We start from the raw sequence: 177,383 nt of genomic DNA, 5'->3' as shown, positions 1-177,383 counted from the left end.
GTTGGGCTGTTCGCCCATTAAAGCGGTACGCGAGCTGGGTTTAGAACGTCGTGAGACAGTTCGGTCCCTATCCGCTGCGCGCGTAGGAAGTTTGAGAGGATCTGACCCTAGTACGAGAGGACCGGGTTGGACGAACCTCTGGTGTGCCAGTTGTACTGCCAAGTGCACCGCTGGTTAGCTACGTTCGGGATGGATAACCGCTGAAAGCATCTAAGCGGGAAGCCGGCCTCAAGATGAGACTTCCATACCTTCGGGTGAGAGGCTCCCAGCCAGACTACTGGGTTGATAGGCCAGATGTGGAAGCACGGCAACGTGTGCAGCTGACTGGTACTAATAAGCCGATGACTTGAAAACACCTCCCCCTCCCTTGGAGGGGTGCAGATTGCTCGCGTCCACTGAGTGGTTCCCGATGTACGGTCGGGAACACAACAAAAAAGAGAACTTTCACGTTGTGAAGACTGAAACATCAACAGAGTTTCGGCGGCCATAGCGAGAGGGAAACGCCCGGTCCCATTCCGAACCCGGAAGCTAAGCCTCTCAGCGCCGATGGTACTGCAGGGGGGACCCTGTGGGAGAGTAGGACACCGCCGGACACCCATTCACGGAATGGCCACCCACAACAGGGTGGCCATTCCGCGTTAACACGATGGATTGCCGACGTAGAACGGATCCAGGAGGATCGAAGAATGCCAGAGCAGGAGCCGCGCGACGATCGACGCGCGCCGCGCGAACGATCCACCGGAAAGTCTTCGTCGGGCGGCGCTGATCGCAAGCCCTATGCGAGCCGCGATGGAGACCGCAAGCCCTACGCCAAGCGCGAGGGCGACCGGAAGCCCTACGCGAGCCGCGATGGAGACCGCAAGCCGTACGCGAAGCGTGAGGGCGACCGTCCCTACGCGAAGCGTGAGGGCGACCGTCCCTACGCGAAGCGCGACGGAGATCACAAGCCGTACGCCAAGCGTGACGGCGACCGTCCCTACGCGAAGCGTGACGGCGACCGTCCCTACGCGAAGCGTGCCGGCGACCGTAAGCCGTACGAGAAGCGCGAGGGCGACCGTCCCTACGAGAAGCGTGAGGGCGACCGTCCCTACGCGAAGCGCGACGGCGACCGTAAGCCGTACGAGAAGCGTGACGGCGACCGTAAGCCGTACGAGAAGCGTGACGGCGACCGTAAGCCGTACGAGAAGCGTGACGGCGACCGCAAGCCGTACGAGAAGCGTGACGGCGACCGCAAGCCGTACGAGAAGCGTGACGGCGATCATCCCTACGCGAAGCGCGACGGAGATCACAAGCCGTACGCCAAGCGCGACGGCGATCGTCCGTACGCGAAGCGTGAGGGCGACCGTAAGCCGTACGAGAAGCGTGACGGCGACCGTAAGCCGTACGAGAAGCGTGAGGGCGCCCGTAAGCCGTACGAGAAGCGCGACGGCGACCGCAAGCCGTACGAGAAGCGTGACGGCGACCACAAGCCGTACGAGCGCTCGGCGCGCCCGACGCGCGGGGGAGCGAACCGCCCCGACCGCGCCGTTCGCGAAGGCGAGATCCGCGCCGTCCGCCCCCGGCACGACGACCCGGTCATCCCCGAGGATGTAACCGGCCGTGACTTGCCGCCGGCTGCACGCAACGAGCTGAAGACCCTCAGCAAGGAGAACGCCGAGGAGGTTGCGCGTCACCTCGTGATGGCATCGCAGCTGATCGACGAGGACCCGGCGCTGGCGCACCAGCACGCGCTTTCGGCGTCCCGTCGCGCCGGCCGCATCGCCGTCGTCCGCGAGACGCTCGCCATCACCGCGTATGCGACCGGTGACTTCGCGCTGGCCCTACGCGAACTGCGCACCTACCGGCGGATCTCGGGTCGCGACGACCAGATCGCCCTGATGGTCGACAGCGAGCGGGGTGTCGGCCGTGCCGATCGCGCGCTCGAGGTCGGTCGCGCCGTCGACCGCTCCACGCTCGACACGCCGGTGCGCGTCGAACTGGCGATCGCGATGTCGGGTGCCCGTCTCGACCTCGGCGAGCCCGAGCGCGCGCTGCAGGAGCTCGACATCCCCGAACTCGATCCCGATCGCGCGTTCGAGTGGAGCCCTGCCCTGTTCGCCGCCCGTGCCGCCGTGCTCGACGAGCTCGGCCGCACGGACGAGGCAGCGCAGTGGCAGCGTCGTGCGGTGATCGCGGCAGACGCGATCGACGCGGCATCCGGTCTGGGCGACCTCGAGACCGTCTTCGTCGAGGAGGTCATCGAAGAGGACTTCGAGGACGAGGCTGAGGACGAGGCGGAGACCGAGCAGGACACGTCCGAGGAAGACGGCGCGTCCCAGCCCGAGCCCGAATCCGAGCCCGAATCCCAGCCCGAGCCCGACTCCGTCGATGAGCCCGAACTCGCTGCGGCGGAGCAGGAGGAGATCTCCGTCGCCGACGAGGTCGCCGAGATCCTCGTGGACGCGGGGGTCGACGACGCGACCGGCGACGGCGAGGCCGACCGCTGATGGCGCTCTTCGGGCGGCGGGCTGCGACGCCCGCCCCGCTGGACGGCGTGGACGTCGTGCTGGCCGACCTGGATGGCGTCGTCTATGCGGGCGCCGGCGCCCTGCCGCACGCGGTGGACAGCCTCAACCGCGCCCGGGACGGCCGCTCTCTCGCGTACATCACGAACAACGCTGCGCGCACGGACGCCTCGGTCGCGGCGCATCTGAGCGAGCTCGGGCTGGTGACGACGCCGCGTGACGTCGTCACCAGCCCGCAGGCCGCGATGCGGCTGCTCGCGGAGAAGATCGCGCCCGGATCCACGGTCCTCGTCGTCGGAGGCGACGGCCTCGTGGTCGAGGTCGAGAAGGCCGGCTTCATCGTGACCCGGAGCGCCGACGACGCGCCGTCGGCGGTCGTGCAGGGATTCGCTCCCGAGGTCGGCTGGACTCAGCTTGCTGAGGCGGCCTTCGCGCTCAAGACGCCCGAGGAAGACGGCGGCATCCCGTGGGTGGCGACCAACACGGACTGGACGATCCCGCAGTCTCGTGGCATCGCGCCCGGCAACGGCACGCTGGTCTCCGCCGTGCACACGGCGGTCGGCCGACTCGCGACCGTCGCCGGCAAGCCCGAGGTGCCGATCTTCGAGGAGGCCGTCGCGCGGTTCGAGGCGCAGCATCCGCTGTTCCTGGGTGACCGTCTCGATACCGACATCCTCGGCGCCAACCGTGCCGGCATCCCGTCCGCCCTGGTGCTCACCGGTGTGGATCGTCCGAAGCACGTCCTGGCGGCGCCCGAGAACTCGCGTCCGACCTACATCCTGGGGGACCTCCGCGAACTCCACGAGCCCTACCCCGAGGTGCAGGTGAAAGACGGCGTCACGACCGTGCGCGACGCGCGCGTCGCGATCGACGGCGCCGACATCCGCATCCTGAGCGAGGGCGCCCCCGTCGACCTCGTGCGCGCGGGTGCGGCGGCGATCTGGTCGACCGGACGCGCGATCTTCGGCTTCCGCGTGCCCGAGCGCCTCTACGCGGATCCGTTCCACCGCCCCTGATCCTCGCCGCGGAAAAGCGGGAAGTGTCGGGCTGCCCCCGTATTCTGGGGACATGGATCGAGTCGATGCGCATGAAGACGAGCACGGCGATCTGCTGTCGACCCTCGAGGTGATCGAGGCGCAGCCGCTGGCGACGCGTGCCGAGGCGTACGACACGCTGCACGACACGCTCGCCCGTCGCCTCGAGGCGACCCCCGGCGCCTCGTCATGACGAGCCGCCTCGACGCCGCTCTCGCCGCCCGGGGTCTCGCGCGCTCCCGCACCCACGCCGCGACTCTCATCGCCGATGGGCTCGTGACGGTCGACGGCCGGCCCGTGGTGAAGGCCTCCACTCCGGTCGGCGACCAGAGCCTGATCGAGGTGGCGGTCTCCGACCATTACGTCAGCCGTGCGGCGCACAAGCTCATCGCCGGCCTCGACGCCTTCGAGGTCGACGTCCATGGCCGCGTCGCGCTCGACATGGGCGCATCCACCGGCGGCTTCACCCAGGTGCTGCGCGAGCGCGGCGCCGAGCCGGTGGTCGCCGTCGATGTCGGTCACGGGCAGCTCGCAGCATCCGTCGCCGCCGACACCGGTGTGGTCGCGGTCGAAGGGTTCAACGTCCGCTACATGACCCCTGCTTCGCTCGCCGAGGCGAGCGGCCTCTCCGAGGCGCCCGCGGTGATCACGGGCGACCTGTCGTTCATCTCGCTCACCCATGTCCTTCCCGCGGCGCGGGCGGTCGCAGCATCCGATGCCGATCTCGTGCTCCTGATCAAGCCGCAGTTCGAGGTCGGCCGCACCGCGGTCAAGGGAGGCCTCGTGACCAACCCCGTGCTGCGTGCCGACGCGGTCGCGCGCGTGCTGTGGGCGGCGTGGGACGCGGGCCTCGGCACGTGCGGGTTCGTCACCTCCCCGATCGCGGGGACCCACGGCAATTCCGAGTTCATCGCACACCTCGCGCCGGGGCGGGGGAGCAATCCGACAGAATGGTTGAGCACTGTGAACCGACTGGCGGGGAGCCGATGAACGACGCCGACACCGAGGCCCAGCGCAGCATCCTCGTGGTGGCGCACGCCCACCGCGCCGACACCGTGGCTGCCGCGGAGCGGGTGGTCGCCGCGCTGCGTGCCGCCGGCGCCCGTCCCGTCCTCGCCCTCGACGACGGCGAGGAGCTCGTGCAGGCGGGGCCTTCGCTGGCCGACGTCGCGGTGCTGGGCACCGATGTGCCGGTGACCGAGATCGAACTCGCGATCGTCCTCGGTGGCGACGGAACGATCTTGCGGGCTGCCGAACTCGTCCGCGACGGCAGTGCGCCGGTCCTCGGCATCAACATGGGCCACGTCGGCTTCCTCGCCGAGATCGAGCGCGACGACATGGATGAGGCCGTCCGCCGCGTCATCGCGCGCGAGTACGAGGTCGAGGACCGCATGGCGCTCCAGGTGCGGGTGAAAGACACCGCCGACTCCGTCATCTACGAGACGTGGGCGCTCAACGAAGCGACCGTCGAGAAGGCCAGCCGTGAGCGCCTGCTCGAGGTCGTCGTCGAGATCGACGGCCGGCCGCTGTCGACGTTCGGCTGCGACGGAATGGTCGTCTCGACGCCCACCGGGTCGACCGCCTACAACTTCTCCGCCGGCGGGCCGGTGATCTGGCCGACGGTCGAGGCGATCGCTGTGGTGCCGCTGTCGGCCCACGCGCTCTTCGCCAAGCCCCTCGTGGTCGGCCCCGAGCACTCCGTGGCCATCGAGGTGCTCGAGCGCACCAACGGCACCGGCATCCTGTGGTGCGACGGGCGCCGATCGCACGACCTGCCCCCGGGCGCGCGCGTCGTGGTGAGGCGGTCCGATCGCCCCGTGCGTCTCGCGCGCCTGCACCCCGCCCAGTTCACCGATCGTCTGGTGCGCAAGTTCCGCCTCCCTGTCGAGGGCTGGCGCGGTCCGGCCGCGATCACGGGCGTCATGCCGACCCAGAAGCCGGCGAGGGATGCCGCGACCGCCGTCGACGTCGAGATCGACGTGGTCGGCAGCGAGGTGGCCCCGTGATCGAGGAGATGCGCCTGCGCGACCTCGGTGTGATCGCCGAGGCGACGCTGCCGATCGGTGCCGGCTTCACGGCGATCACCGGTGAGACCGGTGCCGGCAAGACGATGGTCGTGACAGGACTCGGGCTGCTGCTCGGCCAGCGCGCAGACTCCGGCGCCGTGCGCGCGGGCGCCGCGCAGGCGACGGTGGACGGCGTGTGGATCGTCCCCGAGGACGGACCGGTGGCCGCGCGCGTGCGCGAGGCCGGTGGTGATGTCGAGCCCATCGGCGGTGGTCGTGCCGAGCTGTACATCGGGCGGTCGATCTCGAGCGAGGGGCGCGGGCGGGCGTCCGTCGGCGGCCGCGCCGCACCTGCCGGAGTGCTCGCCGACCTCGCCGACGAGCTGGTGGTCGTGCACGGGCAGTCCGATCAGCTGCGACTGCGATCCGCGGCCGCACAGCGTGACGCGCTGGATCGGTTCGGCGGCGAGGCCGTGCACATCGCACGCGACGCGTACCGCCGTGCGTTCGAGCACTGGCGTGCGATCGACCGCGAGCTGTCGCAGCTCACCGACGACCGCGACGCGCGCGCTCGCGAGGCCGAAGCCCTGCGAAACCAGCTCGCCGAGATCGAGCAGGCCGCGCCCGAATCCGGCGAGGACGCCGAGCTGGCGACGCGCGCGGAGCGCCTGGCGAACGCCGAGGAGCTCCGGCTCGCCGCCGCGACCGCGCATGACGGCCTCTCCGGTGACGGCGACGAACCCGATGCCGGGGCGCTGCTCGCCGAGGCGCGTCGCGCCCTCGAGCGCGTGCACGACCCCGTGCTGGCCGAGCTCGGCGGGCAGCTCGCCGACGTCGGCTACCGGGTCGCCGACATCGCGGCAGCGCTCGCGGGCTACCTCGCCGACCTCGACGAGTCGGGGCCGCACGAGCTCGCCGCGGTCGAAGAGCGCCGCGCCGTGCTCGCCGGCCTGGTCCGTGCGCACGGCACCCTCGACGCCGCGATCGAACTGCTCGACACCGGCTCATCCCGCCTCGCGGAACTCGACGACGACTCCGATCGGATTGACAGGCTGACGGCGGAGCGGGATGCCGCGGCATCCGTTCTCGATGAGGCCGCCGCCGTGCTCACCGCGGCGCGCACCGAGGCAGCCGCCAGGCTGGGTGCCGCCGTGAGCACAGAGCTGCGCGCGCTCGCGATGCCGGACGCGCGCCTCGAGGTCGCCGTCACGGCGGGCACCGAGTCCGCGTCAGGGCGCGACGACGTCGCCATCCTGCTGGCGCCGCACCCGGGCGCCGAGCCGCGGGCCGTCTCGCGAGGCGCGAGCGGTGGTGAGCTCAGCCGCGTCATGCTCGCGATCGAGGTCGTCATCGCCGCCGTCGACCCCGTCCCGACATTCGTGTTCGACGAGGTCGATGCCGGCATCGGCGGAGCCGCCGCGATCGAGGTGGGCCGGCGCCTCGCGCGCCTGTCGGAGTCGTCGCAGGTGATCGCGGTCACCCACCTCGCGCAGGTCGCGGCGTTCGCTGAGAACCACCTCACGGTGGTGAAGGCGAACGACGGCTCGGTCACGGCATCCGACGTCCGCCGCCTGGACGGCGCCGACCGCGAGGCCGAGATGGCGCGCCTGCTGTCGGGCATGCCCGACTCGGACGCCGCCCTCACCCACGCACGCGAGCTGCTCAGCCTTCGCACCGAGGTCGACTGAGCGCGCGGCCTCCGCGTGTCCTCAGCTTCTGCGAAGCTCATCGAAACACTGCCTGATAGGATAAAAGCCCGTGATGCAGACTTCTGATTCTTTCCGCGGCGACACTTCGAACGACACCACCAAGCACATCTTCGTGACCGGTGGTGTCGTTTCCTCGTTGGGCAAGGGTCTCACCGCGGCCAGCCTCGGAAACCTCCTCACCGCCCGCGGACTGCGTGTCGTGATGCAGAAGCTCGACCCGTATCTGAACGTCGATCCGGGCACGATGAACCCGTTCCAGCACGGCGAGGTCTTCGTGACCGACGACGGCGCCGAGACCGACCTCGACATCGGGCACTACGAGCGCTTCCTCGACATCGAGCTGAGCCAGGCGGCCAACGTGACCACCGGCCAGATCTACTCGCAGGTGATCGCGAAGGAGCGCCGGGGCGAGTACCTCGGCGACACCGTGCAGGTGATCCCGCACATCACCGATGAGATCAAGCGCCGTATGCGCCTCCAGGCCGACGAGACGCCCCGGCCCGACGTGATCATCACCGAGATCGGCGGCACGGTCGGCGACATCGAGTCGCAGCCGTTCATCGAGTCGGCGCGTCAGATCCGCCACGAGCTCGGCCGCAACAACGTCTTCTTCGTGCACGTGTCGCTCGTGCCCTTCATGGGCGCGTCGGGGGAGCAGAAGACCAAGCCCACCCAGCACTCCGTCGCGACGCTGCGCTCGATCGGCATCCAGCCCGATGCGCTGGTGCTGCGCAGCGACCGTCCGGTCACCGAGGCGAACAAGCGCAAGATCGCACTCATGTGCGACGTCGACGAGGGCGCCGTCGTGAACGCGGTCGACGTGCCGAGCATCTACGACATCCCCTCGATGCTCAACGAGCAGGGCCTCGACGAGTACATCGTCCGTGCGCTGGGCCTGTCGAAGGCCGCGGACGTCGACTGGTCGCGCTGGCAGCGCGTGCTGAACGCCGTGCACAATCCCAAGCACGAGGTCACCATCGGCCTGGTCGGCAAGTACATCGACCTGCCGGACGCCTACCTCTCGGTCACCGAGGCGCTCAAGGCGGGCGGGTTCGCGCAGGAGACGCACGTCAACATCCGCTGGATCCCCTCGGACGAGTGCGAGACGCCCGAGGGCGCCGCCAAAGCGCTCGGTCCGCTCGACGGCATCGTGATCCCCGGCGGCTTCGGCATCCGCGGCATCGAGGGCAAGATCGGAGCGCTGAAGTTCGCGCGCGAGCAGGGCATCCCGACGCTCGGCATCTGCCTCGGTCTGCAGTGCATCGTCATCGAGTACGCCCGTCACGTCGCCGGGATCGAGGATGCCTCGTCGAGCGAGTTCGACCCCGACACGCAGCATCCTGTCATCGCGACCATGGAGGAGCAGGTCGACATCCTCGACCACGGCGACCTGGGCGGCACGATGCGTCTCGGCCTGTACCCGGCCGACCTCGCGGAGGGTTCGATCGCGGCCGAGGTGTACGGCGCGCAGCGCGCGTCGGAGCGCCACCGCCACCGCTACGAGGTGAACAACCGCTACCGCGACCAGATCGCCGAGGCCGGTCTCGTCTTCTCGGGCATCAATCCTGACCTGAACCTCGTCGAGTACGTCGAGCTGCCGCGCGATGTGCACCCGTACTACATCGCGACGCAGGCGCACCCCGAGCTGCGCTCTCGTCCGACGGACGCCAACCCGCTCTTCCGCGGTCTCGTCGGCGCGGCGCTCGAGCGGCACCGCTCGAGCGAGCTGTTCGAGGTCGAGAACGACTGACGTGGCGGAGGAACTCCTCGCCGACGAGCCGGTCGACGCCACCATCCTCGACAGCGACCTGGTCTACGAGGGGCGGGTGTGGGACGTGCGCAGCGACACCGTCGCATACGGCGACGGGCAGATCGTGCGCCAGTACGTCGATCATCCCGGTGCGGCCGCGGTCGTGGCGGTGGACGACGAGGGGCGGGTGCTGCTGATCCAGCAGTACCGGCACCCGATCCGCCACCGCGACTGGGAGATCCCGGCCGGCCTGCTCGACATGGCCGGCGAGACGCCGCTCGAGACCGCCCGACGTGAGCTCGCCGAGGAGGTCGACCTCGTCGCCTCGTCGTGGGAGCCGCTCGTGAGCATCTTCACCACTCCCGGTGGAAACGACGAGATCGTCCACCTGTTCCTCGCACGCGGCCTCACCCCCGCGAGCGAGGTGCACGCGCGCGAGGACGAGGAGGCCGACATCCGCCTCGAGTGGCTGCCGCTCGCCGACGCTGTCGCCGGAGTGCTCGCGGGGCGGCTGCGCAACGGCATCCTCGCGGTGGGTCTGCTCGCCGCGGCCGAGCGCCTTCGCCAGGCCGACGCCGCGGGAGCCTGACGAACCCTCCGGAGTTCGCCGGCGGGCCGGCCGGACGTGAGACCCTCGTGGCAGGAGGCGCCTGACATGCAGATCGATCGAGCGATGGACTCGTACCTGCGCCACGTCGCGATCGAGCGCGGCCTGTCGGAGAACACCGTCGCGGCGTACCGGCGCGACCTCGCCGGCTACGCCGACTGGCTGCGCGATCAGCACATCGACGACACCGCCGCGGTCACCTCGGTGACTCTGGCGAGCTTCATCGCCGACCGCGCCGCGACCCAGCCGCCGATGGCCGCCTCGTCGCTGGCGCGGCTGCAGTCCTCGGTGAGGGGGCTGCACCGCTTCCTCGCCCGCGAGGGCATCGAGCCGGCCGACCCGTCCTCGCACCTGCGCCCGCCGAAGCAGCCACGACGGCTGCCCAAGGCGCTCACGATCGAGCAGGTGGAGAGCCTGCTGGATGCCTCGGGGCCCGCGCCGGCGACCGAGGCCGACGCGTCCGGCAACGGGGGTGCAGCGGCGGGCGATCTGCTCGGCATGCGCGACCGTGCGCTGCTCGAGCTGCTGTACGCCACCGGTGCGCGCGTGTCGGAGATCGTGCAGCTCGACGTGGACGATGCGGCGCACGGCGACGTGCTGCGCGTGCGGGGCAAGGGATCGAAGGAGCGCATCGTGCCGGTCGGATCGTACGCGCGCGCCGCCGTGGACGCCTACCTGACCCGCGCGCGGCCCGAGCTCTCGCACCGTGGCCGGTCGACGCCGAAGCTCTTCCTCGGCGCCCGCGGAGCACCGCTGTCGCGGCAGAGCGCCTGGCTGATCATCCAGTCGGCGGCCGAGCGCGCCCACCTCACCGCGCACGTGTCTCCCCACACCCTGCGGCACTCGTTCGCGACCCATCTCCTGCAGGGCGGCGCCGACGTGCGCGTCGTCCAGGAGCTGCTGGGCCATGCCTCCGTCGCGACCACCCAGATCTACACCTACGTGTCGGTCGATGCGCTCCGCGACGTGTACGCCACCTCCCATCCGCGCGCGCGGTGACGCCATCCGCGCGCGCGGTGACGCCATCCGCGCGCGCGGTGACGCGCCGTTGCGGCGGCCCCGCCCGCCGCGCCGCAGGCGTTCCGGGGCGGGGCGTGACTAGAATCGGTGGACACGAAGCATGTAGGCGGGAGCATTGGTGGCGGGCAAGGCACAGGCGGCGACGAAGGCCGCCACGGGGGATACACCGATCGGACCCACCGGTCGTCCCTATCAGGGCTTCCCCACCCCGCCGAAGCTCGACGGTCACGGCCCCGCCCGCATCATCGCGCTGTGCAACCAGAAGGGCGGCGTCGGCAAGACGACGACCACCATCAACCTCGCGGCCGCCCTCGCCGGCTATGGCCGCAAGGTGCTCGCGGTCGACTTCGACCCGCAGGGCGCGCTGTCGGCGGGTCTCGGCATCCAGACCCACGAGATCCCGACGATCTACGACCTGCTGCTCGACGGCAAGCGCGACCCGCACGAGGTCATCGTGCACACGCGCGTCGACAACCTCGACGTGATCCCCGCGAACATCGACCTCTCGGCGGCCGAGGTGCACCTCGTCAACGAGGTCGCTCGCGAGCAGACCCTGTCGCGGACGCTGCGCAAGGTCACGGGCGACTACGACGTGATCCTCATCGACTGCCAGCCGTCGCTGGGCCTGCTGACGGTCAACGCCCTCACCGCGAGCCACGGTGTCGTCATCCCGCTCGAGTGCGAGTTCTTCGCCCTCCGCGGCGTCGCGATGCTCATCGAGACGATCGACAAGGTGCGAGACCGCCTCAACCCCACCATCACGCTTGACGGCGTGCTCGCCACGATGTACGACGCGCGCACGCTCCACTCGCGCGAGGTGCTCGAGCGCGTGGTCGACGCCTTCGGCGACGACGTCCTGGAGACCGTCATCGGCCGCACCGTCAAGTTCCCGGATGCCTCCGTCTCGGGCATGCCGATCACCGAGTTCGCGCCGGAGCACGCCGCCGCGCAGGCCTACCTGCGGCTGGCGCGGGAGCTGGTCGCCCGTGGCGCCGTCGCCTGATCAGGATTCCGGGTTCCGGGTCGCTCTCACCAACTTCGACGGGCCGTTCGACCTCCTGCTCACCCTGATCTCGAAGCACGAGCTCGACATCACCGAGGTGTCTCTGTCGCTCGTGACCAACGATTTCATCGCGTATCTCCGCGAGCTGGGTCCGGGCGAGGAGCTGGACGAGGCATCCGAGTTCCTCGTCGTCGCCGCGACCCTGCTCGACATGAAGGTCGCGGGGCTGCTGCCGCAGGGCGAGCTCGTCGACGCCGAGTCGGTCGCGCTGCTCGAGGCGCGGGATCTGCTGTTCGCGCGACTGCTCCAGTACCGCGCGTTCAAGGAGGTGTCGTCCTGGTTCGAGCGGTGCCTGCGCCGTGAGGCAGTGCGGCACACGCGTTCCGTGCGCCTCGACGAGAAGTACCGCACCGCCGTTCCGGAGCTCGTGTGGTCGCTCACCGTCGACGATTTCGCCGCGCTCGCGCTGCTGGCGATGACGCCGAAGGAGATCCCGCGCATCGGGTTCGACCACCTGCACGCACCGCTGGTGAGCATCCGCGAGCAGGCCGCCATCGTCGTGACCCTGCTGCGCGACGCCGGATCCCTGACGTTCCGCGAGCTCATCGCGGGTGTCGGCCAACCGGGTGTGGTGGTCGCCCGATTCCTCTCGGTGCTGGAGCTGTACCGCCACGCCGCCCTGTCCTTCGAACAGCTCGAGCCGCTCGGCGAGCTGACCCTCCGCTGGAGCGCACAGCGCTGGAGCGACGAGAACCTCGCCACCCTGGGAGCCGACTATGACCGATGATGCTTCGACCGACGGCCCGCCCGTCGTGACGGTGACCGATGTGGCGCGGCGGCTGGAGGCGATCCTGCTGATCGTCGAGGAACCGCAGAGTCTCGTGAGCCTCGCGGCCGCCGTCGGCGCACCGGTGCCCGCAGTGCGCCAGGCGATCGAGACCCTCGTCGACGACTACGACGGCAAGTCCGGCGGGCCGGTGCGCGGGTTCGAGCTCCGCGAGGTCGGCGGCGGCTGGCGTCTCTATGTGCGCGAGGAGCTCGACGACCTCGTCAGCGAGTACGTCGGCGGGCAGGCGCCGTCGCGCCTCTCACAGGCGGCGCTGGAGACCCTCGCGGTCATCGCCTACAAGCAGCCGGTGACCCGCAGCCAGGTCGCGTCCATCCGTGCCGTCAACGTCGATTCGGTCGTGCGCACCCTGCTGGCGCGCGGGCTCATCGCCGAGCTCTTCGCGGATGCCGAGACCGGCGCGATCAACTACGGCACCACCGATGCGCTGCTCGTGCATCTGGGCATCAACTCGCTGGACGAACTGCCGCACATCTCGCCGCTGCTGGACGGTGCCGATGAGGTGTCGAGGGCGGACGATGCCGGCGACGATCTGGACGAAGGAGTGCGTCGATGACCGGGGGAGCGGAATCCACTGAAGGAGTGCGCCTGCAGAAGGCGCTCGCGAACGCGGGGGTCGCGTCGCGTCGTGTCGCCGAGCAGCTCATCGTCGAGGGGCGCGTGCGCGTGAACGGCGCCGTCGTGACAGAGCTGGGCTCACGCGTCGACCCCGAGAACGACTTGGTCGACGTCGACGGCACGGCCGTGCAGTTCGATCAGTCCAAGCGGTATGTCATGCTCAACAAGCCCACGGGCGTGGTGAGCTCGATGAAGGACGATCGCGGCCGCCCGGACCTCCGCAGCTTCACCAAGGACTGGGATGAGCGCCTGTACAACGTGGGGCGATTGGATGCCGAGACCAGCGGCCTGCTCGTGCTCACGAACGACGGCGAGCTCGCGCACGTGCTGGCGCACCCGTCGTTCGGCGTCACCAAGGTCTACATCGCCAAGGTCGACGGGCGTGTGACGCCGCAGACCATCCAGCAGCTTCTGCGCGGCGTCGACCTGGAGGACGGCCCGATCGCCGCCGACAAGGCACGGCTGCTGTCGTCCTCGGCCGAGGGCGGCGGCTCGCTCGTCGAGCTCACGCTCCACTCGGGGCGCAACCGCATCGTGCGCCGCATGATGGCCGAGGTCGGGCATCCGGTCGTCGAACTCGTGCGCCGGCAGTTCGGGCCGCTCCACCTGGGAACGCTGCCAGCCGGGCGTGCCCGGGAGTTGACTAAAGTGGAGCGGGGCGCTCTGCTGACTCTTTCGCGCCAAGCCGCAGGTCAACAGGAGGATTAAGTGACAGCGACCTCCCTTGCTCCGCGCGTGCAGGGCACGGTGCGCATCGTCGGCACCGGCCTCCTCGGCGCGAGCATCGGCCACGCGCTCAGCGCGCGCGGGATAGATGTCGCGCTGGACGACACGTCCCCCGCCCAGCTGCGTCTCGCGATCGACTACGGCGCCGGCCGCCGTGCGGCCGACGACGACGCGCCGTCGCTCGTCGTCGTCGCGGTGCCGCCCGATGTCACGGCCGACGTCATCCAGCGGGAACTCGAACGCCACCCGCACGCTGTCGTGACGGATGTCGCGAGCGTCAAGCTCGAGCCGTTGCGCACTCTGCGCGAGCGCGGTGTGGACCTCACGCACTACATCGGCTCGCACCCGCTGGCTGGACGCGAGCGCGGGGGAGCGATCTCCGCCCGCTCCGACATCTTCGTCGGGCGCCCGTGGGTGGTGTGCCGCGACGAGGAGACGCCGTCGGCCGATCTGGCCCTCGTCGAGGCCCTCGCGCTCGACCTCGGTGCGACGCCGATCGAGATGACCCCGGAGGACCACGACCGCGGCGTCGCGCTCGTCTCGCACGTGCCCCAGCTGGTCGCCAGTCTGCTCGCCGGGCGTTTCGTCGACGCGCCCGACGGCTCGCTGCGGCTCGCGGGTCAGGGCGTGCGCGACACCACTCGCATCGCGGCATCCGCTCCCGAGCTCTGGGTGCAGATCCTCGGCGCGAACGCGGCACCCGTCGTCGACGTGCTCGACCTGATCGCGGCCGACCTCACCGCCGTCGCCGACGCCCTGCGCGAGCCCGACGCCCCGGGTGCGCGCCGTGCCGTCGCGGACACGATCCGCCGCGGCAACGACGGTGTCGAGCGCCTGCCCGGCAAGCACGGCCAGAACCGCCGCTTCGAGACGGTCGTCGTGATGGTCGACGACACCCCCGGCCAGCTCGGGCGACTGTTCGGTGAGCTCGGGGATCTCGACGTGAACGTGGAAGACCTGCGCCTGGAGCATTCGCCTGGCGCCCAGTTCGGCCTCGCCGAGATCAGCGTCGTCCCCAGCGCCGTGCGCCGGGCGATCGACGGTCTCGAGTCGCGCGGCTGGAAGATTGCGAGCACCACCAATGACTGACCCCGTGAGCACCACGCCGGGGCACGACCCCGTCGTCGTCGCGATCGACGGCCCCGCCGGCAGCGGCAAATCCAGTGTCTCCAAGCAGGTCGCCCGGCGTCTCGGCTACGGCTACCTCGACACCGGAGCGGCCTACCGTGCTCTGGCGTGGCACGCGCTCGAGCGCGGCATCGACACATCGGACGAGGCATCCGTCCTCGATGTCTCGGGTGATTTCGACTACGCGATCTCGCTCGATCCCGACGCCTACTGGGTGCGCGTGGGGCAGGCCGATGTGACCGACGCGATCCGCGAGCCTCGCGTGTCGGACGCCGTCAGCGGCGTCGCGCGCGTTCCCGCGGTGCGGCAGTCGGTGAACGCGCTGTTCCGTGCGCTCGTGGCCCGTTCCGGGCGCCCGGGCGTCGTCGTCGAAGGGCGCGACATCACGACGGTCGTCGCCCCCGACGCCCCCGTGCGCATCCTCCTCACTGCCGCGCCGGAGATCCGCGCGGCGCGCCGCAGCGCGGAACTCGCGACGCAGGATGCCGCGACCGTCGCCGCCGCACTCCACCAGCGCGACGCCTCCGACTCGGCCGTCGTCGACTTCCTCACCGCCGCACCCGGCGTCGAGGTCGTCGACTCGACCCCCCTCGATTTCGACCAGACCGTGGACGCCGTGCTCGGCGTGATCCAGGCCGCGCTGAGCGCGCCGGCGGTCGACCCACTGCAGACAGGAGCCTGAGATGGCCGCTGATGACAATGCCGACTTCGACGAGTTCGAAGCAGGCGACGACAACCTCGCCGAGAACCTCGCGGACCTCGACGACGAGCTCGCCGAGCAGCGGGCCGTCGCCCTGCGCGTCGGCCTCGACGACTACGACCTCGACGACGAAGACGCGGCGCTGCTCGCGGGCATCGTCCGCGGCGAGGACGGCATCGAGTTCCTGCCGGCGCTCCCGGTCATCGCGATCGTGGGTCGCCCGAACGTCGGCAAGTCCGCGCTGGTGAACCGCATCCTCGGCCGCCGCGAGGCCGTCGTCGAGGACACCCCCGGTGTCACGCGCGACCGCGTCACGTACAAGGCCGAGTGGATGGACCGCCGCTTCACGCTCGTCGACACCGGCGGGTGGGAGCCCGACGCCCGCGGCATCGACCGCTCGGTGGCCGCGCAGGCCGAGGTCGCCATCGACCTGTCGGACGTCGTGCTCTTCGTCGTCGATGCGATGGTCGGCGCCACCGCGACCGACGAGCACGTCGTGCGACTGCTCCGCAAGGCGAACAAGCCCGTCTTCCTCGTCGCCAACAAGATCGACGACGCCCGCCAGGAGCCCGAGGCCGCGGCGCTCTGGAACCTCGGCCTCGATCAGCCGTGGCCGGTCTCGGCCATCCACGGCCGTGGCGTCGCGGACCTCCTCGACGAGGTCGTGAAGGTCATGCCCGACGTGTCGGCCGTGGCCAAGGCCGAGATCGGCGGCCCGCGCCGCGTCGCGATCCTCGGCCGCCCGAACGTCGGCAAGTCGTCGCTGCTCAACAAGGCCGCCGGCGAGGAGCGCGTCGTCGTCAACGAGCTCGCCGGCACCACGCGTGACCCCGTCGACGAGATCGTCGAGCTCGGGGGCAAGCTGTGGCGCTTCGTCGACACGGCCGGCATCCGCCGTCGCGTGCACCTGCAGCAGGGCGCCGACTTCTACGCCTCGCTGCGCACGTCGGCTGCCCTCGAGAAGGCCGAGGTCGCGATCGTCGTGATCGACGTGACCCAGCCGATCAGCGTGCAGGACCTCAACATCATCGACCTCGTCCTCGAGTCGGGTCGTGCGCTCGTGATCGCCTACAACAAGTGGGATCGCCTCAACGACGACGACATGGACGGCCAGGACCGCCGCCGCTACCTCGAACGCGAGATCGAGCAGGACCTCGCGCACGTCCAGTGGGCGCCCCGCGTCAACATCTCGGCGCGCACCGGTCGCCACCTCGACAAGCTCGTTCCGGCGCTCGAGACGGCCCTCGAGTCGTGGGATCAGCGGATCCCGACGGGGAAGTTCAACGCGTTCCTCACCGAACTCATCGCCGAGCACCCGCACCCGCTGCGCGGCGGAAAGCAGCCGCGCATCCTGTTCGGCACACAGGCCTCGACGCGCCCGCCGACCTTCGTGCTGTTCACGACCGGCTTCCTCGACCCGGGCTACCGCCGCTTCATCCAGCGGCGGCTGCGCGAGCTGTACGGCTTCGAGGGCTCGCCGATCGTGATCAACATGCGCGTGCGCGAGCGTCGCCAGCGCTGACGGACCTCGAGATGGCGGATGCCTCGCCCCGAGGCATCCGCCATTCGCTCATGACTGCGCGCCGTGGCGATGCAGCGCGGGGCGCACCATCGCGGTCGCGTCGGGCGCGGCGAAGCCGAACTGCCGGTACAGGCCGTGCGCATCGCCGGTGAACAGGGTCCAGCGCATGTCGGCGCCGGGGCCGTCGTCGATCATGAGGCGGACGAGGCGCTTGCCGAGTCCCTGCCTGCGGTGCGCGTCGACGACGAAGACATCGGCGAGGTAGGCGAACCCGACGCCGTCCGAGACTGCTCGGGCGAAGCCGACCAGCTCGCCGGTCGGGCGGTGGTAGGCGGCGACCACCCGCCAGGCGTTGTCGATCTGCGTCTCGACCTGCTCGCGCGTGCGCCAGCCTCCCCAGTACGCCTCGGTCGAAAGCCAGGCCCACACGGCGTCTCGCTGGATGCGGGCCGGGTCGTCGTCGAGTTCGTAATCCATGCATCCCATTGTGGCGAGTCCCCAGGTGACGCCGGCGGGGCCGATTCGGCGTTCGCGGCCCGCTCGTGTGACAGGCTGGCAGGGTGACCATCGAGCCTGCCGCCCCCGGTGAGCCGCGCCGTCCGCACGGACCCCGCGACCCCGGGGACGCGTGGGTCGTGGCGCCGACGGGGGAGCGCTACTGGGGCCGGTTCGGGGCCGCGGGCCTGCTCGCGGTCGACGCGGAACGGGGCGTGCTGCTGCAGCATCGCGTCTCGTGGAGCCACTTCGGCGACACGTGGGCACTGCCCGGCGGCGCGCGCCACGAGGGCGAGTCGGCCGGCGACGGCGCGCTGCGCGAGGCCGCCGAGGAGGCCGGTGTGCCGGATGCCGCGGTGCAGCCCCGAGTGCTCAGCGTCTTCGATCTCGGCTACTGGAGCTACACCACCGTCGTGGGCGACGTGGTGGTGCCGTTCCAGCCCACCATCAGCGACCCCGAGAGCCGCGAGCTCGCCTGGGTGCCCATCGGCGAGGTCGCCCAGTACCCGTTGCACCCCGGGTTCGCGGCCTCGTGGGAGAACCTGCGCGGCCTGCTCAGCGTGCGGCCGGCGGTCATCGTCGACATCGCGAACGTCATGGGCTCTGTGCCCGACGGCTGGTGGCGCGACCGCCCGGGCGCGGCTTCCCGCCTGATCGCGCGGGTCGCCGACCTCGCCGCGCACGGTGTGCCGGCGTCCGCGTTGGAGATGGCCGAGCAGACCTGGTACCCGGAGTGGACCGCGGTCGTCGAGGGTCAGGCGCGCGGGGTGGACGCCGCCGCGGGCGTCGAGATGGTGCGGGCCGAGGCATCCGGTGACGACGCCATCGTCGCGTCGGCGCAGCGAGCCGTCGCCGCAGGTCGTGTCGTGACGGTGGTCACGAGCGACCGTGGGCTCGCCGAGCGGGTGAGGGATGCCGGAGCCGCCGTCCGCGGCGTACGCTGGCTGCTGGACCTGCTCGACGCCTGACGCGAGCCACGCGCTCGCCGCGCCGCGGCACCTGCGGTATCGCGGCCGGTCGCGAGGATGCGGTATCTCCGCGGCTGCTCGGAGGCTCTCACATGACGTCAGGGCCGGACGCCGGAGACGGGAGCGCTTCGGACCCTGCGTGGATGCACCATCGGCCCTGGCGCGGAGGACGGGACGTGCCATGGGCGGTGGCGGCAGCAGGAAGCCGAAGCCGGGAGTCGTCGGCGAGTGCGGTCGCGCGGCGCTCGCCGTGACCGTGGTGCTCCTGCTGTCCGGATGTGCGGCGGACGTCGCCGACTCGGGACCGGAACCGACCGCCGTGCCCTCCACGCAGCCGACGATCGGTGGCGGCGATGAGGGAGACGGGGAGGGGGAGCCCGGTGCCGAGCCCTCGGCCGAGCCCTCGGCCGAGCCCACGGAAGGCGGCGGCCAGGTCGGGCCCGGCCTGCCGACAGCGGGGCCGACGCCGGAGCCCGGAGCCTCGCCCGGATCCGACGCTGCGGTCGCGCGATTCCAGGAACGATGCGAGGCGGGCGTCGAGGAGTGGCGCGAGGGGAAGGTGGACTACCCCAGCGATCTCTCCGTGCCCGTGGACGGCGCGGTGAACTACAACGCCGCCCTCGACGTCCGTTCCGAGCCGCTGCCGGCCGACGAGGTCGTCGACGTCGGCGACGGGGCCGCGGTGAGCGAGGAAGTTCTGGTGAAGTGCACGGTCGCGGCCAGGCTGACCGCTGTAGGCGATGCGCTGAGCGTGGCGGAGGAGCCGACCGAGTCGGTCGGAGGATGGATCGTGCAGGAGTTCAGCCCGAAGGGAGTCGTCGAGTGGTCCTGGACGGTCACCGCTCTGGAGCCGGTCGACCAGCAGCTGCGTCTCGAGCTGCGACCCGCGATCGTCGTGGTAGACGCCGCGGGGGATCCGGGCTACGCCAGTCGCAACCTCGCGTCGTTCACGACCGATGTGACTGTCGAGGCCTCGCTGCTGCACCGCACCGCGTACTGGTTCGAGGTGAACTGGCCGCTCATCGTGATCATCGCGACCGCGGTCGGCGCAGGGACCCTCGCCGTCGTGACCTGGTGGCGCAAGATCCGGCCGCGACGCAAGGCCGGTGTGCGGACCGACGGGGGAGCGACATGATCTCCTCCAGCGACCTCCACGCTGGCCGAGCGGCCGTGGCCGACCGCCGCTGGGCGGACGCGCTGGAGTCGCTCGCGCGCGTCGACGCGCGCGACGGCCTCTCGGGATCCGATCTGCAGCTGCTCGCCACCGCCGCACTGCTGCGTGGTGAACCACGAACCTCGGACGACGCACTCGCCCGCGCCTACGCGGCGCACCTGAGCGATGAGGACACCGCCGGGGCCGCCCGGGCAGCGGGGTGGCTCGCCCTCAACCTGATCGAACAGGGCGACTTCACGAACAGCGTGCTGTGGGCTGCTCGCGCGATGCGGATCGTCGACGCGATGACCGCACCCGGTGCGCTCGCAGGCTTCGTACGTCTGGCGCCGGCCGTCGGTCAGCTCGGCAGCGGGAACGCCGCGGCGGCGGTGCACGCGTTCGAGGAGATCCTCGAACTCGCAGATCGTGAGGACGCCCCCGAGCTCGCCGCCTTCGCAGGGCTCGGCCTCGGCAAGTCGCTCATCGGGGCCGGGGCCGCAGCGGAGGGCCTCGCGCGCCTGGATCGTGCGATGGCCGCGGTCGCCGCAGGTGAGGTCGACCCGCTCCCGACGGGCGTGATCTCGTGCGCTGCCATCTCCGATGCTCTGCTGGCCTTCGACCTGGGCCGCGCACGTGCCTGGACGGCGGTGCTCGACCGGTGGTGCGGCGAGCAGCCCCAGCTGGTGGCATTCAGTGGCCAATGCCGCGCCCTCGACGCCGCGCTCCTCCTCGTGCGCGGGGCGTGGGCCGAGGCGGCCACCGCCGTGGAGCTCGCCCTGTCACGCTTTCGTGCGGGGGACTACCGGGCGGTCTGGGGCGCGCCGTATCAGCTCGCCGAGCTGTCCCGTCTCCGCGGCGCATTCCACTCGGCGGAGGAGTCCTACCGGCGGGCAGGGGAATCGGGATGGGAACCGCAGCCCGGCGCGTCCTTGCTGCATCTCGCGCTCGGACGCACCGCGCGCGCTCAGGAGGAGATCCGCCGAAGCGCGGCGGGCGTGGACCCTGTCACCCGCCGGCATCTGCTGCCCGCGCTCATCGAGATCGAAGTCGCCGCCGGCGATTGCGGAGCCGCCCGTCGCGCGCTCGAGGAGCTCCGCGATCCGCGCCGCGTGATCCTCACGCCGATGCTCGACGCCACCGTGGCGACCGCCGAGGCGCGGGTGCTGCTCAGCGAGGGGCGCGCCACAGACGCCGCGGACGCCGCGCGCAGAGCCGTACGCGCGTGGGGGGAGGTGGGTGCCCCGTACGAAGCCGCGCGCAGCCGCGTGCTCTCGGGGCGCGCGCTCGAGACTCTGGGCCAGGCCGCGGCCGCGCAGGCCGAATTCGAGGCGGCCCGCGCCGTGTTCCTGGCGCTCGGCGCCGCACCGGCCGTCGCCGAGCTCTCGCAGATGACGGGCGATCGCCGCACCGGTGTCCTCACACCGCGCGAGCTGGAGGTGCTGCGGCTGGTGTCCACCGGCCTGACGAACCGCGCCATCGGAACGAAGCTGTCGCTCAGCGAGAAGACCGTGGCGCGTCACCTGGCCAACATCTTCGGAAAGCTGGGCCTGTCGACGAGGGCCGCGGCGACGGCCTATGCCTACGAGAACGGCGTGGTGTGATCCCGTCGCCGCTGCGCGGGACCGGTCGCCTGCACAGAATGACCCATGCGGGCGGTGACCCGAAGATGGGCGTTTCGTCCGACGCGGCCTGCGGGGCGTGACACCTACGGTGGGGCCATGGACGTCCCGCTCATCGCCGGCACGGTCTCGACCGTGGCATTCGCGGTCAGCAATCTGCCGATGCTTGGCAAGGCGCTGCGCACGCGCGATGTCTCGTCGTACAGCGTGTCGAGCCTCGGGATGATCAACGCGGCGAACGTCGTGTACTCGCTGTACGTGTTCAGCCTGCCGATCGGTCCGATCTGGGCGCTGCACACGTTCTACCTGGTGTCGTGCGCCATCATGCTGGTGCTGTGCGCCGGACAGCGTCGTGCAGCCTCCCGCCGGAACCGCCGCGAGGACGCCGTCACTCCTCGCGGCCGCGCAGGCGGTCGATCTCGCGGCGCTCGCGCTTGGTCGGCCGACCCGCGCCGCGGTCGCGCTGCGCCATGATCGGCGTGGGATCGCGCGGGGGAGTGCGGTCCTCCATCGCCGTCGCGACCAGCGGGGCGCCGACGCGCTTGGAGATCGGCTGACGCACGACGAGCATGCGATCGAACCCGTCGATCCGCACCCGTACTTCGTCTCCGGGCTTGACTCCCTGCGCGGCCTTCGCCCGCTCGCCGTTCACCCGCACATGGCCTGCTCGGCAGGCCGTCGTCGCGGCGGAGCGGGTCTTGTAGATCCGGATCGCCCACAGCCAGGCGTCCACGCGCACGGGCTTGCCCGGGGTCGCAGCATCCATCAGGGAATCACCGCCGGCGTCGGCGCCGTCTGCCGCGCCCGCACGCTCACCAGCACGCCCGCCGCGATGAGCCCCTGGCCGAGGCAGTAGGTGAGCATGACGAGCGGGCTCGTCCAGTCGGGCATGGCATCGGGGGTGAACAGGCGGAACGCCAGCACCGAGTCCGACGTGAGGAAGAACACGCCGCCCCACACGATGAGCGGACGGCAGCGCGACGCGGCGAAGGCGGTGCCGCCGAGCACCAGTCCGTAGATCGCCACGGCGACGGCGAGCCCGCCGAGGTGCGGCCACAGCACGGCGAGCAGCACCACCCACCACACGGCATAGACGGCGGCCCAGAGCGGGACGCGGCGCACGGCGAGCTTCCGCCAGAAGAGCCAGATGTAGCAGAGGTGCGCGAGGCCGAAGAAGAGCAGCATCATCGGCACCGTCGGCAGCCATCGGACGAACGTGCCGGCCCCGTCGCCGAGCCACGAGAGCACGATGGCGACGATGAGCAGGGTGTGGGTGGGCGTCCAGCGGGCGCCCCACGCGCCCCACACGACCGCAAGGCCGAGAAGCGGCATCAGGGCGAGCTTGGTGGGCGCGGCGACGGCGTCGGAGCCCACCGCGAGCGCCGCGACGTGCACGATCGACACCGCGATGTACGGCACGAACCCGATCCAGAGCCGACGCATGATCCTCCTCGATACGCAGGGCAACCATAATCGTCGCATGACCGATGTGCTGGCCCGGATGGGCCTCGTCGTCGTCGTGCTCGAGGTCGATCGGGTGCGTCGGGAGCCGACGCCGGTGCACTGACGTCTCGGGCTCACCCCGCGAGGTCGAGCGACACGATCGCGAGGTGCGGCTTCGGCCGTGCCACCTCGCGGAAGCCGGCAGCTTTGAACGTCGACAGCACACCATGGAACATGTCGTTGACGGGGATCTTCTTGCCTGCATCGAGGTCGAGCGGATAAGCCTCGATCACCCGCGCTCCGCTTGCACGCGCGTAGTCGATCGCCGCGTCGAGCAGCTTCGCGTTGAGGCCCTGGTTGCGGTGGTCCTTGCGCACGACGAAGCAGCTCACCGACCACACCGAGTCATCGTCCCAGGGCTCCTGCGACGCATCTGTGAAGTTGCGCGTGCGGCCGATCCGCACCTGCGTCGCGCGCGGCCCGATCCGCACCCAGCCAGCCGCTTCGCCGTCGACGTACGCGATGAGAGCGGGAGGGGGACCCGCCTCGATCTCGTCGCGCAGCAGAGACTCGCGCTGCGCCTGCGACGCCTTCTGCCACTCGGCGTTCGTGATCATCCACCACTGGCACTGGCAGCTGTGCCCGTCACCTCCGCCGCTCAGGGCGTGCTGCGCGTCGTCGAAGCGATCTGCGGTGGCCGGCTCGATGGTGATGTTCGCCATGTCGCGACGCTAATGCGCGCCACCGACACCGGCAAGCGATCGGCGGATGCCACGCCCGGGTGCGCCTCGGTTCGCGAGGCGTCCGCGCAGCGGGTAGGATGGGGGAGTTGTCCGCGCGCGAGCGGGGCCAACGGGATGTGGCGCAGCTTGGTAGCGCACTTGACTGGGGGTCAAGGGGTCGCAGGTTCAAATCCTGTCATCCCGACGGTTCAGAAAAATCCCCGGTGAGATGGTAATAATCTCACCGGGGATTTGTCGTTTCGTGCCGCGACTGCGGCTTTCGGTGCGCATGAACTCGAGACGACCCGAGTCAGTCGGGGATCAAGAAGGCGGATCGGCTTCCGCGCTCGGTGTTGAGATCAATCGCATGAACACCTCGAGCAGCGGCAGGACGTCGTGACCGGGGTCCATGAGCGCTTGGATGCGGAGACCGTCGATCATCGCCGCCAGCATCGTGACCTTGTCGTCGGCGCTGATCTCTTCGCCGTCCTCGTCGGTGCCGAAGCGTCGGCTCGACAGGTGCGAGCGCATCCGCTCGCGTCGCGCGACGAAGAACTCGTGAGCGGGATGCTCCGGATTCGTCGCGGCGACGGTGATCGCCAGCCAGTTGCGCCCCTGCTCGGGGTGCGAGAACTCGTTCCTGAGGACGGCGGACAGCACCTGCTCGGACGGCACCCGTGATTCCATGATGTGTCGGGCGAAGTCTTCGTCGTCGGCGTCGCGCTGGGCGAGGGCTGCGACAAGGAGTTCTCCCTTGTCGGCGAAGTGACGCAGCAGCGCGGCGTGCGTGACGTCGGCGCGGGCGGCGATGTCGCGGAGTGATGCCCGCTCGTAGCCGTGCTCGGCGATGCTCGCGAGCGCAGCGCGCACGATCTGGGCTCGCCGCGCGGGGGTCGTCGCGTAAGGCCCTCGCCTGCGAGGATGTGCGCTCTCAACCGCCGTTGCCGAGGCATCCATGCCGTTCATCTCCACCCTCCTGAGTCTTTCATCCCTCTGGCCGGCTTGCTAATCGTAACCAGCATGGTTACTCTTCAGGAAAGATAACCATGTCGGTTACATTTGGCGGGCCTCGGCTTGCTCGCGATCACGCGCGGCAGCGGGATCGGATCACACGATGAAGGAGTCACGGTGACCAACAACCTCACGGAGCGGGACGAGGCGACTGCGCTCAGCGGAGCCGGGTCAGAGCCCCAGCAGCCGATGAGCCGCAGCTACATCTTCTGGCTCATGCTCGCCAGCTTCGGCGCATCGATGGCGATGATGGTGCCGCTGTCGTACGGCATCGCGGTGCGTATCACCGAGCTCGCTCCAGGCCACGAAGAGGTGCTGGGTTACATCACGGGCTCGGCGCAGCTCGTCTACCTTATCGTGAGCCCGCTGATCGGCATCTGGAGCGACCGCACGCGCTCGCGGTTCGGGCGCCGCACCCCGTTCCTCTACCTCGGCACGGCGATCGGCCTGGTGGGTCTCGTGGTGATCGGACTCGCGCCGAGCCTGCTGATCGTCGGCGCCGGCTGGGTCCTCGGAATGACCGGATGGTCGATCGCGGGCGCGGCACTGCAGACGCTGCAGGCCGACAAGCTTCCCGAGGCCCAGCGCGGGAAGGTCTCGGCGCTCACCGGCCTCATGACCCAGATCGCTCCGGTGCTCGGCATCGGCGTCGCCTACGCGGTGTCGTCGAGCACGCTGCTGATCTTCGTCGTTCCCGGTGCGATCGGCGCGCTGCTGCTGGCGCTGTTCCCCCTCATCAAGCCGGAGGGCAGCTCGAAGGATCTTCCTCAGGGGGACCACGTCACGGTGAAGTCCGTGGTGACCAGCTACGGCTTCAACGTGCGCAAGTACCCCGACTTCGCCTGGAACTGGCTCGGCCGCTTCGTGTTCTTCGTCGGCCTGTACTTCAACACGACGTTCGGCACCTTCTTCTACGCCCAGCGCCTCGACCTGCCCGTGCGCGAGGTGGCCGGAATCGTCGCCACCGTCGGCATGATCGGCGTGCTCGCCGCCGCCGCGGGCGCCATCGTCGGCGGCTTCCTCTCCGACAAGCTCCAGCGCCGTCGCCTGTTCGTGATGATCGCCGCGCTGCTGTTCGTGGTCGGCGCGATCGCCGAGGCGACCGCGTGGTCGCTTCCGCAGATCATCATCGGCGCGGTCCTCATGCAGCTGGCCATCGCGGTGTTCGCGACGGTCGACCAGGCGATCGTCTACGCGATCATCCCCGAGCGCGATCAGGCAGGCCGCTACATGGCCGTGATCCAGTTCGCGCAGAAGATCCCCAGCGCCGTCGCGCCGCTCATCGCGGGCGTCGTGATCACGATCGGAGCGGTCGGTGACGTGAAGAACTACACCCTGCTCTATCTCACGGGTGCCGTCTTCGCCCTCATCGGCGGGCTCATCATCCTGCTCAAGGTCAAGTCGGTCCGCTGATCCACCCGGCCCGAGAGAGAATCCTCATGTCGCGCAACGCCCCCTTCGCCCTGTCCGTCGACAGCGGCGGCGATGAATTCGTCGTCACCGGCGATCGCCCTCGTCTGTCATTCGCGAGCGACGGCTCCGACCTGCACATCGTCGAGGCGACGATCGACGGTGGTCCCGTCGTCATGGCCGAGGTTCGCGGGCACCGATTCATCGAGTGGCCCTTCGCCGCGCTCCGCAGCGGCACCCGCGTGCAGTGGAGAGTTCGGCAGGCGGCGCCCGATGCCTCGTGGTCGCAGCCGGCGGCCTTCGAGGCGGGGCTGCTCGACGCCGACTGGACGGCCGAGTGGATCTCGCCGGTCGAGGCGGACGATCCGGGCTACGGAGAACGACCCGCCCACGTGCTCAGTGCGACGTTCGCCCTCCCCGCGGGGATCGCATCGGCGCGCCTGTACGCGACCGCGCTCGGCGTCTACACGGCGACGGTGAACGGATCGCGGGTGGGCAGCGACGAGCTCGCGCCCGGGTCGACGTCGTACGACCGGACGCTCTATGCCCAGGCGCACGACGTCACGGCCCTCCTCGAAGCAGGGGCGAATCGCATCGACATCGAACTCTCGGACGGCTGGTACCGCGGACAGGTCGGCGCCTTCCGGCTGCCGGCAGGCTGGGGGACCACGCTCGGTGTGCGGGCGGAGCTGCGCGTGGGGCTCGCCGACGGCACCACGCAGGTGATCGTCACCGACGGCACCTGGACGAGCGCGCCGTCGACCACGACCCGGGCCGACCTCATGGGAGGTCAGACGGTCGACTTCGCCGCGACGCCCGAGGCCCCGACCGCGGTGCGCGTGGGCGCCGTCGTCGATGCGCCATCGATCGCGTGGTCGCCGGCGCCGCCCGTGCGCGTGCTCGAATCTCGCGCCCCGGTCGCGGTGACCCAGGTCGCTGACGGCGTCACCGTGATCGACTTCGGCCAGAACGCGTCGGGCTGGGTGCGTCTCACCGATCTGGGTGCTCCGGGCACGCGCACGGTGATCGAATACGGCGAGTACGTGGATGCCTCGGGCGACCTGTCGACGGCTCACCTCGACTCCGAGCGGCCTGAGGGTCGCAAGGTCTTCGTGCAGCGCGATGAGGTCGTCGCCGGCGCTGCGGGCGACGTGTTCGAGCCACGCCACACGGTGCACGGGTTCAGGTACGCCCGCGTCTCGCGTGCGGACGAACCGGTGGACGCGGCATCCATCACCATGCAGATCGTGCACAGCGACCTGAAGCGCACCGGCACGTTCGAGAGCAGCGACGACGACCTCAACCGCCTGCACGAGATCGCCGAGTGGAGCTTCCGCGGGAACGCCGTCGATGTGCCCACCGACTGCCCGACGCGCGAGCGTCTCGCGTGGACCGGCGACTACCAGGTTTTCGCGCCGACGGCGACGCGTCTGTACGACGTGCTCGGATTCACGCGCAAGTGGCTGCAGTCGGTGCGCGACGACCAGCTCGACGACGGACGCATCGCGAACTTCTCGCCCGACGGACGCCGGATCAAGCACCATCTCGACGATCAGTTCGCCATGATGACCGGGTCTTCGGGCTGGGGCGATGCCATCGTCGCCGTGCCGTGGGAGATGTATCTCGCGTACGGCGACCGCGCGGTTCTCGAGGAGAACTACGACGCCATGGCGCGCTGGGTGGAGTGGGCGCTCGAGAAGGCGCGCACCACGCGCCACCACGGCCGTGCTCAGGCATCCCCTGAGCCGGAGCCGTTCGAGCAGTATCTGTGGGACGGCACGTTCCACTGGGGTGAGTGGACCGAGCCGCGGGAGCGGGATGTCGACGGCAACCGGATCGACCCCATCAAGCACAACCCGATGGCGTGGTTCATGGCCGACAAGGGCGAGGTCGGCACCGCCTACCTGCACCGGTCGACTGCGACGGTCGCACGGATCGCCGAGATCCTGGGATACGAGGCGGATGCCGCGCGCTACACCGAGACCGCCGAGCGGGTCGCCGACGCGTGGCGCCAGGCCTACCTGAACAGCGACGGCACCACGGTCACCGACACCCAGGCGGCGTACGTGCGCGCGCTGTCGTTCGGCTTGATCCCTGCCGACCGTTGCGCTGCCTCACTCGACCGGCTCGTCGAGCTCATCCAGGACGCAGGAACTCACCTCGGCACCGGGTTCCTCGCGACGGGCGACCTGCTCCCGGTGCTCGCAGACGCCGGGCGCGCCGATGTCGCCTATGCGCTGCTCGCCCAGCGCACCGCACCGTCCTGGCTGTACATGGTCGACCGCGGTGCGACCACGATCTGGGAGGACTGGGAGGGCATCGACGAGAACGGCGACGCCCATGAGTCGCTCAACCACTACAGTAAGGGCGCCGTGATCCGGTTCCTCCACACCCACACGCTCGGACTCCGGCAGGATGCCGGCTCGATCGCGTGGGAGAAGATCACGATCGCTCCACTGCCTGCACCGGGCATGACCTGGGCGCGCGGAACCCACACCGGACCGCAGGGCGAGATCGCCGTCGAGTGGCACATCGAAGGCGACAGCATCCGCATCGTCGCCGACATCCCCGCCGGAACCGCCGCGCGCATCGTCTTCCCGGACGGGACCGTCCATGCCGCCGGGCCGGGCCGTTTCGACCAGACCGCCGGATTCCCGGCATCCACCCTCGCCGTCGCCACCCGGTGACGCGCATCCGACGCATCGACGCGAAAGAGAGAACGACATGACCAGCTTCCCCGACGGCTTCCTGTGGGGTGCGGCGACTGCCGGCCACCAGATCGAGGGCAACAACGTCAACAGCGACTGGTGGGCGCGCGAGCAGATGATGCCGGGCATGGAGCTGTCGGGCGACGCCGTCGACAGCTACCACCGCTACCGCGAAGACATCCAGCTGCTCGCCGATGCCGGCCTCACCTCCTACCGGTTCAGCCTCGAGTGGTCGCGCATCGAACCCGTACGCGGGCACTTCTCGAAGGCCGAGCTCGCGCACTACCGCCGGATGATCGAGTTCTGCCTCGAGCGGGGCGTGACGCCGGTCGTGACGCTGCAGCACTTCACGACGCCTCAGTGGTTCGCTGCCCTCGGCGGGTGGGACGGCCCCGACGCACAGGAACTGTTCTGCGCTTTCGTCGAGCAGGCCTGCACCATCCTCGACGGAGTCGAGTGGGTCGTCACGATGAACGAGCCCAACATGCAGGCCGCGATCATGACCGCCATGCGCCACCTCGCCGCCTCGGGTGGCGAATGGACGAGCCCCACCGTCGAAGCCGAGGGCGACGACGAGAAGAAGCAGACGCACAGCGAGTTCCTCACCTACGCCGACCCCGAGATCGGCCGACTGTTCACGCGCATCCACCACGCTGCCCGTTCGATCGTGCGCGAGCGCACCGGCGCGAAGGTCGGCTGGACGATCGCCGCCGGCGCGCTCACGGCAGCCCCGGGCGGGGAGGAGAAGCTCCTCCAGATCCGCTACGGCAAGGAGGACGTGTACTGGGAGGGCAGCCGTGGCGACGACTTCGTCGGCGTCCAGGCCTACAGCTCGCAGCAGGTCGACGCCAACGGACTGGTGCCTCACCCGCCGCACCCCGACAACACGCTCGTCGGCACGGCCTTCCGGCCCGACTCGCTCGCGATGGCCGTCCGTCACGCATGGGAGGTCAGCGAGCACACGCCGATCCTCATCACCGAGAACGGGATCGCCACGGCCGACGACACCCAGCGCATCCGCTACACCGACGAGGCGCTCCGGGGCCTGCTCGGCACGATCGACGACGGAATCGACGTGCGCGGGTACCTGCACTGGTCGCTGCTCGACAACTTCGAGTGGGGCCACTGGGAGCCGACCTTCGGCCTCATCGCCGTCGACCGTGACACCTTCGCGCGCACGGCGAAGCCCAGCCTCGGCTGGCTCGGCGAGGTGGCGCAGCGCAACGCGCTGTCGCGAGAGGGCTGACCGTTGAAGATCTCGGGTAAGACGTTCGTCGTCACCGGCGCCGGCAACGGCATCGGCCGCGAGGTGACGCTTCAGCTCCTCGCCGCCGGCGCTTCGGTTGCCGGCATCGACCTCAACGACGCCGGCCTTCAGAAGACCGCGGAGCTCGCCGATGCCGGTTCCCGGTTCACTGCGCACGTCGTGAACATCACTGACAGGGATGCCGTGGAGGCGCTGCCGGCGCAGGTCACGGCGTCCCACGGCCCCGCCGATGGCGTGATCAATGTCGCGGGCGTGATCCAGAAGTTCGTGAAGGTCGCGGATCTGCCGTATGCGGAGATCGAGAAGGTCATGAACGTGAACTTCTGGGGCACGATGAACATGGTCAAGGCGTTCCTGCCGGTTCTGACCTCGCGTCCCGAAGCTGCTCTGGTGAATGTCGCGAGCATGGGCGCCTATGCCCCGGTTCCCGGTCAGGCGGTCTACGGCGCATCCAAAGCGGCGGTGAAGGTGCTCACCGAGGCGCTCTACGCCGAGCTCCTCGACACATCCGTCGCTGTGACGGTGATCTTCCCGGGCGCAATCGGCACCGACATCGCCGCCAACTCGGGCGTCGCGCTGTCCGACGGGTCGCAGGACGCACCCGCGTACAAGACGACACCGCCTTCTGTGGCGGCAGCGACGATCGTCGACGCGATGGTCAAGGGCAAGTACCGCGCGACGATCGGGAGCGACGCCTCCGCGATGGACAAGCTGTCGCGTCTCAGCCCTCGGCGTGCCACCACGCTCATCGCCAAGCAGATGGGCGCCCTGCTCAACTGACGCTGCGGGCGCTGACGTCCTCTTCGTCAGCGCCCGCCTTCGAACACCCAGACGAAACCGCTGAACTCAGCACGCAAAGGAGCACCCATGTCATTCCCGTTCGCCGATGTCTCGGACCGCCCGCTTTCGGACCTTCTCTCACTCGGGGGACGCCGTGCCGTCGTCACCGGCGCCGCGCAGGGCCTCGGCAAGGCCATCGCCTCGCGCCTGGCCGAAGCAGGCGCTGACCTTCTGCTGATCGATCTCAACGCCGACGCCGCGGAGGCTGCGGCCGCGGAGCTGTCGGAGCGGTACGGCGTCCGAGTCGTGAGCACGCGCGCCGACGTCGCCGACGCGGCGTCGGTTGCCGCGGCGGCCGACCTCGCCGTCGCCGAACTCGGCGGCATCGATATCTGGGTCAACAACGCCGGGATCTTCCCGAACGCGCCCGTGACGATGATGCCCGACGAGATGTGGGATGCGACCTTCGCCGTCAACGCTCGTGGCGTCTTCCTCGGGGCCCGCGAGGCCGCGCGCCGGATGTCGGCGGACGGGTCGGGCGGGGTCATCGTGAACATCGTCTCGACCGCCGGCGTCCAGGTGGCGTTCCCGGGAATGGCCGCCTACGTCGGCTCGAAGCACGCGGCCCTCGGCATGACCAAATCGCTCGCGGTCGACCTCGCCCCGCTCGGCATCCGCGTGCTCGGTGTAGCCCCCAGTTTCGTGCCGACCGAGGGCAACCTCGCCGCCGCAAAGGCCGGGGCCGAGGCCGCCGCCGCGGCCGGGATCGAGATGCCCCCGCTCGACGTCATGGCCAAGAGCATGATCGGCCGTATGGGAACCCCTGACGACATCGCCCGCGTCGTGCTCTTCGCCGCGAGCGACCTCTCGATGATCATGACCGGAAGCACGCTGATGGCTGACGCCGGCGAGACGCTCTGATCCACATGCCTGCCACGGACCGGCCGCTGCGCGCGATCCAGCAGATCCAGATCGGCCGAGTGACCTCCACCGAGAGCCAGGCGCGCGCTACGCTCGCGCGCCTGGCTTCGGCGGGGTTCGAGGGGATCGAGCTCAACGGCTTCATGACCCGCCCGACACCGCTGTTCGTGCGCGCGCTTACGAAGGTCGCGGGCATGCCGGTAGGCCGCGGCGGGCGGCTCGACTGGCCGCAACTTGTCGCGGAGTCGGGGCTGTCGGTCGTCGCGCTGCACGAAGACCTCGGCACGATCGAACGCGAACCCGCCGCCGTTGTCGCGCGGGCCGCCGAGTTCGGCACGCGCACCATCGTGGTGACCGGCATGTACCGGTTCGACTATGGCGACGAGAGCGCGGTGGTGCAGCTGGCGCAGCGCCTGAACGCCGCCGGTCAGGTTCTCGCCGCCGCGGGCATGCGCCTGCTCTATCACAATCACACCGCCGAGTTCCGGCGCGTGAGTCCATCGCGAACCGCGTTCGACGTGCTGATCGAACTGACCGATCCGGATGCTGTCGGGTTCGAACTTGACTGCTTCTGGGCGGCCACGGCGGGGGCCGATCCGCTCGCGCTGCTGGACGCGCTCGGCGAGCGCGTGCGTCTGCTCCATCTCACCGACCGCGGTTCGCGCGTCACGGGTCCGACGATGACCCCCATCGTGAAGGTCGACAGCGTCGAGCTCGGCGCGGGAAACCTGTCGGTCGACGCGATCGTCGGCCGTGCAGCATCCCTGCGCATGGATGCTGTCGTCGTCGAGACCCACAAGAACTGGATCGACGGGTCGCCGCTGCGCAGCGCCGAGGTGAGCGCCCAGGTGCTGCGGCGGCTGCTGCCTTAGACATATCCGGCGAACCCGATCCGGGTTCGCACGGCCTCGAACGGAAGGAAGCAACGATGCTCAGATGGGGGATCATCGGCACCGGAGACATCTCGGAGAAGCTGGTGGCCGACCTCACCGCGCTCCCAGACGCGACCGTCACTGCGGTGTGGGGGAGGTCGCCCGACCGAGCCGATCACTTCGCTCGAGCCCACGGCATCCCGTTCTCGACGGTGTCACTCGACGAACTCCTCGCCCGGGTCGACGTCGACGTGGTCTACATCGCCACGCCGGCGCAGACGCACGCCGAAATCGCCGTCACGGCGCTCGCGGCCGGCAAGCACGTGCTCATCGAGAAGCCGATCGCCACGAGTGCCCAGGACGCCGAGCGCGTGTACTCGGCGGCGAGGGCGGCGGGGCGTTTCGCGATGGAGGCCATGTGGATGCGGTTCAATCCGCTCCACGTCGAGGTGATCGACCGCGTCCGTGACGGTCTCCTCGGCGAAGCCCACAGCGTCCGGGCGAGCTTCGGCACGCCGTTCCAGGCGCGGGGCCGCGTCCTCACTCCCGCACAGGGCGGCAGCATCCTGCGAGACCGCGGCATCTACCCGGTCACCCTCGCGCACTGGTTCCTCGGCGAGCCGACCTCGCTCGCGGCATCCGGTGTCTTCGAGGACGGCACCGACGTCGACGGGCACGCCACGCTCGAATACGACCGGGCCTTCGCGCAGCTCGCGTGGTCGGGCATCCGCTTCCTCGATCTCACGGCGACCGTCACGGGAGAGCGGGGGTGGATCACCATCGATCCGATGTTCTGGGCCGGATCCCGCGCCCGCGTGCACGCGGGATCGGTGGAGCGGATCTTCGGCGGCCCTGAAGTCATCGAGCATCCCCGGCAGGGGAACGGCTACGGGCCGATGCTCGCCGCGGTCACCGATGCGATCGGGCGCGGGAGCCTCGAGCACCCGTGGCACACGCATTCGGATTCGCTCGCGATCACTCGCACGCTCGATGCGGTCCTCGCGGGAATGTCGACCGCGCGTGGCACTGCGACGTAGCCGAACACGCGCGCCGCTTTGCTGCTGTTCGTGACGATTCGGTTCTATTCGGCCGTCGATCCGCCGACTTAGCATTGCGGTCGTCTCAGACGCGCGACGTGGATCGACTCCCGTCTTCGGTCGTGAGAGTATCCCCAAAGGAGTGTGAAACGCGATGGCGCGTAACCCGAAACCGACAGCCAGCGAAGCCGACGGCGTCAGCTACCGACGTGCGCGCACCTGGGAGATCGCCTTCTCTCAGTTGAACAACGGCTCGGCGATGATCTTCTACGTCCTCGTCGGCCTCATGAGCTACCTGCAGAACGCCGGCTATGGCATCGCCGTGGCCGTCGCCGGCATCATCCTCACCGTCACCCGTGTCTTCGACGGTGTGATCGATCCGCTCGTCGGCCTCATCATCGAGAAGGTCCGCTTCCGGTTCGGCAAGCTGCGCTTCTTCATGCTCACCGGCTGGGCGATCCGATCGCTGGCGATCCTCATGCTCTTCGTGTGGGGATCGAACGCCGGCCTCGGCCCCGTGTTCTTCATCGCTTTCTACCTCGTGTACATCATCGGGTCGTCGATGAACGATATCGCCGGTCAGATGTCGGGGCCTGTGCTCACCAACGATCCTCGCCAGCGGCCGACGGTTCAGGTGTGGGCGACGGTGTACGCCTACCTGATCCCCTCGATCTTCACCATCGTGTCGACCGTCGTCTTCCTGCCGCGCCACGGCAACGAGTTCACGGTGGGGATGCTCAGTGAGACCGCGATCACCTATGTGGCCTGCTCGCTGGTGTTCCAGATCCTCGCGTGCATCGGCGTGGCCCGCGTCGACAAGCCCGAGAGCTTCACTCACCTCGCGGTGACGAAGAAGGATGCCGAGGTCTCGGTCCGCGACATGTGGAATGTGCTCGCCCACAACGGCTCGTTCCTGAGGTACCTCATCAGCGGTGCGTCCGACAAGCTCGCTCAGGTCGTGAAGTCGCAGGCCGTGATCGGAACCTTGATGTGGGGCATCCTGCTCGGCAACATGCAGCTCGGAACCACGCTCAGCCTCATCGCCATCCTGCCCGGCATCGTGTTCGCGATCTTCGGTGCGCGGTACACGGGCAAGCACGGATCGAAGGCCGCCACGGTGACGTGGACCTGGATCTGCATCATCCTCGCGGCCGTGCTCGCCGTGTTCTGCGTGGTCGTCGACCTGCGTTCGGTGCTCGGCAGCCTTCCGCTCACGATCGTGTTCTTCCTCGTGTACCTCCTGCTCAACGGCGCGTCGATGGTGGTGACGGTGGCTTCGGGTGCGATGCGCGCCGACGTCATCGACTACGAGCTCGACCGCTCCGGCAAGTTCCTTCCTGCGACGGTGACCGCCACCTACAACTTCGTCGACCAGATCATCTCGTCGCTCGGGTCGACGCTGGCGCTGGGGGCCGTGGCTTTGATCGGCTTCTCGGCCGTCATGCCGCAGCCGACCGACAGCCCGAACACGGCGATCCTCTTCATGACGATGGCGCTCTTCTTCGGTCTGCCCATCCTCGGGTGGGTCTGCACGCTCATCGCCATGCGCGGCTACAAGCTGACCCGCGGCGAGATGATCGAGGTGCAGAAGCGCGTCGCCAGCCGGAAGGCCGAGCTGCAGGCGGATGCTCCGGCGGAGGCCACCGTCTGACACGGAGAGTCGGAAGATCGAGGCCGCGGATGCGGGCGTGGATGCGCCGGTGTCCGCGGCCTTCGGTCATCTCGCGTGCATGTCGCGGTAGGCGGTCGGCGTCATGCCGTACTCGGCGCGGAACACCTTGACGAAGTAGTTGGCGTCGTCGTAGCCGACGAACATCGCGATGTCGCGCACGCTCTGCGTGGTCGAGGCGAGCAGCCGCGCGGCGCGCTCAGCCCGTCGCCGCGAGATGTACCCGGCCAGCGTCGTCCCGGTCGCCTGCTTGAAGCGTCGTGCCAGCGTCGAGGTCGAGACGCCGAGGCGGTCGGCGAGTTCCGTGGTCGACGGATGGTTGCTCAGATGCAGGTCGATCTCGTCGGTCACGCGCCGTACGAGCGGCGGGTAGCCGCGCTGGCGGTGGCGTCGCACCGCTTCGCAGAAGTCGGTGACCATCTGAGAGGTGAACCCCAGCGACTGGCGGGTGTCGGAGGTGTGACCGACACGATGCAGGCGCTGGGCGTACTCCTGCGAGATCGCGTCGATCGTCACCGGGGGAAGGCCCCCGCGCTGTGCCGCGACCCGCGCCATGATGCGCAGGATCGTCGCGCCGAGAAAGGGCGTGTTGAGGTAGCCGCTGATCCGCGGCATGCCCGACAGTCCCTGGAGTGCCGCCAGCGCGCGATCGGTGGCGCCGTCGGCGACGGCATCCATGAAGTCCTGTTCGTGGCGATACCGCTCGTCGATCACGGCGAACGATGCGGACTGCGGCGCGTCGCCCTGACCGGGGGTGATCGTTCCGCCCTCGGCCTTCACATGCTGCAGTGCGCCGAGGGCGTCGTCGCTGCCGGCGGCGCTCAGAAGGGCCGCGGCGCCGCGGTGCACGTACTCGGCGTCGACGATCGCGTACCGGGTGCGGTAGAGCTTGTAGAGCGACAGATAGGCGGTCGGGATGGCGAGGCGGCTCATCACCTCTTCGGCGGTGCCCGGGTACATCGGCGCGTGCGTGTAGGGCCCGATGATCAGCAGCCGATCGTCCCACCGCGCGACGGTCACCGCCATTCCCAGGGGCTCCTCGATCTCGTGGATGACCTGTTCGGGCATCGCCTGGACGAACTCCTGCAGGGCGCTCGCGGTGAAGGCCGGTTGGATCTGCGGTTCGAGGCAGTGCGTGTCCTGGAACGTCGCAAGAGCCGCCGCGATGTCGGACGTGATCGTCACCGGTGAGCTCAGCACCCGGCCGAGCGCATCGATGATCGGGGCGAGGTCGTCGCGTCGATCGGTCGTCGCCATGGCAAGGCCCTTTCGGTGATCGCGCAATCGATGCGGAATGAGTGCTGTTCTTGCGCTATCAGTTCTATCACCGGTTGCGCGGTCGTCATAGCGTGAGATGAGCCCGGCATGCGCGCCGGTGCGCTGTGCGCCGAAGGAGACCACACATGTCGCAGCCCGCCCCCGTCTTCCCCCGTCGGGTCGTGCCGATCCTCGATGGCTGGGTGTTCGCTCCTGAGGCGATGCCCGCCGCGAGCTGGGACGAGGTGCGTGCCGCCGGTTCGACGGTCACGCTCCCGCACACCTGGAACGCGGCAGACGGACAGACCGGCGGCGGTTACCGTCGGGGCCGTTCGACGTACGCGCGGCGGGTGAGCGCCGAGGCCGGGGCCACCGAGACCTGGATCGAGTTCGACGGTGTCAACTCGACCGCCGAGGTGTATGTCGGCGGCGTGCTGCTGGCTCGCCACCACGGCGGGTACTCCACGTTCCGAGTGAACGTGACCGAGCATGTGGTGCAGGATGCCGCGACCATCGCGGTCGTCGTCGACAACGCCGCGAACGAGACCGTCTACCCGCAGCAGGCCGACTTCACCTTCTATGGCGGCATCTACCGCGAGGTGCGGCAGATCAGCGTCGGCGCGATGCACCTCGCCCTCGATCGCGACGGCGGGCCCGGACTCACGGTCACCCCGCGTCTCGCCGAGGGGAGCGCCGTCGTCTCGATGAGCGCCGACGTCTCGGGGCCCGGTGCGGCCGAGGCATCCGTTAGGTTCGTCATCGACGGCGAGGGTGCGGTCGCAGTGCCCGTCGTCGGAGGCGAAGCCCAAGCTGATCTGACGATCGCGACCGTGCGTCGGTGGCACGGACTGCGCGACCCGCACCTCTACACGGCTCGCGCCGAACTCCTCGACGGCGATGTCGTGGCGGACGTGGTCGAGCTGCGATTCGGCTGCCGCGAGTTCGAGGTCGACCCGCAGCGGGGGTTCCTGCTCAACGGCGAGGAGTACCCGCTCCGGGGCGTCTCGCGTCATCAGGACTTCGAGGGTGCCGGCAATGCGATCACCGAAGCCATGAAGCAGACCGACCTTGCGCTGATCCGCGAGCTCGGGGCGACCACCGTCCGGCTCGCGCACTACCAGCACGACCAGCGCTTCTACGACCTCTGCGACGAGGCCGGGCTCGTGGTCTGGGCCGAGATCCCGCAGATCACGGTGTTCCTGCCCGGTGCCGTCGACAACGCCAGCGACCAGCTCGCCGAGCTGATCGTGCAGAACCGCCACCATGCGAGCATCGTCTGCTGGGGGCTGTCGAACGAGATCACCCTGGCGGGCGCGGGGGAGGACGTGGTGGCCGCGCATCGTGACCTCAATGACCTCGCGCACCGCCTCGACCCCACGCGGCTGACCGCGATGGCGAATCTGTTCCTGCTCGAAACCGACCACGCGCTCGTCACGCTGCCGGACATCATGTCGTACAACCTCTACTTCGGCTGGTACGTCGGCGAGGCCGCCGACAACGACACGTGGCTCGACGACTTCCATGCCTCGTACCCCGAGATTGCGATCGGCCTCTCGGAGTACGGCGCCGATGCCAACCCGCTCTACCAGTCCGCCGACCCCGCGAAGGGCGATTACTCCGAGACCTATCAGGCGCTCTACCACGAGCACATGGTCGAGATGATCGAGCAGCGGCCGTGGCTGTGGGCCACGCACGTGTGGAACCTCGCCGACTTCGGCTCGGCCGGGCGCGACGAAGGCGGTGTCGCCGGGCGCAATCAGAAGGGCCTGGTCTCGTTCGACCGGACGCTGAAGAAGGACGCGTTCTACGTCTACAAGGCGGCGTGGGCGACCGAGCCGTTCGTCCACGTGGCGGGGCGCCGGCGGGCTGCGCGGGCCGAAGACGTGACCGAGGTGGTCCTGTACTCGAACCAGCCCGAGGTCACGCTGCTCGTCGACGGCGCCGAGGTCGGCACGGTCTCGGGCGCCCGCGTGTTCCGATTCTCGGTGCCCCTGACGGGTGAGCACGAGATCACGGCACGGGCCGGCGAGGCGACCGACACGATCGAGGTGCGCAAGGTCGACGAGGTGCCCGCGGCATCTATCATGCCCACCACGACGATCGCGAACTGGTTCGACGAGGCGCCGCTGCCTGCGCCCGAGGGGTTCTTCTCGATCAACGACACGCTCGGCGACATCAAGCGGTCGGAGGAGGGCGCCCGACTGATCGGCACGGTGCTCGAAGCCCTCGCGACGAGCCGAGGCGAAGTCGGTCGCGGCGTCGAGATCCCTCCTGCGATGCAGGCGATCGTCGACCGGATGAGCCTGGAGAAGCTCATCACGCAGGCAGGCAGTGTGCCCGTCGAGCAGGTCGCCGCCCTCAACGCTCAGCTCAACCTCATCGCGAAGTAAGCCCGCTCTCGTGGACTTTCGACTCTTTCCTTCAGACGTGCGTGCCCGCGAGCTTGCGGCCGAGCTGCACGCCGAGGTGGCGGACGCGCCGATCATCTCGCCGCACGGCCACGTAGACCCTCGTCTCCTGGCGGATGACATCCCGTTCAGCGACCCCGCCGAGCTGTTCCTCACGCGCGATCACTACGTCACACGCCTGCTGCACGCGAGCGGGGTGGGGCTCGGCGATCTGGGTCTCGAGCGGGATCGCGCGGTCGATCCGCGCGAGGCGTGGCGCATCCTCGCCGCGCATTGGCATCGCTTCGCGGGCACGGCGAGCGGGTATTGGCTGACCGACGAACTCACGATGCTCTTCGGGGTCGATGAGGAGCTCTCGCCCGAGACCTCCGATCGCATCTATGACCGCGTCGCCACAGCATTGGCAGAGCCCGGATTCCGTCCCCGCGCGCTCTTCGACCGGTTCCGCATCGAGGTGCTCGCCACGACGGACGACCCCCTCGACGACCTGGCGCCGCATGCGCAGCTCGCCGCGGACCCGTCTTTCAACGGTCGCGTGCTTCCGACCTTCCGCCCCGACGCGTACCTGGATCCGGAAGCGCCCGGGTTCGGCGAGCGGGTGGAACGGCTGTTCGCGGCGACGGGGCAGCCGGCGACCTTCGCGGGGTATCTCGAGGCGCTGCGGGCGCGTCGGGCGTACTTCATCGAGCATGGGGCGGTCTCGGCCGATCACGGGGTGGTCGAACCGTTCACCACCGATCTGGATGCGGGCACCGCTGAGGAGCTGTTCCGGTCGGTGCTCGCCGGCACGGCGGATGCTGCGGCCGCACGCGTCTTCCGCGGGCACATGCTGTTCCAGATGGCGCGCATGAGCGTCTCGGACGGGCTCGTCATGACGGTGCACCCCGGTGTGCACCGCAACCATCACCGGCCGACGTTCGAGAGGTTCGGACCTGACACAGGGCACGACATCCCGGTGGTCACTGAATACACGAAGAATCTCCAGCCGCTGCTCAACGCCTTCGGCACAGCGCCGGGGTTCCACCTCGTCCTGTTCGCTGTCGACGAGACGGTGTACTCGAGAGAGGTGGCACCGCTCGCGGGGTTCTACCCGAGCGTCTACATCGGAGCACCGTGGTGGTTCCTCGACGCGCCGGACGCGATCCAGCGGTGGAGGTCGGCCGTCACCGAGACCGCCGGCTTCTATCGGTCGAGCGGCTTCATCGACGACACGCGCGCGTTCCTGTCCATTCCTGCACGACACGACACGGCACGCCGATCGGATGCCGTGTTCCTGGCGCGACTCGTCGTCGAGGGGCGCGTGAGCCTTCCGGCGGCGCGCAGGGTCATCCGCGACCTTGTCGACACGATCCCGCGAGAGGTCTTCAAGCTGTGATCCCCTCACCGCTCACCCGCGCGGAGCTCGCTCGACGCACCGGCGACGCCGCCACCCCCGCCACCGCCGCCCCAGTGAGGATCGTCCATCTGGGGCTCGGGCACTTCTTCCGCGCTCACCAGGCCTGGTATACGGCTCACGCGGCCGATGCGGCGCAGTGGGGGATCGCGGCCTTCACCGGGCGCAGCAGCGCGAGCGCCGAGGCCCTCAGCAGGCAGGACGGACTCTTCACGCTCGTCGAGCGGGGCCCCGACGCCGACCGGATCGAGGTGGTCGGCAGCGTCGTCGAGGCTGCCGCGGGAGACGACATCCCGCGGCTCGAGGCCCTCGTGAGCAACCCCCTCGTCGCCGTCATCACGCTGACGGTGACCGAGAGCGGCTACCGGCTGACCACCGCCGGGCTGCCCGACCTCGACGACGCGGACGTGCGATCCGATCTCGATGCGCTGCGCGCCGGCGCATCGGCGGCGGCGACGGTGCTCGGACGGTTGACGACCGCGTTCCGTGCGCGACGCGACGCCGACGCCGGGCAGATCGCTGTCGTGCCGTGCGACAACATCCCCGGCAACGGCGAGTTCGTCGCCCGGGGTGTCACGGCGTTCGCTGAACGGGTCGATCAGGCCCTCGCCGCGTGGATCCGCTCGAATGTGTCGTTCGTGAGCACGTCGGTCGACCGCATCACCCCCCACACCGATGAAGTCCCCGATGTCGTGTCGGGCGCCGGCTGGCTCGACGACCTCACGGTGATCACCGAGCCGTTCTCGGATTGGGTGCTCGCGGGGGATTTCCCCGCGGGACGGCCCGACTGGGAGAGCGCCGGTGCCCGGTTCGTCGACGACATCGAACCGTGGGAGAACCGTAAGCTGTGGCTGCTCAACGGCGCCCACAGTCTGCTCACGTTCGCAGGCGTGCCGCGGGGTCTCGAGACCGTCGCCGAGGCGATCGCAGACCCGGAGTGCCGTGCTCTCGTCGAGTCGTTCTGGGCTGAGGCCGTCGCCTGCCTTCCCGACGGCACCGAGCACGAGCGGTATCGGGCTCAGCTCATCGAGCGCTTCGCGAACCCGCGCATCGTGCACCGCCTCGCGCAGATCGCCGCTGAGGCGACGACGAAGGTGCAGTTCCGGTTCGCGGCCGTCGCCGAGCGCTCGGTCGACGCCGGTCGGGATGCCTCGGCCAGCGCACGCGCGCTCGCGACGTGGATCGCGTGGCTGCGCACCGACCCCGGCGCCGTCGATGTGCGAGCCGACGCGGTTGCGGCTGCCGAGGCATCCGACGAGCCGATCTCGGCGCTCATCGCACTCGTGTCGCCGAAACTCGCCGCGCTTCCCGACTTCGTCGATCACGTGCGACGACTCATCCCGGTCGTGACGACCGACTGTTCCAAGGAGAACCAATGATCATCGAAAAGGCTGAGGTCATCGTCACCAGCCCTGACCGCAACTTCGTCACGCTGAAGCTGACGACCGACGAGGGGCACACCGGTCTGGGCGACGCAACGCTGAACGGTCGTGAGCTCGCGGTGGTCGCGTACCTCACCGAGCACGTCGTGCCGCTGCTGATCGGGGCCGATGCGTCGCGGATCGAGGACACGTGGCAGTTCCTGTACCGCGGCGCGTACTGGCGTCGTGGCCCGGTGACGATGGCGGCGATCGCGTCGGTCGACATGGCGTTGTGGGACATCAAGGGCAAGGCCGCCGGGATGCCGGTGTACCAGCTGCTGGGCGGCGCATCGCGCAACGGGCTGATGGCGTACGGTCACGCGTCGGGCAAGGAGCTGCCCGAGCTGTTCGATTCGATCCGCGCGCACCAGGAGCAGGGGTACAAGGCGATCCGGGTGCAGACGGGGGTGCCGACGCTGAAGGCGATCTACGGGATCGCGGCTCAGGGCGCCGATGTGGGCGACGCGTCGGTCCGGTACGACCACGAGCCTGCGCGTCGTGGGGCGAAGCCGGTGGAGGAGGACTGGGACACCCGTGCCTATCTGAATCATCTGCCGGGTGTGTTCGAGGCGGTGCGCAACGAGTTCGGTCCCGACATCCCGCTGCTGCACGACGGTCACCACCGGATGACGCCGATCCAGGCCGCACGGCTGGGCAAGGATCTCGAGCCGTACGACCTGTTCTGGCTCGAGGACTGCACGCCTGCGGAGAATCAGGAGGCGCTGCGGCTGGTGCGTCAGCACACGACGACGCCGCTCGCGATCGGTGAGATCTTCAACACGGTGTGGGACTTCAAGGACATCATCCGTGACCAGCTCATCGACTACGTCCGCGGCGCAGTCACGCACATGGGCGGCATCTCGCCGTTGAAGAAGACCCTCGATTACGCGGCGATGTACCAGATCAAGTCGGGCATGCACGGGCCCACCGACATCTCACCGGTCGGGATGGCGGCCGCGATGCACCTGGGTCTCAGCATCCACAATTTCGGGATCCAGGAGTACATGAAGCACGGCGCGAAGACCGACCAGGTGTTCGAGCAGTCGTTCACCTGGACCGACGGCTACCTGCACCCGGGCGACAAGCCCGGACTCGGTGTCGAGCTGAACGTCGACGAGGCAGGCAAGTACCCGTACGAGCAGGCCTACCTGCCGTACAACCGGCTCCTCGACGGCACCGTCCACGACTGGTGAGCATCATGGATGCCGCGGCCGGCGCGCCGGAATCGCCGGTCGCGGTCGCGGTCGTGGTGATGGGGGTGGCGGGCGCGGGGAAGTCGACGCTCGCCGTCGCCATCGCAGAGCGACTGGGCGCGGCGTTCATCGAAGCCGATGATCTCCACTCCGCAGAGGCGAAGGCACAGATGGCGGCGGGAGTGCCGCTGACAGATGAGGACCGGTGGCCGTGGCTGACCAGGGTCGCGATGCGCATCCGCGATAACGGACGAGCGGGGCCAGTGGTTGTCGCGTGCTCGGCGCTGCGCCGGGCGTACCGTGACGCGCTCATTCGAGACAGCGCCACGGATCTCGTGTTCGTGCACGTGCACGGCAGCGACGAAGAACTCGCCGCGCGCATCGGACAGCGAACAGGGCACTTCATGCCCCCATCGATGCTCGCCTCGCAACTGGCGACACTGGAGCCGCTCGCCGCCGACGAGAACGGAGTTGTCATCTCGCTCGCGATGCCGATCGAGCAAGCTGTCAACGCTGCGATCGAGTTCGTGAGGTGAAGCGAGTGGGTCATCACCTTCCCACCTCAATCACCCAGGGACGACCCGAGGCAACCGGATACAATCGGAGAACTCGAACCGTCCGGTTCCCTGTCGACACAAGGGAACGCGAGGGTTCCCCAGACATCCGGTGAGACTCGGAGAACGTCCGATTCCTCCAAGGGGTCGCAGGTTCAAATCCTGTCATCCCGACGGTTCGAAAAAATCCCTGGTGAGACTGATAAAGTCTCACCAGGGATTTGTCGTTTCGGGATAGTGCCCGCAGATGCGACCGCCTCGGAGTCGAAGCGACCGGAAACATCCGGACAGCGGATGATTTCCGGGTTGGGGCCGCGATCGCCGGGCCGTCAGGAAGCCAGAGGCACCGCGGCAGTCACAGGGCACTCGAATTCGTGACGACCGCTCGATACCTCGGTCGATGTGCCGTCGGGCAGCACCACGGTGCATCGGGTCGACACCGGAACCTCGACATGGAGGCGGAAGGTGTCGCCGTCCAGAGTCCATGACGACGAAGCTCGCCCGTAGGGTGACTCGACCACGCCTTCGGCCGAGGTGAGTTCGCCGCCGAACAGTGGTGCGACGCGGAAGGTCTTGTACCCGCCGGTGGTGGGTTCGATTCCGGCGATGCGCTTGTAGAGCCAGTCGCCGACGGCACCCGCGGCGTAGTGGTTGAACGAGACCATGCCTCCGGTGTCTTTGCCGGTATTGAGGTCGAGGGTGTTGACGGTGCCGTCGGCGCGGAGGGCATCCCAGCGTTCCCAGATCGTGGTGCCGCCGGCATCCACCATGTAGAGCCATGAGGGCGGCCCGGTCTGCAGGAGCAGGTCGAACGCTTCGTCGACATGGCCGTTGTCCGAGAGGGCGAAGAGGATGTAGGGGGTGCCGGGGAACCCGGTGCGCAGGTGTCCGTCGGCTTCATCGATGAGGCGGACGAGGTTGTCGGCCATCGCATCGGTTTCGGCCCCGTCGGTCATCCCGAAGTGCAGCGGGAGGACGTACGCGGTCTGGAACTCCTTCTTCAGCTTCCCGGCGCCGTCGGTGAACACGGCCCGGTAGGCGCGGATGATCTGCTCGCGGACGGTCCGGTAGTGGGCGGCGTCGTCGGTCTCGCCGAGCAGATCGGCAACTTCGGCGACGATGGCGCACGAGTTCGCGTGGAAGGCGGTGCCAATCCACTTACCCTTCTGGACCCATTCCTTGGCGGACCCGTCGGGCGAGGTCCAGTCGCCGAAGTGGAACGGGAACTGCCACACGTGCCTGGCCGAGCCGACCGACAGCAGTTTCGACCACCAGTCGGCGGCGCGGAGGAACCTCTTCATCATGGGGTAGTTGCGTCGCAGCATCCCGATGTCTCCGCGGGCGAGGTACTCGGCCCACGGTGCCATGATGCACACGTCGCCCCACAGCGAGGTCGCCATGACCGGGAACCCGTTGCCGGCGCGGGGGACGACCATGGGGATGCCGCCGGTGCGGTTCTGTTCGGCGGCCATGTCGCGCAGCCACTTGTCGAGGAAGCGCGTCATGTCGAAGTTGTAGCTGGCGGTGGTGGCGAAGGCGGCGTAGTCGCCGGTCCAGCCTTCGCGTTCGTCGCGCTGCGGGCAGTCGGTGGGGATGTCGACGAAGTTGGAACGTCCGCCCCATTCGATCGCGGACTGCAGCTTGTTCAGGCGCTCGTTCGACGACGTGAAGGTGCCGGTGCGGCGCAGGTCGCTGTGAAGCACGAGGGCGGTCAGCTCGATGTCGGCGGGGGCGATGCCGGTGACGCCGACGTACCGGAACCCCATGTACGTCTGCCGGGGCGAGTAGGTCTGCTCGCCATCGACGGCGGTGTAGGTGGCGGTCGCCTTCGCGGTGCGGAGCGACTTCACGAACAGCTCGCCGTCGACGAGCACCTCGGCGTGCCGGAACGTGATCGTCTGTCCGTCGCGGGCGCGGAGGGTCGCGTGGATGACGCCGGCGAAGTTCTGCCCGAAGTCGTAGACGATCTCGCCGCTGGGCGCGACGGTCTGCGCGACCGGCGAGAACGTGCGCTGTACGCGCACCGAGGCGCCGTACTGGGCGATGATGCTCGGTTGGGTGCGCGGCGCGGTGAGGTCCGCGCGCTTCCACTCCATCTGGTCGGCGGTGATGCGGGCGTCGACGGTCTCGCCGTCGTACCACTCCGCCATCCGCACCGGGCCATCGGTCGACACGTCCCAGTGCGTGCCGGTGGCGATGACATCGCGGGTGCCGTCTTCGAATTCGAGGTGCAGTTCGGCCAGCAGCGCCTGCCGGTCGGCGTAGATCTTGTTCTTACGGGCGAACGTGTACGAGCCGACCGCCCACCCGCCGGCCACGGTCGCGACGAGCTCATTGTGCTGCCCCAGCATCTCGGTGACGTCGTAGGTCTGGTACTGCAGCTGGTGGCCGTAGGACGTGAACCCGGGGGCGAAGTAGTCGGTCCCGACCTTCGCGCCGTTGAGATCGAGTTCGTAGACGCCGAGGGCGGTGGCTTCGATCCACGCGCGGCGCACGGGCTTCGCCGGGGTGAATCGGGTGCGGAACACCATCGGCACCGGCGACAGCTTCTTCGGCGTCTCGTAGGCGGCGTCGGTGATCCATCTCGCGACCCACGGAGTCCCCAGGCGTCCCGTGAGGAACGACGTGCGCGCGGTCGCGGTGGCGCCGCTCGTGCCGGTCGCCGTCACTTCCACGACGTACTCGCTGTAGGCCGCGAGAGGCCCGTCGTACTCGATCCCGACCTGCTCGGTGGTCTCGAGCACCCAGTCGCCCACCCGGACGGTCGCCGATGCGAGGTCTTCGCCGGCGACGCCAGAGGCGAGGCTGAACGCGAAGACGGGGGCTTCGTCGGTGATGAGGCCGTGCTCGAGCCCGTCGACGGTGAGGCGGGTGATGTTCATCGGGCGTCCTCGGTGGTGGGGGTCTTGGTGGTGATGCGGCGGATGCCTCGGATCGGGTGTCCGGCGGCGATCAGCGCGAGTCCTTCGGCGAGCGAGTAGGGGAGTTCGCCGGCGGATGACATCGCCATCGAGCGCAGCGACATCGAGGGCATCATGCGCAGCACGAAGTGGGTGCTCTTCGCGCGGGCGTCGCGTTCGAGCGAGTCGGGGAGAGCCAGGGCGGCGTCGAAGTCTTTCTTCACCCGACCGATGACGGCGCGCAGGAAGATCCGGCCGAGGAACGACCCGTGGGCGTCGCCGAGGCGTGTCTCGAGCCCGAGTCGCTTCGTCGGCGGTGCGGCCGGCACGGCGCGGCCCAGCAGCGCAGCGAACGCGTTCGGGATGCTGCGCGGCGGTGCCGCATAGGCGCGCTCGACGTGCTCGGGGTGCGGTGACCGCGAGGCGCGCCCGCTGTCGACGACGAGGGGCGCCGACAGCCGGAGGTCGGCCGCAGACGCGGCCACGACGACCTCGTAGTCGCCGTTCTCGAGCACCCAGTCGTGCTCGGCGACATCCCAGTAGGCGAGGTCGGCGAGGTCGAACTCAAGGGCCACGCGCTTCTCGGTGCCCGCCTCGACAAGCACCTTCGTGAAGGCGCGTAGCTCCTTGTCGGCCTTGAACACCCGGCCACGGTTGTTGCGCACATAGAGTTGCACGACCTCGGCACCGTCGCGGGCCCCGGTGTTGGCGACGGTTACGGATGCATCCACCCTGCCGCCGTCGACGGTGACCGCGAGGTCGCGGTAGTCGAATGTCGTGTACGACAGGCCGTGGCCGAACGGGTACCGCAGGTCGGTACCGGCCCTGTCGTGGAACCGGTAGCCGACGTAGATCGACTCGTAGTACTGGGAGACAGCCGATACGTTGTAATCGGCCGCGCAGCTCGAGTCGGCAGCAGTCATGGGCCAGCTCTCGGTGAGCTTGCCCGACGGGCTCCGCTCGCCGAACAGCAGACGTGCAGCCGCCTCACCGCCGTTCATCCCTGGGAGCGACAGCAGCAGCACCGCGGCGAGCTCGTCGTGACGGGGGATCTCGACCGGCGACCCGGTCGACAGGACCAGCACCACACGGGCACCCGCATCGACGAGGGCGTTCAGCAATCGCACCTGCGCATCGGGCAGTGCCATCGTGGTGCGGTCGAAGCCTTCGCTCTCTTCGAGGTCCCCGAGGCCTCCGAAGAACAGCACGGTGTCGGCGTCTCGTGCCGTCTCGATAGCCTCGGGCTCGAGAGTTGCGTCGATATGCAGGTCGAGGGCGCGGTACCCGCGCGCATAGCGGTACTCGACCCCGCGGGCGTCGAACGCGTCGCGCGGCGAGACGGTCGTGGGCGGCGAGATGAGCGACGACCCGGCGCCCTGGTAGCGCATGCGTTCGAACTGCTCGCCGATGACGGCGAGTCCGCCGTGGGAGCGGTCGATGGGGAGTGTGCCATCGTTGGCGAGCAGCACCGCACCCTCGGTCGCGACACGTGCGGCGAGGTCGGCGTGTGCGGCGGCATCCACCGGCTCTGCGTCTTGGTGGTGGGTGCAGCGATCGACGAGGGCGAGCACGCGCGCGACCGCCTGGTCGAGCACCTCGACGGGAAGCCGCCCGTCACGCGACGCGGCGATGATCTCGGCACGGTTGTGGGCGACTTGGCCGGGCATGTCGAGGTCGCATCCGGCGACCAGGCCGACGACGCGGTCGTGGGTGGCGCCCCAGTCGGTCATGACCAGCCCGTCGAAGCCCCACTCGTCGCGCAGGATGCCGGTGAGAAGCTCCCGGTTGTCGGAGCAGTACATGCCGTTCAGCTGGTTGTACGCGCACATCACGGTGGCGGGCGCACCATCTTTCACGATCCGCTCGAACGCGCGCAGGTAGATCTCGCGCAGCGCTCGCTCGTCGATGACGCTGTCGCCCACGAACCGGTAGTCCTCGTTGGAGTTCGCGGCGAAGTGCTTGACGCTCGTCGCGATGCCCTGGCTCTGCACGCCTTGCACGAACGCGGTGCCGAACACGCCCGATACGAGCGGGTCTTCCGAGAAGTACTCGAAGTTGCGCCCGCACAGCGGGCTGCGCATGATGTTCACGCCCGGGGCGAGGAGCACGTCGACGCCGAGGGCCGCGCTCTCGCGCCCGATCGCGGCGCCCACCTGGCCGGCGAGGTCGGGATCCCACGTCTTGGCGAGCGTGGTCGACGTCGGGAACGACGTCGACGGTTCGGCTTCGGCGAGGCCGAACGCTCCGGAGTTCTTGCGCACCTTGCGCACCCCGTGGGGTCCGTCGGTGAGGAAGAGCCTCGGGATACCGAGCCGCGCGACACCGTTGGTGTTCCAGGCGTCGACACCCTCGAGCAGCAGCGCCTTCTCATCGAGGGTGAGCTGGGCGATGAGTCCCTCCACCGTGCGGGTGTGCGTCGACGCCGGCATCAGCGGACGCCGCGGATGAAGAACGTGACGAACCCGGTGCCGAGGGCGATCACCGCACCGGTGAGGAACATGGCGGTGTAGTTGCCGCCGGCCGGGTCTCCCAGCAGCAACAGGCTCGAGCCGATGAGCGGTGCGAGGGCGCCCGGCAGCGTGGCGGCGAGGTTGTAGATCGCCATCCAGCGCCCCGCCTGCTCCCGTTCGGGCACGAGGTCGCTGGCCATCGCGACGTCGGTCGCACCGAACATGCCGGCAGCTCCCAGCACGAACATGACGGCGGCGAAGAAGAGGCCGAAGCCGTCGGTGAACGCCATCAGCGTCAGGCCCGCGGCTGTCAACACGGAGGCGGTGAGGATGAACGCCTTGCGGCGGCGCAGCCTGTCCGAGAGAAGGCCCGAACCGACGGCGAAGCCCATCGTCACCAGGATGCCGATACCGCCGACGAGCGCGAGCTTCTGGCCTGCCTCTTCGGCCGTGAAGCCGAGCCGGTCGGCCAGGAAGTAGAGCTGATAGGTGGTGAGGAAGGCCAGGGCCGTCTGCATCAGGAACTTGCCGACCCAGACCAGCGAGAAATCGCGGTGCGTGAGGGGATTGAAGATCAACAGCTTGAAGGTCTCGCCGACCGTCGTGTGCTCCACCGGAGCGGTCGAGTCGGGGTAGACGAGCGAGTAGATCAGCGCGAAGACGCCGAGCACGATCACCGGAAGCGCGAACAGGAGGACGAGGTTGCCGGTCAGCATCCCACCGATCGTGTAGCCGAGCACACCGCCCAGCTGGGTCGCGACGCCGACGATCGCACCGACCGTGCCGCGCTGCGGCTCCGGAACCCGCTCGGCGACGACCGGGGTGATGGCGGCGCCCGTACCGGCACCGCCGATGCACACGATCACCCAGCCGACTGTGAGGATCGCCACGGACGGAGCAAGCGCGACCGTGATCGAGCCGACGAGAACCACCAGGATGCCGCCGAAGAGCCAGGGACGACGACGGCCCCAGCGAGAGCGGGTGTGGTCGCTCAGCACGCCCGCGACCGGGCCCGTGATGATCGACACGACAGCACCGATGGCGGCGACCATGCCGAGCGTGACAGCTTTGTCGTCGGGCGCGAGCAGCTGCACCTTGTAGGGGAGGCTGAACAGCGCCGGCATCATGACCGTCAGGTAGAGGCCGAAGTTCATCAGGCCGAACAGGGTCAGGAACAGACCGTTGACCTTGGTCGGGGCTTCGGCGGACGGGGCGACGTGGTCGACGGCGATGTTCGACTCATCGGTGGATGACATGAGGACTCCGGTGTCTCGGGTATGAGGAGCGCTAGCGCGCGCTACCGTCGACCATACGCGAAGCTACTAGCGCGTGCAAGTGTTGGCCGCGCGCCCGAGCTTCATCTCTTGAGGACGACCGTCCAGCGCGGTTTTCGACCAAGAGGTGGTGCCGATCGGTCACGACGTCTCGCGGGCGATGAGCTCTGTGCGGGCCTTCGGGCTGGAGGTCGGGATCGGGGCGCCGTCGGCCGCGGTCAGGGCCATCTGAGCGAAATAGCGGCCGAGGCCGGCGATGTCGACGCGGACCGAACTCAGGGACGGTACGAGGAGCGCCGCGATCGGAGTGTCGTCGTGGCCGACGATCGCCACGCGCCCAGGCACCGGGATGCCGCCGCGGAGGGCGGCAGCCAGCATCCATGCCGCCACGTCGTCGTTGTACGCGACGATGCCGTCCGCGCCCGCGTCGAGAACCGTGGCCAGCTGCGTGGCGGCTGAGTCCTGATCGACGGTGACGGTCGCGACGAGTTCGACGCCGGGGGACTGCTCGATCGCGGCGAGTGCGACGCGTCGGCGCAGCTCGCCCAGTTCCGCTAGGCGGGGGTCTGCCGGCGCGGCGAACGCCAGCCGGGTGCGCCCGCGAGCTAAGAGGTGCTGCACCTGCAGGGCGGGGCCGTCGCTGAGCTCGTCGAAGGCGAAACCGTCCTCACGCGAGGTGTCGGGCACGATGTGCTCGACCCCGGCTGCGCGGAATCGCCCGATCTGCTCGCGCGAGAACGGGGTCAGACCCATGACGACATCCGGGCTGAGGGTCTCCCACAGCGGCTGTGCCTTGCCACCGACATGCGGGGTAACAGTCACCAGCGAGTACCCGGCCTCATCGAGGGCGAGGGATGCCTCGTCCAGGTTGGTGCGCAGGTTGTGGTCGAGCGGCCAGTCGGGCATCACCAGCAGCACGATCCGGCTGCGGCCGCTGGCGAGGGCGCGCGCTGCGGTATTGGCCCGGTAACCCAGGCGCTTCGCCTCGGCGAGCACGCGCTCACGGGTCGCATCCGAGATCTTCTGCCCCGGGGTGTCGTTGAGCACGAACCCAACGGTGGCCCGCGAGACGCCCAGCGAGCGCGCGACATCTGCAGCAGTGACACGCTTCGTCGCCGTAGTGCTCATGTATTCTCCCCGCCCGACTTGCACGCGCTAGCGAATTCACCGTACCATCGACGCACGCACTAGCGCGGGCTAGTTGACGGTTTACGCGGCCACTCTCTCCTGCGAGTCACACGGAGCGATCCTGGGCACCGGTGGTCGTCCCTTTCGCGCTGTCCGACAGAGAGGCGTCCTCAATTGGCTATCGAACGCACTGCCCTCCTTACCGGCGCCACCGGCAATTGGGGGCGCGCCACCCTTCACGAGTTCAGGAGCCACCCCGAGATCCGGGTCCGTGCTTTCGCGCAGCCGACGGCCCGTGACCGTGCCGTGTTGGAGGCCTTTGCCGATATGTCGAATCTCGAAGTCGTGTGGGGCGACCTCACGCATTACGAGGACGTCGCGCGCGCTATCGACGGCGTTGATGTCGTCCTCCACGTCGGCGCGGTCGTATCGCCCGTCGCTGACGAACACCCGAGGCTGGCGCATCGCGTGAACGTGGGCTCGATGCAGAACCTGATCCGCGCGATTCGCGCGCTGCCCGACCCCTCGGCAGTCGGACTCGTCGGCATCGGCTCGGTTGCCGAGACCGGCGACCGGCAGGCACCCGTCCACTGGGGACGCGTCGGCGACCCGATCCGGGTCTCGCAGTTCGACGAGTACGGGCAGACCAAGGTCATCGCCGAGAAGCTCCTGCTCGAATCGGGACTGCCGAGATGGGTATGGCTGCGTCAGACCGGAATCTTCCACCCCGGGATGCTCGAGATCCGCGACCCGATCATGAGTCACTCCCCATTCGCTGGCGTCCTCGAATGGGCATCGGCAGAGGACTCGGCGCGATTGCTCGCACGCATCGCCGGACGCGATGTTCCCGAAGAGTTCTGGTGCGGCGTCTACAACATCGGAGGCGGAGAAGGTTGGCGCCTCACCAACTGGCAACTCCAGCTCGCGATCAGCGGCGCCATGGGCGTCCGAGACGTCCGCACCTGGTACGACCGCAACTGGTTCGCAACCAGGAACTTCCATGGTCACTGGTACACCGACAGCGATCGACTGCACGAGCTCGTCCCGTTCCGTGAGGACACTTTCGATGATGCGCTCGCTCGGGCCGTCGCTACCCTGCCGCGGTCCGTTCGCTCGGCGGGGAAGGTGCCCTCGTGGATCGTGAAGCACCTCGTCATGAAGCCCCTCACACGCAAGCCGCGCGGCACCATGCATGCCATCCGTGGCGGCGTCGACGAAGAGATCCGGGCCCACTTCGGCTCACTTGAGGCGTGGAAGCAGATCGGCGACTGGACGACGTTCGAGGTGCCGGCGCCATCGCGGGTACCCTCCTCGCTCCACCACGGATACGACGAGGCCCTGCCGGGATCGGCCTGGGATGAGACCGTCTATCGTGGCGTCGCCGACTTCCGCGGCGGCACGCTCGTCAGCGAGGACGTCCCGACCGGAGCGATCGCGACCCCGTTGGTCTGGCGTTGTGGAGTCGGCCATGTCTTCGCGGCGAGCCCGCGTCTCGTACTCGTCGCCGGACACTGGTGCCCGGACTGCACGCGCGACAGCGCCACCTACGAACTCCAGGCCGAGCGCAACCCGTTCCTGGCGCAGCTCTATGAAGGAGCGGCCGCCGCACGAGTCTGAACCACACCCGATGTAGCCAGTCGCACGCCAGGCCCAGGAGGCGCGATGGCGTAACTGTCGTCGCGCCGGAGGGATCGAGGAGCGGGGGAGCAGGCCATCTTTTTCCCACCTCAATCACCCAGGGACGACCCGAGGCAACCGGATACAATCGGAGAACTCGAACCGTCCGGTTCCCTGTCAACACAAGGGAACACGAGGGTTCCGAAGACATCCGGTGAGACTCGGAAAACCGCCGATTCCTCCAAGGGGTCGCAGGTTCAAATCCTGTCATCCCGACAGAAAGAACAGAGAAGTCCCGGGAACCTCAGGGTTCCCGGGACTTCTTCGTTGGCGAAACTGCCCAGAAGTCATACCCGGGTAGGTATCCTGGAAGCCTGCGGAAGAACCGACGAGCGAGGAACTCCCATGAAGACGATCGATGCCTCCGTCTCCGACGTGGATCGCGCGGCCGACCTCCTTGCGCAGCAGCGCAAGATCGTGAACAGGCTGCGACGCGCGGAGGGCCAGTTGAGCGCGGTCATCAGGGCGGTGGACTCCGGAGCGGATTGTCGCGACATCGTTATCCAGCTGTCGGCAGTCTCGAAGGCCCTTGATCGCGCGGGCTACGCGATCGTGGCCTCGGCGATGCGCAATTGCATCGCCGATCCCGAGGACACATCGATGACCCCCGAGGAGCTCGAGAAGCTGTTTCTGACTCTGGCGTAGGGATCGTTCCCGCCCAGCGGTTCAGTGACCGAACAGCCGGGCGAAGAACCCCGTCGACGGCTCGTGGACGTGACTTTCACACCGCTGAGCTCTGGGAACTCCGCGCATGACCTGGTCAACGTGCTGTCCGCATCCCGACCATGTTGTCTTTCCGCACTTCTTGCACGTCACTGCGTAGCACATGTGCTGTCTCCTTCTGTGGTGTTGATCAGGCGAGCGTGAGGAAGAGCTTCTCGAGCTCTGCGGTGGTCAGATCGCCGTCGCCGCGTTCGGCGTCGGGTGTGGTGACGCATTCCTTCATCGCGGTGGAGATGATGACGAAGCCGGCGCGGCTGAGAGCGCCGGAGACGGCCGCGAGCTGGGTGACGATGTCCCGGCACGGCTCGTCGGCGTCGACCGCTGCGATGACCGCGTCGAGTTGCCCCCGCGCGCGACGCAGCCGATTCGAGACGAGCTTCTGAGCGTCAGACACCCTGCAGCACGCTTTCGGTCGTGAGCAGCTCCGAGGCTCGCCCGCCGAGCGCCGCGCGCAGCGTGAGGATGCCGCCGGAGAGCGACGCCGAGTCCATCCCTGCCTGACTGACCACGCGGTGAGCGATCGCGGACCGGACGCCCGAGGCGCACATCACGCGGACTGGACGTCCGACCGCCTGCTCCCGCACCTCGTCGATGCGCTCACGAAGCTCGGTGTGAGGGATATGCAGCGCGCCGGGCAGGTGTCCGGTCACCCACTCGTCGCTCCTGCGCACATCGAGGATCAGCGCTTCGTCGAGCACGTCGTCGAGATCCTCGGCGTACCAGAGCTTCAGCGTGCCGTTCAGAACGTTCTCACCGACCATGCCGGTGAGGTTCACGGCATCTTTCGCCTGTCCATACGGCGGGGAGTAGGCGAGGTCGAGGTCGATGAGCTCGTCGACGGCCATGCCTGCGCGGATGGCCGTGGCCAGCACATCGATGCGCTTGTCCACCCCCTCCGAACCGACAGCCTGTGCACCGAGCAGCCGTCCTGTGTCGGGATCGATGTGCACCACGAGATGGATCTGGCTCGCGCCGGGGAAGTACCCCGCGTGCTGGTTCGCGTGCAGATGCAGCGTGCGGAAGTCGCTCCCGGCTGCTTCGAGCGACCTCCGGTTCGCTCCCGTCAACGCGGCCGTCAGCGACCCGACTCGAACGATCGCGGTCCCGACCGGCTGAGGGATCTCGCGTGCGGTCTCGGGCCGGATGATGTCGTCGGCGACGAGCCGGCCGGCGCGGTTCGCGGGGCCGGCGAGAGCGACGGGGCGTCGAGCGCCGGTGACCGCGTCGACGCTCAACGTCGCGTCCCCCACGGCCCAGATGCCCGGGACGTTCGTGCGACCGTGACGGTCGACGATCATCGCTCCGCGTTCGCACGCGACTCCGGCTTCCTCGAAGATCGCGGTGTCGGGGCGAACGCCGACGGACATCACGATCAGATCTGTCTGGAGCTCCGTACCATCGGCCAGCACCACGGTGTCGGCATCCGGTCCGGGCTGGATCGACGTCGCTGCGACACCGACACGCAGATCGATGCCGAGTGCGCGAAGTTCCTCGGCCACCAGCCAGGCCAGTTCCGGCTCGACCGGCGGCAGCGGCTGAGGGGCCAGCTCGACGACCGAGACATCGAGGCCCTGGGCGGCCAGAGCTTCGGCCGCTTCGATCCCGATGAATCCCGCACCGAGGACCACCGCGCGGCGAGCGCCAGAGGTGACCTTCTCGCGAAGAGCGAGCGCATCCTCGACGGTTCGCAGAGTGCGCACCCTGGGCGATTCCACGCCTGGGATCGGCGGAACGAACGCCGAGGCGCCCGGCGAGAGCACGAGCGCGTCATAGGCGATCTGCTCGATTCCGTCCGCCGAGCGGACGGTGAGCGTGTGCGCATCCGCGTCGACCGAGATGACTTCGTTGCCCGGTCGAACATCCAGCGCCAGCGCTGCGCGCAGTGATGCCGGAGTCTGCACGAGGAGCTCGCGGGGGTCAGTGATCTCACCGCCGACGAAGTACGGCAGTCCGCAGTTGGCGAACGAGACGTGCGCGCCCCGCTCGAGCACGATGATCTCCGCTGATTCGTCAAGACGACGGGCGCGTGCCGCGCAGCTCATGCCTCCAGCGACTCCGCCGACGATCACGATCCTCATCGCACGACCTCCGCTTCCTGATCTGCGCGAGCGATCTCGGCACGGACGGCGTCCATGTCCAGTGCCCGGACCGCGTCGATGAGCTGGTCCAGCTGGGCAGCGTTGAGGGCCCCTGGCTGGGAGAAGACCAGAATCCCCGCGCGGAAGATCATGAGTGTCGGGATGGAGCGGATCTGGAACGTCGCAGCGAGGCCCCGCTCGCTCTCGGTGTCGACCTTGCCGAACACGATGTCGGGGTGTGCTTCCGAGGCGCGTTCGAATACCGGCGCGAATGCGCGGCACGGGCCGCACCAGGCAGCCCAGAAGTCGAGGAACACGATGTCATGGTCTGCGATCACGGCCGGCAGACCAGCCTCGCTGATGTCGCGGGTTGTCATGAGCTTATTACCCCCTAGGGTATTTTTGGAGGCAGACTTCCGCCTGCGAATCCTGGTGGTTGTGGGCGACTCTAGGGAACGACGGGCAGGCCGGTGGCTTTCGCGGCCTCGTTGATGCCGCCGGCGTCCTGCACGGCGAGATCGGCATCCTCCATGACGGATGCCGCCTGCGCTGAACGGTTTCCGGACTGGCAGTACACGACGTAGTCCGCATCCGAGTCGAGGTCGGCCACGACGTCGCCGAACGACGGTGATTGCGCGTCGATGTTGACGGCCCCATCGAGATGACCGGCCGAGTACTCCGCCGGTGTCCGGACATCGACGATGACGGTGTCCGCACCCAGTTCGAGCGCCGCCGGAGAGCCAGCGCAGCCGCTCGCGCCGAGGGTCAGCGTCAGCGTGGCGACGCCGAGACTGAGAGACCGCAGACGACTATGCCGCGACATCCGCGTGCCCCGTGCAACGCTGCTCGTCGGGCACGCCCCGAAGAGCCTCCTCGACATGCTGACCGCAACCCTCCCAGGTCGCCTTGCCGCACACTCCGCAGGTCACTCGACTGCACATGATTTCGTCCTTCCGGTTCGGTGACCCCATCCTAACATACCCCCGGGGGTATCTGGAAAGGGTGAGTGACACGCGCCGGAACGCGGGCACGGGCCGAGGGGGAATCGGCGGAGGTCAGGAGATCGCCCCAACTCTTCACAGGGGGCGCAGGTCCGGAAGACCGCCCCTCTTTCGTCTTCTCCTACGAGCGGATCGAGCGTCTCCGCCTCGCGTGGCCGACCATCCCCGCGCCCAGTAGGAGCAGGAGCCCCGCGGCCACGAGCGCGGCGGACGGATCCGCACCGGTCGGCGGCAGACCGCCGGCGGCCGGCGGAGGCGCCGCGGGGGACGTCGCCGGAGGCGTCGTGACCGGCGCCGCCGCGACGACCACGACGATCGTCAGCGCCTCGCCGGTGCCGCCGTCTTTGTCGGTCGACGTCAGCGACGCCGTGTACGTGCCCGCCGCCGCGTAGGTGTGCGTGATGGGCGGATCCGCCGGGCCGACGACCGGCCGGACCGACGAGCCGTCACCCCAGTCGACCGCGTACGTGAAGTCCGCCGCCATGTCGGCGGACGACGGGTCGTCAGCCCCGACCTTGATCGTGAACGGTGATCCGGCTGTCGCGGTCAGGGCGCCGGTCACGACGGTGTCGGGCGCCGTGTTGACCACGGCGAGGCTGGTGGTGGCGATGCTCTGCCGCGAACCGAGCGTCACGCGGAGGGCGATGGTGCGGTTCGACGGGCCGTCGTCGATGCCCACCGCCTCGAGTTGATCCCAGGTCAGCGTGGGCGCCAGGCCGCTCGCATCGTCGTAGTCGCCGTCTGCGTCGAGATCCCACTCGTATGCGGCTCCGGGGCTGGACCCCGTGCCGTCCAGGGCCACACTGTCTCCCTCGGCCACCGAGTACGGTCCGCCCGCCACCGCGACCGCAGGGGTCAGCACCTCCTGATCGACGCTCCCGCTGCTGGTGGCGTAGGCCGCCGTCCCGGAGTAGGTCGCGATGAGGGGGTGCGTGCCCACACTGAGCGTGCTCGTGGTGAGCGTCGCCATCCCGTTGGCGTCCACGGGGACGTTGAGGGCGAGCGGCGTCGCTCCGTCGGCGAACGCGACGCTCCCGCCGGCGACGGGCGAGCCGCCGGAGGTCACGGTCGCGGTGAACGTCACGGCGTCGCCGAAGACGGACGGGTTCGCGCTCGAGGTGAGCGCCGTCGTGGTGGCGCTCACGGTCGCGACCGTGAGGCACCACCCACCGGTGATCGATCCGGCGTCCCCGCTCGCGTCGTCCACGATCCACAGGCTCCAGACGCCGTTCGGGTTGCCGCCGGTGAACGTCGCCAGGGTGGTCGACCCGCTGACGGCCGGAGCGGGCGCGGGGAACCCAGCATCCGTGCCCTCTGTATCGAGGTCGGTCGGCCGGAACGTGCCCGAGACCAGCGGTGCAGGCACCGAACCGGCAGCGGCGTCGTCGAACGTGAGCGTCGCGCCGCTCACGGGTGCGATGCCGCCGGCGTCGCTCATCAGCAGGAGGTTCGTCGACGCAGCGGGGCCGGACAGCATGATGTCGAGGTCGATCGGCGCGGCGTGCGTGATCCCGTTGAGGGTCGCGGTGACCTTCGCGACCGGACCGGCGAGCCCTGACACGGTGATGTTCGACGGATAGGGGGTGGATGCTCCTGCCTGAGGAAGCGTCAACGTCCCCGGGTTGCAGAAGGTGTTCCCGGTGACGACGGTGGTGTTGTCGACCCGCTGCGACACCGAGCCGTTGCTCCCCAGGAATCCGGGACTGCCCGCGTACGTCGCGAGGATCGCGTGGGTGCCTTCGGCGAGGGTGCTCGTCGTGAGTGACGCCTGCCCCGAGGCGTTGAGTGCGACCGCGGGACCGGGGGCGGCGTTGTCCGCCAGGAACGAGACGCTCCCTGTCGTCACGGGGTTGCCTCCGGCGGTGACCGTCGCGGTGAAGGTCACCGGGTCGCCGGTCTTCGACGGGGTGCCCGACGTGGTCACCGTGGTGGTCGTCGCCACCGCGGCCTGCTCGGTCGTGATGACGAGGCTCCATCCGCCCGACATCATCCCCAGATCTCCCGTTGCGTCGTCGACGATGAACAGCTGCCAGGTGCCGTTGGGGGCGATACCGGTGAACGCTCCCGCGAGAGTCGTCTGCGCGGATGGGGCGGGTGCGGGCGCAGGGAAGGCGTCTGCGCCGCCGTCGCTGCTCGGACGATATGAGCCGGTCGGGACGCTGCCGCTCGGCACGATGCCGGCGGCGGCATCGTCGAAAGTGAGCGTCGCGTTGTTCGACGTGGTCAGCGTGTTCGGCGCGCCAACGTCCGACATCACGACCAGGTTGTGCCCGGTGGGCGCGACGACCAGCGCGTCCACGTCGTTGAGCGCCCCATGCGTGAGTCCGTGGAAGACCACCTGGACCTTGGTGACGAGCCCCGCCACGCCCGACACCGTGATGTTCGACGGATACGGGCTCGCGGGACCGGTCTGGTTCGCCGATCCCGCCGCGGGAATGGCGATCGACGCCGTGTTGCTGAAGGTCGTCGGTCCGTCCGCGCGCGCCAGCGACGGCGCGGCGACGACGCCCAGCAGTGCCAGAGCGATGGAGACGGATGCCGCGACCCCGCGTCGCGGGAGCCGTGAGCGTGAGGTCGCGCCTCGCCGCAACTCGGACCTGACCATGCTCTGCACCCCTTCGTCGGGATCCGGTGCGCTGGACCGCCGTGGGGCGAGGGTCACGGACACAGGGCTTGACGGCACCCTACGACCGGCGTGGTCCGCTTGTACAGGCCCGTGCCCGACTCGACGCAGCGGCAGCGAGGCGGTCAGCCCGCAGTCGTCAGCACGCGTGCGACGCTGTTCACCCGTGCATCCGGCGTCGACTCGTCGATGTTGACGACGGCGGGCTGGTGCTCGAGCACCTCTTCGCGCTCGTACTGCGCGTACGACATCACGATGACGACGTCGCCGGTGTGGACGAGGCGCGCGGCGGCGCCGTTGATCTGCATCACTCCCGTGCCGCGCTCGCCGGCGATCGTGTAGGTCTCGAATCGTGCGCCGTTGTTCACGTCGACGACGTGCACCTGCTCGTGCTCGACGATGTCGGCGACCTCCAGCAGATCGGCGTCGATCGTGATCGAGCCGACGTAGTTCAGGTCGCTCCCGGTGACGGTGGCGCGGTGGATCTTGGATTTGAGCAGGGTGCGACGCAAGGGAGACTCCGGGGGATAGTGGACCGAGTCCGATAATAGGACCGCCCCGACCCGAATCGTGGTCACGTGCCCGCCCGGGTAGTCTGGGGAGCGATGGGGAACACTCGTGCCGAGGCGGCATATCTGCGGGCTCTCGCGGCGTTCCGAACCCCCACCCTCGACCTTCTTCACGGCCGCTACGCGCCCTTCGTGGTCGCGGCCCTCTCGATCGTTTTCACGGTCGATCGCCCGTCGGTCGAGATCTCCGACGCGCACGCGGAGGTCGCCGAGATCCTCGACGAACTCCGTGCCGCGGGGTACGACGAGGGCGATCGCACGCTCCCGGTCGGCACCGCCCGCGAGATCTGCCGCTACTGGGTGCGGGTCGGATGGCTCGTGCCGCAGATCGACGGCGACGCCGAGGTGTACCGCCTGACCGCGCACGCGGTGGGCGCGCTCGAGATCACGGGGCGCACCGCCGGCGGCCGGACGCGCGTGTCGAAGTCACGCGTGCGCACTCTGCTCGAGGCGGTCGAGCGCCTCTCCGATCACGCCGAGACGGATCCCGCCGTCCGGATGGCCCGCCTCATCCAGGAGCGCGATGCGCTCGACGCCGAGATCGCCCGCCTCGAGCTCGGCCAGTCCGAGCCGATCGACGACGAGCAGCTCCTCGAAGAGGCCGAGAACGTCCTGCACCTGGCTCGCGAGCTCCCGGCGGACTTCACCCGCGTCGCGGAATCCATCAAGGCCATGCAGCGCGACGTCGTCGCCGACCTGCGTCGTGACGTCCGTCCGACCGGCGAGGTGCTGCGCGAGTACCTCCAGCGCGGCCAGCACGTCATGCAGTCGACCGCCGAAGGCCGCGCCTTCGCCGGCGCGCTGCGCCTGATCGGCGATCCGGAACGCATCGACAGCCTCACCGAGCAGCTGCACACGCTGCTCGCGCAGCCGTTCACGCGTCTCATGGACGGCGAGCAGCGCAAGGAGCTGGACGCCATCGGCCGCCGGGTCGAGCTCGGCGTCGAGGAGGTCCTCACCGCACAGCGCCGCGCCTCCCGCGTCATCACCGGTCAGGTCCGCACCCACGACCCGATCCGCGACCGCCAGGTCGACGATCTGCTCCGCGACGTCATGTCGGGTCTGCAGACGTGGACCCGCAGTTCCTCCTCCGATGCCCCGGTCGAGCCGCTCCGCAGCCTCCCGATGGCCGACCTCGGCCATCTGCGGCAGTCGGTGAGTGACATCCGTCCTCCCGGCTCGCCCGCGCCGCTCACCGCCGCAGACGAGGACGCGGAGTTCGCGGATGCCGACACCCGCGCGTGGGGAGGACCCCGGTACGCCGAGCTCGAGGCCTATGTCGCCGGCCTCGGCGACGAGTTCGATCTGGGCGACGCGTTCCAGGGGGCCGACGACGAGGCCCGGCGGCCGGTGGACCTCGTGGGCCTCCTCGAGATCGCCCACCGCAACGGCATGACCGAAGGCGGCGACGTGTCCGTCGTCGAAGCCCTGCGCCCCGACGGGACGACGCGACGGTTCGCGTTCGGATCCGTGACCGCTCGCACCGCGAAGGAGCACGACGATGACTGAGACCGCCACACAGGCCGATCTCGAGGCCGGCGATCTCGATGCCACCGACATCGCCGCCGAAGACGCTGCCGCGAGCGACGCGTTCATCGCACCCGCGGCGATGGAGGACGACCTCGACGAGCTCTTCCCCGGCGATCGCGGCGTGCTCGACGCCGCGGTGCGGCGCGTGTTCGTGCACGTCCTGCAGCGGCGGTTCCTCCTGGCGGACCGCAGCCGCGAGGAGTGGACGGTGCTGCTCGACAACCAGCAGCTCATCGAATCGCGCCTCAACGACCTCTTCGTGCGTCTCGTGGTCGACCACGACCGCGGCGTCGCGTACAAGCAGCAGGTGCGCTCCGACGAGCTCGAGATGCCCATCCTGCTCAGGGATGCCCCGTACACGCGCTCCGAGACGCTCGTCCTCGTGCACCTGCGCACGGTCTACCAGCGCGAGTCGGCGGCGGGGGAGCCGGCGGCCCGCGTCGACATCGAAGACGTCGAGCAGACGGTCATGAGCTACTTCGTCGATGCCGACGGCGACACCGCCCGCCGGCAGCGCTCGATCCGCAAGGCGATGGACCGGCTGGCACGCGACGGCATCGTCGACGAGGAGACCACCGGCCGGTTCCGCATCAGCCCGCTCGTCGAGATCGTGCTGAGCGCCGAGAAGCTGCGCGAGCTGCGCGACTGGCTGCGCACGCAGTCTGATCCGGCGGGCGCGGAGGGCGCAGCATCCGTCGCCGCCGTCGATGTGTTCGACGAGGCTGAAGAAGACGACGAAGACGACCTCGAGGAGACCGCGCTGTGACGATGCTCGACACGCTGTTCGGGCTGATCCCGGCGGCATCGCGCGGCCAGCAGTGGCTCGCCGAGGACCTGCAGCTCGTCAACTGGGGTGGCTACGACGGCGCGCACCGCGTGCGGTTCTCACCTGAGGCGACCCTGCTGTGCGGTGGGTCGGGCTCGGGCAAGTCGACGCTCATGGACGCGTACATCGCGCTCATGATGCCTCACACGACGCCGTTCAACGGCGCGTCCAACGGGGGAGTGACCGGGCGTCCGCGCGGCGACGAGCAGCGCAACATCCTCTCTTACGGACGCGGCAAGCTCGACGAGTCGCGCACCGACGAGGGCACGAAGATGCGCGTGCTCCGCGGCGACGGCGAAGACACGTGGACCGCCGTCGCGATGACGTGGATCGACCACGACGGGTCCCGCTTCACCGCCGTGCGCGCGTGGTACATCCCGGCCGGCGCGCGCGTGCTCGAAGACACCGTGCGCGTCCGCGCGACGACGGACCGGGCGTTCGATCTCAGCTCACTCCAGGAAGCCGCCGCGCTGCGCCTCTCCGACCTCTCGATCCGCAACGCCGGGCTCGACCCGGTGGGCACCGATCGCGAGTTCTCGGCGCGGCTGCACGCGGTGCTGGGGATCGGCGCCGCGGGCGCGGGGGGCAAGGCGATGAGCCTGCTCGCCCGCATCCAGGCCGGCCAGCAGATCACCACGGTGGACGACCTGTACAAGCGTCTCGTGCTCGAAGAGCCCGAGACGATGACCACCGCCGACGCCGTCGTCGCGCACTTCGACGGCCTCGAGAGCACGCGCATCCGCATGCTGACGGCGCGCCAGCAGGTGAGCGCACTCGAGCCCATCGGCGAGCTGCGCGAGAAGATCGCGGCGGCGCTCGAGCGCGTGAGGCTCATCGACGAGGTCGGCGAGTTCTCGGACCCGGCATCGCTGGCGACGCTCTGGCGCGCCGATCGGCGACTGGGCATGCTGCGCGAGGTCGAGACCGAACTGCGGGACCGCAAGAACGCCGCCGACATCACGCTTCGCGAAAAGCGGGCGCTGGCCGACGCCGCCGAGGCGGAGCGCGACGGTCTCGTCGAGGTGCTGCGACTCTCGGGCGGCGATCGCCTCGAGACCGCCCAGCGGGAGCTGCGCGAGGTCGAGCGGCGGCTGACCGCGACGCAGACCCGCCGCGCGGGCTTCGACGCAGACCTGCGGGCGATCGGCGAGGATGCGGCCACGCAGGCCGAGTTCGCCGCGCTGATCGACCGCGCCCGCGAGAGCCTGGCCGACCGCGATGCGAAGGGCGGCGTGCGGGCCGAGTACGCCGAGGCGATCTCGGCGGAGAAGTCCGCAGCACGCGAGATCGCCGAGCTTCAAGCCGAGGTGCGGCGGGCGAGCGGGCTGCAGGGCAATATCCCGCGGGCGCTGCACGAATCGCGCGAGCTCGTGGCGCGCGCGGCCGGCATCGACGTCGAGGATCTGCCGTTCGTCGGCGAGCTCGTCGAGGTGCGCACGGAGTTCGAGCCGTGGCGCGAGGCCTTCAACCTCGCGCTGGGCGGTTTCGCCACAACGCTGCTCATCGACGTGGAGCATCTCGGGCGGTTCCGCACGGCGATCGACTCCGTGCGCACACCCGCGCGGCTGCGCTACGAGGGGGTTCACGCCGGACTCGACGAGGCGGACCTGCGCGACACGACCACGCTGCCCGGTCGCCTGGACTACCAGAGCACGCCGTTCACGGGCTGGCTGCAGGAGCGTCTCGCCGACCGCTTCGGCTTCGTGTGCGTCGATTCCGCAGCCGGTCTGTCGCAGCACCGCATGGCGCTCACGATCACCGGCCAGATGTCGCAGGGCAGTCGTGGTGCGCACGGCGGCCACGGCCGCGAGAACGTGCTCGGCTTCTCCAACGACCGGCGGCTCGCCGACCTCGCGCGGCAGCTCGACGACGCCCGTGCGCAGCTCGAGCGCGCGACGGAGGACCGCACGCGGGCGGATGCCGCGCTGGACGCCGTCGACGCGCGCTTCGCCGTGTACGCCAAGGTCCGCGATCTCACCTGGGAGCAGGTCGACGTCGCCGCCGTCACGGCCGAGCGGGACCGTTGGCTCGCCGTGCAGGACGACGTGACGGCATCCCATCCCGAGATCGCCCGCGTGCAGGGGCAGATCGCTGCGGCCAAGGGCAAGGCGGCGCGCCTGCGCGAAGAGATCGCGCGCACCGTGGTCGAGCGCGAGCAGATCGAGTCGCAGTGGAGCGACGTCATCGACGACGTCGACGCGGACCAGACGGTGATCGATGCCGCGGAAGACGCGGGACGGATGCTGCGCCCCGAGCAGATCGCGTTCCTCGACGAACGCTTCCGCCTGACCGAGGCGTCGCGGCCGGCGAGCGCATCGGACGCGCTGGCGGGTTTCGTCGCCGCGCTCACCACCGCCGCGCAGCGACTGACCGAGGATCGCCGGGCTGCCGCCGAGTCGCTCGAGCAGCAGCGCGACAGCGTGCGGCGGATCATGGTGGGCTTCCTCGAGCGCTGGCCGAACCCGAACCTGCTGCCCGACCCGGATGAATCGGTCGACGACTTCGAGCGCATCCTCGAGGCGCTCCGAACGAGCGGGCTGCACGAGCTCGAGGCCGAGTGGCGCGACAGCCTCCTGAAGCTGTCGGGCAACGACCTCACCAATCTGGACTCGACGCTGAGCCGCTCGATCCGCGAGATCCGGGACCGCATCGAGCCGATCAACGAGATCATGCAGGACCTGCCGTTCTACGACGACGATCACCGGCTGCAGATCACGACGCGCGAGAACCAGTCGGAGGCGCGGCGCCGCTTCCGCCGCGAACTGCGCGAGGTGCGTGCGCTCATCGAGGCGGCGTCGTCCGACGAGGAGCGCGAGCAGGTGTACCGGCGCATGTCGAAGCTGATCGGCCACATGCGCCGCTCGTCGCCCGACTTCGGCGATCTGATCGACGTGCGCAACCACGTGCGGGTGAGCGCCGAGCGCGTCGACGCCGCGACCAAGCAGCATGTCGCGCTCTACGACCACATTGGCGAGAAGTCCGGCGGCGAGTCGCAGGAGCTCATCGCCTTCATCGTCGGTGCGGCCCTGCGCTATCAGCTCGGCGACGCCGGTGCGGTGCGTCCGCGCTATGCCCCGGTGTTCATGGACGAGGCGCTGATCAAGGCCGACGCGCACTTCACCAAGCGCGCGATCGGCGCGTGGCGCGGCCTCGGCTTCCAGCTCGTGATCGGTGCGCCGAACGACAAGTACAGCGCGATCGAGCCGCACGTCGACGTCGAGTACGACATCCTCAAGGACACCCGCGGCCGCTCGTGGGCGAAGCCCAAGGTCGGCCTGCGGGGCTGACCCCTACGCCCGCGAGCCGCCCGACTCCCACGCCTCGCGCCTGAGAAACGCGAGCCGGCCGGACTTGCCGGGCAGCTCGACCTGCGGTCCGAGGTCGAACCCGAAGAGACGAGCACGCGTGACGGCACGCTCGTTGTCGACGTCAGGCTCGATCACGATGCGGTCCACGGCCGCCTGCGAGAACAGGAACCGGGCGATCGCGTGTCCGACGCGCGTGGTGAACCCGGCGGCAGGCGCCCCGCGGTCGCCGAGAAGGAAGTGGATGCCGACATCCCCGGGTTCCGCGGCATACACCTCGCCGAGCGGGTCGTTCTCGGGCTCGTACGTCTGCAGCAGCACGATCGGGAGGCCGTCGCGCCGGATCAGGAAGGCGTGGTGGGTCGAGAGGCCGTCGACGTACGTGTAGAGGTCGCTCAGCTCCTGGGGCGTGAGCTCGCCGAGCCCCCAGAAGCGGGCGGTCGGTGCCGTGACCCAGCGATGGATGACCTCGAGATCGGCGACGGGGTCGAGCACGGCGATCTCGACGCGGCCGAGCACCGGGTCGTCGGCCGTGTGCACGATGTCTCCGGCGGGTCCGCTCACGAGGCGGTGTGTGGTGAGGGTGGTCATGCGGCTCCTGTCGGGGCATCGGGTCGGAGGCGCGACCAGTCGGTCACGACCCGCGCGGGTCGGACCTCTGCCCAGGCGGACAGCTGATCCGCGAAGTGGGGCGAGGCGGGGTCGCCGGCGGCGCCGAACGGCACGCTCCACAGGCTGTTCTCGCGGTCGGCCAGATCCCACGCCCATCGTGCGACCGAGCCTCGCCACGACCGGTCGGTGACGCCGGGGGTCGAGCCCGTGCACCGCACGGTGTCGCCGTCGCCCGACAACGGCACGTCGAGGCCCGCTCCCGGATCGACCGTGCCGCGCACGTCGGCGAGCACGTGCACCGGAAGCAGCCGATGCGTCGCGCCCCACTCGGCCGCGTCGGTGGCGTCATCGAGCGCCGCAGCCGCCAGGGGCTCGACGTCGTCGCGCAGTGCAGGGTGTGCGAGCAGCCTCGTCAATGCCGCGGCGACCTGGCCGGTGACGGCGAGCCACGGGTCGAACACCGCGCCGTAGCCGTGCGGCAGGTGCAATGCCACCAGCGCGGGGTGGGCGGCGACGCGCCGCACGAGAGCGGCTCGCCACGCCGCGAACATGCCGCCCGAGACGGATGCTGCGCCCATCCGTCCGTCCCACTCCCGCAGCGCATCGCGCACCGCTGCGGCACGTGGCGGGAGTGGCCCCCGCGGCAGGAACCGCAGCAGCGCGATCGCCGACCCGCTCGCCGTGTCGCTCCAGACGGGCCCGAAGTCGTCGACGGACTCCGGCCTGAGCTCTTCGAGCAGGACCCGGATGCGGTCTGCGCGGTGGGACGACGAGTACGCCCACCCGAGGTCGATCGCCGGGCGGCCGGGGCGTTCGTTCGCATCCACCGCCACATCGGTCACCTCGAGTGGGCGCGTGCCCGCTCGATCCGCCACCGCCGTCGCCGACTCCGCACGCAACGGCAGCCGACGCTCGGGGCGCGGACGATCCGGCGTCACGCCCACCGTCGCGGCGAGCACCGTGCCGTCGTGGTCGGCCGCGAGCACGCGGTTCACCGGATCGACCCATCGTCCGAATGCGGCCACGACATCCCCGGCCGACCGCGCTCGCAGCAGGCCGAGCAGTGCGCCGGCGCCGAGGTCGGCGTTCGTCCGCGCGGGCATGCGCACGCTCCACCCGACGAGCTCGTCTCCGTCCGCACGGAGCTCGGTCACGACCGTGCCCCGCTCCGTCTCGATCGCCTCGACCTCGACCGGATCGCCGCCGCGCACCCGGATCACCGAGCGCTCGACGTCGACGTCGCGCCAGCCGTCCGGGCCGAGCGCCTGGAAGCCGCCCCGAACGCGGCGCAGTCGCTCGCGGAACAGGTCCACGCCGTGCGCCATCGCGTTCGTCACGCCCCACGCGGCGTGACCGGTGTGCCCGAAGTGCGGGGCCCCGGGCACGCCGGGGAACGCGAGGCCGACGACATCGAACTCGTCGCACGCGAGCCGCACCTGCTGGTACACGCCGGGCAGCTCGAAGATGCGGTGCGGGTCGCCGGCGAGCAGCGGCAGCCCGCTCGCCGTCCTCGAGCCGTGCAGCGCCCACGCGTTGCTCCCCGACGCGGGCAGGGTCTCGTCGCCGCCGTCGCCGTACCCCGCGAAGACGTCGACCCACGCGTCGCCGAGCGTCGCGGCCACGTGCTCGCGCCACAGCATCACGGGGAACGTCGAGAACAGCGCGTGCGCGACGTGCAGGACGCCGAGCGGGTCGTGGTCTTCCCAGGGTTCCGGGGGTCGCGCGTCGCCGAAGAGCGCGTCGAGCGCCGCGAACTCGGTCGCCCCGGCTCCGATCGCCGACATCCCGCGCCGGACCCCCGCCGCATAGCGGGTGATGAACGCGCGGGTCTCGGCATCCGTCCCCTCCAGCGCTCGGCGCGCGGTGTCGTCGAGCCGAGCGCGTCTCGCGAAGGCGTCCCACGCCACGCCGGCCGCGCCGATCAGCTCCGACAGCCGCCCCGCCGCACGCAGCCGGTCGACCTCGATCTGCCAGCCACGGTCGCGCGCCGTCACCTCTCCCTGCGCCTCGGCGAGATCCCCCGCATCCGCGGCGCGGATGTGGGGGATGCCGAGGTCGTCGCGATAGACGTCCGCCATGGCGTCAGACTCCCACAGGCTCCCGCAGCGCGCCCGAGCCCACACGCGAACGCGCGACCGGGTTCGACAGCGTCCCCGCGTACATCAGCGACGCGGACTGGTTCGCGAGGTCCACCATCTGCAGCGTGTTGCGCAGCTGCAGGCGGTTGAGGCACGAGTGCGCGAACGTGTCGGCGCGCAGATCCACCCGCGAGTCGATCCACGGATGCTCTGCCTCGTGCTCGTCGATGATCTCGGCGGCGATCCGCCAGAACGCGCTCTCGGGCAGCGTGCCGTCGGTGTGGAGGATGCCGGCGAGGTGACGCAGCACGCCGTCGAACACGTCGGTGAAGATCGCGAGCGCCTTCTCTTCGTCGTCGACCGGCGAGACGATGCGGCGCACGTCCTCCGGCACGGTCCGGTCGGCGAGCAGGGCCACCTCTTCGCCGATGTCCTTCATGAACACGCCGGTGGGAACGTGGTCCTCGAGGATGAGGATGAGGTTCTCGCCGTGCGGCATGAACGCGAGGTCGTGCGCAAGCAGGCAGTGCACGAGCGGACGCAGGTAAGCCCTCAGGTAGGCGCGCACCCATGTCGTCGCCTCGATGCCCGACTCCCGCACCAGCGCCGTCGCGTACGAGTGCCCCCGCGCGTCGCGATGCAGCAGCGACGCCATGGTCGCGAGCCGCTCGCCCGGCGCGATCAGCGGCACGGGGCTCTCGCGCCAGAGGGCGGCGAGCATCTTGCGGTGCGCGGACGGCGCGGGCGTGCGGTGGTACGCGTCGCCGGTGTAGCCGATCGAGGCGCGCTCGCGCAGCACGCGGAAGCCCGAGTCGCGGAGCGTGGCGTCGTGGGCCACGAGGTCGGCGACCCAGTCGTTGATGGCGGGCGTCGCGCGCATGTAGGCGGGCGATAGCCCGCGCAGGAACCCCATGTTCTGCACCGCCAGCGCCGTCTTGACGTAGTGGCGCTCGGGGTGCGTCGCGTTGAACATCGTGCGCACCGACTGCTGCGCGCGGTAGTCGTCGTCGCTCTCGCCGATCAGCACGAGATCGCGGCGCGCGATGTCGGGCGCGAACGTGATCGCGATGCGGTTCTCCCACTGCCACGGGTGCACCGGCAGCAGGTGGTAGTCGGCGGAGGTCTCACCGAGCTCGGTCAGCCGATCCGCGAAGCGCGCGTGCTCGGCGGGCGAGAGCTCGCCGGAGAGGAGGGATGCCTCGTCCAGGCCGGCGCCGAGCGCCAGATGCGATGTCGAACGCCGCGCGGCGAGCCACACCATGCGGAACGGCCGACCGGCTTCGGGGGAGTAGGCGGCGTGCGCCGAGACGCCGAAGCCGATGCGGCCGTTGTTCGCGACGAACCCGGGGTGCCCCTCGGTCATCGCGGACTCGATCGTCTGGAAGTCGGCCCCGAGCAGGTCGTCGGCCGACGGCCCGCCGTGCGCGACCTTGAACGCCGCGCTCGCCAGCGTGGACGCGATCTCTTCGAGGTAGATCGGCAGCAGTGCGTCGGACACGCCGAGCACCGGCTGCAGCTCGAGGATGAACGCCTGCGCGTCGAGGTCGGCGGGCTCGCCGGCCACGAGCCGGTGCAGGCTCGCCTCGTCGAGGACCCAGTGCTCGAGCTCGGCGCGGACCGCCACGAACCGGTACTCGACGTCGGCGCCCGGCACGACGACCCGCCAGCCATTCGGGGTCGCCTCGGGTGCGAGCAGTCGCTCGTGGCTGAATTCGGCGATCGCCTTGGCGACGAGGTGCCGCTGGGCGCCGGCGAGGTGAGCGGGGGAGAGGTGGGCGGCGGGGGCGGTCATGCGGGGATCCCTGTTCGTGCGAGCGCGGGTGCCGCGACGGCGGCGAGTTCGGAGCGGGCGTAGTCGTCGCGCGTGCAGACGGAGAGCACCGCGGTCTTGGTGTGGTCGCCGTCGTCGATCGAGACGTCGCGCAGCTCGGTGAAGCCGGCGCGGAGGTTCTTGCGCCGGATGCGGTCGTTGCGGGCGTCGGGCTCGACGACGACGCGCTGCGCGCCGAGTCCGTCGAAGCACCACCTCATGACCGTGGCGAAGACCGCATCGGTGAGGCCGTGGCGGGGCTCGCCTTCGGGCGGAGAGATGAGCACGTGCATGCCGAGATCGCCGGGGAGCGGATCATGGATGCCGCGCAGCAGCACTTGCGCCGGGTCGTACGTCTCGGCGAAGAAGGTCGGGACGCCGTCGACCAGGCCGAGCCAGGCCTGCTGATGCGGGTCCGCAGCAATGCCCCCGAGGTAGGCGCGCACGGCGCCGACGTCGAGGTCGCCCATGCCCCAGAACGCGGCGTGCGGATCGGTGAGCCACTGCTGCAGCACGGGGGCGTCGCGCTGCGGGTCGGCGGGGACGATCGAGGTCGCGAGCGTCATCGGGCGGCCCCGACCGTCGCGGGCACGTCGGCCGGTACGCCGAAGTCCTGGAAGGCGATGCGCCGCTCGATCGGGTACACCTCGCGGCCGATGATCGACGAGAGGATCGACGAGTTGCGCCACGCGCCGAAGCCGAGGTCGGGCGCGGTGAGCCCGTGCGTGTGCTCCTCGCCGTTCTGCACGAACACCCGGCCGCGGCCGCCGTCGACGCTGTAGTCGCGCGCCACCGCGAGACGGCCGAGCATGTCGTGGTCGAGGCGGTCGGCGATCGGCTCCAGGAAGGGTGGCGTCTGCGCGGCGTAGCCGGTGGCGAGCACGAGCGACGCGGTCTCGCGTTCGTGTTCGCGATCCACCTGCGCGTGGCGCAGCTGCAGGCGGTACCGCGAGCCGTCCCATTCGGCGGATGTCACCTCGGTGTCGGTGAGCAGCGTGGTCGGCACCGGGCCGTCGGCGCTCAACCGGTAGAGGGTGTCGTAGATGTCGTCGATCAGGTCGGCGGAGATGCCCTTGTACAGACTCCGCTGTTCGCGCCCCAGGTGCTGCCGGATGCCGATCGGCAGGGCGTGGAAGTGATCGGTGTACTCCGGCGACGTCATCTCGAGCGTGAGCTTGGTGTACTCCATCGGGAAGAACCGGGGCGACCGGGTGATCCAGTCGAGCCGGTAGCCGCCGTCTCGCGTGCCCTCGAGCAGATCGCGGTAGATCTCGGCCGCGGACTGGCCGCTGCCGACCACCGTGATGGAGCCCGACGCGCGCAGCGCGTCGCGCTGATCCAGATACTCCGAGCTGTGGATCACGGGGCCCTCGAGCCCGCGGAGGGCCGCGGGGATGACGGGCTGCGTCCCGACTCCGAGCACGACGTGCCGCGCGCGCAGCTCGCTCTCCTCGCCGGTGTCGGTGCGCATGGCGCGCACGACGTACACATCGTCGGCGAGGTCGTGCTCGACCGCGATCACTTCCTGGTTCCAGCGCAGATTCGGCAGCTGAGCAGCGGCCCACCGGCAGTACGCGTCGTACTCGGTGCGCAGCGCGGAGAAGCTCTCGCGGATGTAGAAGGGGTAGAGGCGTCCGGTCTGCTTGAGCCAGTTCACGAACGAGAACGGCGACGTCGGGTCGGCCATCGTGACGAGGTCGGCGAGGAACGGCACCTGGATGGTGGCGCCCTCGATCATCATCCCGTGATGCCAGCGGAACCCGTCGGCGCGATCGAGGAACACCGCGTCCAGCCCGGTGGGTTCCGCCAGGCACGCCAGCCCGAGGTTGAACGGGCCGATCCCGACGCCGACGATGTCGTGCACTTGCGCGCTCATGCGGACGCCTCCGCACCCGCGAGGGCCTCGTCGAACTCGGGCGCGATGCCGGCGAGGGTGGTGGCGGCATCCTTCACCATCGCGAGGATCTGACGGATGTCGTCGAGCGTGGTCTCGGGATTGAGCAGCGTCAGCTTGAGGCACGGTCGACCGTCGATCACGGTCTTCGCGACGAGCGCCCTGCCCGACTCGAACAGCACGCGCCGGACGCCCGCCACGAGGGCATCCCGCGCCAGGTCGTCGACGCCCTCGGGGCGCACGCGGAACAACACGGTGCTGAGCTGCGTCCGGCCGACGAGCTCGAGCTGCGGATCCGCCGCGATCTCATCGCCGACTGCGGCCGCGAGGTCGATGACGGTGTCGAACATCTCGCCGATGCGGTCAGCACCGAGCGCGCGGAGCGTGACCCAGAGCTTGAGCGCATCGAACCGGCGCGTGGTCTGCAGCGACACGTCGACCTGGTTCGGCTCGTCGTTCTCGAGCGGGTTGAGATAGTCCGCGTGCCAGGCGCCCGCCGCGAGATCGCGGGGCTCCCGCACCAGCATCGCGCTCGACGACACCGGCTGGAAGAAGCTCTTGTGGAAGTCCACCGTCACCGACCGCGCGCGCTCCACCCCCGCGAGCAGGTGCCGCCGGCGCGGCGACACGAGCAGCCCGCAGCCGTACGCCGCGTCCACGTGCAGCCACACGGCGTGCTCCTGGCAGACGTCCGCGATCGCGGCGAGCGGGTCGATCACCCCGCGGTCGGTCGTACCGGCGGTCGCCACGACAGCCATCGGAAGGCGACCGGATGCTGCGGCCTGGCGCAGCGCGAGTGCCAGGGCCGCGGCATCCATTCGTCCCTCCCCGTCGCCGGGGACCTCGATGACCGCGTCGTCGGCGAGCCCGAGGAGGAGTGCGGACTTGCCGACGCTGAAGTGGCTCGATGCCGTCGCGAAGACCACGAGCCGGGAGAGCGCGCGCGGGCGCGGCAGGGCAGTGGCGGCCAGCGCCGCCTCACGGGCGAGCAGCAGCGCGTGGAGGTTGGACTGCGTCCCGCCCGAGGTGAAGACACCGCCGCCGTGGGTGAAGCCGACGCGGTCCGCGGCCCACCGGATCAGTCGCCGCTCCATGAGCGTTCCGACAGCGGACTGGTCGTACGTGTCGACCGACGTGTTGACCGCCGCGAGCACGGTCTCGGCAGCGACCGCGGGCAGTGCGACCGGGCAGTTGAGGTGGGCGGCGTACGCGGGGTGGTGGAACCACACGGCGTGCTCGAGGAACAGCTGATCGATCTCACGCACGGCCTGCGAAGATCCCACGCCGTCGCCGTCGAGGGCCACGTCGTCGACGAGCCTCTGCAGATCGGTGCGGGAGGCGCCCGAGAAGGGCTGCGTCGTCGTCTCGAACCGGTCGGCGACCTGCGCCGAGGTCTGTGCGATGAGGTCGCGGTAAGCGTCGGCGGTGGGGCGTGTGAGCAGATCGAGCACGGGGGAGAGCTCCTTTGTTAGGGTTGCCTAGCCTAACTAAGTCGATCTGGGAGCGTGTGTCAATGTGCCGGCGTAACACGCCTCCCGGGCTCGTCAGTCGGCCCAGGCCTCCTCGATGGCGATGTCGCGTCCGAGCACCCGCGACGCCGCGCGGTGGCCGGAGAGCATCGCCGCGGGCACGGTCGCCGGGTCGTCGGTCCACGTCGCCTCGCCGGCGAGGTGGAGCACGCCGCCGATCGGCGTCGAGAGGTCGTCGTGGTCGGCCGTCGTCGACCCGACCGTCATGTAGGCATAGGACCCGTGCGACCACGGGTCGTCCTGCCAGTCCGTGACGTGCACGTACCTCGGCGTCTCGACGCGGTCGCCGTACAGGCGCCGCAGCTGCACGAGGATCGACTCGACGATCTCGTCCTCGGTCCAGTCCCACGTCTCGACCGCCGCCGGGCCGGCCGCGAAGGTCAGCAGCGTCGGCGTGCCGTCGAGCGCGGTGAGGTCGTACCAGGAGTGCCACCAGCGACTCTCGGGGCCCTGCTGGCGGATCGCGTAGACGCCGTCGTCCCAGAACTTCACCGGGAACCGCAGGAACACCTTCTCGAACGCATTCATGGCGAGCCTGCTCAGCGCGCCCGCGACGGGTTCGGGCAACGGCGGCTCGATCACGAAGTCGTCCGACTGCAGCACACCGACCGGCACGGTGACGATCGCGGTGTCGGCGGCGAACAGCCCGTGGTCGGTCGTGACCAGCACGCCCTCCGCAGACCACTGCACGTCGGAGACGACATGGATGAGACGGATGTCGAGTCCCTCGGCGAGCCGCCGCGGCAGGCGGTCGTACCCGTCGGGGAACACGACCTCGTCGCCGTCGATGGAGTCGTCGTCGAGCCCGTGCGCGGCGAGATCCTCGATCCACGCGCCGTACTGCTCCTCCGAACGGTGCTCGAGGTACTCGCGCACGCGCTGCGTGCGCTCCGCGTCCCACCCCTGGGCGGCGAGCGCGGCGTCGGTCACATCACGGTACGACGCGTCGGGGGCGGAGGCGGCGACCACCTCTCGCAGCGTGGCGTCGACGGCGTGGATGTCGTCGATGTACGCCCGGGTGGCGGCATCCGTCAATCGCTTCCCATCGGGTCCGTAGTACGCGATCGGCCGGCTGTCGGGCTGGTAGCCGCCGACGGTGAACTCGACGGTGCGCATGCCGAAAGCCGCCGCCGCGGCGGCGACGGGGGAATCGGTGATGCCGTGGATCCACGAGGCGCCCATGTCGGTCACCGTGCCCGGGAAGTGACGGTCGGTCGAGACGCGGCCGCCCACGCGGTCGCGGGCCTCGAGCACGACGACACGGCGGCCGGCCCTTCTCAAGAGGCGTGCGGCGGTGAGACCTGCCACCCCCGCGCCCACCACGATCGTGTCGAAATGATCCATCTGCGATCCTCCTCGGCCGGCGCATCACCGCGCCCCTCGACGCTAGCGGCATCCGGCAGATCGCAGATCCGCGGGCGCCGCGGTGTCAGAGCTTGTAGCCGATGGCGCGCAGCAGATCCCGCCGATCCGCGACGTCCTGCTCGGTCTCGACGCCGACCGGCGGCTCACCGTCGATGACACCCGCGACGCCGCGTCCGGCGTCGGTCACGGCGACGAGGATCTGCACCGGGTTGGCGGTGGCGCAGAAGATGGAGCAGACCTCGGGCACGGCTTTCACCTGGTTGAGGACATTCACCGGGAAACCATCGCGCAGCATGATCACGAACGCGTGGCCCGCGCCGATCGCCAGCGCGGCATCGACGGCGAGCGCGACGAGATCGTCGTCGTTGCCCGTGCGGCGCACGAGCCGCGCACCGGATGCCTCGCAGAACGCGACTCCGAACCGCAGCGTTCCGCCGACCCCGGCGAGTGCCTCGTGCAGGTCCTCGACGGTCTTGATGAAATGCGACTGGCCCACGATGACGTTCACGTCGTCCGGCTTGACCAGCGGGACTACCTCGATGTCGACGGTCATGGCAACCTCCTCCGACAGCGCCAGCCTAGACTCCCGGCCTTCTCGCCGCGCGGGGGTCTGCGCGCCCTATACCGGCCGGGTGGTGAGCAGCAGCCGGCAGTGGTGCGCCGTCACGAAGGGCTCGAGGCGCTCGAGCTCCAGCGGCCCCTCGGTGTGCAGCAGCACGTCCTGCACCAGGCGCGCGTGCACGCCGCACACCAGGGCGCGGTCCTCGTCGATCATGTCGTGGTACCGGCACGGCGCGAGGTCGAACGACAGCGTCTTCTCGTCCACGGCCGGATCGAGCCCGGCGTCGTCGAGGTGCTCGTACAGCACGTCGAGCTGCCGCGCGGCGTCGGCGTGAAGCTCCGGAGCCTCGCTGCGGGTCACGGCACGCAGCATCCGCCCCCTCGCCTCGGCGCCCTCGACGCGCGCGCTCGCCGCGTCGCTCGACGCCGACTCGCGCACGGGGTGGAACACCACCGGAGGGCGCCCTCGGACGCCGACCTGGATCGTCTCGCTGCGGATGAGCCCCTCGTCCTCCAGCACGCGCAGATGGTCGCGGACGGTGTTCAGCGGGATGCCGGACTCCGAGGCGAGCTCGCCGGCGCGGCGTCCGGGCACGCGCTGAATCGCCTGCAGCAGCTGCAGGCGGCGGGGCTGGGTGAGTCCGCGGAAGTCGTGCGCGCGGCGGGGCATGGCTCCAGGGTAGGAGGGCCGTCCCCGCCCGCGTCGAGAGGTGGGCCGGATAAAACCGGTGGAACGCCCGCCGCGTGAGGCAAGGACGGAGGAGAGTCGAGGCCGTCGCGTCCGGTCCGAGAAAGGAACCCCATTGCAGCTCTCACCGGAGTCCGAAGCCATCGTCCGCGCCACCGCGGGTGTCGTCGCCGAGCATGCCGAGGAGATCACGAAGGTCTTCTACCCGGCGATGTTCGCCGCCCACCCCGAGCTCCTCCGCGTCTTCAACCGCGCGAACCAGGCCGTGGGAGAGCAGCCGAAGGCGCTCGCCGCGTCGGTCGTCGCGTTCGCCGTGCAGCTCATCGACCCGGACGCGCCCGACTTCACCCCCGTGATGCGCCGGATCGCCCACAAGCACGTCTCGCTCGGCATCCAGGCGCGCTCGTATCTCGTCGTCGGACACCACCTCCTGGCGGCCGTGGGGACGGTGCTCGGCGACGCCGTGACCCCCGAGGTGAAGTCCGCGTGGGACGAGGTCTACTGGCTGTTCGCGACGTCGCTGATCGCCGAGGAGGCGAAGCTCTACGCCGAGGGCGGCACCGACCCCGAGCAGCCGTGGCGCTCGTACCGGGTGGTCGAGCGGTTCGAGGAGTCCGACGACGTCTTCTCGCTCCTGCTCGCGCCGGTCGCGGGCGAAGTGCCCTCGCACCACACCGGGCAGTACGTCGCGATCGCGGTCGACCTGCCCGACGGCTCGCGCCAGCCGCGCCAGTACACGATCTCGTCAGGCCCGCGCGGCGACTCGCTCCGCGTGACGATCAAGCGCGTGCGCGGCGTCGGCGACACCCCCGACGGCCAGGTGTCGACGTGGCTGTACGAGAACGCGACGCCGGGAACGGTGCTCGACGTGTCGCAGCCGGCCGGCGACGTGGTGCTCGACGATTCCGAGCAGCCCCTCGTGCTGGTGTCGGCCGGCATCGGCATCACGCCCGTCGCCGCGATCCTCGAAGACCTCTCCCGTCGCCAGCCCCAGCGCACCGTGCGCCTCTTCCACGCCGACCGCGCGCACGACACTCATGCGCTGTACTCCTCGCTGCGCCGGCAGGTGCTCGCGATGGACGACGCGAAGGCGCAGAACTGGTACGAGACGGATGCTGCGACCGCCCCCACGCTCCACCCCGCGCGTGAGGGGTTCATGGACCTCGCCGACGTCGAACTGCCCGACGGAGCGACGGTGTTCATGTGCGGGCCGCTGCCGTTCATGCGCACCTCCCGCGCGACGCTGATGGCCCGCGGCATCCCGAGCGAGCGCATCCACTACGAGGTCTTCGGCCCCGACCTCTGGGCGCAGAACCCCGAGGGCGCGGCCGCCTGAGCTGGGGGACGACGGCCGGTACCCGCGCGGGTGCCGGCCGTTTGCCGTTGGCGCGCGCACAGGATCGGAGGTCTCGCCCGACACGCCGGGGACGGATGCTGCCAGCCGGCGTGTCGCGAAGGACCTCCGATTCTGTGCCCGTCGCCGCGGCGGCCTACCGCGCGCCGGACCTCGGTGGGACCATGAACCATGGCGACGGGGGCCGACGGGGACGGGGCCGACGGGGGCGAGGCCGAGAGCGACGCCGCGCTCGCGCGCCGGCTGCAGATCCTCGCGACCGAGCACTGGGGGCTGCTGGCCGCACGCAGCACCGCGCAGAGCGAGGTGCTCACGCGCATCACGATCTACCTCACGCTCGTCTCGGCGGGCCTCGTCACGATCGGCCTGCTGGGGCAGGCGACGCGGTTCGGGTCGTGGTTCCCCGCGGCGGCGCTCGGCATCCTCGGGTTCCTGTCGGTCGTCGGCCTGCTCACGCTCATGCGCGTTATGACGGTCGCCGAAGAGGACCTCATGTACGGGGTCGCGATGAACCGCATCCGCGGCGCCTACGCCGACGTCGATCCCACCGCCGCCCGCTATTTCCTCGCCTCACCCAGCGACGACCAACTCGGGTCCATGGTGACCTACTCGTTCCTTCGCTACCGCGGCGGGCTGGAACAGGTGCTCGGCTCGTCGATGATCCTCAGCATCCTCGTCAACGGGTCGGTCGGGGGCATGTTCGTCGGCGGTCTCTGCGCGGCTCTCGGCACGCCGGTGATCGCGGCGGTCGTCGTCGGCGTCGTGGTCGGTCTCGCCATCGTCGTGACTGCCGTCTTGTACGGCGGGGTCCGCTACCGGACGGTATGGACGACGTACAGGCCGCTCCGCCCGAGCGCGGGCCCGCCTCCGCACTGGGCGCAACGCTGATCTCCGCACCGCGGCAGGCGATGAAGGACAGCCGCGTCGTGTCGCGGATGTATCAGACGGGGGCCCAGACGCTCTGTCGTGTCGTTGAACCCGACATCGAGGAGCTGTCATGCGCATCACCTACCGCATCCTGTCATTCGCCATCTGCGCGCTCGTCGCGCTGCAGGCGGCGTCGCACGCCTGGGCCTCAGCCGGGCTCGGCCTGTACATCGCCGAGGGCGGCGTCGTCGACGCGTCCGCGCAGGAGGGCCCGCCGCCGTTCCCCGAGGTGATGGGCTTCATGATCCACGGCATGAACGGCATGTTCGTCATCCCGGCGCTCGCGCTGATCCTGCTGATCGTGTCGTTCTTCGCGAAGATCCGGCGGGGCGTCGCGTTCGCCGCCGTCGTGCTCGGGCTCGTCATCCTCCAGGTGACGCTCGGCCTGTTCGGTCACGGCATCCCGCTTCTCGGGTTCTTCCACGGCGTGAACGCGCTGCTGCTGTTCACGGCGGCGCTCCTGGCCGGACTCAACGCCTCGAAGCGCCGCGTCTCGGCACAGGCCGACGCGGTCGCCACGCCCGCTGCCGCCAGTGCTTCCGCCTAGGACCGCCTCAGCGAAGAGCCGGTGGGCGTGGTTCGCCCGCCGGCTCGGCGCTGTGCTGGGCCTGGTCGCGGTCGGGCTCGTCGGCTGGATGTGGTGGGCGAGCGTGCTCCCCGGCTCGTACTCGGCGCTCGACATGGGCGTGCCGGATTTCGGGGGCGGCGCCGGCTCCGAAGCCCACGCCGCGGCGCACGCCCATGCGAGCGCCGCCGGCGGCACAGCGGCCGCGCCCGCAACCGGTGAGACGTCCGTGCCCGACCTGATCGCCGACCCCGATCGGCCCGCCGACGTTCACGTCGAACTGACCGCGCGGGCCGAACGCGTGAGCCTCGACGGCGGAGAGCCGTTCGACGGCTTCACCCTCAACGGCAGCACGCCGGGCCCGACCATCCGGGCGACGGAGGGCCAGCTCGTCGAGGTGGTGCTGCGCAACGAGGACGTGCCCGCCGGCGTCACCGCGCACTGGCACGGGGTCGACGTCCCCAACGCGATGGACGGCGTCGCCGGCGTCACGCAGGACGCCGTCATGCCAGGGCAGAGCTTCACCTACCGCTTCGTCGCCGAGCAGGTCGGCACGTTCTGGTACCACGCGCATCAGGTGTCGCACCCGCAGGTGGTCGGCGGCCTGTTCGGCGCGCTGATCCTCGAACCGGCTCCGGAGACGGATGCCGCAACCGCCGCCGTGACCACTGCCGGCGTCGACCTGGTCGCGGCGATCCACACCTACCCGGGCGGGCAGCGCACGATCGGCGGCGCGCTCGGAGACTCCCACCACGTCGCCGCTCCGGGCGACATCGTCCGTGTGCGGCTCGTGAACACCGACTCCACGCCCACCTCGGCGTGGGTGACCGGGTCGTCGTTCCGGGTGCTGGCGGTCGATGGGCACGACCTGGTCGGTCCCACGCCTGTCGACGATCACAGCGTGCAGATCACCGCAGGCGGCCGTGCCGACCTCGAGCTGCGCGTTCCCGACAGCGGCGCCGCCCGCGTGCAGGTGCCGGCGGCCTCGGTCACCATCGGCCCCGACGGCGTCGAGGCCGACGAGACGTCGGCGCCGAGGGAGCATCTCGACCTGCTGTCCTACGGCGAACCGGCAGACGTCGACTTCGACCCCGAAGCGCCGGATCGCCGCTTCACCTACGACATCGGCCGCCTCCCCGGCTTTCTCGACGGTCGCCCCGGCTACTGGTGGACGATCAACGGCGGCATGGGGGCCGCGGTGCCGATGTACATGGTCGACGAGGGCGATGTCGTCGTCATGACGATCTCCAACAGCAGCGGCGAGGGGCATCCGATGCACCTGCACGGCCACCACCTCCTCGTCCTCTCACGTGACGGCGTACCGTCGTCGGGGAGCCCGTGGTGGGTGGACTCCCTCGATGTCGCACACGGCGAGTCGTTCGAGGTCGCCTTCGTCGCCGACAACCCCGGCGTCTGGATGGACCACTGCCACAATCTCCCTCACGCCTCGGAGGGGCTCATGACCCACGTCGCGTATCACGGCGTCACGACGCCGTTCCGCCTCGGGCGCGACACCGGCAACGACCCGGAGTGAACGCCCGGCCCCGCCCCTCGCGTGAGAGTGTGGGCGCATGACCTCGCTCGACCCGCTCCCCGCGAACGGCCCGGCGCTCGTCATCCGGCAGGAGGAGCGAGCGGATGCTGCGACCGACCTCGAGCGTTCCGTCGAGCTTCTGCGAGCCGTCGCCGACGGCACGATCGCGCAGCACCGGGTGGTGCGGGTCTACGCGCCGGTGCCGACCGTCGCGATGAGCCGCCGCGAGAGCCGGCTGCCAGGATTCGAGGTCGCGCGGACCGCCGCGATCGAGCGCGGCTTCGCCCCGGCCATCCGCCCGACCGGCGGTCGCGCCGTCGCGTACGACGAGAGCTGCATCGTTTTCGACGTGGTCGCGCGCGAGGCCGAAGGAGCGATAGATCAGGCGCGGTTCTTCCGCGAGATCGGCGACGCGCTCACCGCCGCCCTGCGCGGACTCGGCGTAGACGCCCGCGTCGGCGATGTGCCGGGCGAGTACTGCCCCGGCGAGTTCAGCATCAACGCTCGAGGAGCGGCCAAGCTCATCGGCACCTCCCAGCGCGCCGTGCGGGGCGCACGGCTGCTCAGCGGGATGCTGCCGCTGGGGGCGGTCGATCGGTTCACCGATGTGCTCCTCGCGGTGAACGCGGCCCTCGAGCTCGACTGGGACCCGGCGACCTTCGGCACCCTGGCCACCGAGGTCCCGCGTATGCCGAGGTCGACGGTCGAGGATGCCCTGATCACCGCGCTCGCCGGCGCCGCGTGAATCGCTGTTGCTCGCGGGTCCGGGGCGTTTCGACTCGCTCGTTCCTCGCTCGCTCAACGACCGGTGGAAAAGCCAGCCCGGAGACCCACGCCACCCTTCCTTGCTTCGTCTCGCCAAACCACCGCGTTGCTTCGACTCGCTCATTCCTCGCTCGCTCAGCGACCGGGTGCCATCACCACCGGTCGTTGAGCGGAGGGCGCTCTGGCGCCCGCAGTCGAAACGCCTCGAGCATCCGGGATCATCGGCCCCTGCTCACCCGGTGATCGAGCCGAGGGGCTGCGGGATGCCGCCGCCCGCGGGACGGAGGGTGCGGGCGTAGTCCTCCTTGAGCACGGCGAGGTGGAACCACGCCTCGACGCCCGAGACGCCGGGGATCTCGCGGATCCGCTCGAGGCTCGCGTACAGCGCGCCGGCGGACGGTTCGACGAGCGTCGTCACCACGTCGAAGCGGCCGAGGGTGCGCGCGGCGAAGTCCACGCCGCGCCACGTGCGCAGCGCATCGGTCACGCGGTCGTCTGTGCCCGCGAGGTTCAGGCCGACGCCCATCGACAGCTGCCGATGCACGAGCCCGCGCGCCTCGACGGCGCTGATCTTGATGACGCCGCCGTCGACGAGCCGCTGCACGCGTGTCGTCACCGCCGAGGGGGAGAGCCGCACGGCCTCGCCGAGCGCCCGATAGCTCTTGCGGCCGTCGCGCTGCAGCTGCTCGATCAGCGCGGTGTCGATGGCGTCGATGGTGACGTCGCCGTGGTACTCCGAGACGAAGAACCCCTTGACCACGTCGGTGTAGATCAGCGTGTTGATGTCGGCGACGCCGGGCAGCGCCCGGATCTGGGCGAGCAGGTCGTGCAGCGCCGGCATCGACCCGAGTCGCACCTCCGTCACGAGGTCGTACGCGCCGCCGACGGCGGAGACGAGCACCGTTTCGCTGAGTCCGCGCAGATGCTGCGCCACGGGCTCGACGCCGCCCTGCGTGCGAATCGATACGTGCGCCAGCACATGCTGCCCGAGGAAGACCGGGTCGACCGCGGCGACGACCCGCACGGTGCCGTCGGCGAGCATCGCGTTGAGCCGGGTCGAGACGGCAGCGCGGGACTGCCCGAGGCGACCGGCCAGCGTGTGGATGCTCGCGCGCCCGTCGACCTGCAGTTCGCGGATGAGTTCGGCGTCGAAATCCATCGCGATCGTCCAATTCGTCGATTTTCCGGGGAACGCACGTCGTCGCGTACAGAATCCGAGTCTAGAGCCCTCAACACAGGACGTGACAAATGGTTCTGCGCAGAAGTTCGAACAGAACGCCAGCAGAATCAAGCCATGGCTGGAGTTCTGCCCTTGCCAGCGGCATCCGTTCGTCCTTAGCCTTCATCGCATCCCCGATACATCCGCAAAGGAGCGGTCATGACTTCCACCACCAGCAGGGCGCGGCGCGCAGGCATCGCCGCGTTCGTGGGAACCACCATCGAGTGGTACGACTTCTACGTCTACGCGACGGCCGCCGCGCTCGTGTTCGGGCCTCTCTTCTTCCCGAGCGGCGACCCGCTCGCCGAGACCGCCGCCGCCTTCGCGACGTTCGCGGTGGCCTTCCTCGTGCGCCCGCTCGGCGGCATCATCTTCGGTCACATCGGCGACAAGCTCGGCCGCCGCGTGTCGCTGGTCATCACGCTCCTCCTGATGGGCGTCTCGACGGTGCTGGTCGGCTGCCTCCCCACCTACGAGGCGATCGGCATCGTGGCCCCGATCCTCCTCATCTTGCTGCGTGCACTGCAGGGCCTCGCGGTCGGCGGCGAGTGGGGCGGCGCCGTGCTCATGAGCGTCGAGCACGCTCCGGCCGGCAAGAAGACGTTCTACGGCGGCTTCACGCAGCTGGGCAACCCGGCCGGCGCGCTGCTGGCGTCGGGCATCTTCGCGATCATGTCGCGCTTCGGCGAGGACTTCATCATGAACGGCGGATGGCGCATCCCGTTCCTGCTCTCGATCGTGCTCGTTGCCGTCGGCTTCTGGGTGCGGTACCGCGTCGAGGAGTCGCCGGTGTTCGAGCAGAAGATCGAGGGGCGCAAGCAGACCATGCCGCTCGCGTTCGCACTGCGCGTCAACTGGAAGCCGATCCTGCTCGGCATCGGCCTGCTGCCCATCTCGACCGGCGGCTACTACCTGGCCACCACCTTCGCGACCTCGTACGCGACCGGCGAGCCGATCAGCATGAGCCCGCAGCTCATCCTCGACGCCATGACCATCGCCTCGTTCATCGAGTTCGTCGTGACGCTGCCCGTCGCCTGGCTCGGTGACAAGTGGGGCCGCAAGAACATCATGTACATCGGCCTGGTGACCTCGGTGCTGACGTTCGTGCCGTTCATGCTGGTGCTCCCCGGCAAGGTCGAGCCCGTCATCTTCCTGCTGGCCTCCCTCGTGCGCATCGCGATGAGCGCCACCTACGCGCCGATCGCCGCGATCCTCGCGCAGATGTTCCGCCCGCAGGCGCGCTACACGTCGATCGCCCTGTCGTACGGCGTCGGAGCGGCGATCTGGGCCGGCTTCTCGCCCTGGTTCGCGACCATGCTCATCGCGTGGACCGGCAGCGTCTGGTCGGTCATCTTCATGTTCATCGGAATGGCCCTGCTCGCCGGCCTCTGCACCTGGCTCGCGCCGCAGCACTCCGACGAGGCGCCCGTGACGGACTCGTTCACGCCGCGCACCGACACCACGGCTGCCCGCACCCTCTGAGCACGGCTCCGTCCGCACTCGAACTCGAACCGAGGACACCATGAGAAAGCTCGCCCCCTTCGACCGCCCCGGGCAGCAGGCCCCGCGCCTGGTGATCGCCGGCGCCATCCACACCGTCGACGCGCAGGGCAGCACCGCCACCGCGATGCTCACCGACCGCGGACGCATCGTCGCGATCGGCACGACAGAGCAGTGCCGGGATGCTGCGGCCGCCCTCCGCCTGGACCCCGAGGTCGTCGACCTCGGCGACGCCGTCGTCGTGCCGGGCTTCGTCGACGCGCACGCCCACCCGCTCATGTACGGCCAGCTCATGACCTGGGTGGACTGCGGACCCGAGAAGGCGGGCAGCATCCCCGAGATCGTGGCGCTGCTGAAGGCGGCGGCTGCCGAGCTTCCCGAGGGTCGCCCGGTGCGCGGCTACGGCTACGAGCATCGCAACCTCGCCGAGCAGCGGCATCCGTCCCGATTCGAGCTCGACGAGGTCGCGACCGATCGCGAGGTGTACCTCATGAACGCGTCGGGGCACGGCGGTGTCGTGAACTCGTACACGTTCGCGCTGAACGGCGTCGACCGCGATACCCCCAACCCCGAGGGCGGCGAGATCTTCCGCGACGCCGACGGCGAGCTCACCGGCGAGATCTCGGATGCCGCATGCAACATGCTCACCGGAGTGCACGGGGTGAAGATCGGCCACCACGGCCCGAACTTCCACCTCGCCGACGAGCCGGAGGAGCACCTTCGGCAGCTGGATGTCGCGACCCAGCGCTTCCTCGCCGGGGGAGTCACCACGATCGGCGACGCGCAGGTGTCGCGGCGCGAGTTCGACATGTACCTGCGGCTCGCCGAGGCCGGGCGCCTGGAGCTCAGGGTCTCGATGTACCTGCTGTCGCACCTGCTCGACGACGCGCTCGAGATGGGCCTCGTCGGCCAGTTCGGCAACGCGCACCTGAGCTTCGCCGGCATCAAGCTTTACGCCGACGGCACGCTCGGCGGGTGGACGGCGTACTTCCCCGACGGCTACGTCGGTGACCCGTGCCGCACCGGCCAGCTGTACCACGAGCCCGCCGAGTACACCGCGCTCATCCGCAAGGCGCATGCGGCCGGGCTGCAGACCGCGACCCACGCGCAGTCGCCGACGGCGATCGAGATGGTCGTCTCGGCGATCGAGGCGGCGCTGGCCGAGCACCCCGACGACGATGCCCGCCACCGCATCGAGCACTGCGGGCTGCCGACGCCGGAGCAGATCCGGCGCATGGCGGCAGCCGGCATCCGTCCCGTCAACCAGACTCAGCACTACTTCAACTGGGGCGAGGGCGTCGAGCAGGCGATCGGCACGCCGGGGGAGCGGTTCAACCCGCTCGGCGAGTTCGAGGCGGCGGGGGTGCCGTTCACGATCTCGTCCGACGCGCCGGTGGCCGAGCCCATCCCGCTCGAGGCGATCCAGACCGCCGTCACCCGCGTGACGCGCCGTGGCCACAAGCTCGGTCCCGACAGCCTCCGGGTGTCGGCGGATGCGGCGCTGCGCGCCCACACGTACGAGGGCGCGGTCTCGCTCGGCCGCGAAGACGACCTGGGCTCGCTCGAAGCCGGCAAGTACGCCGACTTCGCGGTGCTCGGAGCCGACCCGCTGACGGTCGACGCGACCGAGATCTCCGAGATCCCGGTGCTCGAGACCTGGGTCGGCGGAGAGCGCCGGTACGCGATGGCTCGTGTCGAGGCGCTGACGTGACCGCCGACGCCGCGGCGCGGTACGCCGACACGACTGGGCGCGCCGTGCTCGAGACCGTGCGCAACTACGGGGTGACCGCCGTGTTCGGCATCCCGGGCACCCACAATCTCGAGCTCTACCGCCCGCTCGAAGGCCTCGGCCTGCGCGCGGTGACCAATCGGCACGAGCAGGGCTCGGGCTACGGCGCCGACGGCTGGGCGCAGCAGACCGGGCTGCCCGGCGTCGTCATCACCACCTCGGGGCCGGGTCTGCAGAACGCGATGAGCGCGATCGGCACGGCGTTCTGCGAGTCGCGACCGCTGCTGGTGATCTCACCCGGCGTCGCGCTCGGGGCCGAGTTCCGCGACGTCGGCACCCTCCACGAGACGAAGGACGCGACCGCGATGGTCGGCGCGATCGCGGAGTGGTCGCGCCGCGTGACGAGCGCGACGGATGCCGTCGACGCGGTGCACGACGCGTTCGCGCTGTTCCGCACCGGGCGCCCCCGTCCGGTGCACATCGAGATCCCGCTGGACGTGCTCGAGGCGCCGGCCGACGTGCCGGCGGCCGCGCGCGAAGCTCGTCCCGCTCCGGCGCCGGTTCGCGGTGACGCGGGTGCGGTGCGTGATGCCGTGAAGCTGCTGACGGATGCTGCGCGCCCGGCGATCGTCGCCGGCGGCGGCGCCACGCGCGCCGGCCGGGCGATCACGGCGCTCGCCGAGCGGCTCGGCGCGCCGGTCGTCACGACCCTCAACGGCAAAGCCACCGTCGACGAGCACCACCCGCTGTCGCTGGGCTCGAACCTGCGGCTCGAGGCCGCGCGGCGGGTCGCCGAGGACGCGGACGTGCTCCTCGTGCTCGGCTCGAAGCTCGGCGAGGCGGAGCTGTGGGCCCCGCGGCTCGAGGCGCGCGGCGCGGTGATCCGTGTCGACATCTCGGCCGCGCAGCTGCACAAGAACCTCGACGCGTCCGTCGGCATCGTGGGGGACTGCACCGCCGTGGTGGAGGAGCTCCTCGCGGCGCTTCCCGACGCGCCTCGCGCTCCCCGTGACGTGACCGCCGAACGGGAGGCGATCGCCGCCGAGACCGCTGCGATCCTCCCGGAGACCGTCGCGCTCGCCGAGGCGATCGCCGCAGCCCTCCCGCGCGACGCGATCGTCGCCGGCGACTCGTCGCAGATCGTGTACATGGCGCTCGCCAACGTCCTGCGCCAGTCGTGCCCGCACTCGCTGCTCTACACGCCGACCTACGCGACGCTCGGCTACGGCCTTCCCGCCGCGATCGGCGCACGGGTCGCCCAGCCCGCCGAGGGCGGCCGGCCCGTCGTCGCCGTGGTCGGCGACGGCGCGCTGATGTTCTGCGTCAACGAGCTCGTGACCGCGGTCGAGCAGCGCCTCGACCTCACCGTCGTGTGCGTCGACAACGGCGGGTACGCCGAGATCAAGCAGAACGAGGTGGATCGCGGCATCCGTCCCGTCGGCGTGGATCTCGTCCAGCCCGACTGGGTCGCCCTCGCGAACGCCTTCGGCGCGACCGGCCGGCGCGCGTCGAGCCCCGATGACATCGCGCCCGCCATCACCCAGGCGATCGCCGCCGGCGGCGTACAGCTCGTCCACATCCCGCAGGACGCCGGGGCGCAGCATCCGTCGACCGAATCTTCCACCCCGAGAGGTGAGTCATGACCGAACACCACGAGCCCGTCGGACCCGTCGACGCGTCCGTCTACCCTCGCTACGCGGGGATCGCCACCTTCGCGCGCCTGCCGCGCATCGAGGAGGTGCCGCGCGCCGACCTCGCGATCGTCGGAATCCCGTTCGACACCGGCGTCAGCTACCGTCCCGGCGCGCGGTTCGGCCCTTCGCATGTGCGCGAGTCGTCGCGGCTGCTGCGCCCGTACAACCCCGCGCAGGACGTGTCGCCGTTCGCGGCCGCGCAGGTCGTCGACGCCGGCGACATCCCGGCGAACCCGTTCGACATCGGCGAGGCCGTCGCCGACATCGAGACCGCGGCCACGGCGCTCGGCGAGCGCGTCGACCGCATCGTCACCGTGGGCGGCGACCACACGATCGCCCTCCCGCTGCTGCGCGCCGTGAACAAGAAGCACGGGCCCGTCGCGGTGCTGCATTTCGACGCGCACCTCGACACGTGGGACACCTACTTCGGCGCCCCCATCACGCACGGCACCCCGTTCCGCCGCGCGAGCGAAGAGGGTCTCATCGACCTCACCGCGAGCTGCCACGTCGGCACGCGCGGACCGCTCTACTCGAAGCAGGATCTCGACGACGACGAGCGCCTCGGCTTCTCCATCGTGTCGAGCGTCGACATCGAGGAGCGCGGCATCGAGGCGGCGATCGAGCGCGTGCGCGCCCGCGTGGGCGACAAGCCGCTGTACATCTCGATCGACATCGATGTGCTCGACCCCGCCCACGCACCCGGCACCGGAACCCCCGAGGCCGGCGGCATGACGAGCAGGGAGCTGCTCCGGATGCTGCGCGCCCTGAGCGACCTGAACGTCGTGGGCGCTGACGTGGTCGAGGTGTCGCCCGCGTACGACCACGCACAGCTCACCGGCATCGCGGCGAGCCACGTCCTCTACGAGCTCGTCACGCTCATGGCAGCCCAGATCGAGGCCGCGCGCAGCTGAGTCCTAGCGTGCACCCTGTCCGGTGACAAGCCCCTCCACAGGGCGTTCTGCCCGCCGCAGGCTGGAAGGACCCCAGAAGGAGGACGGTCATGAGCGACCACGCAGACCACATGGACACCCCGGAGCAGAACGCCGGCGCCCAGGAGCCGGTCGCGGCCACGCGCCGCGAGCAGCGCGAGCGCGAGGCGGCGAACCCCGGCGCCGGCACCCGGGCCGACGCCCCGCAGAACGTCGTGCCGGATGCCGGCGCGCCCGTTTCACACGACGCGGTGGAGCACGACGCACCCGTCGAGCACAGCGCGACGACCGACCACGACGTGATCCGCCAGTGGGCGGAGGACCGCCACGCGACCCCGGCGACCGTCGAAGGCACCGAGCACGACGGCCGCGTCGGCGAACTCCGCCTCGACTTCGACTTCGGCAACGACCTCGAAGCCCTCAAGGAGGTCTCATGGGACGACTGGTTCCGCGCGTTCGACGAGCGCGGGCTGGAGTTCGTGTTCCAGGAGAGCACGCGCCCCGACGGGTCGGCCTCGAACGACTTCACCCTCGAGCCCGCGGGTCAGGCGCGCACCTGACGCCTCGTTGCCGGGCTGCGCCCGCGGGTGCGTGAGACTGGACGCATGGGTTTCACGCGCGCCGAACTGCAGACGTACCGCGGGCGCAGCATCCCGGATCTCATGCCCACGCACCCGAAGCTGGTGTTCGTGGGCATCAACCCCGGCCTCTGGACGGCCGCCACCGGCGTGCCGTTCGCGTATCCGGGCAATCGCTTCTATCCGGCCCTCGTCGCGGCGGGCATCATCGAACGGATGCCGCGCATCGATGACGACGGCATGGCCGAGGAAGACCGCCGAATGCTGCTCGACGCGGGCATCGGCATCTCGAGCATCGTGCGCCGCGCCACCGCGCGGGCGGACGAGCTCTCGCGGACGGAGCTGAGCGAGGGTGCGGAGCGGCTGGCCCGCGATGTCGCCGGGTGGAAGCCGGCGGTGGTCGCGATCCTCGGGCTCACCGCCTACCGGCAGGGCTTCGCGCGGCCGCGGTCGGTGGCGGGGCGGCAACCGGACGATCTCGGCGGTGCCGCGCTGTGGGTGGTGCCCAATCCGAGCGGCCTCAACGCCCACATGACGGTGGCGACGCTCGCCGAGGCGTATGCGGAGCCCGCCCGAGCCGCCGGCGTGATCTCGTGACCCGCACTCGTCGGCTCGTCGCCGCGCTGCTTCTCGCCGCCACGATCGCTGCCGGGCTGCTCGTGCACGGCGTGCTGCCCGATACGCCGGCGACCGACATCGCCGGCGACGCGCTCTACGCGGTCGCGGCGTACCTGGCGGTGGTGCTCATCGCGCCGCGCCTTCCCGCCCTCGCCACGGGCGCGATCGCCGCCGCCTGGTGCGTGGCGGTCGAGCTGTTCCAGCTCACGGGACTCCCGCTCGCCTGGGGCGCGCAGTTCGCCCCCGTGATGCTGGTGCTGGGAACGGTGTTCGACGCTCGCGACCTCCTGGTCTACGTCGCGACGATCGTTCTCGCGACCGCCGTCGATGCCGGGATCCGCAGAGTCCGGCGTGCGGTCGAGGCTCCCGGCAGCTGACCCCGCCTCAACAGGTCAACCGGGCCTCTACAGGACCGATTGCCGCGCGCTTCTCCTGTAGAACCCCGGTTGACCTGTGGGAGAAGGGCGGAAGCCGGGGCTCACCCTCCGTCGCGCGGGCCGGGGCTCACCCTCCGTCGGCGCGGGCGCGGGCGCGGGCGCGGGCCACCACGATCCCGCGCTGCGACGTCGGGAAGCGGTCGAGCATGGCGCGGAGCTCGGCGGCGTCGACGTCGGCGCCGAAGGCCTCTGCGCCCGGCTCGAGCATGATCCCGGCCGCGAGCGGTCCCGCGAGCACCGGGTCGAAGCCGAGGTCGTCGACGAGCCGCATCACGACCTCGACATCCGCTGGAGCGTCCCCGGCCACCGCGATCGCCTTCCGATCCGAAGACCCGACGGGGCGCGCCTCCTCGTCGAGGTCGCGGTAGCCCATGTGGTTGAACGCCTTCACGACCCGGGCCTCGGGCAGGAACCGCTGCACCGTCTCGCTCGTCGTGGTGCGCAGGTCGCCGAAGTCGGCCCGCAGCCCATCGACCTCCCACCAGTAGTTCATCGCGTCGATCACGAGTTTCCCCCGCAGAGCGTCGGCGGGCAGCGTGTGGTGCTGGGGGAGCGGCAGTGCGAGCACGATCGCATCGGCGTCGCGTGCGACGACGGATGCCTCGACCGCGACCGCGCCGGGAGCCGCAGCCTTGATCGTCCCGGCGATCCGCGCCGGGTCGCCCGACCCGGCCACGAGCACGCGGTAACCGGCGGCGATCGCGAGGCGGGCGAGCACCTGCCCCACGCGCCCGGCACCGATGATGCCGAGCGTCCGGATGCGGGGCGGCGCGGCAGCATCCGTGATTCCCGTCCGCGTCAGCTCGCCCACGCGAATCAGGCTAGCCGCCGTATCACCCGCGAGTCGGTTCCGCTCCTCACCGGTGAAGATCCGCCCGCCGGGCGGTCCCGGTGAACGGAGGCAGGTATGGCCGAGTCATGGACGATACGTCTGGAGCGGCTGTTCGTCGACAACGCGGACGAGGACGACTTCTGGTCGGACGGAGACGAGCCGTACATCGTGATGGTCGGCTTCCGGTCGAAATTCCTCACGCCGGGATCGACGAGCGTGTTCTGGAGCGGCGTGCTCAACGACGACTGGGCGAACGGGATCGATTCGGGCCAGTCGAAGGCCGTTCCCGCCAACCAGGGCGCTGTGCGCTTCGACAATGTCACGCGTCCGACCGCGGAGCAGGTGAAGTCGGGGCAGTTCCCCGAGCTGCTGGGTGCGCTCGTGCTCGTGTTCGAGTCTGACGCGACGCCGTTCTCGGCGGTGCGCGGGCTCATCAACGACCTCGTGAACGCGGTGCGCACGCAGCTGAAGAGCCTCGTCGAGGGCGGCAAGCTGTCGCTCACCGATCCGAAACCCGACATCGATGCGGCCGTCGCGAAGATCCGCGCCGCGATCGAGCCCGACACGCTCGGCAAGATCGGGCTCTTCCTGCGGTCGTGGGGCGATCCCGATGACCTCATCGGGATGACGCCGCTCATCTTCGCGGCCGTCGACACGTCGATGGGCCTGCCGATCCCGGTGGTCGCGCCGGCGCCGGTCAACCTCACGTACACGCCGAGCGGCGTCAAGTACCGGCTGACGGGGAACCTCTCGCAGGCGCCGACGGGTGTGGGCTGGGAGTCTCTGGGCGGCGGGCTGAACACCGGCCCGGCGGCGGCTTCTTGGGGCCCCGGCAGACTCGACGTGTTCGCGGCGGGCACCGACAACGCGGTCTGGCACAAGTGGTTCGACGGCGGCTGGCACGACTGGGAGTCGCTGGGCGGCATCATCACCGCCGACCCGGCGGTGTCGTCGTGGGGAACGCGCCGGCTCGACGTCTTCGCCCGCGGCACCGACAATGCGCTGTGGCACAAGTGGTTCGACGGCGGCTGGCACGACTGGGAGTCGCTGGGCGGCGGGCTGAGCTCGGGCCCGGCGGCCGCCTCCTGGGGTCCCGGACGCGTCGACGTGTTCGTGCGCGGCACCGACAACGCGCTCTGGCACAAGTGGTTCGACGGCGGCTGGCACGACTGGGAGTCGCTCGGCGGGGGGCTCACGTCCGACCCCGCGGTCGCGTCCTGGGGGTCGGGCCGCCTCGACGTGTTCGTCCGCGGCACCGACAACGCGCTCTGGCACAAGTGGTTCGACGGCGGCTGGAGCGGCTGGGAGTCGCTCGGCGGCGTGCTGACGTCGTCGCCTGGTGTCGCCGCGTGGGGCCCCGGACGCCTCGACGTCGTCGTGCGCGGCACCGACAACGCCTGCTGGCACAAGTGGTTCGACGGCGGCTGGAGCGGCTGGGAGACCCTCGGTGGCGGCTTCACATCGTCGCTCGACATCTCCTCGTGGGGTCCGCGCCGGCTCGACATCGTGGGCCGCGGCAACGACGGCGCCCTGTGGCACAGCTGGTTCGACAACGGCTGGTCCTGACGGATCGCGGATGCCTCGTCCCGGCGCAGACCGCCGGGACGAGGCATCCGTGTGTCGGCCTCAGGTTGCGGCATCCGCCCCCGCGACCGACCATGGGGGAATGGGGGATGCCGAGACCGACGGCCCGGCAGCGGTCGAGCCGGACACCGCCGCGCCGCCGAAGCGCCGAGTCGACGTCTGGGTGATCGTCGCGCTCGCCGCAGCGATCCTCGCCGGCGCCCTGACCGTCGCCTGGCTTCTGCGTCCGCCCGCCACGGAGGCCGCGCCTGCACCGACCCCGACCGCCACCTCGACACCCACCCCGACCCGCACGTCCACACCCACGCCGACTCCGACCCCGACGCCCACCCCCACGGGGTTCGCCGCGAACACCGCGTCGTACGACGTGTCGACCCTGCCGCAGATCAACGTCTTCGCCGTCATCCCGGCGCTGCCGGTCGACGACGCCGCGTTCACCGCCCCGCTGCCCGCGCACGCGGTCGCCAAGGGCATCGGCGCCCCGGTCTGGGCCGATCCCACCGCCGAGCCGGTCGCCTACCTCCCGCACGAGTTCCCGTACGACGGCACCTCGGTCCCCGTGGTCGAGGAGCAGGAGAACTGGGTCAAGGTCCTGCTCACCGGGCGCCAGGCCGTCCCTTCGCAGGGCAACCCGGCCCAGACCACCGGGTGGATGCGCAAAACCGACGTCGACCTCGCCCCGACCGACACGAGCGTTGTCGTGAGCATCTCGGCCCGCACGATCGACATCGTCCGCGCCGACGTGCCCGAGCGCATCGCGTCGGACTTCGCGTGGGGCACCGACCGCACGCCGACCCCGCTCGGGCGCGCGTTCATCATGACGACCCGCGTGGTGCCCGAGTACGCGTACACGCGCGGTCACCCCATCGTGTACCTGTCGGTGCAGTCGCCGACCCTCGACGGCTTCGGCGGCGCGGATGTCGCGGTCACGGCCTTCCACTACCACGACGACCGCTCCGGACCGATTTCGAACGGATGCCTCCGCGTCGACCCGACCGCGATCACGAAGCTCTCCGAGCTCCCGCTCGGAACCCCCGTCATCGTCAATCCGTGACCCGCCCGCCGCGGCGCGGCGACGGGCCCGCGTCACACGAAGGAGCGGGACACGTCGATGATGCGCCGCAGGCACAGCTCGAGCGCGGCGCCGGTCGCGATCTCGGCGCGCGTCCCCGGCCGGGGCGTGCCGAGCGCGCGCTGGTAGCCCGCCAGGGCTTCGCTCGCCTCGCGGAGCCGGGCCTGCGCGTCCGCATCGCCGAGCGGCGTCGCCACGAGGTCGGCCGTGCTCCGGATCGCGCCGGCGAGCTCCTCGCGCACCTCCGCTGCGAGCGACGCATCGTCGGCGACCTGCAGCTCGAGCAGGAGATCGATGAGCTCTTGCGTGAGGAAGGCCGTACGGTCGAGCGCCCTCATGCGGCGCGAATTCTCCTCGCGTTCGCCCCGGTGGCGGCGGTGGCGCGGATTGCCCCGAGCGCTCTCCTCCGCTTCGTCGACCTCCGCCGTGACGGTCTCGCGTGTCTCGGCGAGGGTGCGCAGCGCCGACTCGAACCGGTCGGCGCGAATGCGATCCTCGGCCACGGCGTCCGCCGCGTCGTCCAGCACGCGGGTGACGGTGTCGCGCAGCGCCGAGAGCCGTTCGCCTGCCCTGCGCAGGTAGAGCGGCGGCACGACGACGAGGTTGACCGCGATACCGACGATCACCCCGAATGCGGTCGTTCCGAGGTACGAGATCGAGAACTCCTCGGGATCGGTGGCGCCCCCGATGAGGAGCACGAACAGCGCGGCCAGTGGGGCCCAGTCTCCACCGTCGCCGAGCAGTCGGATTCCGCCCAGCAGCACTCCGACACCGATCACGGTGCCAAGCACCACGCCGCCCGGCACGCCGAGACGCAGCGCGACGACGCCCGAGAGCCCCAGCCCGATGCCCACGGCGAGGCCGATCAGCACCTGGAAGCCCACCCGTGCTGAGCGGGCGATCGTCGGGTACATGGTGACGAGCGCGCCGAGCGGAGCGTAGTACGAGTACTGGTCGTCGAGCAGCGGAATGAGCGGCGCGAGGTACCACGCCAGCACAGCCGCGAGAGATGTCTTGATCGCCAGCAGCAGCCTCGGCTGCTGGGCGAGGCGCGCGGTGTACGAGACGGCGCGCCGCAGCCGCGGTGCCTCCTCCGAGCGCATCGGCACCTCCCTCCGTCCGCCAGCCACCATAGACCTCGCCCGGTGCCGCGCCATCCGCCTTGCGCCCGGAGATTCCCCGGGTTACGGCATCCGTGCACCATCCGCCTCTCCGCGTCCCCGCCATCCGCCCACGCGGATATCGCGTGCGTCGCCCTCTTCGCGAGCCATGGTGGGATGCTGGAATCCGACCCCGCCCTCACCCCGGAGGAACCTCATGCAGCAGCGCGCACTCGGCCGCACCGGACGCTCGGTCTCGGCGATCGGCCTCGGCACCTGGCAGCTCGGTGCCGACTGGGGGGCGGTCACCGAGGAGGACGCGACCGCGGTGCTCGCGGCATCCGTCGACGAAGGCGTCACCCTCTTCGACACCGCCGATGTCTACGGCGACGGGCGGAGCGAGTCGATCATCGGCCGGTTCCTCGCCGCCCGGCCCGGCTACGGCATCACGGTCGCGACGAAGATGGGCCGGCGCCTCGCGCAGGAGCCCGAGAACTACTCGCCCGAGAACTTCCGCGCGTGGACGGACCGCTCCCGCGCGAACCTCGGCGTCGACACGCTCGACCTGGTGCAGCTGCACTGCCCGCCGACCGCGGTCATCGAGGACGACGCCACGTTCGATGCCCTCGACGCGCTCGTCGCCGGCGGTGCGATCGCGGCGTACGGCGTCTCGGTCGAGACGACGGCGCAGGCGCTTGCGGCGATCGCCCGCCCGAACGTGACGAACGTGCAGATCATCTTCAACCCGTTCCGCCTCAAGCCGCTCGACGAGGTGCTCCCGGCCGCCGAGGCCGCCGGCGTCGCGATCTTCGCGCGCGTGCCGCTCGCATCGGGCCTGCTGTCGGGCAGGTACACCGCGACCACGACGTTCGCCTCCGACGATCACCGCACGTACAACCGTCACGGCGAGGCGTTCGACCGTGGCGAGACGTTCTCGGGCGTCGACTTCGAGACGGGCGTCGCGGCAGCCGCCGAGCTCGCCGCCGCCCTGCCCGACGGGGTGTCGCTGCCCGCCGCGACCCTCGCGTGGATCGCGTCGCGCCCGGGCGTCACGAGCGTCATCCCCGGCGCGCGCAACGTGCGGCAGGCCGAGTCCAACGCCGCCGCGGCCGCCCTCCTCGAGGGTGGCTTCGACCTCGCCTCGTTCGACCGGGCCGTGCACGACGTGTACGACCGCGACCTCCGCGCGGCGATCCACCCGCACTGGTGACCCGCCGGCTCTGAATCACGGATGCCTCGGCCCCGCGCAGCGCGCCGGGCCGAGGCATCCGTCTCCAGGGGTCTTTACGGGGTGGGGTAGTCCACCACGAACTGCGGGGTTCCCGTGTTGGTGGCGTCGGCCTGGCCGCCCACGCCGTTCACGACGTGCTGGACCGTGCCGGCCGACAGGTTCACCGTCATGATGTGGTGCAGCGTCACGCCGGGCGTCTCAGGCACCTCGAACCCGTTCGCCGTGAGGATCGACGGGTTGTTCTGGTTGAACACGTACACGCCCGCGCCGTCGAGCTCGTGGTTCTGGACGTGGTCGGCCACCTTGTAGCCGGGGTAGCCGAACGTGCCGTCCGGCTGCGTCCAGTCGGCCTGCGTGGGCGGGTCGTAGGGCAGCTCGTTCTGGTACAGGATGACCCGGCCGTTCTCGCCGTTCCAGAGCGTGTTGTACGTCTGGAAGTGCTCGACGAACAGACCCGTCGCGGTCACGTCGTCACCGTTGACGATGACGCCGTTGGTGCCGGTGTTGGTGTTCCAGCGCTGGGTGTCGCCGTTCACGCCGTTGTTCGGGTCGAAGCCCTCGACGCCGTGGTCGCCGCGCCACACCCAGGTGTGGTCGATGAGCACGTCGTCGGCGTTGACCTCGAGCGCGGTGGTGGTCTTGCCCACGTGCGGGCCGCCGACGCGGAAGTACACGTCGCTCAGGGTGATCGGGTTCTGCGCATCGAGCTTCTTGCCGCCGTTCGGGTTGCCGACGCGCAGCAGCACCGGCGAGAGCTCGGTGCCCGCGTCGATGGTGACGCCCGCGACGACGATGCCGTCGGCGTCCTTGACCTCGAGCGGCACCGCGCCGTTCACCGCGGTGAGCGTCGCGTGGCCGAGGCCGAGCACGACGGTGTTCGCGCGCTTCACCTCGATCGACTGTGCGACGTCGTAGATGCCCGGCGTGAGGATCAGGTGCTGCCCGCGCGCGAGCGCGTTGTTGATGTCCTTCACCGAGTCCGACGGGGTCGCGATGTAGAAGTCGGTGATCGGGATGCTGCGCCCCGCGGTCTCACCCGCGCCCCAGCTGATCCCGCTCGTGTCGCGCTGTGCCGCGGGCACGCGCACGTTGTAGCGGCCCTCGTCGTCGACATACAGGTACGGCTTCTCGCGGCTGACGGGAGTCTCGTCGATCGTCGTGTACGGCGGGTCGGGGAAGGCCGAGTCGTCGGGGGCTCCGACGACGCCCGAGAACACCTGGTTCCAGACGGCGTTCGACCAGCCGGCGACCTCGCTGTTGCGGATCAGCCACTGCTGCTGCGAGCCGTTGATCACGAACGGCAGACGCGAGTCGGCGATGAAGCCGCCGCTGGCGTACTGCGGGCCCGCGGTGCAGTAGTCCATGAGCGAGAGGTTCCCGCCCGAGATGTCGAGGCGCCGCATCGAGACGGCCTGCGACACCGCCCAGAACTCGGCGCTGGCGCGGCATCCGTCCTGACCGGCCTTGTCGATGTCGATCGACAGGTTCGAGATCGTGCGCCAGAAGTTGACGAGCGCGAGGCAGTTGCCCGTGCCGCCGTCGGCGAGGCAGCGGTTGTACACCTCGACGGCGCCGTGGACGGTGACGTCCTCGGGCGACGCGCCGAGCCCGGCGACCTCGGTGTAGTAGCCGACCTTCACCTGGAGCGGGTCGGCGGTCGAGCCGTACTGGCCGGGCAGGAAGTACACCGCCTGGCGGTCGGTGCTCATCTCGGCATCGACCTGCTGCGCGTGCAGCGCGTCGAGGTCGGCCTGGATCTCGTCGACGGAAGTGTCGGGGGAGTAGATCGTGACGTTCGGGCCGAAGTCCGGGTTGTACGGGTCGACCGCGCGCGGCGGCGCCGCGACGGCCGGGGTGACGACCAGGGCGCTCGCGACGAGTGCGGTGCCGGTCACCACGGCGCCGATGCGCACGGCGCGGGCACGTCGGCCCGATCGTGCGTTCGGCGCCGCGAGATGTGAAACGGGGGCGGGCATGGGGAGTCCTCTCCGTTGAGGTAGAGCCGGCGAAATGCCGATTACTTACCGGACTGTAACCAACCGTGGGAGCGGTCTCAAGAGGCAGTTTTGGGCGAGCGCTTGCTGAGTCGTTTCAGAAGTCGAGGCGCATCACGACGCGTCGCTTCGTGGGATGCGTGACCTCGCGGAACCCCGCAGCCAGGAACGGCCCGACCGGCCCGACACTGAGTTCGTCCCAGATGACCTTCTTCCCGCCGGTCAGCATCGGATACCCCTCGACCGCCGACGCGCCGCGTGCGCGGGCGTGCTCGGCCGCGGCCGCGATGAGCGGATAGGTCAGCCCTTCGCCTCGGTGGCCCCTGCGCACGACGACGCACGCGATCGCCCAGACCGACTCGTCGTCGGGGTCTTCGTCCCGCCCCTGCCACGGTACGGGCGAGCCGCGGACCCGCCCGAAGACTCCTCGCCGGTCGACCGCGCACCATGCCACGGGCTCGTCGCCTTCGTAGGCGACGATGCCGATCGTCTCGGTCGCGCGCGGGTCGTCGCAGTGCGTCTCGGCGCGGAGGATCGCGCCGCGTTCCTGTTCCGGCATGTACCACCAGTCGTGGTCGCCGAGCCGCTGACGCTGGCATTGGCACCGCCCCGCGGCGCCCGTGAGGATGGCCTGCAGGTCGTCCCACGAGGCCTCGTTCGCCGGAACGAAGCGCAGTCCGTTCATGTGGGCAGGGTATCGCCGTCGGCCGACACGCCGGGAGTATCGTGTGGCTTGTGACCCTCGCCCCTCGCGTCGCCGTGGTCATTCCGTGCCGGAATGACGCGGGTTATCTCGACGCGTGCCTGGCCGCACTGGCCGCGCAGACGCATCGGCCCGACGTCGTGATCGTCGTCGACAACGCCAGCACGGATGCCTCCGGCGCCGTCGCCCACGCGTACGACGCCGTGGTGGCATATGAGCCGTCGATCGGCATCTGGCCGGCCGCGTCCCGCGGCTACGACGCGGCGCTCGCACACGCCGACATCATCGCCCGGCTGGACGCGGACTCGCGGCCGCACCCGGACTGGATCGCGCGGCTCGTGCGCGCCTTCGTCGCCGACCCCACGCTGGGCGTGCTGACCGGCGGTGCCGAGTTCTACGGAGGGACACCGATCCAGAACTACCTCGGCGAGCGCTGGTACATCGGCGGCGGGCACTACTGGATCAAGAAGTGGCTCGGCATCCCGCTCGTGTTCGGATCCAACTTCGCGATGCGCACGCGCGTGTGGGAGCGCGTGCGCGGCCAGGTCGACAGCGGCAACGCGCGCATCCACGACGACCTCGACCTCACGATCCGCCTGCGCTCGTCCGACGGGGTCCGTTACGACCCGCAGCTGCGCATGCCCGTGTCGGCGCGTCCGGTGCAGACGTTGTCGGGGCTTTCGCGGCGTGTGTTCCGCGTCGCGTCGACGTTCGCCGCGAGCTGGCCCGAAGGAGCTCGGTGGCGCCGCGCCGAGCCGGCGCGGGTGGCGTCCGGCTCGGGCGAGTGGATGCCGGACGGCGACGACTGGGCCCCCGGGTACGGGCGCTGACGGGTCAGCCGCCGAGAACCGGCGCGACGAGATAGACGTAGGCGGCCAGCGCGAGGATGTTCACGCCGACCGTGCCCCAGAACGCACGCCGGAACGACCGCTTGCGGGTCTTGTGGCGGAACACCTGCTGCGCGACGAGAGCGCCCGGCCAGCCCCCGATGAGCCCGAGGATGAGGAGCGTCTGCTCCGAGATGCGGTTCGCCTGGCGGCGCGCGGCCGCCTTGTCGATGCCGTACGCCGCGAACGCGACGACGCTCGCCGCACCGTAGAGCGCCGGCACCCACCATGCGAGCTCGAACACGACGTACGCACCCGCGAGCGCGCCGGCGAAGACGATCAGCGTGACCCAGCTGAGGGCCGCGGGCAGCGGCTTCGAGAGGTCGCGCCCGGGTCGCTCCGGCGTGGCAAGGGGAGCGCGTGGTCGCGGGTTCGGCATGCGCTCGATCCTATGGGGGAGGGGCGGCGTACGGTGTCAGCATGCATGAGCTCACCGAAGAGGCGCTGGTCGCAGCATCCGTCGATGTCGTGTGGCGAGAATTCACGGTGGGGGGTCGCCTCGCGGAGTGGTTCTGGCCGCCGCGCTTCGACACCACCGCCGTCGTCGAGCTGCGCGAGCTCGGCCGCTGGGAGGTGCGGTCGGTGCCCGTCGACATGGCGGTCGAGGGCAGGGTGCTCACGTTCGAGGCGCCGCGTGCGCTGCGGCTCGGGTGGAGATGGGCAGGAGAGGAGCACACCACCGACGTCGAGGTCGAGCTGCAGTCCGCGGCAGATGCTGCGACCCGCGTGATCGTGCGGCACTCCGGGTTCGCGACCGCCGAGGAGCGCGACAACCACATCGACGGGTGGTCGAGCTGCCTGCAGCGCCTGGTAGACCGCCACGGCGGCGCGCCGGGCGAGCACCTCTAAGCGCGAGCGGCGCTGATCAGCACGGCGTCGAGCTCGGGGCCCGAACAATCGTGGCCGGCGCCCGCGATCTCGATGAGCCGCGCATGGGGGAGCGCGGCCACCATGTCGAGCGCGGCCTCGCGGGGACTTCGCGCATCCTGCTCCCCGCGCACGATCAGCGTGGGCGTGCGGATCGAGGGAAGTATCGGGCGAAGGTCCTGCGACATCACCTCGAGCAGCGCGGCCGTCGTCGCCGGCCGCCAATCGTCGAGGAGCGCTCGCGCACGTGCGCGTCGCTCGGGGTCGGTTCCCGGGGCGAAGACCGAGTCGAGAAAGCCGTCGGCCCACTCGCCGACGGGGTGATCGAGGGTGAACCGCGCCGCGTCGATTCGTCGAGCGAGCGCCTCGGGGGCGAGCGACCCGCCCCATCCGGCGTACGCCCCGACGAGGACGAGGCTGCCGACGACCCCCGGATGATCGCGAGCGAGGAGCAGAGCCAGCACCGATCCCATCGAGAACCCGGCGACGCACGGTGAGGTCAGTTCGAGCTCGGTGACAAACGACGCGGCCACATCGGCCCAGTGGTGGTCGGTCCATCCGGCCGGTATGTCGTCCGACCCGCCGCATCCCGGGGCGTCCCAGGCGATCAGGTCGACTGATGGGGTGAGGCGGTCGAACTCGTCGCCCCATGTCCGCGAGTCTTCGAAAGCTCCGTGCAGCAGTACGAGCGGTGCGCCGCGGCCCTCTCGCCGATACGCGATCCGGATCCCACCGGCCACGATGGCGGCCATGCCCGCAGTGTACGCTCGCGGCGTCGGACGTGCTCGCTACCCTCGTGTGCGTGATCATCGAGTTCGACGGCGACGTATTCCGGTGGGATGCGCGCGAGGACTCGGCGTGGTTCTTCACGTCGGTGCCGCCCGAGTTGAGCGAAGATATCCGCGAGATCCCGCGACCATACCGAGGGTTCGGTTCCGTGCGCGTGCGGGCCCGAATCGGCGGCACCGAGTGGACGACGTCGATCTTCCCCTCGTCGGACTCGGGTTCGTACGTGCTGCCGCTGAAGAAGGCGGTGCGCGCCGCCGAAGGCCTGGTCGACGGCGGACCTGTGACCGTGCGCCTCAAGGTGCTCGACGGCTGAGCTCGGGCTCCGCTGAAATAGCGATGCTCGCTATTTCAATCTGAGGGTGCGGAATGAGTAAGGGGGCGGCGGTTTGGTGCTCGCGGTCCCGCCGCTCCGGTATGTTTGCGCTCGGGAATCATTCTGCTGGGGAGCATGATGACGGACGGGTCTCAGGGGGGACCACCGCCCGGTTGGTACGCAGACGCATCGCGTGCTGACCGCTTGCGGTGGTGGAACGGCGCTGCGTGGACGGAGGACTACCGTCCGGTGGTGACGGATGCTTCGGCTGCCGTGTCGCCGGAGGCGCCGCTGAGCCGTGCCCAGCTGCGCGCGCGACGGGCGGCGCATGCGGATGCGGATGGTGAGGCCACGGCCGCGAGCCCGGTCCCTGCGACTGTCGAGGAGCCGCAGGCGGCGGTGGAGGCATCCGTTCCCGTCGTGATCGAGCACGAGGAGCCGCACGCGGCCGCGGTGTGGCCGGCTCCGTCGTCTCTGGCGGAGCCTGCCGGCGAGCGGGACGAGGCATCCGTGGCTCCGCCGTCTGCCGCGGAGCCGAGTGCTCCGGTTCCGCAGGAGGCGCCGGCGCCGCCCGCGGTGTCGAAGCCTCGCCCCTCTCCGAACGGACGGTCGGCGGGTGCCGTCCCGGGTACCAAGGCTGAGCCGATCCCCGACCAGATCATTCCGCGGCGACCGGCTCCGGTCGACGACCGGCTTCCGACGCCGATCGTGTACCAGCCGATGTCGAGTTCGTACGTGGGCGAGATGCGCCCGCCGCTGCCCGAGGCGGCTCCGGCCAACGTGCCGGCGCGCGCGTCGATCGTGCTCCTCGCGCTCGCCGTCCTGGGTGGGTTGGCGGTGGTGTTCTGGCTTGCGGATCGGGACGAGTCGATCGCGGGGCTCGTCAGCCTGGTGAGCGTCGCCTTCGCCGCCGGCGCGTTCTTCCTCGCGATCGGCGGGCTGATCGTGGCGGCACAGCGGTCGGCCAGCCGACTCATGTCGGGGATCGCACTGGTGCTGTCGATCGCGCTGGTGGCGTGGCTCGCGATCGTCGCGACGCAGCAGGCGCTGGCGATCCTGGCCTGAGCGGGCGGGTCATCCTCGCGTTCGAGGGCGCGCGAATGTGCCCTGCGGGGATGCGACGGAATGGAGCGCGTCGTCAGAACGGTGGCGGTTCGACCGGCACCGTCAGGGATGTGGGTGACACCCACCACTTCGCGCCGGTGACTTCATCTCGGTAGAGCACCCATTTGCTCTTGGTCTTGAGCGCATGATGCGGTTCGCATAGCGGCCCCAGGTTGGTGTCGGCGGTCTTTCCGCCGTATTGCCAGTCGAGCCGATGGTCGATGTCGCAATCTCGGGCGGATCGCACGCATCCGGGGCCGGTGCAGACCTGGTCGCGAACCTCGAGCCAGCGTCTCAACGCTTTCGGAACGCGATACGTGGTGCGGTCGACGTCGAGAACCGTGCCGCTGACAGGGTGGGTCAGGATGCGGACCCAGCTGGATGCCTCGCCCGCGAGCCGCCGTGCGGTCTCGGTGTCGATCGGGCCGTAGCCGTCGAGGGTGGCGGGTTCGTCGGAGTGTCCGAGGAGCGTCATCGCCGGCACCGTGATCGCCACAGCGGCGCGCGAGCGCCATGCACGGGACTTCGCGGGGTCGGACTCGGCCGTCGCGATCGTCCCCGCCGCGAAGCAGTCGAGCGCGACGTCGGCTCGCAGCTGGGCGAGCGTGCGCTCTTCGCCTTCCTACCCACGCAGGTGACGTGCGTGCGCGTCCGAGTGTCGATAGATCGCCAGCACCCTGTCAGCCCGCCCGAACACGGTGAGTGACGCCATCCCGTCGCGCTCGGCCTGGAACCAGACGTTCCGGTCTTCGGCCGCCCGCTCGTGCCGCTCATCGAGGTGCTCGGGGTGCACGCGCTCACGCACGACGCGGCCGCGCGTGGCGGAACTTCCCTGGGACGAGCGTCTGCGCCGACCCCGCGAGCTGTTCGTCGAACTTCGCCCAGGCGTCCTTTGCGCGGGTGGGAAGCGTGGCGGCCTGCGCCGTCGCCGTTGCCGCGTTCTGCGCAACGACGCGGCCGGAGCGGAACGCCTCCCAGATCTTCGGGCATCGCTCGCGCAGCGTGTCGGCGTGCGCGGCCCGGGTGCGGACCATGTTCTCCGACATCCCCAGACGCACGGAGAGCTCCAGTGCCGCGGCCCGCACGGCGATGTCCCGTCGCTCCGCGCGCACGGCCGCCGCCGATCGTCCCTGCGGATCGAGCCACGCAGGATCAAGGGTCGGATCGGGGCCGACCCACGGATCGGGGCGGGCCGCAGCATCCCTCAGCACACTCGCGAGGCCCGCGTACTCGTCGGCGATGAGGACGCGGGCCCGGGCGTTGATGCCTTCGAGTTCGTTCATCGCAGCGTCGTGTGCAGCGCCGCTCGCCTCGAGCTCGGCGAGTTCGATCATCGGCGGAAACTCGCCGGGCTCGAGCACGTCTCGAGGCTCCAGGAAGATGTCTGCATCGTCGTAGATCCATGGCTCGAGCTCGCCGCCAGACGATGAAAGATTCATATGTTCAGAGTATGGAGTGTCTCCGACATTCGATCACTGGTTCGAGCCTTTGCTCACTCCGTTCCAGCGGACGATGAGCGAATTGATTCGTGCGCGTCATCCGGTCCTGGTAGTTGAGGCGCAGGAGCCGGAACGGGTGATCGACGGCATCGGCGGTGTGGCCTAATTGCCCCGGTCGAGGTCGCATCCGGTTACTCGATACACAAACGAGTCCCCGACGCGGTGCGCGAGTTCGACATTCGGTGAGGCGGCGAGGCCGCGGATACCCGGATAGCCCGGCCGACTAGGCAACAACTTGTCGGGGTGCAGGTCGATCACCCAGCGCACGCCTAGTTCGCGCGCGGCCCGGCATCCTTCGCCGTCGGGAGCCGATGTAGAGAAGGCTTCCAGGAAGGCGAGGCTCGCTTCGCTCATCCGCGGGGGGACCTGGGCGGCGAGTACGGGTCGCCCGGTCAGGGCATAGGCGAACCCGTATCCGTTCCAGGGATCGCCGCCCAGAACATCATCGGCAGGAACATTGGAGCCAATCCAGCGAAACACTTCTCGATCGTCGCTCGTCACAGGGATCGGGGAAGTGAGCGGGTCATCAGTGGGTTGGAACATCGAGCGCGCCCAGAAAGTCGAAGAGCGCACCGCCGTCGATCCAACTATCAGACTGGAGAAGACGATCGCGGCGATCACACCGATGCCGATAACCGCCGTGTGGCGCCGCGTCCAACGCACGTAGCGTTGGCTCGCGGCGAGGCCCTGGTCCCAGACCACGGATGCTCCACGAGCTGCGAGCGGGACGATAGCCATCGGCGCGAAGGCAGCGATGCGAGTCGCGTCCCCGTACCAGGTGGTCGCCACGACCAGACGAAGAAACTCGTCGCTTCCGATCGCTGCGACATAGATCGCCGAAACGGTGAGCCAGAGACCGACCGCCGCCCAGCCGACCGCCCCATCGTGTCGGAGCGCCACCGTGGCGCCCAGGATGGTCAGCACCGCAACGAGCAGGGCGATGGGTTGTGCGGCGTATCCACCCAACAAGACCTCTCCCCAGGCCTGCGCCGCGGTGCTCCGCAGTGCGTCGGGCTGTGTACCACCCGGCCTCACGACAATCAGGAGCGTGAAGATGAGAACCAAATAAAGTGCGCATGTGAGCCAGATCGGACGTCGTCTCTGGCTCCTCCGACTCGCCCGCCAGGCAGAGGCCACCGCGATCGGAGCGCTCATCACCGCCAACATCACCGCGGCAGCGGGGTGGGCGCACACCACGCCCGGAAGGAGGAACGCAACAAGGGTGATCGCATGCCCTATGCCGATGGAGTCTCGGCCGATGCGGAACGCCTCAACCAAGCCCGCAAGGGCAGCGGCGAGGAGGGCGATCGCGAGAATCAGCGGATAAGTGCCCATGTACGGCAGTAGCAGGAGGGGATAGGCGGCGAAACCTGCACTGAGCGCCCCCGCCGCAAGCAGCAGGGGGGTTCGGTTGCCGAACAGAACTCGCGTGAGCAGTACAACACCCATCGGCCAGATGCCGCAGGCGACAACGATCAGCGCCGCGTTGCTGGCTATCGGTATCGGTGCGCCGCTTACCTGGCAAACGAGCGAAACGAGCGCGTGCCATGCGTCCGGGTACGGATTCCCCGACAGCTCTTCCAAGCCCCAGGGGGAGGCATCGCCATGATCGAGGATCCATCTCACAGCGTTGAGGTGGAACACGTTGTCGCCCGCCTGAGCAAACCAGTCGGGTGACCCGAACGTGACGACGACCCGACCGAGCAGCAGTGCGCCGCCGACGGACGAAGCGACAGGCGCGACCCACCGTGGCCCTGAGCGCGACGGCGTATGTGGGCGGAGCACGGGGACCACTCGAAGGCAAGCCCATACGCCGAATGCAAGGATTGCAGCCGTCGCGAGCACCACCCAGATCGACCACCCGAGACCCAGCAGAGAAGCGGCGACGGCCGCGAGGGCGATGGCAGTCAGCCCCAGTATTGGTGCTGCGCTGGCGAGCCACAGACCGCGCAGACGCAGGCCGAGTCCAACAGCTAGCCCCGGAAATCCAAGCACTGCGCCACAAGTGACGACGGCAAGCAACAGTTGCAACCAAGCCACGCGTTCAAGCCTCCCCAGCTAACCCGCCGCTAGCAGGATAGGGAACAACCCGAAGGCAAGGGACTGAGTGCAGTGTTCGACGTTCAAACCCTTGAGGGTCTTGAGCGAAAGCTGAGCGGTTTCGCGTTGACCATCGAGCGCTTACTCCGCATGATTGTTCGCGGGGAGGGGTGTCTGGTGTTCACCAGTTACCCAGCAGTGTGTAACGACGGAAACGCAGTCCGGCTTGGGACGGACGCGTTGGGCCTACCCGGGGCGTGGTCGTTGCCAATTGGTTCATCATCACTGGGGAGTGCAGCAATGCGTCAGACCATCAAGAACTACATCGAGGCCGCCAAGGCTCGGCGCGAGGAGGGCGAAGCGGGTTTTTCACTCATCGAGCTCATCATCGTGGTCGTGATTCTCGGCATCCTCGTCGCGATCGCGATTCCGATCTTCGGTAACATCCAGAACCAGGCCAACCTGAACGCAGTGAAGGCCGCCGCGGCCAACGGTGCGACTGCCGCCGCGGCGGCGTACGCCGCGAATGATGCCTCGGTGACGCCGTCGGCCGCAGCCGCATCCGCCGGCTCGAACGGGATCACGACGAGCATCTCGGCTGGCAACAGCGTGACCACCGTCTGCGTGACCGCTCAGAGCTCGACGCACTGGGCGAAGGCCGGACCTGGGTGCGCCACGGGTCCGTCGGGCACCGGCACCGCTCCGTAACCCAGCTCGTCGCGGTGGGGCCGAGGCATTATCAGCTCCGGCCCCATCGTGGCATTATTGGCCTGGGGATTCTGCCACTTGGGGAGGTGGGCGGATGAGGTTTCGTGGCGCTGAGACTGCGGGATTCAGCCTTGTCGAAGTGATCATCGCGATGTTCCTGCTGGGAGTCGTTGCGATAGCGATTCTGCCTGCTCTATGGCAAGGAATCGTGTTGTCGTCCCAGCAGGCATCCGCTGCCACTGCGACTCGCTACATGAACTCCATCGTGGACGATGCTCGGGCAACGCCGACGTGCCCGTTCCTTGCGTCTATCTCCGCGTTGCCGGCAGTCACGGACGGGCGGGGCGTGTCGCTCTCCACCTCCACCTCAACGGTGTCCGGTTGTCTCCCTGGCGCAACTGCCACCTTGACCGTCAACGTCGTCGGGGAAGGTCGCACTCTCGCCACGACCAGGGCGCTGATCTACATCCCATGATCCACTCATCTCACAGGACTGACGAGGGGCTCGGACTCATCGAGCTCATCGTTTCCGTTGTCGTCAGTGGCATTGTCATCGCCGCTGCCGCAACTATTTTCGTCAACTCTTGGCTGGCTCAGGGGCAGGTGACGACCGTCACCCAGGCGACCAACCGTGGCCAACTCGTGTCGTCGACCATAGAGCGAGCCCTGCGCAATGCCCTCTTCTTTGATGTGACCGAAAGCGGCACCGTGCTGCGAGTCCGCACCTCGCTCGCCGGCGATCTGAAGTGTCAAGGCTTCCGCATCACGGATGCGGCGGCCCAGTTCACGTCGAACTCAACCACGCTCGCATCGCCGAACGCTGGATGGCCGTCCTGGCAGACTGGTCTCAGCAAGCAGGGCACATCGCCGTACTTCGTCCGCACAGCTGCGGGCACGCTGACTTATACCTTCAGGATCACGACCGACGCGGCGCCTGTCACGTTCGCAGGCGACATCGCCCCTCGGTCCCAACAAGACACGGGGAGTGACGGATGCTGGTAGCAGATCGAATCCGTCGGGCGATGCGTGTCCAGGATGACAGTGGCGCCGTGCTTGTCACAGTGGTTGTGGTCATGTTCGTGGGTTTCATCATCGCCGCGACCATCGCGGCCTCGGTAGTCTTCACCATCGGATCGAACGTTAGTAACAAGGACCGCACGAACGCGTTCATCGCTGCGGAGTCGGGCCGTGATGTAGCCGTTGCGTCGCTCAAGTCGTCGATCTCCGCGACCGGTCTGAATTGCGCCGGTGTCGCGATGTCGGCGAACTCAGCAGTCGGCACGTCGCCCAGGTACTCGTACACCATCCGCTCGACAACGGAAGGTGCAAGGCCCTCGGCTTGGGATGGTGCCGGGGTGACTGACACTTGCCCGTCGCCGGCCACGAAGTGGGTCGTCATCAGGTCAACGGGGACCGGCGAAGACGGCGCTCGGACGACGATCGACGCCGTATACCCTTGGTATCACGGCCCTGCCACGCAGCCCGCGGGAACACTGGCCTTCTTCGAAGGCGAGTTCACCGCCACGAAGTCCACGTATCAGGGCGACCTCGTCATCCGTGACGACGGTGACTATGAGTGCAACAACGCGGACGGGGTCTCAATTCAGGGCGACCTTTGGGTACTCAAAGGTGGCCTGAAGATAACAAAAGACTGCGTGATCACCGGCAGTGTCTACACACGAGACCTCATCGATACCAAGAACCACAAGCTTGTCGTGGGCGGCGACCTTATGTCGCTGCAGGGATCGATCGCCCTTACCGCCAACGACGTGAGAATCGGCGGAGATGTCTACGCTAAGGGGACGATCACGACCCAGAACGGTTCTGGGATCGTCAACGGCTCGTTCAAAACTGCTGCGACGATGGTGAGTCACGATCCGACTAAGTGGAAGAGGCTCGACGGGACACCCGTGCCGACCCTTGAGAATCAATCGGCGCCCACGGTCACCCCGACCCTCGATCAGGTGTTCGCTGCGACGGCGTGGATCGAACTGACGAACACTGTGCCGTGGAGCACGGACACGATCATGTTTGCGGGCCTTTGCTCGGCCGACGAACTCCAGACAGTGCTCACTGTCCCGGGGACTCGTGCGTTTATCGATATGACCGGTTGCGCTGGCGGAAATCCGAACGAGATCACTGTCGCGCCCGGGAACTTCGCGTTGGCGCGCGACGCGATCCTCTACGTTCCCTCGACGAAGGGGATGAATCTCGACCTGACGGGAACCGTCACCGCTGCATCGGGTGACCCGCAGCTGTTCATCGTCCACGCGGACTCGAACGGCAGCGACAACAAGCCCACCTGCACGACGGGATCCGATAAATTCGCGGCTACTGCCAGCATTGGTGTTCGCACGCTGGTGTACAGTGCCTGCGGCATCAACAATTCGATGTCTCTGACCATGACGGGCCAGTTGTATATGGGGAACCTTGGTATTCACCTCAACGGCGGCACATTCACCTGCATACCGATGGAGTGGAAGCCCCAAATCGGCAAGTTGAGCTGTGGTGTCAAGGGCACAGGCGGAATCTTCGACCCGTCGAACACTGTTACTCGACTCGATAACCGGTCTTACCAGACTGAGCGCTAGAGAATGTCGGGACTCATCATCCTCCCCGTCGTCGTGGCGGGCGTGCTCGGACTCCTCATCGGGTCGTTCCTCAACGTCGTGGCCTATCGGGTTCCTGCAAAGATCTCATTGCTGCGTGAGAGCCGCTGCCCGCATTGCGACACCGCGATTAAGCCATGGCAGAACGTGCCGGTTGTCTCGTGGGTCGCTCTTCGCGGGAAGTGCGCGAACTGCGAGGCGCCGATCTCGGCGCGATACCCGATAGTGGAGGCGGTCACGGGTTTGGCGTTCGCGGTCGTGACGTGGTGGGGCCTCGTGATTTACGAAGGTCTCCTCGGCATGAATCTGCCGGCTTACTGGCTCTTGCCGACGGTCGACGGCGCTGTTCATCCGGCCGATTTGTGGGCGCTCGGACTCGTCGTCGTCGCGTTCCTGTATTTAGCGGCGATCTCGATCGTACTTACGCTCATCGACCTCGACACGCGTCGTCTGCCGAACAGCATCGTGCTGCCGAGTTACCTCGTGGCCGGCATCCTGTTCACCGTCGCGGCATTGTTGACAGGGGAATGGGGCCTGCTAGCGCGCGCCGCAATGGGCATGGCGGGCATGTACCTCTTCTACTTCCTGCTGCGCGCTGTGCGCCCGGGTGGGATGGGCGGGGGAGACGTCAAGCTCGCCGGGGTCATCGGCATCTACCTCGGCTGGCTGGGATGGGGCGCGCTCGCTGTGGGGGCGTTCGCGGCGTTCTTGTACGGGGGTGTGTTCGGCATCGCGCTGATGCTGTTGCGCCGCGCCGGACGCAAGACCGCTATTCCGTTCGGTCCGTGGATGATCCTCGGTGCTTGGACAGGGGTATTCGCCGGCGAAGCCGTCGGCAAGTGGTATGTGAATCTCTTCGTCGGCGCCTGACGTCGACGGCTTGGGGAAGGGGAAATCATGGCGAAGACCATCGTGGGGCTGGAGGTGACCGAAGAGAGCGTCCGCGCCGCGGAGATCTCACTCGGTCGCAAGCCTCAGCTCGTCGCCTACGGCGAAGTGCCGTTGCCACCCGAGGCAGCGCGCGATTCGGAGGTGCTCGACCCGGGCGCTGTCGCGGTCGCCCTTCGGCAACTGTGGACAGGCGCGAAGTTCAAGAGTAAGGATGCCGTGCTCGGCGTCGCGAGTCGCCGGATCCTGGTGCGCGAGTACACGACGCAGGCGATGCGGCCCGACCTGCTGCGTGAAGCGCTGCCTTACCAAGTGCAAGACCTGCTACCCGTGCCGGCGAGCCAGGCGGTACTCGACTTCTTCCCACTGTCACAGGACGGCGACCAGGTCTCCGGTCTACTCGTCGCAGCGGTCTCGGAGAACATCGAGCAGATCATCTCGACGCTCGCCAAGGTGAAGGTTCGCGCGCAGGCTGTCGACCTTGCCGCGTTCGGTCTCGCGCGGGTCACCGCGCCTCTGGCGTCGCCCGACGACACCGTCGCGACAGTCAGCATCGGCGACCACACCACGCAGGTCGTGATCTCGCGGGGTGGGGTACCGCTATTCGTTCGACTGCTGCCGATCGACGTTGCCACGGCTGCCACCCGCCGCCAATCAGCCGAGGTCATTGAGCCCGAGCTCGAACTCGCGGCTGCAGGCAGCGGCTCGGGCGGCGGCACCGGGCTCGCTGTGGCCAGCCGCACCCGCGGCGCGATCCGCGCGGCGACTCCGCCCGGGGTCTCCGACCTCGCCGCCCGTCTGCGCAGCACGCTCGCGTTCTTCGGCAGCCGGCCCAATGCTGCACCGCTCACCCGGGTATTCCTCACGGGCGCCGGTGCGGCGGTTGAAGGAGTTCCGTCCGCTCTCGGCGCGGCGATCGACACGACGATGACGGTCGTGTCGGTCGGCGATGTCATCTCCATGTCGACCCCGCCCCCCGCAGGCGAGGTCGCGCTCAACCTCGTCGGCACCGTCGGAATCGCGCTCGGGGAGGCGGGGAAATGACCGCCGTTCCCGTCCCGTTCTCGGGAGCGCCCCGAGTCAACCTCATGCCGCGGAGCGAGATCGCGCGGCGCGAGCGAGACCAGCTCGTGCGACTGTGGGTATGGATCGTGTTCGGCGCGATCCTCGTCGCAGTGCTCATCATCGCCGGCGCCTTTGCGTTCAAGTTCTTCGCCGACCAGCGACTGGCCGCCGAACAGGCGCAGACGAACGCTCTGCTCACCGAGATCGCGTCGCTGTCTGATGTGAGTCATGCACTGGCGACGGAGTCCGAACTCACCGACTACCGCGCCGACGCCATGGCCACGGACCTCGCCTGGACGCCCGTGATCGCCAAGATCACCAGCATCCTGCCTGCGGACACGACCATCACGGGCGTCGACTTTACCGTCGGCGGTGTGCCCCAGGGCGATGACCCGACCGTCGAGCAGGGCGTGGTCGGCACGGTCACCTTCGACAGCACGACGCCGATCGACATCGCGCCGCTCATCCGTTCGCTGCGCGGCGTCGAGGGCGTGCTCTTCGCCGACGGCCAGTCCGTCACGTCTAGCCAGATCTCGGCTGACCGGTACTCGTACCTGCTCAACGTCGAGTTCGACCAATCCGTGTACTCGAACCAGTACGCGCCTGAAGAAGGGGGCGAGTGATGCCCAAGCACATCGTCACCGCAATCGGACTCATCGTCTCGCTCGGCGTCATCGCGCTCGGGGTGTTCCTCGTGGCGATGCCGCTGTACTTCCAGGCCGTGACCGTCGACGGCCAGACCGCGACCGTCGCAAGCACTAACGCGCTCTACCAGGCGCAGCTCGACGAGCTCACCGCGCAGCAGGACAACCTCGACCAGATCAATGTGAACGTCGCCCAGCTGCGGTCGCAGATTCCTGCCACGGGCCAGCTCGACGACGTCTTCGAGGTGGTCGGTCAGGCGGCCGAGGTATCCAGTGTTCAGATCAAATCCGTAACAGCGGGTGAGCAAGTGGCATACGCAACCCGCGTCAACGCGACCGAGGGTGACACGGTCGGGGCCGAGGCGGCTCCGACGCCCGAGGCGACCGGGACGGCGACCGACCCCACGACCGGAGCTGCTACGGATCCCGCCACCATCTCACCCGCGCCCGACGCAGCGGCGGGTCGCCAGCAGGTGGATTTCGCAATCAGCGCTACGGCGGAAGACATGGCCCGGGCCGCGGCATTCGTTGACGCGCTGCGTGGCGGACCGCGCCTCCTCAACAGCATGACGGTGACAATGACCCAGAGTGCGGATGGTGCGATCGACATCCAGGTGGCCGCGCTGACCTACGTCGACGCGGAAGGGTGAGGACAATGGAAGACCTCGACTTCGAAACGCTCCTCGCGTACGGTGCACGGCACCGAGCGTCGGACGTGCACATCACCGCAGACGCGCCGCCGCTGCTACGGGTGGACGGCGACCTCGTGCCGATCGAGGCGTACCCCGCCCCGCTGTCGGCCGACTGGGTTGAGCGCACGGCGTTCGACCTGATGGCCGAAGGGCAGCGGGCCGAGTTCCTCGAGCACGGCGAGGTCGACCTCGCCCACGCGACGCCGGGCATCGGTCGCTTCCGCACGAACGTGTACCGCCAGCTCGGCTCGATCGCCATCGCCCTGCGGTACATCCCCGACCGGGTGTACTCGCTGGAAGAGCTCGGTGCGCCCGCGATCGCGCGCGACCTGGCGCTGCGGCCCCGCGGACTCGTGCTGCTCACGGGCCCCACCGGCTCGGGCAAGTCGACGACGCTGACCGCCATGGTCGACATCGTCAACCAGCTCGTTCCGGCGCACATCGTCACGATCGAGGACCCGATCGAGTTCCACCACCAGTCGAAGCGCTCTCTCGTGCATCAGCGCGAGGTCGGGCGTGACACGAACTCGTTCGCCGAGGCGCTGCGCCGCGTGCTCCGTCAGGACCCCGACGTGATCCTCATCGGCGAGCTCCGCGACCCGGAGTCGATCTCGACCGCCCTCTCGGCGGCGGAAACCGGCCACCTCGTGCTGTCGACCCTGCACACGCAGGGCGCAGCGAAGAGCATCAACCGCATCATCGACGTGTTCCCGGCCGACCAGCAGCACCAGATCCGCACGCAGCTCGGCGATACCCTCCAGGGCATCATCAGCCAGACGCTGCTGCCGCTCGCCCAGGTCAACGGACGCACGATCGCGACCGAGGTGCTCATCAACACGCCGGCCGTCGCGAACATGATCCGCGAGGGCCAGGTCGCGCAGATCTACTCGACGATGCAGGCCGGCTCCGAGCTCGGCATGCACACGCTCGATCAGGACCTCCGACGCCTCGTCGCCGAAGGTACGATCGCGCGCAACGTCGCGATGGACTTCGCGGTCGACCCGAAGAGCCTCGACGGCGTCTACGTCAAGCCGCGCGACCTCGACGCGGAGGAGTGGGCGCACCACGCCGGAGAGTGGCGGCAGGGGGAGCTCGCGGCTCCCGCAGCGAACGCGACGCAGGGCACCGGCATCGGCATGGGATCGCGCTTCGGCACGCCCACGGTCGGCGGCCGCGTCGACCCGACGGCGCGCGACGTCGAGTGGGGCGGCGTGGACGATCTCGAAGCGTGGGCCGCCGCGAACGGGGAGGGCTGACATGGCCGTCGTACAGGAGTTCGTCTACCGAGCGGTCGACCCGCGCGCCGGATCGGTAGTGAAGGGCACGATCGAGGCCGCCAGCGAGTCAGCCGTCACGGGCAAGCTCAAGGCTCAGGGGCTGACGCCCCTTGAAGTCACGCTCAAGTCCAACACCGGGCTTAACCGCGACATCAAGCTGCCGGGCGCGACCAAGACGGTATCGGCGCGCACGCTCGCGGTGTTCTCCCGCCAGATGGCGGGACTCATCAACGCGGGCCTGCCGCTCATGCGGACGCTGGCGATTCTGATCGAGCAGACCGACGACAAGAGGCTGCAGCCGGCGTTGGTGCAGGTGCAGGCCGATGTCGAGTCGGGGTCGTCGTTCTCGGCGGCGTTGGCGCGGCACCCGCAGACGTTCCCACCGCTGATGCTGTCGATCATCAAGGTCGGCGAGGCGGGCGGCTTCCTCGGGAGCGCGCTCGGCTCGATCGCCGACAACTACCAGCGCGAAGCCGAGCTGCACAACAAGATCCGTGCGGCGGTGACGTATCCCGCGATCGTGCTCATCATCGCGATCATCGGCGTGCTGGTGATGGTGACGTTCGTCGTGCCGATCTTCGAGGGCATGTTCAAGGGGCTCGGTTCGTCGCTGCCCTTGCCCACGCAGATCCTCGTGACGATCTCGAACAATATGTGGTGGATGCTGCCGGCCCTCGTGCTGGTCGTGATCGTTGCACTGATCTGGTGGCGGGCCAACCGGCACACCGAGCAGTACCGCCGCTTCGTCGATCCGATCAAGCTGAAGATGCCCGTGTTCGGCAAGCTCACCACGAAGATCGCCGTGGCGCGCTTTGCGCGGAACCTCTCGATGATGCTGAATGCCGGCGTGCCGATCATCCAGGCGCTCGCGATCGTCGGGCAGGCGTCGAACAACTGGAAGATCGAGCAGGCCGTGCGCGATGTGCAGGAATCGATCCGTCAGGGTCGCTCGTTCGCCGCACCGCTCGCGAAGGCCGAGGTCTTCCCGGCGATGGTGCCCCAGATGGTGTCGGTGGGCGAGGAGTCGGGCACGCTCGTCGACATGCTCGCCTCGATCGCGGACTTCTACGAGGACGAGGTCGAGACCGCGACGGCGCAACTGTCGTCGACGATCGAGCCGATCCTCATCGTGGGGCTCGGCATCGTGATCGGCGGCATGGTGATCTCGCTGTACCTGCCGATCTTCACCCTGTACGGGGAGCTCGCCAAGCAGGCCTAGAAGCTGGGGAACTCAACGGCCGGTGCGCAGGGCGCTGGCCGTTGAGTTTGCGCCGGGTTCGGGGCGTTTCGACTCGCTTCGCTCGCTCAACGACCGAGGGATCGGCGGGCGGCGCGTTTCGACTCGCTTCGCTCGCTCAACGACCGGGGGATGGGCGGGGGATGGGCGGCGCGTTTCGACTTGCTTCGCTCGCTCAACGACCGAGAATCAGGGCAGCGCGCGCGAAGCGCGCTCCACCTCACACCGTGACCCGAAGCACCTCTTCGATCGTCGTCAGCCCCTGCGCCACCTTCGACCATCCGTCCTCGCGCAGCGACACCATGCCCTGCTCGAGTGCGACCTGGCGGATCTCCGACCCCGTCGACCGCGTCACGACCAGCGACTCGATCTCGTCGCTCAGCGTCATGATCTCGTGGAGCGCGACCCGCCCGCGGTATCCGGTGCTGCTGCAGGCCGCGCATCCTGCCGCCCGGTACAGCTGCGGCACATCCGCCGGGTCATGCGGGAAGCCCAGGGCGCTCAGCACCTCCGAGGTCTCCACCAGCGGCTCACGGCACCGCATGCACAGCCGCCGCGCCAGCCGCTGGGCGATCACCGCCGACAGCGCCGTCGCCACCAGGAACGGCTCGCACCCGATCTCGGTAAGCCGGGTCAAAGCCGAAGGCGCGTCGTTCGTGTGCAGCGTCGACAGCACCAGGTGCCCCGTCAGCGCCGCCTCGATGGAGATGTTCGCCGTCTCGAAGTCGCGGATCTCGCCGACCAGCACCACATCCGGGTCCGACCGCAGGATCGACCGCAGGGCAGTGGCGAACGTGAGCCCGGCGCGGTTGTTCACCTGCACCTGGTTGATGCCGGCGATGCGGTACTCGACCGGGTCCTCGACGGTGATGACGTTGATCTTCGGGTTCGCGATCGATCGCAGCGCCGTGTAGAGGCTCGTCGACTTGCCCGACCCCGTCGGCCCGGTCGCGAGGATCATGCCGTGCGGCTTCGTGATCGCCTCGAGGAACCGCTTCTCGTTCGTGCTCGAGAACAGCAGGTCGCTCATCGTCATGACCTGGCCGGTGTTGTCGAGGATTCGCATGACGATCTTCTCGCCCCACACGGTGGGAAGCGTCGCCACGCGCAGGTCGACGGTGCGGTTCTCGTGCGTGACCGAGAGGCGGCCGTCCTGAGGCTTGCGCTTCTCGGCGATGTCGATCGCCGACATGATCTTCAGGCGCGAGATGATGCCGTCCTGGATCGCGCGGTCGGCCTTCTGCATCTCGTGCAGCACGCCGTCGATGCGGAACCGCACGGTCAGCTGCTTCTCGCCCGGCTCGACGTGGATGTCGCTCGCACGGTCGTTGATGGCCTGCGCGATCAGCAGGTTGACGAACCGGACGATGGGGGCGGTGTCGTCCTGCTCCTCGAGGCTCTCGGTGAACGCGGCCTGGTTGGACTCGCTCGACTCCTCGATCGTCATCGACAGCTCGCTGAGCTCTTCGTCGGAGCGCAGGAACCGCTCGAACATGTTGAGCAGCGCGTCTTCGGCGACGACGACCGGCTCGACGAAGAGATCCGTGATCGAGGCGACGTCGTCGAGCGCGACGATGTCGGTCGGGTCGAGCACGCCCACGGTCAGGCGTTCACCGCGGCGGTCGACGGGGATGAGGCCGTACTTGCGGCAGAGGTTGCCGGGCACGAGGGCGACCACGTTGGGGTCGAGCGGCATCTCGGCGAGGTCGACGTACCGGTGGCCCGTGTGCAGGGCGATCGCCTCGGCGACCTGGCCCTCGGTGACCAGCTTCGAGCTCACCAGCAAGCGCTGCAGCTCCGGACCTTCGCCCACCTGAGCGAGGGCGGCCGACATGTCGGCAGCCCTGACTGCTCCTGTGAGCACCAGCGTCTGTGCGAGACCTCTCACGGCAACACCCCTATCCCCAACCACATACTATGTGGCGCGCGTCAACCCTGGGCTGCTCGCCGGTGCGTGCTCGATAAGGTCGTGCCATGGCGGACCTGATCGCGAAGCTGACGGCCTGGGCACTCTCCCTTCGACCGGTGCGCGTCTGGTTCCACTACCTCGAACGCCGCGGTCCCATGCTCTCCGACAGCATCACGTACCGCTCGCTGTTCTCGGTGTTCGCGGGAGTCCTCCTCGGCTTCTCGTTCGCCTCCGTGTGGCTCGCCGACAACCCCGCGGCGTGGCAATCGCTGATCGATGCGGTGGATGCTGCGATCCCGGGCCTGCTCGGAACAGGAGGCGACGGCCTCATCGACGTCAGCACCATCGAAGCGCCCGCGGGCCTGACCATCGCCGGCATCATCGCGCTCGTCGGTCTCGTCGGCGCGGCGATCGGCGCCATCGGGTCGCTGCGCGTGGCACTGCGCACGCTCGCCGACAAGGTGCACGACGACGTCTTCTGGATCTGGGTGATCCTCCGCAACTTCCTCCTCGCCATCGCGATCGGCGGCGGCTTCGTGCTGTCGGCGGGCGCGACGTTCATCGGCACCACGTTCGTCGGGGCGGTGCTCGACTGGCTCGGGATCACTCACACCGGAGTCGCCGACTTCGCCACGCGCTCGGTCTCGATCGTCGTCGTGTTCCTTCTCGACATGGCGATCGTCGCCGTCGCGTTCGTGTCGCTCAGCGGGGTCAAGACGCACCCCGGGTCGCTGTGGTCGGGCGCCGTCATCGGCGCGATCGGGCTAACGGTGCTGCAGCAGCTCTCGTCCCTCTTCGTCGCCGGCGCCGGTTCGAACCCACTGCTCGCCTCGTTCGCCTCGCTCATCGCTCTGCTGCTGTGGCTGAACCTCTCGGCGCAGGTCATCCTCCTCGCGTCGACCTGGATCATCGTGAGCGAACGGCAGCGGGTCGACCGCGTGCGTGAGCGGTTCGGTTCTCCGACGTTCGCCTTGCGGCGCGTGCGTCAGGCGGAGGATGCTGTGCGAGTGGCCACCGAAGAGCTCGAGCACGCGCGCGCCGACGCGGAGCGCGAGAAGCTCGCCGCGCAGAAGCACCCGGCGACATGAGCGCGCGCGTTCCCACCTTCACCGCCGAACAGGTGCGTGCGGCGGAACGCCCCCTGCTCGACGCCGGAGTCCCGCTCATGCACCGCGCCGCCGCGGCCCTCGCCGACGTCGTGCGGGCAGAGCTCGCGACGCCCGACACCGTGGTCACGCTGACCGGCGTGCTCGAACCCGTGATCCGAGAGTCACCCGTCGCCCTGCGGCCGCGGGTACTCGTACTCGTGGGATCCGGCGACAACGGCGGCGACGCGCTCTACGCCGCCGCGCACCTCTCCCGCATCGCCGACGTCGACGCGCTGCTCGTCTCGGAGCGCTTCCACGTCACCGCCCTCGCCACCGCGGTCGCCGCCGGAGTCCGCCGCGTCGACCTTCCCGAGGTCGAAGACGCCGTCCGCCACTACGCCCTCGTGGTCGACGGCATCCTCGGTATCGGCGCCGCAAGCGATCCGGCCCTGCGCGGCAGAGCCCGCGGTGCGGTCACGGCGATCCGCGACGACCTCCGGCGAGGGGGACGGATGCCGCGCGTCATCGCCGTCGACATCCCCAGTGGTCTGCACCCCGATACGGGCGTCGCCGACGACGCCGTGCTCGCAGCATCCGTCACCGTCACGTTCGGCGCGGTGAAGGCGGGACTCGTCACCGGACGCGGGCCCGAACTCGTGGGCGACATCGTCCTGGTCGACATCGGTCTCGGCCCGGCGCTGGAATCGGTCGAGCCGGCGGGCGAGGCATCCGTCTCCCGCATCGTGACAGCACCGACCGGCTGAACGCAGCGTCAGCGCCGCGACTACTCGTCGTTCTGCTCGTCGTCGCCGTTGTTGCCGGGGAAGTCGGGGTCATCCTTGTGGTGGCCCCAGGCTTTGCCCTTCCCGGTGCCCGGGTCGTCCTGCTTGTCGTCGCCCTTCTTCCCGGGGAAGTCCGGTGACTCCTTGTCATGCCCCCACGCGTTGCCGTTGTCGCCCGGGAATGCGGGGGCGTCCTTATGGTGGCCCCACGCCTTCCCGTTGCCCTGCCCGCCCGGCGCATCATCCGGCGCGAGCACGCTCGTCGCGGGGAGCACCCTCGCCAACGGCACGCCCGACGCGACGCTCGGCACGATGATCGCGGCCGCGGCGACGACGGCGATCACGGCGCCCGTGATCAGCAGCTTCTTCGAACCCATGACGCACCTCGATCTCCCCAGGCGGAGGCAGCCGGTGCGGGGAGCGTATCACCGCGCGCGGGCGGTGCGAAGGGGTCAGCGCGCGTAGCGCTCGACGAAGGTGCGCAGCATGCGGCTCGGGTGCGAGACCGCCGCGGTGCGGACGGCCGCCAGCGTGAGCTCGAGCTCGTGGGCGGCGAAGTAGCCGTAGTCGGCGTAGGCGTGGATGCGCGTCGTGATGCCCTCGACGTCGAGCTCGGGGTGGAACTGCGTCGCGTACACGTTCTCGCCCACCCGGAACATCTGCACCGGGCATGTCGGCGACGACGCCAGCAGCGTCGCCGACGCGGGCAGCTGCGAGATCGCCTCCTTGTGTCCGACGAAGGCACCGAAGGTCGCAGGGAGCCCGGCGAGCAGGGGATCGGATGCCCCGGCCTCGGTCACCGTCACGGGCACGACGCTGATCGGCTCGGAGTAGGTGCGGTCGATCACCGCGCCCTGGTGCGCGCCGAGCGTGCCGACGCCGTAGCAGGCGCCGAGGAACGGGAAGTCCCGCGCGACGACCTCGTCGAGGAGGATGCCGAACTCCTGCTCGACCCGTCGCTGCGTCGGCGACTTCTTCTCGAGCGGGTCCGAAGCGTTGAACGGCCCGCCGCCCACGAAGATCCCCGACACCTCATCGAGGTCGATCCGCGGCATCGGCTCGGCCTCGAGCCGCACCCGGATGAGCTCGTCGGGGGAGAGGCCGGTGTACCGCAGGAAGAGCGCGTACTCCTCGTCCGCCGGCACGTCCTCGGCACGGGTCGCGAGGAGGACGAACGGCTTCACCGCACCAGCCTACGTGTGCGCAGGCTGTGCCCGGCACAGCACCCCCGGTCAGCCCCCCCCGGGTCACCACCCCCCGCTCGTTGAGCGAGCGAGGAACGAGCGAGTCGAAACGCCCCGGACCAACGAGTAACAGCGGGCCGTCTTTCAACGACCGGTGCATTTCCCCCCGCTCGTTGAGCGAGCGAGGAACGAGCGAGTCGAAACGCCCCGGACCAACGAGCCACCGCGAGCCCGAGCTCGACGACCGGGAACACGGATGCCTCGGCCCGTCGCGCACTGCGCCGGGCCGAGGCATCCGTCGATCCCTACTTGCTGAACTGGTGCGTCCAGGTCGACACGGCACCCGCGGCGACGGCGACGCCGGCCTTCGGGACCGCGGTCACCTGCACCTTCGAACCGGCGGGAACCTTGACCAGCGGCTTCTCTGCCTTGACGCCGTTGACGTAGTAGTCGAACGACGGGTCGGGCGTGACGACCACGTGGTCGGAGTTCGAACCCTTCGGGTCGGTGAACTTCGGCGCGCCGGGCGTCGCCGCGGTCGTGAGCACGGGAACCTTCGCGAAGTCCATGTCGCTCGCGAAGTAGTAGCTCGTGTACGACGGCTGGTTGTAGGTGGTGTTCTGGCGGGCCACCTCGGCGCGGTACTGCACGTCGTGCATGAGCGTCGGCAGCTTGTGCGTCGTCACCTCGGTGCTCGTGTAGATGCGCAGCGCGCTCGAGTCGACGGTGCGCACGAGCAGCTCCTCGCGCCAGTCGCCGAACACGTCGGCCACGAGCGACGGGTTGCCCTTGGTGCCGTTGTTCGTGCGCGTGCCGGTGGCGGTGAGCACGGTGCCGCGGGTCCAGTCCTTGATGGTGGGCGTGACCTCGAGGGCGCCGTCGACGATCTGCGTCGTCATGTCGGCGGCCCAGCGGATCGACTGGTTGGTTCCGGGAGTGGATGCTGCGAGCGGCGCGTTCGTCGCGCTGAGCAGGCCCGATCCCTCGGTGCCGTTGGGCATGCTCGCCCATACCTCGAGACCCGGCACGTCGGCGCGCACGTCGCCGATCATGCTGCGGCCCGTGTCGCGCCCCGAGTAGGCGCCGAAGAGCACCTCGCCGGTCGCGGCATCGCGCATCGCCGAACCGTACGGTGCGAACGTGGCGCCCTCGTGCGCCGTCCAGATCTCGAGACCGGGGCGGTTCGGGTCGATGTCGGTGACGTGCATCGCGTCGCCGTGGCCGAGACGCACGTTCTCGCCCGGCGCCGCGCTGCCCGCGGGCAGCGTGTCGAACGAGCTGTACAGCAGCCCGCCGTCGTCGTCGATCGTGGCCGAGCCGTAGACGATCTCGTGCTTGCCGTCGTCGTCCACGTCGGCCGCGCTCAGCGAGTGGAAGCCCTGCGTCGTGATCGAGCCGTACACCGGGTCGGTGCCGTCACGACCGTGCGGGCCGTCGTTGAACGGGTTCGTCATCGGCACGTGGCCGCTGTCGATCGCCCAGCGCGTGGTCAGGTGCTCGCCGTCCCAGTCGTAGGCGTGGATCGTCGTGCGCGTGTAGTAGCCGCGAGCGAAGACCGCGGAGGGGTGCGTGCCGTCGAGGTAGGCCACGCCCGCCAGGAAGCGGTCGACGCGGTTGCCCGGCTCGATGCGGGCCATCGCGTAGTCGCCCCACAGCAGGCCGTCGTCGTCGCGGCCGGGCTCGTAGCGCACGGTCTCGAGCTCTTCGCCGGTGGCCGAGTCGAAGACGGTGAGGTACTCCGGGCCGTCGACGATGAAGCCCTCGAACGTCGTGAGGTCGTTGCGCGCGCTGCGGCTCGGTGCGTAGGTGGTGATGAAGTAGTCGACGAGCTCGGTCGCCGACGCGGTCGACAGCGGGTACTCGTGCGTCACCGGGATGCCGAACGCCTCCTCGAGGGTCGCCGGCCAGTTGCCCGCCACGACCTCGGGGTGCTCCGACCAGCCCTCGAACATCTCGATGAGGTGCTGGCGGTAGTCCGCGGCGCTCATGCGGTAGTCGTCGGCCGCGGTGTAGCCGGCCGCGAGGTCTTCGGCGAGCATCGTGATGCCGGCCTCGGCCGCGACCGAGCCGTCGGCGTTGTACTGGATCGACTTCGTCCCGGGCGCCGTCTTCAGCATCGTCTCGGCGCGGCCGTCGCCGTCGAAGTCGTAGACCATGAACTGCGTGTAGTGCGCGCCCGCGCGGATGTTCACACCCAGGTCGATACGGTTCAGCAGCGTGCCGTCGAGCTCGTACGTGTCGACGTAGACGGTGCCCGTGTAGCCCTTCTGCGACACGTCCTTCGAGTTCGAGGGATCCCACTTCACGACGAACTCGTACGCGCCGTCGCCGTCGACGTCGGCCACCGACGCGTCGTTCGCCGAGTACGTGAACGCCTCGCCGGCCGGGGTCACGCCGTCGGCCGGCTTCTGCAGCGGCAGGTCGTAGAACCCGTCGCCCCACACCGACACAGGGGCGGACTGCTCGCCGGTCACGTCGTTCCACGCGGGAGCGACCGTGTAGACGGATGCTGCGGACCCGTCCGCATCGGCATAGTTCGTGCTGTCGTCGACCGTGGCTATGCGCTCGCCGTCGCGGAACACCGCGAACGACGGGCCGCTCACGCCGGTCTCGGTCGCGGGACCGGCTTCGGTGCCGAGCAGGCGCCAGCTGAGGAACACGCCCTCGCCCGTCGACACAGCCACCAGGCCGCGGTCCAGGGCTTCGAGCTGGGCACCGGCGGGGGAGGCCTGCTCGGCCAGTGCGGGCTGCGCCAGTCCGAGCGTGAGTGCGCACGCGGCCGAGCCGGCCACGAGCACGCGGACAGAGGTGCTGCGGAGATTCATCGTCGAATCGCTCTCCTGAGGTTGCGGCCCGCTGGGGTAGGGCCCGTGTGGGGAAACGTAGGAATACGTTTTCCCGCACGACCCTAGTCAGCGACTTCGCGTGGGTCAACCGCCCCACCGCGCACATTGGAACGATTTAATGTGCGGGCGCGAGACGCCTGCCCTCGGTCGTTGAGCGAAGCGCGCTCTGGCGCGCGAAGACGAAACGCCTTGAGTGTTCGAGGAACTCAAGGCGTTTCGACTCGCTCGTTCCTCGCTCGCTCAACGACCGGGGAACGGTGTGCCGCAGCATCCGTCGTGTGAAGTCCTACGAGGCGTAGGTGACGAGGCCGAGCTCCACCGGCGACACGAGCTGGGGGTGCGCGGGGCGCACGCGAACCGTGTAGCCGAACGTGCCGGTCACGCCGAGCGGGAGCGTGCCGCTGAACACCGTCGCGCCGTCCGCGGCGGACGCGCCGGGGGAGAGGCGGTACACCGAGTGGTCGCGCGACAGCGCGTCGTCCTCGTTCGTCGCGCCGTAGAGCAGCTCGACCGCGACGTCGTCGGGCGAGAGGCCGTCGAGGCGCACGTCGGCGCGCACCTCGAGGGTGTCGCCGGCCTGCGCCTGCTGCGGGATGCCCGAGCTGTCGACGCTTGCGATCGACACCCGCCCCCACGCCTCGCCGACGCGGCTGACGAACGCGGCCACCGCACGCGCCTCGAGGAACTCGTTCGCGCGCAGCGCGACGTCGTGCGCCGCCGCCGGCACATACAGGCGCTGGACGTAGTCGCGCACCATGCGGTCGCTCGTCGCCTTCTTGCCGAGCTCGGTCATGGTGTGGCGCACCATGTCGAGCCAGCGCTGCGGGATGCCGCCCTCGCGCTCGTAGAAGCGCGGCACCAGCTGGTGCTCGATGAGGTCGTAGAGGGCGGCCGCCTCGTCGTCGTCGCGCTCCTCGTCGTTCGACGCAGTGTCGGCCGTGGGGATCGCCCAGCCGTTCTCGCCGTCGTACCACTCGTCCCACCACCCGTCGAGGATCGACAGGTTCAGTGCGCCGTTGAGCGCCGCCTTCATGCCGCTCGTGCCGCACGCTTCGAGCGGGCGCAGCGGGTTGTTGAGCCAGACGTCGCAGCCGGGGTAGAGGTCCTTGGCGAGCGTGATGTCGTAGTCCGGCAGGAACACGATGCGCCCGCGCACCTTCGGGTCGCGGCTGAAGCGCACGAGCTGCTGGATCAGGATCTTGCCCGAGTCGTCGGCCGGGTGCGACTTGCCGCCGATCACGATCTGCACGGGCCGCTCCGGGTCGGTCAGCAGTCGCGTGAGGCGCTCGGGGTCGCGCAGCATGAGCGTCAGGCGCTTGTACGTCGGCACGCGGCGCGCGAAGCCGATCGTGAGCACCTCGGGATCCAGGAGGTCCTCCACCCAGGCCGGCGTCACGGCCGAGCCGCTGGAGACGGATGCTGCCACCCGCCGCCGCGCCTCGGCCACGAGCTCGCCCTTCATCTGCTGGCGCACGCCCCACAGCTCGGCGTCGCTGACGACGTCGCGGTCGGTCCAGTCGTGCGTGTCGGTGTGCGCATCGCCCCACGCCCGCTCGCTCACGGCCTTGAGCGCCGGGTGCACCCAGGTCGGAGCGTGCACGCCGTTGGTGATCGACGTGATCGGCACCTCGTCGGTGTCGACGCCCGGCCACAGCATGCCGAACATGCCACGGCTCACCTCGCCGTGCAGCACCGAGACGCCGTTGGCGTGCTGGCCGAGGTGCAGGCCGAGCACCGCCATGTTGAAGACGCCCTGGTCGCCGCCCTCCCACGTCTCGAGGCCGAGCGAGATCGCGCGGCCGGCGTCGAGTCCCTGGAACAGGCCGCTCGAGAGGAAGTCCGCGATGAGGTCGCGGGGGAAGCGGTCGATGCCGGCGGGCACCGGCGTGTGGGTCGTGAACACCGTGCCGGCACGCACCTGCGCGAGGGCCTCGTCGAAGCTGAGCCCGTCGTGCGTGATGAGCTCCGACATGCGCTCGAGTCCCTGGAACCCGGCGTGGCCTTCGTTGGTGTGGTAGACGTCCGGGGCGGGGCGGCCGGTCAGCTCCGACCACGCGCGCACCGCGCGCACGCCGCCGACGCCGAGTAGCAGCTCCTGCAGCAGGCGGTGCTCGCCACCGCCGCCGTAGAGGCGGTCGGTGACGCGGCGCATCTCGTCGGTGTTCGACGGCGTCTCGGAGTCGAGCAGCAGCAGGGGGATGCGGCCGATGTCGGCGACCCAGACGCGGGCGTGCAGGCGGCGGTCGCCCGGCAGGTCGAGCGCGATCTCGACGGGCGCACCCTCGCGGTCGCGCAGGAGGGTGAGTCCGAGGCCGTACGGGTCGAGCAGCGGGTAGCTCTCGCGCTGCCAGCCGTCGTCCCCGATCGACTGGCGGAAGTAGCCGGCGCGGTAGAAGAGGCCGACGCCGGTCAGCGGCACGCCCAGGTCGGACGCGCTCTTGAGGTGGTCGCCGGCGAGGATGCCGAGGCCGCCGGAGTACTGCGGCAACGAGCCGTCGACGCCGAACTCGGGGGAGAAGTACGCGATGTGCGCGGGCTTGTCGCCCTCGAGCTGCTGGAACCAGCGGTCGCCTTCGAGGTAGGCGGTCAGACGCTCGTCCTCCTCGCGCACGCGGGCGACGAACTCCTCGTCGCGGGCGAGCTCGTCGAGGCGCTCCTGGCCCAGTGCGCCGAGCATCCGCGCCGGGTTCGCGCCGATCTCGTCCCACAGGACGGGATCCATCGAGGCGAACAGTGCGTGCGTCGCGCGACTCCACGACCAGCGCCAGTTGGAGGCGAGGCGGTCGAGCGGGGCGAGGGATGCGGCGAGGACGGGACGGACGGTGAACGTTCGGATGGCCTTCACGCTCGCGAGTCTAGGGGCAAAATCTGGAAGCGCTTGCACCGAAGTCGTTAGGTCTACGCTGGCGCTATGGCAATCGCACGACTGCACGGCGGACCCCTCGACGGACAGATCATCCCGCTCGACCCGACCGTCTCCGACTCGTACATCGTCCCCTACGGCGAGGGACAGCTCGTCTACCGCCGCGAGGGCGAAGAGACCCACGCGGGCGACCAGGATGGGCCGACCGAGACCCGCTTCGTCTACGTCGAGGCGACCGAAGACATCGACCCGAACCCGGACGGTCGTGACGACTGACCGCACTCCCGACGCGACCGGCGGCGACGCCGGGGCGACCGCTGCGTCGCGCAGCGTCGAGGTCGAGCTCAAGTTCGATGTCGATGAGTCCACGCCGCTGCCCGACTGGTCGGCGCTTCCCGGTGTGGCGGGAGTAGGCGAGCCCGAGCTGCGTCACCTCGACGCCACCTACCTCGACAGCGACGACCTCGCGCTCGCCCATGCCGGCTACGCGGTGCGCCACCGCACCGGCGGACCCGACGAGGGCTGGCACATCAAGGGCCCGCGCGGCGCCGACGGCGGGCGGGTCGAACTGCACTGGCCGATCAGTGCGGTGGAGGAGATCCCGGATGCTGTCGCCGCCGCGGTCTCGACCATCGCGAGCGCATCCGACTTCGCGCCGATCGCGCGCATCCGCAACAGCCGCACCGCCTTCGCGCTGCAGGACGAGCACGGCGGCCTCGTGGCGGAGTTCGTCGACGACCACGTGACGGCCACCGACGAGCGCTCCGGCACCGCGCGGTCCTGGCGCGAGTGGGAGTTCGAACTCGGACCCGCCGCCCCCGCCTCGGACGAGGAGCGCGCGGCGCTGCTCGCGGCCGCCGAAGCCGCGGTGCAGGCCGCAGGCGGCCGGGCCGCAGCATCCGATTCCAAACTCGCCCGCACCCTCGGCGCCTGAGGCTGCTCGAAAGTCCGAGGCGTTTCGACTTCGCGCGCCAGAGCGCGCTTCGCTCAACGACCGGTGCCTTTACTCCCGCTCCCGGTCGTTGAGCGAGCTTGCGAGTCGGAACGCAGAGACGAAACGCCCCGGACCTTCCGAGAAGGTCCGGGGCGTTTTCGCGTCAGCTGATCAGAGGTTGATCATGTGGCCGGCGAGGCCGTGGAAGGCCTCCTGCACGGCCTCCGACAGCGTCGGGTGCGTGTGGACGTTGCGGGCGGCCTCGAGAGCGGTGAGGTCCCACTTCTGCGCGAGCGTGAGCTCAGGTAGGAGCTCAGAGACGTCCGGGCCGATGAGGTGGCCGCCGAGCAGTTCGAGGTGCTCGCCGTCGGCGATGAGCTTGACGAAGCCGATGGGCTCGCCCAGGCCGTTCGCCTTGCCGTTCGCCGAGAAGGGGAACTTGGCGACCTTGACGTCGTAGCCGGCGTCGCGCGCCTGCTGCTCGGTGAGGCCGAACGATGCCACCTGCGGCGAGCAGAACGTCGCGCGCGGCATCATGCGGTAGTCCCCGAGGGTCATCGTCTCGGCCTTGCCGATCGTCTCGGCGGCGACGACGCCCTGCGCCTCGGCCACGTGCGCGAGCTGCAGCTTCGCGGTGACGTCGCCGATGGCGTAGATGTGCGGCACGTTGGTGCGCATGTGGTCGTCGATGTCGATCGCGCCGCGGTCGGTCAGCTTCACGCCGGTGTTCTCGAGACCGAAGCCCTCGACGTTGGCGGCGAAGCCGATCGACATCATGACCTTGTCGGCGTCGATCGAGCCCGGGGTGCCGTCCTTGGCGGTGTAGGTCACGGTGACCTTGTCGCCCTGGTCGGTGACCGTCTCGACCTTGGTCGAGGTGAGGATGTCGACGCCGTAGTTCTTGTACTGGCGGGCGATCTCCTTCGAGACGTCCGCGTCCTCGTTCGGCAGCGCACGGTCGAGGAACTCGATGATCGTGACCTTGACGCCGTAGTTCACCATCACGAAGGCGAACTCCATGCCGATGGCGCCGGCACCGACGATGACGATCGACTGGGGCAGGTCGCGGGCGAGGATCTGCTCCTCGTACGTCACGACGTTGCCGCCGAGCTGCACGCCCGGGAGCAGCCGCACCTTCGAGCCGGTCGAGATGATCGCGTTGTCGAAGGTGACGCGCTCGGTGGTGCCGTCGGCCTTCTTGACGTCGATCGTGTTCGCGTCGACGAACGACCCGCGGCCCTCGTACTCGTCGACCTTGTTCTTCTTCATCAGGTAGTGGATGCCCTTGACGTGGGTCTCCGCCACCTTGCGGCTGCGGTCCCACGCGACTCCGAAGTCGAAGTGGACGTCACCCGAGATGCCGAACAGGTCGGCCTTGTGGTGGAACTGGTGCGCGAGGTCGGCGTTCTTGAGGAGAGCCTTCGAGGGGATGCAGCCGACGTTGAGGCACACACCGCCCCAGTACTTCTCTTCGATGATGGCGACCTTGAGGCCGAGCTGCGAAGCGCGGACGGCTGCGACGTAGCCGCCGGGCCCCGCGCCGAGGATGGCGACGTCGTAATGAGGCATGGTCTCAAGCCTATCGGTCGGCGGGGGGCACGGAGTCGGCCGGCGAGGTGCCGTCGGCCGGGCCGGCAGCGCCGTTCGCGAGGGCCTTCTCGCGGCGGGAGCGGGAGACGAGGAGGTAGACGACCGCGGCGGTGAGCGCAAGAGCCAGCACGCCCGCGATGATCCACGGCAGCGCGGTCGCGCCCTCGCTTGCCGCGGGCTCGCTCGTGACCGTCGGCGTGGGCTCGGCGGACGCGGTGGGGGCCGCGGTCTCGCTGGGCGTCGGGGTCGCCGACTCGGTGGGCGTCGGCGCGCCCGCGACGGTGAACGAGAACTCGCCCGAGATGGGGTGCCCGTCGCTCGAGACGACCTTCCACAGCACCGTGACGGCACCGGATGCCTCGCCCGTGAGCGGCTGTGTCAGCACGTTGTCCTGCACGGTCGGGGTGCCGTCGGCGAGCGCTGTGCCCGAGGCATCCGTCACCTCCACGACCGAGGCGCCGGCGTCGTCGGCGATCTCGGCGCTGAACGTGAGCGTCAGCTGCGCGGGGAGCGCGTCGAGGGTGCTGCCCTGCGCCGGATCGCTGCCGAGCAGTTCGTCATGCGCGTGGGTGGGGGAGGCGGTCGCGAGAACGACACCGAGGGCGACGAGCAGTGCGGCGAGGAATGCCCAGACCCGGGCTGGAAGAGGCTTGTGAAGAGTTTGTGACATCACCCGATCGAGCCTATCCGGCCCTTTGCTGCGGACCCCGCGAGGTCTAGCCTGGCCAATGGCGGGCCCCCTGCCCGTCGTCCCCACACGCGGAAGGATGCGGCAGATGGATCAGATGATGATGGGCGCCATGTCGAAGGACATGATGTCGATGCCCGGCATGCAGGCGATGGACATGTCGGTCATGCAGGCGTGTATGGACGCCTGCTCGGCCTGCGAGCAGGCATGCACGGTGTGCTCCACCCAGATGATGTCGTGCGCCCCCGCGTGCATGAACTGCGCCGACATGTGCAACACGATGATGCGCGCCATGATGCGGATGCAGGGCATGAACCCGGCGACCATGATGTCGATGCTCGACGCGTGCATGGCGATGTGCCAGATGACGATGGACGAGTGCATGGAGCACGCCGACCACAGCGAGGTCTGCAAGATGTGCGCTCAGGCCTGCAAGGCGTGCATGGACGCCTGCATGGCCATGAAGGACATGATGATGGCGATGAGCTGACGCTCGTCGCCATCGCTCGTTGAGCGAGCCTGCGAGACCAAACGCGCGGTGCGGGCCGTCCGACTCAGCCGCGGAGGACGTTGAACCGCGCGCCGCCGACGGCGAGCACGTGGTAGCGCTCGTGGAGCGCGACCGGCGTGCCGGGCGTCGCGGCCGCGGCAGCGCCGGTGCCGTTCCAGAGGGCGACGGCGGTCCAGTCGGCGAGCGTGCGGACGATCACGAACCCCGAGCGCTCGTCGGAGGCCTCGACGATCGCGTCCGCCCAGTCCGACGGCGTCGCGGAAGCGAGGCGCGCCTGGATCAGGTGCAGTGCGTGACCGGGGGCATACGACGAGCAGGTGTCACCGTGGTCGCACATGCACGCCGCAGCCTCACGCACCTCGAGGGGCGGGATGTGGCTGTGCGGGCTCGTCACGGTGATCTCCTTCTGGTTAACGGATCTTTGCCGGTCCTGCCAGGGTAGAAGGGCCGCCTTGTGTGCCGCACGTCGAGTGACACGCGGCGAAACATTGCGGGAACGGCGAACGTCCTCTTCCGAGCCGGGGGCGATCGGATAGGCTGGCCGGACGAAGGAGGAAACCGTGGAGCACGACCGCCGACCCGATCAGGGCGACATCCGACGGGCCGCAGGGTCCGACGCGCACGAGTCCGACCGCGCCGCCGATACGACGCAGACGTTCGGCCACGATTCCGACCTGTCGTTCGTGCCGTTCGGCAGCGAGCTCGGCGAGGCCGAACTCGACGCGATCGACGCCCTTCCGTCCGGCGCCGCGCTGCTGCTCGTCCGTTCCGGACCCACCGCAGGCGCCCGCTACCTGCTCGATGCCGACGTCACATCCGTGGGGCGGCATCCCGAGGCCGACATCTTCTTCGACGACGTCACCGTCTCGCGCCGCCACGCGGAGATCAACCGCACCGGCACCGCCTTCGAGCTCGTCGACCAGCGCTCGCTGAACGGCACCTACGTGAACGGCGAGCGGGTCGACAGGGCCGCGCTCACCAACGGGGCCGAGGTGCGCATCGGCAAGTTCCGCCTCAACTTCTTCGTCTCACCGGCTGACCTCTCCAGGGCGACGGAGGCCTGATGCCCGCGGCTTCCGCCCGTGAAAGGGCGTCGTCCGCGGGTCTTCTCAGCATCGGTCAGGTCCTCGCGCGTCTGTCGCCCGAGTTCCCGTCACTGACCTCCAGCAAGCTGCGCTTCCTCGAGGTCCAGGGGATCATCACCCCGCTGCGCACGGAGTCCGGCTATCGCAAGTTCTCGCAGGACGACCTCGAGCGCCTGCGCCTCGCGCTCACCCTGCAGCGTGACCACTACCTGCCGCTGTCGGTCATCCGCGACTACCTCGAAGACGTCGACGCCGGTCGCGATCCCGCGACGCCGACCGCCGTGCCGCCGCCGTCGATCGTGCCCGCGCCGCGCCGCTACCGCCGCGACGAGCTGCTGTCGGCGGCCGGCGCCGCGCCCCAGCTGCTCAATGACGCCATCAGCACCGGCATCCTCGCGGGCGCCGAGTCGTACACCGAGCAGTCGGTGACGCTGCTGCGTGCCCTCGTGGCGCTCGACCGCCACGGTATCGAGCCGCGCCACGTCCGCGCCCTGCGGCAGAGCGCCGAACGCGATGTCGCACTCGTCGAGTCGGCTCTCGCGCCGCTGCTGCGCCGGACCGATGCCTCGTCCCGAGGCCGCGCCGGCGAGCTGGCGCCCGAACTGACCCGGCGCCTCGACGACGTGCGGGCCATCTTCGTGCGGGCCGCGCTCGACCGCATGCTGTCCTCCTGAGGTGGTGAGCCGGTCGCGCTTCCCCCGCCGGTCGTCGAGCGAGCTGCGAGCCGACACGCGCGAAGTGCGCGACACGCCGACCCCCGAACGCCGGATGTCGTTGCCGCGAGGGGGAGGCTGATCTAGCGTGGAACTATTCGATCCGGAGGGGGGAACGAGCATGACCGGAGACGTTGCTCCAGGCGAGCCGTTCAGCGCAGAACTCCTCTTCACGGACGGTCTTCCCGCGATGGATGACGAGGTCGGCTACCGTGGCGCGGCCGCGGCGAAGGCCGCCGGAATCACCTATCGCCAGCTGGACTACTGGGCCCGCACAGAGCTCGTCCAGCCGACGGTGCGCGGTGCCAGCGGGTCCGGCTCGCAGCGACTGTACGGCTTCCGCGACATCCTCGTGCTGAAGCTCGTCAAGCGCCTGCTCGACACCGGCATCTCGCTGCAGCAGATCCGCACGGCCGTCGACCAACTCCGCGCCGCCGGCATCCGCGACCTGGCAGGCACCACGCTCATGAGCGACGGTGCATCCGTCTATCTCTGCACGTCGAACGACGAGGTCATCGACCTCGTCAGCCGTGGTCAGGGCGTCTTCGGCATCGCCGTCGGCAAGGTGCTGCGCGAGGTCGAGTCGGAGCTCCTCGAGTTCGAGGTCGAAAGGCCCGACCCGATGGACGAGCTCGCGGTGCGTCGCGCCGCCCGCACCGCCTGAGGCGCGCCGCACCGCTGCGTTCCTGGTCAGCCCAGCGCTGACTCCATCCGCTCGCGCACGCCCGCCGTCGCGGCGAGGGCCTGATCGAGGTCGGCGATGAGGTCGGCCGGATCCTCCAGGCCGATCGAGAGGCGCACGAGCGCGTCCGACGGCTTGGCGTCGGCCGTGACGGGCCGGTGGGTGAGCGCCGCCGGGTGCTGGATGAGCGAGTCGACGCTGCCGAGCGACACCGCGTGCGTGAAGAGGCGGACGGATGCCGTCAGCGCCGCCGCAGCGTCGAAACCGTCGACGAGCTCGATCGCGATCATCGCGCCAGGACCCGACTGCTGGGTGCCGATGAGACCTCGGGGATCGCTCTCTGCGAAGCCCGGGAAGTGCACGCGTGCGACTTCGGGGCGGGAGAGCAGCCACTCCGCGACCACGCACGCGCTCTCCTGCTGGGCGCGCATCCGCACGGGCAGGGTCGCCAGGCCGCGGTGCAGCAGGTACGCCGCGAGGGGATGCATGATCGCGCCGGTGATGGCGCGCGTGCGGCGCAGCGCCGCGGCCAGTCGCGCGTCGCACGCGACGACGCCGCCCACGACGTCGCCGTGGCCGCCGAGGTACTTGGTCGCGCTGTGCAGCGAGAGCGACGCGCCGAGGTCGAGCGGGTGCTGGAGCACGGGGGTCGCGAAGGTGTTGTCGACGAGTACCGGCACATCGCCGGCGGCCGCGGCCACCCGGCGGATGTCGACAAGCTCGAGCGTCGGGTTCGCCGGGCTCTCGAGCACGACGAGCGCGGTGTCGTCGCGCAGGGCGGCGGCGACATCGTCGGGGGAGCAGAACGTGGTCTCGACGCCGAGCAGGCCCGACGCGAGCAGGTGGTCGGTGCCCCCGTACAGCGGACGCACGGCCACGACGTGGCGCTTCTGGGATTCGTTGGTGAGGGCCAGCAGCACGGCGGTGACCGCGGCCATGCCCGACGAGAACGCCACCGCCTCCTCAGCGTGCTCGAGACGCGCCAGAGCCTCCTCGAATCGCGCGACCGTCGGGTTCCACAGCCGGGCGTAGACGTTGGACCCGCCCTCGAAAGGGTGGCCGCCGGTCGCGAGGACCTCGTAGGACATGCCGCCGAGCTCGATCCCCGGCAGAGGATTGGTCGACGAGAGGTCGAGGGGGAGAGCGTGAACGCCCAGGCTCGCGAGATCGTCGCGACCGGCGTGCACGGCAAGGCTGTCAGGGTGCAGCGTCATCGATGCCATGGCGATATGGTCAGCGAAATCGCGACGAATGGCAAGTCGAGCTCACCCGGACGTGCACAAGTTACGCAATCTGCTCATCGAGTGAGCAGAGTGGTCACCCGCACGGATGCTGCGGGGCGCAGCATCCGTCCGATCAGGAGCGGGAGTCCTCGGAGACCGGGATGCGACCGGTGCGCATGATGCGGTCGAGCAGGGAGTCGAAGTCGGCGGCGAGCTCCTGGGCAGAGTCGCCGGGCCAGATGTGCAGCGGCTTCGCGGCGCCCTGCGCCTGCTGGAGCGAGGTGCGCTCGGGCAGCTGCGGGCTCAGCACGAGCGGGCCGAACATGTCGCGGAGCTCCTTGATGCGGAACTGGTGCTCGATCGACTGCGGGCGCACGCGGTTGACCACGATGCCCAGCGGCTGCAGGCGGGGGGAGAGCCCGCGGCGGATCTCTTCGATCGCGCGCAGGGCCCGGTCGGCCGCGGCGACGGAGAAGAGCCCCGGCTCGGTCACGACGATGACGCGGTCGGAGGCCGCCCACGCGGTGCGGGTGAGGGCGTTGAGCGACGGCGCGCAGTCGATGAGCACGAGGTCGTAGTCCGCCTCGATCGTGGCGAGCGCCTCTTCGAGCTTCCAGACGTCGCGGACGCTCGGGTGGGGGCCGTCGAAGTTGATGGCCGAAGGGCTGCCGATCATGACGTCGATGGTGCCCGGGTGCACCTTCGCCCAGCCGCTGGAGGTGATGGCCTGACGGACCGTCTTCTCCTTGGGGTTGGCGAGGACATCTGCGACATTCAGGCGGCCGGCCACCTGGATGTCCATGCCCGTCGACACGTCGGACTGCGGGTCGAGGTCGACGACGAGCGTGCGGACACCACGGGCGAAAGCCGCCGACGCGAGTCCGAGAGTCACGGTCGTCTTGCCGACGCCACCCTTGAGCGAGCTGACGGATAGGACGTGCACAAGCCACCACGTTACCGTCCCCTAGGCTGAGAGCACACTCAGCCCGTTTTTCGGGCCCGCCTGCGCCGCCGCACACGGAGGTCTCATGTTCCGCAAGATCCTGGTCGCGAACCGAGGCGAGATCGCCATCCGAGCATTCCGCGCCGCGTACGAGCTGGGAGCGCGCACCGTCGCGGTGTTCCCCTTCGAGGACCGCGGCTCGCTGCACCGCCAGAAGGCCGACGAGTCGTACGAGATCGGTGAGAAGGGCCATCCGGTCCGCGCGTATCTCGATGTCGACGAGATCGTCCGCGTCGCTCTCGCGGCCGGTGCCGACGCGATCTACCCGGGGTATGGCTTCCTCTCCGAGAACCCCGAGCTCGCCGAGAAGGCGGCCGCGAACGGCATCGCCTTCATCGGACCGCCCTCGAAGGTGCTCGAGATGGCCGGCAACAAGGTCACCGCGAAGCAGCACGCGATCGCCGCGGGCGTGCCCGTGCTGCGCTCCACCGACGCGTCCGACGACGTCGACGCACTGCTCGCCCAGGCCGACGACATCGGGTTCCCGATCTTCGTGAAGGCCGTCGCGGGCGGCGGCGGGCGAGGGATGCGGCGGGTCGAGCGCAAGGAAGAGCTCGCGCCCGCGCTGGCCGAGGCCATGCGCGAGGCGGGCAGCGCTTTCGGCGACGCCCGTGTCTTCCTCGAGCAGGCGGTGCAGCGGCCCCGTCACGTCGAGGTGCAGATCCTCGCCGACAAGACGGGCGAGACCGTGCACCTCTTCGAGCGCGACTGCTCGGTGCAGCGCCGCCACCAGAAGGTGATCGAGATCGCTCCGGCGCCGAACCTCGACCCCGCCATCCGCGACGCCCTCCACGGGTACGCCGTCGCGTTCGCGCGGTCGATCGGCTATGAGAACGCCGGCACCGTCGAGTTCCTCCTCGAGACCGCCGGGCCCCGCACCGGCGAGGTCGTCTTCATCGAGATGAACCCGCGCATCCAGGTCGAGCACACCGTGACCGAGGAGGTGACGGACGTCGACCTCGTGCAGTCGCAGATGCGCATCGCCGCGGGGCAGACGATCGCCGACCTCGGCCTGACGCAGGACCGCATCCAGCTGCGCGGTGCGGCGCTGCAGTGCCGCATCACGACCGAGGACCCGTCGCAGGGCTTCCGCCCCGACACCGGCCGCATCACGACGTACCGCTCGCCCGGTGGTGCCGGCATCCGTCTCGACGGCGGCACGACCGCTGCCGGCTCGCAGATCAGCCCGCACTTCGACTCGATGCTCGCGAAGCTCACATGCCGCGGCCGCGACTTCCCGGCAGCGGTCGCGCGCGCCCGCCGCGCCCTGGCCGAGTTCCGCATCCGCGGCGTCTCCACGAACATCCCGTTCCTGCGGGCGGTGCTCGACGATCCCGCGTTCGTCGCGGGCGACGTCAGCACCTCGTTCATCGACGAGCGGCCCGAGCTGCTCACGAGCAACCCGTCGCGCGACCGTGCGACGAAGCTCCTCAACTGGCTCGGCGACGTCACCGTGAACCGCCCGTACGGCGAGAAGCCCGTGTCGGTGTCGCCCGGCAGCAAGCTGCCCGCCATCGACCTCTCCTCGCCGCCGCCCGCCGGCACGCTCGACCGCCTGCGCGAGCTCGGCCCCGAGGGCTTCGCGCGCGCACTGCGCGCACAGAGCGGTCTCGCCGTCACCGAGACGACGTTCCGCGACGCTCACCAGTCGCTGCTCGCCACCCGGGTGCGCACGCGCGACCTCGTCCGCGTCGGCCCGCACGTCGCGCGCATGACGCCGCAGCTGCTGTCGGTGGAGGCCTGGGGCGGCGCGACCTACGACGTCGCGCTGCGCTTCCTCGCCGAGGACCCGTGGGAGCGCCTCGAGGCGCTGCGCACGGCGATGCCGAACATCCCTATCCAGATGCTGCTGCGCGGCCGCAACACCGTGGGCTACACGCCGCGCCCGGTCGAGGTGACCGACGCCTTCGTGCGCGAGGCCGCCGCCACGGGCGTCGACATCTTCCGCGTCTTCGACGCCCTGAACGACGTGTCGCAGATGCGTCCGGCCATCGACGCCGTGCGCTCCACGGGCACCGCGATCGCCGAGGTGGCGCTCTGCTACACGTCCGATCTGCTCGACCCGGCCGAGAAGCTGTACACGCTCGACTACTACCTGCGCCTCGCCGAGCAGATCGTCGAGTCGGGCGCGCACATCCTCGCCATCAAAGACATGGCCGGCCTCGTGCGTCCGGCGGCCGCGGCCAAGCTCGTCACGGCTCTGCGCGAGAACTTCGACCTTCCGGTGCACCTGCACACGCATGACACTGCGGGCGGTCAGCTCGCGACGCTGCTCGCGGCGAGTGCCGCGGGAGTGGACGCGGTGGATGCTGCAGCCGCTCCGATGTCGGGAACCACGAGCCAGCCGTCGCTGTCTGCGCTGGTCGCCGCGCTCGCCCACACCGACCGCGACACCGGCCTCAGCCTGCAGGCGGTCAGCGATCTCGAGCCGTACTGGGAGGGCGTGCGCCACCTGTACCGTCCGTTCGAGTCCGGCCTCGCGTCGCCGACGGGTCGCGTCTACCACCACGAGATCCCGGGCGGTCAGCTGTCGAACCTGCGCCAGCAGGCGATCGCCCTCGGCCTCGCCGACGACTTCGAGCTCATCGAGGACATGTACGCGGCGGCCGACCGCATCCTGGGGCGCATCCCCAAGGTGACGCCGTCGTCGAAGGTCGTTGGCGACCTCGCGCTCGCGCTCGTCGCCGTGCGCGCCGATCCCGCCGACTTCGAGGAGAACCCGCAGAACTACGACATCCCCGACTCGGTCGTCGGGTTCATGGCGGGCGAGCTCGGTGACTTGCCGGGCGGCTGGCCGGAGCCTTTCCGCACGAAGGTGCTCGCGGGCCGCACGATCTCGATCGACGTCCCGCCGCTCACCGCTGAGGAGCAGGAGGGTCTTGCCGGCGACGCCGCGACGCGCCGTCGCACGCTCAACCGCCTGCTGTTCCCCGGTCCCGCGCGCGACTTCGAGAAGAACCGTGAGGCCTACGGCGACCTGACCGCGCTCGGCACCCCCGACTACCTCTACGGGCTGAAGCCGGGGGAGGAGCACGTCGCCGAGATCGACCCGGGCGTGCAGCTGTACGTCGGTCTCGAGGCGATCGGCGAAGCCGATCCCAAGGGCATGCGCACCGTCATGACGACCCTCAACGGCCAGCTGCGCCCCGTGTTCGTGCGCGACCGCAGCATCAAGGTCGAGGCGCGCCAGGCCGAGAGGGCCGACACCTCCAAGCCCGGCCAGGTCGCAGCGCCGTTCGCGGGCGTCGTCACCCTCAAGGCGAAGGCCGGCGACACCGTCACGGCCGGCCAGCCGGTCGCCTCGATCGAGGCCATGAAGATGGAGGCGGCGATCACCGCACCCGTCGACGGCGTCGTCGAGCGCCTCGTGATCGCCGAGACCGCGCAGGTCGACGCCGGGGACCTTTTGGTCGTCATCCGCCCGGCCCAGTAACCTGGAGGGCGGCATCCGCCCGAAACGCCGTCTTTTCAGGAGAGCTCCGCAGTGACGCCCGATCGCATCGAACACACGCCCGACGAACCCGAGAACGGCGTGCTGTCCGAGACCGGAAGCATCGACACGACCGGTCTCGGCATCCTGGGTGGTGCGACGGCGCAGGTGAACGTCGAGCTGCCGTCCGAATCCGACGACGACCGTGAGGACGACGGCGTCATCGATGACGAGGTGCCCTTCGTGATCGAGATCCCGGCCGACGCCGATCTTCCGGTGATCGAGGCCGCCCCGGTCGAGGAGTTCTCGACCGCGACGACCGAGGCCGAGATCGTCGAGAACGCCGCCGACCTCGAGGAGTGGACCGTCGAGGGCGAGGGCTTCGCCCCGGCCCCTCCCGCCGAGGACATCGCCGACGCGGAGATCGTCGAGCTGATCGAGGCCGAGTTCGACGTCGAGGACGCCGACGTGGTCGACGAGGCCGAGCCCGAGCCTGCGGTGGAGCCTGAGACCGTGGTCGAGGAGCCGGCGGCCGACGTCGGGGAGTTCGAGCCGGTCTCCGTGGAGCCGGTCTCCGTGGAGCCCGAGCCTGTCGCCGACGAGCGCGAGCTTGTCGCCGATGAGCCTGAGGCCGCCGCCGAGGAGCCCGGGGCCGTCGCTGACGAATCCGAGGCGGAACCCGCGCCGGCCGAGCCCGCACCCGCGGAGCCCGCCGCCGACGAGTTCGCGATCGCCGATTTCGACGCCGTCGACTTCGAGGACGCCGACTTCGACGGCGAGTTCGACCCCGCCGAGTTCGATCTCGAGCTCGCCGACGACGGCGTGGAGGCCGCCCTGGCGGAGAACGCCGCATCGGGAGACGATGTCAACAGGGCCGACGACCCCGTGGAGGAGCCCATGAGCGCCAAGACCCCGGCCGACGACGACAAGGCAGCCGCGACTCCGGCGCCGGCAGCGCCGCAGCCGGCGCCCGCCCGGCCATCGGTCCCCGCTGCGGCCGCCGCCGCGAAGACGGCCACCGGACCGACGCCCGCCACCCGCCGTGAGGCCAACCACACCGGCGCCCAGCCGGTCGTGGAGCGCACGGCCGTCGAGCGCGCGGGCTTGCCGCGTGGAGACGTCGCCCTGACCTCGAAGCGTCTCGGCGAATTCGAGGCCGGCCGCGAGACCGCGGACCTCCTCACCGCCGATCGCCTGCTCGACCCGCACCAGGTGATCCGCCCCGAGCCCGAGGGCGCGTGGCAGCACTTCCTGTACTCGATCTCGGGAAAGCGCATCAACCTCGGCGACAGCAAGCGGGCGAAGGCCCGCAAGGACCTCGACCGCCGGATCGCGGCCCCGCTCGCCGGCGGCGCCCGGTTCGTCCCGGTGCTGTCGCGCAAGGGCGGCGTCGGCAAGACGACCGTGACGACCCTGCTCGGCCAGGCGCTGGCCGACGCCCGCGACGACCGCGTGATCGCGATCGACGCGAACCCCGACCGTGGCACGCTCGCGGAGCGCATCACCCGTGACAGCGGCAAGACCGTGCGCGACCTCGTGCGCATGAGTCCGGAAGTCGTCGGCTTCAACGACCTGTCGGGCATCGTCGCGCGCGACGAGACGCGTCTCGATGTCGTCGCGTCCGACAGCGACCCGCGAGTGTCGGAGGCGTTCAACGACGCCGACTACCGGAATGTCGCGGCTCTCGCGGCCCACTATTACTCGGTGGTGCTCACCGACACCGGGACCGGCATCGTCCACTCGGTGATGGGCGCCACGCTCGACCTCGCCGACCAGATCGTGATCGTCGCCGGCCTGAGCGTCGACGAGGCCCGACTCGCCTCCGAGACGCTGACGTGGCTCGAGACCAACGGCTACGCCGACAGGGTGCGCAACGCCGTGGTCGTGCTGAACAACGCGCGGCCGGGGCATCCGCTCGTCCAGCTGGACGAGCTGGAGTCGCACTTCCGCACCCGCGTGCGCGCGGTCGTGCGTGTGCCGTACGACCCGCACATCGCGGCCGGCAGCGCCATCGTGTTCCGCGAGCTGCAGCCCGCGACGCGCGAGGCCGCACGTCAACTCGCCGCGACCGTGGTCGAGGGCCTCCGTTCGCTCGCATCGGCGGCCTGAGGCATCCGATGGCCGTGCGTCCCATCCGTGTCTTCGGCGACCCCGTCCTGAAGTCCGTCAGTGCCCCCATCGGCGAGATCGACGACGGCGTGCGCGCCCTCGTGCGCGACCTGGTCGACACCGTCGAGCTGCCCGGCCGCGCCGGCGTGGCGGCGCCCCAGATCGGTGTCGGGCTGCGCGCTTTCAGCTACAACATCGACGGCGACATCGGCTACGTGCTGAACCCGGTGCTCGTCGAGGTGTCGGGCGAGCCTGAGGCGATCGGCGAAGGCTGCCTCTCCGTGCCCGGCCTGTGGCACGACGCTGTCCGCTACCCGCGGGCGAAGGTCGTCGGCATCGATCTCGACGGCAACGAGATCGTTCTCGAGGGCGAGGGCCTCCTCGCCCAGGCGCTCCAGCACGAGACCGATCACCTCGACGGCACGCTCTACCTCGATCGGCTCACGAAGGAGCAGCGTCGCGTTGCGATGCGCGAGATCCGCGAGTCCGACTGGTTCTGAGACACAGAAGAGGAGCGGATGCCGGGGCCCCGGCATCCGCTCCTCTCTGGTGTCTTCTGAGCTCAGCTGAGTGAGACGTTGGTGGTGTTCACCGGCACCGAGTAGAGCTCTTCGATGTCGGTCTTGAAGTCCTCGAGGATCACGTTGCGCTTGATGCTCATCTTCGGGGTGAGGTGGCCGCTCGACTCGGTCCACTCCGTGGGCAGGATCGTGAACTTGCGGATCGACTCGGCGCGCGAGACGTTCTTGTTCGCGATGTCGATCGCGCGCTGCACCTCGGCGCGCACCGCGTCGTTCTTGGCCGCGTCGGCGAGCGACATGTCGCCCGGCAGGCTGTTGTTCGCCAGCCACGTCGGCAGCATCTCGGGGTCAAGGGTCACGAGGGCCGCGATGAACGGCTTCTGGTCGCCGACGACCACGACCTGCCCGACGATCGGGTTGGCGCGGATCGGGTCCTCCAGAGCCGCGGGCGCCACGTTCTTGCCGCCGGCGGTGACGATGATCTCCTTCTTGCGCCCGGTGATCGTCAGGAAGCCCTCGGAGTCGAACGCGCCGATGTCGCCGGTCTTGAACCAGTCGCCGTCGAACGTGGCCGCGGTGGCCTCGGGGTTGCGCCAGTACTCCTTGAACACGTTGATGCCGCGCACCTGGACCTCGCCGTCGTCGGCGAGGCGGATGCCCACACCCGGCAGCACCGGACCCACGGTGCCGATCTTGGACTTGGTCGCGAGGTTGACCGTCGCGGGCGCCGTCGTCTCGGTGAGGCCGTAGCCCTCGAGGATCGTGACGCCGAGGCTGTGGAAGAAGTGGCCGAGGCGGTGGCCCAGGGGAGCGGACCCCGACACGGCGTACGCCACGCGCCCACCCATCGCGGTGCGCAGCTTCGAGTAGACCAGGCGGTCGAAGAGCGCGAACTTGATCTTGGTGAGGAGGGGGATCTTCTTGCCCTCCTGCAGGAGACGGGAGTGCTCGATCGCGGTGTGCGCGGCGGCGCGGAAGATCTTGCCCTTGCCGCCGGCCTCGGCCTTCTGCTCGGCCGAGTTGTAGACCTTCTCGAAGACGCGCGGCACGGCCAGGAGGAACGTCGGCTTGAACGACCCCAGGGCGGGCAGCAGCTGCTTGGTGTCGGGCTGGTGGCCCGTCTTGACACCGGCGTGGATGGTGAGGATCGAGATGAAACGCGCGAACACGTGCGCCGTCGTGATGAAGAGGAGCGTCGATGCGCCGGGCATGTCGAGCACCTCGTGCAGCGACTTGGCGGAGTTGCGCGACAGCTCGACGAAGTTGCTGTGGGTCAGCACACATCCCTTGGGACGCCCGGTCGAGCCCGACGTGTAGATGAGGGTGGCGATGTCGGCCCCGTTGGCGAGGTTGCGGCGCCGCTCGATCTCGTCGTCCGAGACGCCGGCACCCTCGGCGACGAGCTTGTCGAGATCGCCGCTGTGCATCTCCCACGCGGAGCGGATGAGCGGCAGTTCGGCTCGGGCCTCGGCGAATCGGGCGGTGTGATCGGGAAGCTCGGTGATGATCGCCACGGCGCCCGAGTCGGTGAGGTTCCACGCGATCTGCGCGCTCGAGCTGGTCTCGTAGATCGGCACCATGACCGCGCCGGCATAGAACAGCGCGAAGTCCACGAGCGTCCACTCATAGGTGGTGCGGGCGATGAAGCCCACCTTGTCGCCGGGCTCGATGCCGCCGGCGACGAAGCCCTTGGCCAGCGCGACGACCTGCTTCTGGAACTCGGCCGCGGTGATGTCGCGCCATCCCTCGCCCTCCGGCACGGCGAACAGCGCGAGGTTCGGCGTCGCCTTGACGCGCTCGACCAGCAGATCGGTGATGTTGGCCTGCGGATCGGCGGGGACGATTGCGGGGACTTCGAATTGGACCACGGCAGCTCCTTCGGTACCGGACGACTGAATCTCGGGTGAATCTCATCCGAGTCTAATCAGGTGTCACATCCGACTCGCCGTCGGGTGTGGAGAGCACCGGCTGGATAGACTTCAAGGCGCTGTCGCGCGTGCGGCGGCCGGAGAGGGAGAACGTGCTCAAGGTCGGCATCGACATCGGCGGAACCAAGATCGCGGGCGGGGTCGTCGACTCCGACGGCACGATCGTCGAACAGCTCCGCGTCGACACGCCGACCGACACCGCCGCTCTGGCCCAGGCCGTGGTCGACATGGCCCGCTACTTCCGCGGCGCGCACGACGTCGCCGCCGTGGGCGTCGCGGCGGCCGGCTTCATCGATCGCGACCGGGCGACCGTCATCCACGCCCCCAACATCGCGTGGCACAACGAGCCTCTGAAGGCGACGCTCGAACAGGGCATCGGACTGCCGGTCACCATCGAGAACGACGCGAACGCCGCCGGGTGGGCCGAGTTCCGCTTCGGCGCAGGCCGCGGCGTCGAGCACATGGTGATGCTCACGATGGGCACCGGCGTGGGCGGCGCCATCGTGCTCGACGGCCAGCTCTTCCGCGGCGGTCACGGCGTCGCCGCGGAGCTCGGCCACATCCGCTTCATCCGCGACGGCATCCTGTGCGGCTGTGGTCAGCACGGATGCCTCGAGCAGTACGCGTCGGGCCGCGCACTGCAGCGCGAGGCCAACGACATCGCGGACGGCGGCGGCATCGGTGCCGCGCTGGCGGCCCACCGCGCCGAGAACGGCAAGATCAGCGGACCCGCGGTGTCGCGCCTCGTGCTCGCGGGCGACCCCGGCGCCGCCGAGGCGCTGCGTCGCGTGGCGACGGCGCTCGGCGAGGCGTGCGGCGGGTTCCAGGCGGTGCTCGACCCCCAGCTCTTCGTCATCGGCGGTGGGGTCGCCCAGCTCGGCGACGCCCTCCTCGAGCCGATGCGCGTCGCGTACGAGAAGTCGCTGCCGGGCTATGGCGAGCGGCCGATCGCGACCTTCAAGATCGCGAAGCTCGTCAACGACGCGGGCCTCATCGGAGCGGCCGATCTTGCGGGGACAGAGGCGTAGCGCGATGTTCTACTGGCTGATGAAGTACGTGGTCATCGGACCGATCGTCAAGGCGATCTGGCGCCCGTGGATCGTCGGCCGCCGCAACGTCCCCGCCGAGGGGGCCGCGATCCTCGCGAGCAACCACCTCTCGTTCGTGGACTCGATCTTCCTGCCGCTCATGCTCGACCGGCCGGTCGCGTTCCTCGCCAAGAGCGACTACTTCACCGGCAAGGGCCTCAAGGGGTGGGCGACCCGCATGTTCTTCAAGGGCACGGGTCAGCTCCCGATCGACCGTTCGGGCGGCAAGGCGTCCGAGGCATCCCTCAACACGGGACTGCAGGTGCTGGGCCGGGGCGACCTTCTCGGCATCTATCCCGAGGGCACCCGCAGCCCCGACGGCAAGCTCTACCGTGGCCGGACCGGCATCGCGCGCATGGCACTCGAAGCGCACGTTCCGGTGGTGCCCGTGGTCATGGTCGACACCGACACGATGATGCCGATCGGCACCACGATCCCCCGGATCGTGCGGGTCGGCATCGTCGTGGGCGAGCCCCTCGACTTCTCGCGCTTCGAGGGCATGGAAGGCGACCGCTACATCCTGCGCTCGATCACCGACGAGATCATGGTCGCGCTCCAGCGACTGGGGGAGCAGGAGTACGACGACGTGTACGCGTCGACGGTCAAGGACCGGCTCAAGACGAAGACCCGCTGAACGCGGAGTGGCCGGTCGTCACGCGGCGCCGGTGGCCTGCGTCCCGCGGCTAGAATCGAGGGATGCTCCAGCACCTCGACGCACTCGACCATTGGCGGACCCTGCCCATCAAGCAGCAGCCGCAGTGGTATGACGCGGACGCGGTGGCGGAGGCATCCGCGGAACTTGCGACCCTGCCGCCGCTGGTCTTCGCCGGGGAGGTCGACAACCTCCGCGACCGCCTGGCGCGTGCCGCGTCGGGCAAGGCGTTCCTCCTCCAGGGCGGCGACTGCGCCGAGACCTTCGCCGGCGCGACCGCCGAGCAGATCCGCAACCGCATCAAGACGGTGCTGCAGATGGCCGTCGTGCTCACGTACGGCGCCTCGATGCCCGTCGTCAAGATGGGCCGCATGGCGGGTCAGTTCGCCAAGCCCCGTTCGAGCGACACCGAGACCCGCGGCGACGTCACGCTGCCGGCCTACCGCGGCGACATCGTCAACGGCTACGACTTCACCGAGGCGTCGCGCAAGGCCGACCCCAACCGGCTGCTCAAGGGCTACCACACGGCCGCGTCGACCATCAATCTCATCCGCGCCTTCACCCAGGGCGGCTTCGCCGACCTCCGTGAGGTGCACTCCTGGAACAAGGGCTTCGCGTCGAACCCCGCCAACCAGCAGTACGAGCGCCTCGCCACCGAGATCGACCGCGCCATCAAGTTCATGGAGGCGGCGGGCGCCGACTTCGACGAGCTGAAGCGGGTCGAGTTCTACACCGGCCACGAGGGCCTGCTCATGGACTACGAGCGGCCCATGACGCGCATCGACTCGCGCACGAACACGCCGTACAACACGTCGGCGCACTTCCTGTGGATCGGCGAGCGCACCCGTGAGCTCGACGGTGCGCACGTCGACTACTTCTCGAAGATCCGCAACCCCATCGGCGTCAAGCTCGGCCCGACCACGTCGCCCGACACCGCGCTCGCGCTCATCGACAAGCTCGACCCGAACCGCGAGCCCGGCCGCCTCACGTTCATCACGCGCATGGGCGCCGGCAAGATCCGCGACGCGCTGCCGCCGCTGCTCGAGGCCGTGAAGGACTCGGGCGCGACGCCGCTGTGGGTCACCGACCCGATGCACGGCAACGGCATCACGACCCCGACCGGCTACAAGACGCGTCGCTTCGACGACGTCGTGGACGAGGTCCGCGGCTTCTTCGAGGCGCACCGCTCAGTCGGAACGTTCCCCGGCGGCATCCACGTCGAGCTCACCGGTGACGACGTCACCGAGTGCCTCGGCGGCTCCGAGCAGATCGACGAGGCCACCCTCGCGACCCGCTACGAGTCGCTGTGCGACCCGCGCCTGAACCACATGCAGTCGCTCGAGCTCGCCTTCCTCGTCGCCGAGGAGCTCGAGAAGCGCTGACCTCTCGCGCCTGACACGAAGAAGATCCCGGATGCCTCGCCTCGAGGCATCCGGGATCTCTCTGTTCCTCCCCTCCTCTGCCGGCTCTGCCCCGTCGCGGCCGCCGTTGGAGACGAGACCGCGCGATAGCACCGCGTAGCCAGGCTCGACGGTGCTGTTGTGAGGTCTCGTCGCGATTGCGTGTGGGACAACGGGATGCCTCGGCCCGCAGCATCCGGAATCCTCGCCGCTCAGCGGTTCTGTGCGACGCCGTCCCGGCCCCCCGGCAACGAGACCGCGCGATAGCACCGAGTAGCCAGGCTCGACGGTGCTGTTGTGAGGTCTCGCGTCGGGGTTGTGGACAATCTCCGCCTCCGCCGACGCAGGCGCGGCAGGATCGACGGATGCCGCGCCGAAAACTCCCTGAGGAGCTCCAAGGGTTCGCGTTCACGACTGCGGAGGCACGCGCGCGTGGCGTCGACCGGGGGAGGTTGCGGGGGAGGGATGTCGCGAATCCGCATCATGGGATCCACATCGCGGCGGAGTGCGCGGTCGACGCCGACATCATGGCGCGCTGCGAACGACTCATCCCGGCATTGGGGCCGGGGCACTGGTTCAGCCATCGGACGGCGGCGCGCATCTGGGGAATTCCGCTCCAGCCGGCGTACTCGGCGACCGAAGGGCTGCACGTCCTGTCGGTGGGGACGCGCGTCGCGCTGCGCCACGCCGGCGTGATCGGTTGGGTGACGTCTGCTGATGCGGTGCAGCGGGAGATGTTCGGCCTGCTCCCGGTGGTCTCGCCGGCCGACGTCTGGTGTCAGCTCGCCCAGCGCGGCGCGGTCGTCGGCGGCGCGCTGATCGCGCACGAGTGGCTCGTCGCGGCCGCGGACTACCTCCTGACCGGTAAGCGCCAACCCGACGGGACGCGGGGCACCCCGCCGTGCACCGTCGACGATCTCGAGGCCGCGATCTTGCGCCGTGGTCGTGGGCGGGGCACCGCGGCGCTCCGCCGGGCCCTCGCCGACGCCCGTTCTCCGGTGGACTCTCCCTACGAGACGCGGACGCGGCTCGGCCTGGTCGCACACGGGCTGCCCGAACCGCAGGTGCAGGTGCCGGTCGAGACCGCTGAGGGGCGGCGGCACGCCGACCTGGGGTATCCGAGCCGCAGGCTGCTCATCGAGTATCAGGGGGAGGAGCACCGCAGCTCCCGCAAGAGGTGGCTCAGCGATCTGACACGCGTGCAGCTGCTCCAGGACGCGGGATACGAGGTCTTCCTGATCGGCGCCGACGATGTCGACCCGGACTGTTCCGCCCTCGCCGCCCGCGTGAGGCGCGCCTTGAGCCGCGAGACCGCACGATAGCACCGGGCCCGGGCGCCTGGTGGTGCTGTTGTGAGGTCTCGTCGCGAAGGGCGGGCTGGGTTGCGCGGGGCCGAGGTGGCGGAGGCCGCCGCAGGTCAGAGGGCGGCGGCGATGCGCAGCGAGATGACGGTGCCCTTGGGCTCCATGTCACCGGCGTCGGGGTTCTGCGACTCGACTTGGGTGAACGGGTCGGGGAAGGCGTCCCAGCGGTCGTCGTAGTCGATCGCGAATCCGGCGTTCGAGGCGGCCTGCCGGGCCTCGGCCAGCGTCATGCCCTCGAAGTCGGGGACCTCGAACAGCGCCGGACCGGTCGACACCACCAGGGTCACGGTGTCGCCGGGAGCGAGCGGGCTGCCGTCCTCTTTGCCGAGGACGCGGATCACGCGCTCGGCCTTGACCGAGTCGCTGGACTCGGTCTGGCTGGGGTCGGCGACGACGAGCCCGAGACCCTCGAGCGTGCTGCGCGCCTTGCCCTCGCTCTCGCCCGCGACGTTCGGGAGCGGGCCGAGCGACACCTGCAGATACGCGGTGTCGCCCTGGTGGACGGTGCAGCCGTCCATGCACCCGACGTCCTGTGATCCGTCGTCGGGCGCGCCCGCGGGGCGGATGCTCACGCCGATCACGACGTCGGGGGCGGCGTCGGTGAAGAACTTGGCGCTCTCGTCGGGCACAGATACGGACTGGGCCTGGAGCGCTGCGCGTGCGTCGGCGTCGGGCATTCCCGAGAACGACGGGAACGTCGCCTCCTGCGGGCCGAGCGAGACGTAGACGTCGACCTCGGCGCCCTTGTCGACGCGGGTGCCACCCTCGGGGTCGCTGCGGATGACCTGGCCCGTCGCGACCTCGAGGCTGTACTCGCCCTGCTGCACGGCGACCAGGGAGTCCTCTTGAAGGCGTGCGGATGCCTCGTCGAAGCTCATGCCCGTGACATCGGCGACGGCGACCATCGACCCTGGGCCGGAGCCGAACCACCACCCGAGCCCGCCCGCGAGCGCGGCGAGCACGAGCACGAGCGCGATGAGCCAGGCGCCCCGGGACCGGCGGCGCTGCGTGGCGCGGCGGAGCCGGCCGGCGTTGTCGACTTCCGCCATCGTCGCGACGGGGCCGGTGGCCGTGCTGGGCAGCACCGCCGTGAGTTCGCCGGTGTTGGCGATGTCGTCGCGGACGATGCCGATCGGACCGGTGCGGGCGACGACGGGGGAGACGCCCAGCTCGCGTTCGATGTCGCGCAGGCGCTGCAGCATCTCGCGCGCATCGACGGGCCGCTCGTCGGGCGACTTCTCGGTCGCCCACAGCACGAGCTCGTCGAGCGGTTCGGGAACGCCCGGGTTCTTCACGCTCGGGCGCGGCACCGAGTCGGTGGCGTGCTGGAAGGCGATCTGCATCGGCTGCTCGCCCTTGTAGGGCTGCTCGCCGGTGAGCATCTCGTACAGCATGATGCCGATGGCGTAGATGTCGCTGCGCGCGTCGGCTGTGCCGCGCGTGACGAGCTCGGGGGCGAGGTACGCGATCGTGCCGAGCAGCTGCGCGCCCGACGCGGTGTTCGCGGTCGTGGCCCGGGCGAGGCCGAAGTCGCCGATCTTGATGCGACCGTCCTCGGCGAGGAGCACGTTCTCGGGCTTGACGTCGCGGTGCACGATGCCGGCCTTGTGCGCGGCGGCGAGGCCCGACAGCACGGCGTCGAGGATCGAGATCGCCTGCGGGATGGTCAGCCGGCGCTGCTCGCGCAGGAGCTCGCGCAGCGTGATGCCGGGCAGGTACTCCATGACGAGGTACGCCATGTCGCCGTCCTGGCCCTGATCGAACACGTTGACCACGTGCGGATCGGCGAGACGGGCGGCCGCGCGGGCCTCCTGGATGAACCGGCTCTGGAAGACCGTGTCATCGCTCAGATGCGAGTGCATGACCTTGAGCGCGACCCGCCGCTCGAGGCGCAGATCGGTCGCCACGTACACCGTGGCCATGCCGCCGCGGGCGATGCGAGCACGCACCCGGTACCGGCCGTCGACGAGACGGCCGATCAGCGGGTCCGTCTGCTGACTCGTGCTCACCCTGAGAGTCTACGGATCGGTGCCTGCGAGCCGGCGGAGCGGCTCACCCGGCGAGACCGCATTGTGACGGATGCCTGGCTCAGCCGAGCGCCGCGAGCCAGGAGTGGGCCGAGGCCTCCCACCTCGCATACGCGTCGGGGTACGCCGAGATCTGCACGGCCTGAGCGGCCTGCGCGAAGGTCAGCGCCTCCCAGCCCGGGATGTCGAGCAGTCCGCGCGTGCGGGCTCCGTTGGGGTCGCCGGCGCCTCCGAAGAAGACGCGCGTCGCGCGCGCGGCATCCTGCACCTCCGCGGCGGTGCCCCAGCCGTAGCTGGGACGCTGCTGGAAGAGGCCCAGCGAATCGCGGTCGCCGAACGTCACGTTGCGCAGCGACGACTCCTGCATCGCGGTGCCGAGGGCGATGGCGATGCCGCGGTCCGAGACGCCGAGTTCACGGCCGATGCGGACGATCAGCTGCGCGTTGGCGACCTGCTCGGCGGTGAGCCCGGGCACCGAGGGTGCGGAGCCCGGGATCTTGATGGTCTGACCGGGGTAGATGATCGACGACCAGCCGAGCCCGTTGGCCGCGAGCACCGCGTTCGTCGTCACGCCGTAACGCTTCGCGATCGAGCTGATCGTCTCGCCGGCCGCGATGGTGTGCGAACCGCCCGGCGACGTGTTCGGCGCGGGAGCGGGCGCAGGGGCAGGGGCAGGTGCAGGAGCGGGAACGGATGCCGCGGGCGCGGCCGCGCCGGGGATCTTTATGGTCTGCCCGGGGTAGATGATCGACGACCAGCCGAACCCGTTGGCCGCGAGCACCGCGTTCGTCGTCACGCCGTGCCGCTTGGCGATCGCACTGACCGTGTCGCCGCGCTGCACGGTGTACGCGCCGCTGGATGGGGTCGGTGCGGGAGCCGGCGGCGCCGGTGCGGCGGCGGCCGCGCTGAGCTTGAGCACCTGGCCCGGGTAGATGGTCGACGACCATCCGAGCCCGTTGAGGGCGAGCACGTCGTTGGTTCGCAGCCCGAAGCGCGCCGCGATGCGGCTCACGGTGTCTCCGCGCTGCACCGTGTACGTCGCGGGTGCGGTCTCGGTGGTCACGCGGACGGCGGGCAGTGCGGCGACGCGGGGGACGCTCGCGGCCGCAGCGCCGAACGTGCGCGGCACGCTGAGGGGCGCCGCATCCGTCGTCGCGGCATGAGCGGGCACCGCCGACAGGGTCAGCGCGATCGACCCGGCGACGGCCACCGGCACTCCGGTGAGGAGCGCGCGCGACGGGATGCCTGCCTGGTGGACACGATTCCTGGTGCTGCGGACCTGTCGCACGAGTTTTCCCCCCTCAGTCGACTCCGAGAACCGTGTCACGGATGTTTATTGGTGTCAACAGGTGTTATGTGGAGTGGTTTCTGTTACTGATGTGGCCAGAGTGTGGTGGGCGAGTGCCCGATCCGATCTGAGATAGTTGCTTTCGTGACCTCTGACGCCGCTCCGCGCTTCGAGACCGAATGGCTCACCCTGCCCGACCTCGTGGAGGTGCTCGGCGAACCGCTCGGCCGCGTGCGCCGGCTGCTCGACGACTACTACCTCGTCGGGTCCAAGCGCGACGGCGTCTTCAAGGTGCCGTCCGTCTTCGTGGTCGACGGGCACCCGCTGTCATCGCTGCGAGGCACCGTGTTCGTGCTGCATGACGCCGGCTTCTCCGACGACGAGGCGATCGACTGGCTGCTGTCTCCGGAGGAGTCCCTCGGTCACGCCCCCATCGAGTCGCTGCTCGCCGGGCGCAAGAGCGAGGTCCGCCGGATCGCCCGCACCCTCGCCTGAATCAGGTCGTGCGCACGGTCGCGGCGCGCGCGAGGTCGCGCAGCTCTCCGACGGCCGCGTTGCCCAGCCGCGCCCCCGAGAGAGCGCGATCGGCCTCGCGGGCGTAATCGGCGATGAGCCGCTCGACGCGGTCGAGTGCGCCGGTGTCGACGATCGTCCGCTGAAGCGACGCCACTTGGTCGGCGTCGAGATCGGGGTCGCCGACGAGCTCGTCGACCATGCGGCGCGCGGTCGGCGCGAGCGCCTCCCGCGCGTATGCGATGAGCACGGTCCGCTTGCCCTCGCGCAGGTCGTCGCCGGACGGCTTGCCGGTCGCGGCCTCGTCGCCGAACACGCCCAGCACGTCGTCGCGCAGCTGGAACGCCATGCCGAGCGGATGCCCGAACGCAGCGAGGGCGGCCGCTTGCGCAGCATCCGCTCCCGCGAGAGCCGCGCCGATCGCGAGCGGCTGCTGCACGCTGTAACGCGCGGATTTGAAGGACGCCACCCGCAACGCCCGTTCGGCATGCCGGTCGTCGGGCTCGCTTGCGAACGCGGACTCCTCTGCGACGTCGAGGAACTGCCCGAGGGTGACCTCGCGGCGCATCAGCGCGTACTGGCTGCGCGCGGCGGCGGCCCGTTCGGCGGAGGTCTCGGCGAGCCCCTCCTCGAGGAGGTCGTCGCTCCAGGCGACGAGCAGATCGCCGAGCAGGATCGCGCCCGAGCGGCCGAAGGCGTCGGCGTCGCCGAGCCAGCCCGCGTCTCGGTGCCCGGCCTCGAGGGCACGATGCGCCGACGGACGGCCGCGTCGCGTGTCGGAGTTGTCGATGAGGTCGTCGTGCACGAGGGCTGCCGCATGGAACACCTCGAGGGCGGCGGCCGCGGCGATGACCGGGGCGGTCGGTGCGCCGGTGGGGCCCGCGGCTTCCTCCACTGCCCTCCACCCGGAGAGGCAGAAACGCCCGCGAAGGCGCTTTCCGCCGGTCACGGCAGCCGCCCCCGAGGCGACGAATCGCTCCGCTTCGGGGCCGGCATCGACCGCACTCCGGCGTTGAGCCGAGACGAACATGTCCACTCGCTGGGAAATGGCTTCGATCGGCTCAACAGGGGCGGACACGGGCCTAGCCTAGTGAGGAACGGCACGCGTACAATCGAGCCACCGAAGTACAGAGGGGGAAGCATGCCACTCTCCGAACAGGAGCAGCGCCTGCTCGACGAGATGGAACGCCATCTCATGCGCAACGACGCGGATGTCGTCAGCGCGCCCCGCGACGGACGCACTCTGAGCTATCGCAACATCGTCTACGGCACGATCCTCGTGCTGCTCGGACTCGGCGGTCTCATCGTCGGGGTGTCGCAGCAGTTGATCGTCGTCGGGGTCATCGGATTCGTCGTGATGCTGGGCGGGGTGCTCCTCGCCGTCACACCGGGCCGCGGTCCGGGCAAGATGCGGGTCGAGCCCGACCGACCGGCCAAGCCCCAGAACAACTCTTCGTTCATGGACCGCATGAACGACCGCTGGGACAAGCGGCAGGGGGAGCGCTGAGCGTCCCCGCCGCCTGAATCGGCACGAGAAGCACCGACCTTCGGGTCGGTGCTTTTTTGTTGCCCGCGCGCCGCCCGCGGATCCCCGCCGGAGGGGCATGGGGGAGCGCCAGATCACAAATCAGTAGCGAAGTGGAGGAGAGTGGAGTAAAGTGGCGCACAACCCGGGGGGCCGGACGAAGGGGGTGTGATGTACCGATGCTTTTGGGCACGCACACACCCAAGCTCGATGACAAAGGGCGCGTCATCCTCCCGGCGAAATTCCGCGACGACCTCGGTGGGGGTGTCGTCGTGACGCGCGGACAGGATCGCTGCCTGTACGTGTTCAGCGAGACGGAGTTCGAACGGGTGCACGACCGCATCCGCGAGGCGCCTCTTGCGAACAAGCAGGCGCGCGACTTCCTGCGCATGTTCCTCTCCGGCGCGAGCGCCGAGAAGCCCGACAGTCAGAACCGCATCACCATCCCCCCTCCGCTGCGCGCATACGCCGGCTTGGAGCGCGACCTCGTCGTCACCGGCGTAGGCGCCCATGCCGAGATCTGGGACGCCGCGGCGTGGAACACCTACGCCGAGGCCAACGAAGAGAGCTACGCCGAGCTGGAGCAGGAGGTGATTCCGGGCCTGTTCTGAGCCCTCGGCCGTGACTCCCAGCTGCTCGTGCCCTGTCGCCACTTCCCCGGTGCCAGGTCGGAGCGGATGGGGATCAGGGCCTGGGGACCAGGACTGCCAGGTGATGATGAACCTGCGCGACATACACACCCCGGTCATGCTGGAGCGCTGCATCGAGCTGCTGGCTCCCGCGCTCGAGCGCGACGGCGCCGTCTTCGTCGATGCCACCCTCGGCATGGGCGGGCATTCCGAGGCGTTCCTGCAGCGCTTCCCGAAGCTCCAGCTCGTCGGCCTCGACCGCGACACCGACGCCCTCCGCATCGCGGGGGAGCGCCTCGCACCCTTCGGCGACCGCGTGCACCTCGTGCACACCGTCTACGACGGGATCGCAGAGGCGGTGACAGCCAGCGGGTTCGCCGCGGCCGACGGCATCCTCTTCGACCTGGGCGTCTCGTCGCTGCAGCTCGACGTCGCCGACCGCGGGTTCGCCTACGCACAGGACGCACCGCTCGACATGCGCATGGACCAGTCGGCCGGCACGACGGCGGCCGACATCCTCGCCACCTACGGCGAGGGCGATCTGCGGCGCATCTTCGAGCGCTACGGCGAGGAGAAGCTCGCGGGCCGCTACGCCCGCGCCATCATCGCCGCACGTGCCGAAGCGCCGATCGATCGGTCCGGCCGGCTGGTCGAGATCCTGCAGGCGGCGACTCCGGCCGCCGTGCAGCGCACGGGACACCCTGCCAAGCGCGTGTTCCAGGCGCTGCGCATCGAAGTCAACCGCGAGCTGTCGGTGCTGGAGCGCGCGGTGCCGTCCGCCCTCGGCATCGTGCCGGTCGGCGGCCGCATCGTCGTGCTGTCGTACCAGTCCCTCGAGGATCGCCTCATCAAGCGTGCGTTCGCCGAGGCTTCGGCGTCGACCGCGCCCCAGGGCCTGCCCGTCGAGCTGCCCGAGCACGCACCCAAGTTCCGACTGCTCGTCAAAGGTGCCGAGCTCGCCACCGACGAGGAGCGCGCGGTCAATCCGCGCGCGACGCCGGTGCGCCTCCGAGCCGCTGAGCGCGTGAGGCCCGAGCACGCGGAGGGTGCCTCATGAGCACGATCGCGAACGCCACGACCAGCGCCCGCCTCGGCCGCGCCGTCGCTCCGGAGAGGACGGATGCTCCGCGCCGCCGTCTGCGGGTGCTCGACGAGCCGGCCCGCCGGCGCCGCCCGAAGCTCTTCTACGGCATCGTCGCGGTGATGGGGGCGTTCCTCATCGGGGCCGCCCAGATGTCGCTGTCGATCATGACCACGCAGGGGACGTACGAGATCGCCGCCCTGACGAAGGAACAGCGCGACCTCACGTACGAGAAGCAGATCCTCTACGACGACGTCGCAGGGCTCAGCTCGCCGCAGTACCTGGCGGCGAACGCGGCGGCCCTCGGCATGGTGATCAACGAGGCGCCCAGCTATCTGCGGCTGAGCGACGGGGCGATCCTCGGTCCGTCAGAGGTCGCGATGGGCACGTCCTCGGTCGACGCGATCGGCCGCGGATCCGTGCCCAACGCGCTCATCACGAACACGCCCCTGGTGACCGTGCCCGACGCCACGATCGACGGGCTGCCGGTCGAGGTCGCCGAGACGTCCGACGGCGGAGTCGGCAACACTCCGCCCCCGCTCACGGACGGATTGCCCACCCCGAGCACACACTGAAGCGACGACGCCGAGCCGAGAACCGATCGAGACGCCCACTGCACGAGGCGCGGAGCACGAGACGCAGATGACGACACGAAGCACGAGAAGCCCCCGCCGCCGCACCGTCGTGGCCCTCGCCGTCGTCCTGGCCGTGCTGGCCGGATTCATCGTGCGGCTCGTCGACATCCAGGTCGTGAATGCCGACGACCACATCAAGGACTCGCTCGATGTCGCCTTCGCGGGCGAGCAGACGCTCTACGGCACGCGCGGCTCGATCGTCGACACGAACGGTCAGACCCTGGCAGGCAGCATCCTCCGCTACGACTGCCAGCTCTCTCCGCTGCTCATCACCCAGATCGACGAGCAGGTGCTCGCGGGCGACTCCGACGACCGGTTGTGGGCGGACGTGTCGAACGACGTGGCCGAGATCACGGGCCAGACGCCCGAAGAGGTCCGGGCGATCGTCGGCACCGCTCTCGCGGAGGACCCGAACTCGCAGTATGCGGTGCTCGAGAAGGGCGTCTCGACCGAGCAGTTCCGCGCCCTGGCCGACCTCAAGACGCCCTACATCGCGTGCGTCTCGCACCCCGCGCGCACGTACCCCGACGGCGCGGTCGCCGGCAACCTGATCGGGTTCGTCGGCTCCGACGGGACGCCTCTCGAGAGCCTCGAGCGGTCGCAGAACGCGTGCCTCGCTGCGACGGACGGCACGCGCACCTACGAGAAGGGCAAGGACGGCGTCGTCATCCCGGGTACCGAGCAGGAGACCCCCGCGACCGATGGCGGCACGCTGCAGCTGACCATCGACCGAGATCTGCAGTGGTACATGCAGCAGCTGATCGCCGAGCAGACCCAGACGATGGCCGCGCAGCGCGGCGGCATCCTGGTGTATGAGGTGAAGACGGGCAAGGTCCGTGCGGCCGCCGAGTATCCGACCGTCGACCCCAACGACTTCGACGCCGCCGAGGTGAGGGACCGCACGAGCAGCATCTTCCTCGGCACCTTCGAGCCGGGGTCCACATTCAAGGGCCTGACGGCCGCGACGGTCATCGACGCCGGGGGGCAGACCCCGAACTCCACCGTCGTGGCCTCGAGCCTCGAGAACTTCGACGGGGGCGCCCGCGTGCGCGACTCCTTCCAGCACCCCGCGTACACCTACACGCTCACCGGCGTGCTCATCGACTCGTCGAACGCGGGCATCTCGAAGTTCAGCCAGAAGGTCGACAACCAGACGCGCTACGACTACTTCAAGCGGTTCGGCATCGGCGACGGCACGGCCTCCGGGTACCCCGGCGAGGGCCAGGGGCTCATCTATCCCGCGGACCAGTGGGGCGCGCAGACGACCCTCAACACCTCGTTCGGGCAGGGCGTCACCACGACCATGCCCGAGCTCGCCCGCGCCTACGGGGCGATCGTGAACGACGGCGTCAAGATGCCGCTGCAGATCATCGAGTCGTGCACGAAGGCCGATGGCACCGTCGTGGAGCCTGAGGTGGCGGAGCCTGAACGGGTCATCAGCGAGGGAACCTCCGCCGAGATGCGCGAGATGCTCGAGAACGTGTTCCTGCAGGCGCCCTACGCCAAGACGGTCGCCATCCCCGGCTACCGCCTCGGCGGCAAGACCGGCACCGGTGAGAAGAGCGACGGCCAGGGCAACTACAAGGCCGGCGTGTACTACACGACGATGGTCGGATTCGCCCCCGCCGACGACCCCGAGTACGTGGTCGTCGTCACCCTCGACGAGCCGACGAAGGTAACATCGTCTGCGGCCAACGCGACCGCGTTCCAGAAGGCCATGACCCAGGTTCTCAAGACCTACCGCGTCATGCCCTCGACGACGTCGCCGGAGCTGCTGCCCAAGTTCGGGTAGTGTCCCGAGCTTCCGGAGTTCCCCACATGATCGCGCTCAACATCGCCCAGATCGCCCATGCCGTTGCGGGCGAGGTCCACCTCGAGAACGGCGACACCCTCGACACCGTCGTGTCGGGGGCGGTCGACACCGACTCCCGCCTCATCGAGCCCGGCGGCGTCTTCGTCGCCAAGCCGGGCGAAGAGACCGACGGGCACCTGTTCGTCGATGCGGCCGTCGAGCGGGGCGCCGCCCTGGCCCTCGTCGAGCGGCGGGTCGAGGCATCCGTGTCCCAGATCGTCGTGGCCGACGTCGTCGCGGCGATCGCCGCCCTGGCTCGCGAGGTCGTGAAGACGGTTCGGGATGCTGCAGACCTGCGCGTCGTCGGCATCACCGGGTCGAACGGCAAGACGACGACCAAGAACCTGCTCGCCCGCATCCTCGAGGGCGAGGGCGAGACCGTCTCTCCGAAGGCGTCGTTCAACAACGAGGTCGGCGCACCGCTCACGATGCTGCGGGTCACCGGCACCACGAAGTACCTCGTCAGCGAGTTCGGCGCGAGTGCGCCGGGGGAGATCGCCCGCCTCGCCGGGCTCGTCGACCCCGATGTCGGCGTCGTGCTCATGGTCGGCATGGCGCACGCCGGCGGCTTCGGCGGGATCGAGGCGACTTTCCACGCGAAGTCGGAGCTCGTGCGCGCGCTGAGCGCCGGGGGAGTGGCGGTGCTCAACGCCGACGACGCGCGCGTCGCCGCCATGGCGCCGATCGCCGCCGAGCGCGGCGCGAGCGTGCGCTGGTTCGGCCGCGGCCCCGCAGCCACGGACGTGCGCGCCGATGACGTCGTGGTCACGGCATCCGGAACCTCGTTCACGGTGACCGCCGACGGCGTCTCGATGCCGCTGCGCCTGCGGGTGCTGGGCGAGCACCACGTCATGAACGCACTGGCGGCGATCGCCGCCGCGACGACCTTCGGGGTCTCGCTCGCCGACGCCGTCGCGCGCCTGGAGACGGTCGAGATCGCCGAGCGGTGGCGCATGCAGCCCCTCGGGTCGGAGCGCGTGCGCATCATCAACGACGCCTACAACGCCAGCCCCGACTCGATGTCCGCGGCGCTGCGCACCCTCGCGCAGATCACCGGCCCCGATGAGCGGACCGTCGCCGTGCTCGGCGCGATGAGCGAGCTCGGCGAGTACGCCGAGGAGGAGCACGACCGGGTCGGGCTGCTGGCCGTGAGGCTCGGCATCCAGCGCATCGTCGTCGTGGGCGACGCTGCGCGCCGCATGTACCTCGAGGCCGTCGCGCAGGGCTCGTGGGACAACGAGGCCGTGTTCTTCTCGACCGCCGACGAGGCGTTCGAGTACCTGCAGGGTGAGCTGCGCGACGGCGACCGCGTGCTCGTGAAGTCGTCGAACTCCGCCGGGCTCCGGTTCCTCGGCGATCGTCTGGGAGAATCGTTCTCGTGAGATCACTCCTTACAGCGGCGGCGATCTCGCTGGCATTCACCCTCTTCCTCACCCCGGTGTTCCTGCGGCTGTTCCGCAAATGGGGCTGGGGCCAGGTGATCCGGACGCCGGAAGACATCCGCAACCCCAACCACCAGACCAAGCGCGGCACGCCCACCATGGGCGGCACGATCTTCATCGTCGGCACGATCGTCGGCTACCTGGTCGGGTGCTACGTCGGCAACAACCCGCCGACCGTCTCCGGCCTGCTCGTGATCTGGATGATGGTCGGTCTCGGCGCGGTCGGCTTCATCGACGACTACATGAAGGTGCGCCAGCAGAAGTTCATGGGACTGAGCGGCTGGCGCAAGGTCGCCGGTCAGGTCGCCGTCACAGTGCCGTTCGGCATCGTCGCGCTGAACTTCCCCAACCAGTTCGACCAGACCCCGGCCTCGCCGTTCATCTCGGTGTTCCGAGACGTGCCGGCCCTGGGCTTCATGACCCTCGGGCTCATCATCGGCTGGATCCTCTACCTCGTGTGGATCACGTTCATCGGCGTCGCGTTCTCCAACAGCACGAACGTGACCGACGGCCTCGACGGCATGGCCGCGGGCGCGGCGATCTTCGTCGTCGGCGCCTACAGCCTCATCGCGTTCTGGCAGTTCAATCAGGCGTGCTGGGGCGGCGACGCCCTCTCGGCCGCGGCGAAGGCCGCGTGCTACCCGACGCGCGACCCGTTCGACCTCGCGATCATCTCGGCGTCGTTCGTCGGCGCGCTCGTCGGGTTCCTCTGGTGGAACGCCCCGAAGGCCAAGGTCTTCATGGGCGACGTCGGGTCGATGGCGATCGGCGGCGTCATCGCCGCGATGGCGATCCTCACCCGCACCGAGCTGCTCGCCGTGCTCGTCGCGGGCGTCTTCATCATCGGTCCGGGCTCCGTGATCCTGCAGCGCCTCTACTTCAAGATCACGCGCGGCAAGCGCCTCTTCCTCATGAGCCCGTTCCACCACCACCTCGAGCTGCGGGGCTGGTCGGAGGTCACCATCGTCGTGCGCATGTGGATCATCGCCGGACTCCTGGCGGTGTCGGGCGTCGGATTCTTCTACGTCGAATGGCTCTCTCGCACATGACCTCGCAACGCCTGCGCACCCTCACCAGCTGGAACGCCGACTGGAAGGGCCTGCGGGTCGCCGTGCTCGGCCTGTCGGTCACCGGCTTCTCCGTCGCCGACACCCTCGCCGAGCTCGGCGCGGACGTCCTCGTCGTCACCGAGAAGGCCGACGAGGAGTACGCGCGCCTCCTGCCCGTCATCGGCGTGCGCCTCTGGACCGGCTCCCTGGAGTCGGTTCCCGCCGAGCTCGTCGAGTTCGCGCCCGAGGTCGTCGTGGCGTCGCCGGGGTTCGCGCCGAGGCATCCGCTCATCTCGTGGGCGCGGGAGAGCGACATCGCGCTGTGGGGCGACGTCGAGCTGGCGTGGCGCGTGCGCGACAAGGTGGTCAGGCCCGACGGCACGCCCGCCGACTGGATCCTCATCACCGGCACCAACGGCAAGACCACGACCACGCGGCTCACGGCCACAATGCTCGTCGCCGGTGGCCTGCGCGCCGCGCCGGTCGGCAACATCGGCACGCCCGTGCTCGACGCGGTGCGCGACCCCGAGGGGTTCGACGCCCTCGTGGTCGAGCTGTCGAGCCATCAGCTCTGGTACCTCGCGCTGCAGGACTCGCCCGACCCGCTGTCACCGCACGCCGCGGTGTGCCTCAACCTCGCCGACGACCACCTCGAGTGGCACGGCTCGTTCGAGGAGTACCGCGCCGCCAAGGCGCACGTGTATGACAACACCCGCGTCGCCTGCGTCTACAACAAGGCGGATGCCGCCACCCGGGCGATGGTCGAGGACGCCGAGGTCGTCGAGGGCGCCCGCGCCATCGGCTTCGACCTGGGTGTTCCGGGCCCGAGCGACCTCGGCGTCGTCGAGGGGATCGTCGTCGACCGCGCGTTCCTCGAAGACCGGCACAAGAGCGCCCTGGAGCTCACGACGGTCGAGGAGCTCGCCTCGCTCGGGCTCGCCGCGCCGCACATCGTCGCGAACATCCTCGCCGCGGCAGCCCTCGCACGGTCGCTGGATGTCGCACCCGCGGCGATCCGCGACGCGTTGCGCGGCTTCCGCCTGGACCCGCACCGCATCGAGGTCGTCGCACGCCACGCGGGCGTCACGTGGGTCGACGACTCGAAGGCCACCAACCCCCACGCCGCGGCGTCGTCGCTCGCGGCCTACCCCGGCGCCGTATGGGTCGTCGGGGGACTGCTCAAGGGCGTCGACATCTCCGAGCTCGTCGCCGGACGCGGAGCGACCGCGAAAGCCGCGATCGTGATCGGCCTCGACCGCGCCGCCGTGGTCGCCGCGTTCGGGCGACACGCGCCGACGGTGCCCGTGTTCGAGGTGGACGCCGATGAGACTGAAGTGGTCATGGCGCAGGTCGTCGAACTGGCGGCAGGGGTGGCGCGTGACGGGGACGTCGTTCTTCTCGCTCCCGCTGCCGCATCCTTCGACCAGTTCGCGTCGTACGCGGACCGCGGCCGCAGATTCGCTGCGGCGGTGAGGCAACGGATCGGAACGGAGGACCCGGGTGACCACGACGCAGCCGCCGCGGCCCCGGACGACGCGCCCCGCTCCGCCGGCGACGACGAGCGAGGCTGACCCGCCCGCACGACGCGGCCTCTCTGCTCGCGTGTCGCTCGGCCGGGTGTTCGCCCCGGTGCCGAGCGAGTTCCTCCTCATCGCCTCCACGACGCTGCTCCTGACGGTCTTCGGGCTCGTCATGGTGCTGTCGGCGACCTCCGCGACGGCGACGGCCGCCGGAGAAGCGCCGTGGGAGATGGTGCTCAAGCAGGTCGTCTTCGCCGTGATCGGCGTCCCGTTGATGTTCATCGCGAGCCGCCTGCCGGTGACGTTCTGGAAGAAGATCGCATGGCCGGCGCTGATCTTCGGCGTCGCCTTCCAGCTCCTGGTCTTCACGCCGCTCGGGCACGGGGCCGACGGAAACCGCAACTGGATCATCATCGGCGGCTTCCAGGCGCAGCCCTCGGAGTTCTTGAAGCTCGGCCTCGCACTCTGGGTGGCCTTCGTGCTGTTCCGCAAGCGCACGCTGCTCACGAAGTGGCAGCACGTGTTCATCCCGCTCGTGCCCGTGGCAGGCCTCGCGATCGCGACGGTGCTCGCCGGCGACGACCTCGGCACGGCGATGATCCTCGTGCTCATCGTGCTGGGCGCGCTGTTCTTCTCGGGCGTGAAGCTCCGCATCTTCGTCCTGCCCGCGATCGCCGCCGCCGGCGCGGTGGCCTTCCTCGCCGTGACGAGCCCCGACCGCATGCGCCGGTTCATGAGCTTCCTGAATCCGAACTGCCTCGACGACTACTTCAACGACTGCTACCAGCCGCTGCACGGGATCTGGGGCCTCGCCAGCGGCGGCGTCTTCGGCCTGGGCCTCGGCAACTCGCGGGAGAAGTACGACTGGCTCCCCGCCGCCGCGAACGACTACATCTTCGCGATCGTCGGCGAGGAGCTCGGCCTCATCGGCTGCGCGGTCGTGCTGGCGCTCTTCGCCCTGTTCGCGGTGGGCGCGTTCCACGTCATCCGCAAGACCGACGACCCGTTCGTGCGCATCGCCGCCGGCGGCATCACCGTGTGGATCGTCGGGCAGGCGCTCATCAACATCGGCGTCGTGCTGCGGGTCTTCCCGGTGCTCGGCGTGCCGCTGCCGTTCATGTCGCAGGGCGGCACCTCGCTGCTCTCGGTGCTGCTGGCCTGCGGCGTGCTGCTCGCGTTCGCACGCACGCTCCCGGCTTCCATCGCCCGACGCGAGGCGCGCATCGCCGAGGCCCGCGCGGCCCGCGAGCGGGCGAAGCTCCGCGCCGTCCGCTGACGTCGGGTCGTCGCGTTCCGGTTCGGGGCCGTTCGGGGCGTGATCTCTCCGTCGGGGCGGAGGTTCTGCGCCCCAACGGAGTGAATGCGCCCCGAACCGGCAGGCACCGAGCCGGGTAGGCTCGGGGAGTGACGACGTACCTCCTTGCCGGCGGCGGCACCGCCGGACACGTCAACCCGCTCCTGGCTGTCGCCGACGCATTGCGCACCCGCGACCCCGAGGCCGAGGTGCTCGTGCTCGGCACCCGTGAGGGGCTCGAAGCGCGGCTGGTGCCCGAGCGCGGCTACGAGCTGCTGTTCGTCGACAAGGTGCCGTTCCCGCGGCGCCCGAACAAGGCGGCCGCCGCGTTCCCGGCGCGCTTCCCCCGCGCGATCTCCCAGGTGCGGGCACACATCGCGCAGCGCGGCGTCGACGTCCTCGTCGGCTTCGGCGGCTATGCGTCCGCCCCGGCGTACGTCGCGGCCCGGCGCGAGAACGTGCCGTTCGTGGTGCACGAGGCGAACGCCCGCCCGGGGCTCGCGAACGTGCTGGGCGCCCGCAGGGCGGCCGGAGTGGGCGTGGCTTTCGAGGGGACGCCGCTCAAGCGCTCGAAGGTCGTCGGGATGCCGCTGCGTCGCGAGATCGTGACGCTCGACCGCGGCGCCCTCCGCGACGAGGCCGCCGCGTACTTCGGACTCGATCCGGCGAAGCCGGTGCTCCTGGTCTTCGGCGGCTCGCTCGGCGCCCAGCGCCTGAACGCCGCCTTCGGCGAAGGGCACGGCGAGGGCTGGCGCGCGGTGGTCGACACCGGGTGGCAGCTGCTGCACGTCACCGGCGAGCGCTCCGAGCTCGCCGACCCCGGCGCGCCCGGGTATGTGGTCCGCCGCTACGTCGACCGCATGGACCTCGCCTTCGCCCTCGCCGACTTCATCGTGTCGCGCGCCGGTTCAGCAACCGTCAGCGAGATCAGCGCTCTGGGCATCCCCACCGCCTACGTGCCGTACGCCGTGGGCAACGGCGAACAGGCGCTGAACGCGTCGTCGGCGGTGCGCGCCGGCGCGGCGATCCTGATCCCGGATGCCGAGTTCACCGGCGACCGCGTGCGGTCGGAGGTCGTGCCGCTCCTGACCGACGAGACCCGCCGCGCGGCGATGGCGGCGGCCGCGGCATCCGTTTGCACCCGCACCGGAACCGAGAACGTCGTCGCGATGATCGACGACGCGCTGCGCGGCTGAGACGATCTCACTCACGACCGCAGGGGACCGGGGGACCGATGGCGAGTGCGACGAGGGGGGCGACGGCGGTGCTGTTGGCGGGCGTCGGCGCGCTCGCGCTGAGCGGCTGCGTCACCTTCGGTCCGGGCGAGCCGAAGGGAGGGCCGACCCCGGCAGCGTTCCTCGATCGCGAGGAGCTGCCGTCGTGCGGCGCCGTCGAACTCGATCAGGGCGAGGAGATCCCGACCGGCGACATCGCGTGCCTCGAGGAGGCGACGCTCGCCGGCGCGGAGCTGGCGGTGACCCGACCGACCACGGAGGGCGACCCGTTCACGGCGTACTACCGCGTCCTTCCGGGCGGCGGCTGGGAGATCTACACCGACATGACGAAGGATCGCTACGGCGAAGGCTGGTGGTTGGACGAGTGCCGCGACGCCCTGTCGATGACACAGCTGGGGGAGTGCAGCAGCACGAAGCTGTGATCAGGCTCCCGCCGGAGCACCGGGGGACCGCAGCGCGGCGGTGACGATGGCGAGGGCCTCCTCGGCGTCGAGATGCAGATCCCGCACCTGCGCGGCGAACGCCGCGGCGGCGCGCTGCAGCTGCTGGCGGGCGGGGTCGGCGTCGAAGGCGACGAACGTGCCGTTGCGGCCCCGCGTCTCGATGATTCCGGATGCCTCGAGCTCGCGGTACGCGCGGGCGACCGTGCCCGGTGCGACACCGAGGTCTTCGGCGAGGCGGCGCACCGTGGGCAGTCGCGTGCCCGCGGCGAGCTCGCCGGACGCGACCGCGTCGAAGAGCCCCGTGCGCAGCTGCTCGAACGGCGGGACGGCGGAGGACGGGTCGATGACGAACGACATCCTGGACAATTCGGCCATGACTTTGATTGTGTCGTCATCTGTATCAATGTGTCAACACAAAGGTAGGCTCCGGCGCTGAGCCGCCCCAGCGCGCCGGGGGCTCAGCATCCGCCCGCCAACTTAGACTTGACCGGTCATGATCAGACCCGATCTCAGTCTTCCCATTCCCGACGACATCACCGCCGCCCACTTCATCGGAATCGGCGGATCCGGCATGTCGGGGCTCGCCCGCATGTATCTGGAGCGCGGGATCCGCGTCTCGGGATCCGACCGCGCCGACAGCACGGCGCTGCGCGAGCTCGCCGAGCTCGGCGCCACCGTCTACGTCGGGCACGACGCGTCGAACCTCGCCGACGACGTCGACACCGTCGTGCACACGGGCGCGATCTGGCCCGAGAACCCCGAGTTCGTGCTCGCCAAGGAGCGCGGGCTCCACGTCATCCACCGGTCGCAGGCGCTGTACTGGCTGATCGGCGGGCGCCGGCTCGTCTCGGTCGCCGGCGCGCACGGCAAGACCACGTCGACCGGCATGATCGTGACCGCCCTCCGCGACCTGGGCGTGCAGCCGACGTTCGTCAACGGCGGCGTCATCGCGCAGCTGGGTGTGTCGAGCGGGAGCGGCTCGGACGAGCTCTTCGTCATCGAGGCCGACGAGTCGGACGGCACGTTCCTGCTCTACGACACGTCGATCGCGCTCATCACCAACGTCGACCCGGATCACCTCGACCACTGGGGCACGCGCGAGGCGTTCTACGCCGCGTTCGCCCGGTTCGCGAACGAGGCGCGCGAGGCGGTCGTCATCTCGTCCGACGACGCGGGTGCGCAGCTCGTCGCCGCACAGCTCACCCACCCTCACGTCGTCACCTTCGGCGAGGCCGCAGACGCGACAGTGCGCGTGAGCGACATCGTCACCGACGGCCCCGTCTCGTTCCGCGTCACGCACGACGGGGTCACCGTCGACGCGCAGCTGCCTGTTCCCGGCGCCCACAACGCGATCAACGCCGTCGGCGCGGTCGCGGTGCTCCTCACGCTCGGCCACGACCTCGAGCCCGCGGTCCGCGCGGTCGAGGGCTTCTCCGGCACCGTCCGCCGCTTCGAGCTGCACGGCGTCGAGCGTGGCGTCAGCGTCTTCGACGACTACGCGCACCACCCGACCGAGGTCGCCGCCGCCCTCGCCGCCGCGCGGTCGGTCGTCGGCGACGGACGCCTCATCGCGATCCAGCAGCCGCACACCTACTCGCGCACGCAGGAGATGTACCGCGAGTTCGCCGAGGTGCTGGAGACCTACGCCGACCACACCGTCATGCTCGACGTCTACGGCGCCCGGGAGGACCCGGTGCCCGGAGTCACCGGCGAGCTCGTGAGCGGCGCCTTCGCCGACCCGTCGCACGTGCACTACGTTCCCGACTGGCAGGAGGCCGCCGACTACACGGCATCGGTCGCCCGCGACGGCGACTACGTCATCACGCTCGGCTGCGGCAACGTGTACCTCATCATCCCGCAGGTGCTCGAGGCCCTCGCCCACGAGGACCCCGCCCGTCCGACGAGCACGGCGGAGTAGCAGCCGCATGCGTCGCCCGCCGCCGTTGCCGCAGTCGCCGGTCGCCTCGCGCGGCACGGCGGACAAGGCCGCATCGGCGCGCACGCAGCGCCCCGCCCGCGACCAGGCGCCGGCGCCGGCGCGCGAGCCCGTCGAGCCGACCCCCGACGAGAATCCCACGGCTCCCGTCATTCCGCTGGCGTCGCCGACGCCGTTGCCCGCTGCGAAGTCCGACCTCGACGCGACGACGGACGAGGGGTTGAATGCTGCGGAGGTGGGCTTCCGCGAGGTGTGGCGGGCCGCCCGTGCCCGGCGCAAGGCGCTGCGCGCCGAGATCCGCCGCTTCACCGTGCGCCAGCGTCGCCGGCGCGCGGTGTGGTTCGGTGCGGCAGCATCCGTCCTCCTCCTGGCCCTCGGCACGCTCGGCGCCGCGTACAGTCCCCTGTTCGGGGTGGAGAAGATCTCCGTGGTCGGGGCACAGCAGCTCGTCGCGGGCGATGTCGCCGCCGCCCTGTCGGGTCAGCTCGGCACGCCGCTGCCTCTGGTCGACGAGAGCGCGATCAAGGCCGAGCTCGTCGCGTTCCCGCTCATCGAGACGTATGCCCTCGAGGCGCGTCCGCCGCACGAGCTCGTGGTGCGGATCGTCGAGCGCACGCCGATCGGCCTCATCGAGACGCGTGCCGGCTACACGCTCGTCGACGCGGCCGGCGTCGCGCTGTCGACGACCGCGACCCCGAGTGCCGGCACGCCCGTGCTCACGATCACGGGCGGCGTGGACTCCGGCGCGTTCGCCGCGGCCGGTCAGGTGATGCGGTCGCTGCCGGACGAGATCCGGGCGCAGGTCACGGGGGTCACGGCGTCCACCCCCGACGACGTGACGCTCGAGCTCGGCGGCACCAACACGCAGGTCGTGTGGGGGAGCGCGGAGGATTCGGCGAACAAGGCCCTCGCCCTGAACAAGATCATGGCGGCGCGTCCGCCCGCCGATGTGTTCTCGTACGACGTCTCGTCGCCGGACGCCGTCGTCGTCCGCTGACCTGCGACGCCCTCCGACGCGACTTCGAGTACCAGATGGCGCGACACGCCGACTCGGTCCGCGCACGCGCGCAGCATCGGCCTACTTTCGTGACAAAGGAATTGCATACCGGGCAATTCTTTATACCTCTACTAGAGGTTGAAGGTTTAGACAGGTCCAGGGCTACGGAGGCCGGCATGAGCCAGAACCAGAACTACCTCGCCGTCATCAAGGTGGTCGGCGTCGGCGGCGGCGGCGTGAACGCGGTCAACCGCATGATCGAGCTCGGCCTGCGGGGCGTAGAGTTCATCGCCATCAACACCGATGCGCAGGCGCTGCTCATGAGCGACGCCGACGTCAAGCTGGACGTCGGGCGCGAGCTGACCCGGGGACTCGGCGCAGGCGCCGACCCCGAGGTGGGCCGACGTGCCGCCGAGGACCACGCGGAGGAGATCGAGGAGGCGCTGCGCGGCGCGGACATGGTCTTCGTCACCGCGGGCGAGGGTGGCGGCACCGGCACCGGCGGCGCCCCGGTGGTCGCGAAGATCGCGAAGTCGATAGGAGCACTCACGATCGGTGTCGTGACGAAGCCCTTCTCGTTCGAGGGTCGTCGCCGCCAGCAGCAGGCCGAGTCGGGCGTCGCGCGCCTGAAGGAAGAGGTCGACACCCTCATCGTGGTGCCGAACGACCGCCTGCTCGAGATCAGCGATCGCGGCATCTCGATGATCGAGGCGTTCGCCACCGCCGACCAGGTGCTCCTCGCCGGTGTGCAGGGCATCACCGACCTCATCACGACGCCCGGTCTCATCAACCTCGACTTCGCCGACGTCAAGTCGGTCATGCAGGGAGCGGGATCGGCCCTCATGGGCATCGGCTCGGCGCGGGGCGCGGATCGCGCCATCAAGGCCGCCGAGCTCGCCGTCGAATCGCCCCTGCTCGAGGCCTCGATCGAGGGCGCGCACGGCGTGCTGCTGTCGATCCAGGGCGGCTCGAACCTCGGCATCTTCGAGATCAACGACGCGGCGCAGCTGGTCAAGGAGGCCGCGCACCCCGAGGCGAACATCATCTTCGGAACGGTCATCGACGACACCCTCGGCGACGAGGTGCGCGTCACCGTCATCGCGGCGGGATTCGACGGCGGCGAGCCGCAGGCCCGCATCGAGCCGATCACGGCCACGCGCGTCGTCTCGGCCCCTGCACTGCCGGTGACGTCCGCCGACGAGGCCGCGAAGGACCGCGACGTCGTCGAGACGCAGACGCCCCAGGTTCCCGTCGCAGTCGGCGCCGTCACGGAGTCGTCCTACGACACCGCTTTCGGCGACGACGACCTCGACATCCCCGACTTCCTCAAGTAAGTGGGCGATCTCGCCGATCGTCTCGCGGCGATCGATGAGCGGATCGCGGATGCTGCGCGCGCGGCGCGCCGTGATCCGTCCGAGCTCACTCGCATCGTCGTGACGAAGTTCCACCCGGCTTCGGTCGTCGAGGAGCTGTACGGGCTCGGCGTGCGCGATGTGGGGGAGAACCGGCAGCAGGAGTTCAGCCGCAAGACGGTCGAGGTCAGAGACCTCGACGGACTGCGCTGGCATTTCATCGGGCAGGCGCAGACCAACAAGGCGCGCGCCATCCGGGCTGCAGCATCCGTCGTCCATTCGCTCGACCGTGCCCGCCTGGCGGACGCGCTCGACGCCGTGGCCGAGCCCGGAGACGCGGTCCTCGACGTGCTGCTGCAGGTCAATCTCACCGACGACCCCGGCCGTGGCGGCGTCGCCCCTGGCGACCTCGAGGCCCTCGCCGCTCACACCGCCGCGCTGCCCTCGCTGCGTGTGCGCGGGGTGATGGCGGTCGCGCCGCTGGACGAGCCGCCTGCGCCGGCGTTCGAGCGGCTGAACCGTCTCGCGGGTCTCGTGCGCGCGGTGGTCCCCGACGCCGATTGGATCTCCGCCGGCATGACCGCGGACTTCGCCGAGGCCATCGCGGCCGGCGCGACACACCTACGCATCGGTTCGGCAATCACCGGACCCAGGCCACAACGCGGTTAACCTCGGAACAGATGAGCACTACGGAGGATCAGATGTCGAACCCGCTCAAGAAGACCATGGTGTACCTCGGCCTCGCCGACGAGGAAGAGGTCTACGAAGAGCCGGCGCCTCAGCCGCGTGCTCGCAAGTCCGAGCAGGTCGTCGAGAAGCCGGCTGCTCCCGTGACCCCGATCCACCGACCCGCGGTCGTGCGTCAGCCGACGCCCGCGGCGATCAACGAGATCCTCACGGTGCACCCCAAGCAGTACCGCGATGCCCAGGTCATCGCCGAGAACTTCCGTGACGGCATCCCGGTCATCATCAACCTCTCGCAGATGAGCGACGCCGACGCGCGGCGTCTCATCGACTTCGCGAGCGGCCTGTCGCTCGGCCTCTACGGACGCATCGAGCGGGTCACCAGCAAGGTGTTCCTGCTCTCGCCCGAGAACGTCGCCGTGTCGGGCGACGGAGCGGTCGCGCAGGCGGATCCGGAGTCGGTTCCGTTCGCGCAGCCGTAATCTGGCTACGTGGCAGTCGTCCAACTCATCGCAGCGATCCTCAACCTCGCGCTGCTGCTCTATGTCTTCGTGTTGCTCTCGCGGCTGGTCCTGGACTGGATCCCGTTCTTCAACCGGGAGTGGCGCCCGCGGGGGGCCGGCCTCGTCGCCGCGGAGATCATCTACACCGTCACCGACCCGCCGATCAGGCTGTTCCGCCGCTTCATCCCGCCGCTGCGCGTGGGGGCGATCGCGATCGACTTCGGGTTCGCGCTGACGATGCTGCTGTGCTTCATCCTGCTCAGCATCACCCGCACCATCGCGGGCTGAACCGACTCACTCCGACCCGGTCGCCGGCTTCGACACTCTCAGAACCGATGACTATGCTTTGCTGATACGAACGGCCGCCAGCCGGCGGCCGCCCCGACATCGGCCAGCGACCAGACGCTCGAAAGAGGAATCACCATGGCATTGTCCCCCGATGACGTCGTCACCAAGCAGTTCCAGCACGTCCGCTTCAAGGAGGGTTTCGACCCGGACGAGGTGGACGATTTCCTCGATGAGATCGTCGTGGAGTGGCGCAAGGCTCTCACCGAGAACGAAGAGCTGAAGGCCAAGCTGGCGGCGTACGAGTCGGGTGCTGCCGCGCCTGCCCCGGCTGCCGCCCCGGCGCCTGCCGCCGAGCCCGCACCCGCCCCCGCCGCGGGTGGCGCCGCTCCCGCAGCGAGCGCCGGCATCATCGAGCTGGCGCAGCGCCTGCACGACGAGCACGTCGCCGAGGGCATCGCCCAGCGCGACCAGCTCATCTCCGACGCCAAGTCGCAGGCCGCTTCGATCGTGTCCGAGGCCGAGACCCGCGGGCGCGAGGAGCTTTCGAAGCTCGAGCGCGAGCGCGCCACGCTCGAGGGCCGCATCTCGGAGCTGCGCAACTTCGAGCGCGACTACCGTGCTCAGCTGCGCAGCTACATCGAGGGCAAGCTGCGCGACCTGGAGACCACGGCGACGGCATCCGGCGCTCAGCCGGTGTCCGCGCTGGGCCTCTAGGCCTTGTCGCGCCGACCACCCCTTCGTCAGGCGGCGGCCGGCACCATCATCGCGGTTCTCGCGGTGCTGGTGCTGGCCGCCGACCAGTTGGCGAAGTTTCTCGCGCTCGAGAACCTGCCGTACCAGGAGCCGGTCGAAGTCCTCGGCGACTTCCTGAGCTTCTACCTGACCCGCAACCCCGGCGCCGCCTTCTCGCTCGGTGAGGAGGTCACGTGGATCTTCACGATCGCGCTGGCCGTCGTCGCCGTCGTCATCGGGTGGCTCGCCGCGACGCGGGTGCGCTCGCGCCTGTGGGCGGTGGCCCTCGGACTCCTCCTCGGCGGCGTCCTGGGCAATCTCACCGACCGGCTCTTCCGCGACCCCGGCTTCGGCGTCGGGCACGTCGTGGACTTCATCAACACGCCGTGGATGTGGTTCTTCCCCGGCATGTCTCCGGCGATCTACAACGTCGCCGACATCTTCATCGTGTGCGACATGATCGCGATCGCACTCCTGGTACTCGTGGGGGTTCACTTGGACGGTACGCGCGACCACAGCCGCAAGAGCGACGACGAGGCTGAGAACGACGAGACGCTCCTCGGCGCCGAGGGCGATCAGTTCGCCTCCGGCGGTACCGTGGAGGGCTTCGGCGACGAGTTCCCCGTCGCCGACGCCGACGCGGGCATCCCCGCCGCCGAGCGCGGGCTGCCCCCGCTGAGCGAGACCGCGCAGCACGAGGTCGAGGAAGAGGCCGAGCGCGAGGCGGAGCAGTACGAGGCCGAGCACGAGGCGGGCCACGACCCGAAGCGGCCCGAGTCCGGCGCCCAGCTCTGACGTGGACTCTCGCAGCCTGCCCGTTCCCGACGGCCTCGACGGCGCCCGTGTCGACGCGGCCCTCGCGAAGATGCTCGGCTTCTCGCGCACCTTCGCGGCGGAGGTCGCCGAAGCCGGCGGCGTGACGATGGACGGGCGCACGCTCACGAAGTCCGACAAACTGCGCGGCGGCGCCTGGCTCGATGTGTCGTGGGCGCCGAAGGAGGAACCGCGGGTCGTGCCCGTGGAGGTTCCCGACCTCGGCATCGTGTACGACGACGACGACATCGTCGTGGTCGACAAGCCCTCGGGCGTCGCGGCGCATCCCTCCCTCGGATGGGAGGGGCCGACGGTGCTCGGCGCCCTCGCCGCCGGCGGCTACCGCATCGCGACCACCGGCGCCGCCGAGCGCCAGGGCGTCGTGCACCGACTGGACGTCGGCACCAGCGGCCTCATGGTCGTCGCCAAGACCGAGCAGGCGTACGTCGCGCTCAAGCGCGCCTTCAAGGAGCGCGAGGTCGAGAAGATCTATCACGCCGTCGTGCAGGGGCATCCCGACCCGCTCGCGGGCACCATCGACGCGCCGATCGGGCGGCATCCGTCGCACTCGTGGAAGTTCGCGGTGACCCCCGAGGGCAAGGACTCCGTCACACACTACGAGACCCTCGAGGCGTTCCCGGGCGCTTCGCTGCTCGAGATCCACCTCGAGACGGGACGCACCCACCAGATCCGCGTGCACATGGCCGCGCACCGCCACCCGTGCGTCGGCGATCCGCTCTACGGCGCCGACCCGACGATGTCGGCGCGACTGGGCCTCACGCGCCAGTGGCTGCACGCCCACCAACTCTCGTTCGCGCATCCCGCGACCGGGGAGTGGGTCACGTTCACGTCGGAGTATCCGGCCGACCTCGCGCACGCGCTCCGGGAGCTGCGCGGCGACTGAGCCCGCTCCCGCTCAGCGCCCGCCTTCGAAGCGGGCGTCGCCGTCGAGGACGAGCGCCGACGCGATACGCCGACGCATATCGGGGCTGATCTCGTCGGGAAGGTCCGCGAGTTCGAACCAGCCGACCTCGGTCATCTCGCCGTCGGCGGGGTGGGGGTCGCCCGATACCCACGAGCAGCGGAACGTGAGATCCAGATAGTCGCTCTGGTCGCCGTTCTCGTACGTGACCCGCGGGATCTGGTGCACCCAGGCGAGCCGATCCACGCGGCAGACCACGCCGGCCTCCTCGAGGGTCTCGCGCACGGCGGCGTCGGCCGGCTCCTCGCCCGGGTCCACGATGCCGGTGATCGGGGTGAGACGCCCGTTGTCGCTGCGACGGCCGAGCAGCACCTTCTCGCCGTGGACGACCACGGCAGTGACTCCGACGAGCGGGAGCGGGTCGGTGCCGATCTTGCGGCGCAGGTCGAGCACGAAGTCTGGCGTGGGCATGGTGACACCCTAGGGGCCGCATCGTGGCGCACCTGTCATGAACTGCCGCGCGAGGCAGCGCATCGGCGCCGGCGAGCAGGTGGCCGGACGGCGCTGGACGATGTCGGATGCCTCGGGCAGAGTGTGGCCATGTCGATCGAGGTGAGACCCGCGACGGTGTATGAAGACGTCGCGACCATGGTGGGTCCGAAGAACCCGGCGTCCAGCGTGTGCTTCTGCCTGAGCTACCGCATCCCGTCGAAGGAGAACCTCGCGCTCAAGGGTCCGGAGCGCGGAGAGCGCGTGCGCCGCCTCATCGACGAGGAGGGTCCCATCGGCGTGCTCGCCTACGACGGCGACGATGTCGTCGGGTGGGCTGCGGTCGCGCCGCGCACGCGGACGCACTTCGCGACGTTCCGCAAGATCCCCCATGTCGACGAGCAGGACGTGTGGTCGCTCTGGTGCTTCCGCGTGCGGCCGGGGCATCGCAAGAAGGGCGTCATGCACGCGCTCATCGCCGGCGCCATCGACTTCGCACGGGATCAGGGCGCACCCGCCATCGAGGGCTACCCGGTCGACAACGGCCGCGACAGGGTCGACCTCACGATGGCGTACGTCGGCACCCGACGGCTCTTCGAGTCGGCCGGGTTCGTGAAGGCGGCCGACACCGCCTCGGTGCTGTCGGGGTTTCCCCGCGTGCTCATGCGTCTCGACCTCTAGCGTGGACGCGTGAACGAACTGCTGCGCCGCCGCTTCTCCCGCGCGAACACCCTCTACCTCGACTTCGTCGACGCGGTCTCTGCGGAACAGCTGGGCTCGCACCTCGCCGACCTCCCCTCCGATACGGTCGGCCACCAGCTGTGGTGCGTCCTCGGGGCGCGCGAGAGCTACCCGCGCGCCGCGAGAGCGGGGGAGTGGAAGGGCTTCACAAGCCCGGTCACGGCTGACCAGACGACGGATGCCGCGGCCCTCCGCGCTGCACTGGTGCAGACCTCTGCGGATGTCGGCGACTGGATCACGGGGCTCGACGCCGGGGACGAGGCATCCCTCACCTACGCCCTGGCGCTGCTCGAGCACGAGACGCAGCATCACGGCCAGCTCATCCGCTACCTGTACGGCCTCGGGGTCGACCGGCCCGAGTCGTGGCGGCGCCAGTACGCCCTCGACGAAGACTTCTGAGACCTCTGACCTTCACCCTCGAGTCGAGGGTGAAGGGACCTCGTGGCAGGAGTCCGCGACTCACGACCGATGCCGCGGCCGGTGTCGGCGGCCGAACCTAGACTCGATGCGTGGCATCCGATTCCTTCGTCCATCTGCACGTGCACAGCGAGTATTCGATGCTCGACGGAGCGGCCAAGATCGGGGCGATGACGCAGGCGGCGGCCGAGTACGGCATGCCGGCGATCGCCGTCACCGACCACGGCAACACGTTCGCCGCCTTCGAGTTCTACCGCGCGGCCCAGGCCGCCGGCATCAACCCGATCATCGGACTCGAGGCGTATGTCACGCCCGGCACCCACCGCAGCGACAAGTCGCGCGTGGCGTGGGGCACGCCCGAGCAGAAGAGCGACGATGTCTCCGGCTCCGGCGCCTACACGCACACCACGCTGTGGAGCGAGACCACCGAGGGCATGCACAACCTGTTCCGGCTGAGCTCGCTGTCGAGCATGGAGGGCTACTACTTCAAGCCGCGCATGGACCGCGAGCTCCTGCAGACGTACGGCAAGGGGCTCATCGCGACGACCGGCTGCCCGTCGGGCGAGGTGCAGACGCGCCTGCGGCTGGGTCAGTACGACGCGGCCCGCGCAGCGGCCGCCGAATTCCAGGACATCTACGGCAAAGAGAACTACTTCGCCGAGATCATGGACCACGGCCTCTCGATCGAGCGTCGCATCATGACGGACCTCCTGCGGCTCGCGAAGGACCTCAGCATCCCCCTCGTGGCCACCAACGACTCCCACTACACGCACCAGCACGAGGCCGACGCGCACGCCGCCCTGCTCTGCGTCCAGTCCGGGTCGACGCTCGACGATCCGAACCGCTTCAAATTCGACGGCGACGGCTACTACATCAAGACCGCGCAGGAGATGCGGCAGCTGTTCCGCGACCACCCCGAGGCATGCGACAACACGCTGCTGATCGCCGAGCGCTGCAAGGTCGAGTTCAACACCGCGGCGAACTACATGCCGCGGTTCCCCGTGCCCGACGGCGAGACCGAAGACAGCTGGCTCATCAAGGAGGTCGAGCGCGGCCTCCACTACCGATACCCGGGCGGCATCCCCGACAAGGTGCGCAAGCAGGCCGAGTACGAGACCGGCATCATCCTGCAGATGGGCTTCCCGGGGTACTTCCTCGTCGTCGCCGACTTCATCAACTGGGCGAAGGACAACGGGATCCGTGTGGGCCCCGGCCGCGGCTCGGGTGCCGGCTCGATGGTGGCCTACGCGATGAAGATCACCGACCTCGATCCGCTCGAGCACGGCCTCATCTTCGAGCGCTTCCTCAACCCCGACCGCGTGTCGATGCCCGACTTCGACGTCGACTTCGACGACCGCCGCCGCGGCGAGGTGATCGACTACGTCACCGCCAAGTACGGCTCCGAGCGCGTCGCGCAGATCGTCACGTACGGCACCATCAAGTCGAAGCAGGCGCTGAAGGACGCCGGCCGTGTGCTCGGGTTCCCGTTCAGCATGGGGGAGCGGCTCACCAAGGCGATGCCCCCGGCCGTGATGGGCAAGGACATGCCGCTGGACGGCATGTTCGATCCGCAGCATCCGCGCTACAAGGAAGCGGTCGAGTTCCGCACGCTGATCGAGACCGACCCCGAGGCGAAGACGGTGTTCGACCGCGCGCTCGGACTCGAGGGCCTCAAGCGGCAGTGGGGCGTGCACGCCGCCGGCGTGATCATGTCGTCCGAGCCGCTGCTCGACATCATCCCGATCATGCGACGCGAGCAGGACGGCCAGATCGTCACGCAGTTCGACTACCCGTCGTGCGAGACCCTCGGCCTCATCAAGATGGACTTCCTGGGGCTGCGCAACCTCACGATCATCTCGGACGCGCTCGACAACATCCGCCTGAACCGTGGCGAGGAGCTCGACCTCGAGCACCTCGCGCTCGACGACCGCCCCGCGTACGATCTGCTGACGCGCGGCGACACGCTCGGCGTGTTCCAGCTCGACGGCGGGCCGATGCGATCGCTCCTGCGGCTCATGAAGCCCGACAACTTCGAAGACGTGTCGGCCGTCATCGCGCTGTATCGTCCCGGCCCCATGGGCGCGAACTCGCACACGAACTACGCGCTGCGCAAGAACGGCCTGCAGCCGGTGACGCCGATCCATCCGGAGCTCGAGGAGCCGCTGAAGGACATCCTCGACATCAGCTACGGCCTGATCATCTATCAAGAGCAGGTCATGGCGATCGCGCAGAAGGTCGCCGGCTTCTCGCTCGGCCAGGCTGACATCCTGCGCCGTGCGATGGGAAAGAAGAAGAAGTCCGAGCTCGACAAGCAGTACGAGGGCTTCTCGGGCGGCATGAAGGAGCGTGGCTTCGGCGATGCCGCGATCCAGGCGCTGTGGGACATCCTGCTGCCGTTCTCGGACTACGCCTTCAACAAGGCGCACTCCGCGGCGTACGGACTCGTCTCATACTGGACGGCCTACCTCAAGGCGCACTATCCCGCCGAGTACATGGCCGCGCTCCTCACGAGCGTCGGCGACTCGAAGGACAAGATGGCGGTGTACCTCAACGAGTGCCGCCGCATGGGCATCAAGGTGCTGCCGCCCGACGTCGGACAATCCATCCGCTATTTCGCGGCCGTCGGCGAAGACATCAGATTCGGCCTCGGTGCGGTGCGCAACGTCGGCGCGAACGTCGTCGACGGCATCGTCGCCGCACGGGCGGAGACCCCCTATTCGAGCTTCCACGACTTCCTCGCCAAAGTGCCGGTGCACGTGGCGAACAAGCGGACGGTCGAGTCGCTCATCAAGGCCGGCGCGTTCGACACGATGGGCTCGACGCGGCGCGCGCTCATGGAGATCCATGAGGACGCGACCGAGGCGGCCGTGCTCGACAAGCGCCGCGAGGCCAACGGCGAGGTCGGCTTCGACTTCGACTCACTGTGGGGGGACGACGAGCCCCAGCAGGCGGCCAAGGTGCCCGAGCGGCCGGAGTGGACCAAGAAGGACAAGCTCGCCTTCGAGCGCGAGATGCTCGGCCTCTACGTGTCGGACCACCCGCTGGCCGGCCTCGAGATCCCGCTCGCGAAGCACGCCTCGACGAGCATCCACGACCTGCTGGCCTCGGAGGACGTGGGCGACGGCGATCAGGTGACGATCGCCGGTCTTGTCACGAGCGTCCAGCATCGCGTGGCCAAGCAGAGCGGCAATCCCTACGGAATGATCACCGTCGAGGACTTCGACGGCGAGATCACGGTCATGTTCATGGGCAAGACCTACACCGAGTTCCAGCACATGCTGCAGGCCGACTCGATCCTCGTCGTGCGCGGCCGCGTGTCGCGCCGCGACGACGGCATGAACCTCCACGCGCAGTCCGCGTTCTCGCCGGATCTCGGCAGCATGGACGAATCGAGCACCCTGGTGCTGATGGTGCCCGAGCGGCGCGCCAGCGAGGCGCTCGTCGGCGAACTCCTGCAGACTCTGAAGCGCCACGCGGGCGACACCGAGGTGTCGCTCAAGCTCCACAGCGGCACGGTGGCGAAGGTGTTCGAGGTGCCGCACACCGTGCGGATCACCCCGGATCTGTACGGCGAGCTCAAGGGTCTTCTCGGGCCGCAGTGCCTGGGATGACAGCAGGGCGCGCGTGCGCCGGCGCAGGTCGCCGCGCGTCGCGCCGTCTCATCGGCGTCTCATGCGCCGTGGGTAATATCAGGTCGACGCGAGCCTCGGGAGCTCGCCGGAAGGAAACATCGTGACGGACGAGAAGCAGAACGCCAGCATCGACGAGGCGGTCGCGACCGAAGAGCCGCCGCAGTATGGCGTCGGGCCGTTCTCCATCCGCGAGGTCGCCCTCGCGGGCACCTGGATCGTCGCGTTCATCGTGTCGTTCTTCCCGATCTACGGTCCGTTCGAGTCCGCTCCCTCCGTCTGGACCAGCGGCATCGACTGGGTTCTCATGATCGGCGTGCCGACCATCGCGGTGTTCCTCGTCGTGCTGCGTCGTCTGTCACCGCAGGGCATCCGCCGCGTCGGCTCCCTCGGCATCGACCAGTTCGCGTCCGTCGCCTTCTCGGTCGCCACCGTGCTCTGGCTGACCCTGCTGTGGAGCTCGTTCGTCCGGCTGTCGGTGGGCCAGGTCTTCCTCGCCTCCTGGGTCGTGTGGGTCGAGTTCTTCCTCATGCTCGCCGGCGTCGTGCTCACCGTGGCCGCGCCGTTCATCGGCCCGTTCGCGCAGGACTTCCGCGGGCGCCCCGAGATTCCGGCGCACCGCAGCGCCCGCCCGGTGCGGCCGGTGTCGCCGCGCCCGGCGCCCGCGCGCCCGG

159 protein-coding genes, 1 tRNA gene, 2 rRNA genes and 3 pseudogenes are annotated in these 177,383 nt (G+C 69.7%); 112 read left to right on the top strand and 53 right to left on the bottom strand.

Going from position 1 to position 177,383, the window contains the following annotated elements; all coding sequences use genetic code 11:
- From AC3A46_RS05590 to der, 18 genes are all read left to right on the top strand, one after another.
- A 23S ribosomal RNA gene (locus AC3A46_RS05590) occupies window positions 1–354 on the top strand; the annotation flags it as partial.
- A gap of 122 nt (window positions 355–476) precedes the next feature.
- A 5S ribosomal RNA gene (gene rrf, locus AC3A46_RS05585) occupies window positions 477–593 on the top strand.
- Window positions 594–686: 93 nt separating this feature from the next.
- Window positions 687–2,486 carry a primosomal protein gene (locus AC3A46_RS05580; RefSeq protein ID WP_487664206.1) on the top strand — a complete coding sequence of 600 codons (1,800 nt, stop codon included), beginning with the start codon at window positions 687–689 and terminating at the stop codon, window positions 2,484–2,486.
- On the top strand, window positions 2,486–3,520 hold the full coding sequence (locus tag AC3A46_RS05575) for an HAD-IIA family hydrolase (RefSeq protein WP_487664205.1): 1,035 nt from the start codon (window positions 2,486–2,488) through the stop codon (window positions 3,518–3,520). The genes AC3A46_RS05580 and AC3A46_RS05575 overlap by 1 nt, the downstream gene beginning before the upstream one ends.
- A 52-nt stretch (window positions 3,521–3,572) precedes the next feature.
- The gene (locus AC3A46_RS05570; protein ID WP_487664204.1) at window positions 3,573–3,731 is read left to right on the top strand and encodes a hypothetical protein; all 159 of its coding nucleotides are present in this window, start codon (window positions 3,573–3,575) and stop codon (window positions 3,729–3,731) included.
- Window positions 3,728–4,528 carry a TlyA family RNA methyltransferase gene (locus AC3A46_RS05565; RefSeq protein WP_487664203.1) on the top strand — a complete coding sequence of 267 codons (801 nt, stop codon included), beginning with the start codon at window positions 3,728–3,730 and terminating at the stop codon, window positions 4,526–4,528. The genes AC3A46_RS05570 and AC3A46_RS05565 overlap by 4 nt, the downstream gene beginning before the upstream one ends.
- Entirely contained in the window at window positions 4,525–5,544 is a 1,020-nt protein-coding gene (locus AC3A46_RS05560; protein WP_487664202.1) for an NAD kinase, read from the top strand. The genes AC3A46_RS05565 and AC3A46_RS05560 overlap by 4 nt, the downstream gene beginning before the upstream one ends.
- Window positions 5,541–7,232, top strand: coding sequence for a DNA repair protein RecN (gene recN, locus AC3A46_RS05555; RefSeq protein ID WP_487664201.1), 1,692 nt, complete (start codon window positions 5,541–5,543; stop codon window positions 7,230–7,232). Before AC3A46_RS05560 ends, recN begins: the two co-directional genes overlap by 4 nt.
- A 73-nt stretch (window positions 7,233–7,305) precedes the next feature.
- On the top strand, window positions 7,306–9,003 hold the full coding sequence (gene pyrG, locus AC3A46_RS05550) for a CTP synthase (RefSeq protein ID WP_487664200.1): 1,698 nt from the start codon (window positions 7,306–7,308) through the stop codon (window positions 9,001–9,003).
- 1 nt (window position 9,004) lies between these two features.
- On the top strand, window positions 9,005–9,592 hold the full coding sequence (locus AC3A46_RS05545) for an NUDIX domain-containing protein (protein ID WP_487664199.1): 588 nt from the start codon (window positions 9,005–9,007) through the stop codon (window positions 9,590–9,592).
- Between the two features lie 66 nt (window positions 9,593–9,658).
- Window positions 9,659–10,609 (top strand): site-specific tyrosine recombinase XerD, encoded by a 951-nt coding sequence (xerD, locus tag AC3A46_RS05540; protein ID WP_487664198.1) that lies wholly within the window; start codon window positions 9,659–9,661, stop codon window positions 10,607–10,609.
- 139 nt (window positions 10,610–10,748) lie between these two features.
- Window positions 10,749–11,633, top strand: a complete 885-nt coding sequence (locus AC3A46_RS05535; protein ID WP_487664197.1) for a ParA family protein — start codon at window positions 10,749–10,751, stop codon at window positions 11,631–11,633.
- Window positions 11,617–12,420 (top strand): segregation and condensation protein A, encoded by an 804-nt coding sequence (locus AC3A46_RS05530; RefSeq protein ID WP_487664196.1) that lies wholly within the window; start codon window positions 11,617–11,619, stop codon window positions 12,418–12,420. The genes AC3A46_RS05535 and AC3A46_RS05530 overlap by 17 nt, the downstream gene beginning before the upstream one ends.
- Window positions 12,410–13,036 carry an SMC-Scp complex subunit ScpB gene (scpB, locus tag AC3A46_RS05525; protein WP_487664195.1) on the top strand — a complete coding sequence of 209 codons (627 nt, stop codon included), beginning with the start codon at window positions 12,410–12,412 and terminating at the stop codon, window positions 13,034–13,036. The genes AC3A46_RS05530 and scpB overlap by 11 nt, the downstream gene beginning before the upstream one ends.
- On the top strand, window positions 13,033–13,806 hold the full coding sequence (locus AC3A46_RS05520; RefSeq protein ID WP_487664194.1) for a pseudouridine synthase: 774 nt from the start codon (window positions 13,033–13,035) through the stop codon (window positions 13,804–13,806). Before scpB ends, AC3A46_RS05520 begins: the two co-directional genes overlap by 4 nt.
- Window positions 13,807–14,913: a prephenate dehydrogenase gene (locus tag AC3A46_RS05515; protein WP_487664193.1), complete on the top strand. Its 1,107-nt coding sequence runs from the start codon at window positions 13,807–13,809 to the stop codon at window positions 14,911–14,913.
- Window positions 14,906–15,634 carry a (d)CMP kinase gene (cmk, locus tag AC3A46_RS05510; RefSeq protein ID WP_487664192.1) on the top strand — a complete coding sequence of 243 codons (729 nt, stop codon included), beginning with the start codon at window positions 14,906–14,908 and terminating at the stop codon, window positions 15,632–15,634. Before AC3A46_RS05515 ends, cmk begins: the two co-directional genes overlap by 8 nt.
- Window position 15,635: 1 nt before the next feature.
- Window positions 15,636–17,174 (top strand): ribosome biogenesis GTPase Der, encoded by a 1,539-nt coding sequence (gene der / locus AC3A46_RS05505; protein WP_487664191.1) that lies wholly within the window; start codon window positions 15,636–15,638, stop codon window positions 17,172–17,174.
- 48 nt (window positions 17,175–17,222) lie between these two features.
- Here der and AC3A46_RS05500 read toward each other — a convergent pair whose 3' ends face one another.
- Window positions 17,223–17,651: a GNAT family N-acetyltransferase gene (locus tag AC3A46_RS05500; RefSeq protein ID WP_487664190.1), complete on the bottom strand. Its 429-nt coding sequence runs from the start codon at window positions 17,649–17,651 to the stop codon at window positions 17,223–17,225.
- Window positions 17,652–17,734: 83 nt separating this feature from the next.
- On the opposite strand from AC3A46_RS05500, the gene AC3A46_RS05495 reads away from it, so the two are divergent.
- From AC3A46_RS05495 to AC3A46_RS05480, 4 genes are all read left to right on the top strand, one after another.
- The gene (locus tag AC3A46_RS05495) at window positions 17,735–18,637 is read left to right on the top strand and encodes an NUDIX domain-containing protein (RefSeq protein WP_487664189.1); all 903 of its coding nucleotides are present in this window, start codon (window positions 17,735–17,737) and stop codon (window positions 18,635–18,637) included.
- A 250-nt stretch (window positions 18,638–18,887) separates the two neighbouring features.
- Window positions 18,888–19,772: a hypothetical protein gene (locus AC3A46_RS05490; protein ID WP_487664188.1), complete on the top strand. Its 885-nt coding sequence runs from the start codon at window positions 18,888–18,890 to the stop codon at window positions 19,770–19,772.
- Entirely contained in the window at window positions 19,769–21,391 is a 1,623-nt protein-coding gene (locus AC3A46_RS05485) for a LuxR C-terminal-related transcriptional regulator (RefSeq protein WP_487664187.1), read from the top strand. Before AC3A46_RS05490 ends, AC3A46_RS05485 begins: the two co-directional genes overlap by 4 nt.
- A gap of 117 nt (window positions 21,392–21,508) precedes the next feature.
- Window positions 21,509–21,883 (top strand): hypothetical protein, encoded by a 375-nt coding sequence (locus AC3A46_RS05480; RefSeq protein WP_487664186.1) that lies wholly within the window; start codon window positions 21,509–21,511, stop codon window positions 21,881–21,883.
- Here the strand turns inward: AC3A46_RS05480 and AC3A46_RS05475 are convergent.
- Together AC3A46_RS05475 and AC3A46_RS05470 are read right to left on the bottom strand one after the other, a co-directional pair.
- On the bottom strand, window positions 21,798–22,175 hold the full coding sequence (locus AC3A46_RS05475; protein WP_487664185.1) for an RNA-binding S4 domain-containing protein: 378 nt from the start codon (window positions 22,173–22,175) through the stop codon (window positions 21,798–21,800). The genes AC3A46_RS05480 and AC3A46_RS05475 overlap by 86 nt on opposite strands.
- Window positions 22,175–22,852 (bottom strand): lysoplasmalogenase, encoded by a 678-nt coding sequence (locus tag AC3A46_RS05470; RefSeq protein WP_487664184.1) that lies wholly within the window; start codon window positions 22,850–22,852, stop codon window positions 22,175–22,177. Before AC3A46_RS05470 ends, AC3A46_RS05475 begins: the two co-directional genes overlap by 1 nt.
- Here AC3A46_RS05470 and AC3A46_RS05465 point away from each other — a divergent pair.
- On the top strand, window positions 22,851–22,976 hold the full coding sequence (locus AC3A46_RS05465; protein WP_487664183.1) for a hypothetical protein: 126 nt from the start codon (window positions 22,851–22,853) through the stop codon (window positions 22,974–22,976). The genes AC3A46_RS05470 and AC3A46_RS05465 overlap by 2 nt on opposite strands.
- A gap of 10 nt (window positions 22,977–22,986) precedes the next feature.
- Here AC3A46_RS05465 and AC3A46_RS05460 read toward each other — a convergent pair whose 3' ends face one another.
- Window positions 22,987–23,574, bottom strand: coding sequence for a GNAT family N-acetyltransferase (locus AC3A46_RS05460; RefSeq protein ID WP_487664182.1), 588 nt, complete (start codon window positions 23,572–23,574; stop codon window positions 22,987–22,989).
- A gap of 131 nt (window positions 23,575–23,705) precedes the next feature.
- Here AC3A46_RS05460 and AC3A46_RS05455 point away from each other — a divergent pair.
- Window positions 23,706–23,779: transfer RNA gene (locus AC3A46_RS05455), tRNA-Pro, on the top strand.
- Between the two features lie 116 nt (window positions 23,780–23,895).
- Here the strand turns inward: AC3A46_RS05455 and AC3A46_RS05450 are convergent.
- The gene (locus tag AC3A46_RS05450; RefSeq protein ID WP_487664181.1) at window positions 23,896–24,444 is read right to left on the bottom strand and encodes a TetR/AcrR family transcriptional regulator; all 549 of its coding nucleotides are present in this window, start codon (window positions 24,442–24,444) and stop codon (window positions 23,896–23,898) included.
- A 258-nt stretch (window positions 24,445–24,702) separates the two neighbouring features.
- Between AC3A46_RS05450 and AC3A46_RS05445 the strand changes: the two genes are divergently transcribed.
- From AC3A46_RS05445 to AC3A46_RS05410, 8 genes are all read left to right on the top strand, one after another.
- A complete protein-coding gene (locus tag AC3A46_RS05445; RefSeq protein ID WP_487664180.1) occupies window positions 24,703–25,998 on the top strand; it encodes an MFS transporter in 1,296 nt (431 codons plus the stop codon).
- 26 nt (window positions 25,999–26,024) lie between these two features.
- Window positions 26,025–28,682 carry a family 78 glycoside hydrolase catalytic domain gene (locus tag AC3A46_RS05440; RefSeq protein WP_487664179.1) on the top strand — a complete coding sequence of 886 codons (2,658 nt, stop codon included), beginning with the start codon at window positions 26,025–26,027 and terminating at the stop codon, window positions 28,680–28,682.
- A 37-nt stretch (window positions 28,683–28,719) separates the two neighbouring features.
- Window positions 28,720–29,949, top strand: coding sequence for a glycoside hydrolase family 1 protein (locus AC3A46_RS05435; protein ID WP_487664178.1), 1,230 nt, complete (start codon window positions 28,720–28,722; stop codon window positions 29,947–29,949).
- A 3-nt stretch (window positions 29,950–29,952) separates the two neighbouring features.
- A complete protein-coding gene (locus AC3A46_RS05430) occupies window positions 29,953–30,750 on the top strand; it encodes an SDR family NAD(P)-dependent oxidoreductase (protein ID WP_487664177.1) in 798 nt (265 codons plus the stop codon).
- 87 nt (window positions 30,751–30,837) lie between these two features.
- Window positions 30,838–31,671, top strand: coding sequence for an SDR family NAD(P)-dependent oxidoreductase (locus AC3A46_RS05425; RefSeq protein WP_487664176.1), 834 nt, complete (start codon window positions 30,838–30,840; stop codon window positions 31,669–31,671).
- A 5-nt stretch (window positions 31,672–31,676) separates the two neighbouring features.
- Window positions 31,677–32,543: a sugar phosphate isomerase/epimerase family protein gene (locus AC3A46_RS05420; protein ID WP_487664175.1), complete on the top strand. Its 867-nt coding sequence runs from the start codon at window positions 31,677–31,679 to the stop codon at window positions 32,541–32,543.
- 56 nt (window positions 32,544–32,599) lie between these two features.
- Complete coding sequence (locus AC3A46_RS05415) at window positions 32,600–33,580, top strand: Gfo/Idh/MocA family protein (RefSeq protein ID WP_487664174.1); 981 nt, start codon at window positions 32,600–32,602, stop codon at window positions 33,578–33,580.
- A 154-nt stretch (window positions 33,581–33,734) separates the two neighbouring features.
- Window positions 33,735–35,231: an MFS transporter gene (locus tag AC3A46_RS05410; RefSeq protein ID WP_487664173.1), complete on the top strand. Its 1,497-nt coding sequence runs from the start codon at window positions 33,735–33,737 to the stop codon at window positions 35,229–35,231.
- A 66-nt stretch (window positions 35,232–35,297) separates the two neighbouring features.
- On the opposite strand, the gene AC3A46_RS05405 is transcribed toward AC3A46_RS05410, so the two are convergent.
- Window positions 35,298–36,506 (bottom strand): helix-turn-helix transcriptional regulator, encoded by a 1,209-nt coding sequence (locus tag AC3A46_RS05405; RefSeq protein ID WP_487664172.1) that lies wholly within the window; start codon window positions 36,504–36,506, stop codon window positions 35,298–35,300.
- A 146-nt stretch (window positions 36,507–36,652) separates the two neighbouring features.
- Here AC3A46_RS05405 and AC3A46_RS05400 point away from each other — a divergent pair, with 146 nt between their 5' ends.
- Genes AC3A46_RS05400 through AC3A46_RS05380 form a run of 5 tightly spaced genes read left to right on the top strand, consistent with a single transcriptional unit; the run spans window position 36,653 to window position 43,457 of the window.
- Window positions 36,653–38,896, top strand: coding sequence for a glycoside hydrolase family 2 protein (locus AC3A46_RS05400; protein WP_487664171.1), 2,244 nt, complete (start codon window positions 36,653–36,655; stop codon window positions 38,894–38,896).
- Window positions 38,897–38,933: 37 nt separating this feature from the next.
- Entirely contained in the window at window positions 38,934–40,289 is a 1,356-nt protein-coding gene (uxaC, locus tag AC3A46_RS05395) for a glucuronate isomerase (RefSeq protein ID WP_487664170.1), read from the top strand.
- Window positions 40,286–41,686: a mannitol dehydrogenase family protein gene (locus AC3A46_RS05390; RefSeq protein WP_487664169.1), complete on the top strand. Its 1,401-nt coding sequence runs from the start codon at window positions 40,286–40,288 to the stop codon at window positions 41,684–41,686. Before uxaC ends, AC3A46_RS05390 begins: the two co-directional genes overlap by 4 nt.
- Entirely contained in the window at window positions 41,683–42,921 is a 1,239-nt protein-coding gene (gene manD, locus AC3A46_RS05385; RefSeq protein WP_487664168.1) for a D-mannonate dehydratase ManD, read from the top strand. The genes AC3A46_RS05390 and manD overlap by 4 nt, the downstream gene beginning before the upstream one ends.
- 5 nt (window positions 42,922–42,926) lie before the next feature.
- Window positions 42,927–43,457: a gluconokinase gene (locus AC3A46_RS05380; protein WP_487664211.1), complete on the top strand. Its 531-nt coding sequence runs from the start codon at window positions 42,927–42,929 to the stop codon at window positions 43,455–43,457.
- Between the two features lie 347 nt (window positions 43,458–43,804).
- Here AC3A46_RS05380 and AC3A46_RS05375 read toward each other — a convergent pair whose 3' ends face one another.
- From AC3A46_RS05375 to AC3A46_RS05360, 4 genes are all read right to left on the bottom strand, one after another.
- Window positions 43,805–46,357, bottom strand: a complete 2,553-nt coding sequence (locus AC3A46_RS05375) for a family 78 glycoside hydrolase catalytic domain (RefSeq protein ID WP_487664167.1) — start codon at window positions 46,355–46,357, stop codon at window positions 43,805–43,807.
- Window positions 46,354–48,804: a glycoside hydrolase family 3 N-terminal domain-containing protein gene (locus tag AC3A46_RS05370; RefSeq protein WP_487664166.1), complete on the bottom strand. Its 2,451-nt coding sequence runs from the start codon at window positions 48,802–48,804 to the stop codon at window positions 46,354–46,356. Before AC3A46_RS05370 ends, AC3A46_RS05375 begins: the two co-directional genes overlap by 4 nt.
- Complete coding sequence (locus tag AC3A46_RS05365) at window positions 48,804–50,081, bottom strand: MFS transporter (RefSeq protein ID WP_487664165.1); 1,278 nt, start codon at window positions 50,079–50,081, stop codon at window positions 48,804–48,806. Before AC3A46_RS05365 ends, AC3A46_RS05370 begins: the two co-directional genes overlap by 1 nt.
- A gap of 159 nt (window positions 50,082–50,240) precedes the next feature.
- Window positions 50,241–51,227 (bottom strand): LacI family DNA-binding transcriptional regulator, encoded by a 987-nt coding sequence (locus AC3A46_RS05360; RefSeq protein ID WP_487664164.1) that lies wholly within the window; start codon window positions 51,225–51,227, stop codon window positions 50,241–50,243.
- Window positions 51,228–51,401: 174 nt separating this feature from the next.
- Here AC3A46_RS05360 and AC3A46_RS05355 point away from each other — a divergent pair, with 174 nt between their 5' ends.
- Entirely contained in the window at window positions 51,402–52,844 is a 1,443-nt protein-coding gene (locus AC3A46_RS05355; protein ID WP_487664163.1) for an NAD-dependent epimerase/dehydratase family protein, read from the top strand.
- 405 nt (window positions 52,845–53,249) lie between these two features.
- A complete protein-coding gene (locus AC3A46_RS05350; RefSeq protein ID WP_487664162.1) occupies window positions 53,250–53,549 on the top strand; it encodes a metal-sensitive transcriptional regulator in 300 nt (99 codons plus the stop codon).
- Window positions 53,550–53,570: 21 nt separating this feature from the next.
- On the opposite strand, the gene AC3A46_RS05345 is transcribed toward AC3A46_RS05350, so the two are convergent.
- The 8 genes from AC3A46_RS05345 to panD all read right to left on the bottom strand — a co-directional run bounded on the left by AC3A46_RS05345 (window position 53,571) and on the right by panD (window position 59,841).
- Window positions 53,571–53,732, bottom strand: coding sequence for a hypothetical protein (locus AC3A46_RS05345; RefSeq protein WP_487664161.1), 162 nt, complete (start codon window positions 53,730–53,732; stop codon window positions 53,571–53,573).
- 25 nt (window positions 53,733–53,757) lie between these two features.
- A complete protein-coding gene (locus tag AC3A46_RS05340; RefSeq protein ID WP_487664160.1) occupies window positions 53,758–54,021 on the bottom strand; it encodes a metal-sensitive transcriptional regulator in 264 nt (87 codons plus the stop codon).
- Window positions 54,014–55,705 (bottom strand): FAD-dependent oxidoreductase, encoded by a 1,692-nt coding sequence (locus AC3A46_RS05335; RefSeq protein WP_487664159.1) that lies wholly within the window; start codon window positions 55,703–55,705, stop codon window positions 54,014–54,016. The genes AC3A46_RS05340 and AC3A46_RS05335 overlap by 8 nt, the downstream gene beginning before the upstream one ends.
- The gene (locus AC3A46_RS05330; RefSeq protein WP_487664158.1) at window positions 55,702–56,082 is read right to left on the bottom strand and encodes a thioredoxin family protein; all 381 of its coding nucleotides are present in this window, start codon (window positions 56,080–56,082) and stop codon (window positions 55,702–55,704) included. Before AC3A46_RS05330 ends, AC3A46_RS05335 begins: the two co-directional genes overlap by 4 nt.
- A 71-nt stretch (window positions 56,083–56,153) precedes the next feature.
- Window positions 56,154–56,528 carry a rhodanese-like domain-containing protein gene (locus AC3A46_RS05325; protein ID WP_487664157.1) on the bottom strand — a complete coding sequence of 125 codons (375 nt, stop codon included), beginning with the start codon at window positions 56,526–56,528 and terminating at the stop codon, window positions 56,154–56,156.
- Entirely contained in the window at window positions 56,515–56,646 is a 132-nt protein-coding gene (locus AC3A46_RS05320; protein WP_487664156.1) for a hypothetical protein, read from the bottom strand. The genes AC3A46_RS05325 and AC3A46_RS05320 overlap by 14 nt, the downstream gene beginning before the upstream one ends.
- A 181-nt stretch (window positions 56,647–56,827) precedes the next feature.
- Window positions 56,828–59,311 carry an Ig-like domain repeat protein gene (locus tag AC3A46_RS05315; RefSeq protein WP_487664155.1) on the bottom strand — a complete coding sequence of 828 codons (2,484 nt, stop codon included), beginning with the start codon at window positions 59,309–59,311 and terminating at the stop codon, window positions 56,828–56,830.
- 143 nt (window positions 59,312–59,454) lie between these two features.
- Window positions 59,455–59,841 (bottom strand): aspartate 1-decarboxylase, encoded by a 387-nt coding sequence (panD, locus tag AC3A46_RS05310; RefSeq protein WP_487664154.1) that lies wholly within the window; start codon window positions 59,839–59,841, stop codon window positions 59,455–59,457.
- A gap of 93 nt (window positions 59,842–59,934) precedes the next feature.
- Between panD and AC3A46_RS05305 the strand changes: the two genes are divergently transcribed.
- From AC3A46_RS05305 to AC3A46_RS05295, 3 genes are read left to right on the top strand one after another with little or no spacing between them, the layout of a single operon-like run.
- Window positions 59,935–61,407 carry a DUF3375 domain-containing protein gene (locus AC3A46_RS05305; RefSeq protein WP_487664153.1) on the top strand — a complete coding sequence of 491 codons (1,473 nt, stop codon included), beginning with the start codon at window positions 59,935–59,937 and terminating at the stop codon, window positions 61,405–61,407.
- Window positions 61,400–62,194 carry a DUF4194 domain-containing protein gene (locus tag AC3A46_RS05300; protein ID WP_487664152.1) on the top strand — a complete coding sequence of 265 codons (795 nt, stop codon included), beginning with the start codon at window positions 61,400–61,402 and terminating at the stop codon, window positions 62,192–62,194. The genes AC3A46_RS05305 and AC3A46_RS05300 overlap by 8 nt, the downstream gene beginning before the upstream one ends.
- Window positions 62,191–65,541 (top strand): ATP-binding protein, encoded by a 3,351-nt coding sequence (locus tag AC3A46_RS05295; RefSeq protein WP_487664151.1) that lies wholly within the window; start codon window positions 62,191–62,193, stop codon window positions 65,539–65,541. The genes AC3A46_RS05300 and AC3A46_RS05295 overlap by 4 nt, the downstream gene beginning before the upstream one ends.
- A 3-nt stretch (window positions 65,542–65,544) precedes the next feature.
- Here the strand turns inward: AC3A46_RS05295 and AC3A46_RS05290 are convergent, their stop codons facing one another.
- The 9 genes from AC3A46_RS05290 to AC3A46_RS05250 form a co-directional block, all read right to left on the bottom strand.
- Window positions 65,545–66,150 (bottom strand): GNAT family N-acetyltransferase, encoded by a 606-nt coding sequence (locus AC3A46_RS05290; RefSeq protein ID WP_487664150.1) that lies wholly within the window; start codon window positions 66,148–66,150, stop codon window positions 65,545–65,547.
- A complete protein-coding gene (locus AC3A46_RS05285; protein WP_487664149.1) occupies window positions 66,147–68,249 on the bottom strand; it encodes a penicillin acylase family protein in 2,103 nt (700 codons plus the stop codon). Before AC3A46_RS05285 ends, AC3A46_RS05290 begins: the two co-directional genes overlap by 4 nt.
- 4 nt (window positions 68,250–68,253) lie before the next feature.
- Complete coding sequence (locus AC3A46_RS05280; RefSeq protein WP_487664148.1) at window positions 68,254–70,041, bottom strand: IucA/IucC family protein; 1,788 nt, start codon at window positions 70,039–70,041, stop codon at window positions 68,254–68,256.
- Window positions 70,038–70,625, bottom strand: coding sequence for a GNAT family N-acetyltransferase (locus AC3A46_RS05275; RefSeq protein ID WP_487664147.1), 588 nt, complete (start codon window positions 70,623–70,625; stop codon window positions 70,038–70,040). The genes AC3A46_RS05280 and AC3A46_RS05275 overlap by 4 nt, the downstream gene beginning before the upstream one ends.
- A complete protein-coding gene (locus AC3A46_RS05270) occupies window positions 70,622–71,935 on the bottom strand; it encodes a lysine N(6)-hydroxylase/L-ornithine N(5)-oxygenase family protein (protein ID WP_487664146.1) in 1,314 nt (437 codons plus the stop codon). The genes AC3A46_RS05275 and AC3A46_RS05270 overlap by 4 nt, the downstream gene beginning before the upstream one ends.
- Complete coding sequence (locus AC3A46_RS05265; RefSeq protein WP_487664145.1) at window positions 71,932–73,404, bottom strand: pyridoxal phosphate-dependent decarboxylase family protein; 1,473 nt, start codon at window positions 73,402–73,404, stop codon at window positions 71,932–71,934. Before AC3A46_RS05265 ends, AC3A46_RS05270 begins: the two co-directional genes overlap by 4 nt.
- Window positions 73,405–73,497: 93 nt before the next feature.
- The gene (locus AC3A46_RS05260) at window positions 73,498–74,826 is read right to left on the bottom strand and encodes a flavin monoamine oxidase family protein (protein ID WP_487664144.1); all 1,329 of its coding nucleotides are present in this window, start codon (window positions 74,824–74,826) and stop codon (window positions 73,498–73,500) included.
- Between the two features lie 85 nt (window positions 74,827–74,911).
- Entirely contained in the window at window positions 74,912–75,400 is a 489-nt protein-coding gene (locus tag AC3A46_RS05255; RefSeq protein WP_487664143.1) for an adenosine-specific kinase, read from the bottom strand.
- A gap of 66 nt (window positions 75,401–75,466) precedes the next feature.
- Window positions 75,467–76,078, bottom strand: a complete 612-nt coding sequence (locus tag AC3A46_RS05250; RefSeq protein ID WP_487664142.1) for a helix-turn-helix domain-containing protein — start codon at window positions 76,076–76,078, stop codon at window positions 75,467–75,469.
- 133 nt (window positions 76,079–76,211) lie between these two features.
- Between AC3A46_RS05250 and AC3A46_RS05245 the strand changes: the two genes are divergently transcribed.
- The 5 genes from AC3A46_RS05245 (at window position 76,212) to AC3A46_RS05225 (ending at window position 81,221) form a co-directional block, all read left to right on the top strand.
- Window positions 76,212–77,432: a globin domain-containing protein gene (locus AC3A46_RS05245; protein WP_487664141.1), complete on the top strand. Its 1,221-nt coding sequence runs from the start codon at window positions 76,212–76,214 to the stop codon at window positions 77,430–77,432.
- A 189-nt stretch (window positions 77,433–77,621) separates the two neighbouring features.
- Window positions 77,622–78,338 (top strand): hypothetical protein, encoded by a 717-nt coding sequence (locus AC3A46_RS05240; protein ID WP_487664140.1) that lies wholly within the window; start codon window positions 77,622–77,624, stop codon window positions 78,336–78,338.
- 109 nt (window positions 78,339–78,447) lie between these two features.
- Window positions 78,448–78,924, top strand: a complete 477-nt coding sequence (locus AC3A46_RS05235) for a hypothetical protein (RefSeq protein ID WP_056367035.1) — start codon at window positions 78,448–78,450, stop codon at window positions 78,922–78,924.
- 52 nt (window positions 78,925–78,976) lie between these two features.
- Window positions 78,977–80,476, top strand: a complete 1,500-nt coding sequence (locus tag AC3A46_RS05230; RefSeq protein WP_487664139.1) for a multicopper oxidase family protein — start codon at window positions 78,977–78,979, stop codon at window positions 80,474–80,476.
- A gap of 37 nt (window positions 80,477–80,513) precedes the next feature.
- Window positions 80,514–81,221: a lipoate--protein ligase family protein gene (locus AC3A46_RS05225; RefSeq protein ID WP_487664138.1), complete on the top strand. Its 708-nt coding sequence runs from the start codon at window positions 80,514–80,516 to the stop codon at window positions 81,219–81,221.
- 252 nt (window positions 81,222–81,473) lie between these two features.
- Here the strand turns inward: AC3A46_RS05225 and AC3A46_RS05220 are convergent, their stop codons facing one another.
- Entirely contained in the window at window positions 81,474–82,400 is a 927-nt protein-coding gene (locus AC3A46_RS05220; RefSeq protein ID WP_487664137.1) for an Lrp/AsnC family transcriptional regulator, read from the bottom strand.
- A gap of 219 nt (window positions 82,401–82,619) precedes the next feature.
- Between AC3A46_RS05220 and AC3A46_RS05215 the strand changes: the two genes are divergently transcribed.
- The 7 genes from AC3A46_RS05215 (at window position 82,620) to AC3A46_RS05185 (ending at window position 89,885) form a co-directional block, all read left to right on the top strand.
- Complete coding sequence (locus AC3A46_RS05215; protein ID WP_487664136.1) at window positions 82,620–83,942, top strand: MFS transporter; 1,323 nt, start codon at window positions 82,620–82,622, stop codon at window positions 83,940–83,942.
- Window positions 83,943–83,982: 40 nt separating this feature from the next.
- Window positions 83,983–85,671 carry an amidohydrolase gene (locus AC3A46_RS05210; protein ID WP_487664135.1) on the top strand — a complete coding sequence of 563 codons (1,689 nt, stop codon included), beginning with the start codon at window positions 83,983–83,985 and terminating at the stop codon, window positions 85,669–85,671.
- On the top strand, window positions 85,668–87,332 hold the full coding sequence (locus AC3A46_RS05205) for a thiamine pyrophosphate-binding protein (RefSeq protein ID WP_487664134.1): 1,665 nt from the start codon (window positions 85,668–85,670) through the stop codon (window positions 87,330–87,332). The genes AC3A46_RS05210 and AC3A46_RS05205 overlap by 4 nt, the downstream gene beginning before the upstream one ends.
- Window positions 87,329–88,294 carry an agmatinase gene (gene speB / locus AC3A46_RS05200; protein WP_487664133.1) on the top strand — a complete coding sequence of 322 codons (966 nt, stop codon included), beginning with the start codon at window positions 87,329–87,331 and terminating at the stop codon, window positions 88,292–88,294. Before AC3A46_RS05205 ends, speB begins: the two co-directional genes overlap by 4 nt.
- An 89-nt stretch (window positions 88,295–88,383) precedes the next feature.
- A complete protein-coding gene (locus AC3A46_RS05195) occupies window positions 88,384–88,872 on the top strand; it encodes a hypothetical protein (protein ID WP_487664132.1) in 489 nt (162 codons plus the stop codon).
- A 45-nt stretch (window positions 88,873–88,917) separates the two neighbouring features.
- Complete coding sequence (locus AC3A46_RS05190) at window positions 88,918–89,487, top strand: mismatch-specific DNA-glycosylase (protein ID WP_487664131.1); 570 nt, start codon at window positions 88,918–88,920, stop codon at window positions 89,485–89,487.
- Entirely contained in the window at window positions 89,484–89,885 is a 402-nt protein-coding gene (locus tag AC3A46_RS05185; protein WP_487664130.1) for a DUF2809 domain-containing protein, read from the top strand. The genes AC3A46_RS05190 and AC3A46_RS05185 overlap by 4 nt, the downstream gene beginning before the upstream one ends.
- A gap of 127 nt (window positions 89,886–90,012) precedes the next feature.
- Here AC3A46_RS05185 and AC3A46_RS05180 read toward each other — a convergent pair whose 3' ends face one another.
- Entirely contained in the window at window positions 90,013–90,756 is a 744-nt protein-coding gene (locus AC3A46_RS05180) for an NADPH-dependent F420 reductase (RefSeq protein WP_487664129.1), read from the bottom strand.
- A 96-nt stretch (window positions 90,757–90,852) separates the two neighbouring features.
- On the opposite strand from AC3A46_RS05180, the gene AC3A46_RS05175 reads away from it, so the two are divergent.
- Together AC3A46_RS05175 and AC3A46_RS05170 are read left to right on the top strand one after the other, a co-directional pair.
- The gene (locus AC3A46_RS05175) at window positions 90,853–92,343 is read left to right on the top strand and encodes a PLL family lectin (protein ID WP_487664128.1); all 1,491 of its coding nucleotides are present in this window, start codon (window positions 90,853–90,855) and stop codon (window positions 92,341–92,343) included.
- A 100-nt stretch (window positions 92,344–92,443) separates the two neighbouring features.
- Window positions 92,444–93,415 (top strand): L,D-transpeptidase, encoded by a 972-nt coding sequence (locus AC3A46_RS05170; protein WP_487664127.1) that lies wholly within the window; start codon window positions 92,444–92,446, stop codon window positions 93,413–93,415.
- A 32-nt stretch (window positions 93,416–93,447) separates the two neighbouring features.
- Here AC3A46_RS05170 and AC3A46_RS05165 read toward each other — a convergent pair whose 3' ends face one another.
- Entirely contained in the window at window positions 93,448–94,536 is a 1,089-nt protein-coding gene (locus AC3A46_RS05165) for an FUSC family protein (RefSeq protein WP_487664126.1), read from the bottom strand.
- 214 nt (window positions 94,537–94,750) lie between these two features.
- Here AC3A46_RS05165 and AC3A46_RS05160 point away from each other — a divergent pair, with 214 nt between their 5' ends.
- Entirely contained in the window at window positions 94,751–95,743 is a 993-nt protein-coding gene (locus tag AC3A46_RS05160; RefSeq protein ID WP_487664125.1) for an aldo/keto reductase, read from the top strand.
- A gap of 74 nt (window positions 95,744–95,817) precedes the next feature.
- On the opposite strand, the gene AC3A46_RS05155 is transcribed toward AC3A46_RS05160, so the two are convergent.
- Together AC3A46_RS05155 and AC3A46_RS05150 are read right to left on the bottom strand one after the other, a co-directional pair.
- The gene (locus AC3A46_RS05155) at window positions 95,818–97,740 is read right to left on the bottom strand and encodes an adenylyl cyclase (protein ID WP_487664124.1); all 1,923 of its coding nucleotides are present in this window, start codon (window positions 97,738–97,740) and stop codon (window positions 95,818–95,820) included.
- A 115-nt stretch (window positions 97,741–97,855) separates the two neighbouring features.
- Window positions 97,856–98,443, bottom strand: coding sequence for a GNAT family N-acetyltransferase (locus AC3A46_RS05150; RefSeq protein ID WP_487664123.1), 588 nt, complete (start codon window positions 98,441–98,443; stop codon window positions 97,856–97,858).
- A gap of 50 nt (window positions 98,444–98,493) precedes the next feature.
- Here AC3A46_RS05150 and AC3A46_RS05145 point away from each other — a divergent pair, with 50 nt between their 5' ends.
- Window positions 98,494–99,291 carry a glycosyltransferase family 2 protein gene (locus AC3A46_RS05145; RefSeq protein ID WP_487664122.1) on the top strand — a complete coding sequence of 266 codons (798 nt, stop codon included), beginning with the start codon at window positions 98,494–98,496 and terminating at the stop codon, window positions 99,289–99,291.
- A 4-nt stretch (window positions 99,292–99,295) separates the two neighbouring features.
- Here the strand turns inward: AC3A46_RS05145 and AC3A46_RS05140 are convergent, their stop codons facing one another.
- Window positions 99,296–99,727, bottom strand: coding sequence for a DUF1294 domain-containing protein (locus AC3A46_RS05140; protein WP_487664121.1), 432 nt, complete (start codon window positions 99,725–99,727; stop codon window positions 99,296–99,298).
- 41 nt (window positions 99,728–99,768) lie between these two features.
- On the opposite strand from AC3A46_RS05140, the gene AC3A46_RS05135 reads away from it, so the two are divergent.
- Entirely contained in the window at window positions 99,769–100,197 is a 429-nt protein-coding gene (locus AC3A46_RS05135) for an SRPBCC family protein (RefSeq protein ID WP_487664120.1), read from the top strand.
- Here the strand turns inward: AC3A46_RS05135 and AC3A46_RS05130 are convergent.
- Complete coding sequence (locus tag AC3A46_RS05130; RefSeq protein WP_487664119.1) at window positions 100,194–100,967, bottom strand: alpha/beta fold hydrolase; 774 nt, start codon at window positions 100,965–100,967, stop codon at window positions 100,194–100,196. The genes AC3A46_RS05135 and AC3A46_RS05130 overlap by 4 nt on opposite strands.
- Window positions 100,968–101,017: 50 nt before the next feature.
- On the opposite strand from AC3A46_RS05130, the gene AC3A46_RS05125 reads away from it, so the two are divergent.
- From AC3A46_RS05125 to AC3A46_RS05115, 3 genes and pseudogenes are all read left to right on the top strand, one after another.
- Window positions 101,018–101,317 (top strand): DUF1905 domain-containing protein, encoded by a 300-nt coding sequence (locus tag AC3A46_RS05125; RefSeq protein WP_487664118.1) that lies wholly within the window; start codon window positions 101,018–101,020, stop codon window positions 101,315–101,317.
- A 135-nt stretch (window positions 101,318–101,452) separates the two neighbouring features.
- Window positions 101,453–101,566: pseudogene (locus tag AC3A46_RS05120) on the top strand (DUF2510 domain-containing protein); the annotation flags it as partial.
- A gap of 3 nt (window positions 101,567–101,569) precedes the next feature.
- Window positions 101,570–102,382 carry a hypothetical protein gene (locus AC3A46_RS05115; protein ID WP_487664212.1) on the top strand — a complete coding sequence of 271 codons (813 nt, stop codon included), beginning with the start codon at window positions 101,570–101,572 and terminating at the stop codon, window positions 102,380–102,382.
- Window positions 102,383–102,455: 73 nt separating this feature from the next.
- Here AC3A46_RS05115 and AC3A46_RS05110 read toward each other — a convergent pair.
- The 3 genes and pseudogenes from AC3A46_RS05110 to AC3A46_RS05100 form a co-directional block, all read right to left on the bottom strand.
- Window positions 102,456–103,022 (bottom strand): annotated as a pseudogene (locus AC3A46_RS05110) (HNH endonuclease signature motif containing protein); the annotation flags it as partial.
- Window positions 103,023–103,218: 196 nt separating this feature from the next.
- Window positions 103,219–103,860, bottom strand: coding sequence for a hypothetical protein (locus AC3A46_RS05105; RefSeq protein ID WP_487664117.1), 642 nt, complete (start codon window positions 103,858–103,860; stop codon window positions 103,219–103,221).
- Between the two features lie 162 nt (window positions 103,861–104,022).
- A complete protein-coding gene (locus tag AC3A46_RS05100; RefSeq protein WP_487664116.1) occupies window positions 104,023–105,960 on the bottom strand; it encodes a DUF6541 family protein in 1,938 nt (645 codons plus the stop codon).
- 300 nt (window positions 105,961–106,260) lie between these two features.
- Between AC3A46_RS05100 and AC3A46_RS05095 the strand changes: the two genes are divergently transcribed.
- The 10 genes from AC3A46_RS05095 to AC3A46_RS05050 all read left to right on the top strand — a co-directional run bounded on the left by AC3A46_RS05095 (window position 106,261) and on the right by AC3A46_RS05050 (window position 115,062).
- Window positions 106,261–106,668 carry a type II secretion system protein gene (locus tag AC3A46_RS05095; protein WP_487664115.1) on the top strand — a complete coding sequence of 136 codons (408 nt, stop codon included), beginning with the start codon at window positions 106,261–106,263 and terminating at the stop codon, window positions 106,666–106,668.
- Between the two features lie 94 nt (window positions 106,669–106,762).
- The gene (locus tag AC3A46_RS05090; RefSeq protein WP_487664114.1) at window positions 106,763–107,143 is read left to right on the top strand and encodes a type IV pilus modification PilV family protein; all 381 of its coding nucleotides are present in this window, start codon (window positions 106,763–106,765) and stop codon (window positions 107,141–107,143) included.
- Entirely contained in the window at window positions 107,140–107,670 is a 531-nt protein-coding gene (locus tag AC3A46_RS05085; protein WP_487664113.1) for a prepilin-type N-terminal cleavage/methylation domain-containing protein, read from the top strand. Before AC3A46_RS05090 ends, AC3A46_RS05085 begins: the two co-directional genes overlap by 4 nt.
- Window positions 107,661–109,259, top strand: coding sequence for a hypothetical protein (locus tag AC3A46_RS05080; protein WP_487664112.1), 1,599 nt, complete (start codon window positions 107,661–107,663; stop codon window positions 109,257–109,259). Before AC3A46_RS05085 ends, AC3A46_RS05080 begins: the two co-directional genes overlap by 10 nt.
- A 3-nt stretch (window positions 109,260–109,262) precedes the next feature.
- Window positions 109,263–110,147, top strand: a complete 885-nt coding sequence (locus AC3A46_RS05075) for a prepilin peptidase (protein ID WP_487664111.1) — start codon at window positions 109,263–109,265, stop codon at window positions 110,145–110,147.
- Between the two features lie 27 nt (window positions 110,148–110,174).
- The gene (gene pilM, locus AC3A46_RS05070) at window positions 110,175–111,209 is read left to right on the top strand and encodes a type IV pilus biogenesis protein PilM (RefSeq protein WP_487664110.1); all 1,035 of its coding nucleotides are present in this window, start codon (window positions 110,175–110,177) and stop codon (window positions 111,207–111,209) included.
- Window positions 111,206–111,853 carry a hypothetical protein gene (locus AC3A46_RS05065; protein ID WP_487664109.1) on the top strand — a complete coding sequence of 216 codons (648 nt, stop codon included), beginning with the start codon at window positions 111,206–111,208 and terminating at the stop codon, window positions 111,851–111,853. Before pilM ends, AC3A46_RS05065 begins: the two co-directional genes overlap by 4 nt.
- The gene (locus AC3A46_RS05060) at window positions 111,853–112,524 is read left to right on the top strand and encodes a hypothetical protein (protein ID WP_487664108.1); all 672 of its coding nucleotides are present in this window, start codon (window positions 111,853–111,855) and stop codon (window positions 112,522–112,524) included. The genes AC3A46_RS05065 and AC3A46_RS05060 overlap by 1 nt, the downstream gene beginning before the upstream one ends.
- Before the next feature lie 5 nt (window positions 112,525–112,529).
- Window positions 112,530–113,822: a type IV pilus twitching motility protein PilT gene (locus AC3A46_RS05055; RefSeq protein WP_487664107.1), complete on the top strand. Its 1,293-nt coding sequence runs from the start codon at window positions 112,530–112,532 to the stop codon at window positions 113,820–113,822.
- 1 nt (window position 113,823) lies between these two features.
- Complete coding sequence (locus AC3A46_RS05050; protein ID WP_310249538.1) at window positions 113,824–115,062, top strand: type II secretion system F family protein; 1,239 nt, start codon at window positions 113,824–113,826, stop codon at window positions 115,060–115,062.
- Between the two features lie 238 nt (window positions 115,063–115,300).
- Here AC3A46_RS05050 and AC3A46_RS05045 read toward each other — a convergent pair whose 3' ends face one another.
- Window positions 115,301–116,968 carry a GspE/PulE family protein gene (locus tag AC3A46_RS05045; protein ID WP_487664106.1) on the bottom strand — a complete coding sequence of 556 codons (1,668 nt, stop codon included), beginning with the start codon at window positions 116,966–116,968 and terminating at the stop codon, window positions 115,301–115,303.
- Between the two features lie 86 nt (window positions 116,969–117,054).
- Between AC3A46_RS05045 and AC3A46_RS05040 the strand changes: the two genes are divergently transcribed.
- Both AC3A46_RS05040 and AC3A46_RS05035 read left to right on the top strand, forming a co-directional pair.
- Window positions 117,055–118,077, top strand: coding sequence for a YihY/virulence factor BrkB family protein (locus AC3A46_RS05040; RefSeq protein WP_487664105.1), 1,023 nt, complete (start codon window positions 117,055–117,057; stop codon window positions 118,075–118,077).
- A complete protein-coding gene (locus AC3A46_RS05035; RefSeq protein ID WP_487664104.1) occupies window positions 118,074–118,841 on the top strand; it encodes an NAD(P)H-hydrate epimerase in 768 nt (255 codons plus the stop codon). Before AC3A46_RS05040 ends, AC3A46_RS05035 begins: the two co-directional genes overlap by 4 nt.
- Window positions 118,842–118,861: 20 nt before the next feature.
- Here AC3A46_RS05035 and AC3A46_RS05030 read toward each other — a convergent pair whose 3' ends face one another.
- From AC3A46_RS05030 to glgP, 4 genes are all read right to left on the bottom strand, one after another.
- Window positions 118,862–119,236: a hypothetical protein gene (locus AC3A46_RS05030; RefSeq protein ID WP_487664103.1), complete on the bottom strand. Its 375-nt coding sequence runs from the start codon at window positions 119,234–119,236 to the stop codon at window positions 118,862–118,864.
- A gap of 75 nt (window positions 119,237–119,311) precedes the next feature.
- Window positions 119,312–120,043, bottom strand: a complete 732-nt coding sequence (locus AC3A46_RS05025) for a glutamine amidotransferase (protein WP_487664102.1) — start codon at window positions 120,041–120,043, stop codon at window positions 119,312–119,314.
- Between the two features lie 305 nt (window positions 120,044–120,348).
- Window positions 120,349–122,868, bottom strand: a complete 2,520-nt coding sequence (locus AC3A46_RS05020; RefSeq protein ID WP_487664101.1) for a rhamnogalacturonan lyase — start codon at window positions 122,866–122,868, stop codon at window positions 120,349–120,351.
- A gap of 307 nt (window positions 122,869–123,175) precedes the next feature.
- Window positions 123,176–125,734, bottom strand: coding sequence for an alpha-glucan family phosphorylase (gene glgP, locus AC3A46_RS05015; RefSeq protein WP_487664100.1), 2,559 nt, complete (start codon window positions 125,732–125,734; stop codon window positions 123,176–123,178).
- Between the two features lie 66 nt (window positions 125,735–125,800).
- Here glgP and AC3A46_RS05010 point away from each other — a divergent pair, with 66 nt between their 5' ends.
- Together AC3A46_RS05010 and AC3A46_RS05005 are read left to right on the top strand one after the other, a co-directional pair.
- On the top strand, window positions 125,801–126,028 hold the full coding sequence (locus AC3A46_RS05010; RefSeq protein WP_487664099.1) for a response regulator: 228 nt from the start codon (window positions 125,801–125,803) through the stop codon (window positions 126,026–126,028).
- Window positions 126,018–126,686 carry a CYTH domain-containing protein gene (locus tag AC3A46_RS05005; RefSeq protein ID WP_487664098.1) on the top strand — a complete coding sequence of 223 codons (669 nt, stop codon included), beginning with the start codon at window positions 126,018–126,020 and terminating at the stop codon, window positions 126,684–126,686. Before AC3A46_RS05010 ends, AC3A46_RS05005 begins: the two co-directional genes overlap by 11 nt.
- 171 nt (window positions 126,687–126,857) lie before the next feature.
- Here the strand turns inward: AC3A46_RS05005 and lpdA are convergent, their stop codons facing one another.
- The gene (gene lpdA, locus AC3A46_RS05000) at window positions 126,858–128,255 is read right to left on the bottom strand and encodes a dihydrolipoyl dehydrogenase (RefSeq protein ID WP_310249557.1); all 1,398 of its coding nucleotides are present in this window, start codon (window positions 128,253–128,255) and stop codon (window positions 126,858–126,860) included.
- Between the two features lie 10 nt (window positions 128,256–128,265).
- The gene (locus AC3A46_RS04995) at window positions 128,266–128,946 is read right to left on the bottom strand and encodes a copper resistance CopC family protein (RefSeq protein ID WP_487664097.1); all 681 of its coding nucleotides are present in this window, start codon (window positions 128,944–128,946) and stop codon (window positions 128,266–128,268) included.
- A 106-nt stretch (window positions 128,947–129,052) separates the two neighbouring features.
- On the opposite strand from AC3A46_RS04995, the gene AC3A46_RS04990 reads away from it, so the two are divergent.
- On the top strand, window positions 129,053–129,454 hold the full coding sequence (locus tag AC3A46_RS04990) for a four-helix bundle copper-binding protein (protein WP_056367075.1): 402 nt from the start codon (window positions 129,053–129,055) through the stop codon (window positions 129,452–129,454).
- Window positions 129,455–129,518: 64 nt separating this feature from the next.
- Here AC3A46_RS04990 and AC3A46_RS04985 read toward each other — a convergent pair whose 3' ends face one another.
- Window positions 129,519–129,869 (bottom strand): hypothetical protein, encoded by a 351-nt coding sequence (locus AC3A46_RS04985; RefSeq protein ID WP_487664096.1) that lies wholly within the window; start codon window positions 129,867–129,869, stop codon window positions 129,519–129,521.
- Window positions 129,870–130,035: 166 nt separating this feature from the next.
- Between AC3A46_RS04985 and AC3A46_RS04980 the strand changes: the two genes are divergently transcribed.
- The 3 genes from AC3A46_RS04980 to AC3A46_RS04970 all read left to right on the top strand — a co-directional run bounded on the left by AC3A46_RS04980 (window position 130,036) and on the right by AC3A46_RS04970 (window position 131,937).
- Window positions 130,036–130,539: an FHA domain-containing protein gene (locus AC3A46_RS04980; RefSeq protein ID WP_056367077.1), complete on the top strand. Its 504-nt coding sequence runs from the start codon at window positions 130,036–130,038 to the stop codon at window positions 130,537–130,539.
- Window positions 130,539–131,234 (top strand): transcriptional regulator FtsR, encoded by a 696-nt coding sequence (gene ftsR, locus AC3A46_RS04975; protein ID WP_487664095.1) that lies wholly within the window; start codon window positions 130,539–130,541, stop codon window positions 131,232–131,234. The genes AC3A46_RS04980 and ftsR overlap by 1 nt, the downstream gene beginning before the upstream one ends.
- Before the next feature lie 160 nt (window positions 131,235–131,394).
- Complete coding sequence (locus tag AC3A46_RS04970) at window positions 131,395–131,937, top strand: MerR family transcriptional regulator (RefSeq protein WP_487664094.1); 543 nt, start codon at window positions 131,395–131,397, stop codon at window positions 131,935–131,937.
- Window positions 131,938–131,963: 26 nt separating this feature from the next.
- Here the strand turns inward: AC3A46_RS04970 and AC3A46_RS04965 are convergent, their stop codons facing one another.
- Both AC3A46_RS04965 and AC3A46_RS04960 read right to left on the bottom strand, forming a co-directional pair.
- Window positions 131,964–133,178, bottom strand: coding sequence for a trans-sulfuration enzyme family protein (locus tag AC3A46_RS04965; RefSeq protein ID WP_487664093.1), 1,215 nt, complete (start codon window positions 133,176–133,178; stop codon window positions 131,964–131,966).
- A 133-nt stretch (window positions 133,179–133,311) separates the two neighbouring features.
- On the bottom strand, window positions 133,312–134,121 hold the full coding sequence (locus tag AC3A46_RS04960) for a ParA family protein (protein ID WP_056367081.1): 810 nt from the start codon (window positions 134,119–134,121) through the stop codon (window positions 133,312–133,314).
- 85 nt (window positions 134,122–134,206) lie between these two features.
- Between AC3A46_RS04960 and AC3A46_RS04955 the strand changes: the two genes are divergently transcribed.
- The 3 genes from AC3A46_RS04955 to def are packed head-to-tail and all read left to right on the top strand — an operon-like array spanning window position 134,207 to window position 140,220.
- Complete coding sequence (locus AC3A46_RS04955; RefSeq protein ID WP_487664092.1) at window positions 134,207–137,614, top strand: pyruvate carboxylase; 3,408 nt, start codon at window positions 134,207–134,209, stop codon at window positions 137,612–137,614.
- 51 nt (window positions 137,615–137,665) lie between these two features.
- Window positions 137,666–139,720: a MinD/ParA family ATP-binding protein gene (locus AC3A46_RS04950; RefSeq protein ID WP_487664091.1), complete on the top strand. Its 2,055-nt coding sequence runs from the start codon at window positions 137,666–137,668 to the stop codon at window positions 139,718–139,720.
- 8 nt (window positions 139,721–139,728) lie between these two features.
- Complete coding sequence (gene def / locus AC3A46_RS04945; protein ID WP_487664090.1) at window positions 139,729–140,220, top strand: peptide deformylase; 492 nt, start codon at window positions 139,729–139,731, stop codon at window positions 140,218–140,220.
- Window positions 140,221–140,282: 62 nt separating this feature from the next.
- Here the strand turns inward: def and AC3A46_RS04940 are convergent, their stop codons facing one another.
- Window positions 140,283–142,109, bottom strand: a complete 1,827-nt coding sequence (locus AC3A46_RS04940) for an AMP-dependent synthetase/ligase (protein WP_487664089.1) — start codon at window positions 142,107–142,109, stop codon at window positions 140,283–140,285.
- Between the two features lie 152 nt (window positions 142,110–142,261).
- On the opposite strand from AC3A46_RS04940, the gene AC3A46_RS04935 reads away from it, so the two are divergent.
- The 4 genes from AC3A46_RS04935 to AC3A46_RS04920 all read left to right on the top strand — a co-directional run bounded on the left by AC3A46_RS04935 (window position 142,262) and on the right by AC3A46_RS04920 (window position 146,631).
- Window positions 142,262–143,197 carry an ROK family glucokinase gene (locus AC3A46_RS04935; protein ID WP_487664210.1) on the top strand — a complete coding sequence of 312 codons (936 nt, stop codon included), beginning with the start codon at window positions 142,262–142,264 and terminating at the stop codon, window positions 143,195–143,197.
- 4 nt (window positions 143,198–143,201) lie between these two features.
- Window positions 143,202–143,891: a lysophospholipid acyltransferase family protein gene (locus tag AC3A46_RS04930; protein WP_487664088.1), complete on the top strand. Its 690-nt coding sequence runs from the start codon at window positions 143,202–143,204 to the stop codon at window positions 143,889–143,891.
- Between the two features lie 62 nt (window positions 143,892–143,953).
- Complete coding sequence (locus tag AC3A46_RS04925) at window positions 143,954–145,291, top strand: class II 3-deoxy-7-phosphoheptulonate synthase (RefSeq protein WP_487664087.1); 1,338 nt, start codon at window positions 143,954–143,956, stop codon at window positions 145,289–145,291.
- Window positions 145,292–145,674: 383 nt separating this feature from the next.
- Window positions 145,675–146,631: a hypothetical protein gene (locus tag AC3A46_RS04920; protein ID WP_487664086.1), complete on the top strand. Its 957-nt coding sequence runs from the start codon at window positions 145,675–145,677 to the stop codon at window positions 146,629–146,631.
- A 95-nt stretch (window positions 146,632–146,726) separates the two neighbouring features.
- On the opposite strand, the gene pknB is transcribed toward AC3A46_RS04920, so the two are convergent.
- Both pknB and AC3A46_RS04910 read right to left on the bottom strand, forming a co-directional pair.
- Window positions 146,727–148,682 (bottom strand): Stk1 family PASTA domain-containing Ser/Thr kinase, encoded by a 1,956-nt coding sequence (pknB, locus tag AC3A46_RS04915; RefSeq protein ID WP_487664085.1) that lies wholly within the window; start codon window positions 148,680–148,682, stop codon window positions 146,727–146,729.
- A 79-nt stretch (window positions 148,683–148,761) separates the two neighbouring features.
- A complete protein-coding gene (locus tag AC3A46_RS04910; RefSeq protein WP_487664209.1) occupies window positions 148,762–149,916 on the bottom strand; it encodes a LysM peptidoglycan-binding domain-containing protein in 1,155 nt (384 codons plus the stop codon).
- A 216-nt stretch (window positions 149,917–150,132) separates the two neighbouring features.
- Between AC3A46_RS04910 and AC3A46_RS04905 the strand changes: the two genes are divergently transcribed.
- On the top strand, window positions 150,133–150,483 hold the full coding sequence (locus AC3A46_RS04905; protein ID WP_487664084.1) for an Rv2175c family DNA-binding protein: 351 nt from the start codon (window positions 150,133–150,135) through the stop codon (window positions 150,481–150,483).
- Window position 150,484: 1 nt separating this feature from the next.
- Here AC3A46_RS04905 and AC3A46_RS04900 read toward each other — a convergent pair whose 3' ends face one another.
- A complete protein-coding gene (locus AC3A46_RS04900) occupies window positions 150,485–151,531 on the bottom strand; it encodes a polyprenyl synthetase family protein (protein WP_487664083.1) in 1,047 nt (348 codons plus the stop codon).
- A 111-nt stretch (window positions 151,532–151,642) separates the two neighbouring features.
- Here AC3A46_RS04900 and AC3A46_RS04895 point away from each other — a divergent pair, with 111 nt between their 5' ends.
- The 11 genes from AC3A46_RS04895 (at window position 151,643) to AC3A46_RS04845 (ending at window position 163,185) form a co-directional block, all read left to right on the top strand.
- On the top strand, window positions 151,643–152,008 hold the full coding sequence (locus AC3A46_RS04895) for a DUF3040 domain-containing protein (RefSeq protein WP_487664082.1): 366 nt from the start codon (window positions 151,643–151,645) through the stop codon (window positions 152,006–152,008).
- A 197-nt stretch (window positions 152,009–152,205) separates the two neighbouring features.
- Window positions 152,206–152,637, top strand: a complete 432-nt coding sequence (gene mraZ, locus AC3A46_RS04890) for a division/cell wall cluster transcriptional repressor MraZ (RefSeq protein ID WP_487664081.1) — start codon at window positions 152,206–152,208, stop codon at window positions 152,635–152,637.
- Between the two features lie 106 nt (window positions 152,638–152,743).
- Window positions 152,744–153,712, top strand: a complete 969-nt coding sequence (gene rsmH, locus AC3A46_RS04885) for a 16S rRNA (cytosine(1402)-N(4))-methyltransferase RsmH (RefSeq protein WP_487664208.1) — start codon at window positions 152,744–152,746, stop codon at window positions 153,710–153,712.
- Window positions 153,709–154,311, top strand: a complete 603-nt coding sequence (ftsL, locus tag AC3A46_RS04880; RefSeq protein ID WP_487664080.1) for a cell division protein FtsL — start codon at window positions 153,709–153,711, stop codon at window positions 154,309–154,311. Before rsmH ends, ftsL begins: the two co-directional genes overlap by 4 nt.
- A 67-nt stretch (window positions 154,312–154,378) precedes the next feature.
- Entirely contained in the window at window positions 154,379–156,163 is a 1,785-nt protein-coding gene (locus AC3A46_RS04875; RefSeq protein WP_487664079.1) for a peptidoglycan D,D-transpeptidase FtsI family protein, read from the top strand.
- 26 nt (window positions 156,164–156,189) lie between these two features.
- The gene (locus tag AC3A46_RS04870; protein WP_487664078.1) at window positions 156,190–157,605 is read left to right on the top strand and encodes a UDP-N-acetylmuramoyl-tripeptide--D-alanyl-D-alanine ligase; all 1,416 of its coding nucleotides are present in this window, start codon (window positions 156,190–156,192) and stop codon (window positions 157,603–157,605) included.
- Complete coding sequence (gene mraY, locus AC3A46_RS04865) at window positions 157,602–158,714, top strand: phospho-N-acetylmuramoyl-pentapeptide-transferase (RefSeq protein WP_487664077.1); 1,113 nt, start codon at window positions 157,602–157,604, stop codon at window positions 158,712–158,714. Before AC3A46_RS04870 ends, mraY begins: the two co-directional genes overlap by 4 nt.
- Entirely contained in the window at window positions 158,711–160,285 is a 1,575-nt protein-coding gene (gene murD / locus AC3A46_RS04860) for a UDP-N-acetylmuramoyl-L-alanine--D-glutamate ligase (protein WP_487664076.1), read from the top strand. The genes mraY and murD overlap by 4 nt, the downstream gene beginning before the upstream one ends.
- Complete coding sequence (gene ftsW / locus AC3A46_RS04855; RefSeq protein WP_487664075.1) at window positions 160,215–161,510, top strand: putative lipid II flippase FtsW; 1,296 nt, start codon at window positions 160,215–160,217, stop codon at window positions 161,508–161,510. Before murD ends, ftsW begins: the two co-directional genes overlap by 71 nt.
- A gap of 128 nt (window positions 161,511–161,638) precedes the next feature.
- On the top strand, window positions 161,639–162,724 hold the full coding sequence (locus AC3A46_RS04850) for a UDP-N-acetylglucosamine--N-acetylmuramyl-(pentapeptide) pyrophosphoryl-undecaprenol N-acetylglucosamine transferase (RefSeq protein WP_487664074.1): 1,086 nt from the start codon (window positions 161,639–161,641) through the stop codon (window positions 162,722–162,724).
- A gap of 38 nt (window positions 162,725–162,762) precedes the next feature.
- Window positions 162,763–163,185 (top strand): hypothetical protein, encoded by a 423-nt coding sequence (locus tag AC3A46_RS04845; protein ID WP_487664073.1) that lies wholly within the window; start codon window positions 162,763–162,765, stop codon window positions 163,183–163,185.
- On the opposite strand, the gene AC3A46_RS04840 is transcribed toward AC3A46_RS04845, so the two are convergent.
- Window positions 163,186–163,581 (bottom strand): GntR family transcriptional regulator, encoded by a 396-nt coding sequence (locus AC3A46_RS04840; RefSeq protein WP_487664072.1) that lies wholly within the window; start codon window positions 163,579–163,581, stop codon window positions 163,186–163,188.
- Window positions 163,582–163,699: 118 nt separating this feature from the next.
- Between AC3A46_RS04840 and murC the strand changes: the two genes are divergently transcribed.
- The 9 genes from murC to AC3A46_RS04795 all read left to right on the top strand — a co-directional run bounded on the left by murC (window position 163,700) and on the right by AC3A46_RS04795 (window position 171,415).
- Window positions 163,700–165,124 (top strand): UDP-N-acetylmuramate--L-alanine ligase, encoded by a 1,425-nt coding sequence (gene murC / locus AC3A46_RS04835; protein ID WP_487664071.1) that lies wholly within the window; start codon window positions 163,700–163,702, stop codon window positions 165,122–165,124.
- A gap of 7 nt (window positions 165,125–165,131) precedes the next feature.
- Window positions 165,132–166,139, top strand: coding sequence for an FtsQ-type POTRA domain-containing protein (locus AC3A46_RS04830; RefSeq protein WP_487664070.1), 1,008 nt, complete (start codon window positions 165,132–165,134; stop codon window positions 166,137–166,139).
- A 176-nt stretch (window positions 166,140–166,315) separates the two neighbouring features.
- Window positions 166,316–167,473: a cell division protein FtsZ gene (gene ftsZ / locus AC3A46_RS04825; protein WP_487664069.1), complete on the top strand. Its 1,158-nt coding sequence runs from the start codon at window positions 166,316–166,318 to the stop codon at window positions 167,471–167,473.
- Entirely contained in the window at window positions 167,474–168,160 is a 687-nt protein-coding gene (locus AC3A46_RS04820; RefSeq protein WP_487664068.1) for a YggS family pyridoxal phosphate-dependent enzyme, read from the top strand. It abuts the gene before it with no gap.
- Window positions 168,161–168,192: 32 nt separating this feature from the next.
- Window positions 168,193–168,657, top strand: coding sequence for a cell division protein SepF (locus tag AC3A46_RS04815; RefSeq protein ID WP_310291761.1), 465 nt, complete (start codon window positions 168,193–168,195; stop codon window positions 168,655–168,657).
- 9 nt (window positions 168,658–168,666) lie between these two features.
- A complete protein-coding gene (locus AC3A46_RS04810) occupies window positions 168,667–168,966 on the top strand; it encodes a YggT family protein (RefSeq protein WP_056367105.1) in 300 nt (99 codons plus the stop codon).
- A 135-nt stretch (window positions 168,967–169,101) separates the two neighbouring features.
- The gene (locus tag AC3A46_RS04805; protein ID WP_487664067.1) at window positions 169,102–169,680 is read left to right on the top strand and encodes a DivIVA domain-containing protein; all 579 of its coding nucleotides are present in this window, start codon (window positions 169,102–169,104) and stop codon (window positions 169,678–169,680) included.
- Window positions 169,681–169,683: 3 nt separating this feature from the next.
- On the top strand, window positions 169,684–170,493 hold the full coding sequence (gene lspA, locus AC3A46_RS04800; RefSeq protein ID WP_487664066.1) for a signal peptidase II: 810 nt from the start codon (window positions 169,684–169,686) through the stop codon (window positions 170,491–170,493).
- A gap of 1 nt (window position 170,494) precedes the next feature.
- Window positions 170,495–171,415, top strand: a complete 921-nt coding sequence (locus AC3A46_RS04795; protein WP_487664065.1) for an RluA family pseudouridine synthase — start codon at window positions 170,495–170,497, stop codon at window positions 171,413–171,415.
- 12 nt (window positions 171,416–171,427) lie between these two features.
- Here the strand turns inward: AC3A46_RS04795 and AC3A46_RS04790 are convergent, their stop codons facing one another.
- Window positions 171,428–171,904 (bottom strand): NUDIX hydrolase, encoded by a 477-nt coding sequence (locus tag AC3A46_RS04790; protein WP_487664064.1) that lies wholly within the window; start codon window positions 171,902–171,904, stop codon window positions 171,428–171,430.
- A 129-nt stretch (window positions 171,905–172,033) separates the two neighbouring features.
- Here AC3A46_RS04790 and AC3A46_RS04785 point away from each other — a divergent pair, with 129 nt between their 5' ends.
- The 4 genes and pseudogenes from AC3A46_RS04785 to AC3A46_RS04770 all read left to right on the top strand — a co-directional run.
- On the top strand, window positions 172,034–172,603 hold the full coding sequence (locus AC3A46_RS04785; protein ID WP_487664063.1) for a GNAT family N-acetyltransferase: 570 nt from the start codon (window positions 172,034–172,036) through the stop codon (window positions 172,601–172,603).
- Between the two features lie 9 nt (window positions 172,604–172,612).
- Window positions 172,613–173,062, top strand: a complete 450-nt coding sequence (locus tag AC3A46_RS04780) for a DinB family protein (protein ID WP_487664062.1) — start codon at window positions 172,613–172,615, stop codon at window positions 173,060–173,062.
- Window positions 173,063–173,220: 158 nt separating this feature from the next.
- Window positions 173,221–176,691, top strand: coding sequence for a DNA polymerase III subunit alpha (dnaE, locus tag AC3A46_RS04775; protein WP_487664207.1), 3,471 nt, complete (start codon window positions 173,221–173,223; stop codon window positions 176,689–176,691).
- A 121-nt stretch (window positions 176,692–176,812) separates the two neighbouring features.
- Window positions 176,813–177,383, top strand: a pseudogene (locus tag AC3A46_RS04770) (hypothetical protein); the annotation flags it as partial.

Source organism: Microbacterium sp. Soil_C_42 (assembly GCF_057656735.1).
The sequence above is the reverse complement of the archived record's forward strand: the minus strand, read 5'-3'. Positions and strand labels throughout refer to the sequence as shown.

Excerpts from the sequence above, each read along its gene's own strand:
- AC3A46_RS04970 (WP_487664094.1), top strand. The coding sequence starts at position 131,395 with ATGACCGGAGACGTTGCTCCAGGCGAGCCGTTCAGCGCAGAACTCCTC.
- AC3A46_RS05135 (WP_487664120.1), top strand. The coding sequence starts at position 99,769 with ATGCATGAGCTCACCGAAGAGGCGCTGGTCGCAGCATCCGTCGATGTC.
- speB (WP_487664133.1), top strand. The coding sequence starts at position 87,329 with ATGACCGAACACCACGAGCCCGTCGGACCCGTCGACGCGTCCGTCTAC.
- ftsR (WP_487664095.1), top strand. The coding sequence starts at position 130,539 with ATGCCCGCGGCTTCCGCCCGTGAAAGGGCGTCGTCCGCGGGTCTTCTC.
- AC3A46_RS05155 (WP_487664124.1), bottom strand. The coding sequence starts at position 97,740 with ATGCCCGCCCCCGTTTCACATCTCGCGGCGCCGAACGCACGATCGGGC.
- AC3A46_RS05415 (WP_487664174.1), top strand. The coding sequence starts at position 32,600 with ATGCTCAGATGGGGGATCATCGGCACCGGAGACATCTCGGAGAAGCTG.
- AC3A46_RS05240 (WP_487664140.1), top strand. The coding sequence starts at position 77,622 with ATGGCGACGGGGGCCGACGGGGACGGGGCCGACGGGGGCGAGGCCGAG.
- AC3A46_RS05195 (WP_487664132.1), top strand. The coding sequence starts at position 88,384 with ATGAGCGACCACGCAGACCACATGGACACCCCGGAGCAGAACGCCGGC.
- cmk (WP_487664192.1), top strand. The coding sequence starts at position 14,906 with ATGACTGACCCCGTGAGCACCACGCCGGGGCACGACCCCGTCGTCGTC.
- AC3A46_RS04790 (WP_487664064.1), bottom strand. The coding sequence starts at position 171,904 with ATGCCCACGCCAGACTTCGTGCTCGACCTGCGCCGCAAGATCGGCACC.
- AC3A46_RS04990 (WP_056367075.1), top strand. The coding sequence starts at position 129,053 with ATGGATCAGATGATGATGGGCGCCATGTCGAAGGACATGATGTCGATG.
- AC3A46_RS05050 (WP_310249538.1), top strand. The coding sequence starts at position 113,824 with ATGGCCGTCGTACAGGAGTTCGTCTACCGAGCGGTCGACCCGCGCGCC.
- AC3A46_RS05485 (WP_487664187.1), top strand. The coding sequence starts at position 19,769 with ATGATCTCCTCCAGCGACCTCCACGCTGGCCGAGCGGCCGTGGCCGAC.
- AC3A46_RS05405 (WP_487664172.1), bottom strand. The coding sequence starts at position 36,506 with ATGGCGACGACCGATCGACGCGACGACCTCGCCCCGATCATCGATGCG.
- AC3A46_RS05170 (WP_487664127.1), top strand. The coding sequence starts at position 92,444 with ATGGGGGATGCCGAGACCGACGGCCCGGCAGCGGTCGAGCCGGACACC.
- AC3A46_RS05275 (WP_487664147.1), bottom strand. The coding sequence starts at position 70,625 with ATGACGCTCGCGACCTCGATCGTCCCCGCCGACCCGCAGCGCGACGCC.
- AC3A46_RS05280 (WP_487664148.1), bottom strand. The coding sequence starts at position 70,041 with ATGACCGCCCCCGCCGCCCACCTCTCCCCCGCTCACCTCGCCGGCGCC.
- AC3A46_RS05055 (WP_487664107.1), top strand. The coding sequence starts at position 112,530 with ATGGAAGACCTCGACTTCGAAACGCTCCTCGCGTACGGTGCACGGCAC.
- AC3A46_RS05460 (WP_487664182.1), bottom strand. The coding sequence starts at position 23,574 with ATGGCGAACATCACCATCGAGCCGGCCACCGCAGATCGCTTCGACGAC.
- dnaE (WP_487664207.1), top strand. The coding sequence starts at position 173,221 with ATGCTCGACGGAGCGGCCAAGATCGGGGCGATGACGCAGGCGGCGGCC.
- AC3A46_RS05260 (WP_487664144.1), bottom strand. The coding sequence starts at position 74,826 with ATGGATCATTTCGACACGATCGTGGTGGGCGCGGGGGTGGCAGGTCTC.
- AC3A46_RS05420 (WP_487664175.1), top strand. The coding sequence starts at position 31,677 with ATGCCTGCCACGGACCGGCCGCTGCGCGCGATCCAGCAGATCCAGATC.
- AC3A46_RS04785 (WP_487664063.1), top strand. The coding sequence starts at position 172,034 with ATGTCGATCGAGGTGAGACCCGCGACGGTGTATGAAGACGTCGCGACC.
- AC3A46_RS05380 (WP_487664211.1), top strand. The coding sequence starts at position 42,927 with ATGGATGCCGCGGCCGGCGCGCCGGAATCGCCGGTCGCGGTCGCGGTC.
- AC3A46_RS05090 (WP_487664114.1), top strand. The coding sequence starts at position 106,763 with ATGAGGTTTCGTGGCGCTGAGACTGCGGGATTCAGCCTTGTCGAAGTG.
- AC3A46_RS04925 (WP_487664087.1), top strand. The coding sequence starts at position 143,954 with ATGCTCCAGCACCTCGACGCACTCGACCATTGGCGGACCCTGCCCATC.
- AC3A46_RS05150 (WP_487664123.1), bottom strand. The coding sequence starts at position 98,443 with ATGAACGGACTGCGCTTCGTTCCGGCGAACGAGGCCTCGTGGGACGAC.
- AC3A46_RS04840 (WP_487664072.1), bottom strand. The coding sequence starts at position 163,581 with ATGGCCGAATTGTCCAGGATGTCGTTCGTCATCGACCCGTCCTCCGCC.
- AC3A46_RS05175 (WP_487664128.1), top strand. The coding sequence starts at position 90,853 with ATGGCCGAGTCATGGACGATACGTCTGGAGCGGCTGTTCGTCGACAAC.
- AC3A46_RS04875 (WP_487664079.1), top strand. The coding sequence starts at position 154,379 with ATGACGACACGAAGCACGAGAAGCCCCCGCCGCCGCACCGTCGTGGCC.
- AC3A46_RS05105 (WP_487664117.1), bottom strand. The coding sequence starts at position 103,860 with ATGAATCTTTCATCGTCTGGCGGCGAGCTCGAGCCATGGATCTACGAC.
- AC3A46_RS05190 (WP_487664131.1), top strand. The coding sequence starts at position 88,918 with ATGGGTTTCACGCGCGCCGAACTGCAGACGTACCGCGGGCGCAGCATC.
- pyrG (WP_487664200.1), top strand. The coding sequence starts at position 7,306 with ATGCAGACTTCTGATTCTTTCCGCGGCGACACTTCGAACGACACCACC.
- AC3A46_RS05410 (WP_487664173.1), top strand. The coding sequence starts at position 33,735 with ATGGCGCGTAACCCGAAACCGACAGCCAGCGAAGCCGACGGCGTCAGC.
- mraZ (WP_487664081.1), top strand. The coding sequence starts at position 152,206 with ATGCTTTTGGGCACGCACACACCCAAGCTCGATGACAAAGGGCGCGTC.
- AC3A46_RS05320 (WP_487664156.1), bottom strand. The coding sequence starts at position 56,646 with ATGTGCAGTCGAGTGACCTGCGGAGTGTGCGGCAAGGCGACCTGGGAG.
- ftsZ (WP_487664069.1), top strand. The coding sequence starts at position 166,316 with ATGAGCCAGAACCAGAACTACCTCGCCGTCATCAAGGTGGTCGGCGTC.
- AC3A46_RS04965 (WP_487664093.1), bottom strand. The coding sequence starts at position 133,178 with ATGGCATCGATGACGCTGCACCCTGACAGCCTTGCCGTGCACGCCGGT.
- AC3A46_RS05290 (WP_487664150.1), bottom strand. The coding sequence starts at position 66,150 with ATGACCACCCTCACCACACACCGCCTCGTGAGCGGACCCGCCGGAGAC.
- ftsL (WP_487664080.1), top strand. The coding sequence starts at position 153,709 with ATGAGCACGATCGCGAACGCCACGACCAGCGCCCGCCTCGGCCGCGCC.
- AC3A46_RS05305 (WP_487664153.1), top strand. The coding sequence starts at position 59,935 with ATGGGGAACACTCGTGCCGAGGCGGCATATCTGCGGGCTCTCGCGGCG.
- AC3A46_RS05250 (WP_487664142.1), bottom strand. The coding sequence starts at position 76,078 with ATGCCCCGCCGCGCGCACGACTTCCGCGGACTCACCCAGCCCCGCCGC.
- pilM (WP_487664110.1), top strand. The coding sequence starts at position 110,175 with ATGGCGAAGACCATCGTGGGGCTGGAGGTGACCGAAGAGAGCGTCCGC.
- AC3A46_RS05235 (WP_056367035.1), top strand. The coding sequence starts at position 78,448 with ATGCGCATCACCTACCGCATCCTGTCATTCGCCATCTGCGCGCTCGTC.
- AC3A46_RS05080 (WP_487664112.1), top strand. The coding sequence starts at position 107,661 with ATGCTGGTAGCAGATCGAATCCGTCGGGCGATGCGTGTCCAGGATGAC.
- AC3A46_RS05480 (WP_487664186.1), top strand. The coding sequence starts at position 21,509 with ATGGACGTCCCGCTCATCGCCGGCACGGTCTCGACCGTGGCATTCGCG.
- AC3A46_RS04955 (WP_487664092.1), top strand. The coding sequence starts at position 134,207 with ATGTTCCGCAAGATCCTGGTCGCGAACCGAGGCGAGATCGCCATCCGA.
- AC3A46_RS05325 (WP_487664157.1), bottom strand. The coding sequence starts at position 56,528 with ATGTCGCGGCATAGTCGTCTGCGGTCTCTCAGTCTCGGCGTCGCCACG.
- AC3A46_RS05500 (WP_487664190.1), bottom strand. The coding sequence starts at position 17,651 with ATGGATTACGAACTCGACGACGACCCGGCCCGCATCCAGCGAGACGCC.
- AC3A46_RS04830 (WP_487664070.1), top strand. The coding sequence starts at position 165,132 with ATGCGTCGCCCGCCGCCGTTGCCGCAGTCGCCGGTCGCCTCGCGCGGC.
- AC3A46_RS05165 (WP_487664126.1), bottom strand. The coding sequence starts at position 94,536 with ATGCGCTCGGAGGAGGCACCGCGGCTGCGGCGCGCCGTCTCGTACACC.
- AC3A46_RS04920 (WP_487664086.1), top strand. The coding sequence starts at position 145,675 with ATGCCGCGCCGAAAACTCCCTGAGGAGCTCCAAGGGTTCGCGTTCACG.
- rsmH (WP_487664208.1), top strand. The coding sequence starts at position 152,744 with ATGAACCTGCGCGACATACACACCCCGGTCATGCTGGAGCGCTGCATC.
- AC3A46_RS05270 (WP_487664146.1), bottom strand. The coding sequence starts at position 71,935 with ATGAGCGCGCAAGTGCACGACATCGTCGGCGTCGGGATCGGCCCGTTC.
- AC3A46_RS05130 (WP_487664119.1), bottom strand. The coding sequence starts at position 100,967 with ATGGCCGCCATCGTGGCCGGTGGGATCCGGATCGCGTATCGGCGAGAG.
- AC3A46_RS05010 (WP_487664099.1), top strand. The coding sequence starts at position 125,801 with ATGGCAATCGCACGACTGCACGGCGGACCCCTCGACGGACAGATCATC.
- der (WP_487664191.1), top strand. The coding sequence starts at position 15,636 with ATGGCCGCTGATGACAATGCCGACTTCGACGAGTTCGAAGCAGGCGAC.
- AC3A46_RS05330 (WP_487664158.1), bottom strand. The coding sequence starts at position 56,082 with ATGACAACCCGCGACATCAGCGAGGCTGGTCTGCCGGCCGTGATCGCA.
- AC3A46_RS04870 (WP_487664078.1), top strand. The coding sequence starts at position 156,190 with ATGATCGCGCTCAACATCGCCCAGATCGCCCATGCCGTTGCGGGCGAG.
- AC3A46_RS04995 (WP_487664097.1), bottom strand. The coding sequence starts at position 128,946 with ATGTCACAAACTCTTCACAAGCCTCTTCCAGCCCGGGTCTGGGCATTC.
- scpB (WP_487664195.1), top strand. The coding sequence starts at position 12,410 with ATGACCGATGATGCTTCGACCGACGGCCCGCCCGTCGTGACGGTGACC.
- AC3A46_RS04845 (WP_487664073.1), top strand. The coding sequence starts at position 162,763 with ATGGCGAGTGCGACGAGGGGGGCGACGGCGGTGCTGTTGGCGGGCGTC.
- AC3A46_RS05335 (WP_487664159.1), bottom strand. The coding sequence starts at position 55,705 with ATGAGGATCGTGATCGTCGGCGGAGTCGCTGGAGGCATGAGCTGCGCG.
- AC3A46_RS05400 (WP_487664171.1), top strand. The coding sequence starts at position 36,653 with ATGTCGCAGCCCGCCCCCGTCTTCCCCCGTCGGGTCGTGCCGATCCTC.
- AC3A46_RS05220 (WP_487664137.1), bottom strand. The coding sequence starts at position 82,400 with ATGGATTTCGACGCCGAACTCATCCGCGAACTGCAGGTCGACGGGCGC.
- AC3A46_RS05470 (WP_487664184.1), bottom strand. The coding sequence starts at position 22,852 with ATGCGTCGGCTCTGGATCGGGTTCGTGCCGTACATCGCGGTGTCGATC.
- AC3A46_RS04930 (WP_487664088.1), top strand. The coding sequence starts at position 143,202 with ATGTTCTACTGGCTGATGAAGTACGTGGTCATCGGACCGATCGTCAAG.
- AC3A46_RS05160 (WP_487664125.1), top strand. The coding sequence starts at position 94,751 with ATGCAGCAGCGCGCACTCGGCCGCACCGGACGCTCGGTCTCGGCGATC.
- AC3A46_RS04805 (WP_487664067.1), top strand. The coding sequence starts at position 169,102 with ATGGCATTGTCCCCCGATGACGTCGTCACCAAGCAGTTCCAGCACGTC.
- AC3A46_RS05210 (WP_487664135.1), top strand. The coding sequence starts at position 83,983 with ATGAGAAAGCTCGCCCCCTTCGACCGCCCCGGGCAGCAGGCCCCGCGC.
- AC3A46_RS05565 (WP_487664203.1), top strand. The coding sequence starts at position 3,728 with ATGACGAGCCGCCTCGACGCCGCTCTCGCCGCCCGGGGTCTCGCGCGC.
- AC3A46_RS05285 (WP_487664149.1), bottom strand. The coding sequence starts at position 68,249 with ATGGCGGACGTCTATCGCGACGACCTCGGCATCCCCCACATCCGCGCC.
- AC3A46_RS05440 (WP_487664179.1), top strand. The coding sequence starts at position 26,025 with ATGTCGCGCAACGCCCCCTTCGCCCTGTCCGTCGACAGCGGCGGCGAT.
- AC3A46_RS04815 (WP_310291761.1), top strand. The coding sequence starts at position 168,193 with ATGTCGAACCCGCTCAAGAAGACCATGGTGTACCTCGGCCTCGCCGAC.
- AC3A46_RS05215 (WP_487664136.1), top strand. The coding sequence starts at position 82,620 with ATGACTTCCACCACCAGCAGGGCGCGGCGCGCAGGCATCGCCGCGTTC.
- lpdA (WP_310249557.1), bottom strand. The coding sequence starts at position 128,255 with ATGCCTCATTACGACGTCGCCATCCTCGGCGCGGGGCCCGGCGGCTAC.
- murC (WP_487664071.1), top strand. The coding sequence starts at position 163,700 with ATGATCAGACCCGATCTCAGTCTTCCCATTCCCGACGACATCACCGCC.
- AC3A46_RS05060 (WP_487664108.1), top strand. The coding sequence starts at position 111,853 with ATGCCCAAGCACATCGTCACCGCAATCGGACTCATCGTCTCGCTCGGC.
- AC3A46_RS05345 (WP_487664161.1), bottom strand. The coding sequence starts at position 53,732 with ATGTGCTACGCAGTGACGTGCAAGAAGTGCGGAAAGACAACATGGTCG.
- AC3A46_RS05520 (WP_487664194.1), top strand. The coding sequence starts at position 13,033 with ATGACCGGGGGAGCGGAATCCACTGAAGGAGTGCGCCTGCAGAAGGCG.
- AC3A46_RS05365 (WP_487664165.1), bottom strand. The coding sequence starts at position 50,081 with ATGTCATCCACCGATGAGTCGAACATCGCCGTCGACCACGTCGCCCCG.
- AC3A46_RS05360 (WP_487664164.1), bottom strand. The coding sequence starts at position 51,227 with ATGAGCACTACGGCGACGAAGCGTGTCACTGCTGCAGATGTCGCGCGC.
- AC3A46_RS05570 (WP_487664204.1), top strand. The coding sequence starts at position 3,573 with ATGGATCGAGTCGATGCGCATGAAGACGAGCACGGCGATCTGCTGTCG.
- AC3A46_RS05085 (WP_487664113.1), top strand. The coding sequence starts at position 107,140 with ATGATCCACTCATCTCACAGGACTGACGAGGGGCTCGGACTCATCGAG.
- AC3A46_RS05425 (WP_487664176.1), top strand. The coding sequence starts at position 30,838 with ATGTCATTCCCGTTCGCCGATGTCTCGGACCGCCCGCTTTCGGACCTT.
- AC3A46_RS05030 (WP_487664103.1), bottom strand. The coding sequence starts at position 119,236 with ATGGGTTCGAAGAAGCTGCTGATCACGGGCGCCGTGATCGCCGTCGTC.
- murD (WP_487664076.1), top strand. The coding sequence starts at position 158,711 with ATGACCTCGCAACGCCTGCGCACCCTCACCAGCTGGAACGCCGACTGG.
- AC3A46_RS05475 (WP_487664185.1), bottom strand. The coding sequence starts at position 22,175 with ATGGATGCTGCGACCCCGGGCAAGCCCGTGCGCGTGGACGCCTGGCTG.
- AC3A46_RS05020 (WP_487664101.1), bottom strand. The coding sequence starts at position 122,868 with ATGAATCTCCGCAGCACCTCTGTCCGCGTGCTCGTGGCCGGCTCGGCC.
- AC3A46_RS05035 (WP_487664104.1), top strand. The coding sequence starts at position 118,074 with ATGAGCGCGCGCGTTCCCACCTTCACCGCCGAACAGGTGCGTGCGGCG.
- def (WP_487664090.1), top strand. The coding sequence starts at position 139,729 with ATGGCCGTGCGTCCCATCCGTGTCTTCGGCGACCCCGTCCTGAAGTCC.
- AC3A46_RS05065 (WP_487664109.1), top strand. The coding sequence starts at position 111,206 with ATGACCGCCGTTCCCGTCCCGTTCTCGGGAGCGCCCCGAGTCAACCTC.
- AC3A46_RS05075 (WP_487664111.1), top strand. The coding sequence starts at position 109,263 with ATGTCGGGACTCATCATCCTCCCCGTCGTCGTGGCGGGCGTGCTCGGA.
- AC3A46_RS05225 (WP_487664138.1), top strand. The coding sequence starts at position 80,514 with ATGACCTCGCTCGACCCGCTCCCCGCGAACGGCCCGGCGCTCGTCATC.
- AC3A46_RS05040 (WP_487664105.1), top strand. The coding sequence starts at position 117,055 with ATGGCGGACCTGATCGCGAAGCTGACGGCCTGGGCACTCTCCCTTCGA.
- AC3A46_RS05350 (WP_487664162.1), top strand. The coding sequence starts at position 53,250 with ATGAAGACGATCGATGCCTCCGTCTCCGACGTGGATCGCGCGGCCGAC.
- AC3A46_RS05140 (WP_487664121.1), bottom strand. The coding sequence starts at position 99,727 with ATGCCGAACCCGCGACCACGCGCTCCCCTTGCCACGCCGGAGCGACCC.
- AC3A46_RS05255 (WP_487664143.1), bottom strand. The coding sequence starts at position 75,400 with ATGACCGTCGACATCGAGGTAGTCCCGCTGGTCAAGCCGGACGACGTG.
- AC3A46_RS05375 (WP_487664167.1), bottom strand. The coding sequence starts at position 46,357 with ATGAACATCACCCGCCTCACCGTCGACGGGCTCGAGCACGGCCTCATC.
- AC3A46_RS05580 (WP_487664206.1), top strand. The coding sequence starts at position 687 with ATGCCAGAGCAGGAGCCGCGCGACGATCGACGCGCGCCGCGCGAACGA.
- AC3A46_RS05560 (WP_487664202.1), top strand. The coding sequence starts at position 4,525 with ATGAACGACGCCGACACCGAGGCCCAGCGCAGCATCCTCGTGGTGGCG.
- AC3A46_RS04900 (WP_487664083.1), bottom strand. The coding sequence starts at position 151,531 with ATGTTCGTCTCGGCTCAACGCCGGAGTGCGGTCGATGCCGGCCCCGAA.
- AC3A46_RS05315 (WP_487664155.1), bottom strand. The coding sequence starts at position 59,311 with ATGGTCAGGTCCGAGTTGCGGCGAGGCGCGACCTCACGCTCACGGCTC.
- AC3A46_RS05370 (WP_487664166.1), bottom strand. The coding sequence starts at position 48,804 with ATGCCGGCGTCGACGCACACCCGCACGGTGGAGGGACTCATCGCCCAG.
- AC3A46_RS05435 (WP_487664178.1), top strand. The coding sequence starts at position 28,720 with ATGACCAGCTTCCCCGACGGCTTCCTGTGGGGTGCGGCGACTGCCGGC.
- AC3A46_RS05300 (WP_487664152.1), top strand. The coding sequence starts at position 61,400 with ATGACTGAGACCGCCACACAGGCCGATCTCGAGGCCGGCGATCTCGAT.
- xerD (WP_487664198.1), top strand. The coding sequence starts at position 9,659 with ATGCAGATCGATCGAGCGATGGACTCGTACCTGCGCCACGTCGCGATC.
- AC3A46_RS04895 (WP_487664082.1), top strand. The coding sequence starts at position 151,643 with ATGCCACTCTCCGAACAGGAGCAGCGCCTGCTCGACGAGATGGAACGC.
- manD (WP_487664168.1), top strand. The coding sequence starts at position 41,683 with ATGATCATCGAAAAGGCTGAGGTCATCGTCACCAGCCCTGACCGCAAC.
- AC3A46_RS05575 (WP_487664205.1), top strand. The coding sequence starts at position 2,486 with ATGGCGCTCTTCGGGCGGCGGGCTGCGACGCCCGCCCCGCTGGACGGC.
- AC3A46_RS05095 (WP_487664115.1), top strand. The coding sequence starts at position 106,261 with ATGCGTCAGACCATCAAGAACTACATCGAGGCCGCCAAGGCTCGGCGC.
- AC3A46_RS05465 (WP_487664183.1), top strand. The coding sequence starts at position 22,851 with ATGATCCTCCTCGATACGCAGGGCAACCATAATCGTCGCATGACCGAT.